The sequence below is a fragment of the Micromonospora sp. NPDC020750 genome, assembly GCF_044334565.1.
In the GTDB taxonomy this organism is placed as follows: domain Bacteria; phylum Actinomycetota; class Actinomycetes; order Mycobacteriales; family Micromonosporaceae; genus Micromonospora.
On record NZ_JBIRTH010000002.1, the window covers coordinates 789822 to 1016341 of the forward strand.

Here is a 226520-nt window from a genome sequence, read left to right on the forward strand (position 1 = left end):
TACGTCTCCACCTGCGACAACCTCCAGTACGACCGGCTCGGCGAGTCGCTGCCGGAGCTGGCCCACCTGGCCCACGTCGACCGCCTCGTCGGGTCGGACGACTTCGACCTCGTGCACGACCACACCACCATCGGGCCGCTGGTCGCCGGCCGCCGGGCGGTGCCCACGGTGGCCACGGTGCACGGCAACCCGGTCGGCGAGTACGGCACGGTGCTCGGCAACACCGACCACGGGGTCGGGCTGGTGGCCATCTCACACACCCAGCGCCGGCTGAACCCGGGGCTGCCGTGGGTCGGCACCGTGCACAACGCGCTCGACACCGGGGACGTGCCGCACAAGGCCGTCCCGGGCCGCGGCCCGGTGCTCTGGCTGGCCCGGTTCAGCCCGGACAAGGGCCCCGACGTGGCGATCCGCGCCTGCCGGTCGGCGGGCCTGCCGCTGGTGCTCGCCGGCAAGTGCAACGAGCCCGCCGAGCGCCGGTACTTCGAGCAGGTGGTCGAGCCGATGCTCGACGAGGACGTGACCGTGGTGCTCAACGCGGACCGGGACGCCACCCTGCGGATGCTCGTGGACGCCCTCTGCCTGATCATGCCGATCCAGTGGGAGGAACCGTTCGGCATGGTGATCCTGGAGGCGATGGCGACCGGCACGCCGGTGGTGGCGCTGCGCCGGGGGGCGGTGCCGGAGCTGGTCCGCCCCGGCGTGACCGGTCTGGTCTGCGACCGCCCCGAGGACCTGCCGGGCGCGCTGCGGCAGGCCGGACGGCTGGACCCGGTGGCGTGCGTGGCACACGTGGCGGAGAGCTTCTCCACCTCCCGGATGGCTCTGGGCTACGAGGCGGTGTACCGGGACTTCCTCGGCACCTCCGGGCACGCCGCGACCCGCCGGCCGGTCCCCGTCACCGCCCGCTGACCGGCGTCGCCCCGAGCCCACGCCGCCCGGTCGGGTTGCCCTCGGTCCGACCCCGACGGGTCAGACCCGGGTCACGCCGAGCTGCTCGAAGGCCGTGTCGAGCTGGCGGGCGTACGCCGGGGTGATGCTGCCCTCGCGCCGCCGGTCGGCGACCTTGTCGCGGGCCCGCCGCACCGCGCCGGCCAGGTCGTCCCGGCCGCCCGCGGCGGTGGCGTGGCCGAGCAGGTTGCGCAGGTCCGTGCCGACGTCGGTGCGGATCCCACCGTCGGCCACCCCCGCCTCGATGAGCTGGTCGATCCGGCTGGCCGCCTCGGCCAGGCTTCCGCCGGACGGTGTCGGCGGCGTGGTCGCCGCCGACGGGGTGGGCGGCGTCCGGCCGGGCGGCCGGGTCGGGGCGGTCGCGCTCGGGGCGCTCGGGGACGGATCCGGCGCGGGTGTCGATGCCGCCACCGTCGGGGCGCCCGTCGGGGCGGCCCCGGGCGGCGGCGGGTCCGCGTCCCGGGTCACCGTCGGCAGGAGCAGCGCCAGCCCGGTGACCACCACGACCCCCACCGCGATCACCGGCACCGGCACCGGCCAGCGGCGACGATCCGACCGGGCGCGCCGCCGCCCGCCCTCGCCCGGCGGTGCCACGTCCGGAGTGGACGCGGCCGGCCCGGCGGCGGCCGGCGGCCCGGCGGGCCCGGCGACCGGGGCCGGCGGCGGCTCGGGCGGACCGACGATCGACGGCAGGGTCATGGTCGGGGCGAGCATGGTGGCGGCCTGCGGGTCGGCCGGCAGGAGCTGATCGCGTAGCGCGAGGGCGACCCGGTGGGCGGAGGGCCGGTCCCGCGGCTCCCGGGACAGGCACCGCAGGCAGATACGGGCCACCTCGGTCGGCAGCGCCGGCACCTCCAGCGGGGGCGGGGCGTCGCCGGTTCCCAGCGCCGCGCCGAGCTGCTCCCAGGTGTCCGCCGGGTACGGCACCCGCCCGGTCAGCATCTCGTACAGCAGCACCCCGAGGGAGTAGATGTCGGTGGCGGGCTGCGCCGGCGCCCCGTCCAGCCGCTCCGGGGCGACGTACGCGGGGGTGCCGAAGGTGCCGCCGTCCTCGTCCTCGTCGGGTGCGCCGATGTGGGTGGCGATGCCGAAGTCCAGCACCTTGGCGCCGACCGGCGTCATCATCACGTTGGCCGGGGTGATGTCCCGGTGCACGATGCCGAGTCGGTGCGCCGCGGCCAGCGCCTCCGCCACCTGGGCACCGATCTCGACCGCATCCGGCCAGGGCAGCGGGCCCTCGGTCAGCCGGTACTCCAGCTCCTCCCCGGCGAGCAGCTCCATCACCACGAACGAGGTGATGCTGCCGTCCGGGGCGAGCGCCTCACCGTAGTCGTGCACCGCCGTCACGTGCGGGTGGACGAGCTGGGCGGCGCTGCGCGCCTCCTCGCGGACCATGTCGCGGAACCGGGCGTCCGCCGCCAGCGAGGGGGCGAGCACCTTCAGCGCCACCGTGCGATCCAGCACCTCGTCCCGGGCACGCCAGATGACCGACATGCCGCCGGCGCCGATCTGGTCGATGAGCCGGTACCTGCGGGCCAGCAGCCTTCCGGCGTGCAGTGTTGCCATCACGGAACGCACCTGCCTGGTGTCGGGGCGGTATCAGGTTGCGCGAATGTGTCCAGCGTGTCAACGGCCGTCCGGTTCCACCCGTCCGGCCCGTGGCCGGTGGCAGCTCGGGCGGTGGATGGCCGACAGGACGGGCCGTGCCAGGATGGACGGCATGATCAGCGGTCCGGTGGCGTTCGTGCTCGGCGGCGGGGGAGTCCTCGGTGCGGTCGAGGTGGGCATGCTGCGTGCCCTGTTCCGCGCCGACGTCCAGCCCGACCTGGTGCTCGGCACCTCGATCGGCGCGGTGAACGGCGCGCTGGTCGCCGCCGACCCGACCGAGGCGGTCACCGACCGGCTGGTCCGGCTCTGGGCCTCCCCCGAGGCCAGCGAGGTGTACGGCGACTCGGTGGCCCGGCAGCTTCGCCGCTTCGCCGCCCGCACCCACCTGCACTCGCCCCGGCCGCTGCGCCGGCTGCTGGAGGCGGAACTCGGTGAGGAGACCACATTCGCCGACCTGCGGGTGCCGTTCCGGTGCTGCGCGGCCAACATCGAGCGGGCCGCCGAGCACTGGTTCGACAGCGGGCCGCTGGTGCCCGCCGTGCTCGCCTCCGCCTCGGTGCCGGGGCTGCTGCCGCCCACCGAGATCGGCGGGCAGCACTACATCGACGGCGGGATCGTCAACTCCATCCCGATCGGCGAGGCGGTGGCCGTCGGGGCGCGGCAGATCTTCGTCCTCCAGGTGGGCCGGATCGAGCGGGAGCTGACCCCGCCCAGGCGGCCCTGGGAGATCGCCCAGGTGGCGTTCGAGATCGCCCGCCGGCACCGGTTCGCCCGGGAGATGGCGGCGCTGCCCGAGGGGGTGCAGGTGCACGTGCTGCCGACCGGAGGGCCGGGACCGCGCGAGGACAGCCCGTGGGCGTACCGGGACATGGCGGCGGTGGGGCGGCGGATCAGCCGCGCGTACACCGCCTCCCGCCGCTACCTGGCCACCCACCTGGAACGCTGATGCCGCTGCCACCCCGGTGGGTACGCCGACTGCTGCTGGCACCCGGTGTGGTGCTGCTCGCGGTACTGGTCGTGACCACCCTGCCGGTCTGGGCGTTCGCCGCGCTGGCGCTGTCCCCGCTGGTGCCGGGTCGGCTCCGGCCGCTGCGGCTGCTCTGGATCGGTTGCGTCTACCTGGTCTGGGACGCGGCGGCGCTGCTCGCCCTGTTCGCGCTCTGGCTGGCCTCGGGCTTCGGGGTGTGGAAGGGCACGCCGCCGTTCCAGCGGGCGCACTACGTGCTCGCCGGGTGGTTCCTCCGGGTGCTCTTCTGGCAGGCCCGGTGGACGCTGCGGCTGAGCATCGACGTGGTCGGCACCGACCCGGACACGGCGCTGCCCGGCCGACCCGAGCTGGTGCTCTGCCGGCACGCGGGGCCCGGCGACTCGTTCATCCTGATCCACGCGCTGGTCAACTGGTTCCACCGGGAGCCCCGGATCGTGCTCAAGGACAGCCTCCAGTGGGACCCGGCCATCGACGTGCTGCTCAACCGGCTGCCGAACCGGTTCCTGGCCCCGGCCCGGAACCGGGACGGGTCGGTGGCCGAGCAGATCGGCCATCTCGCCACCGGACTGGACGACAACGACGCGTTCGTGATCTTCCCGGAGGGCGGCAACTTCACCCCGCGCCGCCGGCTGCGGGCCATCGCCCGGCTGCGGTCCCTGGGGCTGGAGCGGATGGCGCTGCGCGCCGAGCGGATGCAGCACGTGCTCGCGCCGCAACCCGGCGGGCTGCTCGCCGCCCTGGACGCCGCCCCGGACGCCGGGGTGATCTTCGTCGCGCACACCGGGCTGGACCGGATGCTCACCGTCGCCGACGTCTGGCGGGAGCTGCCGATGGACAAGCGGATCGTGATGCGGTTCTGGTCCGTGCCGCCGGAGGAGGTTCCCGTCGGCAAGCAGGAGCGCATCGACTGGCTCTTCGACTGGTGGGCGCGGATCGACGAATGGATCGCGGCGCACCACGACGGGGTCGATGCCGCGTAGGGTGCGGTCGTGGAGCAGATCAGCGTGGTGACGACGGTGGTGGACAGCCGCTCCGTCGCGGACGTTCTGGCGGCAGCCGCGGTGGCCGGCCGGCTCGCCGCCTGTGCGCAGGTGGGCGGCCAGGTGGACAGCACCTACTGGTGGCGGTCCGCGGTGGAAACCAGTTCGGAGTGGTCGGTGCTGTTCAAGACCGCGCCGGACCGGGTGAACGCGCTGGTCGACCAGATCCGCGCCACCCACCCGTACGAGGTGCCGGAGATCCTGGTCACCCGGACAGAGAGCGGCAACCCCGACTACGCGGCCTGGGTGCACGAGCAGACCCGTCCCTGAGTACCCGCACTCTGGGCGGGGCGGATCACGGTCGGCATGATGGCCGCGTGGACACCATTGGCTACCCCTGCCCGGGGTGCGGGACCCCCGCCGACCTGCGCGTCGGCTGCCGGCGCTGCGGCCGGCCGCCCGACCCGGCCGCCGCCGAGGTGATCCGGCTCGACCGGGAGATCGTCAGGCTCGCCGGGCGGGCGGAGCAGGCCCGCCGGACGTACCTCGAACTGGCCGGGGCGGTGCGGTCGGCGCAAACCCGCCGGGCGGAGCTGGCGGCCCGGGTGCGGGCGGCGACCCCGGTCGGCGCCCCGCGCCAGGCCGCGCCGCCGCCGGCCGGGCCCGCGGTCGGCCCCGGGCGGCCCGTTCCCGCGCCTGCGGTCGGCCCCGCGCGGCCCGTTCCCGTGCCTGCGGTCGGTCCCGCGCGGCCCGTTCCCGTGCCTGCGGTCGGTCCCGCCGGACCCCTGGCGGTCCCGGCGGTGTGGGGTGCCGGACCGGTGCCGGCCGGGTCGCCCGGACCGGTGCCGCCGCAGCGGCCGGCGCCGGCCGCGCCGGTCGGCGGAGCGGAGGCCTCCACCCGGACGGTGCAGGGGCTGCTCTTCGTCCTCGGCGGCCTGCTGCTCGGCACTGCGGCGGTGGTCTTCACGGCGGTCGCGTGGGCCGCCGTGGGCGTCGTCGGTCGGGCGCTGATCCTGCTCGCCTTCACCGTGCTCGCCCTGGCCGTCCCGCCGCTGCTGGCGCGGCGTGGGCTGCGCGGCACCGCGGAGACCTTCGCCGCGGTGGGCCTGCTGCTGGTGGTGCTCGACGGGTACGCCGCCTGGTCGGTGGACCTGTTCGGGGTGACCGGCTGGTCGGCGGCCCGCTACGCCGCACTGGTCGGGGGGGCCGGCGCGGCGCTGGCGGCCGGCTACGGCCGGCTGACCCGCCTCGCGGTGCCATGGTTCGCGGCGCTGCTCACCGTGCAGCCGGTGTTGCCCCTGCTCGCCGCCCCGGCCCGCCCCTCGGCGGCCGGGTGGACGTTGGTGTTCGTCGGCGTCGCGGGGCTGAACCTGGCCGTGGTCGCCGCCCTGCGCGGCCCGCGTGCGGCGGTCGGCCCCGGGCCGGCGGTGGTGCCGGGTGCATGGGCCGGTCCGGTTCCGGTGGGGGTGCCGGCTGCGGCGACCGGTCCGGTGCTGGCGGGGGGTGCGGGACCGGCGGTCGGGGGGCCGGCGGTGGTGGCGACGGCCGCCGGGGGGGCGGCCGTCGCCGCCGGGCGGGTGCTGGCCTGGCTGGGTCACGGGGTCGCGCTGGCCGTCGCGGCGGGGTGCGCGCTGGTGCCGCTCGCCCTGGGCCGGGTCGCCGGCACGCCGCTGCTGGCCGGAGGGCCGCTGCTGCTGGTGGCCCTGACGCTGCTCGGCGCGGCGCTGGTCGCCGGCGGGCGGTTGTTCCGGGCGATCACGGCCGGGGCGGTGGTGCCGGTGCTCGCCCTGGCGCTGCTCCGGCCGGTGGCGGAGCTGCGGCCGAACCTGCTGACCGTGGCGACGGCGCTGATCGCCCTCGCGCTGGTCGGCGCGGTCCGGCCGCTGCCCCGCCTGGTCGGGCCCGGCCCCCGGGTCGGGGCCCTGGTGGTGGCCACCGGGGCCGCCCACGTCGCCGCGCTGCTCGCGGTCGTGCTCGGCGCGGTCGCGGTGGGCAGGGCGCTGCCGCCGTGGCGGGGCGTCGGCGCCGGTCCGGACCTGTCGTGGGGGTGGCAGGTCCCGGTCGCCGTGGTGCTGGCGGCGGTGGCGCTGGCAGCACTGCTGCCCCGGGTGACGAGGCCGGTCACCGGGGTGGTCGCGGTCGCGTTCGGCACCCTCGCACTCACGGGCGTCGGGCCGGTGCCGTGGCCGGCGGTGCCCGCCGCCGACCTGGTCGTCGGAGCGGCCCTGCTGCTGTACGCGGTCACCAGGGCCCGGCCCTGGTGGGAGGCGCTGGTGGCGGCGGTCGCCGGCGGGGCCCTGATCGGGCACGCACTCCTGGTCGGGCTGGCCACGCCGGCCGGGGAGGCGGTGCTGCTCGGCGCGGTCGTGCTGCTCGGGACGGCGGTCGCCGCCCGGGGCCGCCGGGCAACCGGCGTCGGCCGGGGCGTCGCCGGGGCCGCCCTGGCCGCCGCGCTGCCGGCCTTCCAGGGCATGGTGGCCGTCGCGTGCTTCGCGGCCGGGGCGGCACCCTGGTGGCAGGCGCGGGCGGCCCTGGCCGCCGTCGGGCTGGCGCTGGTCGGCCTGCTCGCCGTTCGCCGCTGGTGGCCCGAGCTGACCGGCTACGCCTCGACCGCCTTCGCCGTCGGGTCCGCGCTGGCCGGGCTGGCGCCGCTGGTCGTACGGGCCGACGAGCCGGTGGCGCTCTACGCCGCGCTGGCGGTGCTGCTGACGGTGCTCGCCGGGCCGGGCGCGCCCCGGGTCGCCGGCCTGGGGCTGCTCGTGGTCGCGCTCCTCGCCGCCGCCCCGGCGGTCGTGGCGACGCTGGTAGCCCCGCACGGCGGGCCGGCCCTGCCCTGGTCCGGCGCGCCAGCCGGCGGAACGATCCCGGGGTCCACCCCGGCCGGCGTGGCCCTGCTCCTGCTCACCTTGGCGGCGGCGTTGGCGGCCCGGTCCCCGCACTTTCCCGGAAAGCGTGGCCATTCGGCGTTCCGTGCGCCCTCTTTCCGTGAAAGTGCGGGGGTTGGCCGGGAGCCGGCCGGGGCGGCGGACGGCGGGGTGGGCGGGGTCGGTGCGTGGCTGTCGGCGGTGCCGTTCGCCGCGGCGGCGCTGCCGGTGCTGCTGGCCGCCGCCGGCACGCCGTGGCCGGTGGTCCCGGCCGTCCTCCTGCTCACCGGGCTGGCCGCCCTGTTGGTCGCCGCGCTCGCCGGGCCCCGGCCGCTGCTCGTCCCCGTCACCGTGCCGGTGGGGCTGGTGGCCACCGCGTTCGGGCTGGCCGGGCTGCTCGCCACCCGCGCCGGCACCCTCGCCGGCCTCGGCGCGCTGGTCGTGGTCGCCACGATGGTCGCCGTCGGGGGCCGGGCGGGTCCGGTCCGGCTGGGCGGGGCCCTGGTGGCGGTCGGCGCGGCGACCGGGTTCGCGGTCACCGCCGCGCTGGCGGCCAGCCTGCCGCTGCGCTCGGCCTCGTTCGCGGTGCTGGCGGTCGCGGTGCTGGTCCTGGCCGCCGCCGCGCTGCCGGCCGGGCGTGACCCCGCCCGGGGCCCGGCGCTGGACGTCGCCGCCCAGGCCGTCGCCCTGCTCGCGGTGCTGCTGGCCGGCGGGTCGCCCCGGCACGCCGCCGCGGTCTGCGTGCTCTGGGGGGTCGCCGTGGGGCTGCGGCTGCTGCGCCGCGGCGAGCCGACCGGGCGGCGGTGGGCGTTCGCGGGCGTCGCCGGGGGCAGCGAGCTGCTCGGCACCTGGCTGCTGCTGGGCGCGGGCGGGGTGGTGCTGCTGGAGGCGTACACCCTGCCGACGGCCGGGGTGGCGCTGGCCGCCGGGGTGGTGGCGCTGCGGACCCGCCCGGGCCTGAACAGCTGGCTCGCGCTCGGGCCGGGGCTGGCCGCCGCGCTGCTGCCCGGCCTGGTGTCGGTGTTGTTCGCGCCGGAGCCGCAGCCCTGGCGGCGGCTGCTGCTCGGGACCGGCGCCCTGGCCGTGGTACTGGCCGGGTCGGCCCGCCGCTGGCAGGCGCCGGTGCTGCTCGGCGGGATCACCCTGGCCCTGCTCGCGCTGCATGAGCTGGTGCGTAGCTGGGACCTGCTGCCCCGCTGGATATTCCTGGCCGTCGGCGGGCTGGCCCTGATCGGCCTGGCCGCCACCTACGAGCGACGCCGACGCGACCTGGCCAGGCTCCGGGCGGTGGTCGGCCGGATGGGGTGAACCCGTCGGCGTTCCGCGCGTGCGGGCACGCGCGTTGAACAGGACGAAGCCGGAGGGAGCGGGGCAGGGCGCAGGGGGCCCGGGCAGGCCGGGGTAGGGCACGCCCTACCCCGGAGACGGGGGTGGCCCGGGTTACCCTGCGCAACCGGTTGCCCGCAGACTTGACGGTAGGGCACGCCGTCCGGCGTGACTCGGTGCGGAGACGCAGGAGCCCAGATGGTGCGTGCAGCGACAGTGGACCGGCCCGCCAGGCGGGGCAGCGACTACGCGGAGTTGTCCCGGCGGATCAGCCAGGCGGGCCTGTTGGACCGCGGGCCAGGCGGGTACGCGGCCCGGATCGTGCTGACCGTGGCGGCCTTCGTCGCCGGCTGGGTGGCGGTGCCGCTGGTCGGCGACTCGTGGTGGCAGCTCGCGGTGGCGGTCGGCCTGGCGGTGGCGACCACCCAGGTGGCGTTCCTCGGGCACGACGCCGGGCACCGGCAGATGTTCCGCCGCCGGGGCCCCAGCGAGGTGGCCGGGCTGCTCGCCGGCAACCTGGCGGTCGGGCTCAGCTACGGCTGGTGGGTCGACAAGCACAACCGCCACCACGCCAACCCGAACCATGAGGACGAGGACCCGGACGTCGGGGCCGGGGCGCTGGTCTGGACGTACGAGCAGGCCGCCGCGACCCGGGGGTTCGGCCGCCGGCTGGCCCGCCGGCAGGCCTGGCTGTTCTTCCCGATGCTGCTGCTGGAAGGGCTCGCCCTGCACGTGGCGAGCGTGCGGGCGCTGGTCGCCCGGGGGCCGGACGGCCGGTACGCGACGCCGATGCGGCACCGGGCCGTCGAGGGGGTGTTGCTCGCGGCGCACGCCGTCGGCTACCTCGGCCTGCTGTTCGCGGTGCTGTCGCCGGGGAAGGCGCTGGCGTTCGTCGCCGTCCACCAGGGCCTGTGGGGGCTCTACATGGGGTGCGCGTTCGCCCCGAACCACAAGGGCATGCCGATGCCGACGGCCGACGACGACCTCGACTTCCTGCGGAAGCAGGTGCTCACCGCGCGCAACGTGCGGGGCGGCCGGTTCATCGACCTCGCGCTCGGCGGGCTGAACTACCAGATCGAGCACCACCTGTTCCCGAACATGCCCCGGGGGAACCTGCGCCGGGCCCGGCCCCTGGTGCGGGCGTACTGCGCCGAGCTCGACCTGCCGTACGCGGAGACGGGGCTGGTCGAGTCGTACCGGCAGGCGCTCGCCCACCTGCACGAGGTGGGGCGCCCGCTGCGCGGCTGAGCCCGGACGCGCGACGGGGCGGCGCCGACCGGTGCCGCCCCGTCCCGGTGCTCCGCCCAGGTCAGCCGCCGAACGCCTTCTTCAGCGACTCCGGCGCCTCTTCGGTCTCGCCGGCCGCGGGCTTCTCGGGCGACACGGTGGCCCCGAAGTCCGAGTACGTGGTGGTCATCTTGCCCAGCGAGGCAAGCAGCACGCTGGTGTCCACGTCCAGCTCGACGAGCCGCCCCTCGGCGTCGGTCCTCGCGGTGAAGGGGACGGCCTTGGCCTTCGCCCCGAGCGCCTTGATGTCCTTGTCGTCGGGGTTGGCCTTGGTGTAGTCCAGCGTGCCGGAGAAGGCGCCCTCGCCGGTCTTCTTCACCTCGACCACGCCACCGATCATCTTCTTGGCGCCGCCCGGGTCGCCGTCGGGCATCAGGTTCAGCTGCCCGTTGGCGCCGAGCTTGGTGGCGTCCATGTGCAGCCACTTCTTGGAGATGCTGTTCGCCTTGAGCCACATGTCGTCGCCGATGGTGACCATGCGGATCTTGCCGCCCTGGGCGCCCAGGTCCAGCGTCATGTCGGCGGACTTGCTCCGCGGGTCCATCAGGCCGCCGCCGTTCATGACCGAGGACTTGATGTCCACCCGGACGCTCTGCTCGTTCAGCTTCAGCGCGGCGGCGGTGAGCTCGGCGAGCGCGTCGGCCGGGGCGCTGGTGGCGGGCGCCGAGCTCGCGCCGGTGTTGCCGTTGCCGGCCGGCGCGTCTCCTCCGTCCTGGTCGCCGCAGCCGGTGAGGCCGAGACCGAGACCGAACGCGGCGACGAGCGCAACCCCCGTGGTTGCCAGCCGTCGAGTGTTCATTGTGGATCACTCCTCGTGAAGGGTGGGCCGGGCGGCGTTGTGTGGCTGCCCGGCCGGGCCGCGGGCCAGCGTAGCGGCCCGGGGCGACAGCCGCTGGTCCGTCAGCGGCCCGTCCGCCCGCCGCCCGGCCTGTCCGCGCAGGTCGGTGAGGGGGTGGGACGAGGTGGTGGGAGAGTCGGTCACCCGGCCCTGCCGGTAGGGTCGGGGCCATGGCAGACGTGCTCACCGCAGAGGCGGTGCGAGACGGGCTGGGCGGCCTGGCGGACTGGACGGGGGACCCGACCGGGATCAGTCGTACCACCGAGCTGGGCAGCTTCCCGGCGGCGATCGCGGTGGTCGACCGGGTCGCCGAGGTGGCCGAGGAGCTGGACCATCACCCCGACATCGACATCCGGTGGCGGACCCTCACTTTCCGCTGCGTCACCCACTCGGCGGGTGGGGTCACCGAACGTGACCTGGAGTTGGCGCGGCGGGTCGACGACATCGTCCGGAGTGCCCGATGAGATTCGAGATCAGCAAGGTGCTCGACGCCATCGAGGGGCGGGTCTGCACCGACCCGTCGCTGGCCCGGGCCGTCCTCGACCTGGCCGAGGTGATCCGGTACCAGAACCTCGACGGCGGCCGGCCGGCGAGCCTGCTGCGGCTCGGCATGGTGATCGACGCGCTCGCCCGCGACCTGGAGGAGGACAGCGTCCCGGTCTACGCGATCGTGCACCGGGCGCTGCTCTCCGACGCCGACCTGACGTCCAACGAGCGGATGGTGGTCCGCCGCTGGGCCGACGACGGCCTGGTGGAGGTGCTCGACAACCCGGGCGACCGGATGCTGGAGGTCGCCGACCTGCTCGGGCTGCCGGTGCTCAGCCGGGCCCGGTTCGACGGCCTGCGCGGCCGGTTCCCGTGGGTGGCCGAGCAGCCCGGCCGGGTGCTTGCCCCGGTGCCCGGCGCGGGCGGGCCGGTGTTCATCGGCCACGTCGGCGGCGGGAACGTGCCCGTCGCCGGCACCCGCTCGGCGACCGGCGCGAAGCTGCTCGCCCGGCAGTGGCGCTGTCCCGAGCCGGGCTGCGCCCTGTTCGGCGGCGGCGGGGGCGGGGGCGCGTTCGCCGACCTGGCCCGGGTGGACCGGGCCCCGTCCGGGCAGCCGCCGCCCACCCTGCGCGGCGGGGTGCCGACCTGCCCACGGCACGGCGCCCGGCTCGGCGACGCCGGGCCGCGCCCGCGTACCGAGGTGCTGGCCGTGCGCGTCGGCGGGCTGATCCGCCGTCGGTTCGTGCTCACCGAGGGGCAGTCGGTGCTGGTCGGGCGTGCGCCGGAGCAGCAGGGCGGGATCGTGCTCGGCCAGTGGCTCAACGACGAGGCGCGGCGCTGGATCAGCCGTGGCCACGTCCGGTTCGAGCTGCGGGTCGGCGAGGTGATCGTCACCGACGTCAGCACCAACGGCTCGGGCATCCGCCCGTCCGGCTCGATGGCCGAGACGGACCGGATTCCGCTGAAGCCGCAGCAGTCCCGGGTGCTCTCCGCCAACGACATGGTCGAGCTGTACCCGGGGGTGCAGATCGGCCGCGCCGACGAGCTTCCGACGGGTGCCCCGTTCACCCCCACCTCGGTGATGGCCGAGGCCCCCACCATGGCGATGCGCCTGCCCCGGCCCTGACCCCGGGCCGCCGGGGCGGGCGGACGACGGCGGGCGCCGGGACCGTGGTCCCGACGCCCGCCGCTGTCGTACGAGAGGATCAGCCGGCCAGCACGGCGGCGAGCTGGGCCACGGCGTGGTCGATCTCCTCGGCGGTGATCACCAGCGGCGGGGCCAGCCGGAGCGTCGAGCCGTGGGTGTCCTTGGCCAGCACGCCCCGTTCCATCAGCCGCTCGCAGGCCTGCCGGCCGGTCATCAGCGTCGGGTCGATGTCCAGGCCGGCCCACAGGCCCCGGCCCCGGACGGCGACCAGCCCCTTGCCGACCAGCGACTGGAGGCCGGCGTGCAGCCGCTCGCCCAGCTCCGCCGAGCGGCGTTGGAACTCGCCGGTGGCCAGCAGCCGGACCACCTCGGTGGCGACGGCGCAGGCCAGCGGGTTGCCGCCGAAGGTGGAGCCGTGCTGGCCCGGCTTCAGCACCCCCAGCACGTCGGCGTTCGCGGCGACCGCGGAGACCGGCACGATGCCGCCGCCGAGCGCCTTGCCCAGCAGGTACATGTCGGGCACCACGCCCTCGTGCTCGCAGGCGAAGGTGGTGCCCGTCCGGCCCAGGCCGGACTGGATCTCGTCGGCGACGAAGAGCACGTTGCGCTCGGTGCAGACCCGGCGCACGCCCGGCAGGTAGCCCTCCGGCGGCACCACCACGCCCTGCTCGCCCTGGATCGGCTCCAGCAGCACGGCGACGGTGTTCTCGTCGACGGCGGCGGCCAGCGCGTCCAGGTCGCCGTACGGGACGACCGTGAAGCCCGGGGTGTACGGCCCGAAGTCCGCGCGCGCGTCGGAGTCGGTGGAGAAGCTGACGATGGTGGTGGTGCGGCCGTGGAAGTTCCCCTCGGCCACCACGATGTTCGCCTGCCCGGCCGGCACGCCCTTGACCTGGTAGCCCCACTTTCGGGCCACCTTGATCCCGGTCTCCACCGCCTCGGCGCCGGTGTTCATCGGCAGCACCAGGTCCTTGCCGCACAGCTCGGCCAGCTCGCGGCAGAAGTCGGCGAACTGGTCGTGGACGAACGCCCTGCTGGTCAGGGTCAGCTTGTCGAGCTGCGCGTGCGCGGCGGCGATGAGCCGGGGGTGCCGGTGGCCGAAGTTGAGGGCCGAGTAGCCGGCGAGGCAGTCCAGGTAGCGCCGGTCGTCCACGTCGGTGAGCCAAACCCCCTCGGCGGAGGTGATCACCACCGGCAGGGGGTGGTAGTTGTGCGCGGTGAAGCGCTCCGCGTCCCGGACCGCGCCCGGCGTCCGCAGCCTGTCATCCACGATCAATTGCTCGCCTTTCCCTGACGGAGCCGCAACGTGCAGCACTTCGGTCCACCGCCGGCCTTGCGCAGCTCGGACAGGTCGACACCGATGGTCTCGTAGCCCCGGTCGCGCAGCTTCGCGGCCAGGTCGGTGGCCTGCGCGGGCAGCACCACGTGCCGCCCGTCGCCGACCGCGTTCAGGCCCAGCACCTCGGCGTCGGCCATGGTGGCGTGGACCGCGTCCGGGAAGAGCCGGCGCAGCGCGGCCTGGCTGCCGGGCGAGAACGCCTCCGGCAGGTACGCCACGGTGCGCTCGTCCAGCACCGTGAGCGCGGTGTCCAGGTGGTAGAAGCGCGGGTCGACGAGCTGCATGGTGACCACGGGGTAGCCGAACACCTCCTGCAGCTGGGCGTGCGAGGCGTGCGCGGTGCGGAACCCGGTGCCGGCCAGTAGCACGTCGCCGGCCAGCAGGACGTCGCCCTCGCCCTCGTTGACGTGCTTCGGGTCGTACATCTCGAAGCCGGCGGCCTCGAACCAGGCCCGGTAGGCGGGGGCCTCGTCGGCGCGCTGTGGGTCGCGGAACTGCACGGCCATCGCCCGGCCGTCGATCACGGTGCCGCCGTTGGCGGCGAAGACCATGTCGGGCAGGCCGGGCAGCGGGGTGATCTCCTCGACCGTGTGGCCCAGCTCGCGGTAGATCCCGCGCAGCTCCTCCCACTGCCGGATCGCCAGGTCGGCGTCGACCGGCGCGGTGGGGTCCATCCACGGGTTGATCGCGTAGTCGACGGCGAAGTACGTCGGCCGGCACATCAGCAAGCGCTGGCTGGTGGCGTCCATCGTCATTGTCCTGCTCCCAGGGGTCGGGCGCGCCCCGGCCACCTTCGGCCCACGGGGCTGGCGCCGTGGCCCAACGGTATGCGGCCGGCGGCAACGACATCCACCGGTGGAGCTTGCGTCGACCGACTGATCATTGCGTATAGCAGGACCCGCCCGACGATTCGTTGCGCAGACTCACTCCTCGGTCAGCACTCGCCCCGGCCGTGGGCGGGTCGAGGCCGGACGTGCTTCGGGGGGCGGCGAACCGCCGCCCCCCGAAAGAGGATGTGCCCGGCTGGTGAACCACCAGACTGGTCGGGCTGGGCCGGCGAACCGCCGGCGGAGTTCAAACTGCCCGTCAGAACCGGTCGACAAACTGTGAGTCGAGCCACTCACGGAGCCGTTGCACCCAGTCGCCGTCCGTGGTCGGCCAGTCGAACTGGCCGGTCATCGCCAGCACGCCGAGGACCACGGCGGCGATGCCGAAGGCCATGCCGAGCAGGGCGTCGGTCTTGCCGGCGATGTGCCGGCGCCGGGTGGCGAGCAGGCCGAACACGGACAGCACCCCGCCGAGCACGCCGACCGCGATGCCGTACCCGGCGAGGGTCCCGGTTAGCACGGCGAGCGCCCCGGCGACGCCGACGATCAGGCCGAGGGTGGCGAGCAGGCTCGCGCGCGGCTTCGGCCCGACCGCGACCGGCTCCGGCCGGGTCTCGCCGTCGGTGCGGTCCACCGGTGCCGGCCGCGCGGCGGTGTGGTCCCGGCCCGCGGGCTGCCCGACCGTGGGGTCGGCCGGCAGCGGTCGTTCGGCGGTGCGGTCCCGGTCGAGGTCGAGGTCCGGCTCCTTCGTGGGGGAGCCGGTCGTGGTGGGGGCGGCCGTCGCGGTGGACGGGCCGGTGGTCGGCCGCTTGGCCTCGCCGTCCGGGGTGCGGGCGGTGGCCGCGCGGGCGGTCGCGGCGCGGGCGCGGGCTCCCCGCTCCGCGGCCTGTCGCTCCGCGTCCGAGGCCCGCTCGCCGTCGCTGGCGGTCGTGCCGCTGCGGTACGTCGCCTGCTCGTCGCCGCGGTCGGTGAGCACCGGCGGCCCGGCGAGGCGGCTGCCGGTGTCCGTCGCGACGGCCCGCTCGAACCCGTCGACGTGGCCGTCGCCGTTGCTGTCGGAAGTCGTCGTCGCCGGCTCGCTCCGGCGCGACAACAGCGAAGGAATCTTCACCTCATCACCTCCTGGTCAGTGCGTGGAGGCCTGGGAAGCGCCAGCGGCAGCCACGCGGTACGCCCCCGAGGTACCCAACCGCCGAGCCGCCGACACCCCGTCGCCGGTGGGGACCGGCCCGCCCTCGACGCCCACGCCGCCCAGTCGGCGGGTGCCGCCGTGCGTCCTGTGGAGCTGATGTCGACAACGGATCGGCCGCCCGGCGGTCGGAGGCGGCGGATGGTTCGGTGGGTGGAGGCGGTGGTCGTCAGCGCGCCCGGCGGGTGGGGAGCTACCGTTGCGGGCGTGCCAGAGGGACACACCATTCACCGCCTCGCCGCCCGGCACGCCGAGTTGTTCGCCGGCGACAAGGTGCAGGCCGCCAGCCCGCAGGGCCGCTTCGCCGAGGGCGCGGCCCGGCTGTCCGGCACCGTCCTGGACGACACCGAGGCGTACGGCAAGCACCTGCTGCACCACTACGCGCACGAGTTGACCCTGCACGTGCACCTCGGCCTGTACGGCAGGTTCGCCGACGGGCCGGGCGAGCCGCCGCCGCCCGTCGGTCAGGTGCGGCTGCGACTGACCAGCGACGCGTACTGGCTGGACCTGCGCGGCCCCACCGCCTGCGAGCTGCTCACCCCGCCCGAGGTGGCGGCGCTGCGCCACCGGCTCGGCCCCGACCCGCTGCGCGCCGACGCCGACCCGTCCCGCGCGTACGCCCGGATCTCCCGCAGCCCGACCCCGCTCGCGGCGCTGCTGCTCGACCAGTCGGTGGTGGCCGGCACGGGGTTGATCTTCGTCACCGAGGCGCTGTTCCGGGCCGGCCTGCCGCCGCTGCTGCCCGGCCGGGCGCTGACCCCGACGCTCTGGCGGGAGCTGTGGGCGGACCTGGTGGACCTGATGACCCGGGCCGTCGAGGTGGGCCGGATCGACACCGTCCGGGACGTCCACCTGCCGGAGGCCACCGGCCGGGCGCCCCGGGTGGACCGGCACGGCGGCGAGGTGTACGTCTACCGGCGCCCCGGCCAGCCCTGCCACGTCTGCGGCGACGAGGTGCGCCGGGGCACCCTGGCCGGCCGCAACCTCTACTGGTGCCCCACCTGCCAGCGCTGACCGGCCCAGGTCCGCGAGTCAGCCCGGTCCCGCGAGCCAGCGGGCCGTCTCGATCTGGTGGCCGAACACCGCGTCCCCGGCGACGCTCCAGGCCAGGGTGTGCCCGATCGCCCAGCCCCGGACCCGCTCGGCGTCCAGGCCCAGCTCGGCGGCGAGCCGGCCCAGCCGGTGCCGCACCGCCGCCGGGGAGTGGCCGAGCTCCGGCCCTCGGACGATCGCCACCGCCCCGAACTCGCGCTCGCCGGCCAGCGGCTTCGGGTCGATCACCAGCCACGGTTCCCGGGTGGACCGCAGCACGTTGCCGGCGTGCAGGTCCTGGTTCACCAACACCTGCTCGCCCTGCGTGCCGACCAGCTCGGCGAGCCGGCCGAGCGCGGCGTCCAGCAGCCGCCGCTCGTACGGCCGGCCGGCCCGTTCCCAGTCCGCCGGCATCTGCTCGATCCAGCCCGCCGCCTCCTCGGCCAGCGGGGTGAACGGCGCGCCGGCCGGCCGCCAGAGCCGGGGCAGCAGCCCGGCGACCACGTCCAGCGCCTCGTCCGGCGCCACGGCGTGCAGCGGCGTGCCCGGGTCGCAGCGCTCCACCAGCAGCGCCCGCCGGCCCGGGTCGTGCCCGAGCAGCCGGACCGCCCCGTCGCCCGCCCAGCGCGACAGCGCGGTGGCCTCGTGCTCGCTGTCGGCGTCCGGGTACTGGATCTTGAGCACCGCCCGGGTGCCGTCGGGCAGCTCGGCCGGCAACGCCAGCGAGGCGAACGCGGACGGGAACGGCGGGCCGGACAGCCGCAGCCCCCACCCGTCGACGCACTCCGCCACCCGGTCCGGCAGCGCCGCGAGCCAGGCCCGGCCGGCCGGTTCGCGTTCGGCCCAGCGCAGCCCTTCGGGGATTTCCAGCCGCACGCCCATCGGCCCATCCTCGGCCAGGCCGGTCGGTCGGCACCACCGGTTATTGCCGGCCGCCGCCTGGAGCGGGAAGACCCCGCTCAGCGCAGCCGGCGGATGTCGCCGTACGCCCGGTAGAAGCCGCCCCGGCCCGCCGGGCGGACCTCGGTGATCAGGTAGCGCGCCCCCGCCTCGCGGATGCCCTTGGGGAACTGCACCGACCAGTCGCGGTGGTAGCCGTCGGAGAGGACGTGGACGCGCAGCCGGCCGCCCTCGTCGACGCACTGCACCACCACGCCGCCCCGCTCCTCGGTGGCGACCTCCACCGTGGTCCAGGCCGCCGGCTCGGGCAGCCGGGCCGGGGCCTTGACGTCCACCACCTCCGGCACGCTGCCCGCCTCGGCGGCCCGGATCGCCGGCTCGCTCGCGTCGACGCAGGCCAGATAGCCCGAAGTGGTGACCACGTAGAGCCGCTGGTCGTGGTACTGCATGGAGTACGCCGAGCCGCAGCCGGTGCCGAGCTTCCACAGCCGGTTGCCGGCCGCGTCGAAGCAGTAGATCGAGGACTGGTTGTCGCCGGCGAAGACGTACCGGCCGTCCTCGGCGGTGGCGCAGGAGAAGACCGCGGCGTCGCAGCGGTACGTCTGCTCGGCGCGCCCGTCCTTGCGCAGCCGCACCACCTCGCGGGTGCCGGTGCCGGCGAAGACGGCGTCGCGCTCCTGCCAGCCGAAGAGCACCGACCCGGTGCGGGTGTGCCACAGCTCCCGCCCGGTGCGCCAGTCGTAGCCGGTCACCCCCTGGGAGTGGCCCTGGTAGAGCGCGTCGGCGTCGCAGCGGACCATCCACCCGCCCCGGCCGCGCCCCGGCCGCCGCCAGAGGAACTCGTCCTCGTGGTCGATCGCGGCGATCCCGCCGCCGGCGTCGGAGACGCCCAGCAACCCGTCGTGGATGTCCAGCCAGTAGATGTCGATGTCCGGGGCGATCGCGTACGCCGCCCGGGGCACCTTGCCGGAGAGGTCGTAGACGTTGCCGTCGTCGCAGCCCGCGTAGATCCAGGCGTCGTCGGCGACGATGCACTTCACCCCGTCGGGGAGCCGGACCTGGTTGAGCAGCCGGGCGTCGTGGTCGAGGGTGGTGATCACCCCGTGCTCGTTGCCGACCATGCAGTGCCGCCCGTCGACGAAGATGCCGAACGCGGGCGCGCCCGAGGCGTACCGCCACAGCACCGGGGCGGTACGGGCGGTCGAGCGGGTGCTGACGATCGCACGGCGGGAGACCGACCGCTTCTGGCGGGCGCCGGGCACCGCCGGGGCGTACCCCTTGCGGACCTTTTCGCCGATCTTCTTCGCGGCGGCGGCGCGGGCGCGGCCGTTGTCCGGGTAGGCCGTGGTCTTCACCTGGCCCTGGTCGCCGATCCGGCCGTAGCGCACGGTCAGCGCGGTGTCGTCCACCACCACCTCGTAGAACTTGTGCGCCGCACCGTCCGATTCGGACAGTTCGAGGTAGGTCGTCTCCTGCGACATGGGATCGCCTTTCGGGGGGAAGAGCGCCGGACCCGGCACCGCGACAGCGCGCCCACGCTAACCGCTCCCCCCGACAGATTCGGGCTATCCCCGGCTGCGGTCGAGGGCGTCGACGGCCTTGCGGGCCGCGATCAGCACCGGGTCCCAGACCGGAGCGTACGGCGGGGCGTAGCCGAGGTCGAGGGCGGTCATCTCGTCCACCGTCATGCCGTTCCACAGTGCCACGGCCAGGGTGTCGATCCGCTTGGCGGCCTCCGACCAGCCGACGATCTGCGCGCCGAGCAGCCGCCCGCTGGGGCGCTCGGCGATCAGCTTCACCGTCATCGGCCGCGCCCCCGGGTAGTACCCGGCCCGGTTCGTCGACTCGGCCACCACCGAGACGAACTCGAAGCCGCTGGCCGTGGCGTCCCGCTCGCGAAGGCCGGTGCGCCCCACCTCCAGCTCGCAGACCTTCGTCACGGCCGTGCCGATCACCCCGGGGAAGGTCGCGTATCCGCCACCGAGGTTGATTCCGGCGACCCGGCCCTGCTTGTTGGCGTGGGTGCCGAGCGGGACGTGCACCGGCAGGCCGCTGACCAGGTGCAGGCTCTCCACGCAGTCGCCGGCCGCCCACACCCCCGGCGCCCCGACCACCCGCATCCGCCGGTCCACCCGGATCCCACCGGAGGGGCCGACCGGCAGGCCGGCGGCCTCGGCGAGGGCGGTGTTGGGGCGTACCCCCAGGCCCAGGACCACGACATCGGCCGGCAGCGGCCCGTCGTCGGTGACCACCGCGGACACCCGGCCGTCGCGCTGGTCGAGCCCGGTGACCCCCACGCCGGTACGGATGTCGATGCCGATGCCGCGCATGGCCGTCGCGACGAGAGCGGCCATGTCCGGGTCGACGGTCGCCATCGGCTGGTCGGCCTTCTCGACCAGGGTGACCGACAGCCCGCGCTGGACCAGCGCCTCGGCCATCTCCACCCCGATGTAGCCGCCGCCGACCACCACCGCCCGCCGGGGCGTCGGGTCGCCGTCCAGCCAGTCGCGCAGGGCCCCGGCGTCGTCGAGGGTCTGCACGCCGAAGACGCCGCCCATGTCCGTGTCGGCCCAGCCGGGTGTCGTCGGCTCCGCTCCGGCGGCGTACATCAGGTCGTCGAACCGCTCGCGGACCTCGCCGCCGCGGTCGAGATCACGGGCGACCACCTCCCGGCGGTCCAGGTCGATCGCGGTGACCTCGTGTCGCAGCCGGACGTCGATGTCGAACTCGTCGCGGAAGGTGGCCGGGGCGCGGGCGACGAGCTGGTCCCGCTCCGTGACCAGCCCGCTGATCCAGTACGGGATGCCGCACGCCGAGTACGAGGTGTGGTGCCCCCGCTCGAAGGCCACGATCTCCAGGTCCGACCGGTCGCGGCGACGCCGTGCCTGGGAGGCCGCCGCCATGCCGGCGGCGTCCCCGCCGATGACGATCAACCGTTGCGCCACGTCGACCATCCTGTCACGCCACGCCCCCCGCGGAGCCCGTCCCGCCGCGCCGCCCACCCGACCCCGCCGCGCCCGACCGCCCGTGCGGTCGGGCGCTCAGCCACGGGTCTGGCGGGCCACGTCCCGCACCACGTCGACCAGGTTTCCGGTGCGGGAGAAGACCGCCCGCTGCCGGGCCGCCCCGGTGCCGTGCCGGCGCAGCCCACCGAGCAGGTCGGTCACCTCGGCCAGGTCGCCGTGCCGCTCCAACTCGGGGCGGAGCCGCTCGACGAGCCGGTCCAGCAGCTCCCACGCCGGGCGCAGCTCGCCGTCGGTCAGGTCCACCCCGTCGCCCTCCAGCCCGTCGTGGGCGGCCCGCCAGTGCGCGGCGACCAGCAGGTGGTGGTCGGTGCGCACCGGCGGCCGGCCCTCGGCGACGTCGGTCATCGCGCTGGCCACCAGGGCCCGGACCAGGGCGGCGATCAGCACGGCATCGTCCACCGACGGGCAGACGTCGCCGATGCGGAGCTCCACCGTCGGGTACTTGGCCGACAGCCGGGCGTACCAGTAGAGCATCCCCTCGTCGAGCATCACGCCGCTGGCGATGAGCTGCCGGATCAGCCGCTCGTAGTGCTCGTGCGACTCCAGGTACGGCGTCGGCGCCACCGACGGCCACCGCTCCCACTCCACAGATCGCCAGCTCGCGTAGCCGGTGTCCACGCCGGCCGAGAACGGGGAATTGACCGTCGCGGCGTGCAGGATCGGCAGCCAGGGCCGGACGTGGTTGAGCACCTGCACGCCGGTCTCGGGGTCCGGCACCCCGACGTGCACGTGCATGCCGTTGTTGCCGGGGCCGGGCACCAGCAGCCGGAACCGCTCGATCATCCGGTCGAAGCGGGGCTTGTCGACCACCGGCGGGACCGGCCCGTCGACCGGGCCGGTGCCGATGGCCAGCACCCGTACGCCGGCCCGCTCGGCCGCCTCGGACAGCGCCCGGCGCAGCACCCCCAGGGAGTGCCGGATCGACGACAGCTCCAGTCCCGGCGGGCTGCCGATCTCGATCTGGCTCGTCTGGAACTCGCGCTCGACCTGGCCGCGCAGCTCGGCCGGCACCTGCTCCATCACCAGGTCGACGGCCGGCACGGCGGCGCCGGTGTGCGGGTCGACGAGCAGGAACTCCTCCTCGACACCGACGGTGAGCAGGTCGGTGCCGCCCGGGGCCACGTTCGGTTCCCGCTGCACCACTGAACCGCTCATCGTCCTCACCGTCCGTTTCCGTGCCGGCCGCGGCGCTGTGCCGCGACGTGACCGGCCAATACCCGCAGTGTCGGTGCGGGGAAACTCCGCCGCCCGCGTGTCGCCCGCCGGCACGCCGCTCGCGTTCCGCATCCCCGTTGCCGAGGCCCCGCGTTGCGGGGAGGAACGTTCCGCCCTTCGGGGTGGACGGTGGGGCCTAGGGTGGTCGCGTGGGCGGGTTGCTGCTGACGGTGACGGGGATGTGGGCGTACGCGCTCACCCACCTGATCGTGCTCGCGGACCGCCCGGCCGAGCTGCTGGCCGGGGCGGCCGTGGCCGCCGCCGTGCTGCTCGCCGTGGTGCTCGCCGGGCGGCTCCCGATGGCGGCCGGCCCGCCGGCCAGGGCCGCCGGGCACGGCGTCGGCCTGCGGGAACGCGCCCGGCGTCGGGGCGTTCCCCGGCAGGTCGACCCGGACGCCGCCGGCCGTCCCCGACCCCGCGCGCCCGGACTGGCCCCCGCGGCCGGGTAGCTTCCCGGGCCGCGCCGGCTTCCGTCGGCGTCGGCCCCGGGGTGACGGACGGGCATACCCCGTCGGCGTCGCCCCCGCCATCAGGTCGCCTCCGCCGTCGTCCGTCCCGCCGCGCGCCCGTTTCCGGGCCGGTCGGGACATCCGGAACCGGACCGAGGGGTCACCCATGCTCGCCTTCGCACCGCTGCACGGCGCGGTCGGCACCGCCGCCACCGCCGTCACCTGGCTCGCCGACACGCTGCACCCGCTGACCGGCGGGGCCGCCACGGCCGTCGCCATAGTTCTGTTCACCGTCGCCGTCCGCCTGCTGGTCTCGCCGCTCACCCTGGCCCAGGTTCGCGGGGAGCGGCGCCGCGCGGTCCTCGCCCCGCAGGTCCGCGACCTGCAACGTCGGTACGCCGACGACCCGGCCCGGTTGCAGAGCGAGCTGTTGGGGCTCTACCGGTCGGCCGGGGCGAGCCCGGTCGCCGGCTGCCTGCCGGCCCTGCTCCAGGCCCCGTTCTTCCTGATCATGTACCGGTTGTTCAGCACGGACGAGGGCGGCACCGGCCTGCTCGACGAGCGGCTGGCCGGGGTGCCGCTGGGCTGGCACCTCTCCGACGGCCTGACCGGCGCGGCCGGCCTGCTGTTCGGGGCGTTGTTGGCGGCGCTGGTGGCGCTGGCCTGGTGGTCGTCGCGCCGGGCGCGACGCGCGGCGGCTGCCGGGGTCACCGTGGCCGGTACGCCGACCGAGGGGCCGGGGGCGGCCACCCTGGGCCGGCTGGTCCCGCTGCTGCCGTACCTGACCGTGCTGGTTGCGTTGGTGGTGCCGTTGGCGGCGGTGCTCTACCTGGTCACCACGACGGCGTGGACGGCGGCGGAGCAGGCGGTGTTACGCCGCCCCCGGGCGGCACCCGTCGAGGTTCGTTGACCGTCGATCGGACCTCGGCGGTCGACGGGGTCCGGTCGACGCCGCATCTCCCTCTGGACAGAAACAGTTAATAGTCCTAATAATAAGCGCCAACGTCGATCAGTATGAATGCCCGTCCGGGCGTGGAGGGTTGCATGAAGCGTTCCCGATCCCTTGTCATGGCCCTGGTGACGGCGCTGGCCGCGACCGTCGGGGCGGCCTGGGTGGCACTGCCGGCGTTCGCCGCCGGGGCCACCGCGAACTTCGTGAAGACCTCCGACTGGGGGTCCGGCTGGGAGGGCAAGTACACGATCACCAACGGCGGTGCCACCGCCATCTCCGCGTGGACCGTCACCTTCGACCTACCGGCCGGCACCACCGTCGGCAGCTACTGGGACGCCCTGCTGACCACCTCCGGCCAGCGGTACACCTTCACCAACCGCTCCTGGAACGGCGGCATCGCCCCCGGCGCGTCGACGTCGTTCGGCTTCCTCGCCACCGGCTCCGGCAGCCCGACCAACTGCCAGCTCAACGGCGCCCCCTGCGGCGGCGGCCCCACCCCGACCACCCCGCCGCCGACCACCCCGCCGCCGACCACCCCGCCCCCGACCACGCCGCCCCCGACGACCCCGCCCCCGACCACCGCCCCGCCCACCGGCAACCTGCCGAAGCACATTCTCACCGGCTACTGGCACAACTTCGACAACCCGGCGGTCGAGCTGCGGTTGCGCGACGTCCCGGCCGAGTACGACCTGGTCGCGGTCGCCTTCGCCGAGGCCACCAACACGCCCGGGGCGGTCACCTTCGCCGTCGATCCCGGCCTGTCCGCCTCCCTCGGCGGCTACACCGACGCCGACTTCACCGCCGACGTGCGGACGCTGCACTCGCGCGGCAAGAAGGTCATCCTCTCCGTCGGCGGCGAGACCGGACGGGTCGCGGTCAACAGCGCGGCCTCGGCCACCGCCTTCGCCGACACCACGTACGCCCTCATCCAGCGGTACGGCTTCGACGGCGTCGACATCGACCTGGAGAACGGGCTCAACCCGACGTACATGGCCCAGGCGCTACGCGCCCTGCGGGCCAAGGTCGGGACCGGCCTGATCATCGCGATGGCACCGCAGACCATCGACATGCAGAACCCGGCCGGCGGCTACTTCAAGCTCGCCCTGGACATCCGGGACATCCTCACCGTGGTCAACACCCAGTTCTACAACTCCGGGGCGATGCTCGGCTGCGACCAGAACGCCGCGTACGGCCAGGGCACGGTGAACTTCATCGTCGCGCTCGCCTGCATCCAGTTGGAGGCCGGGCTGCGCCCCGACCAGGTCGGGCTCGGCCTGCCCGCCGGCCCCGGCGCGGCCGGTGGCGGCGTCGTCGCCCCGAGCGTGGTCAACGCCGCCCTCGACTGCCTGGCCAAGGGCACCAACTGCGGCAGCTTCCGCCCGCCGCGCACCTACCCGGGCATCCGGGGCGCGATGACCTGGTCGGTCAACTGGGACGTCAGCAACGGCAACGGCTTCGCCCGCACCGTCAAGCCGCACCTGTCCACCCTGCCCTGACCCGCCCGCACCACCCCGCACCACAGCTCCCGCACCACCGCCGGCCCGCCCCGCGCGGGCCGGCGGTCCCGCCCACCCCCCTCGGGCGGAAACCCCCACCACCGGTCCCTGGAGGCCACGTGAAACTCCGGTCCCCCCGCGCGGCGACGTTCGCCGCCGCGCTCGCCGCCGCCGTCGTCGCGGCCACCCTCGTGGCCCCGCCGGCGGCGTCGGCGGCCACCGCCGCCTTCGTCCGCACCTCGAGCTGGAGCAGCGGGTACGAGGCGAAGTTCACCGTCACCAACAACACCTCGGCCAGCATCGGCTCCTGGGACGTCCAGTTCGACCTGCCCGCAGGCAGCTCGCTCGGCACCTTCTGGGACGCCACGATGACCACCGCCGGCCAGCACGTGACCGCCGTCAACAAGTCCTGGAACGGCGCCCTCGCCCCGGGCGCCAGCACGTCGTTCGGGTTCGTCGTCGCCGGCACCGGCGACCCGACCAACTGCACCGTCAACGGCGGCTCCTGCACCGGCGGCGGCAACCCCGGCGGCCCGGCCACCCCGGGCGGGCTGCGGGTCACCGGCACCACGGCCGCCTCGGTCTCGCTGGCCTGGAACGCCGTCTCCGGCACGGTCACCGGATACCGGGTGTACGAGGGCGGCACCGTGAAGGCCACCGTCACCGGCACCTCGACGACGGTGTCCGGGCTCGCCACCTGCTCCGCGCACAGCTACACCGTGGCGGCGTACAACTCCTCGGGCGAGTCGGCGAAGTCGCCGGCCGTCTCCGCCACCACCACCGGCTGCAGCGGCGGGAACGCCCCGATGGCCGCCGCGCCGTACCTCTACCCGGGCTGGGGCGACCCGCCCGCGCCCTCGACGGTGATGGGTGCGACCGGGATCAAGTGGTTCACCATCGCGTTCGTCCTCTCCGGTGGCGGCTGCACCCCGGCCTGGGACGGCAGCGGCCCGCTCACCGGCGGCGCGCACGCCAACACCATCGCCGCGATCCGGGCCGCCGGGGGCGACGTCATCCCGTCCTTCGGCGGGTGGAGTGGCAACAAGCTCGGCCCGAACTGTTCGTCGGCCAGCGCGCTGGCGGCGGCGTACCAGCAGGTGATCAACGCGTACGGGCTCAAGGCGATCGACATCGACATCGAGAACAGCGACGAGTTCGAGAACGAGGTGGTGCAGGACCGGATCCTCGGCGCGCTGAAGATCGTCAAGCAGAACAACCCCGGGATCAAGACGATCATCACCTTCGGCACCACGACCACCGGGCCGTCGTACTACGGCATTCGGCTGATCAACCAGGCCGCGGCGCTCGGGGCGAACATCGACACGTTCACGATCATGCCGTTCGACTTCGCCGGCGGCGCGAACATGTACCAGAGCACCGTCAACGCGGCCGAAGGACTGAAGAACGCGCTGAAGACCGCCTTCGGCTGGTCCGACGCCGCCGCGTACACGCACATGGGCATCTCCGGCATGAACGGCCTGTCCGACCAGCAGGAGCTGACCTCCCCGGCGACCTGGACGCAGATCCGCGACTGGGCGAAGGCCCGCAGCCTGTCCCGGTTCACCTTCTGGGCCGTCAACCGCGACCGGCCGTGCGCCGGCGGGGGAGTGGTGGCCCACTGCTCCGGCATCGCCCAGAACACCTGGGAGTTCACCAGCATCACCGCCCAGTACAACTGAGCAGCACCGCCGACGCAGCAGTACCGCCCCGGCACGGCCGGGCGGGCGTGCGGTCAGCGACCGGTGGTCATGGACTGCCGGTCGCGCCGCGCGCGGCGGCGGCGCACCTTCTTCACCACCCAGCTCAGGATCATCACGCCGAAGACGGCGAAGATCGCGTAGTTGAACCAGCTGCTGTACTGGTCCACTTCCTCCCAGCGCGACCCGAGCGCGAAGCCGGCGCCGACGATCAGCGCGTTCCACAGCCCGCTGCCCAGCGTGGTCAGCAGGACGAACTCGACCAGCGGCATCCGGTTCGCCCCGGCGGGGATGGAGACCAGGCTGCGCACCACCGGCACCACCCGGCCGATCAGCACGGCCCACCGGCCGTGCCGCTCGAACCACCGGTCGGCCTTCTCCAGGTCGTCCCGGTCGACCAGTGGGATGTGGTCCAGCCACCGCTTGAGCCGGTCCTCGCCGACGGCCGCGCCGAGCCAGTAGAGCACCAGCGCGCCGACCACCGAGCCGACCGTCGCGGCGACCACGATGAGGACGAGGTTGAACCGGCCCTCGGCCGCGAGGTAGCCCGCCATGGCCAGCACGATCTCGCTCGGGATCGGCGGGATGATGCTCTCCAGGGCGACCAGCGCGGCCACCCCGACCGCGCCGAGCGAGTCGATCACGCTGGCCACCCACCCGGTCAGCCCGGTGAACTGCGACGGATCGACGTTCTGGGCGAGGGCCATGGTTGTCCTTCCGCGGGCCGCCGGGGGGATCGGAAGGTGATACCCAGTTCGGAGGCGATCACACCTGCCGGTGACCGGGCCCGCCGACCCGCCGACCCGCCGACCGGGCCACCGACGCGGACCAGCCTCGCCGTGGGCGGCGTCCGCGTTCGTCGGGAGCCGGAATCCGTTCGCGTTTGCCGGGAGCCGGAATCGGAGAAGGTACGTCGGCATGGGTGACAGGTGGTATTCCGAGGCGGTCGTCTACTGCCTCGACATCGACACGTACGCGGACTCCGACGGTGACGGGGTCGGCGACATCCGTGGCCTCATCGGCCGGCTCGACTACCTGGCCCGGCTGGGGGTGACCTGCCTGTGGCTGCACCCGATCCACCCGTCGCCGAACAAGGACGACGGCTACGACGTCACCGACTTCTACAACGTGGACCCCCGCTTCGGCACCCTCGGCGACTTTGCCGAGCTGCTGCACCAGGCGCAGAACCGGGGCATCCGGGTGATCATCGACCTGGTGGTCAACCACACCTCGGACGAGCACCCGTGGTTCCAGTCCGCCCGGTCCTCGCCCGACTCGCCGTACCGGGACTGGTTCGTCTGGTCCGACCACGAGCCGGACGACCGGCACCAGGGCATGGTCTTCCCGGGCGAGCAGAAGGAGACGTGGAGCTACGACCGGACCGCCAAGGCCTGGTACTATCACCGGTTCTACAAGTACCAACCCGACCTGAACTTCAACAACCCCGAGGTCCGCGCCGAGGTCAAGAAGATCGTCTCGTTCTGGCTCCAGCTCGGCGTCTCCGGGTTCCGGATGGACGCGGTGCCGTTCATCATCGAGCTGACCGAGCCGGGGAACCCGAACTCGCCGAAGGACTTCGAGTACCTCACCGAGCTGCGCCAGCACGTCCAGTGGCGGCGCGGCGACGCCGTCCTGCTCGCCGAGGCCAACGTGGAGCCCGACCAGCTCCCCACCTTCTTCGGCGACGGCAGCGGCTCCGGCAACCGCATCCACATGCTCTTCGACTTCATGCTCAACGGCCGGCTCGTGCTCGCCCTGGCCCGCCAGGACCCGGAGCCGGTGATCGAGGCGCTGCGGGACACCCCGATCCTGCCCACCGGCGGGCAGTGGGCCACCTTCCTGCGCAACCACGACGAGATCGACCTGTCCCGGCTCACCACCGAGCAGCGCAACCAGGTGTACGCCGAGTTCGGGCCCGACGAGGACATGCGGATCTACGACCGGGGCATCCGCCGCAGGCTCGCCCCGATGCTCGGCAACGACCGGCGGCGCGTCGAGCTGGCGTACGCGCTCCAGTTCTCGCTGCGTGGCACGCCGGTGCTGCGCTACGGCGAGGAGATCGGGATGGGCGAGGACCTCTCGCTGCCCGGCCGGGAGGCGATCCGTACCCCGATGCAGTGGTCGTACAAGCCGAACGCCGGCTTCTCCACGGCCGAGCCGGAGAAGCTGGTCCGCCCGGTGATCGACAAGGGTGACTTCTCGTACGAGAAGGTCAACGTCACCGCCCAGCGCGGCGACCACAAGTCGCTGCTGTCCTGGTTCGAGCGGATGATCCGGACGCTGCGCGAGGCGCCGGAGATCGGCTCCGGCTCGACCACCCACATCGACGTGCCGACGCCGCACGGGGTGCTCGCCCACCGCGCCGACGGCCCGACCGGGACGATGGTCTTCCTGCACAACCTCGGCACCGACGACGTCGAGGTCGACCTCGGCACGCTCGCCGCCGAGGCGGACCTGCCGACAGATGTCCTCGCCGACCGCAACTACGGCGAGGTGGGCAAGCTCGACTCGCTCAAGCTCGCCGGGTACGGCTACCGCTGGATCCGCCTCTGTCGTGGGGCCGCCTACTGACCCCGGGGTTGGGCTAGGCTCCGATGGTCGCCGTAAGTTACCGGGAGGTAGGCATGTCCGAGGAGCAACGGGTCGCGATCGTCACCGGGGCCGCGCGGGGGATCGGGGCGGCCACCGCCCGCCGGCTGGCCGCCGACGGCCTGGCCGTCGCCGTGGTCGACATCGAGGAGTCGGCCACCAAGGACACCGTGGACACGATCGTCGCGGCCGGCGGACGGGCCCTCGGCGTCGGCGCGGACGTCTCCGTCCGGGACCAGGTCGAGGCGGCCGTCGAGCGGGTCGCCACCGAGTTGGGCGCGCCGACCGTGCTGGTCAACAACGCCGGGGTGCTCCGGGACAACCTGCTGTTCAAGATGACCGACGCCGACTGGGACACCGTCCTGGGCGTGCACCTGCGCGGCGCGTTCCTGTTCAGCCAGGCCGCCCAGAAGCACATGGTCGAGCGGAGGTGGGGCCGGATCGTCAACCTGTCCAGCACCTCGGCGCTGGGCAACCGGGGCCAGGCCAACTACGCGGCCGCGAAGGCGGGCATGCAGGGCTTCACCAAGACCCTCGCCATCGAGCTGGGCCCGTTCGGGATCACCGTCAACGCGGTCGCCCCCGGGTTCATCGTCACCGACATGACCGCCGCGACCGCCGCCCGGATGAAGGTGGACTTCGAGGCGCTCCAGAAGCACACCGAGTCGGAGATCCCGGTACGCCGGGTGGGCCGCCCGGAGGACGTGGCCCACACCATCTCGTTCCTGGCCAGCGAGGGCGCATCCTTCGTCTCCGGCCAGGTCATCTACGTCGCGGGCGGCCCGAAGTCCTGACCCCACCACCACCCCACGAAATGGCCGCTCTTTCACGGAAAGAGTGGCCATTTCGCGTCCCATGCCCACTCTTTCCGTGAAAGTGCGCGGGGGTGGGTGGGGTGGGTGGGGGGTCAGTGGGGGCGGGTGCGCCAGAGCCAGAGCAGGCCGAGCACCGGGAGTACCAGCGGGATGTAGCCGTAGCCGCTGCCGAACCCCGACCAGACCGTCTCGTCGGGGAACAGCGCGGGGTCGGCCAGGCTGAGCACGCCGACGCCGAGCACCCCGACCAGCTCCACCGAGCAGCAGGCCAGCGCCACCCGCCGGCCGGCGTGGCCGGCGCGGGCCAGCCCCACCGCGGCCACGATGTAGATCAGCGCGGCCAGCGCCGAGAGCAGGTACGCCACCGGCGCCTCGTCGAGCTTCGTGGCGATCTGCAGCCCCGCCCGGGAGGTCGCGGCGATGGCGAACAGCAGGTACACGGCGATCAGCAACCGGCCCGGCCCGGAGTTGGTGGCCAGCCGGGGTGTCTCCGTCTCAACCACCGAGCGCCTCCCAGGTCTGTTGGAGCCGGACCGCCACGACCGGGGTCACCAGGCAGATCGCGCAGATGATCGCCGACCCCCACCGGGTCGGCTCCATCCGGGCCAGCACCCAGGCCAGCGGCGGCAGGAAGATCAGCGTCACCAGGTAGCCGAAGAACGCGCCGGGCTCGCCCGGCCGCTCGCCTCCGCCGAGCGCGACCAGCGCCGCCACCGTCAGCGCGAGCAGGCCCAGTTCCAGCACAGCCAGGCCGGCGAACTGCACCCGGTCCGGCGACCGGTTGCGCATCGCCGCCACCAGCGCCCACACCGCGAGTACGAGGGACAGCACGATCGTCGCCGTCGCGAGGATCCCGTCCACCGGCGAGCCGGCCGCGGCCATGCTGGTCATCGACGGCACCGGAGTCGGAGTCTCGGTCACCGGGACAGCCTACTAACCGGCGTAGTACTCACCCCGGTCCGGTCCGTCGCCACGCCCGCCGTCGGTCTGGCCGGGTCCGGTCCGGTGGTCTGGCCGGGTCCGGTCCGGTGGTCTGGCCGGGTCCGGTCCGGTGGGTCCGACCGTCCCGGTCCGTGGGCCTGACCTGGTCCGGCCCGGCCCCGCCGGCTGCGTCGGATCGGCCGGGCGACTAGCGTGGATCACGGCCACGGGACCGCCGTGGCCGGCGACGACACCGGGAGTACACGTGCTGCGGTTCGGCTTGTTCGGCACCGGCCACTGGGCCGCGGAGACGCATGCGGCGGCGATCGGCGCGCACCCCCGCGCCGAGTTGGCCGGGGTCTGGGGCCGCAACCCCGACAAGGCGGCGGAGCTGGCGCGGCGGCACGGGGTGCCCGTCTTCACCGAGGTCGACGCGCTGATCGACGCCTGCGACGCGGTCGCCGTGGCGCTGCCCCCGGACGTGCAGGCCGACATCGCCGTCCGAGCCGCCACGGCCGGCCGGCACCTGCTGCTGGACAAGCCACTGGCGCTCACCCTCGCCGACGCCGACCGGGTGGTCGCCGCGGCCGGGCAGGCCGGCGTCGCCTCCGTGGTGTTCTTCACCCAGCGGTTCCACCCGAACGTGACCGGCTTCCTCGCCTCGACCGCGGCGGCCGGCGGCTGGCAGCACGCCCGGGCGACGATGTTCACGTCCATCTTCCAGCCCGGCAACCCGTACGGCGTGTCGCAGTGGCGGCGGGACCGGGGCGCGCTGTGGGACATCGGCCCGCACGCCCTGTCGATCATCCTGCCGGTGCTCGGCCGGGTGACCCGGGTCACGGCCATCGACGGCCCGAGCGGCCTGGTCCACCTGCTGCTCACCCACGACGGCGGGGCGACCAGCACGGTGTCGCTCACCCTCGACGCGCCGCCCGAGGCCGCCACCCGCGACTTCGTCTTCTTCGGGGAGAACGGCGTGCTGGAGGTCCCGCCCGGGGACGGCAACGCCCTGACCGCGCTCTCCACCGCGATCGACCAGCTCGCCGAGGAGATCGACTCCGGTGCCCGGGACCACCGTTGCGACGTCCGGTTCGGCCGGGAGGTGGTGGCCGTCCTCGACGCCGCCGAGACCGCCCGTGCCGAGGGCCGCACCGTCGCCCTCCCGGGCTGAGACGCGGGCTCCCGCCCCCGCCCGTGGACGTCGCGCCGGCGTCAGTACGCCGGCCCGTTGCGGGTGGCCCGACCGCGAGTCCGAGTAGCGCAGCCGGTGTCACGGCACCCTGTCAGGCGAGGGTGCCCAGCGCCTCGCTCAGCTCGGTGGGAGAGGCGAACCCCTCAGCCGGCAGTGCGTGGAGCATCTGCAACACCTCCGTGCTGGCGCCGTTCTCCTGCCCCCAGCGGACCAGGTCCTCCCGGGAGACCGGGTAGTCGAGCCCGGCCAGGTACTCCTGCAACTCCGTCCCGCTGACCGTCATACCAGCTCACTACCCGCCGCACCGCCGGACATGCCCGGGTGGTCCGCGTCGTTCGCGGGGGGCGGGAGCCCGGCGGCGGTCGGTTTGCCCCGAACGGGGTCGGGTAGCCGCGGACATGCTGGTACAGCGGCTCGGCGCGCCGAGCGACTTCGATCCGTTGCTGGAGCGGATCCGGGACGCCCGGATCGTGATGATCGGCGAGGCGACGCACGGCACCCACGACTACTACCGGCTACGCGAGCAGCTCACCCGGCGGCTCATCGCCGAGCGGGGCTTCTCCTTCGTCGCCGTGGAGGGGGACTGGCCCGACTGCGAGCGGGTGCACCGGTCGGTCACGGCCGCCCCGAACGGCCTCGCCGACCCGCAGGTCGCCCTGGAACGTTTCGAGCGCTGGCCGACGTGGATGTGGGCCAACGCCGAGGTGGCCCGGTTCTGCCGCTGGCTGCGGGCGTGGAACCTGGAGCAGCCGGTGCAACGGCGGGCCGGCTTCCACGGCCTGGACGTCTACAGCCTCTGGGAGTCCATGCAGGCGATCTTCGACTACCTGGGCGAGGAGGACCCGACCTCGTTGGAGGCCGCGCAGGAGGCGTACCGGTGCTTCGAGCCGTACGGGCGGCGGGTCGAGGAGTACGGCGCGGCGAGCCGGTTCGTCTCGGCCCGCTGCGAGGAGGAGGTGATCAAGCTGCTGGCGCGTACCCGGGAACGGGCCGCCTCGGACGGCCCGGACCGCTTCTCGGCCTGGCAGAACGCGGAGGTGGTGGCCGGCGCGGAACGCTACTACCGGGCGATGGTGGCGGGCGGCCCGGAGTCGTGGAACGTGCGGGACATCCACATGGCGGACACCCTGGACCGGCTGCTGGACTTCCACGGCCCGGACGCCCGGGGTGTCGTCTGGGCGCACAACACCCACGTCGGCGACGCCCGGGCCACCGGCATGGCCGCCGACGGGCTGGTCAACATCGGCCAGTTGGCCCGGGAGCGGCACGGGGCGGACGACGTGGTGCTGGTCGGCTTCGGCAGCTACCGGGGGACGGCGGTGGCGGCTCCCCGGTGGGGGTCGCCCGCCGAGGCGATGGTGGTGCCGCCGGCCCGGCCCGGTTCGGTCGAGCGGCGGCTGCACGAGCTGATGCCGGAGCGCGCGGTGCTGGTCTTCGGCGGCCCGGACCAGCCCGGTTGGGTCACCGAGGAGCACGACCACCGGGCGATCGGCGTCGTCTACGACCCGACCTTCGAGTCTTGGGGCAACTACGTGCCGACCCGGCTGGGCGAGCGCTACGACGCCTTCGTCTGGTGCGACGACACCACCGCGCTGCACCCGCTGCCCGCGCTCACCGCGTTCGGGGAGATGGAGACGTACCCTGCCGGGGTCTGAGCCGGACGGGCCCCGCCCCGCCGGGTCAGCGGCGGTGCGGGGCCCCGGGGCCGGACCGGTCAGGCGTCGGCCGGCTTCTTCTCGGCGAGGTGGGCGCGCAGCCCTTCGCCCTCGATGTCCACGTTGGGCAGCAGCCGGTCGAGCCAGCGGGGGATCCACCAGGCCGCCTTGCCGAGCAGCGACATCACCGCCGGGACGATGGTCATCCGGACCACGAAGGCGTCGATGGCCACGCCGATGGCCAGCGCGAAGCCCATCGACTTGATGATCGGGTCGTCGAGGAAGACGAAGCCGCCGAACACCGCCATCATGATCAGCGCGGCGGCCGTGACGACCCGGGCGCCGTGCCCCATGCCGTTGACGGTGGCCTGCTGCGCGGTGTCGCCGTGCACGAAGTCCTCCCGCATCCGGGAGACCAGGAAGACCTCGTAGTCCATGGCCAGCCCGAACAGGATGCCGATGAGCAGGATCGGCAGGAAGCTGACCAGCGGGCTCGGGGTGTCCAGGCCGACCAGGTCGGCCAGGTGCCCCTGCTGGAAGATCGCGACGGTGATGCCGAACGTCGCGGCGACCGTGAGCAGGAAGCCCAGGGCGGCCTTGACCGGCACCAGGATCGACCGGAACACCAGCATCAGCAGCAGGATCGACAGGCCGACGACGAGCACCAGGTAGACCGGCAGCGCGTCGGAGAGCTTCTCCGACACGTCGATGCCGATCGCGGTCACGCCGGTCAGCAGCACATCCGCGCCGCTGACGCCGGAGACCTGCCGGCGGATGTCGTGCACCAGGTTCTCGGTGGCCTTGTCGGTCGGGCCGCTCTTGGGGATGACCCCGAGCAGCGCGGTCCGCCCGGTCGGGTCGGTCTGCGGCGGGGCCACCGCGAGCACCCCGTCCGTCTGCTGGACGAGCTGGGCGACCTGCGGTGCGGCGGCGGCCGTCGCCTCCCGCGAGTCGGAGGTGACGACGAGCGCGAGGCGGCCGGTGAAGCCGGGCCCGAAGCCCTCCCGGATCAGGTCGCTGTTCACCCGGGCCGGCGAGCCGGTCGCAGCCGTGCTGGCGTCCGGCAGGGCCAGCCGCATGTCGGGGGCGGGCAGCGCGAGCAGGCCCAGGCCGAGCAGGGCGACCAGGATCACCGGTACGCGCAGCCGGGTGACGAGGCGTGCCCAGCGGAAGCCGAAGCCGGACCGGTCCTCGGCCGCGGCAGCCGCCTCGGGGGTGCTGGCCGGCCCGGCCCCGGCGGCCGCCTCGGCCTTGCGCAGCTTGCGGGGGAGCACCCGGGTGCCGGCGAAGCCGAGCAGGGCCGGGGCGAGGGTGATCGCGACCAGCACGGCGATGGTCACCGTGCCGGCGGCGGCCAGGCCCATCACGGTCAGGAACGGGATCTGCACCACCGCGAGGCCGGCCAGCGCGATGACCACCGTGGCACCGGCGAAGACCACCGCCGAGCCCGCGGTGCCGACCGCCCGGCCGACGGCCTCCTCGGCGGACAGCCCTTCCAGCAGGTTCTGCCGATATCGGGAGGTGATGAACAGCGAGTAGTCGATGCCGACCGCCAGGCCGAGCATCAGGGCCAGGATCGGTGCGGTGCTGGTCAGCTCGATGGCGCCGCTGAGCGCGAACAGGCCGGCCATGCCGACGCCGACGCCGATCAGCGCGTTGAGCATGGTCATCCCGGCCGCGACCAGCGAGCCGAACGTGATGACCAGGACGACCGCCGCCACCAGGACGCCCAGCGCCTCGGTCGAGCCGATCTCCGGCTCGGCGTTCAGCACCTCGCCGCCCGGGGCGACCTGCCAGCCCTGCGCCTCGGCCTGCGCGCCCACCTTCTCGTACGCGTCGCGCTGGTCGTCGGTGACGTCGTCCGCGCGGCCGGCGAACTGCACCTGGATCAGCGCGTACCGGCCGTCCGGGGAGATCGCCTGGGCCTGGTACGGGTCGACCGCGCCGACCACTCCGGGCAGGGTGGCCGCCTCCTGGGTCACCTGCTTGACCAGGGCCTGCCCCTCGGGCGTGGCGAGCTGGCCGTCCGCCGGAGCCTTCAGGGCGATGGTGCCGGTGGCCCCGCTGGCCTCCGGGAACCGCTCGCTGAGCAGGTCGATCGCCTGCTGCGACTCGGTGCCGGGCATGGTGAAGTTGCTCGCCGTCGGGCCGCGCAGCGTCGCCGCGGCGAGGCCGAGGCCGACGAGCACGACGAGCCAGACGACGGCGACGAGCCGTCGGCGGCGCAGCGAGGCCCGGCCGAGCCGGTACAACAGGGTCGCCATCAGATTCTTGTCCTCGATCGTTGGTGAACTGGACGGTGGTGGAGTCAGTCGGGAGGGGCCAGTGCCCGCCGGACCAGGCCGAGCAGGGCGTCGCGCAGCTCGTCGTCGGCGACGTCGCCGAACTCGCCGCACGTCTCGGCGATCCCGGCGAGGACGACCAGCGCCGCGATCCGGGCCGCCGGGCGCGTCGAGTGGCCGGCGAGCGCCGCGATCAGCCGCTCGGAGAATTGGTGCACGTACGCGAACTCCGGCTGCTGGAGCAGCTCGGGGAACTCCCCGCGGAGCAGCGCGATCTGCCGCCGGAAGCGCACCGCGAGGTTCACGAAGCCCTCGCCGGCGACCCGCTGGGCATCCGGGCCGGTCAGCCCGGCGAACCGGTCGTCCAGCTCGTGCAGCGCCGTGATCGCCGGGGCCATCAGCTCGCTGAGCAGGGCCTCCTTGTTGGCGAAGTGGTAGAGCACGGTGGCCTTGGAGACGCCCACCTCGCGGGCGATGTCCTGCAACGAGGTGCCCTTGTATCCGGTCACGGCGAACCTCCGCGCCGCTGCGGCGAGAATCTCGGCGTGCGTCTCCGGTACCACCCGAGCCATGTCGGCCACCTCCCGCCCACCAGCATGCCTGACCGATCGGTCAGGGGCCTGACCGATCGGTCAGAGAAGTCGGGTGGCGTTCGCCACAGCCCGCCGTTCCGGGGTTCCCTGTACCCGTTCGTCACCAGCCGACACCGATGCCGGATCGGATCCGGGTCGGCGCGGGCGACGAGACACGGCTCTTTCGGAGAACAGCCGTCGCCCCGATAGCTGCCATGATGCGGTGATGACCGAAAACTCATCGACTCTCGCCGAGCGGGCGGACGCGTTGCGTGCCCTGCACAAGCCCGGCGACCCGCTGGTCCTGCCCAACGCCTGGGACGCCGGGTCCGCCCGGGCCGTCGCCGCGGCCGGCTTCCCCGTCGTCGCCACCAGCAGCGCCGCGGTCGCCGAGTCCCTCGGGTACGCCGACGGCGAGGCCACCCCGGTCGACGAGATGTTCGCCGCCGTCGCCCGGATCGCCCGCGCCGTGCCGGTCCCGGTCACCGCCGACCTGGAGCGGGGGTACGGTCTGAGCCCGGCCGAGCTGGTCGAGCGGATGCTCGCCGCAGGCGTGGTCGGCTGCAACCTGGAGGACTCCGACCCGCGCACCGGGGCGCTGTACGACGCCGAGGAGCAGGCCGACCTGCTCGCCGCCGTCCGGGCCGCAGCCGACGCGGCCGGGGTGCCGCTGGTGCTCAACGCCCGGATCGACCTGTACCTGCGTGAGGCCGGCGATCCGGCCGGGCGTACCGCCGAGGCGGTCCACCGGGCCCGGCGCTACCGGGCCGCCGGGGCGGACTGCGTCTACCCGATCTTCCTGACCGACCCGGAGCAGATCGCGGAGTTCGTGGCCGGCGCGGACGCCCCGGTGAACCTGGTCTTCAGGCCCGACGCCCCGAGCCTGGCGGAGTTGGCCCGGCTCGGGGCGGCCCGGGTCAGCTACGGCGCCGGCCCGTACGCGGCGGTCAAGGCGCGGACCGCCGCGCTGCTCGACGCGGTCCGGGCCGGCAAGAACCCGTACGCCCCGCCTTCGGCGTAGGGGCGCCTTGTCGACGCCCGCGTCCCGGTTTTGCCGCCCGCCCCGCCGGCCCCCGTTGACCGGCGGGGCGGACCGGCGTGGCGCGGCCGGGTGCCGAGCACGGGTGGGTCGCGGCCGGCCGTGTGGCGCGCCGGCCGCCTGACGCTCGTGTCGGACGGGGCGGCGCGCCACCGGGTGGTCAGCCCACGGCGATGCCGTGCAGCAGGCCGTCCTGGTCGCCGACGAGGAGCATGTCACCGATGACGACCGGCGGGCTGTAGCAGTACGCGGTGGTGGTGAGCTGGAGCCGGGTCCGGACCGCCCCGGTGGTGAGGTCGAGGCCGACCAGCAGGCCGGTGGTGGTCGGGGTCCACGCGACGTTGCCGTGGATCGCCGCGCCGGTGTTGACCGGCCGGGCGCCGAGGCCGGTGGTCCACCGGGCCTGGCCGGTGACCGGGTCCACCCGGGAGGCGGTGCGACCGCCGTCGTCGAACATGAGCACGTCGCCGTTGTCGAGCAGCAGTTTGGGTGCGTAGATGTAGGAGCCGGCCATCGACCAGCGGGGCTCGCCGGTGGCGGGGTCGAGCGCGAACGCGTTGGTCACGGTGGACACCAGGAGCAGGCCGTTGGAAAGTACCTCCAGGGTGTCCGCCCACGGGCCGTAGATGAGGCGGCTGTAGGCGGTGGCGCGGGTGGTGGTGGAGAACGACCACAGGGCGGCGCCGGTTCGGGCGTCGTGGGCGTAGACGTTTCCGTCCCCGGCACCGGCGTACACCCGGGCACCGTCGCTGGCCGCGCGCCCGGCGAACATGCCCTGTCCCGCCACGTTCCACACCGTCTCGCCCGAACGCGCGTCGAGGGCCTGCCGGGTCTGGCCGGCGGAGAGGACGACCAGGGTGCGGCCGTCGACCGTGGTCACCAGCGGGCTGCCGAGCACCGGGGCACCGGCGTCGTGGGCGAACCGGCGGCGGCCGGTGGCCGGGTCGAGGGCGTAGAGGCGGTGGTCGTCGGAGGGGACGTAGACGGTCCTGCCGTCGGGGGCGAACGCCGGCCGGCCGTGCACCGGGCCGATCCGGGTCTGCCAGCGTCGCTGCAGCCCGCGGCGGGTGGGTCGGGCGCCGATGACGGTCCCGCCGGTGGTCGCGGCGACCAGCAGTTCGTCCCGGGCGGCCAGGCCGGCCTGCACCGGTGCGCCGAGCTGCTCGCTCCAACGCAGTCGCCGGCCGGCGTCGGGGAGAGCGAAGGCGCGGGTCTGCTCGTGCCAGGCGCCGTCGGGGTCGGTGACCCGTACGGTCATCCGGTGCTCGCCGGGCGGCAGCGCGGTGATGTCCAGGCCGCCGGTGTAGCGGCGGCCGGCGGAGTCGGGGGAGAGATTCCGCCAGGGTCCGGCGTCCTTGAGCCCGTAGGTGTGCTGCGGGTAGAGTTTGGCCTGGACGTTGGCGGCCCGAACGTGCGGGGAGAGCCGTACCGACACGGCCAGCGCGGCGCCGGCCGGGTCGAGCGAGACAGCCTGGGGCCGCTGCTCCGCGGCGATCCGCGGGCCGGCGAGCGGAATGTCCAGCACCGGCCGGGACTCGGCACTGCCGTCGGCGGCCCGCCGCACGGCCGCCACCTTCAGCACCGGGCCGTCGGCCCCGACCGCGCGCTGCACCCAGTAGTAGATGGGCGCGCCACGGGTGTCGTCGACCGCCAGCTGGGTCACCCCGTTGAACCGCTGTACCTGCTCCTCGTGCACGTGCCCGGCGAACATGGCCCGCACGTTGTAGCGGTCGAGCAGCTTCAGCAGCCGCTCCTGGTCGGAGACGTAGTAGTTGTCGCCGCCGAACGGGAAGTGGCACAGCAGCACGATCGGCACCCCGGGCGCGACCTTGTCCAGGTCGCGGGTCAGCCACTCGATGCCGGACCCGCCGAACCCGCCCGGCTCCTGGAGCAGGTGGCTCGGGTCCAGCGCCACGAAGTGCAGGCCGTCGAAGTCGAACGAGTACCGCTTCGGCCCGAACAGCGATCCGTACCGCTCGCCGGCAGTGCTGTCCCACCGCCAGTCGTGGTTGCCCGGGACGTGCCGGATCCGGGGCCGCAGCGCCGCCGGGATGGTGCCCAGATAGGTGTCGTACTCGGCCACCGAGCCATGTTCGACGAGGTCTCCGACGTGGCAGACGATCGGCGCGTTCGCCGCGGCGATCTGCTGGTACACCCAGCGCACCCCCTCGGTCCGCTCAGGAAGATCCACGTCGATCTGCGTGTCGCCCAGCAGGGCGAACCCCGACGACCACTGCCCGCCCGGCCCGCCGTGCACGGGCGAGCCGGCCGCCGCGGGCGACCCGCCGACCACCGCGCCGGTGGCCGCCGCGGTGACCGCGCCGACGCCCAGGCCGAGCAACCGGCGTCGGTCCATCGAGAGACGGGCATGGTCCTGAGCTGGCAACGATGGCATGGTCTGTTCCTTCCGGCGGGCTCGCTTGGAATGCCGCGGAGTTTGGCACGGCCCCAACCGCCTGACCAACGGTTCTCCAGCAGATTCCCGGCGATTTCGCAGGAAATCGTCAACCTGGCTGGACGGGTGGTTGATTCCTTGCAATCGCTACCAGGGCGTCGTCGCCACTGGTGAGGACAGCGTCGCCGGCCGCGCGCGGCTGCCTCGCGTTGTGATGGCGGAGGAGTGGGCCGGGAGGGTCACGCAAGAGCAGGTCAACGCTCGTGTCCTCGATCGGGTGCCGACCGCTCGGCGCGAAGCAGCCGCGCCACGTGCTGTGCGGGTTCCCTGGGGACGTCGAGCCTGGCGGAACAGGCCGATCACGTGGAGGCCTCTTCGAAGACTGGATTCTGTCGTAAGGACCTGTCTAACGATGGCTCCACGCCTACACCCCAGCCCTGGCCGTTATGAGCGTTATCTGAGTGTCATCCCGATCGGCGCTGCAATCCTTGTTGAGATCACCTCACTGCCGCACCAGTGGATCGAGCCCGGCGTCTGCGTCCTCGTTTGAGTGATGATCGTTTCGTGCCGGCGTACTGAACGCGCACGCAAGCGTTTGATCGTGCCCGATTGCGCAGGATTGAGGACGACAACATCCGACCAGCTATTGCAACCCCTCGCTCCCGCTTGGATACTTGCGGAAGACATTTACCTCTACGAATGGATGAATGCATGATTCACTCCCACCGCGGCAGCCGCGTCTTCGCAGCAGGGTTTGGGGCGGTTATTCTCGCCGTGAGCCTGCTGGTGTGGCCAACCGCCGGAGCGACGGCGCAACCGGACATTGCCGATCCGAACGGCAGGACAACTATCCAGGCTAGCTACCATCAGCTGCAGAACCCAGACACCAATATGTGCCTGACGCTCTATAACGGTAACGCGTACGATGGCGCCCCGTTGGTCGTCATGCCATGCGACCCTGCAGTCGAAAATAACTTGTGGACAATTGCCGGTGAAAGTAGCACTCTTGTGAGCCAAGCCGACAACACCAGATGCGTCGACGTCTACGGCGGTACAGCCGCCGACGGAGTTTCCGTCGTCAACTGGGGGTGCCATGGCTTGCAGAATCAACAATGGACCCTTAACAACGACGGAAGGCTCTTGAGCAACTTGGCAGGTGGCCCCTGGTGTCTCACTATCTACGGGGAAAACCCGTCGGCCGGAGCGATCGTCATCCTGAAAACGTGCCCGGGAGCAGCTTCGTCGCCTTCGCCAGCGCCTTCGCCTTCGCCGTCTGCGTCTCCGGCGATAGATCTTGCTTTGTGGAAATACGTCTAGTAGATGGTGTGAGTGCTGCCGCTAAAGTGGCCATCCGGCGATAACCCCGCCATCGAGTTTCGTAATCGGCTCGGTGTGGTCGCTGGAGAGGATCGAGGGATAGATCCCGACCCCCTTGTTGTTTGAAGGATTCTGTGGACCACGCCAGCCTCGACGACAGTGCCTCCGGCCGATGAACCGGGGGCACTGTCGATGTGGGGCGGCCCTCGGCGCGTCGTCTTGTTGGCCCGTACAAAGGTGGACCAAGGCGGTGGTGGCGAAGGTGAGGTGGGGCCGGTCCTGTCCTTGCTTCGTGGCGAACCTGCTGGTGTGGCCGGTGCCGGAGCGGGTTTTGCGAGCCGGCGGCGGCGACTGTCCGGTTGCCGGCGACCGCGACGCACTCGCCGCTGTTGCCCCCGCTGCGGGTGCTTGTGCGCCAGTGGGCGCCGGTCCCGCCGATCCAGGCAGCCGAACGGGTCGGGTAGTCGCGACTGACCCGCGCCGGAACTTCGGCACCACTTCGGCACAGACACCCGCCAGGGGCCGTTGACGGCCGGACACACGATGAAGGCCGCTGACCAGGGTTGCCCTGGTCGGCGGCCTTTTGTGCTGGTCGGATATTTTCTGGCAAGTGTGCCCCCGGCAGGATTCGAACCTGCGCCACCGCCTCCGGAGGGCGGTGCTCTATCCCCTGAGCTACGGGGGCTCAGCGACTGGAGAAGACTAGCAAATGGCCCCGCCGATCGCCGAATCGGTACCCGGTGAGCGACTTCGTGTCGACGGAGGCGGCGCCGGTCCTGACGGGGGCTGCGTTGGCACCGCACCGCCGGGGCCGCCTGCGGCTTCAGGCCGCGACCGCGCGTCCGCAGCTCGGCAGCGGGCGCAGCGCGATCCGCCGGGGCAGCCGGCGCGGCCACTCGTTCCTCGGCCAGGAGCCGTCGACGATGAGGTGCACGGGCCGCTCCTCGGCCCCGCTGAGCCGCAGCACGAAGTCCCGGGGCAGCGGCGGGTCGACCGACGGGGTGGTCACCATGAACCGGACCCGGCCCCGGGACGAGACGGCGGAGACCACGTCGGCCGCCGGCATCGTCCCGCGCAGCCGTACCCGGCCGAGCCAGTAGACCTCGGCCAGGTGCTCCTGGGCGGCCCGGGTGATCGCCGGGTACTCCAGGCGCACCCAGCGCTCGACCGCGCTGACGCAGAGGCCGCAGGCGCGCTCGCGCGGCTCGCGCGGCCCCAACCCCCAGGCCCGCAGGTACGCCCCGACGGCGCCGACGTCCATCGCCGGGTCGAAGCGGCGCTGGATGAGCGTGGTGAGGCTCTGCCGCGTCCACAGCTCCTCGTCCAGGCCGAACTCGTCGGGGTGGACGCCCCGCAGGACGTCGATCAGTTCCAGCTCCTGTTCGCGGCTGAGCGTTCCCGGCTCGCCCTGCCGCTGTCCGCGACGGACGGCTGCCACCGTTCCGTCACCGCCGATGGTGTGGCGCCGGCACCAGCTGGTGACCGAGCGCCCTGCGTCTCTGAGTGCAACCCCCACGTCCTGCGCAACGAGCCCGAATCGCAACTGGTCACGATATGTGGGTAGAAAAGTCCATCAAGCGCAGCAATAGGGCTTCACGCCCCAAAGTGGCCAATCGGACATGCGGTCGTCGGGGTGCGGGTGCCGGTGGCAGACGGAAGGCCCGCGCCGACCGCCGGATGGACGGGGCGCGGGCCTTCCGGGGTCGTCAGGACCCCTCAGCCCTTGAGCCGGGCGAGGGCGGCCCTGAGGTTGGTGAGGTCCGTCTGCTGGGTGTTCTTCATGGTCCGGGCGGTACGCACCACGTCGGACTCGTCGCTCACGTCGAGGATGCCGTCGATCATGTGGACGCCGCCGGTGTGATGGTCGATCATCAGTTCCAGGAACAGGACATCCAGCTCCCGGCCCTGGGCGGCGCGCAGCCTCGCCAGTTCCTCCGGGGTGGCCATCCCCGGCATCAGCCCGTCGCGAACCGCCGCCTCGCCGTCCGGCATCCACGCCATCCGGGGCTGCGACCCGGTCGGGTCGAGGCCCCAGGAGCGCAGCCACGTCTGCATGGTGCCGATCTCGCCCTGCTGGCCGGTGGCGATGTCGCCGCCGATGCTGACCACCTCGGGGTCGGTGCCCTGCCGGAACGCGATCAGCCCCATCTCCACCGCCTGGGCGTGGTGGCTGGTCATGTCCCGGGCGAAGCCCGCCTCCGCCGAGGCGTCACCCGGGCGGGTGAGCTTCGGCGTGAGCAGGCCGCCCGCGTACCCGAGGAGGAGGCCGACCACGACGGCGGCGGCGACCACCAGGACGCCGAACCGGCCCCCGGCCGGCCGGCCGGCGTCGTCCACCGGGCCGCCCGCCAGGTCGCGGTTCGTCGTCGCGGGTGCGGTCATCGGGTTTCCGTCCTCGCTGTCCGGATCACTGGGTGGGCATCTGGTTGCCGTCACGCGGCGTGGTGCCGGTGGCGGTGATGCCCTGGGCGCAGTTGGCGGTCGGACCCTCGATCGAGGCGTTCACCCGCAGCGTCTTGATGAAATCGTCGAGCCGGCTGTCGTCGGCCTTGTCGACCTTGAGCTGGTATCCCCAGGTCTGGAGGGAGATCGGCTTGTCCTGGCCCTCGTACGGGCTGAGCATCATCTTTTCCTTGCCCGCGACCTTGTCCTTGAGCTTCGCCACCTGGTCGGCGGGCAGGTCGGGGCGGTAGGTGATCCACACCGCGCCGTGCTCAAGGCTGTGCACCGCGTGCTCGTTGGCGATCGGCGCGTCGTAGACGTCGCCCATGCAGTTCTGCCAGGACGCGTTGTGCGGGCCGGCCACCGGCGGGGACTGCGCGTACTTGAGTGAGCCCTGCTGGTGGTTGCTGCCCTTCACCAGCTCCGGGTCCTTGTCGCGGAAGTTGACGATGCCGCTGATGTCGTCGGCCCGCTTCTCCCACGACTTCGAGCCCTCGAACGAGGCCCATGCGCCGTAGCCGATGATCGACACGGCGAGCACGCCGACCGCGACGAACAGCGCGATCGGCCCCCAGGACCGGCCCTGGCTGACCTTCACCGGGGCGATCGGCTTGCGGGGGCCCTTGCCTTTGCCTCCCGCCATGGGGCGTGGGCTGTCGCCCGTCGACTTGCCGGCCCCGGGCTTGGCGCCGGACGCGGGCCGGCCCGCCGCCGGCTTCTTGCCGGTGGTGACCACGGTCGGACGGCGCTCTGGGCCGCCCGGGGTGCTGATGCTCATCGTGCCTCGTCAGGTCGGTCGGTCAGGGTGGGTGGCGGGCCGGATATCACGCGCAGGGTCGCCGCCGAGTGCCCGAGTCTACCCCCGATAACATGGTTCGGTGACTCCCGCAGAACTCGCCGCCGCCGTCCTCTCCGCAGCCCACGCCGTCCTCGCCGACCGAGGCCTGGACCGCGCGGCGCTTCCGGAGCGCACCGTCGTCGAGCGACCGCGCAATCCCGAGCACGGCGACTACGCCTCGACGCTCGCCCTCCAACTGAGCAAGAAGGTGGGCGTGCCCCCGCGGGAACTGGCCGCCGAGCTGGCCGAGCAGCTCGGCCGGACCCCCGGGGTCAAGTCGGTGGAGATCGCCGGACCGGGCTTCCTCAACATCCGGCTCGACGCGGCCGCCGCCGGTCAGCTCGCCCGGTCGATCGTCGAGGCCGGCCCGGCGTACGGGCGCAGCGACGCCCTGACGGGGCAGCGGCTCAACCTGGAGTTCGTCTCGGCCAACCCGACCGGCCCGGTGCACATCGGCGGGGTCCGCTGGGCCGCCGTCGGTGATGCGCTCAGCCGGCTGCTGCGCGCCACCGGCGCCGACGTCGGCACGGAGTACTACTTCAACGACGCCGGCTCCCAGATCGACCGGTTCGCCCGGTCCCTGCTCGCCGTCGCGAAGGGCGAGCCCGCCCCGGAGGACGGCTACGGCGGCTCGTACATCGCGGAGATCGTCACCGAGGTGCGCACCCGCCGGCCCGACGTGCTGACCCTGGACGACGCCGCCGCCCAGGAGGTGTTCCGGGTCGAGGGCGTGCAGCTCATGTTCACCGAGATCAAGTCCTCCCTGCGGGACTTCGGGGTGGAGTTCGACACCTACTTCAACGAGAAGGACCTGCACGACCGGGGCGAGCTGGACCAGGCCCTGGTCCGGCTGCGCGAGCAGGGTCACGTCTTCGAGACCGACGGGGCCGTCTGGCTGCGCACCACGGACTTCGGCGACGACAAGGACCGGGTGCTGCGCAAGTCCAACGGCGAGTGGACGTACTTCGCCGCCGACTGCGCGTACTACCTGGACAAGCGCGAGCGCGGCTTCGACCGCATCGTGATCATGCTGGGCGCCGACCACCACGGCTACATCGGCCGGATGAAGGCGATGGCCGCCTGCTTCGGCGACGACCCGGACACCAACCTGGAGATCCTGATCGGCCAGCTCGTCAACCTGGTCCGCGACGGCGCGCCGGTGCGGATGAGCAAGCGTGCCGGCACCGTGGTCAACCTGGAGGACCTGGTCGACGCGATCGGCATCGACGCCTCCCGGTACGCGCTGGCCCGCTACTCCAGCGACTCGCCGATCGACATCGACGTGGAGCTGTGGACCCGGGCCACCCGGGACAACCCGGTCTACTACGTGCAGTACGTGGCGGCCCGCACGGCCAGCGTGGGCCGCAACGCCGCCGAGGTGGGGCTGACCCGGGGCGACGCCGACGCGTTCCGCCCCGAGCTGCTCGGCCACGACAAGGAGAACGAGCTGCTCAAGGCGCTCGCCGAGTTCCCCGCCGTGGTCGCCTCGGCCGCCGAGCTGCGCGAGCCGCACCGGGTGGCCCGGTACCTGGAAGGGCTCGCCGGGGCGTACCACCGGTTCTACGACAACTGCCGGATCCTGCCGCGCGGCGACGAGGAGATCACCGACCTGCACCGGGCCCGGCTCTGGCTCAACGACGCCACCCGCACGGTCATCGCCAACGGCCTGTACCTGCTCGGCGTCTCCGCCCCGGAGAGGATGTGACATGCGAGCGCGAGGAGTGAGCTTGCGAGCCCCACAGTCGCGAAGCGGAGAGCGCTGATGCGGGCTCACGAGGCCGGTGCGCTGCACGGCGACATCGGCAACCGGGGGCCGGCCTGGCTGCGTACCCCGGTCGACGTCAACGCCCTGGTGCCGCAGCTCTGGCCGCGCACCGCGACCCGGGCCGCCGACGGCGCGCTCGCCGTCGGTGGGCTCGGCGTCCGCGAGATCGCGGCCGAGTTCGGCACCCCGGTGTACGTCCTCGACGAGGACGATCTGCGCTCGCGCTGCCGGGACTTCCGGGCCGCCTTCGCCGACGCCGACGTCTACTACGCGGGCAAGGCGTTCCTCTGCCGGGCCGTGGTGCGGATGATCGCCGAGGAGGGCCTGCACCTCGACGTCTGCACCGGCGGCGAGCTGGCCACCGCGCTGTCCGCCGGGATGCCCCCGCAGCGGATCGGCTTCCACGGCAACAACAAGTCCGTGGCCGAGCTGACCCGGGCCCTGGACGCGGGCGTGGGGCGGATCGTCCTCGACTCGTTCACCGAGATCGACCGGCTCACCGCGCTGGCCCGGGAGCGCGGGGTACGCCCCGGCGTGCTGATCCGGGTCACCGTCGGCGTGGAGGCGCACACCCACGAGTTCATCGCCACCGCCCACGAGGACCAGAAGTTCGGCTTCTCCCTCGCGGGCGGGGCCGCCGCCGCGGCCGCGTTCAAGGTCCTCGACGAGGACGTGCTCGACCTGCGTGGCCTGCACTCGCACATCGGCTCGCAGATCTTCGACGCCAACGGCTTCGAGGTCTCCGCCCGGCGGGTGCTCGCCCTCCAGGCGCAGATCCGTGACGCCCGGGGGGTCGAGCTGCCCGAGCTGGACCTGGGCGGCGGCTTCGGCATCGCGTACACCACCCAGGACGACCCGTCCGCCCCGCAGGAGTTGGCCAAGCGGCTTCGGAAGATCGTCGACGGCGAGTGCGCGGCCGAGCGGCTGGCCGTGCCGCACCTGTCCATCGAGCCGGGCCGGGCGATCGTCGGCCCCGCCGTGTTCACGCTCTACGAGGTCGGCACGGTCAAGGACGTCGACGGGATCCGGACGTACGTGAGCGTGGACGGGGGGATGAGCGACAACATCCGCACGGCCCTCTACGACGCGTCGTACTCGGCCACGCTGGCCTCCCGGGCCTCGACCGCGCAGCCGCTGCTCGCCCGCGTGGTGGGAAAGCATTGTGAGTCCGGGGACATCGTGGTGAAGGATGAATTCCTGCCCGCCGACGTGCAGCCGGGAGATCTTGTCGCGGTGCCCGGCACGGGCGCCTACTGCCGGAGCATGGCCAGCAACTACAACCACGTGCCCCGGCCCCCGGTGGTCGCGGTGCGCGACGGCCGGGCCCGCCTGATCGTCCGGCGGGAGACGGAAGAGGACCTGCTCGCATTGGATGTCGGATGACCTCACCTGTTCGCTTGGCGCTGCTCGGCTGCGGAACGGTCGGCAGCGAGGTGGTACGGCTGCTGCACGAGCAGTCGGCCGACCTCGCCGCCCGGATCGGGGCGCCCCTGGAGATCGTCGGGATCGCCGTCCGCCGGATCGGCCGGGACCGCGGCGGCCTGCCGGTCGACGAGGCGCTGTTCACCACCGACGCGCTCGGCCTGATCAAGCGGGACGACGTCGACGTGGTGGTCGAGGTGGTCGGCGGGATCGAGCCGGCGCGGGGCTGGCTGGTAGAGGCGCTGCGGGCCGGCAAGAGCGTGGTCACCGCCAACAAGGCGCTGCTCGCCGAGGACGGCGCGGCGCTGCACGACGCGGCGGCCGAGGGCAGGGCGGACCTCTACTACGAGGCGTCGGTGGCCGGGGCGATCCCGCTGCTGCGCCCGCTGCGCGACTCGCTGCACGGCGACCGGGTCAACCGGGTCACCGGCATCGTCAACGGCACCACCAACTTCATCCTCTCCGCGATGGACGCCACCGGGGCCGGCTTCGCCGAGGCGCTGGAGGAGGCCACCGAGCTGGGCTACGCGGAGGCCGACCCGACGGCCGACGTGGAGGGCTTCGACGCGGCGGCCAAGGCGGCCATCCTCGCCTCGCTGGCGTTCCACACCCGGATCACCGCCGCGGACGTGCACCGCGAGGGGATCACCGAGGTCACCGCCGCCGACGTGGCCAGCGCCAAGGCGATGGGCTGCACGATCAAGCTGTTGTGCATCGCCGCCCGGGGCCGGGACGCCACCGGGGCCGAGGCGGTCAGCGTCCGGGTGCACCCCGCGATGATCCCGCTGACCCACCCGCTGGCCAGCGTCGGCGACGCGTTCAACGCCGTCTTCGTCGAGGCCGAGGCGGCCGGGCAGCTCATGTTCTACGGCCGGGGCGCGGGCGGCGCGCCGACGGCCAGCGCCGTGCTCGGCGACGTGGTGGCGGTGGCCCGCAACCGGCTGGCCGGGGTGCGCGCGGCCAGCGAGTCCGCGTACGCCGACCTTGCGGTGCGGCCGATGGGGGAGGCGCTGACCCGCTACCACATCAGCCTCGACGTGGCCGACCGTCCCGGCGTGCTGGCCTCCGTGGCCGGGGTGTTCGCCCGGCACGACGTGTCCATCGCCACCGTCCGGCAGGGCTCGACGGGCGGCGGACGTCCCGGCTCCGGCGACGACGCCGAGCTGGTCATCGTCACCCACGTGGCGCCGGACGCCGCGCTCGCCGCCACCGTGGGGGAACTGCGCGGGCTGGACATCGTCCGGTCGGTGACGAGCGTGCTACGGGTCGAGGGCGAGGACTGAGGAGCCCGAGCCGGGTTCGCGTCTCGCCTGGTGGTTATGCGCGGGTGCGGCAGGAACGGGTCGGGGAAACTGGGCCACGCTGGGGGTTGCCCCCGGCGTGGCGGGGCGGTCAGAGGCGAGGAGAGCGACATGTGGCGGGGTCTGATCGAGACGTACCGGGACCGGCTGCCGGTCACCGACGCCACCCCCGTCGTCACCCTGCACGAGGGGAACACCCCGCTGTTGCCCGCGCCGGTGCTCTCCGCCCGGCTCGGCTGTGACGTCCACCTCAAGGTCGAGGGGGCCAACCCGACCGGCTCGTTCAAGGACCGGGGGATGACGCTCGCGGTCTCCAAGGCCGTGGAGCACGGCGACAAGGCGATCATCTGCGCCTCGACCGGCAACACCAGCGCGTCCGCCGCCGCGTACGCGGCCCGTGCCGGGATCACCTGCGCCGTGCTGGTGCCGCAGGGCAAGATCGCCCTCGGCAAGCTGGCGCAGGCGCTGGTGCACGGCGCGAAGCTGCTCCAGGTCCACGGCAACTTCGACGACTGTCTCGCGCTGGCCGCCAAGCTCGCCCAGGACTACCCGGTCGCGCTGGTCAACTCGGTCAACCCCGACCGGCTGCAGGGGCAGAAGACCGCCGCGTTCGAGATCGTCGAGGCGCTCGGCGACGCCCCCGACATCCACTGCCTGCCGGTCGGCAACGCCGGCAACATCTCCGCGTACTGGATGGGGTACTCGGAGGACCTGCGGGACGGCAACGCCACGAAGGCCCCGAAGATGTACGGCTTCCAGGCCGCCGGGGCGGCGCCGATCGTCAGCGGCCAGGTGGTGCACGAGCCGTCCACGATCGCCACCGCCATCCGGATCGGCAACCCGGCGAGCTGGACCAAGGCCATCGACGCCCGGGACGCCTCCGGAGGGCTGATCGCCGCCGTCTCCGACCGGGAGATCCTGGCCGCGTACCGGCTGCTCGCCCGCGAGGTCGGGGTCTTCGTCGAGCTGGGCAGCGCGGCCAGCGTCGCCGGGCTGCTCCAGCAGGCCGCCGCCGGCATGGTCCCGGCCGGCGCCACGGTCGTCTGCACGGTCACCGGCCACGGCCTCAAGGACCCGGAGTGGGCGATCTCCACCGCTCCCGCCCCGGTCACCATCGCCAACGACCCGCTCGCCGCAGCGCGGTCCCTCGATCTGGCCTGACGCCCGGCGAAGCTCCCCAGGCCACCCGGGGCGGGCTCGCCGGGCGACGCCCCCGCGCCGGAAGAGGGATCCGGTGCGGCAGACTCTCCCTCACCGAGCTGTTCCACCCTCTTCCTCAGGAGTGAGCCACGCCGATGTCGTTGCTTGCCAGATTCAGCCTCGCCAACCGGGGGCTGGTCGCCCTCATCGCGGTGGTCACGACGATGTTCGGCCTGTTCGCCGTGCCGTCGTTGAAACAGCAACTCCTGCCTTCGCTGGAGTTCCCCGGTGCCTTCGTCGTGGCGGTCTACCCCGGCGCCGGGCCCGAGATCGTCGAGTCCCAGGTCACCGAGCCGATCGAGAACAGCCTCCAGGGCATCCCCGGGCTGGAGGGGGTCACCTCGACGTCCCGCGAGGGCTCCGCCACCGTCCAGGTGCAGTTCGCGTTCGGCACCGACCTGGACGGCGTGGTCAACAAGATGCAGACCGCGCTGAGCCGGATCGACGCCCAGCTCCCCGAGGGCGTCGACCCGCAGGTCCTCACGGGCAGCACCGACGACCTCCCGGCCGTGGTGATCGCCGCGGCCGGCGGCGGTGACGAGCGGGCGCTCGCCGACAAGCTGCGCGACACCGTGGTGCCGGAGTTGGAGTCGATCGAGGGGGTCCGCACGGTCACCGTGACCGGCACCCGCGACCAGGTCGTGACCGTCACCCCGGACCCGGTCAAGCTGGCCGCCGCGAAGCTCTCGCCGGCCGCGATCGGCACGGCCCTGAAGACCAACGGCGTCGCGGTGCCGGCCGGCGCGGTCTCCGACGGCTCGCGGTCGCTCACCGTCCAGGTGGGTACGCCGGTCCGCTCCGTCGACGACCTCAAGGGCATCGTGCTGGCCCCGACCGCGCCGAAGGCGGCCCCGGTCCGGCTCGGCGACGTGGCGGCCGTGGAGCAGCAGCTCGCACCGGCCACCTCGCTCACCCGCACCAACGGTCGGGACAGCCTCGGCATCGCGGTCACCGCGTCGCCGGACGGCAACGCCGTCGAGATCTCCCACGAGATCCGGGACCGGCTCGCCGACCTGCGTTCGGCCTCCGGCACGGACCTGACCGTCATGTTCGACCAGGCGCCGTTCGTGGAGAAGTCCATCGAGAGCCTCACCACCGAGGGCCTGCTCGGCCTGGTCATGGCGGTCGTGGTCATCCTGGTCTTCCTGCTGTCGGTGCGTTCCACCGTCGTCACGGCGGTCTCCATCCCGCTGTCGGTGCTGGTGGCGCTGATCGCGCTCTGGATCGGCGACTACTCGCTCAACCTGCTCACCCTCGGCGCGTTGACCATCGCCGTCGGGCGGGTGGTGGACGACTCGATCGTGGTGTTGGAGAACATCAAACGACATCTGGAGTACGGCGAGCCGAAGCGGGAGGCGATCCTCACGGCGGTCCGCGAGGTGGCCGGCGCGGTTACCGCGTCGACGCTGACCACGGTGGCCGTCTTCGCCCCGATCGCGCTGGTCGGCGGCTTCGTGGGGCAGCTCTTCGCGCCCTTCGCGATCACCGTGACGGTGGCCCTGCTCGCCTCGCTGCTGGTCTCGCTGACGGTGATCCCGGTGCTGGCGTACTGGTTCCTGAAGCCGAAGCGGGGCGGAACGGACGACGCCGCACGCCGCGCGGCCGAGGAGAAGGAGCTGCGCAGCCCGTTGCAGCGGACGTACCTGCCCGTGATCGGGTTCGCCACCCGGAGCCGGGGCACCCGCTGGATCACCCTGGGCCTGGGCCTGCTGGTGCTGCTCGGCACCTTCGGCCTGTCCAGCGCGCTCAAGACCAACTTCCTGGACGACTCCGGCCAGGACACCCTGACCATCAGCCAGCAGTTGCCGGCCGGCGCCGGCCTGGCGGCCACCGACGCGGCGGCCCGCCGGGTCGAGGCGGTGCTGGAGCGCACCGACGGCGTCGAGACGTACCAGGTCAGCGCCGGCGGCAGCGACCAGCCCTGGGCGGGCGGCGGGGGCAACAACGCCGCCACCTTCTCGGTGGCGCTGGACGGCGACACCGACGCGGCCGAGGTGAAGCGGACGCTGCGCCGGGAGTTCGATGCCCTCGGCGCCGAAGCGGGCGAGCTGAGCTTCGGCGGGGCCCAGGGGGCGACCAACCAGCTGGCGGTCGTCGTCCAGGCGGCCGACCCGGAGGTGCTGGCCCGGGCGGCCGAGCAGGCGCGGGCGGCGATGGCCGACACGGCCGACGTCGAGGACGTCTCCACCACCCTGGCCGAGCGGGTGCCGCGGGTGGACGTGACCGTCGACCGGCTGGCCGCGGCCCGGGTCGGGCTCAGCGAGGCGGCCGTCGGCCAGCTCGTGGCTCAGGTGTACCGAGGCGTCCCGCTGGGACAGGTGACCCTCGACGGCGGGCAGCAGGACGTGGTGCTGCGCGGCGGCGGTAAGCCGCCGACGACCGTGGAGGAGCTGCGCGCCCTCCTGGTCGGCCCGGTGAAGCTGGACGACATCGCCGACGTCACCCAGGCCGAGGGGCCGCAGCAGGTGACCCGGATCGACGGCGAGCGCAGCGTCACGGTCACCGGCACGGCGACCGGCGCGAACCTCGGCGCGACCAGCAAGGAGTTGCAGAAGAAGCTGGACGCGATCGACGTGCCCGGGGCGAGCGTCAGCATCGGCGGCGTCAGCGCCGACCAGGAGGAGGCGTTCGCCGACCTGGGGCTGGCCGTGCTGGCCGCCATCGCGATCGTCTTCCTGATCATGGTGGCGACGTTCCGCAGCCTCACCCAGGCGCTGATCCTGCTGATCTCGATTCCGTTCGCGGCGACCGGGGCGATCGGCCTGCTGCTGGCCACGGGCACCCCGCTGGGCGTGCCGGCGCTGATCGGCGTGCTGATGCTCGTCGGCATCGTGGTGACGAACGCGATCGTGCTGCTGGACCTGATCAACCAGTACCGGTCGCAGGGCATGGGGGTCCGGGAGGCGGTGGTCGAGGGCGGCCGGCGCCGGCTGCGTCCGATCCTGATGACCGCGGTCGCGACGATCTTCGCCCTGCTGCCGATGGCGTTCGGGCTGACCGGGGAGGGCGGCTTCATCTCCAAGCCGCTGGCGGTCGTGGTGATCGGCGGCCTGCTCAGTTCCACCCTGCTCACCCTGATCCTGGTCCCGACGCTGTACACGATGGTGGAGAACACCAAGGAGTCGCTGCGGGCCCGCCGTCGGCGGCGTACCGGCGGGTCGGCGCCGGAGTCCGGCGCGCCCGGGGCGGGTGACACCCCGGTGACCGAGCCGGTGCCGGCGGGTGCGCCGTCCGATGCGCCCCGGGCCCGGCCCGCGCCGTCGGCGGCGCTGGTGGACGGCACCGACCAGTTCGAGGTGCTGCGGCTGCCGCGGAGCCGGCAGTCGCCGTTGCCCCCGACCGAGTAGCCGGTCGCAGCCACAATGCGCCCCCGCCGGGTTCGCCCGGCGGGGGCGCGTCGCGTACGGTCGCCACAGGGTTCGTCGTGCATCCGACCGGATGCCGTGAATTCATTTGTCACATACTGACGGTGTCGAGGTCGCCCCCGGGTGGGCGGCCGTTGGCGAGCGGAGCGGTCCATGGCGGACGGCGGTGGCCGGTGGGAGCGGCGGACCGTGCTGCGCCGCGCCGGCCTGCTCGCCGGGGGCGCGGCGCTGGGCGCCGGGGCCACGGCCCAGAGCACCTGGATCGCCGACCGGCGCCTGCCCCTGGCCGGCGGCCCGGCCAGCACCACCCTCGGCAGCGACCACCAGCAGGTCGGCGACGGCGAGGTGTCGGTCGTCTGGGCGGCCCGGACCGAGCAGCCGCTGGTGGCGCTCACGTTCGACGACGGCCCTCGGCCGCACTGGACGCCGATGGTGCTGGACACCCTCGACCGGTACGCCGTGCCGGCCACGTTCTTCCTGGTCGGGCAGCGGGCCCGGCGGCACGCCGATATCCTGCGAGATCGACTCGACCGGCACGAGGTGGGCAACCACAGCTGGGCGCACCACGACCTGGCCCGGCACGACGCCGCCGAGGTCCACGAGGACCTGCGCCGGTCGCACGACGCGATCACCGCGGCGGCCGGGGTCGCCCCCCGACTGCTCCGCCCGCCGTACGGGCACCTCGGCGGCGCGGTGCTGCATGCCGCCGCCCGACTGGACTACCGGGTCGTGCTGTGGTCGTTGCAGATGGTCGAGCGGCAGTACCCGGACGATCCGGCCGGCCACGCCCGGCGGATCGTGGCGGGGGTGCGGCCCGGCACCATCCTGCTCGCCCACGACGTCGGGGACCCCCGCCGGCTGGTCGCGCTGCGCGGCCTGCCTGATCTGATCACCGGCCTGCGGGACCGCGGTTTCACCTTCGTCACCGTCTCCGAGCTGCTGCGCCGGGCGAGCCCGCCGCGCGTAGCCGGGTAGGGTTCCGGTCCGTGTCGCCCACCGCCTCGGTCCTGGTCCGCAACCGGAACTTCCGCAATCTCTTCCTGGCCGAGCTGGTCGTCTTCGGCGCCGACTGGTTCGTCATGGTGCCGCTGCTCGTGCTGCTGCCGACGCTGACCGGCAGCGGTGTCTGGGGCGCGCTCGTGCTGGCCGTGGACACCGGCGTGGTGGCGCTGCTGCTGCCGTACACCGGGACGATCGCCGACCGGTTCGACCGCAAGAAGATCATGATGGCGGCCAACGTGGCGTCGCTGTTCGGCGTGCTGCTGCTGCTCGGCGTCCGCAGCGCGGACACGGCGTGGCTGGCGATGGCGGGGATCGCCGTGGTGGCGGTGGCGAAGGCGTTCTACTCCCCGGCCGCCCAGGCCGCCCTGCCCAACGTCCTCGACCCGGAGGAGCTGGCCGCCGGCAACGCGGTCGCCGGCTCCGCCTGGGGCACCATGACCGTCGTCGGCGCCTCGCTGGGCGGCGTGCTCAGTGCCGCCGCAGGCCCGTACGTCTGCTTCTGGGTGGCCGCGGTCGGCCTGACGCTGGCGGCGGGGCTGGCGGCGCTGATCCGCCGTCCGTTGCAGGTCCCCCGGGACGCCGCCGTGCCCGCCCAGCGCACCTGGGCGGCGATCCGGGAGGCGCTGGCCTACATCGGTCACCGCCCCCGGGTCCTCGGGCTGGTCACCGTGAAGTCCGCGGTGGGCCTGGGCAACGGCGTGCTCACCGTCTTCCCGCTGCTCGCCGGCGTGTACGGGGTGGGTGCGATCGGCACCGGCCTGCTCTTCGCGGTGCGCGGCGCCGGCGCGCTGGTCGGTCCGATCCTGATGCGCCGGGTGCTGACCAACCGGGCCTGGCTGCTGCCCGGCCTGGCCCTGTCGATGTCCCTCTACGGCCTGGCCTACGTGGGCACCTCGGTGGTCGACTGGTTCCCGCTGGTGCTGGGGCTGGTCTTCGTGGCGCACTTCGCCGGTGGGAGCAACTGGGTGATGTCGAACTTCGCCCTTCAGGGCGAGGTGCCGGACCGGCTGCGCGGCCGGGTCTTCGCCACCGACATGATGCTGGCGACGCTCGCCGTCTCGGTCAGCCAGCTAGTGGTGGCCGGAGTTATCGACATCGTGGACGAGCGGGTGGTGCTGGCCGGCTGCGGCCTGGTCACGCTGGTCTACGCGGTCGGCTGGCGGATCGCCACCCGGCGGCTCTCGCTGACCGACCCGGTGGCCGAGCCCGTACCGGCCCGCTGACCGCCCGGCGGGGCAGTGGGGTCACGCGCCGCCGGTCGGCCGCCGGCCCGTCAGGGCCGCGGCGATCACCAGGCCCAGCCCGGCGGGGTGGAGCAGGGCGAGCACCAGGCTGACGCCGGTGTTGAGCCGGGCCACCGTGACGCCGGACAGCGAGGCGCCCCCGGACGTGTAGAGCCGGGGCAGGACGAGCAGCCAGGCGAGGCTGACCAGCGTCCCGACCAGCAGCACCACCACGCCCGACACCAGCATCAGCCGGGATGGCCGGCCGAGCCGGTCGCGGGAGACCACTGCCAGCGTCAGGCCGGCCGCCAGCACCAGCAGGGTCGGGAGCTGCGTGGCCACCTGGGTGGCCGAGTAGGTCAGGAACTCCATGCCAAACTCACTCCCGCCCGGTGATCGTCCCGGCCAGGCTAGCGGAGGCGGACGAATCCCACGGGCCGGGCGGACCGCCGCCGGACCGCCCCGGCGGCCTAGCATGAGCGCGTGCCGACGACATTCGTGTCCGGGCCGGTCAAGGTCCGGGTCCCCGCCACCAGCGCCAACCTCGGTCCGGGGTTCGACGCGCTGGGGCTGGCGCTCGGCCTGCACGACGACGTGGCCGCCGAGGTGGTGCCCGACGGCGTCCGGGTGACGGTGACCGGGCAGGGCGCGGGTGAGCTGCCCGACGGCGACGCGCACCTCGTCGCCCGGGCGATGCGGGCCACCTTCGACGCGCTGGGCGGACAGCCGTCGGGTTTCGCCGTGGAATGCGTCAACCGGATCCCGCAGGCCCGCGGCCTGGGATCCTCGTCGGCCGCCATCGTGGCCGGCGTGCAGCTCGCCCGGGCGCTGGTCGTCGACGGCGACACCCGGCTGGACGACGCGGGCGCGCTGCGGTTGGCGGCGGAGATCGAGGGACATCCGGACAATGTCGCTCCCTGTCTGCTCGGCGGCTTCACGATCGCCTGGACGGAGCCGTCCGGCGCCCGCGCGGTCTCGCTGGCCGTCGACGACCGGGTCCGGCCGACGGTCTTCGTGCCCGAGGAACGCGGCCTGACCGCCGTGGCCCGGGCCGCGCTGCCCGGCACCGTCCCGCATGCCGACGCCGCGCTCACCGCAGGTCGGGCCGCGCTGCTGGTGCACGCCCTGACCGCCGAGCCGGCCCTGCTGTTGCCCGCCACGGTCGACCGGCTGCACCAGGACTACCGCGCCGAGGGGATGCCCGGCACGTCTGCCCTGGTCGGCGCGCTGCGTGCGGCCGGTGTGGCTGCCGTGGTCAGTGGGGCCGGGCCGACGGTGCTGGCGCTGAGCGAGCCTGGCCCGGGCTTTTCCGTGGGAACAGGTTGGCGGACTCTGCGGTTGGCTATAGATGTGCACGGAGCACGGGTCGCACGGGGTAGACTTGGACACGCCGAGCGGGACCCTGTTGCCGCAGGTCGGAAGAGTTGATTACGCTCTAGACTTAGCACAGCCGCGAAGCATGCGATCTTCCTGCGGGTCGGCGCACCCCCGAAGCTCTCGGCGGTCAGCCCGTCACTTCTGCTTAAGGCCCACGCCGCACCGCAGTTTCCGCAGGTCGCCGCAGACGGCGAGACCTGCTCACCGATGTTGGTGAGCCGGGAAACCCGACCCGGCTGCTGTGTCACAGTCTCCCGCGACGCGTCATGCGAGGCGGGTGCACCGAGGCCGCCCGGCCACCTGCTTGTCGACTCCGGGCAGTCCCGGCCTATCGAGGGAAGGAATCCATTGAGCGACACCACCGACGTGACGTCGGATGTTTCCAACGTCGCTGGCGATGCCGCCGCTGCCGCCCCCGTCCGCCGTCGGCGTAGCGGAACCGGCCTGTCGGCGATGCTGCTGCCGGAGCTGCAGAGCCTGGCCGCGTCGCTCGGCATCTCCGGCACGGCTCGCATGCGCAAGGGCGAGCTGATCAGCGCGATCACCGAGCGGCAGGGCGGCGCCGCTGCCGGGACCCCTCGACCGCGGGCCGAGGTCGCAGCCGCTGCCCCCGCCCGTGAGGAGGTGCACGTGGAGGTCTCCCAGACCCCGTCCGGCGCCGACCAGAACCGGGCCCAGGAGCCGGCCGTTGCCGCGCCGGCCGAGGGCCGGACCAGGGCCCGGCGCAGCCGGGCCGCCACTGCCGAGTCCCGGGCCCCCAAGGCCGAGACCCGGCCGGTGGAGGCCCAGCCGGCTGAGGCCCGGCAGGTAGAGCCGCGCGCCGAGGAGCCGCCGGCCGTGACCGTGACCGAACCCGCCGAGCGCGGCGAGGGCCGCCGGGAGCGCGGCGAGGGCCGGGGCGGCCGGGACCAGGCCGACCGGACTGAGCGCGCTGACCGGACCGAGCGTGCTGACCGGACTGACCGGACTGACCGGACCGAGCGTGCCGACCGGACCGAGCGTGCCGATCGGACCGAGCGGACCGAGCGGACCGAGCGCGGTGAGCGTGCCGACCGGACCGACCGGACCGACCGGACCGAGCGTGCCGACCGGACCGACCGGACCGACCGGACCGAGCGCGGTGAGCGCAACGACCGGAGCGACCGGAACGACCGGAACGACCGGAACGACCGGGGTCCGCGTGCCGACAACGACGACGACGACGAGGCGGGTGGCCGGCGGGGCCGGCGCAGTCGCTTCCGGGACCGTCGTCGGGGCCGCGGCGAGCGTGGTGAGGACGGTGGCGGTCCTGGCGGTGGCGGTCCTGGCGGTGGCGGCGGTGGCCGCGAGCCGCAGGTGAACGAGGACGACGTCCTCGTTCCGGTCGCCGGCATCATCGACGTGCTCGACAACTACGCCTTCGTCCGGACCACCGGCTACCTGGCCGGCCCGAACGACGTGTACGTCTCGATGTCCCAGATCAAGAAGTACGGCCTGCGGCGCGGTGACGCGATCACCGGTGCGGTACGTGCGGCGCGGGACGGTGACCAGCGGCGGGACAAGTACAACCCGCTGATGCGGCTGGACACCATCAACGGGATGGAGCCGGACGAGGCGAAGCGTCGGCCGGAGTTCTACAAGCTCACTCCGCTGTATCCGCAGGAGCGCCTGCGGTTGGAGACCGAGCCGCACATCCTGACGACCCGGGTCATCGACCTGGTCATGCCGATCGGCAAGGGCCAGCGGGCACTCATCCAGTCGCCGCCCAAGGCGGGTAAGACGATGGTGCTCCAGGCGATCGCGAACGCGATCACGCACAACAACCCGGAATGCCACCTGATGGTGGTGCTGGTGGACGAGCGGCCCGAAGAGGTCACCGACATGCAGCGGTCGATCAAGGGCGAGGTCGTCGCGGCCACGTTCGACCGTCCGCCGCAGGACCACACGACGGTGGCGGAGCTGGCGATCGAGCGGGCGAAGCGCCTGGTCGAGCTCGGGCACGACGTCGTCGTGCTGCTCGACTCGGTGACCCGGCTCGGTCGGTCGTACAACCTGGCGGCGCCGGCCAGCGGCCGGATCATGTCGGGTGGTATCGACTCCACCGCGCTCTACCCGCCGAAGCGCTTCCTCGGTGCGGCCCGCAACATCGAGAACGGCGGCTCGCTGACCATCATCGCCACGGCGCTGGTGGAGACCGGGTCCATGGCGGACACGGTCATCTTCGAGGAGTTCAAGGGCACCGGCAACGCGGAGCTGAAGCTGGACCGGAAGATCGCCGACAAGCGCACCTTCCCGGCCATCGACATCAACCCGTCCGGTACCCGTAAGGAGGAGGTCCTGCTCGCACCCGAGGAGCTGGCCATCCTCCACAAGCTCCGCAAGGTCCTGCACTCGCTGGACTCGCAGGCGGCGATGGACCTGCTGCTCGACAAGCTCAAGCAGACCCGCACCAACATCGAGTTCCTGATGCAGATCGCGAAGTCCACACCGGGGGATTGACCCGGAGGGACTGACGGAAGGGCACGGCCGCCCGCGGCCGTGCCCTTCCGCGTCCTGGGGCAGGCCGGACGGGTCGGCCGACGTGAAGTTTTCCTTCGGTTAAGCCGTTAGGTATTGAAACTTCTGTTCACCGTCGGGTTGACTGGCGGTCATGCGCACCCGCAGTCGATCCGTTCATCTCGCCGGCGTCCTGCTGCTGACGCCGCTGCTCACCCTGACGGGCCCCGTGCCGGCCGCGGCCGGCCCACCCCCTGCCCCGGCCGGCGGGACGGCCGCCGAGGACGCCCCCCGCGCCTCGTCCGCCCCCGCCGACGCGGTCGCCCTCGCCGGTGACCCGGCTGCGGCCAGCGCCGCCACCCGCGCAGCCTCCGGCGTCGAACCGGCCGGTGGCCTGGAGACCGCGAAGACCGTCCGGCCGGTCGCCCCCGGCCTCGACCTGACCTCCTTCGACCGCTACGACGCCAACGGCTGGCTACGCGCCGACGCGTTGACCGCCGACCTCACCGGCGGGGTCACCGTGGACTACGTCAACTCCGGCGAGGTGGCGAAGGCCGAGCCGCTGCGCGGCGCGGTGGACCGGTCCCGGGCCGTCGCCGCCGTCAACGGCGACTTCTTCGACATCAACAACTCCGGGGCGGCCCAGGGGATCGGGGTACGGGCCGGGGAACTGGTCCAGTCGCCCGTCGCCGGGCACAACAACGCCGTCGCGATCAGCGCCGACGGCCTCGGCCGGGTGATCCAGGTGAACTTCGACGGCACCGCCACCCTGCCCGCCGGCCCGGTGTCGCTGACCCAGTTCAACAACATGGTGCAGGCGAACGGGGTCGGCCTGTTCACCCCGCTCTGGGGCGCGTACCCCCGGGAACGTGCGGTGGAGGGCGCGCAGCGCGTCGCCGAGGTGACCGTGGTCGACGGTCGCGTCGCAACGGTGACCACGGCGGCCGGCGCCGGCCCGATCCCCGCCGGCACCACCGTGCTGCTCGGGCGGGACGCCGGCGCGGACGCCCTCGCCGGCCTGCGGCCGGGCGACCCGGTGGGCGTGGCGTACCAGCCGAAGGCATCCGACGGCGGCACCCTGCGCGCGGCGGTCGGCGGCAGCAACGTGCTGGTCCGCGACGGAGCGGTGCAGAGCATCGCCGACGCCTCACTGGCGCCGCGCACCGCGGTCGGCTTCACCGCCGACGGCAAGCGCATGATCATGCTCACCGTGGACGGCCGGCAGGTGGACAGCCGGGGCGTCACCCAGACCGAGATGGGCCGGATGATGGCCGAGCTGGGCGCGTGGACCGCGCTCAACCTCGACGGCGGCGGCTCCTCGACCCTGCTGGCCCGCCGCCCCGGCGAGGCGGCCGTCGAGGTGGCGAACAGCCCGTCCGACGGCGCCGAGCGCGCCGTGCCCAACGGCCTGGCCATCTACGCGCCGAAGGGCAGTGGCCGGCTCACCGGCTACTGGCTGCGCACCACCAGCGACCCCGCCGCCGCGCCGGGCGTCGCCCCGGTCCGGGGCGGCCGGCCCGACCGGGTCTTCCCCGGCCTGACCCGTAAGCTCACCGCCGCCGGCCACGACGAGACGTACGGCCCGGCGGCCGGCGCCCCGGCCTGGCGGGCGAATCCCGCGGTCCACGGGATGGTCGACCGCGGCGGCGTCTTCCGGGCCCTCCTGCCCGGCCGCAGCACCGTCACCGCGTGGCGGGGCGGGGCCAGCGGGACGCTCGACCTCACCGTGCTCGGCCCGTTGGCCCGGATCGACGCCACGACCGACCGGGTCGGGCTGAACCGGGCCGGCGACGCCGCCCTGTTCGGCGTCGTCGGCTACGACGCCGAGGGCAACACCGCCCCGATCGAGCCCGCCGACCTGCGGCTCGACTACGACCGGAGCCTGCTCGACGTCACCCCCACCGAGGACGGCAACCTCTCGGTGAAGTCGCTCACCGACAGCGGCTCCGCCCTGGTCACCGTGCGTGTCGGGGCTCGGACCACCGTGCTGCCGGTCACCGTCGGCCTTACCGACGTCCCGGTGGCCACCTTCGACGACGCGGCGTCCTGGAAGTTCAGCCAGGCCCGGGCCAGCGGCTCCGTCGCCCCGGCGCCGGGCCACACCGGCACCGGCCTGAAGATGTCGTACGACTTCAGCCAGTCCACCGGCACCCGCGCCGCGTACGCCGACCCGCCGGCCTGGATCGAGGTGCCCGGCCAGCCGCAGGCGTTCGGTATGTGGATCAACGGCAGCGGCAAGGGGGAGTGGCCCAGCCTGCACCTGCACGACGCCCAGGACACCCAGCACGTGCTGCGTGGCCCGCTGATCACCTGGACCGGCTGGCGGTACGTCGAGCTCGCCGTCCCGGCCGGGGTGCAGTACCCGGTGCGGGTGCGCCGGTTCTACGTCGCGGAGACCAACGCCGCAGCCCAGTACACCAGCGAGATCGTCATCGACGACCTGGTGGCGAAGGTTCCCCCGACGGTCGACGCGCCGGCCGAGGAGCCGCGCACCGACCGGGTGGTGCTGCGCGACGGCACCGTCGACGGGGCGCCCTGGCGCTTCGCGGTCATGTCCGACGCCCAGTTCGTCGCCGCCGCCCCGGACAGCGACCTGGTCGCCCAGGCCCGCCGCACGCTGCGCGAGATCCGGGCCGCCAAGCCGGACTTCCTGGTGATCAACGGGGACTTCGTGGACACCGCGTACCCGGCGGACTTCGCCCTGGCGAGGCGGATCCTCGACGAGGAGTTGGGCGGCGAGCTGCCCTACTACTACGTCCCCGGCAACCACGAGATCATGGGCGCCCCGATCGGCAACTTCACCGCCGCGTTCGGGGCCACCTCGCGGGTCTTCGACCACGCCGGCACCCGGTTCGTCACGCTGAACACGTCCGCCGGGTCGCTGCGTGGCAGCGGCTTCGACCAGGTCGAGCTGCTGCGCGACACCCTCGACCGGGCCGCCGCCGACCGGAGCATCGGCTCGGTGGCCGTGCTGTTCCACCACCCGCCGCGCGACCCGAGCCCGGCCAAGGCCAGCCAGCTCGGCGACCGCAAGGAGGCGGCGCTGGTCGAGCAGTGGCTCGCCGACTTCCAGCACCGCACCGGCAAGGGCGCGCTCGTCGTCAACGGCCACGTCGGCGCGTTCCACGCCGACCGGGTCGACGGGGTGCCGTACGTGATCAACGGCAACTCGGGCAAGAATCCGTCCACCCCGGCGCAGCTCGGCGGCTTCACCGGCTGGACGGAGTTCGGCGTCGACCCGGTCACCCCGGCCGAGGCCGAGCGGGCCCGCCGCAACCCGCTCGCCGAGGGCCCCCGCTGGGTGGACGCCGAGTTGCACGCCCACGTCGACCAACTCGCCCTGACCGCGCCGGAGACGGTGGCGGTCGGCACCCCGGCCCGGGTGACCGCGACGCTGACCCAGCCGGGCGGGCGGGTCGTGCCGGTGGCCGCCCCGGTCAGCGCGGACTGGTCCGCCTCGCCGAGCGTCCTCGTCGGACCCGTCATCGGGCTGCGGCCCTGGCACGTGGCCCGGTTCGACCCGGCGACCGGTGTGCTGACGGCGCTGCGTCCGGGCGCGACGGTCCAGCTCGCGGTGACGGTCAACGGCGTCCGTGCCGAGGCCACCGTCACCCTCACCCGGGCGGCCGCCGCAGCCGCCCGGACCCCCGCCGCCTGAGAGGTGGGGAAGGGCCCCGGTCGGCGCGGAACGCGGCGACCGGGGCCCTTCCCGTGCCACCCGGCTTCGAGCTGCTCCTGGGGGCGAATCGGACATAAGCCCGCGATGCGCCCGCCGTCCCCGGCCGCCGCACGCTCCCCGGCTGCCGGGAGGCGTTCCCCTCCACCGAGGGGGCCGGCTCGCACCGGAATGCGGGGCGGTGGGGCGGGAATGCGGGAGGGGACCGGCACGTTGACGAAGCCGGACCTGCTGTGCGGCCCGCCTGACGGGTCGGCCCACGCCCATGGCACACTGGTCAATCGGCCACCGGTTCCGGTTCACGCCCGAGCCCGGCGCGCACCACGCGTCGGCGCCGCACGGGCGACCCGGCGACCACCCACGAAAGGACCGAGGCGACATGAAGTCAAACATCCACCCGGAGTACACGACCACCGAGGTCAGCTGCTCCTGCGGTAGCACCTTCACGACCCGCAGCACCGCCAAGGGCGGTTCCATCCACGTCGAGACCTGCAGCGCCTGCCACCCGTTCTACACCGGTAAGCAGCGCGTTCTCGACACGGCCGGCCGGGTCGCCAAGTTCCAGCAGAAGTACGCCAAGGTTCAGGCCAAGAAGGCCAAGTAGCTCCACATTCGGCGCCCGCGTCCGGCTTCCTGCCGGGCGCGGGCGCTGTCCGTATTGCCCCCCGTCCGGTCCACCATCCCCGGCCGGTCCTCGTCGTCGAAGGAGCACCCCGAGCATGAGCAGCGAGCGGCTGGCCGCCCTCCTCGACGAGTACGCCGAGCTGGAGAAGCGCCTCGCGGACCCGGCCATCCACGCCGACCAGGGCACCGCCCGCCGGGTCGGCCGCCGGTACGCCGAACTGGTGCCGCTGAACAAGGCGGCCGGCGAACTGGAGCAGGCCCGCGCCGACCTGGTCGCGGCGAGGGAACTGGCCGCCGAGGAGCCGTCCTTCGCGGCCGAGGCGGAGTCGATCGCCGCCGGACTGCCGGCGCTGGAGCAACGCCTCGCCGAGTTGCTGATCCCGCGCGACCCGCACGACGCCAAGGATGTGATCGTCGAGATCAAGGCCGGCGAGGGCGGCGAGGAGTCCGCCCTGTTCGCCGGCGACCTGCTGCGGATGTACACCCGGTACGCCGAGCGGCACGGGTGGCTCACCGAGGTGATCGACGCGCAGGACTCCGACCTGGGCGGGGTGAAGGACGTCTCGCTGGCGATCAAGACCAAGGGTGTCCCGGAGGGCGGCAACGGGGTCTGGTCCCGGCTCAAGTGGGAGGGCGGGGTGCACCGGGTGCAGCGCGTCCCGGTCACCGAGTCGCAGGGACGCATCCACACCAGTGCCGCCGGGGTTCTGGTGCTGCCCGAGGCGGAGGACGTGGACGTCACCATCGACCCGAACGACCTCCGGATCGACGTGTTCCGCTCGTCCGGGCCCGGCGGGCAGTCGGTGAACACCACCGACTCGGCGGTGCGGATCACCCACCTGCCGACCGGGATCGTGGTCTCCTGCCAGAACGAGAAGTCCCAGCTCCAGAACCGGGAGCAGGCGATGCGCATCATGCGGGCCCGGCTGCTGGCCGCCGCCCAGGAGCAGGCCGACGCCGCCGCCTCGGACGCCCGCAAGGCGCAGGTGCGCACGGTGGACCGCTCGGAGCGGATCCGCACGTACAACTACCCGCAGAACCGGATCACCGACCACCGGATCGGCTACACGGCGTACAACCTCGACCTGGCCCTCGCCGGTGAGCTGGACGGCGTGCTGGACGCCCTCGCCGAGGCCGACCGCGCCGCCCGACTGGCCGGCGACACCGAGCTGACCCGCCGCTGACCGGCCCCTGAGCCGCCCCCGGGGTCAGGAGGCGCGAGAGCGGACCTTGGCGGCGAGCATCTCCCGGTCGGCGGTCTCGAACGCCGTGCCGAGCGCGTCGCGCAGGCCCGCGCCGGAGCCGCTCACCTCGGCGAAGCCGATGCTGACCCCGACCGGGGTGCCGGGCACCAGCGACTCCCAGTCCTCCGTGCCCACCGCCGCCTTGATCCGGCGGGCCACCTCGGCCGCCTCGGACATCCCGGCGCCCGACAGCACCACCACGAACTCGTCGCCGCCGTAGCGGGCCACGAAGTCACCCCGGCGCATCACCCGGTTGATCACCCCGGCGACGCGCTGGAGGACCAGGTCGCCGGAGTGGTGGCCGTGCCGGGTGTTGACCGCCTTGAAGTTGTCCAGGTCGCAGACGCCGATCACCACCCGCTCGCCGCGGGCCACCACCGTCGCGATGTAGCGCTCCAGCCGGCGGCGGTTGGGCAGCCCGGTCAGCGGGTCGGTGAGCGCCTCGCCCTCGTACCGGGCCGCCTCGCGGCGCATCTCCTCGTGGTCGATCCGGGCGGCGATGCCGTCGATGTAGACGTCCCGCAGCCGGTCGCTGCGCTGGGCGGCGAGCCGGAACGCGTGCCGGTCGGCCCGGTGCGCCGCCGGGTGGTCGCCGGCCCGCCCGTACGCGATGCTGCGCAGCCGTGCCGCCTCGGCGGCGCCGAGGGTCTCGTGGGAGACCCGGGCCGTGTCCAGCCGGGTGACCGCCTCGATCGGGTTGCCGGTGGCGATGGCCAGGCACACCTGGCCGAGCTGGCGCATGTCCCGGGCCCGCGCGCTGTCCCCGCCGTGCGCGAGCAGCCGCGCCGGGTCCGCGTCGGTGCCGGTCTCCACCCGGTCGCCCAGCGCCGCCCGCCGGGCGGCGGCGTAGCCGTACGCGGCGAGGCTGCTCGGCCGCAGCTGGCCGGCCCGCTCGCCGCGCAGGAACCGGCTCAGGTCGGAGGCGACGTCCCGGAGCACCCGTAGGCAGCCGTCACTGTCGCCGTTGTGGTCGAGGGCCACCGCGTTGCGCAGCCGGATCCCGGGGGCGGCGAAGGTCTCCTCGGGGATGCCGGCGGCGACCCCGAGCTGGCGGGCGCGCTCGATCGCGCCGAGGGCGTACCCGTGGAAGCTGAGGTACGAGTAGGCCATCGCCAGGTCGTGCCAGCCCCACGCGGTCTCCTGGTCCGGGTCGTCCACCGCGCCGAGCGCCCGCGCGGCCTTGACCAGGTGGGTGACGCACCGGTCGAGCGCCCCCTGGTGGTGGGCGGCGAGCGCGGCCAGTGCGTTGAGGTGCCCGTGCAGGTACGGCTCGGCGAGGTCCCGCACGGCGGCGGACGCCTCCTCGATGGCCCGGGTGAACTCGGCGGTGCGACCGAGATTGATCAACGCGGAGAGGCGCTGGACCAGCGCGTCCGCCCGGACGTATGGGTCGGCGGTGCTGTGGATCACCCCGTCGAGCAGGAGGCACGCCTCGGCGGAGCGGTCCACCTCCTGCAGGGTGCGGGCCCGCGTGAGGGCGTCAACCTGGTCGTTGACCCGGTCGAGCCAGCCCACCCGCGACCTCCCTGTCGGTGTGCGCCGACGCACCAGCTCGTGGCGCGCTCCGGCGACGCTTCATGATTATGTCGTGACCTCCCTTCCGCAACACCCGTCCGAAGGGTCAGAACGGCTTCGGCCCTCGGTGGCGGTTGCCCGCGCCGCGCGGACCCTCGCCGCGGCCGGCGTCGAGGCGTCCCGCGCCGAGGCCGAGCTGCTCGCCGCGCACGTGCTGGGCGTACCCCGGGGGCGGCTGGCGCTGGCCGACGGCCTCACCGCCGGCCAGCTCGACCGGTACGACGCCCTGGTCGCCCGCCGGGCGACCAGGGAGCCGTTGCAGCACCTCACCGGCAGCGCCGGCTTCCGGCACCTGGAGCTGGCGGTCGGGCCGGGCGTCTTCGTGCCCCGGCCGGAGACGGAGCTGCTCGCCGGCTGGGGCGTCGACCGGGCCCGGCCGCGGCCCGGGGCGGGCGAGACGGCCGGGGCGGGCGACGGGCCGCTGGTGGTCGACCTGTGCAGCGGGTCGGGCGCGATCGCCCTCGCGGTCGCTCAGGAGGCGCCCGCCGCCCGGGTGGTGGCGGTGGAACGGTCGCCGGCCGCGCTGGCCTGGCTGCGCCGCAACGCCGCCGACCGGGCCGCCGCCGGGGACCGGCCGATCGAGGTGGTGGCCGCCGACGTCACCGACCCGGAGCTGCTGGCCGGGCTGACCGGGCGGGTGGACGTGCTGCTGTGCAACCCGCCGTACGTGCCGCGCGCGGTGCTCGTTCCGCCCGAGGTGGCGGCGCACGACCCGGACGAGGCGGTCTTCGGCGGGGCGGACGGGCTGGACGTGATCCGGCCGGTGCTCGCCCGGGCCGCCGAGCTGCTGCGCCCCGGCGGGGTGCTCGGAGTAGAGCACGACGACACGCACGGCGCGGTGCTGCCGGCGCTGCTCGCCGCCGACGGCCGGTACGAGGCGGTCGAGGAGCACCGGGACCTGGCCGGACGGCCCCGGTTCGCCACCGCCCGCCGCCGCCGGGAGTCCGTGCCCGTGGCACCTGGTCACGCCGAGGACACCGACGGGCCCCGGGCGTGGCAGACTGGCTCCTCGTGATGCTCTACGACTGCCGGTCGCCCGCCGACCGGGACCGCGGCATCGCCGCTGCCATCGAGGCTGTCAAGAACGGCGAGCTGGTCGTCCTGCCGACGGACACGGTCTACGGGATCGGCGCCGACGCCTTCACGCCGTATGCCGTCAAGGCCCTCTCGGACGCGAAGGGCGGCACCCGGCAGACGTCGTCGGTGCTGATCGGCTCCCGGCACACCCTCGACGGGCTGGTCTTCACGCTGCCCCGGGCGGCCCGCGACCTGGTCGAGGCGTTCTGGCCGGGCGCGCTGACCATCGTGGTGGAGCACTCGCCGAGCCTGTCGTGGGACCTGGGCGACGGCGGCACGGTCGCCGTGCGGATGCCGCTGCACCCGGTGGCCCTGGAGGTGCTGCGGGAGACCGGCCCGATGGCGGTGGCGTCGGCCAACAAGCTCGGTCAGCCGACGACGGTCACCGCCGAGGAGGCCCGTGAGCAGCTCGGCTACGCCGTCCGGGCATATCTGGAGGCCGGGCCCTGCCCGGACCCGGTGCCGAGCACCATCGTCGACCTCACCGGCGAGGTGCCCCGGGTGCTGCGCGCCGGGGCGATCCCGTTCGAGAAGCTGCGGGACGTCGTGCCCGACATCGTTGAGAGCCGGGTGGGCTGAGTGCCGCCGTTCACCGTCCTGCACGTCTGCATGGGCAACATCTGCCGCTCGCCGATGGCGGAGCGGCTGCTGGCGCTGGCCGTCCGCGAGCGGCTGACCCGGCGCGGCGTCGACCCGACCGGCGCGGACGGGCTGCTGCACAGCCACAGCGCCGGCACCGGCGGCTGGCACGCGGGGGAGGAGATGAACCCGCCGGCCGCCCGGCAGGTGCTCTCCCGGGGCGGCGACGTGGACGGCTTCGCCGCCCGCAAGCTGCGCTCCGACCAGATCGACGCCGCCGACCTGGTCCTCACCGCCACCGCCGACCAGCAGGAGTACGTGGTGGCGCTGCGCCCCGACGCCGCCGCCCGCACCTTCGTGCTCGGCGAGTTCGGCCGGCTGCTGGCGGCGGTGGACGCCGCCGCGCTGCCGGCCGCCGAGTCCGTCCCCGACGCGGTGTACGCGCGCGGGGTGGCCCTGGTCGCCGCCGCGCACACAGCCCGGCAGGGCACGTCCCCGCTGCGCACCGACGACCTCGACGACCCGTGGGGGCGGGGCGACCAGTGCTTCAGCCGGGTGGCCGACGAGATCGAGGAGACCGTCCACCCGCTGGCCGTCGCCCTGCTGCCCTGACGCCCGCCCCGCCTACCGCCGCCCGCCCGCCGTCCGACCTGGCCGGGCCGGTCGTCCCGCGCGTCAAGTCGGTCGTCCCGCGCGTCCCGCGGCGCGTCGCGTGCTTTTCTCGCGAAACTTGTCCCCCTTTGGGGAAAACCGGGGGTGCCTGATGGCTTCCGGGTCATTCTGAACGGGTTCGCACGCTGGCTCCTGCGGGGAGAGCTGATGATCCGGGTCCGCCGTCTCGACAAGCTGATGACCATCGTGATCGCCGGGGTGCTCGCCGGGCTGGCACTGGCCGTGGCGGCCCTGCCGGCCGCCCTGGTCTTCGGGTTCGGCGTACGGGGGCTCACCGAGCCCTGGTCCGAGCTGCCCGAGTCGCTGCGCACGCCGCCGACGGCCCAGCGTTCCAACCTCTACGCCAACGACGGCACCACCCTGATCACCTCGTTCTACACCGAGGACCGGGCGGACGTGCCGCTGAGCGAGGTGGCGCCGGTGATGCGCCAGGCCATCGTCGCCGCCGAGGACGTCCGCTTCCACCAGCACCGGGGCGTCGACGCGCGGGGCGTGGTCCGGGCGTTCACCGCCAACCAGCGCGACGGCACCCGGCAGGGCGCTTCCACGCTGACCATGCAGTACGTGCGCAACGTGCTGGCCAGCGACCCGGCGCTCACCGAGGAGGAGCGGGCCAAGGCCACCGAGATCACCGTCGCCCGCAAGCTCAAGGAGATGCGGTACGCCCTGGCGCTGGAACAAGAGCTGAGCAAGGAGCAGATCCTCGCCGGCTACCTCAACATCGCCTACTTCGGCGCCGGGGCGTACGGGGTGGGCGCCGCCAGCAAGCGGTACTTCTCGAAGCCGCCGGCGAAGCTCACCCTGGCCGAGGCGGCCCTGCTCGCCGGGCTGGTCCGCTCGCCGAACACCGACGACCCGATCAACGGTGACGCCGACGCGGCGCTGCTGCGCCGGGCGTACGTGCTGGACCGGCTGGTCGAGACCGGCCAGGTCGCGCCCGACGTGGCCGCGGCGGCGCAGGCCGAGCCGCTGACGCTGAAGACCAGCACGACGCCGAACGACTGCGCGGCCGTCCCGAAGGGGCACGAGGACTGGGGATTCTTCTGCGACTGGTTCACCCGTTGGTGGAGCGAGCAGCCGGCCTTCGGCGCCACGGTCGACGAGCGGCAGCGCACCCTGCGCCGGGGCGGCTTCCGGATCGTCGCCTCGTTCGACCCGGCCGTGCAGCGGACCGCCACCGAGCAGGTGCGGAAGGTGTACGACGTCGCCGACCGCCGAGCCGCGCCGACCGCGGTGGTGCAGCCGGGCACCGGGCAGGTCCTCGCCCTGGCGGTGAACCGGAACTACGGCGTGGCCGAGAACCCGCCGGGCTGGAAGAACCGCCCGAACACGGTCAACCAGCTCGTCGCCGGGGGCGGGGCGATCACCGGCTACCAGGCCGGCTCGACGTTCAAGATCTTCACCGTGCTCGCCGCGCTGGAGGCCGGCCTGCCGCTGGACACCGGGTTCGACTCCCCGTCCCGCATCGTAACCCGGTTCCCGGTCTCCGGCGGCTCCGCCGAATGCGACGGCCGGTGGTGCCCGGTCAACGCCGACCCCGTCGGAATGAACGGCCACCGCACCATGTGGGACGCCTTCGGCCGCTCGGTGAACACCTACTTCGCCTGGCTGACCGAGCGGGTGGGCGCGGACCGGGTGGTGGAGATGGCCGAGCGGCTCGGCATCCGGTTCCGCGCCGAGTCCGACGCCCGGATGGCCCGGTACGGCGCGCGGGAGTGGGGGCCGTTCACCCTGGGGGTCACCGCCACCACCCCGCTCGACCTGGCCGGTGCGTACGCCGCGCTGGCCGCGGAGGGCAGGTGGTGCGCGCCCACGCCGGTGCTGTCGATCACCGACGGCGGTGGCCGGGCAGCCGCCGCCGGTCGCCCGGACTGCCGGCAGGTGCTCGACGTCGACGTGGCCCGGGGCGCGGCGGACGCCGCCCGCTGCCCGGTCGGAGACCAGTCGATGTACGGCCGCTGCGCCGGCGGCACCGCCGCCGACCTGCGCTCCCGGCTCGGCCGGCCGGTGGCGGGCAAGACCGGCAGCTCGGACGGGAACGGGACGGAGACCGTCGTGGCCTTCACCCCGCAGCTCGCCGTCGCCTCGATCGCGGCGAACCCCGACGACCCGCGCGACGCGGTCGGCAAGGCGGTCCAGGCCCGCCTGGTCGATGTCGTCGGCAGGGTCCTGTACGACACCCTCCGGGACGAGCCGGTCCGCGACTTCGTGCCGCCCGGCGAGTCGGTCGCCTTCCGCGTCACGGGCGCCCGCACCGGCGACTGACCTCAGGGTCGACGTGGGTTGACGTGGGTCAGTCAGGGGCGGGGCGTTCGGCGTTGCGGGCGATGTTGCGGGCCATGCCGCCGAAGACGATCGCGTGGAACGGGAAGACCGAGCCCCAGTAGGCGTGACCGGCCAGGCCGTGCGGGAGGAAGACCGCGCGCTGGACGTAGCGGCTCGCGCCGGCCTCGCCGGGCTCGACGCGCATCTCCAGCCAGGCCCGGCCGGGCAGCCGCATCTCGGCGCGCAGCCGCAGCAACTGGCCCGGGACGATCTCCTCGACCCGCCAGAAGTCCAGCGCCTCACCGACCTGGAGGCGGTGCGGGTCGCGCCTGCCCCGGCGCAGTCCCACCCCACCGATCAGCCGGTCCAGCCACCCGCGCACCGACCAGGCCAGCGGGAACGAGTACCAGCCGTGCTCCCCACCGACCCCCTCGATCACCCGCCACAGCGCGTCCGCCGGGGCGGCCACGGCCCGCTCCCGCTCGTCGGTGTAGACGGTGCCGCCGGACCACGCCGGGTCGCTGGGCAGCGGCTCGGCCGGGGCGTCCGGCCCGCTCGCGGTGGACCAGCGGGTCTCCACCTCGGCGTCGCGGACCTTCGCCAGCGCCAGCGCGACGGCCTCGTCGAAGCGGGTCAGCCCGCCCGGCGGGTCGGGGACGTACCGGGCGATGTCGTGCTCGTGGGCGACCGCCTCCTGCACCAGGCTCTCCACCAGCGGCCGGGCGATGGCGTTCGGCACCGGGGTGATCAGCCCGACCCAGTGCGAGGAGAGCGCCGGGGTCAGCGGTCTCACCGGGACGATGATCCGCCGGGGCAGCCCGGCCACCCGGGCGTAGCGCCGCATCATGTCCTGGAAGGTGAGCACGTCCGGGCCGCCGATGTCGAAGGACCGGTTCACCTCCGGCGGCAGCGCGACGCAGCCCGTCAGGTAGCGCAGCACGTCCCGGACGGCGATCGGCTGGATCCGGTTGCGCACCCAGCGCGGGGTGACCATCACGGGCAGCCGCTCGGTGAGGTGGCGCAGCATCTCGAACGAGGCCGAGCCGGACCCGATGATCACCGCTGCCCGGAGCACGGCCGTCGGCACACCGCTGGCCAGCAGGATCCGCGCCACCTCCGCCCGGGACCGCAGGTGCGGCGACGAGACCTCGCCGGCGGCGTCCGGCTCCGGCCCACCGAGGTAGACGATCCGGCGTACGCCCGCGGCGCGGGCCGCGGCGGCGAAGTTGGCCGCGGCCTCCCGGTCGGCCGCCTCGAAGCCGGCCTGACCGAGTGAGTGCACCAGGTAGTACGCGACGTCCACGCCCGCGAACGCGGCCGGCAGGGTCTCCGGTACGCGCAGGTCGCCCTCGGCGATCTCGGCCCGCGACGCCCACGGCACGTCGCGCAGCCGGGCGGCCTTGCGGGCCAGGCAGCGCACCTGGTGCCCGTCCGCCAGCAGCCTGGGCGCGAGCCGCCCACCGATGTACCCGGTCGCACCCGTGACGAGGCATCTCACAGCCACCAGTGTGCGGCCCATAGACTTCCTCGTTGTGAAGAACGCGACGAGCACCTTCTGGGGGCCGGACTTCGAGCAGCTCGGCGCCACCGATCCGGAGATCGCCCGCGCGGTGCGTACCGACCCCGGCGCCCCCGGCGGTGCGGACACCCTCGCCGGGATCGCCGGCGGGGCCGCCGAGCTGGTCGCCGCCTTCCCGGCGTACCACGGTGGCTGAGCGCGGGGTGGACGCGGCGCACGCGGCCGACGACCGCGGTTGGCGGCTGCGCCACCTGCCGCTGCTGCTGGTCGCCTCCGCCGTGGTGGCGGCCCTCGGCGCGGTGGCCGGCGGCGTCCTCGGCGGCGCCGACGCGGCGCTCGGCGTGGCCGCCGGGGTGGCCGTCACGGTGGTCAGCTACACCCTCACCACGGTGGTGCTGGCCTGGGCGGACGCGCGGAACCCGCAGCTCGTGCTGCCGCTCGGCCTCGGCCTCTACGCCGCCAAGTTCACCCTCCTGGGTGGCGTGATGGTGGCGGTCGCGTCGACCGGGTGGGCCGGGCTGCTCCCGCTCTGCCTCGGTATCGCCGTCGGCGTGGTGGTCTGGACCGGCGCGCACATCTGGTGGATCAGCACGGTCCACACGCGCCGGAGCAGGGCCTGACGCCGCCGGCGTCCCACTGCTCGACACGACGCGCGAATGTGTCCGATGCCGGTCATTCTCTGGGTGGCGGAAGGGGAGTAGCGTGCCCCCAGACGAACTGCCCGCCCGAGGCCCACACAACGACAGTTGTGCGGGGGGTGAGGCACAGCCTCGTTTTCCCGACTGATATCGTTCGCCCCGTCATGGCTGGTGACCAAACCCCCCAACCCACCGGCGGCCCGGACGACATTCCGACCGGCGCCGGCCAGGGTTGGACCGCGCTCTCGTACCTCATCGGGGGCATGCTCGTCTGGGGCTTCATCGGCTGGCTGGTCGACCAGTGGCTCGACACCGGCGGCATCGCCACCGGGATCGGCGTCGTGCTCGGCATGGCCGGGGGGATCATCCTGGTCATCCGCCGGCTCGGCACGCCTACTTAGGAAGGGACGCGGTGTTCGGACAGGCGAACGTCCTGGCACAGGGCGAGGCAGCATTCCCACCCAGCGTGGACGATTTCTACCTGCCCAGCATCCTCCCCTGGGGTGCGCACGACTCGTACTGGTTCACCAAGATCACGGCCATGGTCTGGGTCGCCGTCGGCATCCTGATCATCTTCTTCCTGGTCACGTACCGGAAGCCGCAGCTCGTGCCGACGAAGAAGCAGTGGTTCGCCGAGTCGATCTACGGCTTCGTGCGGAACAACATCGCCGTCGACATGATCGGGCACGCGGGGGTGCGGTTCGCACCGTACTTCACGTCGCTCTTCTGCTTCGTCCTGCTGACGAACTTCTTCGCGATCCTGCCGTTCTTCCAGATCTCGCCGAACTCGCACATCGCGTTCCCGGCCGTCCTGGCCCTGATCAGCTACGTGATGTTCAACTACATCGGCATCCGCAAGCACGGCTTCGCGAAGTACTTCAAGAACTCCCTGATCCCGCCGGCGCCCTGGTACATCCTGCCGCTGCTGATCCCGATCGAGCTCTTCTCGACCTTCCTGGTCCGGCCGTTCTCGCTGGCCGTCCGTCTCTTCGCGAACATGTTCGCCGGCCACATGCTCCTGCTGGTCTTCACGCTCGGCGGCTTCGCGATGCTGAGCGCCAACGCCTGGCTGGCCCCGGTCTCGGTGCTGTCCTGGGTGATGACCATCGCGCTCACCTTCCTCGAGTTCCTGGTGATCTGCCTCCAGGCCTACGTCTTCACGGTGCTCAGCGCCAGCTACGTACAGGGCGCGCTCGCCGACGAGCACTGATCCACCTCGCACCAACCAGTTGTCGTCCCGCGTGACCGTCACGCGTGATAACCAGGAGGAACCCACTAATGGACATCTACGCCGCGGTAGAGGGCAGCACCGCCGCCATCGGCTACGGTCTCGCGGCCATCGGCCCGGGTATCGGTGTCGGCCTGGTCTTCGCCGCCTACATCCAGTCGACGGCCCGTCAGCCGGAGTCGTCCAAGATGACCCTGCCGTACGTCTGGATCGGCTTCGCCGTCATCGAGGCGCTCGCGCTGCTGGGCATCGCGTTCGGCTTCATCTGGCAGGGCACGCTCTCCTAATCCCGCCCCCCTTCGACCGGGAGGTCTTTCATGTTCTTCCTCGCTGCTGAGGGTGGTGAGCCGCACAACCCGATCATCCCGATCTGGCAGGAGATCGTGGTTGGGTCCGTCGCCTTCGCCGTGCTCTGCTTCGTGCTGATGAAGTTCGTCTTCCCCCGCATGGAGCAGACGTTCCAGGCCCGGGTGGACGCGATCGAGGGCGGCATCAAGCGCGCCGAGGCCGCCCAGGCCGAGGCCAACCAGCTCCTCGAGCAGTACCGCGCGCAGCTCGCCGAGGCGCGCAACGACGCCGCCCGGATCCGGGACGACGCCCGGGCCGACGCCGAGGGCATCCGTCAGGACGTCCTCGCCAAGGCGCGGGAGGAGTCCGACCGGATCATCGCGGCCGGCAAGGAGCAGCTCGCCGCCGAGCGGGCCACCATCGTGCGTGAGCTGCGCACGGAGGTCGGCACGATCGCGGTCGACCTGGCCAGCAAGATCGTCGGCGAGTCGTTGGCCGACGAGGCCCGCCGCAAGGGCACCGTCGACCGGTTCCTCAGCGGGCTCGAGAGCACGGGGGCCCGCTGATGCAGGCCGCCAGCCGGGAGTCGTACCGGGCCGCGACCGAGCGCCTGGCGGCGTACGCGCGGGGTGCGGAGCCGTCGGCGGTGGCCGCCACCGCCGACGACCTGCTCTCCGTCGCCGGCCTGCTGCGGCGCGAGCCGCGGCTGCGCCGGGCGCTGTCCGACCCGGCCCGGCCGGGCGCGGACCGCGCCGGGCTGCTCGGCGACATGCTCCGGGGGAAGGTCGGCGCGGGCGCGCTCGACCTGCTCACCGGGCTGGCGTCCGGCCGGTGGTCGGCGCCGTCGGAGCTGCTCGACGGCACCGAGCGACTGGGTGTGGAGGCGCTGCTGGCCAGCGCCGACGCGTCCGGCGAGCTGGGCGAGGTCGAGGACGAGCTGTTCCGCTTCGGTCAGGTGGTCGCCGGCCAGCCCGCGCTCTCCGGCGCGCTGTCCGACCCGGTCGCCCCGGTCGAGCGGCGGGCCGCGCTGGCCCGCGAGCTGCTGGCCGGCAAGGCCAGCCCGATCACCGTCCGCCTCGTCGAGGTGGCGCTGGGCGGGTTCGGCGGGCGGTCCTTCACCGGTTCGGTCACCCGGCTGGTCGAGCTCACCGCCGACCGGCGGGACCGGCAGGTTGCGTACGTGACCGTGGCGGCCCCGTTGAGTGACGAGGACGAGCGCCGGCTCGGTGCCCGCCTCTCCGCGATGTACGGTCGAGAGGTTTCCGTCAAGCAGACGGTGGACCCCACGATCCTCGGTGGCGTCAGCGTCCGGGTCGGCTCCGACCTGTACGACGGCACCGTCCTGCGCCGCCTCAACGAGACCCGCAACGCGCTCGCCAAGCGCTGACCGGCGCCCGCTGCCACACCCCCGCGAAGCGCCCGGATTGACAGACGCCATTCGGACCGGTCGGTACTAGGTATCCCGGGCCCCTGAAATTTAAGGAAGCAGAGGATGGCCGAGCTGACCATCTCGACGGAGGAGATCCGCGGCGCCCTGGAGCGCTACGTCTCCTCCTATTCGCCCGACGTCTCCCGCGAGGAGGTCGGCACCGTCGCCGACACCGGCGACGGCATCGCCCACGTCGAGGGCCTGCCCTCGACCATGACCAACGAGCTCCTGGAGTTCGAGGACGGCACGCTCGGCGTGGCCCTGAACCTCGACGTCCGGGAGATCGGTGTCGTCGTTCTCGGTGACTCCGCGAAGCTCGAAGAGGGCCAGCGCGTCAAGCGCACCGGTCGGGTGCTCTCCGTGCCGGTCGGCGACGCCTTCCTCGGCCGTGTGGTCAACGCGCTCGGCCAGCCGATCGACGGCCTCGGCGACATCGCCAACGAGGGCTTCCGCGAGCTGGAGCTCCAGGCCCCGAACGTGATGGCCCGGCAGTCCGTGGACGAGCCGATGCAGACCGGTATCAAGGCGATCGACGCCATGACCCCGATCGGCCGGGGCCAGCGGCAGCTGATCATCGGTGACCGGAAGACCGGCAAGACCACGGTCGCGCTGGACACCATCCTCAACCAGCGGGACAACTGGCGCTCCGGCGACCCGAAGAAGCAGGTCCGCTGCATCTACGTCGCCATCGGCCAGAAGGCCTCCACGGTCGCCTCGATCAAGGGCATCCTGGAGGAGGCGGGCGCGCTGGAGTACACCACCATCGTCGCCTCCCCGGCGTCCGACCCGGCCGGCTTCAAGTACCTGGCCCCGTACACCGGCTCGTCCATCGGGCAGCACTGGATGTACGGCGGCAAGCACGTCCTGATCGTCTTCGACGACCTGAGCAAGCAGGCCGAGGCGTACCGGGCCGTGTCGCTGCTGCTGCGCCGCCCGCCGGGCCGCGAGGCGTACCCGGGTGACGTCTTCTACCTGCACTCCCGGCTGCTGGAGCGCTGCGCGAAGCTCTCCGACGCGCTGGGCGGCGGCTCGATGACCGGCCTGCCGATCATCGAGACGAAGGCCAACGACATCTCGGCCTTCATCCCGACCAACGTCATCTCCATCACCGACGGCCAGATCTTCCTGGAGACGGACCTGTTCAACCAGGGCGTCCGGCCGGCCATCAACGTCGGCACCTCGGTCTCCCGGGTCGGTGGCGCCGCGCAGGTGAAGCCGATGAGGAAGGTCGCCGGCTCGCTCCGGCTCAACCTGGCCCAGTACCGCGAGCTGGAGGCGTTCGCCGCCTTCGCCTCCGACCTGGACAAGACCTCCCGGGCCCAGTTGGACCGCGGTTCCCGCCTGGTCGAGCTGCTCAAGCAGCCGAACTACTCGCCGTATCCGGTGCAGGAGCAGGTTGTCACCGTCTGGGCCGGCGTCGAGGGCAAGCTCGACGACATCCCGGTCGGCGAGGTCCGCCGCTTCGAGTCGGAGTTCCTCCAGTACCTGCGGCACAAGCACGAGGGCACCCTCGCGGCGATCGCCGACAACACGTGGGACGACGAGGTGATCTCCACCCTCGACCAGGCCATCGCGAGCTTCAAGCAGACGTTCCTGGGCAAGGAGGACGAGCCCCGGATCAACGAGGCCCCGGCCGCCCCGCTGGAGGGCGAGCAGAGCCGCGAGACGGTGACCCGCTACCACGGCAACGCCGAGAAGCAGTAGGGCTGACTCATGGCGGCCCAGGTACGCGTTCTTCGTCAACGGATTCGCTCGGCGAAGGGGATGAAGAAGATCACCAAGGCGATGGAGCTCGTGGCGACGAGCCGGATCGCCAAGGCCCAGGCCCGGGTGCAGGCGTCCCTGCCGTACGCCCAGGCCATCACCGGCGTGCTCACCGCGCTGGCGTCCAACGCCCGGATCGACCACCCGCTGCTCACCCCGCGCGAGCGGGTGCGGCGGGCGGGCGTCCTGCTGGTAACCAGCGACCGGGGCCTGGCCGGCGGTTACAGCTCCAGCGCGATCAAGACGGCACAGTCGCTGATCGCCCGCCTGCGCGCCGAGGGCAAGGAGCCCGTGCTCTACGTCATCGGCCGCAAGGGCGTCGCGTTCTACCGGTTCCGGGACTGGCCGATCGCGGCGAACTGGACGGGCTTCTCGGAGCAGCCGACGTTCGCCGACGCCCGCGAGGTGGGTGAGACGCTGATCAAGGCGTTCACCGCCGGCGCGGACGACGTGGACGGCGACGCCGGGGCTGACGGGGTGCTGGGGGTCGACGAGCTGCACATCGTCTACACCGAGTTCCACTCCCTGATGACCCAGACGCCGGTGGCGAAGATCATCGGCCCGATGCAGGTCGAGGACCGGCCACGGTCGGAGGGCCTGCTCCCGGCGTACGAGTTCGAGCCGGAGGCGGAGTCGCTGCTCGACGCGCTGCTGCCGAAGTACATCAACACGCGGATCTACGCGGCGTTGCTGGAGTCGGCGGCGAGCGAGTCGGCGGCCCGGCGGCGGGCGATGAAGAGCGCCACCGACAACGCCGAAGACATGATCGAGAAGTACACGCGTGAGATGAACTCGGCCCGCCAGGCCGGGATCACCCAGGAGATCAGCGAGATCGTCGGCGGCGCGAACGCGCTCGCCGCGTCGGGAAGTGAAGTGTGATGACTGTATCCGCAGTTGCTGGTGGACCAGCTGAGACCAAGACGGCCACGGGTCGCGTGGTCCGGGTCATCGGCCCGGTCGTCGACGCCGAGTTCCCGCGCGACGGCATGCCGGCCCTGTTCAACGCCCTGCACGTCAACGTGACGCTGTCCGGCGGCGAGAAGACGCTGACCCTGGAGGTCGCCCAGCACCTGGGTGACAACCTGATCCGCGCGATCTCGATGCAGCCGACCGACGGCCTGGTCCGCGGCACCGAGGTGCGCGACACCGGCTCGCCGATCACCGTTCCGGTGGGCGACGCGGTCAAGGGCCACGTGTTCAACGCGATCGGCGAGTGCCTCAACCTCACCGAGGGCGAGACGCTCCAGCCGGACGACCACTGGGGCATCCACCGCAAGGCCCCGGCCTTCGCGGACCTGGAGCCGAAGACCGAGATGCTGGAGACCGGCATCAAGGTCATCGACCTGCTCGCCCCGTACGTCAAGGGCGGCAAGATCGGCCTGTTCGGCGGCGCGGGCGTGGGCAAGACGGTGCTGATCCAGGAGATGATCACCCGGGTGGCCCGGAACTTCGGTGGTACGTCGGTGTTCGCCGGCGTGGGTGAGCGCACCCGTGAGGGCAACGACCTCATCGCCGAGATGACCGAGTCCGGCGTCATCGACAAGACCGCCCTGGTCTACGGCCAGATGGACGAGCCGCCGGGCACCCGGCTCCGGGTCGCCCTCTCCGCGCTGACCATGGCGGAGTACTTCCGCGACGTGAAGAAGCAGGAGGTGCTGCTCTTCATCGACAACATCTTCCGCTTCACCCAGGCTGGTTCCGAGGTGTCCACCCTGCTCGGCCGCATGCCGAGCGCCGTGGGTTACCAGCCGACCCTGGCCGACGAGATGGGCGAGCTCCAGGAGCGGATCACCTCCGTCCGGGGCCAGGCCATCACCTCGTTGCAGGCGATCTACGTGCCGGCGGACGACTACACCGACCCCGCCCCGGCCACCACGTTCGCCCACCTCGACGCGACCACCAACCTGGAGCGGTCGATCTCCGACAAGGGCATCTACCCGGCCGTGGACCCGCTGGCGTCCTCGTCCCGGATCCTCGCCCCGGAGTTCGTCGGCGCCGAGCACTTCGCGGTGGCCACCGAGGTGAAGCGGATCCTGCAGAAGTACAAGGACCTGCAGGACATCATCGCCATCCTCGGCATCGAGGAGCTCTCCGAGGAAGACAAGATCACCGTGCAGCGCGCCCGGCGGATCGAGCGCTTCCTGTCGCAGAACACCTACGCCGCCGAGCAGTTCACCGGCGTCGCGGGCTCGACGGTCCCGATCGCCGAGACCATCGAGGCGTTCAAGAAGATCAGCGAGGGGGCGTACGACCACTTCCCCGAGCAGGCATTCTTCATGTGCGGCGGTCTGCAGGATCTGGAGCAGAAGGCCGCGGAGCTGATGAAGTAGACGATCGTCACACCATCGAGGACCGCCCCGGTAGCCAACGGGGCGGTCCTCGCTCATCTACAGGCCCTATGATCTCCGCTGTCCGGTTGCCGAGCCGGTGGTTTCGACGTGGGCGGGGTACCGTCGATCCGCGCCGTCCCCCGGCGAGTGACAAATACTGCAACCTTTCGGCTGCGTGCGCCCGTCTCCTCTTCGTGGGCGTGACGAACGGAGATGCTCGTGGGTAAGGCCGGCAAGAGCGGCGGGAAGAAGCCGTCGGTGTGGTCTGGCGTGCCGAAGTGGGCGCGGATGTGCACGGTGTTCGGCGCCGTGCTCATGCTGCTCAGCGGCGCGGTGCTGGTGGGCTACGAGGCGCTGGTGTCCCGGTACGAGGGCGCGGTCGGCAAGGGCGACCTGTTCGGCGACCAGGCCGCGGGCGCCCAGGAGCGCAAGAGCGACATCAAGGGCCCGCTCAACATCCTGCTGGTGGGCATCGACCCGCGCGATCCGGAGACCCCGCCGCTGGCGGACTCGGTCATGGTGCTGCACGTGTCGACCGAGCTGGACCGGGCGTACCTCTTCTCGCTGCCCCGCGACCTGCGGGTCGAGATCCCGAAGTTCAGCAAGGCGGAGTTCCACGGCGGCACCGACAAGCTCAACGCCGCGATGTCGTACGGCAGCCGGGTGCCGGGGCAGAACCCCGACGCCGCCCGCGGCTTCGAGTTGCTGGCCAAGACCGTGCAGCAGGTGACCGGGATCGAGCGCTTCGACGGCGGCGCGATCATCAACTTCACCGGCTTCCAGAAGATCGTCGACGCGATGGGCGGCGTCGACATGTACATCGAGCGCGAGGTGCGCTCCGAGCACCGCGAGCCGAGCGGGGTGCACCGCAAGGGCAATCCCTACGGCGAGGGCTACGTCGGCCCCCAGGCGGTCTACAAGAAGGGCAACCAGCACCTCAACGGCTGGCAGGCGCTGGACTACGTCCGGCAGCGGTACCCGAAGAACGGCGTTCCGGACGCCGACTACGGCCGGCAGCGGCACCAGCAGCAGTTCATCAAGGCGATGGTCAACCAGGCGTTCAGCGCCGACGTGGTGACCAACCCGATCAAGCTGGACAAGGTGATCCGGGCGGCCGGGCAGTCGCTGATCTTCAACGGCCGGGGCAGCAGCGTGATCGACTTCGCGATTGCCCTCAAGTCCACGCGCGCCGACAACGTCGAGCTGATCAAGCTGCCGGGGGAGAACATCGGCACCGGGTCGGCGTACCGGGGGGAGCGGCTGCTGCCCGAGGCCGAGGACTTCTTCACCGCCCTGAAGAAGGAACAACTGGACGCGTTCCTGCTGGAGCATCCGGACTTCCGCAACAAGACGAAGTAGCGCCCGGTGGCGCGGTCCGGGTGCGGGTGGCGCAGCTTACGCCACCCGCGTTCGGCGTCCGCGGGGGGCGCGACTAGACTTTCGACAATCCGCCGCCGCAGCAAGGAGACAGCGTGGCAAAGCAGCTTCACGTCGAGCTCGTAGCCGTCGAGGAGAAGGTCTGGTCCGGCGAGGCCGAGATGGTAGTCGCCCGGACGACCGAGGGTGAGCTGGGTGTGCTGCCGGGGCACGCGCCCCTGCTGGGCCAGCTCGCCGAGCCCGGCCAGGTCCGGATCAAGCTGGCCAGCGGCGAGCAGGTCTCGTACGAGGTGGCCGGTGGCTTCCTCTCCGTGAGCAGCGAGGGTGTCACCGTTCTCGCCGAGAGCGCCACCCCGGTCTCCGCCTCGCAGAGCCGCTGAGCCGACCCCTCGATGGAGATCGTGGAGGGGATCGGGATCGGCTTCGCCGCCGTGATCGCCGCTCTGCTGATCCTCTTCGTCCGACGGGCGCTGGTCACCCGCACCGGCGGGATCATCCGGCTCAGCGTCCGGGTCTCCACGATGCTCGACGGCCGGGGCTGGTCGCCCGGTTTCGGCCGGTTCGCGGGTGATGAACTCCGGTGGTACCGGATGTTCTCCTTCGCCCTGCGCCCCAAGCTGGCGCTGTCCCGCAAGACCCTGGTGGTGGAGCGCCGGCGGCTGCCCGAGGGGCAGGAGCGCCTCTCCATGCCCGCCGACTGGGTGATCCTGCGGTGCACCAGTCAGCACGCCCCGGTGGAGATCGCCATGGCCCGGTCCACCGTCACCGGCTTCCTCTCCTGGATCGAGGCCGCCGCACCAGGGGCGGCCTCGCCCCGCCTGGCGTCCCAGGACTGGCCCGCCGCCTGACCCCCGCCCCACCCCTGCCCCCGACCCCCGCGATCTTGCACTTAGGGCCCGGACGCAACGGACAAAGGGCGCGCTATCGGGGCCCTAACTGCAAGATCGCCTGGAACCCTGGAACCCGGGGACCCTGGGGCGCTGTGCGGCGTGGAAGGCCAGGTGGTTCAGGCCCGGGGCGAGCCGGTCGTGGTTTCGCCCGGACAGCGCGGGGGACTCCTCCAGCACGAGGTACGTCGGCCGGGCCGCCAGGACCGGGCCGCCGGCCACTCCCGGAACGGCGTCCGACCCAGCTCGCCCAGCAAGTCAGCCCCAGCCGTGCACCGCGCCGGCCAGGTCGGGCACCCGGACCTCGACGTGGTGCAGGGCCCCGACCGGGGCACGGCCGGTGTCGACGCTCAGCGCTTACCGCCCGGGACCCACAGCACGTCTCCTGCCGGATTTGCCGCTCTTGACAGGATAAAGAGCAGATCGGAGAGCCGGTTGAGATACTTTGCCGGGAGGATGCTGGTCCGGTCGGGGTCCTGTGCGACCAGCGCCCATGCCGCACGCTCGGCCCGCCGGGCGATCGTCCGTGCCACGTGCAGCAGCGCCGCTCCTGCGGTGCCGCCGGGGAGGATGAAGGAGTCGAGCTTGCTCAGGCGTGCGTTGTACTCGTCGCACCATCCCTCGAGACGGTCCACGTACTCCTCGGTGACCCGCAGCGGCGGGTACTCCGGGTCCGGCTCCACGGGGGTGGACAGGTCGGCGCCGACGTCGAACATGTCGTTCTGGATCGACCCCAGCACCGCCCGCAGCGCGTCGTCGAGTTGCCCCAGCGCGATCGCGACGCCGATCGCGGCGTTGCACTCGTCGACGTCCGCGTACGCGGCGATCCGCGGATCGGTCTTCGGCACCTGCTCGTTGTTGCTCAGCCTGGTCATGCCGGCATCGCCGGCCCTGGTGTAGATGCGCGTGAGGTGGACGGCCATGACGCACAGCCTACGGATACCCGACCTGACCATCCCCGCTCGGCCGACCCCGACCCGGCCGGCCGGGGTCGGCCCCGGTGACGCCGGTGACCCGGCGGTCAACGACGTCGACGTCATCCGGGTCTCCGGAAACGCCCGGCTCGCCGGGACGGTGCACGTCGTCGGGGCGAAGAACTCGGCCCTCAAGCTGATGGCCGCCGCGCTGCTGGCCCCCGGGCGCAGCGTCATCACGAACGTCCCCCGGATCACCGACATCGCCATCATGGGCGAGGTGCTGCGCCGGCTGGGGTGCGGCGTACGGTTCGACGCGGACGACCCCGTCGACCCGATGGTCGCCCGGGGCGGGGTGGCCCGGTCCCGGTCGGTCACCATCGACGTGCCGGACCGGCCCGGCGCGGAGGCCGACTACGACCTGGTCCGCCGGCTGCGCGCGTCGATCTGCGTGCTCGGTCCGCTGCTGGCCCGCCGGGGGTACGTCCGGGTGGCCCACCCCGGCGGGGACGCCATCGGCTCCCGGGGGCTGGACATGCACATCGCCGGGCTGACCCGGATGGGCGCGGACATCTCCGGCGAGCACGGCTTCGTCATCGCCGCCGCCCCGGACGGCCTGCACGGCGCGGACATCGTGCTCGACTTCCCCAGCGTCGGGGCCACCGAGAATCTGGTGATGGCCGCCGTGCTGGCCCGGGGCACGACGGTGATCGACAACGCGGCCCGGGAACCGGAGATCGTGGACATCTGCTCGATGCTGATCCGGATGGGTGCCCGGATCGAGGGGGAGGGCACCTCCACCCTGCACATCGATGGGGTGCCGGAGCTGCGGCCGGTTCGGCACGCCACCGTGGGCGACCGGATCGTCGCCGGGACCTGGGCGTTCGCCGCCGCGATGACCCGGGGGGACGTCACCGTGACGGGGATCGACCCGGGCTTCCTGGAGGTCGCGCTGGACAAGCTGATCTGCGCCGGCGGCCTGGTGGAGACCCGCGGCGACGCCTTCCGGATACGGGTCGACGAGCGCCCCCGGGCGGTGGACGTGGTCACCCTGCCCTACCCGGGCTTCGCCACCGACCTGCTGCCGATGGCGATCGGGCTCGCCGCGGTCAGCGACGGCGCGTCCCTGATCACCGAGAACATCTTCGACGGCCGGTTCATGTTCGCCAACGAGATGATGCGGCTCGGCGCGGACATCAAGACCGACGGCCACCACGCCGTGGTCCGCGGCCGGGACCGGCTCTCCGGGGCCCCCGTCCGGGCCACCGACATCCGGGCCGGCGCTGGGCTGATCATCGCCGGGCTCTGCGCCGACGGGGTCACCGAGGTCTCCCACGTGCACCACGTCGACCGCGGCTACCCGGACTTCGTCGCCGACCTGCGGGCGTTGGGCGTGGAGATCGAGCGCGGCAGCGTGCCGGAAGAGCCGGCGCTGGAGATCTGACCGCGGCAGATCTGACGGCGGCGCGGTCCCGGCCGCCGCTGCTCGCCTGCCGTTCGGCGGTCGGGTGCCGTTCGCGGTCGGGCGCCGTTCGCGGTCGGGTGCCGTTCGGCGGTCGGGTGCCGTTCGGCGGTCGGGTGCCGGCTGGCTTAGCCATCGTTCAGGGTCGCCGATAGGGTGCAGGCAGACACTCAATCAGGCGAGGGAGAAGCAGATGGCGGGTCGACTCGCGGTCGTCGGGGCCGGGCTGATGGGCTCGGGCATCGCCCAGGTGGCGGCGCAGGCGGGCTGGCAGGTGACGCTGCGGGACCTGGACGACGCGGCCACCGGGCGCGGGCTGGCCGGCATCCGGAAGTCGCTGGAGAAGTTCGCCGAGAAGGGCAAGATCGAGGCTGTCGAGGTCGAGGCGACGCTGGGCCGGATCACCCCGACCACCGACCTGGAGGCGGTCGCCGACGCGGACATCGTCGTGGAGGCGGTGTTCGAGCGGCTGGAGATCAAGCACGAGGTCTTCCGGGCGCTCGACAAGATCTGCAAGGCCGACGCGGTGCTCGCCACCAACACCTCGGCCATCCCGGTCACCCAGATCGCCGCCGTGACCGAGCGCCCGGAGGCGGTCGTCGGCACGCACTTCTTCTCCCCGGTGCCGATGATGAAGCTCTGCGAGCTGGTGCGCGGGTACAAGACCAGCGACGAGACCCTGGCCACCGTGAAGGCGTTCGCCGAGGAGATCGGCAAGACCGTCGTCGTGGTGAACCGGGACATCGCCGGTTTCGTCACCACCCGGCTGATCGCCGCCCTGGTCGTCGAGGCGGTCAAGCTGGTCGAGTCCGGCGTGGTGTCGGCCGAGGACCTGGACACGGCCTGCAAGCTCGGCTTCGGCCACGCGATGGGCCCGCTGGCCACCACCGACCTGACCGGCGTGGACGTGCTGCTGCACGCCTCGAAGAACATCTACACCGACACCGCCGACGAGAAGTTCTTCCCGCCGGAGCTGCTCCAGCGCATGGTCACCGCCGGCGACCTGGGCCGCAAGACCGGCAAGGGCTTCTACACGTACTGACGCCGCACCGACCCCTGATCCGTTCCCGCTCGGGGCCGGGTCAGGGGCGTGGCGGCGTGAGGCCGGCGGCCAGGAACGAGAAGGCCGCCGGGACGACCGTGCCCCAGTAGACGAAGTTGTGCCGGCCGTCGGCGTACTCGGCCAGGGCCGGCGGCTCGGGCAGGGCGCGGGCCAGGGCCCGCACGTCGCGCAGCAGGCCGTCCTGCCGGCCGCACCAGAGCCCGACCGGCGTGCCGCGCAGCCGCGCCACGTCGGTGAACACCGCGTCCCCGGGGCGTACGGCGGGGGAGAACGCGGCCACCGCGCGCAGCCAGCCGGGGAAGGTCTCGGCGAGCAGCAGCGATCCGAAGCCGCCCATCGACCAGCCCCAGGCGGCGACGCGGCTGGTGTCGAAGCCGCGCTCGGCGCACCAGGCCGGCAACTCCTCGCGCACCATCCGCTGCGGGTCGTCGGCTCCGGAGCGCCGCCAGGAGAGCCGGCCGCCGGTCGCCCCGGCGAGCACGAACGGCGGAGCGCCCCGGCGCACCGCATCCGTGAGGAACCGGGCGAGCCCGAAGCGCGCGTAGTCGCGCGGGGTGGACGATGCGCCGTGCAGCACCAGGCAGACCGGCAGCCCTCGCCCGTCGCCGTGCCCGGCCGGCACGGCCGTCCAGAAGTCGACGGCACGACCCCGGGCCGCCGACTGCCGTCGGATCAGCCGCTCGTCGCCGGCGGGGGCGTCGGGCAGCGCCGGTGCCGGCCCCGGTCGCGGGCGGGTCAGCTGCCGCGCCGTCGCGCCGCCGGCCACGGCCAGCGCCGCTGTGGCGGCCCCGGCCAGGAGCAGCCGTCGCCGCGTCAGTCCCGCCACCACCGGCACAGTCTGCCAGCCCCGTCCTCGGCCCGCCGCCCCACCGAACGCAGAATCACCCCGCGTACGTGGGAGCAGTCTGCGAGGCTCCGACGGGTGCGGGGAACCCTCAGCCGTCGCGCTTGGTGGTCCAGCGGAAGGTGGTGAGGCAGAGCACGAGGCCGATCACGCACCACAGGGCGAGGACGATGGCGACCCGGCCCAGCTCGAAGGACCCGGCCGGCTCCTGGGCGCCGAAGCTCTCCGGCAGGAAGACCGCCCGCAGCCCCTGGCACATCCACTTCAGCGGGAAGAGGGCCGCCACCTGCTGCATCCAGCTCGGCAGGTTGGTGAAGACGAAGAAGACCCCGGAGGTGAACTGGAGCACCAGGGCGATGGGGGTGACCACGGCCGAGCCGCTGCGCGCCGTGCGGGCCAGCGAGGAGATCGCGATGCCGCACAGGGTGCACGCGGTGACCCCGAGGAGGGAGACCCAGCCGAAGGTGAACCACTTGCCGGCCGTGCCGGGCAGATCCAGGTCGAACACGGCGACCGAGACGGCGAGCAGCAGGGCGGTCTCGGCGACGCTGATCGCCACCACCATGAGCACCTTGCCGGCGAACCACACCCACTTCGGCATCGGGGTGCCCCGGTAGCGCTTGAGCACCCCCCGGTCCCGCTCGATCGGGATCCAGATGCCGAGGTTCTGGAAGCTCCCCGTCATCAGGCCGGTGGCGATCATGCCGGTGATGAAGTACTGCGTGTAGCTGACACCGGGGGCGATCTCGTCGCTGAAGATGGCCGCGAAGATCAGGATCATGATGATCGGGAAGCCCATCGTGAACACGACGGACTCCCGGCTGCGCATGAACTGGGTGATCTCCAGCCGGCCCTGGCGCAGGGCGAGCGCGCCCGCCCCGAGCCGGCGGGCCGGTGCGGCGGGGTCGACCGGGGCCGCCGGCCTGGTGGTGGTGGTCATCAGTGTCCGATCATCTTCAGGTAGACGTCTTCCAGGGTCGGCCGGGTCACCGTCAGCCCGGGGACCTCGCCGCCGAAGCGCGTGGCCAGCTCCGCCACCAGGTGCGTCGGCGTCGCGCTCTCCGCGGTCTCCACGACCCCCTCGGGGGTACGCCAGGAGACCGTCGCCAGGGACTCCTGCCGGTTGCCGAGGCGGTTCGGCGGGGCCACCTCGACCAGCCGGCCGGCGGCGATCACCCCGACCCGGTCGGCCAGCGCCTCGGCCTCGTCCAGATAGTGGGTGGTGAGCACGATGGTGGTGCCGGCGGCGGTCAGGTCCCGGATCAGCTCCCAGAACTCGCGCCGGGCCTCCGGGTCGAAGCCGGTGGTCGGCTCGTCCAGGAACAGCAGCTCGGGGCGGCCGATGATGCCGAGCGCGACGTCGAGGCGGCGCTTCTGCCCGCCGGAGAGGGTGTGCGTGCGGGCCTTCGCCTTGGCCCCCAGGCCGACCCGCTCGATGACCTTCGCCGGGTCGTCGGCGTCGGGGTAGAAGCCGGAGAAGTGCGAGACCAACTCGCCGACGGTCAGTTCGTCGAACTCGCCGGTTCCCTGGAGCACGATGCCCACCCGGGACCGCCAGTCGCGGGCGGGGTGTCGTGGGGTGCGCGAGGAGCGAGCTTGCGAGCCCCGCAGTCGCGACCCGAAGGCGAGCCCGGGGTCGCTGCCCAGCACGGAGACCTCGCCGGCGTCGCGCTGCCGGTAGCCCTCCAGGATCTCCACCGTGGTGGTCTTGCCCGCGCCGTTCGGCCCGAGCAGGGCGAACACCTCGCCGCGGTGGACCGCGAGATCCACGCCCGCCACCGCGACGTTGTCGCCGTACGCCTTGCGCAGCCCCCGGACGGAGATTGCGAGCTCGTCATCCATGCCGTCAAGTGTGCGTCGTGCGGGCCGGTCGGCGGTGCCCGGGGTGCCGGCCGTCCCGCACGTTCCGGTGCTGTTCGGTCCGCCGCGTCCCATAGACCTGTGCGGTTTTTCACCAACCCGAGTGACTTAACGGTAACTTAGACTCCCGCCATGGACGAGAAGGCTCCCCCCGGCCGGCTTCCCGAGCGCGAGCGTCCGTGGGTGATGCGCACCTACGCCGGGCACTCCTCGGCCACCGCGAGCAACGCGCTCTTCCGCCGCAACCTGGCGAAGGGGCAGACCGGCCTGTCGATCGCCTTCGACCTGCCCACCCAGACCGGGTACGACCCGGACCACGAGCTGGCCGCCGGCGAGGTCGGCCGGGTCGGCGTGCCGGTGGCCCACCTCGGCGACATGCGGGCCCTCTTCGACGGCATCCCGCTCGCCGAGATGAACACGTCCATGACCATCAACGCGCCGGCGATGTGGCTGCTCGCCCTCTACGGTGCCGTCGGCGCGGAGCAGGGCGCCGAACTGGCCCGCTGCGCGGGGACCACGCAGAACGACATCATCAAGGAGTACCTGTCCCGGGGGACGTACATCTTCCCGCCGGCCGCGTCGCTGCGGCTGACCGCCGACGTCATCGCGTACACGCTGCGGGAGATGCCCCGGTGGAACCCGGTGAACATCTGCTCGTACCACCTCCAGGAGGCCGGCGCGACGCCGGTGCAGGAGGTCGGCTTCGCCCTGGCCACCGCCGTCGCCGTGCTCGACGCGGTGCGCGACGCCGGCCAGGTGCCGGCCGAGCGGATGGGGGACGTGGTCGCCCGGATCTCGTTCTTCGTCAACTCCGGAGTGCGCTTCGTCGAGGAGATCGCCAAGATGCGCGCGTTCGGCGCGCTCTGGGACGAGATCACCCGCGAGCGGTACGGCGTCACCGACCCGAAGCAGCGCCGGTTCCGGTACGGCGTGCAGGTCAACTCGCTCGGCCTGACCGAGGCCCAGCCGGAGAACAACATCCAGCGGATCGTGCTGGAGATGCTCGGCGTCACCCTGTCCCGGGACGCCCGCGCCCGCGCGGTGCAGCTCCCGGCCTGGAACGAGGCGCTCGGCCTGCCCCGGCCGTGGGACCAGCAGTGGTCGCTGCGCATGCAGCAGGTCCTCGCGTACGAGTCGGACCTGCTTGAATACCCGGACCTGTTCGCCGGCTCGCACGTGATGACCGCGCTGGTCGACGGGATCGTCACCGGGGCCCGGGCCGAGCTGGACAAGGTGCTGGGGATGGGCGGCGTGGTGGCGGCCGTCGAGACCGGGTACCTCAAGAGCGCGCTGGTCGGCTCGCTGGCCGAACGCCGCCGCAGACTGGAGGTCGGCACCGACGTGGTGGTCGGCGTCAACCGGTTCACCGAGACCGAGTCGTCGCCGCTGACCGCGTCCGGTGCCGAGGCGATCGAGCAGGTCGACCCGGCGGTCGAGGCGGCGGCCGTGGCCTCCGTACGCGAGTGGCGGTCCGGCCGGGACGGCGCGGCGGTCGACGCGGCGCTCGACCGGCTGCGCGCGGACGCCGTGACCACCGCGAACCTGATGCCGGCGACCCTGGCGTGCGTGCGGGCCGGGGTGACCACCGGCGAGTGGGCCGGCGCGCTGCGCCAGGTCTTCGGCGAGTACCGGGCACCGACGGGGCTGGCCGGCGCGCCGACCGGAGTGAGCGGCGACAGCGGCCTGGCCGCCGTCCGGGAGCGGGTCGCCACCACCGCCCGCGAGCTGGGCGCTGGCCGGCTGCGGCTGCTGGTCGGCAAGCCCGGCCTGGACGGGCACTCCAACGGCGCCGAGCAGATCGCGGTACGTGCCCGCGATGCCGGCTTCGAGGTGATCTACCAGGGCATTCGGCTGACCGCCGGGCAGATCGTCGCCGCCGCCGTGGAGGAGGACGTCGACCTGGTCGGCCTGTCCGTGCTCTCCGGCTCGCACCTGGACGCCGTGCCGGCGGTGCTGAACGGCCTACGGGCCGCCGGCCGGGGCGACCTGCCGGTCGTGGTCGGCGGCATCATCCCGACCGGCGACGCCGAGGCGCTGCGCGCCGCCGGGGTGGCCCGGGTGTTCACGCCGAAGGACTTCGCGCTCACCGGCATCATCGACGACCTCGTCACCGTCGTCCGCGCCGCCAACGGCCTGTGAGAAGGGTCCCCGGTACGGGTGTCAGCGGCCGTCGTACGTCATGCAGTCGGCCATGTCGTTGTCGGGGCCGACCCTGATCGCCGGAGCGTGGCACTCCAGCTGGGAGTTGTGCCGGCAGTCCGACCGCTGACACGCGCCCACCTGGGCGATCAGCGTCTCGATGCCACCGCGGACCGGCATCTCGACGAAGGTGTGGCAGTGGGCGTGGTCCGCGCTGCCGATCGTGATGGCGAACGCGTGGCAGTCGCCGGTGCTGTTGTAGGCGCAGGCCGCGACCACGCACTCCTGGACGCGGGGCATCTCCATCGCCGTAGTCATGACGACCTCCTCTGGTTCTTGTCGACTCCTCTCCGACATTAGGCTTTTGTCGTATTTGATGTTGATGATTGGTCAGCCCGGACCCGGCCGTGGTCAACCGGCGGGGCCAGGTGGCGTCGCCGCCAGCACCTCGGAGAGCGGAGCCGGGGTGAGACCCCGGTCGGCCAGCCCGGCCAGGATGCGCGGCAGCGCCTCGTCCGTCATCGGGGCGTTCGCCTCGGTGACGTGCAGCACCACGACGGAGCCGGGGCGTACCCGGGACAGCACCGCGTCGACGATCGGCCGCCAGGACCGCGCGAACGGGTCGCCGCTGACCACGTCACCGTCCACCACCGTGACGCCCAACGGTGCCAGCTCGGTCAGGGCCGTGCGATCGTGGCAGAGCCCGGGGAAGCGGAAGTACCGGGTCTGCCGCCCGCCGTACGGGGCGATCACGTCGAAGGTCCGGGCCACGTCGGCCGCCATCCGCTGCCGGGGGATCGTCGGCAGTTGATAGCAGTCCGCGGTGAAGGCGAGATGGCCGTACGTGTGATTGGCCAGCTCGAACCGCGGGTTGGCGGCCAGGCGACGGGTGACATCGGGGTACTCCTCGACCCACTTGCCGGTCAGGAAGAAGGTGGCCGGCACCCCTTCCCGCTCCAGCAGGTCGATGATCGCCAGGTTCGCGTACGACCGGACCGCGCCGCTGCGGAGTTGGTACCGCATCGCGTCGGTCATGTCCGCGTCGAAGGTGAGCGCCACCTTGTCGCCGGTGCGCGGTCCGTGGTCCACCACCGGCGGCCGTCGTCCGACCCGGCTCGCACCCGGCACCGTCGCCGTCCCCGGGTCCGGCCGGCCGCTCGGCGGCACGGGTGGCGGTGCCGACGGTCCGGTCGGCTTCGTCGACCCCCCTGCCGGGGCGGTACGTGGACTGCCGGAGGCGGTTGCCGCCCCCGAGGGCGCTGGCGCCCCGAAGATGGCGGCGTGACCCGTTTCGCGTAACGGGGTAGGTGCGGCCAGCAGGGCGGCAACGCCGGTCAGGGCAGCGAGCGTCGCCACCAGGGGAACGCGGGATTTCTTCACGGACACCGCCAGATGATCCCAACGAACACCCCCACCTGCTGACCCGCGGTGATCGGGAGGTTTGTGTCAGGGGCTCCCCGAACCGGACACAACCCCCGGGAGGTCGCCGCTAGGCCGCCCCGTACACCTGGCGGTCGGGCGGCGGCCTGAACGAATCCCCCCGGTCGGGGACGACCTGCCCTTCGGTCCCTATGGAGCTGCCCCGTCCACGCTCCCACTCCCATCGACAGCACAAACGGGGCAGCTCCATAGGGGCCAACGCAGCGCAGTGCCGACCCGGCAAAGGCCGAGGCCGACCCGGCAGGGGCCGATGGTGTCGGGGGCGCGCACATCCCGTGGGGCCTGCAAGCCGGAGACCCTCACGACGTTGCCGGGGACCTGTGGGCTGGGCCCGGGTGGGGTGGGGTGTTTGGGGTGTTTGGGGGGTTTGGGGGTGTGACCGGGGGCATCCGGTCGGCGGAACATGGGCCGGCCCGGGGTCGTTACACATGGCAGACGGTCGTTACACATGGCAGACGATCGAGTAGCGCACCCCGCTGCTGAGCCACCCGAACCCCCGTGACCCCGTCGGGGAATGCGGGTGGGCCGCCGGTCGTTACACATGGTCCCGCCGCCATCAGCACCCCCCGGGTGCGGTGAGCTGTCGGACGACTTCCCCCCCTCTTGATCTGTTGGGCGCCTCGACGTGGTGCCCACACCCCCGCCCCTCCCCGGGGCGGCGTGTGTCGACCCCCGATTGGAGACACCCCCATGAACACGATCATGCGTAAGAGCGTTCTCGGTATCGCCGGTCTCGCCTTCGCCGGCGGCGTGTTCGCCGGCCCCGCCACCGCCCACGCCACCCCCACCACCGAAACCACCCCGACCACCGCCGTCGCCGTGCAGGCCGACAAGCCGGTTGTCGACAAGGGCAAGCTGATCCCGCACGGCGTGCAGGGCGACCAGTCCCGCATCGACCTCGACGACGAACAGACCGCCAACGTGAAGGCGATCATCGCCGCCACGAAGAAGGCCGACATGGACGAGCGGGCCGCCGTGATCTCCATCGGCACGTCCCTGCAGGAGTCGAAGCTGGAGAACCTGGGTCACCTCGGCGACCGCAACGACCACGACTCGCAGGGCCTGTTCCAACAGCGCCCCACCTCCGGCTGGGGCACCCCCGAGCAGATCACCGACCCCGAATACTCCACCCTCGCGTTCCTCAAGGGCCTCAAGCAGGTCGACGGATGGCAGGACATGCCCCTGACCGAGGCCGCCCAGACCGTCCAGGTGTCCGCGTACCCCGACGCGTACGCGCAGTGGGAGCAGCAGGCCGCCGACCTCGTCGCCGAGCACTGGAACAGCTGACCCCGGCACCACCGCACAGCCAACCGGCCGGGCCCCGACAAGGGGGCCCGGCCAGTGGCGTCTGCGGGAACGAAGTCCAGGGCTCGTGAGGTGGGTGGGTGATCAGACGCGGAAGCCGGCGGCGCGGGCGGCCTGGCGCTCGCGGCGGCGGCCCTTGCGACGGCGAAGGAACCAGAAGAGGAAGAGGACGAAGCCGACCAGGAAGGCCAGCACCAGCACCGGCAGGATGATCGCGACCAGGGACATCACGATGCTGGTGGCGTCCTCGGCGGTGCTCGCGACCGGGGCGCCCACACCGGCGGTGGTCGCGTTGATCACCGGGCGGGCGGCGGACTTGAGCAGGTGTACGCCGAGGGCGATGAGCACGCCGGTCACCACCGGCACCCACTGGCTGGACGAGAAGAAATTGCCGGGGTCGCTGACCGTGACCGTCTCGGAGCTGGAACCGGCACCGAAGGCCAGCCCGCCCGCGGTCGGCCGCACCACTGTCTGGACGACGTCGTTGACGTGGTCGACGACCGGCACCTTGTCGGCGACGACCTCGACGGTGAGCAGCACCGCGAGGATCACCATGACCCAGCCGTTGCCGAGCCACTGCCAGCCGCTGGGAAGGTCGATCAGGTCGGTGTAGCGGGCCAGCAATCCCATGGTGAGCAGGGGTATGTAGGCGTTCAGGCCTGCCGATGCGGCGAGCCCGGTACCAGTGAGCACTTCGAACACCGTCTCAGCATGGCACCGCCACGCCAGTGCCGCTCGACGGCAGAGGTCGGGGCCTCCGCTACCCTCGTCGGGTGCGGCTGGTGATTGCGAAGTGCTCGGTGGACTATGTCGGACGGCTCTCGGCTCACCTGCCGCTGGCCACTCGCTTGTTGATGGTGAAGGCGGACGGGTCGGTGTCGATCCACGCCGACGACCGTGCGTACAAGCCGTTGAACTGGATGAGCCCGCCCTGTCGGCTGGAGGAGGCCCCCGGCGTGTGGCGGGTGGTGAACAAGGCCGGCGAGGAGCTGCGGATCACCCTGGAGGAGATCTTCCAGGACACCTCGTACGAGCTGGGCGTCGACCCGGGCCTGCGCAAGGACGGCGTCGAGGCGCACCTGCAGGAACTGCTGGCGGCCAACCCGACCGCCCTGGGCGAGGGGTTCACCCTGGTCCGCCGGGAGTACATGACGGCGATCGGGCCGGTGGACCTGCTCTGCCGGGACGCGGCGCAGGGCGCGGTCGCCGTCGAGGTGAAGCGGCGCGGCGAGATCGACGGGGTGGAGCAGCTCACCCGCTATCTCGAACTGATGAACCGCGATCCGCTGCTCGCCCCGGTCAGCGGCGTCTTCGTCGCCCAGGAGATCAAGCCGCAGGCCCGGGTGCTGGCGACGGACCGGGGCATCCGCTGCGTGGTGGTCAACTACGACAAGCTGCGCGGTATCGAGCGCGACGAGCTGACCCTGTTCTGATCGCCCCCGACCGGCCGCCGGCCCGCCCCGGTCAGCCACCGAGCGCGCGGCTGGCGCGGCGGGCCAGCGGCGCGAGCCGGTCAGCGGCCGGGCGGGTCAGCGGCGGCGACCGTACATCAGCTTGGTGACCTTGATCAGGCGGGCGACGTCGGCCGGGGTGCGCTCGAAGGTCATCGCCGGCAGCAGCGACCGGGCCCGGCGGCGGGTGACCGCCTTGGCCCGGCCGAACTCGCGCAGCCCGTCCTCGCCGTGGATCCGGCCGAAGCCGGAGTCGCCGACCCCGCCGAACGGCAGGGTGGACATCCCGGCGAAGGTCAGGGTGGAGTTCACCGCGGCCATCCCGGAGCGTAGCCGCCGGGCGATGGCCACCGCCCGCCGCCGGCCGAAGACCGAACCCCCCAGGCCGTACGGGAGGGCGTTGGCGCGGGCTACCGCCTCGTCGGCGTCGCGGACCCGGTTGATGGTCAGCGTCGGGCCGAAGGTCTCCTCGCGGACGGCGGCGGAGTCCTCCGGCACCTGCACCAGCACGGTCGGGTGCACGTACGGCGGCCGTACCGCGTCCGCGCCGCCGAGCACGGCCTGACCGCCCCGGGCCAGCGCGTCGTCGATGTGCCGGCGGATCACGTCGAGCTGGGCGGGCATGGTGATCGGGCCGATGTCGGCCCCCTCGGCGCCGACGGTCAGCCGGCCGGCCCTCTCCACCACCTTGCCGACGAAGGCGTCGAAGACGGGCTCCACCGCGTACACCCGCTCGATGCCGATGCAGGTCTGGCCGGCGTTGGTGAGTGCGCCCCAGACGCACGCCTCGGCTGCGGCGTCCAGGTCGGCGTCGCTGTCGACGATCATGGCGTCCTTGCCGCCGGCCTCCAGCAGCACCGGGGTCAGCGACTCGGCGCAGGCCGCCATCACCTTCCTGGCGGTGGCCGTCGAGCCGGTGAAGGCCAGCTTGTCGACCCCGGAACGGCACAGCGCCGCCCCGACGTCGCCGAGGCCGTGCACCACGGTGAACACCGGATGCTCCGGCACCACTTCGGCGAAGGCGTCGGCCAGCCACTGGCCGACCGCCGGGGTGTACTCGCTGGGCTTGAGGACGACGGCGTTGCCGGCGGCGAGCGCGTACGCCGTGGAGCCGATCGGCGTGAAGACCGGGTAGTTCCACGGGCCGATCACCCCGACCACCCCGTACGGCACGTATTCCAGGTGGGCGGAGAACTCGGCGAGGATGAGCCGGGAGCGCTTCCGGCGCGGCCCGAGCACCCGGCCGGCGTTGCGGGCGGCCCAGTCGATGTGCTCGATCGCGGTGAGCACCTCGACGATGGCGTCGGGGACGGGCTTGCCGCCCTCGGCGTGCACCAGCTCGGACAGCTCCTCGATCCGCCGGGCCAGCACGCCGCGCCAGCGCAGCAGCCGCTCCCGGCGGCCGGTGAAGCCGAGCCCGGCCCACCAGGCCGCCGCCTCCCGGGCCCGGTCCACCGCCGCCGCGACGTCGGCCGCTGCCGCGACCGTCAGCCGACCCACCTCCGCGCCGGTGGCGGGGCTGGTCGACACCAGCCGACCGTCCTCGATGACCGGGGCACCCGGGACACGCACAGCCGTCATGGCGGAAGTCTAGACCCGGAAGCTACCCGCTGGTAGGTCCCCGGTGGCCCGGAGAACCAGGTGCTGAAGCGCCGGGTGCCGGAGCGCCGGGTGCTGAAGAGGCGGGTGCCGGAGCGCCGGGTGCCGCCGGCCCGGGAGGCCGGCGTCGCGCCACCCGGGAGCCACCCCCGGACGGCCCGGGGGCCGGTGGCGTCGACGGCGCCGAAACCCGACTGGCGGGACGGTCCGGATGGCTCTGGCGGGAGCCGAACCGGCTAACCGGAGATGACCGCGTGGGGTCGTGGAGGTGACCGGCCGGTGGTGGGGACGGCTACCACGTGATGGCACGCTGACGCCGGGACACCGGTGGCTGGAGGCTGACCGTCCATGGAGGATCTTCCGGAACTGATGCCGCTGCTGACCGTGGCGGGCGGGCCGATGCGTGGGGCGAGCTTCCGGCTCCGCACGGAGCCGCAGGTGATCGGCCGCGCGTCGACGGTGGACATCGCCGTCGACGATCCGCACCTGAGCCGTCGGCACGCCAGTGTGCGGTTGACCGTCGGCGGGGTCACGCTGGTGGACCTGGGATCCACCAACGGAACCTGGCTCAACGACCGGCGGATCGACGGGCCGGAGCAGCTCTCCGACGGGGACGTGATCCGGCTGGGCCGCACCGAGCTGCGCTTCTTCGACCCGGGCCTGGCCCGGACCGACCCCGTCGGGCTGCGGCTGAGCCCGGTTCTCCGCAGCCGCGACCGCCGCCCCACCCTCCCGCTGCCGCTCGCCGCCCCGCCCGCCGTCCGCACCTGAGGCCGCCGACCTCGACGGCGCCGGCCCGCGCCCACCTCGTGAAATACCCCACCGTGACTCGACAACTGAACGTCACGTGGCAGACTCGCGCGCATAACCCTAGTGACCGTTCAGCGGTCTCGTGGAGCACTGGGAGGCCGGTCGTGGCGCGCGAGTTCACCAGCGTGGGTGTCGTGGGGCTGGGCACCATGGGCGCGGGGATCGTCGAGGTCTTCGCGCGCAACGGCATCGACGTGGTCGCGGTCGAGATCTCCGACGGTGCCCTGGAGCGCGGCCGGGCCAACCTCACCGGATCGACCGACCGGGCGGTCGCCCGGGGCAAGCTCGCCGAGGGCGACCGGGACGCCCTGCTCTCCCGGGTGGACTTCCGGGTCGGCCTGGACGCGCTGCACTCGGTGGACCTGGTGATCGAGGCGGTCCCCGAGCACCTCGACCTCAAGCAGCGGCTCTTCGCCGAGCTGGACCGGATCTGCCGGCCCGAGACGATCCTGGCCACCAACACCTCCTCGCTGTCGGTCACCGAGATCTCGGTCGCCACCGGGCGGCCCAACCAGGTCATCGGCATCCACTTCTTCAACCCCGCCCCGGTCATGAAGCTGGTCGAGGTGGTCCGCACGGTGGTCACCTCCGCCGAGGTGGTCGCCGACGTGGAGGCCCTCTGCGCCCGGCTCGGCAAGGTCGACGTCACCATCAACGACCGGGCCGGCTTCATCGCCAACGCGCTGCTGTTCGGCTACCTCAACCACGCCGTGGCGATGTACGAGTCGCACTACGCCACCCGCGAGGACATCGACGCCGCCATGAAGCTCGGCTGCGGCCTGCCGATGGGCCCCCTCGCCCTGATGGACCTGATCGGCCTCGACACCGCCTACGAGATCCTGGACACCATGTACCGGCGGGGCGGGCGGGACCGCCGGCACGCGCCGGTGCCGCTGCTCAAGCAGATGGTCACCGCCGGGCTGCTCGGCCGGAAGTCCGGCCGGGGCTTCTACACCTACGAGCGGCCGGGCTCGCCGAAGGTCGTACCGGACGAGCGGACCCCGGCGGCGACGGGGCCGGCGCTGGCCGACGGCGCGCGGGCCATCGCGAAGGTCGGGGTGGTCGGCTCCGGGACGATGGCCACCGGGATCATCGAGGTCTTCGCGAAGGCCGGCTACGAGGTCGTCTCGGTGACCCGGGGCGCGGAGAAGTCCGCGAAGGTCTGCGAGGCGGTCAAGACCTCGCTGAACAAGGGCGTCGTGCGGGGCAAACTCAGCGAGCCCGACCGGGACGCCGCCCTCGGCCGGGTCACCTGGTCGGCGACCCTGGACCACCTCGCCGACGTCGACCTCGTCGTCGAGGCCGTGATCGAGGAGTTGAGCGTCAAGAAGGCCCTGTTCGCCAGCCTCGACGAGATCTGCAAGCCGGGTGTCGTGCTCGCCACGACCACCTCCTCGCTGCCGGTGATCGACGTCGCGATGGCCACCCACCGGCCGGCCGACGTGGTGGGGCTGCACTTCTTCAACCCGGCGCCGGTCATGCCCCTGGTGGAGATCGTGCGGACCATCCGCACCTCCGAGGAGACCACCGCCACGGCCCGCGCGGTCTGCGCGGCGCTGGGCAAGACCGGCGTGGTCTGCGCCGACCGGTCCGGCTTCGTCGTCAACGCGCTGCTCTTCCCGTACCTGAACGACGCCGTGCGGATGCTGGAGGCCAGCTACTCCACCGCCGACGACATCGACCACGCGATGAAGCTCGGCTGCGGCTACCCGATGGGCCCGTTCGAGCTGCTCGACGTGGTCGGCCTCGACGTCTCGCTGGCCATCCAGCGCGAGCTGTACCTGGAACTGCGCGAGCCCGGATTCGCCCCGGCCCCGCTGCTGGAGCACCTGGTCACCGCCGGCTACCTGGGCCGCAAGAGCGGGCGCGGATTCCGCGACCACACCCGCCGCTGAGCGGGTAAACGCCGGGAGCCGCCGGCCGCGTCTTGAGGGATGTGACCTTCGAGGAGTACGTCGCCAGCCGCGGCCCGGCGCTGCTTCGGCTGGCCCGGTTGCTTACCGGGGACGAGCACCGGGCCGAGGACCTGACCCAGGACGTGCTGGCGCGCGCGTACGTACACTGGCGGCGGATCACCCGCGCCGACCGGCCCGACGTGTACGTGCGCCGGATGCTCGTCAACGCCAACCATTCGTGGTGGCGGCGCCGGTCCAGCCGGGAACTCGCCACGTCGACCTTCGCCGAGCAGCCCCAGCGGGGTGACCTGGGTGGGGAGGCGGCCGACCGGGACGCGATGTGGCGGCTGATCGCCGCGCTTCCGAACCGGCAACGGGCCGTGCTGGTGCTGCGCTACTACGAGGATCTCGACGACGCCACGATCGCGCAGATCCTGGGTTGCTCGCCGGTCACCGTCCGCACCCACGCGATGCGGGCGCTCATCCATCTTCGGGAGCGCTGCGGCGTCCCGACGACGAACGGGAGCCGGCCGTGACCGACCTCGACCAACGGATCATCAGCGCCCTGCGGGAGCGCGCCGAGAGCAGTGTGGACACCGATCGGCTGGCGGCCGGCGCGGTGACCCGGGGACGCGGCCGGGTCCGTCGTCGCCGGGCCGTCGCCGGCACGGCGCTCGGTGTAACGGCACTGCTCGGCGTCGGCGTCGTCACCGGCCCGATCGGCCTGCCCCTGCCGGGCCAGCCGGCCACCTCGACGGCCTCCGCCGGGGCGGCCGCGGGGGCGGTGGCACCGCCCCCGGCTGACGGTGTGCCGGGCGCGGCGGCCCGGCCCGACCAGATCGGCACCGACCCGGCCGTGCTGCACTTCGGCGTCGCCCCGGATGGCCCCCGGTACCTGTCCTGGGCGATCGAAGACGGGGTGGAGAAAATCCGGCTCGGCGTCGGCGGAGACCGGACGGTGACTGTGGTAATCGCTCGGTCCGCCGGAACGGTGCTGATGACGCCCGTCGACGGGCTGCCGGGGCCGGTGGCGGTGAGGGTGAGGCCTGGGGCCTTCGCCGGGGCGGTCACCCACGACAAGACCGTCTCCGGCAAGTCGGTCTGGCGCCGGCACTGGCAGCCGGCCCCCGGGGTGTACGCCCGGGCCACCGCCCAGAACCACCAGGACCTCCTCGACGTGGCCGCCGCGCTGCGGCTGGACCGGGCCTACCGATGCGCCGCTCCGGTGCGGCTGGCCGCCCTGCCCGAGGGTGCCCGGGTCGTCGGCTGCGAGGTGAACTTGGCGAACTTCCCGGCCACGTTCACGGCGTCCCTGGTGCTCGCCGGGGGGCAGGGGGGCCGGATGCGTGTCGAACTGGGCTACGACAACGACAGCGCCGGCACCCGCACAAAGGGCAACCGGACGATCGGGGACCGACCCGCCTACCTGTCTCCCCAGGGGGATCAGCTGGAGCTGCTCGGGTTGCCGAAGGGGCACCTCGTCGCCTCGTTCGGCGGGTCGTACCGGGGGTTCACGGAGGCCGACGCGGCGAAGGTGCTCGGCGGGGCGCGGGTCGCCGAGGATCTCACCCGGCCCGAGACCTGGTGACCACCGCCGGGCCGCCCCGGGACGGGGCGGCCCGGCGTTCGGCTCGTACGCTTGGTGACTGTGAGCCCCCGTCGCAACCGCCCCCGCCGGGACGAGCACGTCCAGCTGAACGCCGACCAGGCCCGCCACGGCGTGCCCACCGTGCAGCAGTGGCGCGACGGCGACTGGCAGGTGCGCGGAATCAGCGGCGGGGCGTCCGCCAAGACGTACCGCTGCCCGGGTTGCGACCAGGAGATCCGCCCGGGGGTGGCGCACCTGGTGGCCTGGCCGGCGGACGACCGGGGCGACTTGACCGACCGCAGGCACTGGCACAGCGGCTGCTGGCGGGCGCGGGACCGGCGCGGCCCGGGGGTCCAGCGCGGCCGGGGCGCCCCCCGGTACGGCTGAGCGATCTGGATCACCCCGTTTCCGCCCCGCCGGGCGCCGACGGCGGCGACGCGGGAGACTGGGACGGTGAGCACACCGATCCGCGCGTCGTCGATCCTGCCCGGGCACCGCGAGGACATCGAGCTGCACACCGCAGACGGTCTGCGGCTCGTCGGCGAGCTGGCCCGGCCGGTGGACCGGGAGCCGGTCGGCACGCTGGTCTGCCTGCACCCGCTACCCACCCACGGCGGGATGATGGACAGCCACGTGTTCCGTAAGGCGGCCTGGCGGCTGCCGGCGCTGGCCGACCTGGCCGTGCTCCGGTTCAACACCCGGGGAACCAGCAGCCTGCGCGGCACCAGCGAGGGCGCGTTCGACAACGCGGCCGGCGAGCGCTTCGACGTGGCCGCCGCCATCGAGTACGCCGAGTTCGCCGAGCTGCCGAACATCTGGCTGGTCGGCTGGTCGTTCGGCACCGACCTGGCGCTGAAGTACGGCTGCGACCCTGCGGTGGCCGGGGCGATCCTGCTCTCCCCGCCGCTGCGCTTCTCCGCCCCCGGCGACCTCACCCACTGGGCCGAGAGCGGCAAGCCGCTGACCGCCCTGGTGCCCGAGTTCGACGACTACCTGCGCCCCGACGAGGCCCGCGAGCGCTTCGCGGCGGTGCCGCAGGCCGAGCTGGTCGGGGTGCCCGGCGCGAAGCACCTGTGGGTCGGCGACGCCGAGACCGTGCTCGACGAGATCGTCCGCCGGGTCAACCCGGCCGCCCCGCTGCCCCTGCCGCGCACCTGGGACGGCCCGATCCAGACCGGCGACGTCAGCGCGTACGCCGACCGGACGGTCGCGTCCTTCGCCGACACCCCGGTCCCCGGCCCGCGCGCGGACTGACCCGGCCGCGCCGGAGCCGGGCGGCCTGCCGGCGCCCCGGGATGCCCGGTGTTCAGGGCGTCCGTCAGCGGGCGTCCTGGCGGGGGAGGACCACCTCGCGCAGGATCAACTGGAGGGCGGCCACCAGCGGGATCGCGACCAGCGCGCCGACCACGCCCAGCAGGGACACCCCGAGCAGCGCCCCGAGCAGGGCGGCGACCTCGTTGACCTCCACCGATCGGCGCATGATCTTAGGGTAGATCAGGTAGTTCTCCACCTGCTGGTACAGCACGAAGAACACGACGCAGGCGATCCCGACGGGCAGGCTGGTGGCGAAGCCGACCAGGCTCACCACCACCGCACCCAGCGTCGCGCCGATCTGCGGGATCAGGTCGGTCACCGCGATCACCACCGCCAGCGCGAACGGGTACGGGAGCCCGACGATCAGCGCGAACACGAAGGTGGTCACGCCGGCCAGCACGGCGATGCTCAGCGCGCCGACCATGTACGCGCCAACCTTGGCGAGGATCTCGTCGCCGATCAGCTGTACCCGACGGCGACGCGAGCGGGGCACCAGCGAGTACCCGACGCGGCGCAGCCGGTCGAACCAGGCGAGGAAGTAGATCGTCAGCACCAGCACGGTGAGCGCCCGGAAGAGGGTGCCGGCGATCAGCTGCGCGCCGCCGAGCACCCCGCCCAGCGCGCGGCCGATGGTGTTGGCGTTCGCCGCCGCCTGGACCTTCTCCATCACGTCGAACCGCACGACGAAGTCGTTCACGGCCTCGTTGCGGCGCAGCTCCTCCACGTAGCTGGGGAGCTGCTCGATGAACTGACCGGACTGGGTGACCACGGGCGGCACCAGCGCCACCAGGCCGCCGACGATCAGCAGCAGCACGGTCAGCCCCACCGTCGCCACCGCCAGGCCGTTCGGCAGCCCCCACGAGCGCAGCCGGACGACCGCCGGGTTGAGCCCCACGGCCAGGAACAGGGCGATGACCACCAGCACGAGGATGCCGGCCGAGTTGCGCACGCCGAGGAACACGGCGTACGCCAGTAGCACGCCGAGCGCACCGGTGAAGCCGACCAGGAAGCTGTTGCGACGCAACGGGCGCCCCGGCGGCCCGAACCGGCCGGAGCCGGTGGCGACCCCGCCGGGCAGCTCGAAGTCACTCGCGTCGGCGTCACTCGCGTCAACGTCGTCGGTCGGGGCGTCGCCCGCCGGCTCCCGGCCGTCCCGCCTGTCGGCCGGGGTGGCGCGTGGCGGGTGGTCGTCGGCCGGGGCCGCTGCGGTCGTCTCGTCGTCCGGTGGGTTACCGCCTACCGGCGCGTCCTGCGTCACCGGGCCTCCTCCGCGCGCTCCGGTGCCCCGACCGGAGACCCTCTCCCGGGCCCGCGGACGTCGCCGGGCATGCGGGCTCCTGCCCGGAGGGTAGTGCCCGGTGATCCCAGGGCCAACCCCCACTCACCAGGCCCCGCAGGCCCGGTCGCCGGGAGTCACCGGTGGGCCCGCTCACTCGGCCTCGATGGTCACCTTGCTCGGCTTGGCGCTGCGTTCGTCGGTGGTCGGCTTGGTCGGCCGCTTGCCGTTTTCGCCGGTGCTGGTGATCTTCGTGGGGGTGGGCTTCCGGCCTCCCTCGCCGGGTACCGCGGCCACCGTCGGCTCGCCGTCGACCCCAGCGCTCGCCGCCCCGCCGTCCACGGTGGTGACCGGCTCGGCCACCGGCCGGGCCCTGACCGGCCCGGCGTCGTCGGCCGGCGTGGCCTTCGCCGCCCCCGCGTCGGCGGTCGCCTTGACGGCCCCACCGCCGGCGGGGCCGGGGCCGGGCGTGGCCTTGGCGGCCGGACCGGGGCCGCCGGCAGCCATCGCCGGGGCGGTGCCGTTGTGGGCCGCCGCCGGCTTTTTGCCGTCGCCGGTCCTGGCCGGCCCCGCGCCGTCCAGGCTCGGCGTGACCAGGGTTGGGCCGGTGGCGTCGCCCGGCAGCCGCGCGCCGGCCAGCTGGTGGCGCAGGTCGAGCATCTGCTGCTGGAGCTCGTCGGACTCCTGCCGGGACTGCCAGGTCTCCTGCCGCAGGTCGGCGAGCTGCTGCTGGGCCTGGGCGATCTCGAGCATCACCTGGGCCAGCTGCTGGCGGCCCGAGGCCACCTCCTGCTGGGTGGCCGCGAGGTGCTGCTGAGTGGTGGCCAGGTGCTGCTGGGTGGTGGCCGCGTACTCCTCGAACTGGCGGCGGGAGGCGGCCACGTGCTCGTCGGCCTTGCGGCGCTTCTCGGTCGAGTCGGTTTCGGCCCGGCCCAGCAGGGTGGCGGCTTCCTCCTCGGCCTGCCGGCGCATCGTCAGGGCGTCCTGCTCGGCGGCGCGCCGGATCTCGGCGGCGCCACCCTCGATCTCCGCGCGCCGGGCGGTGTACTGCTGCTCCAGCTCGGTCTGCCGGGTGGCGTGCTGCTCGTCCAGTTCGCCCTGCCGGGTGGCGTGCTGCTTGTCGAGCTCTTCCCGGCGCTTGGCGTACTCCTGTTCGATGCTCGCCTTACGCCCGGCCAGCTCGCGGTCGGCCACCTCCCGCCGGTCGTTGACCTCCTTCTCCACCCCGGCCCGCCAGGCGCCCAGCTCCTGCTGGGTCTGGGCGCGCGACTGCTGCACGTACGCCTCGGTCTCGGTGCGCATCCGCTGCACGTACGCCTCGGTCTCCGCGCGCTGGTGCCGGGTGGCCTCGGCTGCCTGGGTGGTGAGCCGCTCGGCCTCCTGCCGGGCCTGGTCGCGGTTGCCCTTCGCCGCCGCCTCGGCGTCGTCGGTGATCCGCTTGGCCTCCTGCAACGCCTTCGCGTGGGTGGCCCGGCCGGCCTCGGTGGCGGAATCGGTGAGTCGCCTGGCCTCCTGCTGGGCCTTGGCGTGCACCTCCTTGGCCGCCTCGCGGAGCTGGGTGGCCTCCTGCTGGGCCTTGGCCAGGACCTCCTTGGCCGCCTCGCGGAGCTTGGTCGCCTCCTGCTGGGCCCGGGTGTGGATCTCCTTGGCTGCGTCGCGGAGCTGGGTGGCCTCCTGCTGGGCCTTCGCGAGGGCCTCCTGGGCGACCCTTCCGAGCCGGGTGGACTCCTCCTTGGCGGCCCTGAGCGTGGCGTCCGCCTCGGCGCGGCGGCCGGCGCTGTGCCGCTCCTCCTCGGCCCGCCGGGCGGCGAGGGCGATCTCGAAGTCCTTGAGCGCCTGGGCGGCCTGCTCCTTGGCCTCGGCGACGATGTGCTCGGCGGAGGCCCGCCGGGCCTCGATCTCCTCGTTCGCGGCGGCCAGGATGTCGTCGGCCTGCTCCTCGGCGAGGCCGAGGATCTGTTCGACCCGGGGGCCGAGGTGCCGGAACGAGGCCCGGTCCACCACCCCCACCTGCTTGCGCACCTGGGCGAGGTCGCGTTGCAACACCTCGACCTGCCCGGCCAGCTTGTGGATCTGTGTGTACGCCTGTTCCCGCTCGGCCGCCAGGGTCGCGATCTCGTGCTCAGCACGAGCGACGTACCGGTCCACCTGTCGTTTTTCGTACCCCCGCAGGGCGGACTCGAAGCTGGGCTCCGTGGTCACATCCCCGCCGAGGGCGAACAGTTCCTCGCCGCGCGACATGCCCCCATCCTCACACGCATCAGGCTCTGCTGGGGCGATACGGGCGGCCCGGATGGGAGGTACTTCACAAACGCCACCGACACCGGTGTCAAGGGTTGGGAAACGCATACGGCGCGGGGTTGAACCGGTCACCCGGTGTCACCCTGCGCCGTGTCGTGCCCCGGCCGTACGGTCGGTCAGCCGGCGGGCTCCGCAGTCACCCGCTCGTCCTTGGCGTCCACCTTGGCCGCCGCCGGCTTGGCCTGCGCCGGCGCCGACGGAATGCCCGGCACGATGCCGGCGAGGCCGGAGAGCATCTGCCCGAGCTGCGAGGTGACGGCGTCCTTCTGGCGGGTGAGGTCATCGACCTCGCGGCGGGCGGCCTGGGTGGTCAGGTCGGCCTCGGTGCGGGCCTCGGTGAGCAGCCGCTTCGCCTCGGACTTCGCCTCGTTGAGGGTCTTCTCCGAGAGCGACTTGGCCTTCTCGACCGTCTCGTTGGCGGTGCGCTCGGACTCGACCCGGCGGGCCTCGGCGCGCTGCTCGATCTCCTTGGCCCGCTCCTGGGCGGCCCGGGCCCGCTGCTCGGCCTCGCCGACCAGCTTCTGGGTCTGCGTGACCTGGGCGGCGTGCCGCTCGGACTCCTCGCGCTCGGACTTCTCGCGCCGCTCGGCGAGCTGGAGCTCCAGGGCCTGCAGGTCCTTGTCGCGCTTGTCGCGGGCGTCGGTGAGCAGCTTGGTCGCCTCGGCGCGCTTCTCCTCGGCCTCCCGCGCCGCCTTCGCCCGCTGCTGGGTGATCTCCCGCTCGGCGGTGGCGCGCAGGGTGGCGACCTCCCGCTCGACGGTCGACTTCAGCTCGGCGACCTCGTGCGCGGTGACGGTGCGCAGCTGCTTGGTCTCCCGCTCGGCGTCGGCGCGCAGGGTGTCCGCCTCCCGGCGGGCCTGCACGCGGACCTCGGCGGCCTCCCGCTCGGCGGCGGTGCGGGCGCTGCCGGCCTCGCGCTCGGCGGTGGCCTTCATCGCGGCAGCCTCGGCGCGAGCCTTGTCGGTGATCTCGCGGGCCTCCAGGCGGGCCGCGGAGAGAATCCCCTCGGACTCGCGCTTGGCCTCGTTGCGGTGGTCGTTGGCCTGTTCCTCGGCCAGCCGCAGGATCTGCTCGACGCGGGTGCCCAGGCCGGAGAGGGTCGGCCGGCTGTTCTCCTCGAGCTGCTTGTTGGTCTCGGTGAGCTTCTGCTCCAGCGCGCTCTGACGCTGCTCGGCCTGGCGGAGCCGACGCTGGGCGTCGTTCATCCGCTGCTCGGCCTCGGCGCGGGCCTGCTCGGACTGGGTCAGCGCGGCGGTGAGTCGACCGATGAAGTCATCGACCTGCCCAACGTTGTATCCGCGCAGGCCAACGGTGAAATCTGGCTGCGAGTTCGCGTTATCGAAGAACGCAAGAGGGGAGGACTGCTGCTGGGGCATTGGGACATACTCGCAGACGCCCCGGGGTGTTTCGCAAGAGCGGTGCGGGGCTTTCGTGTCCTCTTTACATGGTCAACTCGCCGCTGTCACCCGGCCCGTGTCGACGGCGATCTTGGCAGCTCCCGGCCGGGTCGGCCGGCCGGCCGGCCGGGCGGGCAAAGGGTCGCGCGAACACTCCGCGACCCTTTGTCGACTCGTGGCGTTATCACGCGAAAGGAGGGCCGATGACCCTTGTCGAAAGGCAATGCGCGGCCACCGCAATGGCCGGCCGGGCATCCCCCGGACGGCCCGGGTGCCGTGCGGCGTCCGGACGGCTCAGCGACCGCGGAACCGGTTGATCGCGTCCTCGTGCCGGGAGCGCAGCTCCGGGTCCCGCACGCCGAGACCGTCGGTCGGGGCGAGGCAGCGCACCCCCACCTTGCCCTGGTGCTGGTTGCGGTGCACCTCGTACGCGGCCCGGCCGGCCTGCTCCAGCGGGTACGTCCTCGACACCGTCGGATGGATCTGGCCGAGCGCCACGAGCCGGTTGGCCTGCCAGGCCTCGTGGTAGTTGGCGAAGTGGCTGCCGACGATCCGCTTCAGGTGCATCCAGAGGTAGCGGTTGTCGAACTGGTGCTGGTAGCCGCTGGTCGAGGCGCAGGTGACGACGGTGCCGCCGCGCTTGGCGACGTAGACGCTCGCGCCGAAGGTCTCCCGGCCCGGGTGCTCGAAGACGATGTCCGGGTCCTCGCCGCCGGTCAGCCCCCGGATCCGTTCGCCGAGGCGCCGCCACTCGTCCGGGTTCTGGGTGTGCTCGTCGGACCAGAACCGGAACCCCTCCGCCGCCCGGTCGATCACCAACTCGGCGCCCATCCGCCGGCACAGCTCGGCCTTGTCCGGGGAGGACACCACGCAGATCGGGATCGCGCCGCCGTTGAGCGCCATCTGGGTGGCGTACCCGCCGAGGCCGCCGGAGGCGCCCCAGATCAGCACGACGTCGCCCTGCTTCATGTTCGCCCCGTGGTGCGAGACGAGCTGCCGGTACGCGGTGGAGTTGACCAGCCCCGGGCTGGCCGCCTCCTCCCAGGTCAGGTGGCGGGGCTTGGGCATGAGCTGGTTGGCCTTGACCACGGCCAGCTCGGCCAGGCCGCCGAAGTTGGTCTCGAAGCCCCAGATCCGCTGCTGCGGGTCGAGCATGGTGTCGTCGTGTCCGGCGGCGTCCTCCAGCTCCACCGACAGGCAGTGCGCCACCACCTCGTCGCCGGCGGCCCACTTCGTCACGCCGGGCCCGGTGCGCAGCACCACGCCCGCCGCGTCCGACCCCACCACGTGGTACGGCAGGTCGTGCCGGGCGGTCAGCGCGGAGATCCGGCCGTACCGCTCGAGGAACTTGAAGGTGGGCAGCGGCTCGAAGATGCTGGTCCAGACGGTGTTGTAGTTGATCGCGCTGGCCATCACCGCGACCAGTGCCTCGCCGGGTGCCAGCTCGGGGGTCGGCACCTCCTGGACGTGCAGGGACTTGCGCGGGTCCTTGTCCTGGGTGGCCAGCCCCTCGAACATCCGGGCCTGGTCGGCGCGCACCACCACGCCCCGGTAGCTCTTCGGCACGGGAAGGCCGGCGAGGCCGGCGAGCTGTCGCCCGGATTCGTCGGAGCCCTCCACCGCCATGATCGCTTCGAGGATGTCCTGCACGGTGACCTCCCGTTCGTCCGCACCCGCGTCGGGGCCCGGCGGATCCGCTTGGTGGCCGTCGCTTCGGCCCGGGTGCTGCCATCGGCACCGGTGCGTGCCGACCGCGATGTCGGCATCCGACTCCGGCAACGGCCGCTCCTGTCGGAGCAGGACGTTACTGAACGGTAGTTAGGGCGGGAAGGGTCTGTGAAAAACTGCATCGGCCGATGTGTGGAGCTGTCCGCTGGGCTGCTCAACCGCGCATCGTCGCGCTCACCGGGCGAGGGTGCGCCCGGTGCCGGAGGGGTCGGCGGGGGTGGGCAGGGCCCCTGCCGCGCCCCCGGCCGGCGATCAGATCAGTGCTCGGCGGGCTCGACCAGCTCGACGAGGACGCCCCCGGCGTCCTTGGGGTGCACGAAGTTGATCCGGGAGCCGGCGGTGCCCCGGCGGGGGGTCTCGAAGAGCAGTCGCATCCCACGTTCCCGCAGCGCCGCGCAGGCCACGTCGATGTCGACCACGGTGTACGCCACCTGCTGCACCCCCGGGCCGTTGCGGCCGAGGAACTTCGCGATGGTCGACTCCGGGGTCAGTGGGGCGAGCAGCTGCACGCAGCCGCCCTCGGCGCTCGGGCCGACGGCCAGCATCGCCTCGCGGACGCCCTGCTCGGTGTTGGTCTCGGTGTGTACGCAGCGCATCCCGAAGGTCCGCTGGTAGAAGTCGATCGCGGCGTCCAGGTCGGCGACGGCGATCCCGACGTGGTCGATGCGGCGCAGGCCGATGTCTGTGACAAAGTCGGCAGTGGGCTCGGCGGGGGAGTTCTCAACCATGGCGCTAGTCTGACCGAACACCCGGGTAACCAAACAATCGTTAAGGTGTACGGCTCGGCATCCCCCTCGGAGGCAGGCAAGTGGCTTCGGTGATCGTCAGCGGCGCGCGGACCCCGATGGGTCGCCTGCTCGGCAACCTCAAGGACCTCCCGGCGACGAAGCTCGGCGGTGTCGCGATCAAGGCCGCGCTGGAGCGCGCCGGGGTCGCCCCCGAGCAGGTGCAGTACGTGATCATGGGCCAGGTGCTCCAGGCCGGCGCGGGCCAGATCCCGGCCCGGCAGGCCGCCGTCGAGGCGGGCATCCCGATGTCGGTGCCGGCACTGAACATCAACAAGGTCTGCCTCTCCGGCCTGGACGCGATCGCCCTGGCCGACCAGCTCATCCGGGCCGGCGAGTTCGACATCGTGGTGGCCGGCGGCATGGAGTCGATGACCAACGCCCCGCACCTGATGCTCGGCCAGCGCGCCGGCTACAAGTACGGCGACGTGACGATCAAGGACCACATGGCGCTCGACGGGCTCACCGACGCCTGGGACTGCTGCTCGATGGGTGAGTCCACCGAACGGCACGGCGCGAAGCACGGCATCACCCGCGAGGAGCAGGACGCGTTCGCCGCGGCCAGCCACCAGCGGGCCGCCGCCGCGCAGAAGAACGGCCACTTCGCCGAGGAGATCACCCCCGTGATCATCCCGCAGCGCAAGGGCGACCCGCTGGTGATCGGCGAGGACGAGGGCATCCGGCCGAACACCACCGTCGAGTCGCTGGCCAAGCTGCGTCCCGCGTTCGCCAAGGACGGCACGATCACCGCCGGCAGCTCCTCGCCGATCTCCGACGGGGCCGCAGCCGTGGTGGTGATGAGCAAGGCCAAGGCCAAGGAGCTCGGGCTGACCTGGCTGGCCGAGATCGGCGCGCACGGCAACGTCGCCGGCCCGGACAACTCGCTGCACTCGCAGCCGTCCAACGCGATCAGCCACGCCCTGAAGAAGGGCGGCCTGGGCATCTCCGACCTCGACCTCGTCGAGATCAACGAGGCGTTCGCCGCCGTCGGCGTCCAGTCCGCCCGCGACCTGGGGATCAGCCCGGACAAGGTGAACGTCAACGGCGGCGCCATCGCGCTCGGCCACCCGATCGGCATGTCCGGCGCCCGGCTGGTGCTCAGCCTCGCCCTGGAGCTGAAGCGGCGTGGCGGCGGCACCGGCGCGGCGGCGCTGTGCGGCGGCGGCGGCCAGGGCGACGCGTTGATCATCCACGTCCCCAGCCCCAGCGAGGCAGGGTGAGCGCGAGGAGTGAGCGGGGTGGGCGAGCCCCGCAGTCGCGAACGAAGGCGGCACGGGTGAGCGCGAGGAGTGGGCGGGGTGGGCGAGCCCCGCAGTCGCGAACGAAGGCGGCACGGGTGAGCGCGAGGAGTGAGCGGGGTGGGCGAGCCCCGCAGTCGCGAACGAAGGCGGCACGGTGAGCGGAGCGGCCGGGCAGGCGCCGGCCGCCGGTGTGCCGTCGGTGCGCCGCAGCCGGGACGTGCCGATGCTGGTGGAACGGGCCCGCGCCGGTGACCCCCGGGCGGTGGCCCGGCTGATCACCCTGGTCGAGTCCGGCGACGAGGCGCTGCCCCAGGTGGCGGCGGCTCTCGCCCCGTACGCCGGTCAGGCCCAGGTGGTCGGGCTGACGGGGTCCCCCGGGGTGGGCAAGTCGACCACCACCAACGAGCTGGTCCGCGCGCTGCGGGCGCGCGGGCACCGGGTCGGGGTGCTCGCCATCGATCCGTCCAGCCCGTTCACCGGCGGGGCGATCCTCGGCGACCGGGTGCGGATGCAGGACCACGCCACCGACCCGGGCGTCTACATCCGGTCGATGTCCAGCCGGGGTCACCTCGGGGGGCTGTCGGCGGCCACCCCGCAGGCGGTCCGGGTGCTCGAGGGCGCCGGCTGCGACGTGGTGCTGGTGGAGACCGTCGGCGTCGGGCAGGCCGAGGTGGAGGTCGCCTCGCTGGCCGACACCACGCTGGTGCTGCTCGCCCCCGGCATGGGCGACGCCATCCAGGCGGTCAAGGCCGGCATCCTGGAGATCGCCGACGTCTTCGTGGTCAACAAGGCCGACCGGGACGGGGTCGACGCCACCGTCCGCGACATCCAGGGCATGATCGCCCTGGGCGAGCGGGGGCCCGGCGAGTGGCGGCCGCAGGTGGTCCGGGCGATCGCCTCGCGCGGCGAGGGGATCGACGACATCGCCGCCGCGATCGACAAGCACCGCGACTGGCTGGACAAGCACGACGAGCTGCGCCGCCGCCGGGAGACGCGGGCCGCCGCCGAGATCGAGGCGATCGCGCTGGGCGTGCTGCGCGCCCGGATCGGCTCGCTGCGCGACGGTACGGAGCTGCCGACGCTCGCCGCGAAGGTGGCCGAGGGGTCCCTCGACCCGTACGCCGCGGCCGACGAACTGCTGGCCCAGCTCCGCACCTGAGATGTCCACTGCGGACCCCCACGAACTAGTACGCTCGCACCGCTCCACGGCACCGTGGAGCGGTGCGAGCGTACTGGGGGAGAGCATGGGCGACGAGGCGACGCAGGAGCTGTCGGTGACGCCGGACGCGGTGGCGGGCGGCACCACCCAGGTCTCCGACGAGGTGGTGGAGAAGATCGCGGTCGCCGCCGCGCGGTCGGTTCCCGGGGTGTCGGAGCTGGGCGGCGACGTGGCCCGGTTCTTCAATGCGGTGCTCGACAAGGTCGGGCTGGACCAGGTGGGCGACGCCCGGCGCGGCTGCTCGGCACACGTCACGAACGGCGCGGCGGTGGTCAACCTGGTCATCGTGATCGACGCCGGCCGGCCGGTTCCGCAGGTGACCGACGGGGTGCGGGCGGCGGTCACCCAGGCCGTCGAGGCGTACGGGCTGCGGGTCGACGAGATCAACATCCGGGTCGACGACGTGGCGATGGGCGAGCTGGCCGGCCCCCCGGCCTGATCCGGGTTACCGGCCGGTACCAACTTCCTTAGCGATCGTTCAGGCACGGGTTCTACACTCGGTCTTCTGACGAGGACCCGAGGAGGAGCCCCGCGCATGGACGCCGACGAGATCGCTGCCGGACGGGCACGCTGGCAGGCCCGCTACGACGCCGCACGCAAGCGGGACGCCGACTTCACCACGCTCTCCGGGATGACCGTCGACCCGGTCTACGGCCCGCCGGAGGGTGTCACGTACCCGGGCTTCGAGCGGATCGGCTGGCCGGGCGAGTTCCCGTACACCCGGGGGTTGTACCCGACCGGTTACCGGGGGCGCACCTGGACGATCCGGCAGTTCGCCGGCTTCGGCAACGCCCGGCAGACCAACGAGCGCTACAAGATGATCCTCGGCGCGGGCGGCGGCGGCCTGTCCGTCGCGTTCGACATGCCGACGCTGATGGGCCGCGACTCCGACGACCCGCAGGCGCTCGGCGAGGTCGGGCACTGCGGGGTGGCCATCGACACCGCCGCCGACATGGAGACGCTCTTCGACGGCATCGACCTGGCCGGGGTCACCACGTCGATGACCATCTCGGGCCCGGCGGTGCCGGTGTTCTGCATGTACCTGGTGGCCGCCGAGCGGCAGGGCGCCGACGTGTCCGCCCTGGACGGCACGCTGCAGACGGACATCTTCAAGGAGTACATCGCGCAGAAGGAGTGGCTGTTCGACCCGGAGCCGCACCTGCGCCTGATCGGCGACCTGATGGAGTACTGCGCCCGCGAGATCCCCCGGTACAAGCCGCTGTCGGTCTCCGGGTACCACATCCGCGAGGCCGGCTCGACCGCAGCGCAGGAGTTGGCGTACACCCTCGCCGACGGGTTCGGCTACGTCGAGCTGGGGCTGTCGCGCGGGCTGGACGTCAACGTCTTCGCCCCCGGGCTGAGCTTCTTCTTCGACTCGCACGTCGACTTCTTCGAGGAGATCGCCAAGTTCCGCGCCGCCCGCCGGATCTGGGCCCGCTGGCTGCGCGACGTGTACGGCGCGACCAGTGAGAAGGCGCTGTGGCTGCGGTTCCACACCCAGACCGCCGGGGTGTCGCTGACCGCCCAGCAGCCGGTCAACAACGTCGTCCGCACCGCCGTGGAGGCGCTCGCCGCGGTGCTCGGCGGGACGAACTCGCTGCACACCAACGCCCTCGACGAGACCCTGGCCCTGCCGACCGACGAGTCCGCCGAGATCGCCCTGCGTACCCAGCAGGTGCTGATGGAGGAGATCGGGGTGACCAACGTGGCCGACCCGCTCGGCGGCTCCTGGTACGTCGAGGCGCTCACCGACCGGATCGAGGCCGAGGCGGAGGAGATCTTCGCCCGGATCCGTCAGCTCGGCGGCGAGGGGCCGCACCAGATCGGCCCGATGACCTCCGGCATCCTGCGGGGCATCGAGGACGGCTGGTTCACCGGCCACATCGCCGAGTCGGCCTTCGTCTACCAGCAGGCGTTGGAGAAGGGCGACAAGCGGATCGTGGGGGTCAACTGCCACACCGGCACGGTCGCCAAGGACCTGGAGATCCTGCGCATCTCGCACGAGGTGGAGGTGGAGCAGCGCCGGATGCTGGCCGAGCGCAAGACCGCCCGGGACGACGCGGCGGTCTCCGCTGCGGTGACCCGGATGGTCGAGGTGAGCCGCACCGGGGAGAACATGATCCCGGCGATGCTCGACGCCGTCCGCGCCGAGGCCACCCTCGGCGAGATCTGCGACGCGCTGCGCGCCGAATGGGGCGTCTACCGCGAACCGGCACGCTTCTGACCGGCTGTCGCCGCACCCTCCGACGGGGTGCGGCGACACGGCCGGTGACCAGCCGCGAGAGTCACATTTGTCGCCGTCGCGGTTGATCGGAGTTGGGCGGCGGTCGTGCGAGACTAGGTAACCATGAGCGACCCACGGATCACCTCGTCGATCTTCACCCGCGGCGCGGTCGACCTCAGCGCACTGCGCGGCACCGCACCGGCCCCCACCCGTTCCAGCACACCGGCCCAGGCCGGCCCGCCCTCCGGTCTGCCGGGTGGCGTCGCCACCGGCGGCGGGGCCGCCGTGATCGACGTGACAGAGGCCACCCTCCAGTCCGAGGTGCTCGAACGTTCCGTGGAACTGCCCGTCGTGGTCTTCTTCGGCGCGGCCGGTTACCCGGAGAGCGACCAGTTCGCGCCATTGCTGGAGCGGCTGGCGGCCGAGGGCGGCGGCGCGTGGGTGCTGGCCCGGGTCGACGTCCAGGACAATCCCCGCATCGCCCAGATGTTCCAGGTCCAGGGGATCCCCACCGTCTACGCGGTCGTCGGCGGGCGGCCGGTCGACGCGTTCTCCGGGGTGGTCCCCGAGGCACAGCTGCGCCAGTGGATCGGCGCGGTGCTCAAGGCCGGCGGGGCCACCGTCGCCGAGCCGGAGGACCCGCGCCTCGACGAGGCCGACGACGCCCTGATGGGCGGCGACCTGGACGCCGCCGAGCAGGCGTACCGGAAGATCCTCGCCGAGTCGCCGGGGGACGCCGCGGCCGAGGCCGGCCTGGCCCAGGTCGGGCTGGCCCGCCGGGTCGCCGGGGCGGACCCGGGCGCGGCGCTCGCCGCCGCCCAGGCAGACCCCGACGACGTCGAGGCCCAGCTCCTCGCCGCCGACGTCGAGGTGCTCAGCGGCATGGCGGACCAGGCGTACCAGCGCCTGGTCGGCCTGGTCCGTCGCAGCGCCGGCGAGGACCGGGAGAAGGTACGCCAGCACCTGGTCGGCCTGTTCACCGTAGCCGGCCCGGACGATCCCGCCGTCGCCTCCGCCCGCCGGTCCCTGGCCAGCGCCCTGTTCTGAGTTCGCCGTACGCCAGCGCGGGCCGGCGTTCGCCGGCCCGCCCGACCCACGAGGACGGGAGCCCATATGCGCCGAATCGCCGTCCTCGATGCGCCGTCCAACCTCGGGCTGCGCCCACCCACCCCCACCGCCGTCCCCGGCTGCGGCAAGGCCCCCGGCGCGCTGCGCGACCAGGGCCTGCTGGCCCGGCTGCGGGCCCGCGACGCCGGCTGCCTCACCCCGCCCCGGTACGACCCGGGCGACTGGCGTCCCGGCGACGGCGTCTGCCACGCCCCGGAGATCGCCGCGTACTCGGCCGCGCTGGCCGACCGGATCGGCTCGATCATCGACCGGGGGGAGTTCCCGCTCGTGCTCGGCGGGGACTGCTCGATCCTGCTCGGCTCGGCGCTGGCCATGCACCGGCTCGGCGAGGCGGTCGGCGGCCGGATCGGGCTCGTCTTCGTCGACGGCCACTCCGACTTCCGGCACCCCGGCAACGCCTCCTACGTCGGGGCCGCGGCGGGGGAGGACCTGGCCCTGGTCACCGGGCGCGGGCAGGCCGACCTGGCGGCCATCGAGGGGCGCCGGCCGTACTTCCGGGACATCGACGTGGTGGTGCTCGGCATCCGGGCGCAGGACGAGTACCGCCTCGACCTCCAGGCCGCCGGGATCACCACCCGGCCGGTGCCGGCGCTGCGCGCCGAGGGTGCGGCCCGCACCGCTCAGTGGGCGCACGAGGAACTGGCCGACTGCGCCGGGTACTGGGTGCACGTCGACGTGGACGTGCTCGACCCGGCGGTGATGCCGGCGGTGGACGCCCCGGACGCGGGCGGGATCGCCTTCGCCGAGCTGGAGATCCTGCTCGCCGGCCTGGTGGACACCCCGCACTGCCTCGGCGTCGAGCTGACCGTCTTCGACCCCGACTACGACCAGGACGGGTCGTACGCCGCCGAGATCGTCAACACGGTGGTGGCCGGGCTGGCCCCGGTCACCGCCCCGAGCGCGGTGTCACCCCGGCTGCTCCCGGCGGCCCCCGGCCGGCGCCCTCCCTCGGCCGGTCGCCCAGCCTTCTCCGCGGCCTTCCCGGCTGATGCGCCGCACCGGGGCGCGGCGGGGGATCCGGTCGACGCCGCGTCCCCCGCCGATGCCGCCCTTCCCACCGCCCCCGCCGTCTCCGTCCTCCCCGCTGCCCCCGTCCTGCCCGCCGCCCCCGCCCTCCCGACCGCCCCCGCCCTCCCCGGCGACGTCGACGGCGCCGCGAGCGGGCCGGAGGAGCCGGAGGAGCCGGACAGGCCGGCGGATCTGGGCGGCCCAACCGAGGGTGGCCCGGGCCCGGTCCTGGAACCCGTCGGGCCCCCCGCCTCGGCCGGCCCGGGCCTGTTGCGCCGTGTTCCCGCACCGTCTCCGGGCGCTGACCGCCCCGGCACGGGCGACGACACGTCGCATTCCGCAGCTGGGATCGCCTGACACGTCGGTCCGCCGCAGCCCGTCCGCCGCGTTCGTTCCGCCGCAGCCCGTCCGCCGCGTTCGGTCTGCTGCGGTCGGTCTGCCGCGTCGGCTTGCCGCGTCTGCTGCGGTCCGTCCGTTGCCGCCTGCTGATCTGTTCGGTGCTGACCCACCGGTCCGTCGAGGCGTTACCTCGGGGCGTGGCCGGGTCGCCGGTTGCCGGGTCGCCGGCCGCCGGGTCGTGAGGCGGCTGGCGGCATCCGCATAGTGCCCTTTGGAGCTGCCCCGTCTGTGCGCCCACCTGGACGCCGGAGTCGCCTGCCCGCAGAGCTGGGGGTGGTGTCGTCCGGGGGCCGCAAGGGCGGGTGATGAGCGAGCGCCCGTAGAGGTGTTCAGGGCGACAGGTGCCCCGTCTGTGCGGGCAGCTCCAAAGGCGCTCCGCCACAGGCCCGTGCCGGCAACGCCGAGACCCCGCAGCATGTCGAGGGCGACCTTGCAGCTCAAAGGCGCCCCGGCGCAGGCCCGTGCCGGGAACGGCCCGGCGTAAGCCCGGTCGGCGAGCACCGTCCCCACGGGCCGGTGGCCGGGTGGCCGGGTGCCCGGTGGCCCGGTGCCCGGTGGGGGCGGTGGAGCTGGTGGGGCGTGGTCAGGCGGACAGGCGGTAAGGCGGTAAGGCGGGTCGGCGGTCAGGAGGCGGCGAGGGCGCGCAGGAAGCGTTCGCTGATCGGCACCGCGCTGGCCGTGCTGGACCCGCCCCGCTCCACGAAGACCGCGAACGCCACGTCGCCCTGCCAGCCGACGAACCAGGCGTGGGTGTGCGCGGGGTTGTCGTCGTACTCGGCGGTGCCGGTCTTGCCGTGCACCGGGCCGCCGGGGACGTCCTTGAGCGCGCCGGCGGTGCCGGCGGTGACGACCTCGCGCATCATGGTCCGCAGCGGCTGCACCGACTCCGGCTTCAGCTCCGGCCCGGCGGGCACGGCCTTGGCCGGGGCCGGGTCGAGGACCAGTTTTGGCTGCTCCCAGCGGCCCCGGGCGACGGCGGCGGTGGCGGCGGCCATGGCCAGCGGGCTGACCACGGTGGTGCCCTGCCCGAACGAGGCGGCGGCCTGTTCGGCCGGGGAGCCGTTCGCGGAGACCTTGCCGGTGAACGCGTCGACGCCCAGGTCCCACCCGGCCTCCAGGCCGAGCGCCCGCCCGGTCTGGGCGAGGCCGTCCGCGCCCAGCTTCGGGGCGAGCGCGGCGAAAGCGGTGTTGCAGGACTTCGCGAAGTCGGTGCGGAACGGCACCGAGCCGAGGGCGAAGTTGTCGGAGTTCTTGAACGACCGGCCGTCCACGGTGAACGCCTTCGGGCAGGCGACCGGGCCGTCCAAAGTGACCGCACCCCGGTCCAGCAGGCCGAGGGCGCTGACCATCTTGAACGTCGAGCCGGGCGGCACCTGGGCGGTGAAGGCCAGGTTCTCCCCGGCGGCCCCCGGCCCGTTCGCGGCGGCCAGCACCGCGCCGTCGCTGATCCGTACCGCCACCAGGGCGGCGCGGCGCTTCTCCCCGCGCAGCGCGGTGTCGGCGGCGTTCTGGGTGGCCACGTCGAGGGTGGTCTTCACCGCCTGCCCGGCCTTCGGCTCCTCGCGGAACAGCGTCGTGCCGGTCGGCACGACGGTGCCGTCCGGCTCCGTCCGCTCGCTGACCACGGTGAGCCCGGGCACGCCGCGCAGCCGTTCGTCGTACCGGCCCTGGAGGCCGCCGTGGCCGACCAGGTCGCCCCGCCGGTACCGGTCGGGGTGGGCGGCGAGGTCGTCGGCCTGGGCCTGGTCGACGGAGCCGAGCAACGCCCGGGCGAACTCGCGGGTGGGGGCGAGGTCGAGCTTCTCGGCCCGGAACTTGGTGCCGGGCAGGTCGTAGACCCGCGAGCGGATCTGCCGGTACGCCTCGTCGCGTAGCGTCACGACCTCGACGAACGCGCCCGGGTCGGCCTCGGCGAGGCGTTTGGGCAGGTCGGCGAGGTCGACCGGCGGGTTGAGCGCCGGCCGGATCGCCCGGAACGCGGCGTCGAGCTTCCGGGACACCGCCTTCACGTCGGTGACCTCGCTCGGTTGCAGCCCGACCCGGACCACCGGGCGGGGTGCCACGACCGGCGTGCCCGCACTGTCGAGCACCCCGGACCGGGGCGCGACGTCCCGGCGCACCGCGAGCCGGTCGCCCGTGGTGAGCTGCTCGTGCACCACCTGCGGCTCCCAGATCACCTGCCACTGGTCGTCGCCGCCCCGGGTGAGCCGTACCTGCCGGTCGTACCCCCAGCGGGTGCCGGCCGGGGGCAGGGTCCAGTTCACCCGGATGCCGGCGGTCGCGATGTTCGCGTCGATCTTCGGGTCCCCGGTGCGGCGCAGCGCCGGTGGGGTGGCCGCCAGCTCTCCGGACAGCTCCCGGATCTCCCGCGTCACGTCGGCGGCGGGCACCTTCCTCCCGGTCGGGTCGACGAAGCCGACCGCCTGGAGGTCGCCCTTGCCCCAACCGGACAGGAAGGCGTCCACGGCGCGTTCCGGACCGTCCTCGGCTGAGCAGCCGGTCAGCACGGCGGCGGCCAGCGTGGTGGCCGCGAGCGCCGCGACCAGCCGGCGGGAGCGCGATCGGCGGGGCCCGCCAAGGGGGTACGACAGACGCATGGAGCCGTCCTTCCGAATCTCGGGCTTCCGCCACGGTAGTACGGCCCTGCCTGGCACACTGCCCCGCCCGGCCCGCCACGTGCGCAAAGAGGGCCCGCGAAGGTGTGATGAACATCCCGACCGGGGTACTCCCCAGCCGGCTGACCGCATATCTGCAACGGGTGAAAGGACAGAGTCCCGAACCGGACGTCCGGCCGGTGGTCCGCCGACGAAGGCACGGAGCGGCAGGGCCTAGGCTGGGCGGCAGAGTGACCCACAATGCGGTGGGTCGAGGGGAGTGGCACCGATGGACCGGCGTCCGGCGATCAAACCGGGACCCGACCTCCGGCAGGATGACAGCGGCCGGGACGACTTCGATTCGGCGACCGACGGGGACGGCTTCGGCCGGCTCGACACGGGAGTGACCGGGATGACCGGTTCGAGCATCGACACCATTTATGACCTCGGGCTGCCGGTGGATGCGCTGGCCGACGACGTGGAGGACGCCGAGCTCGACGAGCCGGTGCCGAACGTGGAGCGCCTGGTCGCCCAGGCGGTCGCGCTCGCCGGCGACGACCACGACGCGGCGACACTGGTCGGGCGCTTCTGGCGGTTCGCCCCGGACGAGGAACTGATCGGGTTCACGGCCGAGGAGATGCTCGACGCCGCCCGGGCGCACTGGGACCTGGCGCAGCAGCGGGTGCCGGGCGAGCTGAAGCTGCGCATCCACGAACCGGACGCCGACCAGCACCACACGGTGATCGAGATCGTCACCGACGACATGCCGTTCCTGGTCGACTCGGTGACCGCCCTGCTCAACGCCCACCACCTCGACGTGCATCTGCTGGTGCACCCGCTGGTGGTGGTGCGCCGGGAGCCGCTGGGCCGGTTGACCGAGGTCTCCGCGGACGTGGAGCCCGACGACGCGATCGACGGGGACCTGGTCGAGAGCTGGATGCGGATCGAGATCGACCCGGTCCGCGACGCCGGCGAGCGGGAGAAGCTGCGCCGCGAGCTGCAACGGGTGCTGACCGACGTGCGGGAGGCGGTCGAGGACTGGCCGAAGATGCGCCAGCGCGCCCTGGCCCTGGCCGACGAGCTGGCCGCCGCCCGTACCGCCGACAACCGCCCGCCGGTGCCGGAGAAGGACATCACCGACTCGGTGGAGCTGCTGCGCTGGCTGGCCCACGACCACTTCACCTTCCTCGGCTACCGGGAGTACCGGCTGGTGGACGCCCCCGGTGGTGAGGGCTCGGCGGTGGAGGCGGTGCTCGGCACCGGCCTGGGCATCCTGCGCTCGGACTCCCCGGAGGTGCGGGCGCTGTCCTCGATGACGTCCGAGGCGCACGAGAGGGCGCTGGAGAAGCGCCTGCTGATCATCACCAAGGCGAACTCCCGGGCCACCGTGCACCGCTCGGCGTACCTGGACTACATCGGCTTCAAGATCTTCGACGAGGCCGGTCAGGTGATCGGCGAGCGGCGCTTCCTCGGGCTGTTCTCCACGGCGGCGTACCGGACCAGCGTCCGGGAGCTGCCGGTGGTCCGCCGCAAGGTGGCCGAGGTGCTGGACCGCTCCGGCCTGAGCCGACGCAGCCACTCGGGCAAGGACCTGCTCCAGATCCTGGAGACGTACCCGCGTGACGAGTTGTTCCAGATCAAGACCGAGGATCTGTACCACGCGGTGATCGGCGTGCTGCGGATGGCCGGCCGCCGGCAGCTGCGGGTCTTCCTGCGGCGGGACGCGTACGGGCGGTTCATCTCCTGCCTGATCTACCTGCCCCGGGACCGGTTCACCACGCAGAACCGGCTGCGCATGCAGGACATCCTGCTGCGCGAGCTGAACGGCGTCGGGGTGGACTACACCACCCGGGTCACCGAGTCGATGCTGGCCCGGGTGCACTTCATCGTCCGCACCGATCCGACCCGGCCACCGGGGGACATCGACGCGGACCTGCTCGCCGAGGAGTTGGCCGACGCCACCCGGCTGTGGGACGACGACTACCGCCTCGTGCTGGAGCGCAAGCTCGGCGACGAGCAGGCCAAGCACCTGTTCAGCCGGTACGCCGACGCCTTCCCGGAGGGCTACAAGGACGGGCACACGCCGTACGAGGCGATGAAGGACCTGGCGAAGCTGGAGCTGCTGGAGGAGCCCGGCCAGCTTGAGATGCACCTGTTCCGCAAGCAGCTCTCGCCGCGCGTGAACGGCGCCGGCCGCCCGGCGGACGCCGACGAGAAGATGGACGTCCGGTTCAAGGTCTACCGGTACGGCGAGCCGATGATGCTCTCCGCGGTGCTGCCGGTGCTGCACTCCCTCGGCGTCCGGGTGGTCGACGAGCATCCGTACGAGGTGGACCGGATCGACGGCCGGGTCTACCTGTACGACTTCGGGCTGCAACTGCCCGAGGGCCACCAGGAACTGGCCGAGGTGCGCCCGCACGTGGAGAACGCCTTCGCGGCGGCGTGGCGGGGCGAGGCCGAGGTCGACGGCTTCAACGAGCTGGTGCTGCGCGGCGGGCTCACCTGGCGGCAGGTGGTGGTGCTGCGGGCGTACGCGAAGTACCTACGACAGACCGGGACGGTCTTCTCCCAGGAGTACATGGAGCAGACCTTCATCGCGTACCCGCGGATCACCGCGCTGCTCGTGGATCTCTTCGAGACCCGCTTCGCGCCCGGGGAGCCGACCGCCGAGCAGCGCCGCGAGCGCAGCGGCGAGCTGGTGACGGAGATCGGCGCCGCGCTGGACGACGTGGTCAGCCTCGACCAGGACCGGATCCTGCGGTCGTACCTGACGCTGATCCAGGCCACCCTGCGCACCAGCTTCTACCAGAAGCCGGTCGGCGGGCGGCCGAAGGCGTACGTGGCCTTCAAGCTGGACCCGCAGGCCATCCCGGACCTGCCGGCCCCGCGGCCGAAGTTCGAGATCTTCGTCTACTCGCCCCGGTTCGAGGGCGTACACCTGCGGTACGGGCCGGTGGCCCGGGGCGGGCTGCGCTGGTCCGACCGGCGGGAGGACTTCCGGACCGAGGTGCTCGGCCTGGTCAAGGCGCAGATGGTGAAGAACGCCGTGATCGTGCCGGTGGGCGCCAAGGGCGGCTTCGTGCTCAAGCAGAAGCCGGGGGACCGGGACGAGGCGGTCGCCTGCTACCAGGAGTTCGTCGGCGCGATGCTCGACATCACCGACAACATCGCCGCCGGTGAGATCGTGCCGCCCGACGACGTGGTCCGCCACGACGGCGACGACCCGTACCTGGTGGTGGCGGCGGACAAGGGCACCGCCACGTTCTCCGACATCGCCAACGAGATCTCGGCGGCGCACAACTTCTGGCTCGGCGACGCGTTCGCCTCCGGCGGCTCGGCCGGGTACGACCACAAGAAGATGGGCATCACCGCCCGGGGTGCCTGGGAGTCGGTGAAGCGGCACTTCCGGGAGCTGGGGCATGACACCCAGACCCAGGACTTCACCGTGGTCGGCGTCGGCGACATGTCCGGCGACGTGTTCGGCAACGGGATGCTGCTGTCCGAGCACATCCGGCTGGTGGCCGCGTTCGACCACCGGCACCTCTTCCTCGACCCGGACCCGGACGCCGCCGCCTCGTACGCCGAGCGCAAGCGGCTGTTCGACCTGTCCCGGTCGTCCTGGGAGGACTACGACCGGTCGCTGATCTCCGAAGGGGGCGGGGTGTACCCGCGCGCGTCGAAGTCGGTGCCGATCTCGCCGCAGGTCCGGGCGGTCCTCGGGCTGGACGACGACGTCAGCCAGCTCTCCCCGCAGGAGCTGATGAAGGCGATCCTCACCGCGCCGGTGGACCTGTTCTGGAACGGCGGCATCGGCACGTACATCAAGGCGTCCAGCCAGACCAACGCGGAGGTGGGCGACAAGTCCAACGATGCGATCCGGGTGGACGGCAAGGCGCTGCGTTGCCGGGTGGTCGGCGAGGGCGGCAACCTCGGTTGCACCCAGCTCGGGCGGATCGAGTACGCCCGCGCGGGCGGGCGGATCTACACCGACTTCATCGACAACGCGGCCGGGGTGGACTGCTCCGACCACGAGGTGAACATCAAGATCCTGCTCAACACGGCGGTCGCGGACGAGGCGCTGACCCGGCCCGAGCGCGACGAGCTGCTGGCCGGGATGACCGAAGAGGTCGGCGAGCTGGTGCTGCGGGACAACTACGACCAGGCCCGGGCGATCAACAACTCGCAGGCCCAGGCCGCCTCGCTGCTGCCGGTGCACCGCCGGATGATCGGCGAGCTGGAGCGCTCGGGGGCGCTGGACCGGGCGCTGGAGGGGCTGCCGTCGGACGACGAGCTGGCGGTGCGCACCGAGTCCGGGCTGACCGCGCCGGAGTTCGCGGTGCTGCTGGCGTACGTGAAGATCGTGCTGGAACGGGAGATCCTCGCCGAGGGCCTCGCCGACGAGGAGTGGACGACCGAGGTGCTGGTCAACTACTTCCCGACCCCGATGCGGGAGCGGTTCGCCGACCGGATGGGCCAGCACCGGCTGCGCCGGGACATCGTGACCACCGTGCTGGTGAACGAGGCGATCAACCGGGGCGGCATCTCGTTCGTGTTCCGGGTGGTCGAGGAGACCGCGGCGTCCGCGGCGGACGTCATCCGGGCGTACGTGGTGGTCCGCGAGGTGTTCGGGCTGCGCGAGCTGTGGGACGCGGTCGAGGCGCTCGACAACAAGGTCGACCCCGAGTTGCAGACCGCCGTCTACCTGGACACCCGGCGGCTGCTCGATCGGGCGGTGCGTTGGCTGGTCACCAACCGGCGCTCGCCGATCGACGTGCCGGCCGAGACCGCCCGGCTGCGCGACGGGGTGGCCCGGCTGCTGCCCGGCCTGGAGAACCTCTTCTACGGCAGCGAGCGGGAGGCCATCGCCGCGCACATCGACGAGATGACCTCCCGAGGGCTGCCGCGCGGCCTGGCCGAGCAGGCGACCCGGCTGATGTACAGCTTCGGGCTGCTCGACGTGGTGGAGACCTCGGCGAGCACCGGTCCGGACGTCGGCGAGGTGGCCTCGGTCTACTTCGTCCTGTCCGACCGGTTCCGGGTCGACTCCCTGCTGTCGAAGATCTCTCTGCTGCCACGGGAGGACCGCTGGCAGACGCTGGCCCGGATGGCGCTGCGCTACGACCTGTACGCCGCGCTGGCCGCGCTCACCGCGGAGGTCCTCGGCTCCACCCCGAACGACCTGCCGCCGCTGGAGCGGGTGTTGCAGTGGGAGCAGTCGAACGCCACCTCGATCCACCGTGCCCAGCGGGCGATGGGGGAGTTCGACGAGTCCCGGGCGGACCTCGCCGCCCTGTCGGTGCTGCTGCGTCAGATCCGTACCCTGGTGCGGACCTCGGCGGCCTGAGTCGCCCGGAGCGCGCCGCGGCCGGTCGGTGTCCCCGACCGGCCGTGGCGCGTCCCGAGGGCCGCCCGTCCCCACTTCTCAGCCGGTCATCGTCGCGAAGACGATGACGTTGTCCAGGTAGCTGCCCGCGTTCTTGTCGAACTGCCCGCCGCAGGTGACGACCCGCAGGCCGGCCCGGTCGTTCGGGCCGTACACCAGCTCGGTGGGAAAGGCATTCTTCGGGTACGACTTCACCTCGTCGACGGTGAAGGCGGCCTGGCTGCCGTCGTCCCGCGACACCGTGATGGCGTCGCCCGGCTGGAGCGCGCCGAGTGAGAAGAAGACGGCGGGACCGCCGACCTTCGCCGAGTCGACGTGCCCGACGACCACCGCGTTGCCGATCTCGCCGGGGCTCGGCCCCGGGGAGTACCAGCCCGCGCTCAGGGCCTGCTCCAGCGACGGGACCTGGACGGTGCCGTCGGGGTTGGTGCCCAGCGCCATGATCGGGGCGTCGACCCCGATCCGGGGGATGGCGATGGTGGTCGGCGTGGCCCGGCCCAGCCCGGCCGCCGGCTGTCCCTCGCCGGCCGACCCGGTGTCGGGATCGGTGGGCTGGTCGACGCCGTTCCCGCCGGGGCCGGCGGTGGCGCGGCCGTCCGCGCCGGCCTGGGACAGCGGCTGAGGTGGGCGGGGCGCGGGCTCGGGCGTGCTGCGCAGCGAGGCGCCCACCAGGCCGGCGCCGACCATCGCGAGCGTGACGACGACGGCCGCGCCGGCGGCACGCCACGGTCTCCCGTGGCCGCCGCCGGCCGGTGTCGCCGTCACGTCAGATGAGGGACCCATTGACCCGACGCCGCCGCATCAGGACGATGCCGCCGAGCGCCGCGGCGCCCAGCATGCCCGCCCCGGTGGTGGCCATCCCGCGGTCGGTGCCGGTGGTCGCGCCGCCGTCACCGCCGTCGACGTGGCCACGCGGGAGCACGACCAGCTCCCCCTCGCCGCAGGAGCCGTGCAGCTTGTAGCGGCCCGGCTCGGCGTCCTCGGAAACCTCGGCCTCGCCGAAGTAGACGAAGTCCTTCTTGTGCTCCCAGGACCGCTCGTCCTCGCCGCGCCCGGAGTCCTTGCCGTGCTCCGAGTCCTCGCCGCGGCCGTAGTCCTTGCCGTGCTCGGAGTCGTTGTCGCGGCCCGAGTCCTTGCCGTGCTCGGAGTCGTTGCCGCGGCCGTAGTCCTTGCCGTGCTCGGAGTCGTTGTCGCGGCCCGAGTCCTTGCCGTGCTCGGAGTCGTTGCCGCGGCCCGAGTCCTTGCCGTAGCTGGAGTCCTTGCCATGGCCCGACTCCTCATCCCGGCCCCAGCCGGAGCCCTCGTCGGACCGGTTCTTCCCGGACTCCTTGCCGTGGTCCTTCTCGGCCTTCTGGCCCTGCTCGTAGCCGCCCCAGTCCTGCTCGCCGTACGGGTCGGCGGTGCCGCCGCCCTTGCCACCCGACTCCCCGCCGGGCTTGCCGTCGTCCTTGCCCTGCTCCCCGCCGGGCTTGCCGTGCTCCCCGCCCTGCTCGTCGCCGGGCTTGCCCTGCTCCCCGCCCGGCTTGCCGTTGTCCTTGCCGTGGTCCCCGTTGTCCTTGCCGTCGTCCTTGCCCTGCTCGTCGCCGGGCTTGCCGTGTTCCCCGTTGTCCTTGCCGTCGTCCTTGCCGTGGTCCTCGCCCGGCTTGCCCCCGTCCTCGCCGTGCTGGCCGCGGTCGTCCTCGGCCGCGTGCAGCTTGACCTTGCCGGTGACCTTGGACCAGACGAAGGCGTTCCTCTGCGGCTCCGAGCAGATCTCCAGGAGCTCGACCTTGTCGCCCGCCTTGACGACGTGCGGCTTGGCGTAGACCTTGCCGTCGCGGGACTCGCCGTCGTGGCCATCCGCGAACGCGATCCCTGGCGTGAACACCAGCAGGGAGGCCCCCCCGAGGGCGGCACCCGCAACGACCTTCCCGAGCATCTTGTTTGCCATGACCTGCGTCACTCCATCCCTGTTCGTCCTGAGCCCGACGTCAGCCGAGCTACTCAAGACGTTAGACCGGTTCGCGAGCTATAAGAGGAAAGATTCATCTTTTGCAGTTTCCTGGCATTCGGGTGGAAGGTCCGACAAGCGCACTTCGTCGGCTCGCGTCGGGCGTTGCCGACCCGGGGAAGAGTTACGGCCCCGCTGGGCGGGACGCACTCTTTCGGGGGACGGGGGTGCCTCGCCCCGGGCTGTCTCCAGCGGTGTCATCACGCCGCGCTGCTCCGGGCGTCCTGTTGGGCCCGTCGAACAAGCATCGAACCATTGCCATGGAAGCGCTCCCATGTAAGAATTTCCCTCACGCGGTACGGGGAGCCACACCGCACAAGGCAGACGTCGAGGGCACCGGTCCCACCGGACGCCGTCCGCCGCCCGACCGGCCGTTTCTCGTGCCGGTCGCGCACCACCACCAAAAACCGCCCGTCCGGGTCGGGCACCCCCGAAAATTCCCCCCGTGGCGCCGCCGATCGTCCGTGCAGGACGTCGGGCGCCGTTCCGCCGGGCCGCGAGTCCGGTCACGCCCAAGGAGATCTGTGCCATGAGTATGAGGAAGAGACTGTCCGGCCACCGCCGGGCGCTCGCACTGTCCGGTGCGGGTGTCCTGGTCGCCGCCGGCCTGGTGACCCTCCCGGTCACCGCGGCCCAGGCCGCGACCCAGTGCAGCGTCGACTACACCACCAACGACTGGGCCGGCGGATTCACCGCCAGCGTCACCATCAAGAACCTGGGTGACGCGGTCAGCTCCTGGAACCTCGGGTTCACCTTCCCGAACAGCAGCCAGCGGGTGCAGCAGGGCTGGTCGGCCAAGTGGAGCCAGGCCGGGCAGAACGTGACCGCCGCGAACGAGTCGTACAACGGTTCGATCGCCAGTGGCGGCAGCGTGAGCATCGGTTTCAACGGCGCGTGGAGCGGCAGCAACCCGAAGCCCACCTCGTTCACCCTGAACGGCGTGGTCTGCAACGGCAGCACTCCCCCCACCACGCCGCCCCCGACCACGCCGCCCCCGACCACGCCCCCGCCGACGACGCCTCCGCCGGGGGAGAAGGTGGACAACCCCTACCTGAACGCCAAGGGGTACGTGAACCCGGAGTGGAAGGCCAAGGCCGAGTCGGTGGCCGGCGGTAACCGGGTGTCGAACAACCCGACCGCCGTCTGGATCGACCGGATCGCCGCGATCAACGGCACGCCGGACAGCACCTCCAACGGTGCGATGGGCGTTCGTGCCCACCTGGACGAGGCGCTGAGGCAGGGTGCCAAGTACATCCAGTTCGTGGTCTACAACCTGCCCGGCCGGGACTGCGCCGCGCTCGCCTCCAACGGTGAGCTGGGCCCGAACGACCTGCCCCGGTACAAGGCCGAGTACATCGACCCGATCGCCGCGATCCAGGGCGACGCGAAGTACGCCAGCCTGCGGATCATCAACATCATCGAGATCGACTCGCTGCCGAACCTGGTGACCAACACCTCCGGCAACCCGGGCGGCACCGCGATGTGCGACACCGTCAAGGCCAACGGCGCCTACGTCAACGGCGTCGGGTACGCCCTGGCGAAGCTGGGCGCGCTCGGCAACGTCTACAACTACATCGACGCCGCGCACCACGGCTGGATCGGCTGGGACAGCAACTTCGGCCCGACCGCCGACCAGCTCAAGGCCGCCGCCGTCGCCTCGGGCAGCACCGTGAACAACGTGCACGGCTTCATCGTCAACACGGCCAACTACTCGGCGCTGCGTGAGCCGTACGTCAAGATCACCGACAACGTGAACGGCACGTCTGTCCGACAGTCGAAGTGGATCGACTGGAACTTCTACACCGACGAGCTCTCGTTCGCCCAGGCGTTCCGCACCAAGCTGGTCTCGGTCGGCTTCAACAGCAACATCGGCATGCTGATCGACACCTCCCGCAACGGCTGGGGCGGCACCGCCCGGCCGACCGGCCCGGGTGCCCTGACCAGCGTCGACACCTACGTCAACGGTGGCCGGGTCGACCGGCGGATCCACGCCGGCAACTGGTGCAACCAGTCCGGCGCGGGCCTCGGCGAGCGTCCCAAGGCCGCTCCGGAGTCCGGCATCGACGCCTACGTCTGGGTGAAGCCCCCGGGTGAGTCGGACGGCTCCAGCAAGGCGATCCCGAACAACGAGGGCAAGGGCTTCGACCGGATGTGCGACCCGACCTACACCGGTAACGCCCGCAACGGCAACAGCATGAGCGGCGCCCTGCCGGACGCCCCGATCTCGGGCGCTTGGTTCTCGGCGCAGTTCGCCCAGCTCATGCAGAACGCCTACCCGGCGCTCTGACGCTCCACCAGGCACGCCTGCCCGCCGCTGGCGAGGAGTGAGGCACTCTCAGCGGCAGGTTCCCCGGCCCCTGGTCCGACCGTTCACCGGTCGGGCCAGGGGCCCCCGCCCGTACCGGCTCCCGTGATCGTCTGCGCCTGACCGGCACGACACGCCGGTGCGGGTGCCGGTACACAGCAGACGATCACGGCAACCCTGTGCCAGCCGGCGGTCGTCCGGTCACGCAGGCTCAGGGAACGGTCTTCTCCACCGCAGCCTGGCCCTGCTCGGCCAGGTCGCGGCGGGCCCGCTCGACGTTCTTCGGCGTCAGGTCCTGGCCCCGGGCCCGCACCAGGTCCTCCGGTTCCCACTGCTGCTCCGCGCCGGTGCGGATGTTGTCCCCGCCGGCCCCCGTGCCCGCGCCGTGCGGGTCGCCGAGCAGGTCCTCGGTCGAGCCGGCGCCCTCCGGGACGTCCCCCGGCCCGCCGAAGGACGGAGTGTCCCGGTCGGCCCCGCCGCCGGTCGCCAACTGCCGCACTGTGCTCTCGTCGTCCACCGCCGCGGCCACCTCGGGGCTCTCCTCCAGCGGTCGCCCGGCGTTCCGGTCGCGCTTCGTCATCCTGCCGCCCTCCTGTCCCCAGGTGTTGCCTGATCCCCCCGGCGTACCCCGCAGCGCCCCGGACATGCCGACGGCGCGGACCGGGGGCCCGACGCGTGGGGGAGGGGCCCGTCATCCCCGGCCATGGTCCCGGGTCGGCTCGGTCGGCTCGGTCGGCACGGCGGGCGAGTGGATCGGATCGGGTGTCGTCCGAGATCATCCGGCCTGCGGAGGGTCCTCCGGGGCGGGTGGGGCCGGCGGGGTTGCCGTGTCTCGCCGCCGCTGTATGTCTTCGGCTGCGCCCAGGACGTTGCGGGCGGCGGTCGCCACCGGACAGCCCGGGGTCCGGCAGAGCGGGCAGCGGCCGTCGGGGTCGGGCCGGTGGGCGCGGAGGATCGCTCGGGCGGTGAGGGTCAACCGTTGGCGGATCTGCGCCAGGGACAGGAACGGCGCGGTCATCCTCTCAGGTCACCCGGAGGGCGACGGCGAGCGCAATGATCGTGGCCGGGGCGTGCGGGTCGCGCGCCACCCGGGCGACCACGTCCCGCGCGGCCGGTCGGTGCCGTAGCTCGGCCGGCGCGGTGCGTTCGGCGGCGATCAGGACGCGGCCGGCGTTGGCCGGGTCGTCGGCCCGGAGGTAGGCGCGGGCGGCGTCGACCAGGTGCGCGGCACGGTGTTCGGCGGGCAGCCACCGCCAGGCGTCCCGCTTGGTGGTCTTCTCGTGCCAGGCGACCGCCTCGCTCGCGTCGCCGAGTTCGAGGGCCGCGACGACCCGGGCCAGGTCGACCGCTGTCGGCCCGAACCCGGTCCGGTGATGGTCGTGGCCGTCCCCGACCCGCACCGCCATGCCTGCGGCCTCGCCGATCAGCTCGGCGGTGGCGCGGTCGTCGCCGTGGCGGGCAGCCGCCAGGGCGGCCTGGACGAGCAACGTCCCGCACAACGACAGCTCCGCCGGCCGGGCGTCGTCCGGGTCGGGCGGGGCGATCCGGTACGCGGCGGCCAGCGCCGTCGACATGGCCGCCCGCGCCCGCCCCGAGGCGCGCAGCACCTGGCCGAGTTGCACGGCGGCAGCGGCCACCAGCACCGGCTCGCCGGTCGCAGTGGCCATCGCCCGGTCGGCGGCCAACCACGCCAGGTCGGCCTCGCCGAGCTTCACCAGCAGCGACGCGGTCACCCGGTACACCTCGACCAGCAGAGCGCGGCCCGACCCCGGGTCGTCGGCGTGGCAGCGCTGCGCCTCGGCCAACAAGGCCGGCACCAGCGCGATCACCTGTGGATACCGGGCGTGCTGGAAGGCGGTCCACGCATGCGCGACGTCCCCCGCCAGCCGATCGGCCGGCATTCCGGGCCCGCGTGCCGCCGGCCGGCCCAGGGCGATGTCGTACGTCGACAGTGCCGCCCGGACCCGGTCCACGCCCTCGGCGCACCGGGTCACGTCGGCGGGCCGGACGTCCCGGCCGAGCAGCACGGCCGTGTCGATCCGTAGGACGGCGGCGATGGCCTGGAGGGTCGACACCTTGTCGAGGGCGCGGACGCCGCGTTCGACCTTGTCCACCCAGCTCTTCGATTTGCCGAGCCGGTCGGCGAACACCTGCTGCGACAGCTTCCGCCGAGCCCGCCAGTACGCCACCCGACGACCGACCGGCAGCCGGTCACCGTTGTCCACGACGCCACCGCCGGTCCGGCACCGCCCGGGTCGTCTCCTCGACCGGTATCCGATCCGCCTCGGCCTGCGCGAGGATCCGCTGCCTGGCCGCCTCCCGCTCCGCCTGCTCGACCTGCTCGCCACGGCTCTGTGCCGGCTCGTGCTGCATACCGTCCACCTGCCTTCTCCTGGAAGACACGGCGGCGGCGCTCTCGAAAGGACCGACCGCCGCCGCGCCGTTTGAGGGGCGCGGTTCGTGGCAGAACCGGTACTGCCAGCAAAATGTCGATCGCGCCCGTAACTGCACGTTACGAGCGCTGATCAGGCATGACGGTGATGGTTTGTACCTCTGCGACTACTACCAGTTAATGCCCATTGCGAGCGCCAGCTCTCGGGCGTCCTCGCCGGTCGTACCGCGGCGGCCCGCCAGTTCCAGCGTGGCTGCTCGCGCGAAGGGGTTGTACCGGACGGTGTCCGCGCTCTCGCGGAGGCCCCGCCCGAGCAGGTGCACGGCGGCGATCTCCTCGCGACGCGCCAGATGCGCCCGGGCCGCATCGATCAGGGCCGCAGCGCGACGAGTCCGCGATGGCAGCGCCAGGTAGTCGATGATGGCCGCCCGGCGGATAGCCTCGCCCGGCCGGCACAGGTCCGACTCCATCGTTGCTGCGGAAACCGCACAGACGGTCTCTCCGAACATCAACCATGGATGCACGTAGCCACTGCCGAGTCGTCTGGTGGCCTCCTCGGCAAGGTCCCAGGCCCGCCATGCCTGTCCAGCCCGGCCGGCCTTGCTGCGCCCGAGCGCCACCCCCAGGTGCAGTTGTCCCCAGCGGGCAAGCGGGTCAACGCCAGCGTCGGGGTCGAGGACGGCCAGCGCCTCCATCAGCACCTGCTCCGCCTCTTCGATCAGGTTCGACGAGCGGTACACGTGGGCGTAGTACCAAGCAGCGGCGGCGATGGCGCTCGGGTCGTCAGCTTCCTGCGCGGCGGCCATGGCACGGTCGGCTGCCAGCCACACCAACTCGGGGTGTGGCTGGTGGGCAAGGTACAACTGGGCGAGGTGGTAGACGCGGGCCAACTCGACCAGGGCGTGTCGCCGTTCGACACCTTCCAGTCGCCAAGCGCTACGGCGCGCATCGCTGAGCAGGCCGGGCAGCACCCCGGCAATGGCGGTCCGCTCCGTGGAGGATTCATGCCAGATACGCCACGCCTGGTCAACCAGACTGGTCAACGTCTCTACCGAGGTCGGGTCGCCGGCCGGGACGGCGGGGCGCTGCATGACAGCGGCGATCCGGCTGATGTCGGGGTGCCCGGCCTTCGTGACCGAAGCGACCGGAAGAGACTGTTCGCCGGTCAGGTCGGCCAAGTCGGAGATACCGAGCACTTCGGCGAGACGAAGCAGCATCGGCAGTCGAGGGACGAGCAGGCGACCCGCTTCCAGGGCCTTCACCCACTCGCCGCTGCGTCCGACCAGTCCGCCGAGGACAGCTCTCGTCTTGCCGGCTCGCTCGCGATGGGCACGTAGGCGGGAACCAAACGTCTCGACATCGCTCATGGCGTCGCTCCCCAGGTGGCGGGCTCGGCGGCGGCACCGCCGCCGCTACCGGGACGGGCCACCACTTCGGACGGTACACCGGCCGAGTATGTCGCGGTAACGCAGAGCGTTCAAGTGATCACCTTTTGACGCGACTGCTGTCGGCGTCGCCACCGAACGCATGGGCACCGGTCACTGTGCCGGTCTTTCGGATCCGCTGAACGGCCAAGCTCGGCCTTCGCCGTCCACGATGGCCGGGTTCGACGAACACCGCACCTCCCGTTCTCAGCGCACCCGCGGGGACGTGATGGCACGTCTGGGCGGCACGCTCCCACCGCTGCCGCTTCAACTTCCTGCGCGACGCCGCGTATCGTCCCGATGTATCGGTTCGATACATCGGGACGGTCGGGTCCGACTGACGAGGGAGCGGCGATGAGGCTGGTCGATTACGACAGGGAGCAGTACCAGAACTACCCGCGCGGCCGTGCGCTCACCGAGCAGCAGTTGGGGGCATGGATGAGCGCCTTCGCCGCCGCGCTGCCCGAGCGGCGTCCGCTGGTGGGGCTGGACGTCGGGTCAGGGACCGGCAGGTTCACCCCCGCGCTGGCGCGAGCGTTCGGGACGGTGACCGGGATCGAGCCGTCGGCCCGCATGCGCGAGGTGGCGCAGGCGCAGTCCCAGCATCCCGGCGTGCAATACCTGGCAGGCTCCGCCGAGGACATGCCGGTGCCGTCCGGCAGCGCCGACTACGCGCTCATGTTCTTGTCCTGGCACCATGTCCAGGACAAGCCCCGAGCGGCCCGGGAGCTGGCCAGGGTGCTCAGGCCGGCCGGACGGCTGCTACTGCGCGGGAACTTCAGCGACCATCATCCCGAGCCGTGGTGGCTGGACCACTTCCCTCGCGGTCTTGAGGTGGACACCGCGCTGTTCCAGCCGCTGCACGAGGTCATCGCGATGTTCACGGCGGCCGGTTGGCGCGTTGCCGGATTCGGCATGGTCACCCCTCCGTCCGACGGCACTCGCGCCGACGTGCTCGAACGGCTGCGCCTGCGCACTCTCTCGTTCTTCGCCCGGCTCGGCCCCGACGAGGCGGAGGCCGGCCTCCGCAGCATCGAGGAGGCCGTATCCGCCGATCCCGGCGCGCCATCGCCCGCGCTGTCCGAGCCGCTGCTCACTCTCGAACGGCGCTGACGCCCGTGCGCGCCGGGGCGTGACCGGCCGAAGGCCGAACGCGCGCCCCGGCGCTGAGGATGCCGACCGCTGCAGCCGGGCGCTGATCTTGCAGACGACACTCCCCATGATGGCTCGGCGCATGAGGAAGACTGGCGGGCATGGCTGACCTGGACGATGCGAAGGCTGCGCTGCACCACTACCTCCGAGCGACTCGCGAAAACCTGATCTGGAAGCTCGACGGGCTGAGCGAACGCGAAGCCAGACTGCCCCGCACCGCGACCGGCAACAACCTGCTGGGAGTCCTCAAGCATTGCCTCAATGTCGAAGCCGGCTACTTCGGGCCTACCTTCGGGCGCGAATTCCCGACGCCTGGGGAACTGGTTCCCCTGCAGGCATTCGAGGAGGATCCGCAGGCGGACTGGTATGCGCGGGAGGACGAGACGAAGGATGGGCTGATCGACCTGTATCGCCGCGTCGGGGTGTTCGCGGATCAGACGATCGAACAGCTACCGCTCGACGCGCCGGGGCGGGTGTCATGGTGGCGGCCAGGTGGACAGGCCGTGACGCTGCAAAAGATCATCGTCCACGTGATCTGCGACCTCGCCCGTCACGCCGGTCACGCCGACATCATGCGCGAGCAGCACGACACGACGATCGGCCTGCGGCGGGAGAACACCAACATTCCCGACGACTACGACTGGCCGGCGTACGTCACCAAGCTGACGAAGCTGGCTGACCGCTTCGGATAGCCGCCCGGCCCGCCATTCTGGTGGAGCTGAGGGGGATTGAACCCCTGACCCTGTCGACGCGGACAGGTGGTCGAGAACTGGACGGGTGGTTCCCCAGACGCGCAGCACGCCCCGGCCGTCGTGGCCGGGGCGTGCGGAGAGGTGACGTCGAAGGGCGGTCAGCGGCCGAGCACCCGGTCCAGGAAGTCGCGGTACCGGCGTACCGCGATCCGCAGCTGTTCGGTGTCGTCGCCGGTCTGCTGCCAGTCGCCCAGCTTGTTCTTCTGCTCGGCGAGCGCGGCGGCGAGCGCCTGGATGGCCTCGTCCACCAGTGACTGGGCCTGCCCGGCGGCGGCCTTCGGGTCGTCGACGAAGCGGAGCTGGACGTCGCGCCAGCGGTCCCGGAATGCCTGGGCGGCGTCCGGCTCGAAGAGGTCGGTGGCGTCCTCGTGCATCGCGCCGCCCGTCGGTCGGGCCGTGGCCGCGCCGAGGGATGCGTGCGGGGCGGCGGCGTCCGGGTCGGTCATGCCCGGCTCGGGCCGGCCGTACCCGGCGGCGCCGGCGACCACCGCGTCCTCGCGGCTGCGGTCCGCCCCGTGGTGCTCGTCGGCCCGGTCGGCCTCGGCGTCTCCCGGGTGCCGGTCGCCCGGGTGCCGCGCGGCGTCGGGCCCGTCGGCCGTCTCGGCCGCCGCCCAACGGTCCCGGTCGTGCAGCCGGTCCCCGGCGGTGGGGTCGGCGCGCTCGGCGTCGAACGCGTCGGTGCGTCCCGGTGCGCCGTCGCCGGGCTGGGCGGTGTCCTCGCCGCGTGGGTCCCGCTCGTCTTCCGGACGGCCGCTGGCCATGGCCGAGGCGGCCACCGCGTCGCCCACCGTGGTCGCCCCGAACGCGGTGGGCAGGGGTGCCGGCTCGTGGAACTCGGGCGCCCGGTCAGGGTCGGCGTCCCGCACGTCGTACGGGCGGGTGTCGTCCAGGTCGTCGGCGTCCCGGCGGCGCTCGCCCTGCCGGTCCGCCCCGTGCTCGCCGCCCCGTTCCCCGGTCACGGCCGGGTCGTCGAAGGTGCCCCGGTCGTCGAGTACGTCCTCGGGCAGGTCGACCCGGCCGTCGGCGTCGCGGTCGCGGTGGTGGCCGGCCTCGGCGGGCCGGTCGCCCGAGGGCGGGACCGGCACCGGCGCGGACCGGACGGCCTCCGGGTGGTCGCTGCTGGTCTGCTGCTCCTGGCGCATCGTGGCTCTCCTCAACGGCTCGTGGCGTCGTGCGGACGGTCGGTGGGCACGGCATCGGCCCGCTGCTCGGGCGTGGCGACCGGCTGGTGCCCGGGCACGTGTTCCGGCTGGCCCTGCGCCGGCGCCCGGCTGCCCACCGGGTCCTCGCCGAGCAGGTCGGCGAAGAGTGCCCGGTAGTGGACGACGGCCTGCCGCAGTTCCTCGGTGCCCGCCTCGCCGCGCTCGTTGCGCAGCCGGATCTCGTGCGCGTCCCGGTAGTGCGACAGCGTCCGGGCGTGCTCGACCGACAGGTGGGCCACCTGGTCGTCGAACTCGCCGGTCGGGTAGCCGCGTTCGGCGACGAGCCGGCCGACCAGTTCGTCGGCGTCGCTCACCGTCTCGGCGGGGGAGTCGACGAAGCGGACCTGGAGTTCCTCCCACGCGGCGGCGTAGCGGGCCCGGGACTCGGGGGTGAGCGGGGTGAGGGTCAGCTCGGCGTGCCGACGTTCCCGGTTCCGCAGCTCCTGCTCGGCGGCCGACCGGCTGTCCTGCTCCGCGACCACCCGGTCGTACTCGGGGCCGAACCGGGATCGCAGCGCGCGGCGGCGGGCTACCTGCCGGAGCACGACGGCCAGCGCCGCGACGACCACCAGCACGACGAGAACTATGACGATTACCTGCGTGGGCGACATGGCTCCTCCTTCGTCCCTCCGGTATTCCCTCTGGCCACTGATCGCCAATCCCGATCCGGGGGAATTTCCTGGGTGATCACGGGTATCGGGTCGCGGCACGGGCGGTTGCGGGCGCGCTGCGCCCCGGCGTCCGGTTCCCGGGCAGCGGGATGACCCGGCCCACAGGACTACTCCCGGCGAAAACTTGACTGGTTCCAGAAAAGGAGCCAGGGTGGGGTGATGCCGGTCGAGTCAGACGTCGAACGCCTCCGGGCGGTCGGGCTGCGCGTCACGCAGCCCCGCCTCGCGGTGCTCGCGACGGTGCGCGGTCGGCCCCACCTGGACGCCGACACGATCACCCGCCTCGCCCGCAGCCGCCTCGGGCGGCTCTCCGGTCAGGCGGTCTACGACGTCCTGCACGCCCTGACCGGGGTGGGCCTGCTGCGCCGGTTCGCCCCGGCCGGTGGTCCCGCGCGGTACGAGATGCGCGGGGCGGACCACGACCACCTGATCTGCCGGGAGTGCGGCGTGATCAGCGACACCGGCCGGAGCCCCGCACCGGGGCCCTGCCTCGACCCCTCGACGGCAGCCACCTTCGCGGTGGAGTTCGCCGAGGTCACGTACTGGGGGCGCTGCCCCGACTGCCAGCAGCGACACCTATCCGGAGGAGAGCTATGAGCGACCCGCAGGCCAGCAAGCCGATCCTGACGACCCGCCAGGGCCACCCCGTGCACAACAACCAGCAGCAGCGGACGGTCGGCTCGCGCGGCCCGGCGACGCTGGAGAACTACCACTTCCTGGAGAAGATCAGCCACTTCGACCGGGAGCGCATCCCGGAGCGGGTGGTGCACGCCCGCGGGTTCGTCGCGCACGGCGAGTTCGAGGCGTACGGGACGATCGGCGACGAGCCGGCGTCGAAGTACACCCGGGCCAAGCTGTTCCAGACCAAGGGCAAGAAGACCCCGCTCACCATCCGGTTCTCCACGGTCATCGGCGGCCGGGACTCCTCCGAGGCGGCCCGCGACCCGCGCGGCTTCGCGGTGAAGTTCCGCACCGAGGACGGCAACTGGGACATGGTGGGCAACAACCTCCAGATCTTCTTCATCCGGGACGCGATCAAGTTCCCCGACGTGATCCACTCGCTGAAGCCGGACCCGGTGACCTTCCGCCAGGAGCCGAACCGGATCTTCGACTTCATGTCGAACACGCCCGAGTCGATGCACATGCTGACCTGGCTCTTCTCGCCGTACGGCATCCCGAAGAACTACCGGACCATGCGGGGATCCGGGGTCAACACCTACCGCTTCGTCAACGCCGAGGGCGAGGGCGTGCTGGTCAAGTTCCACTGGATGACCCAGCAGGGCGAGCACAACCTGACCGAGGCGCAGGCTGCCGAGATCCAGGCCGGCGAGCTGGGCCACGCCTCGAAGGACCTCTACGAGGCCATCGAGCGCGGCGAGTACCCGCAGTGGGAGCTCAACGTCCAGGTCATGAGCGACGACGAGCACCCCGAGCTGGACTTCGACCCGCTGGACGACACCAAGATCTGGCCGGAGGAGGACTTCCCGTACCTCCCGGTCGGGATGATGACGCTCAACCGCAACATCACCGACCACCACAACGAGAACGAGCAGATCGCCTTCGGCACCGGCGTACTGGTCGACGGGATCGACTTCTCCGACGACAAGATGCTGATCGGCCGGACGTTCTCCTACTCGGACACCCAGCGCTACCGGGTCGGCCCGAACTACCTCCAGCTGCCGGTCAACCGGCCGCGCGAGGACGTTCAGGTCAGCACCAACCAGGGTGGTGGCCAGATGTCGTACGGGGTGGACGACCGGGGCGGCAACCCGCACATCAACTTCGAGCCGTCCTCGGTGGCGGGCCTCAACGAGGCCGACGAGTCCTACCGGGAGTACCGCCCGTTCGTCTCGGGCCAGATCATGCGGGCCCCGCTCGAGCGGCAGAACAACTACTCCCAGGCCGGCCGCCGCTACCGCGAGATGGCCGACTGGGAGCGCGACGACCTGGTCCTCAACCTCACCAACCTGCTGGCCCAGTGCGACAAGCACATCCAGGAGAAGATGGTGTGGCACTTCAGCCAGTGCGACGAGAACTACGGCCGGCGGATCGCCGAGGGTCTCGGCATCTCCGTCAACGCCTGACCCGCGCCGGCCGAACCCGGCAGGCGCGGCTGGTCGAACCGGCCGGGTGGACACCGACAACCGCACGACCCCACCGGCTGCGCAGGCACCGGACCGAGCGCCCCGCCCGGGTAACGGGCGGGGCGCTCGCGCATTCGCCGTCCACAGCGGAGCGTGCCGGGGTGAGCGCGCGGGGCAAGAGCCGGTACCGCAACGGCCGGCGATTACGTATCCTGCCCAAGGCGCCGTGCCGGTGCCTCGGCGTTGCGGCGGGCGAAGCCCGTTTCGGCGTCGGCGCCACCCGCTGCCACACCTTCCGGGCGAGGTCTGATGAACACCCGCGACTGGCCGATTCGCTCGAAGCTGACGGCGCTGGTCGTCGCGCCGGTGAGCGCGCTGCTGGTGCTCTGGATCTTCGCGACCACCCTCACCTTCGGTCCGGCCCGGGACCTGCTCTCCGTCAGCACCCTCCTGTCCGACCTCGGCCGGCCGGGCGAGACGGTCGTCGCCGAGCTGCAACGGGAGCGCCGGCTCAGCGTGGTGCAGCTCGCCGGCGACGCCGCGCTGCCGGCGCTGGCCGAACAGCGGCGGCGCACCGACACCGCGGTCGCCGAGCTGCGCGGCCGGGTCTCCGGCGAACGCCTGCGCGACGCCGCCGACGACCTGCTCGACGCCCGCGTCGACCGGCTACTCGGCGCGCTGGACGGGCTGCCCAGCGGGCGGGGCTTCATCGATCGCCGCGAGGTCGACCGGACCGGCGCGATCGGGCTCTACAGCGGCATGGTCGGCGCGGCGTTCCAGGCGTTCTCGGCGCTGGCCACGCTGCCCGACGACGACCTTAACCGGCAGGCCCTGGCACTGACCGCACTCGGCCGTTCCAGGGAGCTGCTCGGGCAGGCCGATGCGCTGCTCGCCGGGGTGCTGGTCAGCGGGCGCTTCGCCGAGGGCGAGCACGCCCAACTCGTGCAGACCATCGGCAACCAGCGCTTCCTGATCGAGTCCGCGGTGGCCGACCTGCCGGCCGACGGCCGGGCCGCGTACCAGCGGCTGGCCGAGAGCGACGCCTTCGCCCGGCTGCGGGCCCTCCAGGACGCCCTGGTCCGGGCCGACCCCGTCCGGGCGCCCGCCGTGGACCTCCGGGCCTGGCAGACCAGCCAGGACACCGTCCAGCAGAGCCTGCGCGACTTCGAGCTGACCCAGGCCGACGGATTGGCCGAGCGGACGATTCCGGTGGCGGTCGGCATCCTCGCCCGCCTCGGGGCGGCCGGCCTGCTCGGGCTCGTCGCCGTGGTGGTGTCGGTGCTGGTGTCCCTGCGGGTGGGCCGGTCGCTGGCGCAGCGGCTCACCGGGGTGCGCACCGCCGCGCTGGAGATGGCCGAACACCGGCTGCCGGACGTGGTGGCCCGGCTGCGCCGCGGCGAGGACGTGGACGTGGCCCGGGAAACGCCCGCGCTGGAGTACGGCCGCGACGAAATCGGCCAGGTCGGCCACGCCTTCAACGAGGTGGGCCGCACAGCCGTACGCGCCGCCGTCGACGAGGTCAGCCTGCGCCGGGGGCTCAACGACGTCTTCCTCAACATCGCCCGGCGCAGCCAGGGTCTGGTGCACCGGCAGCTCGCCCTGCTGGACCGGATGGAGCGCCGCGTCGAGGACCCGGACGAGCTGGCCGAGCTGTTCCGGGTGGACCACCTGGCCACCCGGCTCCGCCGGCACGCCGAGGACCTGGTCATCCTGGCCGGTGCCGCGCCCGGCCGGGGCTGGCGCAACCCGGTCGCGATGGTCGACCTGGTCCGGGGGGCCATCTCTGAGGTCGAGTCGTACGACCGGGTCGACATCATCGACGTGCAGCCCGCCGCCACGGTGGGCCGCGCGGTCGGCGACGTCACCCACCTGCTCGCCGAGTTGGTGGAGAACGCCACCGCGTACTCCCCGCCGGGCACCCACGTGTCGGTGCGCGGGCAGAGCCTGCCCAACGGGTACGCGCTGGAGATCACCGACCAGGGGCTGGGCATGTCCGTCCCGGCGATGGAGGAGGCCAACCGGCGGCTGGCGACGTCACCGGAGTTCGATCCGGCCGACAGCGCCCGGCTCGGGCTGTTCGTGGTGGCCCGGCTCGCCACCCGGCACGGGATCCGGGTGCGGCTCCGCCGGGCCGCCCAGGGCGGAGTCACCGCCGTGGTGCTGATCCCGCCGGACCTGGTGACCGCAGAGCCGCCGCCCGATCCGCCGCCCGCCGCGCCGGACGGCTCGGCCGACGACCGGCGGATGGCCAAGGTGACCCGGCTCAAGACCCTGCCCCGGACGCGTCCGGCCCGGATCACCCGGGAGCGGGCGGACTCGCCGACCGCCGTGGTGCCGCTGGTCCCCAGCCGCGCCGTGCCGGTCGACCCGTCCGGTGAGGGCGACGGCCTGCCCCGCCGGGTGCGCCGGCGTGGCCCCGCCGCCCGCCCCCGGCCGGCCGCCCTGGACGCGCCGGCCCCACGCGCCCCGGAGGAGGCCCGTCGGCTGATGTCCGCCCTCCAGGCCGGCACCGCCCGGGGCCGCCGGGACGGCGCCGCCGACGGCGGTCCCGTGCCGCCCGTCTCCACCACCTCCGCCGCCGACGCGTCACCGGATCCGGACACCCCGGCGGTGTCTGCGCAACCCCCGACCGCAACTGAGAGGGATGCCTAGTGGTGCACACGACGAAGCCGAACGTCGATCTCGACTGGTTGCTCGACGACCTGGTGGAACGGGTGCCGGCCAGCCGCCAGGCGGTGGTGCTGTCGGCGGACGGGCTGCTGCTCGGCGCCTCGGCCGACTCCGACCGCAGCGACGCCGAGCACCTCTGCGCCCTGGCCTCCGGCTTCTCCAGCCTGGCCAAGGGCGCCAGCCGGCACCTCGACGCCGGGGGAGTCCGGCAGACCGTGGTGGAGATGGAGTCGGCATATCTCTTCGTCACCGCCGCCGGCCAGGGCGCGTGTCTGGCGGTGGTCGCCGAGGCCGACGCGGACATCGGCCTGGTGGCGTACGAGATGGCGATGCTGGTGATCCGGGTGGGCGAGAACCTCACCGCGCCGGCCCGGGTCGGGTCGGGTGCCGCCGATGCGGGCTGAGTCTCCCGGGCCGCAGCACGAGTGGCTGGACGCCGACGCCGGTCCGGTGGTCCGCCCGTACACCCTGACCGGCGGCCGGGTCCGGCCGCCGGCCGGTCTCGACCTGGTGGCCTTCGTGCTCACCGCCCGGGCCGTCGACCCCGCCACCCACTCACGACTGCACCCGGAGCACCGGCGGCTGGTCGAGCTGGCCCGCCGGCCGGTGCCGGTCGCCGAGCTCGCCGCCGAGCTGGACCTCGCGGTCGTCGTGGTCCGGGTGCTGGTCGGCGACCTGCTCGCCCGCGGCCTGGTCTCCGTGCACGCGCCGGCCGGCACCGCTTTCCTACCCGACGACAACATCCTCAAGGCGGTGGTCAATGGACTCCGTGCGCTATGACCGTGACGGAACAAGGGTGCGGATCCCGCTGGCCCTGAAGATCCTCATCGCCGGCGGCTTCGGCGCCGGCAAGACGACGCTGGTGAGCGCGTTGAGCGAGGTCCGACCGTTGCAGACCGAGGAGGTCCTCACCGGGGCCGGGATCGGCGTCGACGACGTCTCCGGCGTGGAGGGCAAGTCGACCACCACGGTGGCGATGGACTTCGGCCGGATCACCATCAACGAGGATCTCCAGGTCTACCTGTTCGGCACGCCCGGGCAGGACCGGTTCTGGTTCCTCTGGGACGAGTTGGCCTTCGGGGCCCTCGGCGCGGTGGTGCTCGCCGACACCCGACGGCTGGCCGACTGCTTCCCCTCGATCGACTACTTCGAGCAGCGGAACATCCCGTTCGTGGTCGGGGTGAACTGCTTCGACGACGGCCGCCGGTTCAGCCTGGACTCCGTACGGCAGGCCCTGGACCTGGACCCGGGGGTGCCGCTGGTGTTCTGCGACGCCCGGGACCGGCAGTCCGGCAAGGAGGTGCTGATCTCGCTGGTCGAGCACGTCGCCCGGCAGCGCGGCGAGCCGGTCCCGGTGGCCTGACCCGGCCCGCGGCGGCTCGCGGCGCGACGGCGATCTGATCGATTCGCGGAAATCAGGGCTGATGCGGTGGGTGGCGGGGAAAGCTCTGGTGGGACCGACACGGACAGCGGCGGAAGGCGGATCGGGTGACCGGGCAGCAGACGATCGTCCACCTCGGTGGTTACACGGCGGCCAGCGGCGGCCGGGGCGACGGGATCACCGCCGCCCGGCGGGACCCGGGAACCGGCGCGCTGACCCCGCTCGGCACCGTCGCGGTCACCCCGTCGCCGTCCTTTCTCGTCCGGCATCCCGTCCTGCCGGTGCTCTACGCCGTGAACGAGCTGGCCGAGGGGGAGGTCAGCGCGTTCCGCACCGGCCCGGACGGCGACCTGACGCCGCTGGGTGTGCGGGGCACCGGCGGCGCGGAACCCTGTCACCTGGCGGTCACCCCGGACGGCGGACACCTGGTCGTCGCCAACTACGGCGGCGGCAGCGTCGCAGTCCTCCCGCTCGACCCGCAGGGCGTTCCGGGCGAGCGCAGCGACCTGGTGGTGCACTCCGGGCACGGGCCGGACCCGCAGCGCCAGGAGAAGGCGCACTGCCACATGGTTTCCCCCGCACCGGACGCCGGGCCGCTGCTCGCCGTCGACCTCGGCACCGACTCCGTCTACCGGTACGACCTCGACGCCGCCTCCGGCCGGTTGGTGCCCCGAGGGCCCCGGGTGCACATGGCGGCCGGCACGGGCCCCCGGCACCTGGCCCGGCACCCGGACGGCCGGCGCTGCTGGCTGGCGGGCGAGCTGGACGGCACGGTGACCGCGTACGAGCTGACCCCCGACGGGGCGCTGCACCAGCGCGGCCGGGTGGACGCCAGCACCCGCGCCGGCCACGTCCTGCCCTCCGAGATCACGGTCGGCGCGGACGGTCGCTTCCTCTACGTCGGCAACCGGGGCGTCGGCACGGTGTCGGTCTTCGCGCTGGCGGGTGAGCTGCCCGAGCTGGTCGCCGAGGTGGAGACCGGCGGGGAGTGGCCCCGGCACCTCGCGCTGGCCGGCGGGCACCTCTACGTCGCCGACGAGCGCGCCGACATGATCCGGGTGTTCCGGGTGGATCCGGCGACGGGGGTGCCGACGCCGGTCGGCGAGCCCGTCCCGGTGCCCAGCCCGACCTGCGTCCTGCCCTGACCGGGCGGCGACCGGCAGCGCGCTCCGTCCCAGCTCAGGGGCATTCCGGCAACACCGGGATTCGAACTGGCGACTCAGGGTAACGAAATGGCCGGAAACTGTTGCTGCTGGGTAACTTTCGTCCGAACGGCCGTGGCAGCGCCCGCAGCGGTTACGCAAGATGGTCACCGTGCCAGGCCGCCATCGCATGCGTTCAAGTCTCCGCGGAGCAGGTGCCGTCGCCTCGGCGACCGCGCTGGTCGTCGTCGTCGCGGGCGCCTGGTTCGGGTACCGCCAACTGGTGCAGCCGGCATGCTCGGGGCAGGTCCAGCTCACCGTCGCGGCTTCCCCCGAGGTCGCGCCCGCGGTGCGGGCCGAGGCCGCCGGGTGGGTGGCCGACGGCGCGGCGGTCGGTGGCACCTGCATCACGGTCGACGTCTCGGCCGTCGACTCCGTGCACGTCGCCGCGGCCGTGGCCAGCAAGCACGGCGTGCAGCTTCCCGGCGTGGGTCAGGTCAGCGGCACCGCGGTCACCCCGGACGTGTGGGTGCCGGACTCCTCGACCTGGCTGCTGCGGCTGAAGAACGCCGGGGCCACCGCGTTCGCCCCGAGCAACGGCAGGTCCATCGCCCGAAGCCCCGTCGTGGTGGCGGTGCCCGAGCCGGTGGCCTCCTCCCGGCTCGGCTGGCCGGAGAAGAAGCTGACCTGGTCCGACCTGCTGCGGCAGGTGAGCAGCAGCAAGCCGCTGCGGACCGGGATCGTGGAGCCGACCCGGGACGCGGCCGGCCTGTCCGGGCTGCTGTCGCTGACCGCGACGGCCAGCGCCTCCGGCGGCGACGCGCAGGAGGCGACCACCGGCACGCTGCGGGCGCTGGCCACCGGCCGGTCCGCGTTGCGCCAGGACCTGCTCGCCCGGTTCCCGCGCTCGTCCGACCCGGCGGCAATCGCCGGCGGCCTCGGTGCCGCAACGCTGTCGGAGGAGGCCGTGATGGCGTACAACGAGGGGAAGCCGCCGATCCCGCTGGCGGCGCTCTACCTCGAACCGTCGCCGGTGCCGCTGGACTACCCGTACGCGGTGCTGCCCGGTGTCGAGCCGGCGAAGCAGTCCGCAGCCCGGGGCCTGTTCGGGGCGCTCACCGCCCCCGGCTTCCGTGACCGGCTGGCCGAGCGGTCGCTGCGCGCGCCCGACGGCGCCTGGGGCGAGGGCTTCAAGGCGCTGCGGGGCGCGCCGAGCCCGGGCGGCGGCGCGGGCGTCACGCCCGCTCCGGCCGGCAACGGTGCCGGCGGCCTGGACCCGGCGGCGATAGAACGCGTCGTCTCCAGTTGGTCGATCGCCACCCAGTCCGGCCGGATGTTGTGCGTGATCGACGTCTCCGGTTCGATGAAGCAGCCGGTGCCGAGCGCCAACAACGCCACCCGGGAGCAGGTCACGGTGGCGGCGGCCAGCCGGGGCCTGAACCTGTTCGACGACTCCTGGTCGATCGGGCTGTGGACCTTCTCCACGAAGCTGGTGGGCGCCCGGGACTACCGCGAGCTGGTGCCGATCAACCCGCTGTCGGGCAACCGCGCCCGACTGGAGCAGGGGCTGACCACGATCCGGCCCTCGAACGGCGACACCGGCCTGTACGACACGTTGCTGGCCGCGTACCAGGAGGTCCAGGACGACTGGGAACCGGGCCGGGTCAACTCCGTGGTGTTGTTCACCGACGGCAAGAACGAGGACGACGACGGCATTTCCCAGCAGAAGCTGCTCTCCGAGCTGAAGCGGATCGCCGACCCCGAGCGGCCGGTCCAGGTCGTCATCATCGGCATCGGCGCCGACGTCAGCAAGGCCGAGCTGGAGTCGATCACCAAGGTCACCGGTGGGGGGAACTTCGTCACCGAGGACCCGACCAGGATCGGTGACATCTTCCTGAAGGCGATCGCGCTCCGCCCGAACGCTCCACGCTGAGTAACCAATCAGTGCAGATTGGACCGTCGCCCCGGTGAAACCGGGGCGACGGAAGGATTTTTCATGGAAGCTGTTCCCAAGCAAATGACGGCAATACGTCCGAGGCGATCGGTGGCCATGGTTCTGAGGCAAGATGTCGGGGTGCTCCGGCATCGATGGTCCTGTGAAGAGGACCGACCGTCGACCGGGGTCGGCCTCAGCAGAAGTGGGGAGGGCCGGTGACGTCGACGACGCTTTTGACCCCCACCAGGACGCCGTCGCGTCCTGGTGGCCACCGGGCCGGGCCGGTGGCCCGCGTCGACGAGCGAGCGTACGTCCGCATGCTGGTGGTGCTGGACACCGCCGTGCTGGCCGTCGCCGTGCTGGTCGGCTACGTCACCCGATTCGGCGACGAGGAGCCGGTGGGCTCGAAGATCCCGTACGTCGTGGTCGCGCCCGCGCTCGTGCTCACCTGGCTGGTCTCGCTCAAGGTGCTGCGCTGCTACGACGACCGGGTGCTGGGCTACGGCGCCGACGAGTACCGCCGGGTGAGCACGGCCAGCCTGCGGCTCGCCGGGGGCACCGCGATCGCCGGCTACATCGCTGACGTCGGCGTCTCCCGGGGCTTCCTGGCCATCTCGTTCGCGGTGGGCATGCTGGGCCTGGAGGCGGCCCGGTTCGCCGCCCGCAAGCGGCTGCACCGGGCCCGGTCTCAGGGCCGGGGCTGGTCGCGCAAGGTGCTGGTGGTGGGCGACACCGCGCACGTGCTGGAGCTGGTGCACCAACTGCGCCGGGAGCCGTACGCCGGCTACCAGGTGGTCGGCGCCTGCATCCCGGACGCGCTGCTGGCACCGGTGCCGCAGCGGCTCGGGGACGTCCCGGTGGTCGGCTCGTTCCGGGGCATCCCGCAGGCGGCCACCGCGATCGGGGCCGACACCGTGGCGGTCACCGCCTCCGGTGAGCTGACCGCGACCCGGCTGCGGCGGCTCGGCTGGCAGCTGGAGGGGACCGGGGTCGACCTGGTCGTCGCGCCCGCGCTGACCGACGTGGCCGGTCCCCGCATCCACACCCGGCCGGTCGCCGGCCTCCCCCTGATCCACGTGGAGGCCCCCGAGTTCCGGGGGGCCCGCAAGCTGGTCAAGGGCTTCGTCGACAGGTCCGCCGCCACCGTGGCGCTGGCGCTGCTCCTGCCGCTGGTGGCGGTGATCGCGCTGGCCATCAAGCTCGACAGCCGGGGGCCGGTGCTGTTCCGGCAGACCCGGGTCGGCCAGGGCGGCCGGGAGTTCGGGGTGTTCAAGTTCCGCACCATGGTGATCAACGCCGACGCCCTGCTCGCCGAGCTGGCCGCCCGCAACGAGACCGACGGGCTGATGTTCAAGATGCGCGACGACCCCCGGGTGACCCGGGTCGGCCGGGTGCTGCGCAAGTGGTCGCTGGACGAGCTGCCCCAGTTGGCGAACGTGCTGCTCGGCCACATGAGCCTGGTCGGCCCGCGCCCGCCGCTGCCCTCCGAGGTGGCCCGCTACGACGGCGATGTGGCCCGGCGACTGCTGGTCAAGCCCGGCATGACCGGCCTCTGGCAGGTCAGCGGCCGGTCCGACCTGAGCTGGGAGGACGGCATCCGGCTCGACCTCTACTACGTGGAGAACTGGTCACTGGCCGCCGACCTGACCATCATGTGGAAGACCTTCGGCGCGGTGATGCGCAGCCGGGGCGCCTATTGACCACCCGGTGGCGGGGCGACGCAGGCAGCGACCCCGCCCCGGCTGAGGGCCCGGTCACGCCCGGCTGAGGGCCCGGTCACGGCTGGGGGCCGGTCCAGTCCAGGCAGACCACCACCGCGTCGTCGACGAGGTCGCCGGCGACGAACGCCCGCAGGTCGCCGAGCAGCGACCGGACCGCCTCCAGCGGCTCCATCGGGCCGGTCCGGCGCAGGAACCGGTCCAGCGCCGTCCCGCCGTACCGGACGTCCTGGCCGGTCGCCTCGATGACGCCGTCGCTGAGGACGAAGAGCCGGTCCCCGCGGTGCAGCGTGAACTGCTGCTCCCGGTAGTCGGTCCCGTCGAACATGCCCAGTGGGAACTGCGCCTCCAGGGGCTGCTCGACCACCTCGCCGTCGCGTAGCAGCACCAGTCGGGGTGAGCCGGCGTCGACCACCGTCATCGTCCCGCCGGCGAGGTCCAACTCCAGCAGCAACGCCGAGACGTGCTGCTCGCCCCGGTGCAGGGCGTACACCGCCTGGTCGGCCAGCGCCGCCTGGTCGGCCAGGCAGAGCCCGCCCCGTCGGGCGTTGCGCAGGGCGTGGGTGGCCAGCGCGGTCAGCACGGACGCGGTGACCCCCTCACCCATCCCGTTGATCGTCGACAGCCACAGCCGGTGCCCGTCGTCGGACCAGTCGAAGCTGTCGCCGCGTACGGCGTACGCCGGTTCGAGCTGTCCAGCCAGGCTGAACGAGGGGCGGATCCGGCTCCGGCCGGGCAGCAGCTCCCACTGCATCTCGGCGGCCAGGGTGAGCCGGCGGCTGCGGCGGGTGGCCCGGTACACGTCGGTGCCTTCGTTCACCGCCATCAGTTCGTGGCCGAGGGCGGTGGCGATCCCGAGCAGCTCCTCCCGGGCGTCCCGGTCCTCGGGGAGCGGGGCGACCCGCAGGACCCCGCGCCGTTCCCCCCGCATGCTCACCGGGAAGTAGCCGGTCCGGTCGGCCAGGATGGGCTCCTGGTGGTCGAAGCACCGCCAGGCCGGATGTCCCGGCCCGGTCACCGGCTCACCTTCCGTGAGCGGAAGCAGCGCCGCGAGCCGGTAGTCGACCTGGAGCAGTTCGACGTGCGTGATCCCGTACGACCGTTCGAGGTCTGTGGCGAGTCGGTCGACCAGCAGGTCGGCCGGCGCCTCGGTCAGCGTCCGGCGGGCCCGGTCTTCCGCACCGCTCATCGTCGCTCCTCTGTTCGGAGGCCCGGCGACCAGGGACGCCGGGTAGTCTCGTGCCCACCATGTCCGAAGAACACGGTCCACGCGGACCAGAAGCGAGTATGGCCGCCGCCCTCGATGCGGCCGCCGGCACCCTGCTCACGGTCTTCGAGGCGGCGCGCGAGCGGACCACCAGCCGGCTCTCGGGGGCGCAACTGCGCGCGGTGATGGTGGTCGAGCAGCACGACGGGATCAACCTGCGTCGGCTGGCGACGCTGCTCGACATGCTGCTCTCCTCGGCCAGCAGGCTCTGCGACCGGCTGGTGGCCGCGGGCATGCTGGAGCGCGAGCCCGGCCGGTCCGACCGCCGGGAGATCTCCCTGCACCTCACCTCGGAGGCCGAATGGCTCCTCGCCGAGCTGCGGGCCGACCGCCGGCAGCGGCTTGCCGTGATCCTGGCCGGGATGACCCCCGAGGGGCGGCGGGCGCTCCTCGCCGGCCTTCAGGAGTTCGACGAGGTGGCCCGGCACCGGCATCCGCCGGAGCCGCCGGTCGCGGAGCCGTCCGCCGAGACCCGGCCGGGGGAGCGGGCGACGGCGACCGGGCCGGGTGACTGGTCCTCGGGGGAGCCGCAGGCCGGCTGGTCGAGCGGGAACCGGCCCGGCGGAATACCGCACGGCCGGTCGACCGGCGACGCCCCGAGCGGATGGTCCGGCGAGGCCGCCGCGGGCGGCTGGTCGCGTACGGCCTGACCCTGGTCCGCATCCCCGGTCGCAGCAGTCGCGGGTCGGCGACCCGGATCCCCTGCGGCGAGGGTGTCCGCCGTACATCGGCAAAGCAGGTCAGCCGGTACGGCTCAGCCATCCGACCGGGTCGGCGACGATCCGCCGGACGACGGAGCCGGCCGCACCGACCACGGCGGCCTCCGGGCCGAGCACCGAGGAACGCACGGTCACCGGCGACCATCCGGCGGTGAGCACCCGCCGTGACACCTCGGCCAGCACCGGTGGCCGCAGCCAGGGCGTGAGCAGGGCGTATCCGCCGCCGAGCACCACGGTGTCGAGGTCCAACAGGTTCACCACGCCGGCCACCGCGATCCCGAGCGCCTGCCCCGCCTCGGCCAGGGCCGCCCGGGTCGCGGGGTGGTCGGTGGCCGCGAGGTCGGCCAGCCGGGTCGCGGCGGTGTCGGCCGGAAGGTCCGCCCGGTCCAGCCCGGCGGCGGCGAGGATGGCCTCCTGGCCGGCGTACCGTTCGAGGCAGCCCCGGCCGCCGCACCGGCAGGGCCGGCCCTCCGGCTGGACGGGGATGTGACCGATCTCGCCGCTCCAGCCGCGTACGCCCCGGAAGAGGGCGCCGTCGAGGACGATCCCGGCGCCGATGCCGACCTCGCCGGAGACGTGCAGGAAGCTGACCGGCCCGTCCGGGTCGGCGTGCAGCTCGCCCAGCGCGGCCAGGTTGGCCTCGTTCTCCACCACCAGCGCCGGGATGCCGGGGACCGGCTCGACCAGCGGCGGATGGTCGGAGAGCAGTTCGGGGACGGGCACGTCCCGCCAGCCCAGGTTCGGGGCGAGCCGGACCAGCCCGGCCGCGTCGACCAGCCCGGGCACCGCGAGGGCGGCCCCGGCCAGGGTGAGCCCCTGCCGCTCGGCGTCGACCCGGGCGGCGGCGGCCAGCCCGACGAGCCGGGCCAGCGCGTCGGCGGGGGAGACCGGGCGCAGGTCGGCCCGGCGCACGGTGTGGTGCCGGACCTCGCCGGCCAGGTCGACCACGCAGGCGGCCAGGTAGTCGACGTTGATCTCCAGGCCCAGCCCGGCCGGGCCGTCGCCGGCCAGCACCAGGCCCCGGGCCGGGCGTCCGGCGCCGGTGCGGGGGGCCGGCTCCGACTCGCCCACCAGCCGGCCGGCGACGAGGTCGTCGACAACGGCGGAGACGGTGGCCCGGGTCAGGCCGGTCGCGGCGGCCACCGCGGCCCGCGACGGTGGGCTGGGCGCGGCGGCGATCCGGCCGAGCACCACGGCGAGGTTCAGCTCGCGCAGACTGCCCTGGCGGACCGCCGCGGCCGGAGCGGCGGGACGGGTCACCCCTTGACACTGCCACACGCCCGTCAAATAATTCAACCACTGAACAAATAGCTGCCGGAGGTCCGCCATGGCGTCCCGTCCCACCCCCGCCGACAAGTTCTCCTTCGGCCTCTGGACGGTGGGTTGGCAGGCCCGCGACCCGTTCGGCGACGCCACCCGCCCGGAGCTGGACGCCGTCGAGGCCGTACACAAGCTCGCCGAGCTGGGCGCGTACGGGATCACCTTCCACGACGACGACCTGATTCCCTTCGGCGCGGACCCGGCCACCCGCGACGGCCGCATCACCCGGTTCCGCAAGGCGCTCGACGCGACCGGGCTGGTCGTCCCGATGGTCACCACCAACCTCTTCACCCATCCGGTGTTCAAGGACGGCGGATTCACCAGCAACGACCGCGACGTGCGGCGGTACGCGCTGCGCAAGGTGCTGCGCAACGTCGACCTCGCCGCCGAGCTGGGCGCGCGCACCTTCGTCATGTGGGGCGGCCGGGAGGGCGCCGAGTACGACCTGGCCAAGGACGTCCGTTCCGCGCTGGACCGCTACCGCGAGGCCGTCGACCTGCTCTGCCAGTACGTCGTCGACCAGGGATACGACCTGCGCTTCGCCATCGAGCCGAAGCCGAACGAGCCGCGCGGTGACATCCTGCTGCCGACCATCGGGCACGCGCTGGCGTTCATCTCCACCCTGGCCCGCCCGGACCTGGTCGGCCTCAACCCCGAGGTCGGCCACGAGCAGATGGCCGGGCTGAACTACGTCCATGGCGTCGCCCAGGCGCTCTGGCAGGGCAAGCTGTTCCACCTCGACCTCAACGGCCAGCGCGGCATCAAGTACGACCAGGACCTGGTCTTCGGCCACGGCGACCTGCTCAACGCGTTCGCCCTGGTCGACCTGCTGGAACACGGCGGCCCTGACGGCGGCCCGGCCTACGACGGCCCCCGGCACTTCGACTACAAGCCCTCCCGCACCGAGGACATGACCGGGGTGTGGGCCTCGGCCGAGGCCAACATGCGCACCTACCTGCTGCTGCGGGAGCGGGCCGCGGCGTTCCGGGCCGACCCGGAGGTGGCCGAGGCGCTGGCCGCCAGCCGGGTGCCCGACCTGGCCACCCCGACGCTGGCCCCCGGCGAGGGCTACGCCGACCTGCTCGCCGACCGCACCGCGTTCGAGGAGTACGACGTCGACGCCGCCGCCGCGCGGGGCTTCGGCTTCGTCCGGCTCAACCAGCTCGCCGTCGAGCACCTGCTCGGCGCCCGCTGAGGTCGCCGCCGTGCCCCTGGTCGCCGGGTTCGACTCGTCCACCCAGTCCTGCAAGCTGGTGATCCGCGACGCGGAGACCGGCGCTCCGGTCCGCTCCGGCCGCGCCCGGCACCCCGACGGCACCGAGATCGACCCGCAGGCCTGGTGGGATGCCCTGGAGGCGGCGGTCGAGGCGGCCGGCGGGCTGGGCGACGTCGCCGCGGTCTCCGTCGCCGGGCAGCAGCACGGCATGGTGTGCCTCGACGAGGCGGGCCGGGTCGTCCGGCCGGCGCTGCTGTGGAACGACACCCGGTCGGCCGGGGCCGCCGCCGAGTTGGTCGAGGAGGCCGGCGGCGGCGAGGCCGGCCGGCGGTTCTGGGCCGACGCGGTCGGCTCGGTCCCGGTGGCCAGCTTCACCGCCACCAAGCTGCGCTGGCTGGCCCGGCACGAGCCGGCCAACGCCGCCCGGGTGGCCGCCGTCTGCCTGCCGCACGACTGGCTGACCTGGCGGCTGGCCGGCGCGCCGGGCCTGGCCGCCCTGCGCACCGACCGCAGCGACGCCAGCGGCACCGGCTACTGGTCCCTGGCCACCGGGGAGTACCGCCTCGACCTGCTGGAGCGCGCCTTCGGCCGCCGGCCGGCGGTCCCCGTCGTGCTCGGCCCGGCCGAGGCCGCCGGCACCCTGGACCCGACCGCCCTGACCGGCCCGTCGTCGTTGACCGGCCCGTCGTCGTCGGCCGGCCCGGCGACCGGCGGGGTGCCGCTCGGGCCGGGGGCCGGGGACAACGCCGCCGCGGCGCTCGGCGTCGGTGCCCGGCCCGGGGACGTGGTCGTCTCCATCGGCACCTCCGGCACGGTGTTCAGCGTCGCCGACGCCCCGGCCGCCGACCCGAGCGGTGCGGTGGCCGGCTTCGCCGACGCCACCGGCCGGTACCTGCCGCTGGTCTGCACGCTCAACGCGGCCCGGGTGCTCGACGCCGCCGCCGGCCTGCTCCGGGTGGGCCTGGACGAGCTGTCCGACCTTGCGCTGTCCGCGCCGCCCGGCGCGGACGGGCTGGTCGTGGTCCCCTACCTGGAGGGCGAGCGGACCCCGGACCGGCCGTCCGCCACCGGCGCGGTGCACGGACTGAACCTGGCCACCTCGACCCCCGCCCACCTGGCTCGGGCGGCCGTCGAGGGGATGCTCTGCGCGCTCGCCGACGGTCTCGACGCGCTGGTGGCCCAGGGGGCCCGGGTCGAGCGGGTGATTCTGGTCGGCGGCGGCGCGCGGTCGGCGGCGGTGCGCCGCATCGCGCCGCAGGTCTTCGGCCGCCCGGTCGTCGTCCCGCTACCCGGGGAGTACGTCGCCGACGGAGCGGCCCGCCAGGCCGCCTGGCTCGCCCTGGGCGGCGAGGCCCCGCCCGACTGGTCGCCGGCCGGCACCGAGGAGCACTCCGCCGACCCCGTCCCCGCCGTCCGCGAGCGGTACGCCGCCGCCCGCGACCGGGTGCTCGACCGCGTCGATCCGACGTAATGGGCTGTACGCGGGCCGTCCCGGCTGGGGATCATCGACTGATGCTGACCATCCCCGCCGGTGACGGCCCGCGTCACCTGCCCTCGGTCCTCCAGTACGACGACGCGGACACCCCGTGCGACGTGATCGACGCGCTGGTGCTGGCGGACTTCGTCACCGGCCGACACCCCTGGTCACAAACCGTGCGGCTGTCCCGGATCCGTCCCGAGGCGACCCTCACCCCGCCCGACGGGCGGCTGCTGCGCACCGCCACCGAGAACCGGCAGCGGTCCCGGCTGCTGGCCGGCGACGGCTGGACCGCCCGGGTGGTGATCTGGAAGGGACGGGGCGCCGAGGTGACCGTCACCGCCGTCAGCGACGAGGTCGGCCGGGCGGCCCTCGACCGGATCGTGGAAGGGGCGGCCGAGCCGGAGGACCTGGACACCGGACGGATCGGCTTCTGGCACCAGAACCCGCGCCGGGGTGCCCAGCGGGACCTGCGGTCCATCGCCGCCCCCGACTGGCCGCTGATCCGCGGCAACTACACGGCGACCGCGCGGGCCGACCTGGACGCGCTGATGGCGGTCACCCCGGAGACCGTCACCGGCCGGCTGGTGCTGCTGCACGGCGCGCCCGGCACCGGGAAGACCACCGCCCTGCGGGCGCTGATCCGGCGGTGGCGGCCGTGGTGCCAGGTCGACAGCGTGCTCGACCCCGAAGTGCTCTTCTCCGACACGTCGTACCTGTCCGAGGTCGCCGTCGGCGAGGAGGGGGACGGGGAGGGCGGCACCGGCCGGCGGTGGCGGCTGCTCATCCTGGAGGACTGCGACGAGCTGATCCGCAGCGAGGCGAAGCAGGCCACCGGGCAGGCGCTGTCCCGGCTGCTCAACCTCACCGACGGGCTGCTCGGGCAGGGGCGGGACGTGCTCGTCGCGATCACCACGAACGAGGACCTGTCCCGGCTGCACCCGGCGGTGGTCCGCCCCGGACGCTGCCTGGCCCGGATCGAGGTGGGCCCGCTGTCGTACCGGGAGGCCACCGACTGGCTCGGCACCGCCGCCGGGGTGCCGTCCGTCGGGGCGACGCTGGCCGAGCTGTACGCGCTGCGCGCCGGCGTCTCCACCACCCCCTCCGTCCACGCCGAGATCGGCGGCTACCTCTGACCGGACGGGGCCGCCCCCGAGGGGGACGGGCGATCCGCCGGGCCGCCGGTGGGGGGTCGGTCACCGGGCCGTAGCCCGCGCCTGGTTGGCTGCCCGACATGAGCTCGACCAGGAGCGGGCCCCGGGCGGCCCGGGGCGGCGGCCCGGTGCACCGGCTCTACAGCGTCGTGGTCTTCGTGCTGCTCGCCTCGCTGGACAACGTGGCGATCGGCCTCGTCCCGCCGCTGTACGGGCCGATCTCCGGGGCGCTCGGCGTGTCCCAGCGGCTGCTCGGCCTGGTCACCGCGGTCAGTTTCCTGGTCAGCGCCGTCGCGGCGGTCGGCTGGGCGTACGTCGGCGACCGGACCGACCGCAAGCCGCTGCTGATGGTCGGCACCCTGGTCTGGGCGGCCGGCACCGGCGGCAGCGCGCTGGCCCAGAACTACCCGACGTTCCTGGCCGCCCAGCTCGTCGCGGCGGTGGGCCTCGGCGCGGTCGGCTCGGTCGGCTTCTCGGTGGTCACCGACCTGATCTCGCCGCGCCGACGTGGGCTGGTGATGAGCTTCTGGGGGCTGTCCCAGGGCGTCGGCACCCTGGCCGGGACGCTCGCCGGCGGACTGCTCGGCGCCACCGAGTGGCGGCGGCCGTTCTGGCTGCTCACCATCGTCGGGCTGGCCGCTACCTGCGCATACCTGTTCACGTACGACATCCGGCGGGGGCAGAGCGAGCCGGAGCTGGCCGAGGCGCTCGCCACCGGCGCCGAGTACGACTACCGGATCACCCGGGCCGACCTGCCCCGGATCCTGGACCGCCGGACCAACCGGTGGCTGGTGCTCCAGGGCCTGACCGCCCAGGCCGCCTTCGGCTCGCTGGTCTGGCTGCCGGTGCTCTTCGCCGAGCGGGCCGAGGAGCAGGGCTACTCTGCGGTCACGGCCGTCGTGGTGGGCAGCGTCTTCGCCACCCTGTTCCAGCTCGGCGGGGTGTTCTCCATCGTCGGCGGCCTGGTGGGCGACGCGCTCCAGCGGCGTACCCCCCGGGGCAGGGCACTGGTCGCGGCGGTGGGCATCCTCGCGGCCCTGCCGTTCTACCTGGTCCTGTTCTTCGTGCCGATCCGCATCGACGTGCCCGACGGCGGCAGCACCGGCGCGATCGTCGGCGCGGTGCTGGCCAGCGTCGTCACCGAGCCGACGGTCGGGCTGAGCCTGCTCACCGCCGTGCTGGCGCTGGCGCTCACCTCGGCGAACTCGCCCAACTGGTTCGCCCTGATCGCCGACGTCAATCCGCCGGAGCACCGGGGCACCGTCTACAGCCTCGGCAACCTGGTCAACGGGGTCGGCCGGGCGGCCGGCAACGGCCTGGTCGGGGTGGCCTTCCACGCCCTGCGGGCGGCCTTCCCCCCGCCGCTGAACTACGCCGTCGGGCTGGCCGCGTTCCAGCTCTTCTTCATCCCCACCGGGGTCATGTACTGGCTCGCCTCCCGCACCTCGCCCCGGGACATCGACGCCGTGCACGACCTGCTGCACGCCCGCGCCGACCGCCTGTGAGGCAGGGCCCCTCCCGGGAAGGGGCCCTGCCCGCGCCCTGTCAGGCGGCCCGGTACCAGACCGTCACGTCGGTCGGGACCGCGCCGTCGTCGGTCAGCGGGGCGCTGGCGTGCAGCACCTCGGCCCCGGCCGGCAGCGGCGCCGCCGCGTCGCCGAAGTTGGTCAGCACGGCCACCTCGCCGTTGCGGAAGGCCAGCACCTCGTCGCCGGAGGAGAGCCAGAACAGGGTGCCCCGGCCCAGCCCGTGCTCGCGGCGCAGCCGCAGCGCGGTCCGGTACAGCTCGTACGTCGAGCCGGGCACCCCGCGCTGCCGGTCCAGGGCGTACTCGGCCCATACCGGCGGCTGCGGCAGCCAGCTCGCATCGGTCGGCCCGAAGCCGTACGACGGGGCGTCGGCCTCCCACGGGATCGGCACCCGACAGCCGTCCCGGCCCCGCTCGGTGTGCCCGCTGCGCTCCCAGGTCGGGTCCTGCCGGGCCTCGTCGGGCAGCGTCATGTGCTCCGGCAGACCCAACTCCTCGCCCTGGAACAGGTACGCGGAGCCGGGCAGGGCCAGCATCAGCAGGCTGGCCGCCCGGGCCCGGCGCAGGCCGAGCGCGGCGTCCGGCTGCGGGTCGCCGATGCCGATGCCGTTCGGCTTGGGGGTGCCGACGGGCAGGCCGAGCCGGGAGGCGTGCCGGACGACGTCATGGTTGGACAGCACCCAGGTGGTGGGAGCGCCCACCTTGTCGGTGGCCTCCAGCGAGCGGGTGACCACGGCGTACTGGGCGGGGGCGGTCCAGGCGGCGAGCAGGTACTCGAAGTTGAACGCCTGGTGCATCTCGTCGGGCCGGACGTACCGGGCCAGCCGCTCGGCCGGCTCCACCCACGCCTCGGCGACCAGGATCCGCTCCCCGGGGTACTCGTCGAGCAGGCGTCGCCAGTCCCGGTAGATCTCGTGCACGCCGTCCTGGTCCCACATGGGCGGGCGCGGCTTGTCGACCTCGTTGCCGGAGAGGATCTCCTGCGGCTCCTGCCAGTCCGCCAGGTCGGCCTGCTTGACCAGCCCGTGCGCCACGTCGACCCGGAAGCCGTCCACCCCGCGGTCCAGCCAGAACCGCAGCACGTCCAGGAACTCGGCGCGGACCTCCGGGTTGTCCCAGTCGAGGTCGGGCTGGCCGGGGTCGAACAGGTGCAGGTACCACTGGCCGGGGCGGCCGTCCGGCTCGGTGACCCGGGTCCACGCCGGACCGCCGAACACGCTGCGCCAGTCGTTCGGCGGGCGGTCGCCGTCGGGGCCGAGGCCGTCGCGGAAGACGTACCGGGCGCGCTCCGGGCTGCCGGGCGCGGCGCTGAGGGCCGCGGAGAACCAGCGGTGTGCCGACGAGGTGTGGTTGGGCACCAGGTCCACGATCACCCGCAGGCTGCGGGCGCGGGCCTCGGCGATCAGCCGGTCGGCGTCGGCGAGCCGGCCGAACAGCGGGTCCACGTCCCGGTAGTCGGCCACGTCGTAGCCGGCGTCCGCCTGTGGCGAGGGATAGAACGGCGAGAGCCAGATCGCGTCCGCCCCCAGCTCGACCAGGTGGTCGAGGCGGGCGGTGATGCCCGGCAGATCGCCGATCCCGTCGCCGTCCGAGTCGGCGAACGAGCGCGGGTAGATCTGGTAGATGACGGCCTCGGTCCACCAACCGGTGGCCGGGCCGGCGGACGGTTCCTGCTGGGTCGCGTTGGTGTTCAGGGCCTTCTCCCGTGTGTCGACGCCGTCGCCGGTCATGTTCCCGCCCGTCATGTTCCCGCTCGGCGGGCGGGTGAATCCGTTCAGTCTGGCCGGGGCGGCGCGGTCGAGTCCCGCACGACGAGCCGAGTGGGCAGGATCACCGGTCCGGACGCCGGGCCGGCCGGTGTGGTGTCGCCCGGGGCGGGGACGATCCGCCGGACCGGCTCGGAGAGGGCCCGGCCGCCGAGCGGGTCGAGCAGGATGCGTGCCGCGAGGCGGCCCTGTTCCGCCGCCGGCTGGGCGATCGTGCTCAGCCCGAGCACCCCGGACAGCTCGTGGTCGTCGATGCCGATGACGCTGACGTCCTGCGGCACCCGTAGGCCCGCGTCGCGCAGCGCGCGTATCGCGCCCATCGCCATCTCGTCGCAGGCGGCGAAGATCGCCGTCGGCGGTTCGCCCCGGGCGAGCAGTTCGGTGGCGGCCAGGTTGCCGCCGTCGACGGTCAACTTCGACTCGATGTCGAGGCTCGCGTCCAGGGGCACGCCGGCGGCGCGCAGCGCCTCCTGGTAGCCCTGGCGGCGGTCCAGGTGGGCGGTGAAGGCCAGCTCGTCGTCGGGGTCGCCGGAAATGTGGGCGATCCGGCGGTGACCCAGGTCGAGCAGGTGGCGGGTGGCGGTCCGCGCCGCCGCCACGTCGTCTATGCGTACGCAGGGCCAGCCGGGCACGCCGCTGCCGGAGCTGATGGTCACCCCGGGCAGGTCCAGCGTGGTCAGCTCGGCCAGTTCGGCCGGGCGCAGCGGGGTGGCGACCAGCATGACCGCGTCCACCCGCTTGTTCAGGTTCGCGGCGCGCAGCACCCGCTGCCGGGTGCGTTCCCGGCCGCCGAGGTTGTAGAGCAGGAGGTCGTAGCCGGACTCGTTCAGGGTCTCCTCGACGGCCTCGACCACGGTGCCGAAGAACCAGCGGGTGATCCGGGGCACCACCACCGCCACGGTGGCGGTCCGGCCGCTGGCCAGCCGCGACGCGCTCGGCGAGACCGCGTACTGGAGCTGCTCGGCGGCGACGAGCACCCGGCGACGGGTGGCTGCGGACACGGTCGGGAGGCCGCGGAGCGCGCGGGAGACGGTGGCCGTGGAGACCCCGGCCAGGCGGGCGACATCATCGATCTTCGTCATGGTTATCCCGCCCCGGTGACCCGACCGCCGCCGCCCGGAACCGGGCGGCGGCGGTCGTCCGGTTCATCCCTTGACGCTGCCGGCGAGCAGGCCGCGCACGAAGTACCGCTGGAGCGACAGGAACACGACCAGCGGTACGACCATCGAGACGAACGCGCCGGCGGTCAGCCGTTGCCACTCGTTGCCCCGGGTGCCGGCCATCTCGGCCAGCCGGACGGTGAGCGGCGCGGTCTCGTTGCCGCCTCCGGCGAAGATCAGCGCGACCAGCAGGTCGTTCCAGACCCAGAGGAACTGGAAGATGCCGAAGGCCGCGATGGCCGGGGTGATCAGCGGCAGGACGATGGTGCGGAAGATCTTCGGGTGGGTGGCCCCGTCGACCCGGGCCGCCTCCATCAGGTCCTTGGGCAGCTGCGAGATGAAGTTGTGCAGCAGGAAGACGGCGAACGGGAGCGCGAAGCAGGTGTGCGCGAACCACACCTGTGCGAACTTCTGCTCGTCGACCAGGTCCCAGGCGGGCATGATGGTGACCCCGCCCAGGCTGACACCGGTGGAGAAGAACTTCAGCAGCGGCACGAGGGCCATCTGCAGCGGGACGATCTGCAACGCGAAGATCGCGATGTACATCCAGTCCCGGCCCTTGAAGTTGATCCACGCCAGTGCGTACGCGGCCAGGGACGCGAACGCGAGCGGGAACAACACCGACGGGATGGTGATCGCCAGCGAGTTGATGAAGTAGCTGGCGAGCTGCCCCGACGAGGACGAGCTGCCGAACAGCACGTCCTGGTAGTTCTCCAGGGTGAACTGCGGGTCGGTGAAGAACGTCCACCAGCCGTTGGACTTGATCTGGTCCTCGGGCCGGACGGAGGAGACGAGCAGGCCGAAGGTCGGGATCGTCCAGAGCAACGCGATGACGATCGAGACCAGCGTCGCGGTGCGGCTGTTCAGCCGCTTGCGGACCCGTCCGGCGGTCGTGGCGGTCTTTCCGGTGGCCTGGGTCCCGGCGGGAAGCGTGGGCGTTGTGGTGGTCATCTCAGCCCTCCCGCTGTTGACGCAGGTTGCGGATCTGGTAGATCACGAGCGGGATCACCAGGACGAAGAGGAACACCGCCAGCGCCGAGCCCTGCCCGTTCTGGCCGTACCGGAACGCCTGGTTGTACATCTCGTTCGCGATGACGCTGGTGTCGTAGTTGCCGTTGGTCGCGGTCCGGACGATGTCGAAGACCTTGAGCGTGGCGATCGACAGCGTCACCACCACGACGATCAGCGCCGGCCGGATGCTCGGCATGGTGATCTGCCAGAACATCTGCCACGGGCTGACCCCGTCCAGCCGGGCGGCCTCGACGATGTCGCCCGGGATGGCCTTGATCGCGGCGGAGAGCACCACCATGGCGAAGCCGGCCTGGATCCAGACCATGATCACGATCAGCAGCAGGGTGTTCAGCGGAGAGTCCAGCAGCCACTGCTTCGGCTCGCCGCCGAGGCTCACCACGATCTGGTTGAGCAGACCGATCTGCTCCTGCCCGTCGCCGCGGAAGGCGTAGACGAACTTCCAGATGATCGCGGCGCCGACGAACGAGATCGCCATCGGCATGAAGATCAGTGACTTGGCCACCGACTCGAACCGGGCCTTGTCCACCATGACGGCGTAGAGCAGCCCGAACGCGGTGGCCACCAGCGGCACCAGCAGCACCCAGACGAGCGTGTTGATCAGCACCCGGACGATCGAGTCCTCGGAGAACATCCAGGTGTAGTTGCGCAGACCGACCCAGTTGTCGCTGCTGCCGTCCATGAAGGAGAGCAGCGTGGTGCGGATGGCCGGGACGACCAGGCCGATGAGGAGCAGCAGCACCGCGGGCAGTAGGAAGAAGAACGCGAACATGCCCTCGCGCTGCTTCGGCCGCCGGGGCAGCGGCGCCCCGCTCGCCGAGGCGGCGACCAGTTGCGCCTCGCGGCGTCGGGCGAACCAGGACGGCACGGCGTCGAGGAGCAGAAGCAGACTCCCGACGACCGCGACGAACGCGATCAGCCCGTACATCAGCATGAGGAGCTTCGGCTGCTCTTCGGCGAAGTCGAACTCCATCAACCCTCCTTCGGGGTTTCGACGCGGCCGGTGGGCCGGCCCTCTTCAACGGGCCGGCCCACCGCCGGGATCACTTCGGCCAGCTGCTTTCGATGCCCTTGAGCACCGTGGCAGTGTCCTTGCCGTTGATCCAGTCGACCATGCCCTTCCAGAAGGTCCCGGCGCCGACGGCGGCCGGCATCAGGTCCGAGCCGTCGAAGCGGAACACGGTCTTCTGGTCCTGGAGGATCTGGACGGAGAGCTTGTCGACCGGGTTCGGCACGTTGGCCAGGTCGAGCTTGTTGTTCGCCGACACCCAGTCACCGATCTTGGCGCGGCTGTTGGCGTACTCGCCGGAGGCCAGGTAGGTCTGCACCGCCTGGACCTCGGGGCGGTCGGCGAAGGCCGCGACGAACTCGCCGCCACCGAGGACCGGCTTGCCCTTGGCGGGGTCGATCGCCGGGAAGTAGAACGCGAAGACGTCGCCGTCCTCGGCCACCTTGGTGCCCTTCGGCCACTGGTTGGCGTAGAAGGACGCCTGGCGGTGCAGGGCGCACTTGCCGGCGGTGATCGGCGTGCCCGCCTCCTGGAAGGAGGTGGTGGCGATGCTCTTCACGCCGCCGAAGCCGCCGTTGACGTACTTCTCGTTCTTGAGGATGGTGCCGGCCTTGTCGAGGGCCTCGGCGACCTTCGGGTCGTTGAACGGGATGCCGTGGGTGGTCCACTGGTCGTAGACCTCGGGGGTCTGCGTCCGCAGCATCATGTCTTCGATCCAGTCGGTGGCCGGCCAGCCGGTGGCGTCACCGGACTCGATGCCGGCGCACCACGGCTTGGTGCCGCTCGTCGCGATCTTGTCGCTGAGGGCCGTCAGCTCGTCCCACGTGGTGGGGACGGTCCAGCCCTTCTCCTTGAACGTCTTCGGCGAGTACCACACGAAGGACTTGACGTTCGAGCCGAGCGGAGCGCCGTAGAACTGGCTGTTCACGGTGCTGTACTTCAGCCAGTCGGCCGAGTAGTTCTGCTCGGCCATCGCCTTGGTGTCGGCGCCGGCCGGCTTGAGCTTGCCGGAGTCGACGAACCGCTTGATCAGGCCGGGCTGCGGGATGAAGGCCAGGTCGGGCGCGTTGCCGCCGTCGACCCGGATACCGAGCTGCGCCTCGAACTCGCCGCTGCCCTCGTGGTCGATCTCGATGCCGGTGCAGTCCTCGAACTGCTTCCAGGACTGGTCGAGGCGGTCGGCCTCGATGTCCCGGATCGACGAGTAGATCGTGACCTTCTTGCCGTCGTGATCCTTGTACTTCTCATATGCCGCGCACTCCGCGGAGCCCGCGTTCTCGCTCTTCTTGTCGTCGCCGGTGCCGCAGGCAGTGACGCTGAGCGCCAGCCCCAGTGCGCCAGCGACCGCGAGAGCCTGGCGTGGTCTGGCAGATACCGCCATGCCGTTCTCCTTCCTTGCCGGCGCGGTCGTGCTCGACGCAGCGCCGGTCCGATGGGCGTCAACACATGCAAGCGCTTGCATTGGGGTGAGTCCAGCCCCAGCCGGACACGGACGAGTAACAATCCCGAAACCCGCTCACCCCTAGTGGGCACGCTCCCACGCATAGGGGTCGTGACCGTCCGGGGATCGCCCGAAGGGCCTTTCGGGGGCCTTTCGAGGGTCTTTCGGGGGGTGGAAGTTTCTGTCACGATGAGGGCAGTCAATTGAAGATTGTCTACATCGGAGGTGCTGGATGCGTAAGCGGTGGTTTCAGCCTCACGGCGGTCGGCCTGCTGTGTACTAAGGCACGAAGACCTGCACCAGCAACAACAACTGCTCCTCGGGCGCCGGCTCCGGCACGGTGGACACCGCGGGCACCCCGTTGACGGTCCGCTCCGGCCCGGGCACCGGACACGGCTCGGTCGGAACCGTCGCCGACAGGACAAAGGTGACGATCCAGTGCCAGACCAGCGGCACCACGGTCACCGGCACGTACGGCACCAGCTCGATCTGGGACCGGATCGGCAGCGGCCGGTACATCGCCGACGCCTACGTCTTCACCGGCTACATCCCCAACGTCCCGCGCTGCCGAGACGGCGATAGGGGTTCCCCCTGTCGACGCCCCGCGTCGACAGGGGGCACTGCTCTCAGTTCAGCTGCCAGACGGACCAGTTCAGGGCGGCGGCGAAGGTGACCCAGGCCCAGTACGGCAGCAGCAGCGCCGCTGCCGGGCGGGAGAGCTTCGCGAAGAGCGCCACCGTCACCCCGATGGCCAGCCACATCAGCACGATCTCGGCGAAGGCGAGGCCGTACCGGCCGGCGCCGAAGAACAGCGGGGTCCAGATCGCGTTCAGCACGAGCTGGGCGGTCCAGGCCCACAGCGCCGGGCCGAAGCCGACCCGCCGCCAGACCAGCCACCCCGCGATGGCGATCAGCGCGTACAAAAGGGTCCAGACCGGGCCGAACAGCCAGGACGGGGGTGCCCAGGCCGGCTGGTTCAGGCTCGCGTACTCCTCGGAGGTGCCCCGTACGCCGAGCCCGCCCACGGCGGCGGCCACCGTCACCGCCGCGCCGAAGCCGAGCAGCGCCCACCACTTCCGCGCCCCGGTCGACCGCCGGACGCTGTCCGAAACTGTCATGTCGAAGAGGTGCCCGGCGATCCGGGCACCCAAACTCCGCCCGCGCCCACCCGGCCTACGGACGGCAGGACGCCGGGGCCGTCCTGACCGTTGCTCCTGTCTGGGAGGACGGAGCTCCGGTCACGACGACCCCGGCGGGTCGGTGATGGATACGAAATCAGGCGTCAACTGAAGATGCTGACACCACCCGGGCCGACCAACAGCCCGACCACGATGAGGACGACGCCCCACAGGATCTGCCGGCGGAAGAGCGCCAGGATGCCGGCGACCACGAGAATGACTGCGAGAATCCAGAGAATCAGCTCCATGGCTGCTGAATACCCGAGTGGCCGATCCGGGAAACCTCGCCGGCATCCAGATGATCTCCCAGATGGAAGATGCTGTACGCCTGCTTGATCACCGGGTGGGCGACGTTGCGGACCCGGACCCCGCCCGGGGTGGTGCCCCGCTCGCTGCCGGCGTGCGCATGCCCGTGCAGGGCCAGCGCGGTCGGCGCCGAGTCGATGGCCTGCCCCAGCTGGTACGAGCCGAGGAACGGGTAGATCTCCAGCGGCTCGCCCGCCAGGGTGTCCGGCACGGGGGAGTAGTGGGTGAGCGCGACCAGCAGGTCGCAGTCCAGCCCTCGCAGCGCCGCGCCCAGCGCCTCCGCGCTCTCGTTCGTCGTCCGGACGAACGACTTCATCTCCGGCTCGCCGAAGTCGCTGGCGCACCGGCCGGCGAAGCCACCGCCGAAGCCCTTCACCCCGGCCACGCCGAGTCGCCCGCCGGCGAACTCCAGCACGATCCCCTCGCCCTCCAGCACCCGGATGCCCACGTCCTCGAGCACCTTGACCACCTGTGGCACCTGGTCGCACTGGTGGTCGTGGTTGCCGAGCACCGTCACCACCGGCACCCCCAGCCCGCCGAACTCCTCGGCCACGCAGCGGGCCTCGGCCTCGGTGCCGTGCCGGGTCAGGTCGCCGGCGAGCAGCAGCACGTCGGCGCAGTCGGCCAGCTCGTTGAGGGCGGGCCGGAACCGGCCCACCACGTCCTGGTCCACGTGCACATCGCCCACGGCGGCGATCCGGATCACCTTTCGACCTCCCTCACGGCAACTGCTCGACTTCCGTGGGCGCCTGCGCGCGGATCACCCCGATGTCGCTGGTGACCGGCACGTCGGGAAAACGCTCGGCCACCCGGCGCAGGATCTCCTCCCGCCGGTGCGGACTCTCCACCTCGCCGTAGAGCACCAGGCCCCGCTCCCGGCGGACCACGGTGATTCCCTGCTCGGCGACGGCCGGGTCCTCGGCGAGCAGCCGCTGGATCTCGGCCTCCACGTACTCGTCGGGCGGGCCGGCGGCGGCGGGCGTCCCGGCGGCATGGTCGCGGTACGCGCTCACACGATCTCCTTCTCCTCGGTGGCGCCGGAGTGCGGCACCACGTCCAGCCGGTCGAGCAGCACCAGGAACGCCTCGGCGTACGGCGAGTGCTGCGTCTCCTTCCGTACCCGTTCCCAGTCGATCTGCTCCCGCAGCGACCGGGCCAGCGGCAGCGCCCGGGCGAAGTCGCAGTAGTGCTGGGAGAAGCTGAGCAGCTTGTGCACCATGAGCTGGCTCGCCGAGAGCACCGGCATGTGGATCGCGTCCACCGGCCGGACGATCGTGTCGGCGAAGGTCTCCTCGGTCACCGGGGTCTCGATCGGCCGGTGGATCAGGTCCACCATCCGGCCATCGTCGTAGACCTTCACCAGCCAGTCCTCGGGCGGACGCTCGGCGGTGAAGCCCGCCTCGACCAGGGCCTCCATCGCCCGGTCGACGTCCTGCCCCCGGATCAGGAAGTCGACGTCGTGGTCGCTGGAGTGCCCGCCGTGGGCGTACACCGCGAAGCTGCCGCCGAGGGCGAACGGGATCTCGGACTGTTTGAGCACGGCGGCGACCTTCTTCAGCGTGTGCACCAGGGTCTCGTCCCCGCGCTCGGCCATCTGGCTCTCCCGTCGGTCGTGAGGTGGACAGGCGGATTCGAATTGCGTACCCGGCACAGAGGTCGCCCACACCTGAGCCTCGCCCGACGGGGCGGCAATGGGGTGCGGACGGACAAATCGCCGTGGTGGGCATACGTCCGATAGGCTGCGGAGAGTGGCCAGATCACTGCGGGAGCGGCGCGGCAAGGCCCGACTGCGCGCTGTAGCCCTGATCGGCATTGACGGCTCGGGCAAGACCACTCAGGCACACCACCTCGCCGAGGCGCTCACCGCCGCCGGGCGTCCGGCGACATACCACCGCAACGCCGGCGGGCGCCGCTGGCTCGGGCGCCTCGCCCAACGGCTCGGCCGCCCGGACGCCGAGCGGCTGGTCGGCCGGCGCGGCCTGCTCGCCGTCGAGTCCCTGCTGCGCTGGCTCGCCATCGCGGCGGCGCTGCTGAGCTGCCTGGTCACCGGCCGCACGGCCGTGATGGACCGCTACTCCGCCTGCCAGTACGCGAGCATCCGGGCGCATGGCGGGCAGCGCTGGGAGCGGCTGGCCCGCGCCGGATACCGGATGTTCCCGCCGCCGCAGGTCACCTTCCTGCTCACCGTCGAGCCGGCCGAGGCGTACCGGCGGATCGAGCGGCGTGGCACCGACCACGAGACCATCGGCTGGCTGACCGCCGCCGACACCGCCTACCGGACGCTGCCCGAGTTCCCGACCTTCGTGGTGGTCGATGCCGGTCGCCCGCAGGAGGAGGTCTCCCGGCAGATCCGGGCCCACCTGGCCGCCTGGCTGCCGACCGAGCGGCCCGCGCCGGCCGGGGAGTCCGTGCAGGTCGGGGAGCCTCCGCAGGTCGGGGAGTCTGCGCAGGTCGGGCAACCCGTGCCGGTCGGGGAGCCGGCACCGTCCGGCCCGGGTCGGGTCGACGCGGCAGACCGGGGCGCGGGCCGGCGACTGGCGGCTCAGGGCCGCCCGTAGGTCGGACCGCTCGCGCCGGGCCGATGCCTCGACCCTTCGCGCCGCCCCGGCCGGGTCGCCAGCTGTCCCGGGCCCGGCAGGCCGGGCCGCCGGAACGGCGGGGCGTCGGCCGCCGACCGGCATGGGGCAGGGCCCTGCCGGAGAAAGAGCCGGAAGCTGCGGAAATGGCAGTGTTCGGCGCAACAATGATGAACGTCCGGAGTACTTTTTCCCGATACGCGGGGAGATGGTTGACGCTCACGCTTCATGAAAGTAAGTTTCATCCGTGGTGAAGAGTTCGAAGATTTCTGCGAGTCACGAGCCGGGTGGACTGATCGTCCACATCAGCGGTTTGCTCCCCTCGCTGTCGCCCGCCGAGCAGCGGGTGGCGCGGCTGGTGGTCGCCGACCCGGCGGACGCAGCCCGGCGCACCATCACCGACCTCGCCACCACCGCCGAGACATCCGAGGCGACCGTGATCCGGTTCTGCCGCTCGGTCGGCATGAACGGCTACCCGCAGCTGCGCATCCGCCTCGCCGCCGAGGCGGCCCGCCGGATCGAGCCCCCGGATGCCCGGGTGGTCGGCGGCGACATCCCGCCCGGTGCCGACCTGGCCCAGATCATCGCCACCATCGCGTTCAACGACGCGCGGGCGGTCGAGGAGACGGCCGAGCAGCTTGACCCGGCCGTCTGCGAGCAGGTCGTCGAGGCGATCGTCGGCGCCAGCCGGATCGAGGTGTACGGCGCGGGCGCCAGCGGCTTCGTGGCCTCCGACTTCCAGCAGAAGCTGCATCGTATCGGCCGGACAGCGTTCTACTTCCCCGACGTGCACACAGCGCTCACCTCGGCGGCCCTGCTCGGCAAGGGCGACATTGCGTTGGGCATCTCACACACCGGCACCACCGCCGACGTGATCGAGGTGTTGGAGCAGGCCCGGTCCCGGGGCGCGGCCACAGCCGCGCTGACCAATTTCCCCCGCTCGCCGATCACGGACGTCGCCGACTTCGTGCTCACCACGGCGGCCCGGGAGACCACCTACCGCTCCGGCGCGATGGCCAGCCGGCTGGCCCAGCTCACCGTGGTCGACTGCCTCTTCGTCGGTGTGGCCGCCCGCAACCGGACGCGGGCCCGCAAGGCGCTGGAGGTCACCGCCGAGGCGGTGCAGACCCACCGGGTCGGCTCCAACCGGAGGCGGGGATGACCGCCCGTCGGGTCCAGCCCGACGAGGTGGCCACAGTCCCGGCCCGCCCGGTGGTCCGGGTGGGCGCGCCGACCGAGCGACGCAACCCGCTCAGCCTCGACCTCGACCTGATGTCCACCCGGGACGTGCTCACCGTGATCAATGAGGCGGACCGCCGGGTGCCGGCGGCCGTCGCGGCGGTCCTCGACGAGATCGCCGCCACCGTCGAACTCGCGGTCGCCGCGCTGCGCGGTGGGCACCGGGTGCACTACTTCGGCGCCGGCACCTCCGGCCGGCTCGGGGTACTCGACGCCGCCGAGTTGGCTCCCACCTTCAATTCGCCCCGGCACTGGTTCTGCTCCCACATCGCCGGCGGCTCCGACGCGATGTGGCGGGCCGTCGAGGACGCCGAGGACGACCACGGGGGCGGAGCGGCCGCGGCGGCGGACTGCGTCGCCACCGGCGACCTGGTCGTCGGCCTGGCCGCCAGCGGGCGCACCCCGTACGTTCTCGGGGCGCTCGCCGCGTCCAGGGCGCAGGGGGCCTCGACCGTGCTGCTCTGCGCCAACCCGGAGGCGAAGGCCGCCTCGGCGGTCGACGTCTTCATCGGCGTGGACACCGGCCCCGAGGTGGTGACCGGGTCGACCCGGATGAAGGCGGGCACCGCGCAGAAGTTGGTGCTCAACACCTTCTCCACCGCCGTGATGGTGCGGCTGGGTCGGGTCTACTCGAATCTGATGATCGACATGGTGGCCACCAACGCCAAGCTGCGGGGCCGGATGATCTCGATCCTGATGGAGGCCACCGGCTGCGCCGAGGAGGTATGCCGGCTGGCCCTGCACGAGGCCGACGGCGACCTGAAGACCGCCCTGGTGTCGTTGGTCTCCGGGGCCGAGGTGTCCGCCGCCCGGGCCGCCCTGGCCCGCTCCGCCCACCAGGTCCGCGGCGCCATCGCCCTGCTCGCCACCTGAGCCGAGGTCCCAGTCACCGGGGTGCGGCGTCCAGGTCCCGTCACCGGGGTGCTGCGTCGGGCGCGCCTCGGTGACGTTGGTCACGACCCTGCCCGGAGTGGGACTTCGCGCATGCCCCGGATTGTTCGACCGGGGCGAGGGTATTCCGTGTCCGTGAATGAACCGAGCGGTCCGTCGGCGCGTATCAGGCGGTGACCAGGATCGCAGCGCGGCGGTGACGCGGATCGCTGTGCGCCCGGGGCCGGCAGTGATGCCATTCCTGGGGGCGGCGGTGTCCGCCGATCCGCCGGCCTGTCCGTGGCGCAGACGGCGAGCTGCCCGACGGGGTGCTGACAGCAAACATGGATCGGGCTCTCAGCTACTACTCAGGCATTCGTGACACTTTCGACTCACGACATGGAATCCCGGGCCCGTCTCAGCTGTTGTGCAGGTGTCAGGTCAGCACCAGTGGGCACAGCGGAAGTCACGGGGGAGGGCTGATGTACGTGGGGATGGCAAGGAACCGGGCAACCGGCGCGAGCGAGGGGACCGTGGGCAACGTGGACAAGAACATCGGCATGCGAACCGACGAGGTAGCCGAGGAGCGCGACCTCGTCGGAGTCTACCTTCACGAGATCTCCCGGACGCCACTGCTGGACGCCGCCATGGAGGTCGACCTCTCCAAGGCGATCGAGGCCGGCCTCTACGCCGAGCACCTGCTCGACGCGGACCGCGTTCCCTCCGGTGTCGACCGGGACGAACTGGAGCACGTAGTCACCGAGGGGGAGCGGGCGAAGGACCTCTTCATCCGCGCCAACCTGCGGCTGGTCGTCTCCATCGCCCGCCGCTACGTGCGTTCGGGCATGCCCATGCTCGACCTGATCCAGGAGGGCAACACCGGCCTGGTCCGGGCGGTCGAGAAGTTCGACTACGAGCGGGGCTACAAGTTCTCCACCTACGCGACCTGGTGGATCCGCCAGGCGATCAGCCGGGCCATCGCGCAGCAGGAGCGCACCGTGCGACTGCCGGTGCACCTGGTCGAGGACGTCAACCGGATGCGGAACGTGATCCGGCAGCTCACCCGCGAGCTGGGTGGCGACCCGGAGCCGGAGCAGATCGCGGCGTCCCTCGGCGTGACCGTCGCACGGGTCAACGAGCTGGTTCGCTGGTCGCAGGACACGGTGTCGCTGGACACCCCGATCGGCGACGACGGCGACACCAAACTCGGCGACCTGGTCGCCGACAGCGACGCCCCGTCGCCGGAGGACATCGTCCTGACCGGGCTGGAGCGGCAGCGCATCGAGGGTCTGCTCAACCACCTCGACGACCGGTCGGCCGGCATCATGCGGGCCCGCTACGGCCTGGAGGACGGGCGGGAGCACTCGCTGACCGAGGTCGCCTCGCGGTTCTCCCTCTCCCGGGAGCGGATCCGGCAGTTGGAGATCCAGGCCCTGGGCCGGCTGCGCGAGCTCGCCCGGGCGGAGGGGCTGCAGGCCGCCTGACCTGGTAGCAATAACGGCGAACGGCCGGCGTCCGACAGGGGGACGCCGGCCGTTCGCCGTTCGGGTCGGTGCCGTCAGCGGACCCGGCCGTACCCGTAGGGCTTCATCAGGTCGACGTTCCGCTTCTCCACGTTGCGGCCGAAGGTCGGCGCGTGGATCACCTGGCCCCCGCCGACGTAGATGGACACGTGCCCGAGGCTGTTGTAGAAGACCAGGTCGCCCGGGCGCAACTCGCTGCGGCTGATGTGGCTGACCACGCCCCACTGCATCTTCGTGTTGTGCGGCAGCGACTTGCCGGCCGCCCGCCAGGCGGCGGAGGTGAGGCCGGAGCAGTCGTACCCGTTCGGGCCGTCGGCGGCCCAGACGTAGGGCTTGCCGAGGGCGCCGTACGCGTACCGGACCGCGGTGCCCGCCCGGCCGGAGACGGCGGGCGCCTGCTCGGCGGAACTCCCGCCCGACTTCGACTTCGTCCTCGGTGCCGGCGCCGGCGGCTCGGTGGCCCGCCCGTACGCCTGACGGCGCATCTCGTAGAGCTCGGCCAGGTCCTTCTCGATCTTCTTCTTGCCGGCGGCGAGCTGCTTGGCCTGCGCGGCCTGCTTCGCCAGCGTCGCGTCGAGCCGGGCCTTCTGGTCGAGCAGTCGGCGCTGGCTCTCGGTGAAGCCGGAGATCCGCTGCTGGCGCTGCCGGGTGAGCTGGTCGAGGGTGTCCAGCCGGTCCAGCAGGTTGCTCGGGCCGCCCGCGCTCAGCAGCGCGTTGGCGGTGTCCATCCGGCCCGTCTTGTACGCGGTGACGGCGATCTCGCCGACGTCCGCCCGGCTCTGCGCGGTCTGTGCCTCCAGTGGCCCGATCCGGGCCGTCAGCTTCGCCGCGGCGGCCTTGTTCGCCTTGATGTCCTCGGTGAGCTTGTTGTAGGACTCGACGACCCGTTCCAGCTCGGTCGAGGACTTCTCGATTCGCTGGGTCAGTTCGGCGGGCGACGGCTCGGCCTGAGCCGCCGACGCCGGGGCGATCAGCACGGCCGCGAGGCCGGCCGCCGCCAGTGCGCGCAGCGAATTCCTGAGGTACGACAAGAGCGGAGGGCTCCTCTCCCACCAGTCGCCGGGCGTCGCGGGACGCCGCGGCGACGCCGACCCGGTGCTGTCCGGGTGGACGGCCGTCGACCGGGCCGACCCGCCCAACCTAACCCGGGACGGAAGTTACCCGCAGGTGAAGCAGGGGCGAAAGTGGCGAAACGGCTAGATGTGTCGCGAGATACAGTCACGTTCGGTAGCTGTCGGGGAGGCGCTCCGGCGCGACCGGCGGGGCCGGATGTGCCGAACGGGCGTTCCATGGCTTTCGTCGTTCTGGGCGGATGCTGCCGGACGCGACGATTAATAGCCGGACAAGCCGGAATTGGTGGCCTCTTGCCGGCGCGGAGGGGACCGCAGGCCCGCCCCCGGCTCCGGAAAATCGGGGCCTGGGCTGGACCGATGGCCAGACAATGGAGCGGAGCCGGGAATCCCGCCAGGCGTCAACCGGCGCCGCGGGGACCGCTCCCGGCCCCTCAGCCGTGGGAGACAGCCGTGATTCGAGATGGCTCCGCTACCCGCCCGCACCGGTCACCGAGGGTGACCCCCGCGCCCCCTGTCCTGCTCTACGCCCAGCCCGGGATCGTCGTCACGACGGACCGGTTCACCGTCGGCCACAGCAGCTTCGCGATCGCCGACCTGACCCACCTGCACACCGCCCGGGGCCCACACGACCGGCTCGCCGTCCGGGCGGTGGCGGTGACCGCCGTCATGATCGCCGGGGTGGGGCTGCTGCTCGGCTTCACCGGCGGCCTGCAACGGCTGACCGCCGGGGCGTACCTGACTCTCGGGGTGGTGGCCCTGCTACCCGTGCTGCTCGCGGCGGTCGGCGCCCGCTGGCGCCCGCCGCCGTACGAGCTGTGGGGCTGGCACCGAGGCGTCCGGGTGCTGTTGTTCAGCAGCGACGACCAGCGGCAGTTCGGGCAGGTCAGCCGTGCCGTGCACCGGGCCCGCGAGGGCGTGCGGTACGGCGGCTGGGACGCCGCGCCGGCCACCGCGGAGGAGTTCTGGCGCCCGGACCGCTGACCCCGGCCGGGTCAGCGTCAGCCGGCGACCGGCTCCGGGGTGCGGGCGCGCTCGGGAGCCAGCCAACGGCTCACCCGCCGCTCGGCGTAGAAGGACACGAAGGGCACCGTGCCGGCGAGCATCACCAGCAGCATCCGCTTCAGCGGCCAGTCCGCCCGGCGGGACAGGTCGAACGTCGCCGCCAGGTAGAGCATGTACAGCCAGCCGTGCGCCGTCCCGACGACGGCGACCACCGTCGGCTCGTCGAACCCGTACTTCAGCGGCATGCCGATCAGGACCAGCACGGCCAACGCCACGCCCACGATCCAGGCGATCACGCGGTACCGGGTAAGGGCTCCGCCCACCTTCGTCCGTCCTTCCGAACCGGCCTCGGCCGGGTAGTCGCGAACCGGCGTCAGCCGGGATAGTCACCGGGCCGGGAGCCCGGATTGGCGTTCAACCACGCCAGGTAGCGGTTGTACGCGGCCAGGTCGGCGTCCTCGGGGCCGCCGGCCGGCACCGCGGACACCCGGGCGACCCGCACGGGTCGGCGTACCCCCGTCGGGGCGCCGGACGCCGACAGGGCCGCGCCGGCCATGATGTCGCCGCCCGCCTCCTCACCGCCTGCCGACGGCCCGTCCGCGGCGGAGCGCAGGGTGTGCCGCAGCTCACGCCACCAGACGAAGACGACGAACGCGGCGAAGACCGGCCACTCGACGGCGTAACCCCAGCTGATGGAGTTGCCGTCGGCGGCCCGGGTGATCTGCCACCAGCCCAGCCCGAGAAAGCTGACGACCAGCACGACCATGGCCACGTGGCGGGCGATCCACGCCGGTGTCCAGAGCCGTTTCATGGGTTCGAGGGTACCGGGAGTCGGGACGCTCTCCGACGTGGCGTCGTAGTTCGGGGGTTTGGTGGTGGCCGGTGTGGGCATCCGTCTAGACGCCAGCCAGAACGAGACGAGGGGGCGACGATGACCGAATCAGTGCGGCAGACCGGCGGCCCGACGGGAGCCAGCCCGGAGCAGCGGATGCCCGAGTGGGACGGCGACCACGTCCACGACATGTCCACCGACGACGACGGCGAGCTGGGGATCGACCCCACCGAGCTCGCCGACGAGGACCTGATCCGCGAGATACACAGCCTGCACCGCACCCGGCTCGACACGCTGCGGCACGCGGCGGACTCGGCGCTCGCGAACCACCTGCGGCGCACGGCAGAGCTGGAGACCGAGTACCTGGCCCGGCACCCGGGCCGCGAGGTCGACCCGGCCCGGCTGCGGGACGAGTGATGGCGGAGCACGCGGAGCGCGGGATGTCCGCGCCACCAGAGGTGGTCTTCAACACGGCGACCGACCCGGACCGGGCCGCCGCGTGGCTGCCCCAGCCGCTGCGGTCCGACGGCCGCAGCCGCCCCGATGTCAGCCCCGGGCAGATGCGGGCCCGGTGGGCCAGCGCCTCCGCCCCCGGCTGGTCGGCCGAGATCCGGGTGGAGGCCGCGGACGCCGGGGGCGCCCGGGTCCAGCTCGACCTGTCCGGGGCAGCCGGCCAGGCGGATCCGGGACTGGCCGAGGAAACCCTGGCCAACCTCGCCCGCGAGGTGGCCGACAACCTGACCGCCGGTTGAGCCGGCAGCCGGACCCGCTGCCGGCGCGCCGCGCGCCAGCACGCGCAGAGAACGAGGAGACGCGGTTGAGCGACAGCAGCCTGAAGCAGAAGGTGGCGCGGCTGCGCCAGGCGTACGCGCCGCACGAGCACCGGCCGCTCGGTGGCTACCTGGTGGCGATGGGCACCTACGCCGGGGTGACCGCCACGCTCGCCGGACTGGTCAGGGCGACCGGCCGGCCGGTGCCGGAGCGGCCCAGCCCGTCGGACGTGGTGCTGCTCTCCATCGCCACCCACAAGCTCAGCCGGCTGCTGTCCAAGGACGCGGTCACCAGCCCGCTGCGCGCCCCGTTCACCCGGTACGACCGCCCGAGCGGCTCCGGTGAGGTGATGGAGCAGGTCCGGGACTCGGGCAGTCCCACCCGGCACGCCATCGGCGAGCTGCTGAGCTGCCCGTTCTGTCTGGCGGTCTGGGTGGCCACCGGGCTCACCGGCGGCCTGGTGCTGGCCCCCCGGCTCACCCGGCTGGTGGCCACCGCGCTGACCGCGGTGGCGGCCTCCGACTTCCTCCAGATGGGCTACGCCGTCGCCCAGCGGGCCGCCGACGGCGGTCGCGACAAGGACTGACACGGGTACGGGGAGGGGCCGCCGGCGGCCCCTCCCCGTACCTGTCCGGCGTTGCCTCAGCGCTGCCTGCCGTCTTCGTCGGGTGTCAGCGCTGCATGGCGTCTCGTCGGGCGTCAGCGTTGCATGCCGGACCAGCCGTGCGGCGACTCCGTCTCGCGTTCCTCGTCGTCCTCGTCGCCGGTGATGATGTCGGGGTCGACGGCGGTGAGGTCGTGCTCGTCGGCGAAGTCCGGCTCGGGCGTGGTGTCCAGGCCCTCCGGCGGCTGGCCGAGCGCCGGGACGTGCTCCTCCCGCTGCTCCTCGCGATCGGTCATCTCGCTGTCCTCTCCGTGGTCGGGGCGGGGTCGGTGCCGCGGTCGGCCCGGGTGACGGCGTTGGCCGCCGTGGGCCTGCTCGTGCCGGCCGAACCCGAGGCGTCAGGCCGCCGACCCGCCCAGCAGATCGGCGGCCTCGTCCACCGCGTACTCGCCCTGGGGCAGCGCGGCGATCCGGGTGAGCAGCACCGCGGGAAGCTCGGCGGCTACCGCCCGGCGGTAGATGTCCGCCTGGCTGATCCGCTCCTGGCCGTGGTAGATCTCGTCGAGCAGCTCGTCGAGCGGCCGGGTGTCCGGTTCCTCGGTCGGCTCGTCGTCCCCGGTCGGGTCGGTGTCGGCGGGCAGATCGGTGTCGGCGGCCAGCTCGGCGTCGTCCACAGCGGCGTCCGTCACGGGTGCGTCGTCGGTCACGACGGTCGGCTACCCCAGGCGGAATCGGTCAAACGTCACCCCACCCCGCCCCCGGCCCCTGACCCACCCCGGCGTGCGTTGATCAAGAACTTTGCGTCAGGTTCGTTGGCGACTTCTGACGCAAAGCCCTTGATCAACGGGGCGGGGTCAGGCCGGAGGGGTGAGGGGGGCCGTCGTGGTGCGGCGGGTGTGGACGGCGGTGGCCAGGGTGTCGAGGACCTCCTGCGTGGTGTCCCAGCCGAGGCAGGCGTCGGTGACGGAACGGCCGTACTCCAGCTCGCGGGTGGGGTCGAGGTCCTGTCGGCCGGGGAGCAGGAAGCTCTCCAGCATGATGCCGACGATGCCGCGCTGGCCGGCGGCGAGCTGGTCCGCGACGTCGGCGGCGACCAGCGGCTGGCGGCGGTGGTCCTTGCCGCTGTTGGCGTGACTCGCGTCGATCACCACCCGCTCCGGCAGGCCGGCCGCCCGGAGCAGGTCCAGCGCCCCGGCCACCGAGGCGGCGTCGTAGTTCGGGCCGTCGTTGCCGCCGCGCAGCACCAGATGGCCGTCGACGTTGCCCCGGGTGTGCATGATCGCCGGGGTGCCGGAGACGTCGATCCCGGGGAAGACGTGCGGGACACCGGCCGCCCGGATGGCGTCCACGGCGGTGCCGACGCTGCCGTCGGGGCGGTTCTTCATGCCGATCGGCATGGACAGGCCGGAGGCGAGCTGCCGGTGCACCTGGCTCTCCACGGTGCGCGCGCCGATCGCACCCCAGGCCACCGTGTCGGCGATGTACTGCGGGGTGATCGGGTCGAGGAACTCGCAGCCAACCGGCAGGCCCAGCCGCAGCACGTCCAGCAGCAGCGCGCGGGCGGTACGCAGGCCGGTGTTCACGTCGCCCGAGCCGTCCAGCCCGGGGTCGTTGATCAGGCCCTTCCAGCCGACCGTCGAGCGCGGCTTCTCGAAGTACACCCGCATCACGATCAGCAGGTCGTCGGCGAGCCGGTCCGCGACGGTCCGCAGCCTGGCCGCGTAGTCCAGGGCGGCGGCCGGGTCGTGCACCGAGCACGGGCCGACCACCACCAGCAGCCGGTCGTCGGCACGGTCGAGCACCCGGCTGACCGCGCGCCGGCCGTCGAGCACGGCCTCGGTGAGCGGCGCGTCCAGGGGCAGGTGGTGGTGCAGCAGGGCCGGGGTGGTCAACGGCACGATGCGATCGATCCGTTGGTCGATGACGCGATGGTTGTCCGGGGTGGTCACGGTGGGGTTCCTTCCGCCGACCGTGCCCCGGGGCCGGCGCCCAGGGTCGAGCCGGCTGCTCGTACGCAAAAGGGCAGGAACCAATGTCCCTGCCCAGCCGGCTCGAAGAGGAGTGACGTCAAATCATGGTGAAGTCACCGGCTCCTCCAGCCGGCTGCCTAAACCATCGATAGCAACATGTCACGGCGACCAGGATACCCGATGCGGCCGGATCACCGACGAGGTGCACGGGCCCGTTCCGCCGAGCCGCGCACGGGGTACAGAGGCCGGCATGACGAATGCTCACAGCGACCAGGACCGGATCGAGTCCCGGGCCCACCTGCTGCCCGAGGAGGCCGCCGCCGGCAGCGACGACCCGCGGGCCCAGGCCGCCGCCATCCTCACCGAGTCGGACCTGCGGGAGGAGGACCAGAACGCCGCCCCCGACACGGTGCCGGAGCAGCGCACCTCGGAGGAGACGGTGCCCCCGATCGAGCCCCCGGACTGAGCGGGCGCGCGCCGGGCGCGCGGCCGGCACGCCGCGCTCCCGGCGGGACCCCGGTCGGCGGTCCGGGCGTACCCCGGATCGTCACCACGCCCGGCGCTCCCGACGGGCTGCGGGCGGCGGGCCCGCCGCCGCGCCGACCACGCGCGCGTCACCTTTCCGTCCCGCCGATCGGATAGCGTCGGGCCATGCCCGACAGCGGTTACCCCTGGCCGATCGAAACGACCCGACTGGACAACGGTCTACGCGTGGTGGTGAGCGAGGACCGCGCCGCCCCTGCGGTCGCCGTGAACCTCTGGTACGACGTGGGTTCCCGGCACGAGCCGGACGGGCAGACCGGGTTCGCCCACCTCTTCGAGCACCTGATGTTCGAGGGCTCGGTCAACGTGGCGAAGACCGAGCACATGAAGCTCGTCCAGGGCGCGGGCGGCTCCCTGAACGCCACCACCAACCCGGACCGGACGAACTACTTCGAGACCGTCCCGGCCGAGCATCTGGAGCTGGCGCTCTGGCTGGAGGCCGACCGGATGGGCGGCCTGGTGCCGGCGCTGACCCAGGAGACGCTGGACAACCAGCGGGACGTGGTCAAGAACGAGCGCCGCCAGCGCTACGAGAACGTGCCGTACGGCGACGCGTGGCTGCGGCTGCTGCCGCTGCTCTACCCGCCGGGGCACCCGTACCACCATGCGACCATCGGGTCGATGGCCGACCTGAACGCCGCCGACCTGGCCACCTTCCAGGACTTCCACCGCACCTACTACGCACCGAACAACGCGGTTCTGACCGTGGTCGGCGACGCCACCGCGGCCGAGGTGTTCGCGCTGGCCGACAAGTACTTCGGCGCACTCCCGGCCCGGGAGTCGATCCCGGCCGCGCCGGACGGCCGGCACGTGCCGGGCGGCGGCGGGCCGGTGGCGGAGACCGTCACGGCGGCGGTGCCCGCGCCCCGCGTCTACGTCGCGCACCGCACCCACGCCTTCGGCACCCCCGGGTACGACGTGCTCACCGTCCTCGCCACCGTGCTGGGCAGCGGCCGGGGCAGCCGGCTCTACCAGCGCCTCGCCGACGGCGAGCGGATCGCCCAGCCCGACCTGGTCGGCTCCTACGGGGTGGACCTCGCGCACGCCCCCGCCCCGCTGATCGCCACGGCCACCGCCCGTCCCGGGGTGAGCGGCGAGCGGCTGGCCGCCGGGGTGGCCGAGGTGGTCGACGAGTTGGCCACCGTGCCCGTCACCGCCGCGGAGCTGGACCGGGCCAAGGCGCTGCTGAGCACCGGGTGGTGGCGGCAGATGTCCACGGTCGACGGACGCGCCGACGCTCTCGGCCGGTACGCCACCCAGTTCGGCGATCCGGCCGTCGCCGCCGAGCGGCTGCCCGCCTGGCTCGCGGTGACCGCCGACCAGATCGCCGAGCTCGCCGCCGAGATGCTGCGCGCCGAGGACCGGTTGACCCTGACCTACCTGCCTGAGGAGAGCGCGTGAGGGCGACGACCGAGCGGCGCCGCCCGGTGGGCCGCCGCGATCCGCTGTCCGCCGGCCCCGCAGTCGTGAACGGAAGGAAACCCCGATGAGCCTGATCGCCGACCGTCCCGGGCCGGGGCTGGCCCGGCCGTACCGGTTCCCGCAGGTGGTGCGCCGCTCGGTGGCCGGCGGCCAGGTCGTCGCCGCGCACCTGCCCGGGCAGAACCTGGCCGTGGCGCTGCTGCTGCTCGACGCCGGTGCCGGGCGGGAGCCGGCCGGCCGGGAAGGGCTCGGGGCGGTGCTGGCCAAGGCCCTGGAGGAGGGCACCGCGCAGCGGGACGCCACCTCGTACGCGCTGGCCGTGGAGGGGCTCGGCACCGAGCTGGTGACCGGGCTGGACTGGGATTCGTTCCAGGTCAGCGTCCAGGTGCCGGTGGACCGGCTGCCCGCCGCCGTGGAGCTGCTCGCCGAGGCCGTCCGGACGCCCCGGCTGGACCCGGACGACGTGCGGCGGGTCCGCGACGACGAGGCCACCGCCCTGCGGATGGACTGGGCGAACCCGGGCCCCCGGGCCGATGCGGCGCTGCGGGCCGACCTGTTCGGCGCGGAGAACCGGTGGGGCCGCCCGATGTACGGCGACCCGGACTCGGTGGCCGGCCTGGACCCCGAGGACATCACCGTCTTCCACTCCGAGTGGTTCCTCCGTCCCGGCACCCTGATCGTCGTCGGCGACCTGGATCGCCTCGACCTGGACGCGCTCGGTGCGGCGGCGTTCGCCGGCACCGGCGGCGGCCCGGTCTCCCAGGGCGGTCCGATCGACGTGTCGCTGCGCGCCGGGCGGCGGATCATCCTGGTCGACCGCCCCGGGTCGGTGCAGTCCACGCTGCGGCTGGGCCACCCGTCGCCGCACCGGGCGCACCCCGACCACGTGCCGTCGCTGCTGGCCGGCACGGTGCTCGGCGGGGCGTTCACCTCCCGGCTCAACCACCTGATCCGCGAAGTGCGCGGTTACACGTACGGCATCCGGGGCGAGTTCGCCTCGTCCCGCAGGTTCGGCCGGTTCGCGGTCGGCTCGGGTGTGCAGACGGCGGTGACCGCGCCTGCGCTGGTGGAGGCGGTCGGCGAGATCAGCCGTACCCAGGTCGGCGGGGTCACCGAGGACGAGCTCGCGGTGGCCCGGTCCTGGCGGGCCGGGCAGCTCTCGGTCGAGCTGCAGAGCCCCCGGGCGATCGCGTCGGCGCTGACCACCCTGGTCGTGCACGACCTGCCGGACGACTACCACGCCCGGCTGCGTGAGTCGCTGCTCGCCGCCGACGTCGACGAGGTCTCGGCCGCCGCCGCGGGCCACCTGCACCCGGAGTCGCTCACCCTGGTGGTGGAGGGCGACGCCGCGCTGATCCGCGACGACCTCGTCGCCACCAACCTCGGCGAAATCGTCGACGCCCCCCCGCTGACCCGCCCGACGGCGGCCCGCTGACCGGCCCGCGCGGCGAAGGGGATGTGATCTCCGTCGCGCGGGCCGCGGCGGCTGCCAGGGCCGGCGGCGCCGGGCGTCCGGCTGCCGGGCGCGGATGTTACGGCCCGGCGGCCGGGTCGCCTGCGATCTTCCGGGCGACGCTCCGCGCCGGGGTCGTCGTTGCGGTTCCGGGGCTGGTCGGGGTGGGCCGGGTCACTGCCGGGGCGGGTCCGGGCGGTGGGAAAGCGTGCCCGGCCGGGGCGTCGACCTGGGTAGCCTCGCGGGCATGAGGATCGGCATTGTGGGGGCCACCGGCCAGGTCGGTGGCGTGATGCGGCAGGTGTTGGCGGAGCGCGAGTTCCCGGCGGAGCAGGTGCGGTTGTTCGCCTCCGCCCGCTCGGCGGGGCGTGCCCTGTCGTGGCGGGACGGCGAGGTGACCGTCGAGGACGCGGCGACGGCCGACTACTCCGGGCTGGACATCGTGCTCTTCTCCGCCGGAAAGGGCACGGCGAAGGAGTTGGCCCCCCGGGTCGCCGAGTCCGGCGCGGTCGTGATCGACAACTCGTCGGCGTTCCGGACGGACCCGGACGTGCCGCTGGTGGTCGCCGAGGTCAACCCGCACGCCGCCGCGAACCGCCCGAAGGGCATCATCGCCAACCCGAACTGCACCACGATGGCCGCGATGCCGGTGCTGCGCCCGCTGCACGCGGAGGCGGAGCTGGTCGGCCTGGTCGTCTCGACGTACCAGGCGGTCTCCGGCGCCGGCCTGGCCGGCGTGGCCGAGCTGGACGAGCAGGTCCGAAAGGTGGCCGAGCAGGCCGCGGGGCTGGCCTTCGACGGCACGGCCGTGGAGTTCCCGGCCCCCCAGGTCTTCGCCCGGCCCATCGCGTTCAACGTGCTCCCGCTCGCCGGCTCGATCGTCGACGACGGCTCCGAGGAGACCGACGAGGAGCAGAAGCTGCGCGACGAGAGCCGCAAGATCCTGGAGATCCCCGGGCTGAGGGTCTCCGGCACCTGCGTCCGGGTCCCGGTCTTCACCGGCCACTCGCTCCAGATCAACGCCCGGTTCGCCCGGCCGATCACCCCGCAGCGGGCCCGCGAGCTGCTCGACGGCGCGCCCGGGGTGGCCCTGTCCGACGTGCCGACCCCGCTGCTGGCCGCCGGCAAGGACCCGACGTTCGTGGGTCGGATCCGCGCCGACGAGACGGCGGAGCACGGCCTCGCCCTGTTCTGCTCCAACGACAACCTGCGCAAGGGCGCCGCGCTGAACGCGGTGCAGCTCGCCGAGCTGGTCGCCGCCGAGGGCCGCTGACCCCGCTCCCGCCGGCCGGGGCGTAGCGTCGGCCGGCCGGCGGGCCGCGCGTCGGGTTGGATGGACCCAGGTACGACGAATCGACCTGGAGGCTGCCGTGGCGGACGAGAAGACCCGGAGCGCCCTCACCGAGCTCATCGCGGGCCGGTGGATGGGCGTGCTGGCGACCATCAAGCGGGACGGGCGCCCGCAGCTGTCGAACGTGGTCTACTCCTTCGACCGGGCGGCCGGGCTGATCCGGGTCTCGGTCACCGACGGGCGGGCCAAGACCAGCAACCTGCGCCGGGACCCCCGGGCCAGCTTCCACGTCAGCAGCGACGACGGCTGGGCGTACGCGGTGGCCGAGGCGCGAGCCGAGCTGACCCCGGTGGCGCGGCGGCCGGACGACGCGACGGTGGAGGAACTGGTCGGGCTCTACCGGGCCGTGCAGGGCGAGCACCCCGACTGGGACGACTTCCGCGCCGCGATGGTCGCCGAGGGGCGGCTGGTGCTACGCCTGCACGTCGAGCGGGTCTACGGCATGCCACCGCGCGGCTGATCCCCTGCGACGCGGTGAACTGGCTGAACCACAAGGGGACCCTTCACCGGGCCCCGGTCACGGGCGGCCCGGTGCGCGTTACCCCTCGGGTCGGGCGGGTAGACCGCGGGTGCCGACACCGAGAGGGGAGCACCATGACAACGGTCGGAGAATTCATGACGACCCGGTTGGTGACGATGGACGGCAACGAGACGCTCACCGCCGCGGCGCGGGAGATGCGCGACAGCGCCATCGGCGACGTGGTGGTGACCAACGGCGCCGACGTGGCCGGCATCGTCACGGACCGGGACATCACGGTCCGGGGCGTCGCCGAGCAGTTGGACCCGAACTCGACCCGGCTCAACCAGATCACCAGCCGGGACGTGATCACGGTGAGCCAGTACGACGACACGGTGGCCGCCGCCGACCTGATGCGCACGTACGCCGTACGCCGGCTGCCGGTGATCGACGACGGGCGGCTGGTCGGCCTGATCTCGATGGGCGACCTCGCGGTCGAGCGCGAGCCGCAGTCGGTGCTGGCGGACATCAGCGCCGACGAGCCCAACAACTGACCGTCCGCCGCGGCGACGCCGGCCCTCGCCCGGGGGCCGGCGTCGCGTCGTGTGCCCGCGCCCACCCGCCTCACCCGATCCGGGCGAGGTTGGCCCCGCACCGGCCGGGGACCCTCCTGCGACGTCGAACGCGGATCGACGGGAGGAGAGGGCCCGATGCTGGATGCGACCACCAGGTTCTTCGAGAACCTGGACCGGCGGGGTTACGAGCCCCTGCTGACCAAGATTTCCGGAACCCTGCGTTTCGACCTGAACGAGGGGCCGCAGACCAGGCACTGGCTGCTAATGATCGACCGGGGGCGGCTCCGGGTGAGCCAGGAGGCCCGGGAGGCCGACGCGGTCGTCGGAACCACCCCGGAGCTGTTCGAGGATCTCGCCACCGGCCGGGAGAACGGCCTCGCGGCGCTGATCCGCGGTGACATGACGGTGACCGGTGACGTCCGGCTGGTGGTGCAGGTGGAGCGGCTCTTCCCCGACCCCCCGGGAAGTCGGGAGCCGCATCGGGTCTTCCACCGGGAGGTGTACTGATGGCGCAGGCCAACACGGTCCGGATCCTCGACGGCAGCACCTTCGTGGTGTCGGAGGACACCGGCGACATCGAGGCGACGCCCTCCGAGCCGACCGGGCTGTTCTCCCTCGACACCCGGTTCCTGTCCCGCTGGGTGCTGACAATCAACGGCGAGCGGCTCAACGCGCTCTCCTACGACGACCTCCAGTACTACGAGGCGCGGTTCTTCCTGGTGCCGGGGATGCCGACGCACTACGTCGACGCCAAGTTGTCGATCATCCGCGAGCGGACGGTCGGCGGCAGCTTCCACGAGCAGTTGACCATCCTCAACCACGACGAGAAGGCCGTCGACCTGGAGATCAGGATGGACGCCGGCGCCGATTTCGCCGACCTGTTCCAGGTCAAGGACGAGATCCTGAACAAGAAGGGCGAGAGCTACGCGGAGGCCGAGGAGGACCGGCTGCGGCTGGGCTACCGGCGGGGCAACTTCCGGCGGGAGACGGTGATCTCCTCGTCGCAGACCGCCCGGTACGACCGCAACGGCTTCGCGTACAGCGTCCACCTGGAGCCGAACGCGCGGTGGAGCACGGACATTGACGTGCAGACGCTCGCGCTCGGTCCGGCCGGTCAAAACCTGCGGATGGAGCTGCGGGTGCCCGGCCGCGAGCGGCTGACCCCCCAGCGCGACCTGGAGGAGTGGGTCGCCGCCGCGCCGAAGGTGAACGCCGAGTGCGAGCACCTGGCCCGTACGTACCGGCGGAGCCTGATCGATCTGGCGGCGCTGCGCTTCTCGCCGCTGTCGCTCGGCGGGCAGACGCTGCCCGCGGCCGGGCTGCCCTGGTTCATGACGATGTTCGGTCGGGACAGCATCCTGACCTGCCTACAGGCCATGCCGTTCGCCCCGGAGCTGTCCCGGACCACGCTGCGCCTCCTCGGATCGTTGCAGGGCACCCGGTTCGACGACTTCCGGGACGAGGACCCGGGGCGGATCCTGCACGAGCTGCGCTATGGCGAGACTGCCGCGTTCGAGGAGCAGCCGCACTCGCCGTACTACGGCTCGGTGGACGCGACGCCGCTGTTCGTGGTGCTGCTCGACGAGTACGAGCGGTGGAGCGGGGACGTCGCGCTGGTCAAGGAGTTGGAGCAGGAGTGCCGGGCCGCGCTGAAGTGGATCGACGGCTATGCCGACCTGGTCGGCAACGGCTACATCTGGTACGAGCGGCGCAACACCGACACCGGCCTGGAGAACCAGTGCTGGAAGGACTCCTGGGACTCCATCTCGTACCGTGACGGCACGCTGCCGCCGTTCCCCCGGGCCACCTGCGAGGTGCAGGGGTACGCGTACGACGCGAAAATTCGGGCCGCCCGGATGGCGCGCGAGTTCTGGGACGACCCGGCGTTCGCCGAGCAGTTGGAGCGGGAGGCGGCGCAGCTCAAGGAGCGCTTCAACCGCGACTGGTGGGTGGAGGACGGGGAGTACTTCGCCCTCGCCCTGGACCCGGACGGCCGGCCGGCGGACGTGCTCAGCTCGAACATCGGCCACCTGCTGTGGAGCGGCATCGTCGACCAGGACCGGGCCGAGAAGCTCGCCGAGCACCTGGTCGGGCCGCGGCTGTTCTCGGGCTGGGGCGTGCGGACGCTGGCCGAGGGGGAGGCCCGGTACAACCCGATCGGCTACCACAACGGCACGATCTGGCCGTTCGACAACTCGTTCATCGCCTGGGGGCTGCGCCGGTACGGCTTCGCGGAGGAGGCCGCGACCATCGCCGACGGCATCCTCGCCGCCGCCAGCTACTTCGACGGGCGGCTGCCCGAGGCGTTCGGCGGGTACCACCGGGAGCTGACCAAGTTCCCCGTCGAGTATCCGACGGCGTGCAGCCCGCAGGCATGGTCGACCGGCACCCCGATGCTGCTGCTGCGCACCATGCTGGGCATCGAGCCGCACGGGGGACACCTGTCGGTCGAGCCGCGCCTGCCGATCGGCATGGGGCGGATCGAGGTGCTGGACATCCCGGGCCGCTGGGGCCGGGTCGACGCCTTCGCCCGCGGCCGCCTGAACCTGCACCAACTCTCCACCTGACCCGCAGCGCCCGCCGCACGGAACCGCTTCCGCCGCGCAGAAACACGGAATTAGTGCCCTTGGACGACCCCGAGGGCACTAATTCCGTGTTTCTGCGGAGGCGGGCGGCGGCAGGACGGTGTCGAGGAAGGTGGCGGTCGTGGCGTGGATGTCCGGGCGGTCCAGGTCCAGGGAGTGGCCGCCGTGGGTCAGCCAAGCGTGCACCGGGTGCCCGGCGGCCAGCAGCGCGGCGGCCAGGCCGACCGACTGGCTCGCCGGCACGGCCGCGTCGGCCGTCCCCTGCACCAGCAGCACCGGGACCCCGTTGCCGACGTGGGTGGCGACGGTGACGTCCAGGGTGGCCGGGTCACCCTGGGCGGGCCGGTGCCCGAGCAGCCCCGCCCACGGGTCGTCGCCGCCGCGCAGCCGCCGCCAGTCCGTGGCCAGCGGGTCCACCGGCGGCCAGTACGCCAGCGCGCCGGCCACGTCGTCGGGCCGGTCCACTCCGCGCAGGGCGAGGTGCAGGGCCAGCATCGCGCCGGCCGAGTCGCCCCCGACCAGCAGCGGCAGGCCGCCCGCCCGGTCCCGGGCCGCCCGCGCCGCCGCCCGTACGTCGTCGAGCTGGGCCGGCCAGCGCGCCTCGGCGACGAACCGGTAGGTGGCCGGGAGCACCTGTAGCCCGTGCCGGGTCAGGGCCGCGCCGTCCTCGCTCGACCGGGCCCGCCAACCGCCGCCGTGGATCCAGAGGAGCACCCCGCGTTCCGTCATGCCGCCATCGTGCCGTCGCCGCGTCTCGGGGCGCCAGAGCGCTCGGCCGAGGGCAGAACGGGCCAGTCGTCCGCCGTGGGAGGCGGCGCGCGGCCCTGACATGCTCCGGCCCTCAGCAGGGTAAAGTCGCCGGATGCCGGAACTCGTGTACCCGCCCGTGATCACCGCCGCCAAGACGATGTTCCGGGTTCTCGACCTGCGCCTGACCGTCGAGGGCAAGCACCACGTGCCCCGCACCGGGGGCGCGGTCATGGCCAGCAACCACGTGAGTTACCTGGACTTCATCTTCTGCGGGTACGGGGCGCACGAGTCCCGCCGCCTGGTCCGGTTCATGGCTAAGCACGAGGTGTTCGCGCACAAGATCTCCGGCCCGCTGATGCGCGGCATGAAGCACATCCCGGTGAACCGGCGGGCCGGCGCCGGCTCGTACAGCGCGGCGGTGGACGCGCTGCGCAGCGGCGAGATCGTGGGCGTCTTCCCAGAGGCGACGATCAGCCGGTCGTTCACGGTGAAGGACCTCAAGAACGGGGCGGCCCGGATGGCGCAGGAGGCCGGCGTGCCGCTGCTGCCGGTCGCGCTCTGGGGAACTCAGCGGCTCTGGACGAAGGGTCGGCCGCGCACCCTCACCCGCCGACACACCCCGATCACCATCCTCGTCGGCGAGCCGATCGACCCGGCCGCGTACCCCGACGCGAACGCGCTGAGCGCCGAACTGAAGACCCGGCTGACCGCCCTGGTCGACCGGGCCCAGCGGGAGTACCCGGACTCGCCGGCCGGCCCCGACGACACCTGGTGGCAGCCGGCGCACCTCGGCGGCACCGCGCCGACCCTGGAGGAGGCCGCCGCGCTGGACCGGCCCGCCCGGCGTACCCCCGCCGCCTGAGGACGGCCGGCTTGCCGGCTGTTCCGGCAGGCCACCGGGCTGACCCCGCTCGGCGCGTCACGCTACGGCGACCGCCGGCAGATGCCCGCTCGAACCGAGTACGGAAGGGTCCGACTCGACCACCCGGGCGCAGTCGAGCGCGTCGGTGAACAGTTGCTCGGTGGGCTGGACGCCGAGCGCGTCCAGCAGCGGCCACAGTGGTCCCTCGACTCCGTACAGCCGGGGTGCCGGTAGGCCGGCGGCGGTGAACTCGGCGATGAGCTGCTCGGGCCGGTGGAAATAGGCGGTGGTGAACCCGGTCTCCGGGCCGCCTGGACAGGGCCGGGCCGTTTTCGGGTCCGGTCAGTCGGGGCGGTCGGCGACCTGCGCCGCGTGGTGCGCCACCGTCGCGCCGAAGATGCCGTCCAGCCGGCCGCACGCGCGGCACACCAGGTCCCGGCCCACCGGCCCACCGCAGTCGCCGCACCGGCCGGCGTCGTCCGGGTCGGTCCACCGGCCCAGCGCCTCGGCGAGCGCCCGGGTGGCCCGGTCGGTCAGCCGGAAGCTGCCGTGCAGCCGGCCCACCCGCAGGTCGACCGTCGCGGTGGGCTCGGCATCGGGATCGTCGTAGGGGGCGATCCGGGCCAGGAACTGCTCCATCGCCTCGATCGGGTCGGGTGGCGGCTGCATCGTCACCGACCCACGGTAACGCCTGACATCGTCCCCCCAGCCTTCCGTGCCGGCCGTGGGGCGTGGTCGGTAGGGTGCCGGCATGTCGCCCCTGCACCTGGAGAAGATCACGCCGGGCAACGTCGATGCCGCGTGCGACCTGAGGGTGCGGCCGGACCAGGAACATCTGGTCGAGCCGGTCGCCCGGTCGTTGGCCGAGGCGTACGCCTGGCCGGATGTCGCCTGGCCCCGGCTCGTCTACGACGGCGACGAGCTGGTCGGCTTCCTGATGGGCTTCTTCCGCATCCCGTGGCGGGAGGACACCCCAACCGACCTGCGGTCCGGGCTGTGGCGCCTGAACATCGCCGCCGAGAAGCAGGGGCGCGGGTACGGGCGCTTCGCCGTCCGGTCCGTGGCCGAGGAGGCGCGGCGGCGCGGGGAGACCCGGATCCACACGACGTGGGAGCCGGGTGACGACGGGCCGGAGGAGTTCTACCTGCGGCTCGGGTTCCGGGTGAACGGAGAGCGCAGCGGCGGACAGACCGTCGGCGAACTGGACGTGGCCGCGTTCCTCGCCGTCCCCTGATATGGGGCGGCGCTGGGCCGGCCCGGCGCGGATCTCCTGCGGGCTGCCGCCCCGGGCCGGGCTTCTCACCCCGTTGTCCCGCCGGCCGGGCGACGGTGTGGCCGGACTGTGCAGGATGATGGTGCCGTGAGAGTCGCGGTCAGAGCCCGTCTCGGCGGTCCCGAACGGGCACTGGCGGAGCCGGTCGTGCTGCGCCGGGCGCTGAAGGAGTCGTTCGGGCGGATCGTGATCGACGGCCTCGACGAGGTCGACATCTTCCTCACCCTGGGCGGATCGATCACGAGCGCCGAGGGCGACGGTGGGGTGCACAATCTCCGGTACTCGGCCGTCAGGCGGCGGCTCACCGTCAACGTCGTCGTACCGGCCTCGGAGATCGAGCGTGACTCGACGGCCGGGGCGCTCGCCCCGTACCTCGATGCGCTGGCCCGCCGCATCGCCGAGCGGTGCGCGCCCCGGGACTGCGCCGCCGTCTCCCGGGCCGTGGCCGGGGCGTGCCGAGAGGCGCTCGCGGCGATCCCCGGGCCCGGACCGTCCGGCCCGCCCTACGGGTGAGGGTCGTGGCGGCCGAGTGGACCTCGGCCGCCACGGCTGCTTCCTTATGCGGCGGGGCAGCGGGTGCCAGCCGCGGGCAGGACGAGATCGATCAGATATCTGTCGACCGCGCCGATGGTGCACGCGGTTCGCTGGTACGAACCGTGCCCCCAACCCTCGTAGGTGAGCAGCCGGCCGCGCTTCCCGAGCTGTTCTGCGACGTTCGTGGCCCACTCGTATCCGGTGCGCGGATCGTGCAGCGCGTTGAGCAGCAGCAGCCGCGCGTTGCCAGTCACACGGAGTCCGTGCGGGGGGTTGCGCACCGGCGTCGGCCAGCCGAGACATGCCTGCACGGCGATCAGCCCGGCACCGTACCGCACGTCCGGCGCGGCGGCTGCGGCCAGGCGCACGAGTGCGGCGTACTCGTCGTAGTCACGCACGCGCACGGGCCAGTCCGCGCAGAAGACGGCGGTGGCCACCGGAAGACTTCTCGGCGCCGGTGCGACACCGTCATTCAGACCCTTGATCACCTGCGCGAGGTCCGTCCAGTTCGGCACGTTGAGCATGCCGAGCGGGAGCACGGTGATGTCGAACGCGGTGCTCGGCGCGTACTCGCCCCTGTCGGCGCGGTCGAGCACGTCCGCCCAGATCACCCGCACATCGGTGCCGTGCAGTACGCAGTCGGTCGAGCGGTCGCACCACGCCACGAACTCGTCGAACGAGTCCTGCAACGTCGCCGCCTGCGACCGGACGAACGACGGCACGTCGAGGCTGTGGTCGAACACACCCTCCAGGACGACTGCCCGGACGCGGTGCGGAAACCGCTCCGCGTACTGCGCGCCGAGCAGCGTGCCGTATGAGCTGCCATGGAAGGTCAGCCGTGACTCGCCGAGTGCCCGCCTGATTGCGTCGAGGTCGTGGACGGTACTCAGCGTGTCGGCGTGATCGAAAACCGGGCTCGTCGGGCGACAGTTCGCCCACAGTGCCTGGTTGTAGGCGATCGTGGCGTCGAAGTCGGCCTGGCTGCCCAGCAGCAGCGGTGGCTTGGGCACGGTTGGGCTCGGAGAACAATGCGGTGCGGCACTTCGACCAACACCCCGCGGGTCGAAACTGACGATGTCGAACTTGTCGAGAAGTTCATCACTGAACCGGTCTCCTTTCCGGACCCGTTCCACGCCGGAATCGCCCGGCCCTCCGGGGCCGAACACCAGCGAGCCCACCCGCTTCGCCTGGTCACGGGCTGGACGGCGCGCCACCGCCAAGTCGAACGTGGCGCCGCGGGGCCTGGACCAGTCCACCGGCAGCCTCAGCGCCGCACATTGCACCACGGGATCCACCGGGACTCCCGGAATGTCGTCGGGGCATTGCCCCCACGCCAATGTCGCTCTTCGATGGTCCGCCCCTGACGCAGCCGGCGGCGCGGTGACGACGAGCGTCCCGGTCAGGATCATGACGATGCCAGCGGCAAGACTTCGGTACGTCACAGCAGCTCCCCAAATGGTCGCAGCAAATACGAAGCTTGCCCATCGTGGAGGTCCACCGCGCCAGCAAGCTATCGGGGCGTACCCGGAGATGGCCCCGATGTCCGTGATGCGCCTGCATCAGGTGACCTACCGGGAGGCGGGACGAATTCGGAGCCGTGCCTGATCGAGGCACGTGCCGGGCGGGTTGATCAGTAGTGGTTGGCGTCACTTCTGCACCAAGCCGGACGGGCTGGCCCAGGTTGCGGATCAGGAGGTCTGGCTTGGGAGCCATACTAGGCGCTCTAGCTGCTAAAACTCTCTCCCTGGCGCGCCTGGCTTTCCTTGGTGGCCTTCATTTCGCACCACGAACAGCTCCACAGCGGATCGGGTTGCCGCGCAAACTCCTCGCCAACAACGACAAATAATGACCTAAATTACGCGACACCAGGCACCACTGGGACGGACAACAATCATCGTCCTCAATCGGGCCATCGCAGGCCATACCTCTACTGAATAACCCGAGGTAGTTGGTTGTGCGCCTTGCGTGAATGTCGAGCATGACGAATACTGGATCGGCCCGATCGGCTCATCCCCACTCCGCAAGCACCTTATTGCCGCGCGCAGATCCGGCTGGGTCTGTTCGCTTCCCGTGCGCCGATTCGGACCGCCGCCACAGTAAGCACGAATTGCCATTTGTCGCGCTCTCTGAACGCGGTTGTGCCCTAAATCCCCCAATCGGAAGGAGAAAGGCCACATGGCCTTGTCTGTGCCCGACCTTGCCTCGCTCGATGACACTCCGGTGACGATCAGGTCGACGGCATTTCCCAACGTATTCCTGCGGCTGGCTGGCGGTGGCGTGACCGCCGCCACCCCCACCGGCGGTGGATACGTAAACTGCCAGTACGCCCCGGTCGGCGACTTCGAGCGGTTCAGGGTCCGGAGACAGGCCGACGGCACGTACTCGTTCGAGTCGGTGTTCTTTCCGAACGTGTACGTACGGATGGACGGCACCGGCGTCACCTCGCAGACCGCCAACGGCGGCGGAACGGTGAACTGCCAGTTCTCACCGGCCGGCAGCCCTCCCACCGCGTACGAGCGGTTCAAGGCCAAGGCGCAGGCGGACGGGTCGATGTCGTTCGAGTCGGCAGCCTTCCCGAATGTGTACCTGCGCATGGAGGCGTCCGGCTTCACTGCCAACAACGGCAACGGTGGCGGCACGGTGAACTGTCAGTACAACGCCAATGGCGGGGTGCACGAGAAGTTCTTCCTCAACATGGTCGACCAGCGGCTGCCCTTCGCTATGCAGCGCCAGGTGCAGACCATGTGGTGCTGGGCGGCGAGCGCGGTCAGCATCGCCGCGTTCTACAACGCGAACACGAACTGGACCCAGTGCTCGCTGGTCAACGCCGAGCGCGGGGTGAACAACTGCTGTGGCGACGCCGGCGCGAACTGGCCGTGCAACCAGGGCTCGTGGCCGGAGGGACCGATGCAGCGGGTTGGGCATCTTCGTGAGCGGTTGGTCGGCGTGCTGACTCCGGTCCAGGTCGGAGCCGAGTTGGCCAAGTCCCGGCCGTTCGCGATAAACACGGCCTGGGCCGGCGGCGGGGGGCACATTCTCGTGGTACGGGGACGCTTCATCGCCGACGGAGTGGAGTACGTGAGTGTGGGGGACCCGTGGTACGGGGACTCGGACGTGACGTACGAAAACTTCCGGAACCGGTACCAGGGCAGCGGTAGCTGGACCCACACCTACAAGACGCAGGCCTGAGGAGCTACAGAATGCCGGTGCACATGCCCGACCCGCAGGGCGTACCCGACAAGGTCCGCGCGAAGCTGAATGCCTTCGCTGATAGCGGTCGATTCTCCACCGGTGCCCTACGCCAGGCCCGCAAGGAGAACCTCGACCTGAACACCCCGCACCAGGTCTTCACCCTCGGGCTGGATGTCGTCACCGCCGGCGGCGGACTCGACCAAGCCCAGCCGGTCGGCTGGCGGTTCCTGGTCGTCGACGGTGGTCAGCTCATCGCCAGCGCCGAGACCGCCGAGAAGCCGGACGGTACACACGAGGTGGCCCAGTTCACCGAGGGGCCGTTCGTCGCTGCCACCGACAAGGCGCTGAAGATCGCACACCGGCTGCCCCAGGTAGCGGCGGCGAGCTTCGAGCTGCGCCTGCTCCGGGTGCCCGCACTATATGTGATGGCGCTCTGGCTGCATTCGGCTCTGGTCGACCTGCTGGTACCGCTGGCTCCGTCGCCCATCGGCAAGGACGGCAAGCCGCTGCTCCCGGCCGTGTTCCTGAACGACCTGCGCGAACTGGCCGGCAAGATGACCCCGCCCGAGGGGCCCGCCTAACCGTCAGCCGGGGGCAAGGGTATGGCCCTGGCCCCCGGCTGACGGTGCTGGAAAGGGGTGTCAGGTTCTGTCGAACGAGGAGGAGTACCTGTGCGCCCGGCAGGATTCGAACCTGCGGCCTTGGGATTAGAAGTCCCCTGCTCTATCCGCTGAGCTACGGGCGCGCGTCGTGGGTGTTGCGCCAAGAGGGTACCGCCGCATCTGCCGGGGCGGGTGCGACGGGGCGGCCGTAGGCGCCCGCCCAGCGTCGCATGATCCGCCTGCGTGGGGCACCCCAGTTTGGCCCCGGTCAGCTCGGCGCGGTCGTCTCCGCGCCCGGCCCGGCCCTGCCCGGTCGTTGCTCGGCCGTCGTGCCCGCTCCCTGCTCGGCCGGTTCACGGCTGGCGGGCACCGAGGGGGTCGGTCCGGCGCCGAGGAACGCCTCCGCCCACCGGCCCACCTCGGTGAAGACCTTCTCGCGTACGGCGGGGCCGGAGAGGGTCAGGTCGTGCATGCCGCCGTCGAAGCGGGCCAGGGTCACGTGCCGGCCGAGGCGGGGCGCCCAGCGGACCATGTGCTCCACGTCGAGGACGGCGTCGGCGAGCGCCGCCGAGTCGTGCCACTTCGTGCCCCGGAAGCTGCGGGTGGAGCAGGCCAGCAGCACCGGCACCTGGATGGCGAGGCCGGCGCGGAGCTGCCGCTGGCCGGCGCGGACGGCAGCCAGCCAGCCGGCCCGGACCGGGAACCCGGCGAGCGGCTTCCACGCCAGGTCGTACGTCCACTCGCCGCGTCGTTCGGTGTGCAGGCTCTCGCCGTACACGTTGCTGACGCCGGCGGGGACGACGCGGTGCGGCGCCCGGCGGCCCAGGCGGGAGACGGCGGCCGCGAGGGGTCTGCGCACCAACCAGGGGGCGTTGATGTCGAAGAAGGGGCTGTTGAGGACGAGCCCGTCGACGATGCCGGCGTCGCGGCGGGCGTGCGCCCAGAGCGAGATGATCAGGCCGCCGGTGGAGTGGCCCATGGTGAGCAGGGTGTCGTGGCCGTCGTCGTCACGGATGATCTTTGCGGCGGCGTCCAGCTCGGGGAAGTAGTCGCCGAGGTCGCGGCAGAAGTTCGGCGTCTGGTGCGGCAGCAGGCTGCGACCATATTTGCGCAGGTCGAGGGCGTAGAAGTCCCAGCCCCGCTCGGCGTAGAAGTCGGCCACGTGGGTCTGGAAGAAGTAGTCGACGTAGCCGTGCACGTACAGCACGGCCCGGCCGGTGGGGCGGTCGGCCCGCCGGCGGACCAGGGTCGCGACGACCGGTCCCTCGTCGTCGGTGCCCAGGTCGATCGTCTGCCGCTCGTACGGCGGCCCCAGCACGTCCGGTTCCACGACCGCGACGGTACGCCGGGAACCTACCCGGCGGTAGCCCCGAAGCGGGAAGGTGGGGCGAAGCCCACCCTCCCGCCGGTCCTGCTCAGGTCCTGATCAGGCCGTCTCGGCGTCGACCCGGAGCGCATCGATGTCGAGGTCCACCTCGTCCGGGCTCGCCCCAACCTGGCCGGTGTCGCGCAGGTGCTTGTTGTGCCGGGGCTCCTGCTTGGTCTTGGAATCGTTGAGCCGGCGACGCAGGTCGTCCCGCACGTCGTTGAGCGCGGCGTGCAGGTCCTCCTCCGACGAGGTGGTGACGATCTTCTGTCGGCCGGCGATCCAGCACTCCAGGGTGACCTTCTGCCCCCGGGCCTCCCGATCCTTCACCGACACCTCCAGCTCGGTGGCGTCGGCGTGGAAGCCGGCCAGCCGGGCGTCGAGGGTGGCGAACTGCGTGGCGATCCAGTTCCGGTCGCCCTGGGAGAACCCGGCACCGACCCGCAGACACTCACCCACGGTCGCGGGGTTCGCCACGGCGCTCATCGGCGGGCCTCGCCCTCGGTGCGGACGGAACCGGTCGTACGGAGTCGGCAGAGAGTCATCTTCCGTGGCCCTTCTGATCGGACGGCATGCCGCCTACTGTCAGCCGGCGCGCCGTCGGTGGTGCTCGCTTGATCAAAGCTGTACCCAGCCACGGACCGTCCGGAAACACCCTCCGACTGTCCTGTGGCGGGTGCCATTCCCCCGCCGTCCGCGCGGACAGTCGGCGACGGGCCGCCGGCCGAGGCGTTGACTCCACCGGGGGACATAGCACATTGGGACCTTGATCAGGTCGTCGTCCACAGGCCGCCCCGTTGTCCACAGGTGGCGACCGGCCGATGGCGACGGGGGGCCGGGACGGCCAGGCTCGGCGGCGAGTCGACTCGCCATGGCAAGTCCCGGTTCTCCCCTGGAGGGACGATGTTTGACACCCACGTAACGATTGTCGGAAACGTCCTAACCGCCCCCGAGTGGCGGCGCACCACCCAGAGCAACACGTTGGTGGCCAATTTCAAGGTCGCCTCCACCGCCCGCCGGCTCGATCGGGACAGCGGCCGGTGGGTCGACGGCAACAGCCTTCGGGTACGCGTCAACTGCTGGCGCAAGCTCGCCGAGGGGGTCGCCTCCTCGGTGATGGTCGGCGACCCGGTCGTGGTGGCTGGCCGCCTCTACACCCGGGACTGGACCGACGAGGCCGGCAACCACCGCACCCTCTACGAGATGGAGGCAGTCGCGGTCGGGCACGACCTGGCCCGGGGGCGGGGGCGGTTCCTGCGCAACCGGCCGAGCATGGCCACCAGCATCGTCGAGGACGCCGAAGCGGAGACCCGGGTGCACGGGGAGCCGACGGAGCGGGTCCCGCGGGGACAGGTGCCCGCCTCGCCGGCCGACCGTCCCTTCGACGAGGAATTCGAGCCGGGCGGCTTCGACCAGGCCCGGGGCTCGTTCGACGCCCCACACGTCGGGCGGGACCTGGCCGGCGGCCCCGGCTTCGAGGACCTGGCGGGAGATCCCTTCGACGACCGGGCCGACTCCGCCGACGACGAGCTGACGGAGTTGGGCGGGGACGGCGGGGACGACCTGTCCCCGTTGCCTGACGGCGAGGCACCCTCCGGCGACGTCGCCCGGGCCGGTGAGGTCGGCCTGTCGGCCCAGGGCGGTCACGACGACCCGGAACCGCCCGGCGGCGAGCCGGACGGGGTGACACCCGACCGCCGGGGCCGGCGGGGCCGTGGACGGGTCCCGGTCTCCGCCTGACGATCGACCGAGACGCTCGGCGGACTGGCACGGGGCAGCCGACGGGCTGGCACGGGGTGGCTGACGGGCTGGCACGGGGCGCTCGACGGGCCGGCACGGGGCAGCCTGTCGAGCGTCGTCCGCCCCGATCCGCCGCCGCGGAGAGGCCCGCCCCGGTGCCGGTTCTCCCATGGGGGAAGGAGACGGCACCGGGGCGGGCGGCGGCTACCCGCGTGCCCGTGCCCAGGACAGGAAGCGGTCCGTGAGGTTGCCCGGGGGCGAATCGGGGTTGAGTCGGGTCAGGTGTTCGGCCGCCTCCAGCTTCAGCGCGGCGAGGTAGATCAGCAGGCCGAGGCGGTTGCCCCGGTACTCGACCAGCAAAGAGAGCCGGGCGTCGCCGCAGGGCCAGGGATGGCCGCAACGGCGGCACAGCCAGACCGGGCGGACGGGCAGGTGCGGGCGGGTGGCGCGAGTCATCAGCGCACCCGCAGGGCGACGGCGCGCGCCTCGTCGTCGGAGAGGGGCATGAACCAGAGGAAGCGCCGTACGATCTGCGGCGGCGTCGGGCCGTCCGGGTGGCCGCGTAGGTCCCGGACCGCCTGGCCGAGCAGCAACGTGAAGCACGACAGCAGCGCGCCGCGCAGGTGCCGGTCCAGCGGCAACCCTCGCCAGGTCGAACACGGGAACTCCTCGCCGCACGCCTCGCACCGCCAACCGGGCCCGGCGGCGCAGTGGTCGGTCAGGTCCGGTTCGCGTAAGTCCATCACCGCCACCCGTCGTTCCCGTGCAGCCCCTCGCCCAGCGTCCGGAACTCGCCGACCCGCTCCCGGAGGACCCGGGTCGCCACGCCATTACGCGGCACCCGCAGCGGCGGGATCATCGGCCCCACAAGGGGAGGGTCGTAACGCGCCGGCTTCGGCTGCTGGTCCGGCCCCGGCTGCTGCTCGGGCCTCGCCGCGCGATGCGCCCGGCACGCCTGGCACGCGCAGTGCCGGCCCCGCCGGGTCCGATGACGTCCTCCTCGGTGCGACATGGCTCTCCCTGTCCGTCGAGTACGAAAGCGTTGCCCGTTCCTGGAAGGAGACGGGGCAGCCCTGGTCCAGGACCGCCATAGCCATCGCTCCGCCAGCGGTCCGCTGATGGAACTCTGCGTTGTGACCGCCTAACCTCGGAAGGTGATCGGCCGCCTTGGAGAGACTTCGACGGAGATCGTTTCGACTCGTGGGGGCGTGTGAGGGATGAAGCCGGAAGGTTGGGGGAGGCGTGGGGACGTGGGCATGACCGCTGCGGAGATCCTGCTGGACGAGCTGCGCCACGCCAGAACATCGCGCGGCATGAACCAGGACGAATTCGGCAGAACGGTAAGCTACTCAGGCACTCACATCAGCGCGGTGGAGACCGGCACCCGCCCGCCGACAGACGACTATGTCGCGGCAGTGGACAAGGCTCTGAAGACAGGCGGCATGTTCGCCCGGCTGTTTGAGCGGTTGTCGGAGCTTGATGCCGCACCCCTCTGGCTGCGCGAGTGGATCACTTTTGAGCAGCAGGCACGGGCCCTGCGCTGGTACGAGGTGGCATGGGTTCCGGGACTTCTCCAGACTGAGGGGTACGCCCGCGGGGTCTTCGCCAGCGACGGCAGGCTGAGCGCTCAAGAGGCGGAAAATCGAGTGGCCAAGCGACTCGCGCGGCAGAAGATCCTCGCAGGTGAAGACCCGCCGCAGCTCATAGCGATCGTGGACGATGCCGTCCTTCGCCGCCCCGTCGGCGGTGCGGCGGTCATGCGGGAGCAGCTCTTCCACTTGGCGCATCTCAACCAGGACAGTCGGCGCGTCAGAATCCACGTCGTACCGTCCGGGGTCGGCGCGTACGCTGGCTTGGACGGCCCGTTCGTCATCGCGACCCTGCCTGGCCTGGTCGATGTCTGTTACCTCGATAACCGGCTTCAGGGCCAGGTAATCGAGCGGAGTTCCGAGATCGCGGTTGTCCGCGAACAGTGGGAAGCCACGCTCGCCGAAGCGCTTACCCTTCAACAGTCCACCGAACTGATACTGGAAGTGGCGAAGTCATGGACCTGACCGGTGCACGTTGGCGCAAGAGCACTCGAAGTGGCACCAACCAGGGGGCTTGCGTAGAGGTCGCCGACAACCTCGTGGCGGCGGTCTACGTCCGCGACACGAAGGACAACGGAGGCGGGCCGGTCCTGGCGTTCTCCCGCGAATCCTGGGGAGCCTTCGTCGCTCGGGTCGCCAAGCGGGCCTGACCGGCGGAAACTTGGCCCCCCCGTACCGGCGACCGAGCGCACCGGACCTGCCGCGCTGTTAGCGTTCGGGCTGTGCGTGGGGAAATCAGGCTCGATCATTGTGTGATCGCGGTGAGCGACTGGGACAGGTCGGCGGCCTTCTACCGGGACGTGCTCGGTGCCGAGGTCGTCGGGCATCCCGGCGGCCGGGTCGCGTACCGGTTCGGCGACCAGCAGCTCAATGTCCACGGCCCCGGCCTGGACGTCGGGGCGCTGGTCGCTCGTCCTCCTGTCGCCCCCGGCGGTAGCGACCTCTGTTTCTCCTGGCCCGGAACGGTGGACGAGATTCTCGACCATCTCCGGCGGCACGGCGTCGACGTGACGGCCGGGCCGGTCGACCGGGACGGCGGGCGCGGCCACGGCAGGAGCGTCTACTTCCGCGACCCCGACGGATCGTTGCTGGAACTGATCAGTTACCCGTGACGGCCGGCCGTGGCGGTCGATCAGGCGGCCCGACCTGGACCCGGGCGTGAGGTCGACAAAGCGGACGTGGCCCCGCCCTGGGGGAGGCGCTGCGCGTGGAAAATCCGACCAGTGGCGGGTTCTCGTCAATCACCGCGGCTAGGCTGGCCGGCCGGAGGTGGTGGCAGGTGCGGCAGTCGGTCGCCGTGGCTAACGCGGCAGGTCTGGTGGCGGGGTACGCCCTGGACTCCCTCCTCGGTGATCCCCGGCGGTGGCATCCCGTGGCCGGCTTCGGCCGGGCTGCCGGGGCGCTGGAACAGCGCGTGTACCGGCCGGACCGTACCGCCGGGGTGGTGTTCACCGCCCTCGCCGTCGGGGTGCCGGTGCTGGTCGGCGCGGCGGCGACGGTGGCCACCCGGCACCGGCCGGTCGGCCGGGCCGTGCTGATGGCCGCCGCGACCTGGACCGTGCTCGGCGGGCGCACGCTGCGCCACGAGGCGAAGGTGATGGGCCGGGCACTGCGCGGCGGGGACCTGCCGACGGCCCGCCGCCGCCTGGGGCACCTGTGCGGGCGGGACCCGTCGACGCTCGACGAGCCGGAGCTGGCCCGCGCCACCGTCGAGTCGGTCGCCGAGAACACCTCCGACGCGGTGGTGGCGCCGCTGCTGTGGGGGGCGGTCGCCGGCCTGCCCGGCCTGCTCGGCTACCGCGCGGCCAACACGCTCGACGCGATGGTCGGCCACCGGTCGCCCCGGTACGCCCGGTTCGGTACCCCGGCGGCCCGCCTCGATGACGTGCTCAATCTCGTCCCGGCCCGGCTGACCGGGCTGCTCACGATCGCGGTCGCCCCGACCGCGCACGGCGACCGGGGCCGGGCGTGGCGGGTCTGGCGGCGGGACCGCAACGACCATCCCAGCCCGAACGCCGGGCAGTGCGAGGCGGCGATGGCCGGGGCGCTCGGCGTGCGGCTCGGCGGGCGCAACATCTACTTCGGGCGGTCGGAGGTGCGCCCCTACCTGGGCGACGGGCCCCGCCCGGAGGCGCGGCACCTGAAGCGGGCGGCGCGGATCTCCGGCGCGGTAGGGCTGGTCGCGCTCGGCGTGGCCGCCGCGTACCCGGTCACCGCCGGCCGGCTGGCCGGCGTGTTGGCGCGGGCGGGCCGGCGGGCCGTGGCCGCCGGGGCGCGCAGGACGGGGGCGGGACGGTGAGCGGGGGACTGCTGGTCGCGGGGACGACCTCCGACGCGGGCAAGAGCGTGCTCACCGCCGGCATCTGCCGCTGGCTGCACCGGCGCGGGGTGCGGGTCGCGCCGTTCAAGGCGCAGAACATGTCGAACAACTCGGCGGTGGTGGTCGGCCCAGACGGCCGGGGCGGCGAGATCGGTCGGGCCCAGGCGATGCAGGCGGCGGCCAGCGGGATCGCCCCCGACCTGCGGTTCAACCCGGTGCTGCTCAAGCCGGGCAGCGACCGGTCCAGCCAGGTGGTGCTCCTCGGCGAGGCCGTCGACACGGTCACCGCCGGCAACTACCACGCCCTGCGGCCCCGGCTCGCCGAGGCGGCGTTCGCCGCGCTCGCCGAGCTGCGCGAGGCGTACGAGGTGGTGGTCTGCGAGGGGGCCGGCAGCCCGGCGGAAATCAACCTGCGGGCCGGCGACTACGTGAACATGGGGCTGGCCCGGCACGCCGACCTGCCCACGATCGTGGTCGGGGACATCGACCGGGGCGGGGTGTTCGCCTCGATGTTCGGCACGGTCGCCCTGCTCGACCCGGCGGACCAGGCGCTGATCGCCGGCTTCGTGATCAACAAGTTCCGGGGCGACCTCGGCCTGCTCCAGCCAGGGCTGGACATGCTGCACCGGGTCACCGGCCGCCCCACGTACGGGGTGCTGCCCTGGCACCTCGACCTGTGGCTCGACGCCGAGGACTCCCTCGCGTACGGCCGGGTGCTCGGCCGGCCGGCGGCCCCGCGCGGCACCGACTGGCTGGACGTGGCGGTCGTCCGGCTGCCCCGGATCAGTAACGCCACCGACGTCGAGGCGCTGGCCACCGAGCCCGGCGTCCGGGTCCGGCTGACCGTGGAGCCCGCCGAGCTGGCCGCCGCCGACCTGGTCGTGCTGCCCGGCTCCAAGTCCACCGTGGCCGACCTGGCCTGGCTGCGCCAGACCGGGCTGGCCGACGCCGTGCTCGCCCACGCGGCGGCCGGCAAGCCGCTGCTGGGCATCTGCGGCGGCTTCCAGATGCTCGGCCGGGCCGTGCACGACGCGGTGGAGAGCCGCGCCGGCAGCGTCCCAGGGCTGGGCCTGCTGCCCGTCGAGGTCACCTTCGAGAAGCGCAAGACCGTCCGGTCCTCGGCCGGCACCGCCGCCGCCGACCCGGGCGTCCCGGTCCGGGGGTACGAGATCCACCACGGGTACGTCTCGTCGGCCGACCCGGCGCTGCCGCCCCTGCTGACGTACGCGGACGGTGCCGGCGAGGGGGCGGTGCTCGGCGCGGTGTGCGGCACCCACTGGCACGGGGCCTTCGAGTCCGACGCGTTCCGCCGCCGGTTCCTCACCGAGGCGGCCCGACTCGCCGGCCGTACCGGCTTCCGGGTCGCCCCGGACAACGCGTTCGCCGCCGCCCGCGAGCGGTCTTTGGACCTGCTCGGTGACCTGGTCGAGGAGCACCTGGACACCGACGCCCTGTGGCGGCTGATCGAGTCCGGCCCGCCCGCCGCACTCCCGTTCATCCCACCCGGCGCCCCCGCCTGACCCCACCCACCCACCCGCGCCGCCCACCCACCCACCCACCCACCCACCCGCCGCCCACCCGCCCCGCCCGCGCGCCGCCCACCCGCCCCGCCCACCCGCCCCGCCCGCCCTCCCGCGCAAATTCACGGAATGTGTGGTCATGGAGCGCGGAGAGGCAACACATTCTCTGAATTTGCGCGGGAGGGCGGGCGGGCGGGCGGGCGGGAGGGCGGGCGCGCGCGGGAGGGCGGGCGTGCGGGGGCGGGCGGGCGTCGCGGGTGTCGGTTAGAAGTGACGTGTCGCACATGTCCGGACAGGCCCAGGCCGGCAGCCCCGGGTGCGGCGAGGGTTCGACGGTGGGCCGTGACGGGCGGGCGCGCTCGCTAGGCTGCGCCGATGATCTTCAATCGCAGGGGGAAGCTGGCGGACCGGATCGCCGCCGTCGAGGCGGCCGTACGCGGGCGCGACGGCACCGCCATGACCAGGGCCGTGCCGAGGGTCTGGGAGGTGGCGCAGCAGGCGTCCGTCGCGGAACTGGACGCGGTCCTGCCCCGCTGCGTGGCGCTGCTGCCGCAGCTCGGCCCGGGGGCCGGGGGGCAGTTCTCCGTCCTCTGCGGTGCGCTGGTCGAGCTGGGCGCCCGTCCCGACCCGCTGGTCGCCCCGGTGGCCGACGGGCTCGCCGCCGCCCTCGCCGCCGCGCACCGGTTCCGGTCCGGCTGGCAGCGGGTACGCGGCGACGACGCGCTGCCCGACCCCGAGGACCCCGGCACCACGGACACGGCGATCGGCGTGCTGACCGAGGCGTACGGCGACGAGCAGCGCGCCTCCGACGCGGTCCAGGGCTGGTACGCGTCCGGCACCTGGGCCATGCCCGCGATCACCCTGTTGCAGCAGTCCGCCGCCGTGCGGGCCACGTTCCCGCACCGGGAGCGGCTGCTCGCGGTCGGGACGGAGCTGGCCGGCGAGCGGCCCGACCTGGAGTGCGTCCTCGGGCTGCTGCGGGTGCTCGACGGCGAACGGCTGCTCGTGCTGCACCGGGCGACGGGCCGGGGATGGCGGGTCACCATCGACGGCGTCGCCGACAACTTCCAGCTGCACACCCTGCTGGCGGGAGCGCTCGCCGGGCCGGCCGAGCGGGGGCTGATCGAGGGGCTGACCGTCGACCCGTCCTGGGTCGAGGTGGCCACCGACGCCCCCGAGGACCGGTTCGGCGGCACGGTAGTCGGCAGCTTCAACCTGGTCGACGGGCACGGCAAGTGGATCTGGAACGAGGGCGCGCCGGCGGACATCCCGCTCTTCGACGACGCCCGCGTCGTGGTCCTGGACCCGCCGCCGTACCAGCGGAGCTGGAACAACATCCGGCGGTTCCCGCTGATGTCCGCGGCGCTGACCGTGGAGGAGACGCTCGCTCCGACCGAGGCGGCCGACTGGCTGGCCCGGGTGGCCGAGCCGGCCTGACCGCCGGCGTCGGAAGACGGCCGGATCAGTAACGGACGTCGGCGGGGTGGTCGGACATCGACAGTCCCGCCTCCCGCCACGCCTGCACCCCGCCGACCATGTCGGTGGCGCGGTGCAGGCCGAGCGTCCGCAGGCTGGCCACGGCCAGGCTGGAGCTGTAGCCCTGCCGGCACACCAGCACGATCTCCCGGTCGTACCCGGTGGCCTCGGGGACGTGCCAGTCGCTGGCCGGGTCCAGCCGCCACTCCAGCACCGTCCGGTCGATGACGACCGCGCCGGGCAGCTCGCCCTGTTCCCGGCGCTGCGCCTCGGTTCGGGTGTCGACGAGCAGTGCGCCGAGGCGTACCGCCTCGACGGTCTCGTGCGGGGTCAGCCGGCGAACCCCTGAGCGGGCCTGTTCCAGCAGGGCGTCGACGCCCGGGCTCATCACGTTGTGGCGCACGGCACGAGCATGCCCGCTGCCCGGGTGGTCCGTGCGGTGAAACGGCCTCGGTTCGACCGGACGACGTACCCGCCGTGGGCGGGGCGCCCCGGACCGCTAGCGTCGGGCCCGTGGTGGTTCCGGTCGTCGAGACGTACGCCGAACTGGGCCGGCAGGTGCTGGCCGGGCCGGCGCGGTTGGGGCGTACCCGCCTGGTGGCGGTCGACGGGCCCAGCGGCGCGGGGAAGAGCGTCTTCGCCGCGCGCCTCGCGGACGCCCTCGCCGCGCTGCCCGGCGGCGGGCGACCGCTGGTGGTGCACACCGACGACCTGCTCGACGGCTGGGACGACCAGCTCACCTTCTGGCCCCGGCTGGAGGCGCGGGTGCTCGCGCCGCTGCGCGTCGGCCGGCCGGGCGGGTACCAGCGGTACAGCTGGGTACGCGGGTCCTTCCTGCCCGGCGAGGTGCCGGTGCCGCCCGCCCCCGTGGTGCTCGTCGAGGGGGTCAGCTCGGCGCGGGCCGCGGTCCGGCCCGAGCTGGCGCTGTCGGTCCTGGTCGTCGCGCCCGACGAGCTGCGGTTGACCCGGGCGGTGGCCCGGGACGGGCCGGGGATCCTGCCGGAGCTGCGCCGCTGGCACGCCGGCGAGCGGGCGCACTTCGCCGCCGACGCCACGGCCGACGCGGTGGACCTGATCGTCGACGGGGCACCGGCGGTGCCGCACGATCCCGACCGGGAGTACGTCCGCCTCCGGGCCGGGGGCGGCCGGTGTCGGTAAGGCCGGCATACCATGCCGGTCATGACCCCCTTACCGATCATGTCCGACGCCGAGGTGCGGGCCGCCGTCGAGCGGGAACTGCCCGGCGTCCGCGAAGACCTGGAACGACTCGTCCGAATCCCCGGCATCGCCTTCGAGGGCTTCGACCACTCGCACGTGGAACGCTCGGCCGAGGCCGTGGCGGAGCTGCTGCGCGGCTGCGGCCTCGACGTGCGGATCGTGCGCTCGGGCGGGCAGCCTGCGGTGATCGGGACGAGGGCCGCCCCGCCCGGTGCGCCGACCGTGCTGCTCTACGCCCATCACGACGTGCAGCCGGTCGGCGACCTGTCGCTGTGGGAGTCCGACCCGTTCGAGCCGGTCGAGCGCGACGGCCGCCTGTACGGGCGGGGCGCCGCCGACGACAAGGCGGGAATCATGGCGCACGTCGCGGCGCTGCGCGTGTTCGGCGACCGGCTCCCGGTCGGCGTGGTGCTGTTCATCGAGGGCGAGGAGGAGTACGGCTCGGACTCGCTGGAGCGGCTGCTCGCCGAGCACCGCGACGAGCTGGCTTCCGACGTCATCGTGATCGCCGACTCGATGAACTGGGACGTCGGCGTGCCGGCGCTGACCACCTCGCTGCGCGGCATCGTCAACTGCTTCGTCGAGGTCCGCACCTTGGACCACGCCGTGCACAGCGGCATGTACGGCGGCGCGGTGCCGGACGCGCTGACCGCGCTGGTCCGGCTGCTGGCCACCCTGCACGACGACGCCGGAGACGTGGCCGTGGCCGGGCTGGCCGCCCGGGAGGGCGCCTCCGTCGACTACCCGGAGGACCGGTTCCGGGTCGAGGCCGGGCTGGCCGAGGGGGTGTCTTTCATCGGCACGGGCCGGATCACCGACCGCATCTGGACCAAGCCGGCGCTCGCGGTGCTGGGCATCGACGCCCCGGCCACCGGTGAGGCCCCGAACGCGCTGGTACCGGCCGCCAAGGCCAAGCTGAGCCTGCGGCTGGCGCCGGGTGACGAACCGAAGCGGGCGTACGCGGCGCTCCAGGAGCACCTCGCCGAGCACGCGCCGTGGGGCGCCCAGGTGACGGTGACGTTCGAGCACGACGGCGATCCGTGCGTCATCGACGCGTCCGGGCCGATGTTCGACGCGGCGCGGGCCGCCTTCCGTACCGCCTGGGACGGCACCGAGCCGGTGGACGTCGGCATCGGCGGCTCGATCCCGTTCATCGCCACCTTCCAGGAGATGTTCCCGCAGGCCGCGATCCTGGTGACCGGCGTCGAGGACCCGCACGCCCGGGCGCACGGGCCGAACGAGAGCCTGCACCTCGGCGAGTTCGCCCGGGTCTGCGGGGCCGAGGCGTTGCTGCTGGCCAAGGTAGCCGCTGCCGGCACGAACCGGAGTTAGGTGACGAAACGGTAACGCCCCGGTTCGGGCGGGCGTTTTCGGCGTGTCGGGAGTCGTGCTGTTATAGCGTTTCGAACATGAGTACGAACGAGGTGATGGCCCGGCTTGAGGCCGCCGTCAGCGCTCTGGGGGACATCGACGTCTCCGCGTGGCCCGAGGACACGCTCAAGGAACGGATCGGTGATCTCTCCACCGCCCTGGTAGCGCTCGACGCGGTGCTCTCCCGGGTCGCCGACGAGGTGCGCGCCCGCGGCCTGCGCATCGAGGAGGCCGTTCCGGCCTGATCAAGGTCGTCGCCGGGCTGGTCTGGGGGGAGTGGCCCGGCGTCGGGGGGCGGCTGGGCGGTCGGAAGCGGCAACTTCCGGCCGCCGCCGCGTATCCCCAGCGGTGTCGGGGGTGGCTGGCAGGATGGGAGCGTGCGGTTCCTCGACCTGGCGGCCACCTCCGCCGCCGTGGGCGCCACCAGCGGCCGGCGGGCCAAGGTGGAGTTGCTCGCCGCCGCCCTGAAGGCGCTTGACCCGGCCGAGGTTCCGGCAGGGGCGGGCTGGCTCGCCGGCGAGCTGCGACAACGCCAGACCGGTGTCGGCTGGGCCGGCCTGCGCGACCTGCCTCCGCCGGCCGCCGAGCCGACCCTGGCCGTCGCCGCGGTCGACGCCGCGGTCGACGAGATCGCGGCGGTTCGCGGCCCCGGATCCCAGGCCCGGCGCCGGGCGTTGCTCGACGCGCTCTTCGCCGCGGCCACCGCCGACGAGCAGCGCATGCTGCGCGGGTTGTTCAGCGGCGAGCTGCGCCAGGGCGCCCAGGCCGGGCTGCTCGCCGACGCGGTCGCCCGGGCCGCCGACGTGCCGATCGGCGCCGTCCGCCGGGCCCTGCTGCTCGCTGGTGACCTGCGCGCGGTCGCGGTGGCCGCCCTGCGCGGCGGTGCCGTCGCGCTGGCCGACTTCGGGCTCCAGGTCGGCCGTCCGCTCGCCCCGATGCTGGCGCAGAGCGCCCCCTCGGTCGACGAGGCGCTGGCCGCGACCGGCGTCCCCGCCGTGGTCGATGTGAAGCTCGACGGCATCCGCATCCAGGTGCACCGCGCCGGCTCCGACATCGCCGTCTTCACCCGGAGCCTGGACGAGATCACCGCCCGGGTGCCCGAGGTGGTCGCCGCCGTCCGGGCGTTACCCGCCCGGCAGTTGGTGCTCGACGGCGAGGCGATCGGGCTGGACGCCACCGGCCGGCCGCTGCCGTTCCAACAGACGTCCAGCCGGGCCGCCCGCCGCACCACGCCGAGCAACACCGGCCCCGCCCCGGTCGCACCGGCGGTCCTCGCCGCCGCGGGGACCACCGGCGAGGCGGTGCTGACGCCGTACTTCTTCGACCTGCTGCACCTCGACGGGGAGGACCTGGTCGACCGGCCCGGCCGGGAGCGGTGGGCGGCGCTGGCCGGGGCCGTCGACCCGACGTTGCTGGTCGGGCGGGTGGAGGTCGACGGCCCGGAGCCGGCCGGGGCGGCCTTCGCCGCCGCCCTGGACGCCGGCCAGGAGGGGGTGGTGGTCAAGTCCCTCGACGCACCCTACGACGCCGGGCGGCGCGGCGCGGCCTGGGTGAAGGTGAAACCCCGGCACACCCTCGACCTGGTGGTGCTCGCGGTGGAGTGGGGCAGCGGCCGGCGCAGCGGGTGGCTGTCGAACCTGCACCTCGGCGCGCGGGACCCGGGCAGCGGCGAGTTCGTCATGCTCGGCAAGACGTTCAAAGGGCTCACCGACGAGGTGCTGCGCTGGCAGACCGAGCGGTTCCTCGCCCTCGCCGTGGAGCGGGGTGACTGGGTGGTCCGGGTCCGCCCCGAGCAGGTCGTGGAGATCGCCTTCGACGGTGTGCAGGCCAGCTCCCGCTACCCGGGCGGGATGGCGCTGCGCTTCGCCCGCGTGGTCCGCTACCGCAGCGACAAGACCGCCGCCGAGGCGGACACGATCGACTCGGTCCGGGCCATCCACGCCGGCCGCCGCCCCTGACCGGCCCCGGGGCCACTCCGGCCACAGGGCGCTGTCGGGCGACGGAGGCCCCCGGGGCGGCGGCGGGGCGGCGGGGTCGGGGCTCAGCGCATCGACAGGGACCGGGCGTAGTTGACCTGGTTGTTGACGTGCATGACCTGACCCTGGTCGGTGACGGGGATGCGGGCCACGTACTGCCGGGCCCCGCTGGTGACCGTGACCTGCACGGTGCCGTGGTGCCGGGTCTCCTTGATCAGCAGGAAGAGCAGGCTGAAGATGGTGAGGCAGAAGAACCCGAGGACGGCGCAGACGATCGCCCAGGGGGCGATCTTCTCCTCCTTCTGCCAGTAGTCGGCGACGTGCCACTGTGCCCCGGCCAGGGGCAGCACGCCTGCGGGCGTACGAATCTCCGGCGGCGTGACCATGATCTCGCCGATCTGCACCGCCACGGCGGACGGCGTCACGTACTGCGGACCGCCCGGGGCCGCGGTCGGCAGCGCCATCACGGGCGGGTGCGGCCCGGGCCGACCGGCGACCGGCGGCCCGGAGTAGGGGTCTGGCGGTGCCGAGTACGGGTCCGGCGGTGCCGAGTACTGAGCCGACGGTGTGGAGTACGGGTCCGGCGGTGTGGAGTACTGAGCCGGCGGTGTGGAGTACGGGTCCGGCGGTGCCGAGTACTGAGCCGGCGGTGCGGAGTACTGAGCCGGCGGTGCGGAGTACTGAGCCGGCGGTGCGGAGTACGGGTCCGGCGGTGCGGAGTACGGGTCCGGCGGTGCGGAGTACGGGTCCGGCGGTGCGGAGCGCTGGACGGGCGGCGGCGAGTGCGGGGCTGCCGGGACCTGGTCGCCCGACGCGGCGGGGAACGGTCGGGTGGCGGGCAGCGCGGCGGGCGGGGCAGCGGCGAACGGGTCGGCCGCGGCCGGGAACCCTGCCGGCGGGGTCGAGTACGTCGTCGACCGGGGCGTGACCGCCCAGGGATCGGTCGACGGGTGTGCCGTCATCGGCTCCGGCGGGTGTCCCGGGGCCGACGGCTCCGGGTGCGGCGGTGGCGTGGGATCAGGGGTCACCGTGACCCCCCACGGGAGTTGATCACCCGCGGACCCTACAACGTTCCGCCGGGTCGCGGGTCCGCCGACCGTCCGGTAGCTGCTCGGACATCACTCCGAATCGTCGACATCGCGTCGTCCCGCGCTCGTGAACCGGCGATGTCGACGACACCGAGTCGATCACGGCGGACCGCTCCCGCAGGTGTCAGGCCGGGGTGGTGGGCGTTGTGGGCGTCGTGGGCGTGGGCTCGGCGGCTCGGTCGAGCGGCTCGTCCAGCCCGGCCATCCGGCGGGCCTCCCGCCGGGCCACCCAGCCGTAGCCGAAGAGCGTCATGACGGCGAACAGCCACCACTGCACCACGTACCCGAGGTTCTGCCAGTTGTTGGTGTGCCCGATCGGCACCGCCCGGAACAGCGGGTCGGCGGCCGGCGTCTGCTCGTCCAGCAGGACGTACGCGCCGTGCACCGGGTACGGCAGCTTGCCGGCCAGCCGGGGGACGGCGATCCGGCGGGTCTCCAGCCGGCCCGCGCGCCGGTCGACGGCCCCGCCGCCGCTCTCGGTCGGGTGCACCCGACCCACCACGGTCACCTCGCCCTGGGGCACCGGGGGAAGCTGCGGCTGGGCCATGGCCCCGCCGGGCGCAGGCGGCACCCAGCCCTGGTCGACGAGCACGGCCGTGCCGTCGGCGAGGACCAGCGGGGTGACCACCTCGAAGCCGACCCGGTTGTCGACCGTCCGGCCGCGCACCAGCACGATGTTCGCAGTGTCGTACCGCCCGGTCGCGGTCACCCTGGTCCAGGTGGCCTCGTCGGCGGGGGCCGGGCCGGCGGTGCCGGCGCCCCCGCTCGGCTCGGGCACGGCGTCCCGCAGCGGCGCCGGGGTCATCCGCTCGCCGGCGTCGATCCGTTCGTTGATCGCCGTCCGGCCCTGGTACCGGTCCATCTGCCAGTTGCCGAGCATCACCATCACGGCCGCAGCGACCATGGTCAGTGCGAGGATGCCCAGCCAGCGTGGCGTCAGGAGGAACCGGTACACGCGTCGAGGCTACCCGTATGACGGCCACCACTGGGCCGCGGCAGCCCACCACGCCCGCGGCAGCCCACCCGGGCCTGGCCCGCCGGCCCGCTGGTCAGCCGACTATTGCGTCGGAGGGTGGGGTGAACTGGCGGGTGGGTTGGCCCTTGAGGGCGTCGCGGAGGGTCTGGGCCACCGCGTTGACCGGGATCTGGGACTGGCCGTCGCCCACCGCGTTGAACGGGTTGTCCGGGTCGGCGATGAAGCTCGCCGCCGCCAGTTCCGGGGTGTATCCGACGAACCAGGCCGCCCGGGTGCTGTCCGTGGTGCCCGTCTTGCCGGCGACCGGCCGCCCCACGGTGCCCCGCACGCTGTCCGCCGTCGACCAGCCTCCGCAGCCGCCCTTGGCCGGGGTGTCCCCGGTCGGGCAGCGGGCGGCGTCGGTGGCGGCCCGGGCGGCGTCCGCGTTGACCACCTGCCGGCAGCGCGGCTTGGCGACCTCCCGCGTGATCCCGCCGACCGTGGTGTACGTCGTCGGGTTGCCGTCCCGGTTGCTGATCGACTGCACCGGCATCGACTCGCAGTACCGGCCGTCCGCGGCGATCGCGGCGTAGGCGTTCGACATCTCCAGCGGCGTGGCGTCGGAGACGCCCAGGGTGAACGCGCCCCACTTCTTCGCCTTGCCGGGCGACGCCTGCTCCCGGTCGACGTCGGTGCGCCAACGCAGCCCGAGCTGCTCGGCGAGCCGGACCGCCGCGTCCGCCCCGACCTTCTCCTCCAGTTGGACGAAGTACGTGTTCACCGACTTGCCGAAGCCGGACCACATGGTCTGCCGGCCGGTCATCGCGCCGCTGGCGTTGGACGGCGCCCAGCCGTCGTAGATCGCCGACTGGTACCTGTACGGCGAGTCGTACGCGGTGGACAGCGGCATGCCGGCGTTGAGCGCGGCCAGCATCGGGAACATCTTGAAGGTCGACCCGGCCTGGTACCCGGGCAGGTCGCCGCCGCCGAGCAGCGGGGCCACCGTGTTCGGGTAGTTCGCCTTCACCTTCGGGCCGGCCTCCGGGTTCGAGCTGAGCCCGTTCTCGCTGACGTCCAGCGAGTAGTTCCGGTTCACCGCCATCGCCTTCACCCGCCCGGTCCCCGGCTCGGCGAGCACGATGCCGTTGGCGAACGGGCTGCCGGTGCTGTCCTTGGCCCCGACGTTGTTCTCGGCCGCCTCCTGCATCTTCGGGTCGATGCTGAGCACGATCCGGTAGCCGCCCCGGCGCAGCCTGTCCATCCGTTCCAGCCGGTTCTCGCCGAACGCCGGCTGCGCGCTCCACCAGTTCTTGAGGTAGTCGCAGGCGAAGCCCCAGGTGTTGTACTTCTCGGGCAGCGAGGCGCAGTCGTTCGGCGGGTCGGTCAGCTGTAGCCGGATCGGCTCGGCCTTCGCCGCCGTCGCGGCGTTCGACGAGAGGTAACCGAGCTGGGTCATCCGGTCGAGCACGTAGTTGCGTCGCCCGGTGGCGTCCTTCTGGTCGGAGGTGACGGGGTCGTACTCCGACGGGGACTTGACCAGTCCGGCGAGGGTGGCCGCCTCGGCCTGGGTGAGGGTGGCCGGCGTCTTGGAGAAGAAGATCTGCGCGGCGGCGTAGATGCCGTACGCCCGGTGACCGAAGTACGCGGAGTTCAGGTAGCGCTCCAGGATCTCCTCCTTGCTCAGCTCCTTCTCCACGTCCAGGGCCATCCGCATCTCCTTGACCTTGCGCAGGCTGGTCTGCTGGGTGGCCTCCTGGACCTCCTTCGGGGTCCGGGCGCTGTCACGCAGGGCCATCCGGACGAACTGCATGGTCAGGGTCGACGCGCCCTGGGACACCCCGCCGGAGCGGGAGTTGGCCACGAAGGCCCGGGCCACGCCCTTCGGGTCGACGCCGTGGTGCTGGTAGAAGCGGCTGTCCTCGGCGGCCACGATGGCCTGCTGGATGTTCGGGGACATGTCCGACAGCTTGGTGTAGCGCCGGTACTCCTCGTAGAACATCGTCAGCACGGTTCTGCCGTCGGGCGCGTACAGGTAGGAGGTCTCGGCGGGCAGCGCGGTGCGCAGGATGTCCGTCTTCTGTTCCACGGCGTGCGCGGTGGCCTTGGCGCCGAGCCCGGTGAGGGCGGCCAGCGGGTAGAGGGCCCCGGCGATCACGATGCCCGCGATCAGCCCGGCACGCAGGAGAGGGACGAGACGACCAGCGCCAGCAAGGGGTCGGTTGCTCACAGGGTCAAGCTATGACATTTCCGATTCAGAAATGAGAAGAACTCATAAACCGGAAGTCGGGTCGGCGGGTGGTGACGCGGCCCACCCCGGGATCCGCTGTCCCGCACGGCGGCTTCCCGGCAGGATCGCGGACATGCGTGCTCAGCCGGCTCCGACGACCCCCACCCGGGATGAGCCGGACCTCGGCCACCACGGGGACGCCGAGGTCGGCGACGGCCTGGTCGACCTCGCGGTCAACGTGCGGCGGGCCCCGATGCCGGGCTGGCTGGCCGAGCCGATCACCGCCGCGCTGGGCGACCTGGCCGCGTACCCGGACAACCGGGTGGCGCGCGCGGCCGTCGCCGGCCGGCACGGGCGTCCCCCGGAGGAGGTACTGCTCACCGCCGGGGCGGCCGAGGGGTTCGTGCTGCTCGCCAGGGCCCTGACCGGGGTGCGCCGGCCGGTGGTCGTGCACCCCCAGTTCACCGAGCCGGAGGCCGCGCTGCGGGCCGCCGGGCACGACGTCGAGCGGGTGCTGCTCGATCCGGCCGAGGACTTCCGGCTCGACCCCGCCCGGGTGCCGGACGACGCCGACCTCGTCATGATCGGCAACCCGACCAACCCGACCTCCGTGCTGCACCCGGCCGCCGAGCTCGCCGCGCTGGCCCGTCCCAGCCGCGTCCTCGTCGTCGACGAGGCGTTCGCCGACACCACCGCCGCCCCCGGCGTGCCGGGGGAGCCGGAGTCCCTGGCCGCCCGCCGGGACCTGCCCGGCCTGGTCGTGGTGCGCAGCCTCACCAAGACCTGGGGGCTCGCCGGGCTGCGGATCGGCTACCTGCTCGGCGACGCCGCCCTGCTGGCCCGGCTGGCCGCGGCGCAGCCGCTCTGGGCGGTCTCCACCCCGGCGCTCGCCGCCGCCACCGCCTGCGCGTCCCCGGCCGCCGTCGCGGCCGAGCGCGTGATCGCCGCCGGGCTGGCCGCCGACCGCGACCACCTGGCCGCCCGCCTGTCGGCCCTGCCCGGGGTACGCGTCGCGGGCTGCCCGGCCAGCGCGTTCGTGCTGGTCCACCTGGCCGGCGCGGCCGAGGTGCGGCAGTGCCTGCGCGAGCGCGGCTGGGCGGTACGCCGGGGCGACACCTTCCCCGGCCTCGGCCCCGACTGGCTGCGGGTGGCCGTGCGCGACCGGGCCACCATCGACGCGTTCACCGAGGTACTGGCGGAGATCCTGGAGGCATGATGCTCGAGTCCACGATCGCGGCGATCCGGCCGCTCAACGAGCCGGCGATGGTCGCCGCCGGGGAGCTGCACGGCCGGCTGACCAAGCCGGCCGGCTCGCTCGGTGCCCTGGAGGAACTCTCCGTCCGGCTCGCCGGCCTGGCCGCCGCCTGCCCCCCGCCGCTGCCCGAGCCGGCCGCCGTGGCGATCTTCGCGGGTGACCACGGTGTGCACGCCCAGGGGGTGACCCCCTGGCCGCAGGAGGTCACCGCGCAGATGATCGGCAACTTCCTGGCCGGCGGGGCGGTGGTCAACGCGTTCGCCCGGCAGGCCGGCGCCTCGGTCACCGTGATCGACGTCGGCGTCGCCACCCCGCTGCCGCCCGCCCCGTCGGACGGTGCCGCGGCCCCCCGTGGCGGGGCGAACTCCGCCGCGCCCCGGCTCGTGGCGGCGAACGTGCGCCCCGGCACCCGGGATCTCGCCGTGACCGCCGCCCTCACCCGCGACGAGGCCCGCGCCGCCGTGGAGACCGGCATCCGGATCGCCCGCGAGCTGATCGACGCCGGGGCGGGCATCCTGCTCACCGGGGACATGGGCATCGGCAACACCACCCCGGCCGCCGCGTTGGTCGCCGCGTTCACCGGCGTCGACCCGGCCGAGGTGACCGGCCGGGGCACCGGGGTGGACGACCCGACGTACGCCCGGAAGATCGACGTGGTCCGGGCGGCGCTGACCCGGCACGCCCCCGATCCGGCCGACCCGCTCGGCGTGCTCGCCGCCGTCGGAGGCCTGGAGCACGCCGCCCTGGCCGGGCTGATCCTCGGTGCCGCCGCCCGCCGGGTGCCGGTGCTGCTCGACGGGGTGATCGCGGTCAGCGCCGCGCTCGCCGCCGCCGCGTTCGCACCGGACGCGGTGGGCGCGATGGTCGCCGGGCACCGCTCGGCCGAGCCGGGCGCCACGGCCGCGCTGCGCCACCTCGGGCTCGATCCGCTGATCGACCTCGGGCTGCGCCTCGGCGAGGGCACCGGCGCGCTGCTCGCCCTGCCGGTGGTCACCGGCGCGGTCCGGGTGCTGCACGAGGTGGCCACCTTCGACTCTGCCGGGGTGGCCGAGAAGTGAGCAGCCCGTACCCGCTCGGGCTGCGGCTGGCCGGCCGGCGGGTGGTCGTGGTGGGCGGGGGAGTGGTGGCCACCCGACGGGTGCCGGCGCTGCTCGACGCGGGCGCGGACGTCCTGCTGGTCGCGCCGGAGCTGACCCCGGCCCTGCGCGCCCACGTCGACGCCGGCCGGCTGCGCTGGGAGCCGCGCCGCTTCGCCCCCGACGACCTGGACGGCGCCTGGCTGGTCCAGACCGCCATCGACGACCGGGCCGCCGCGGCGGCGGTCAGCGACGCCGCCGCCGAGCGCCGGATCTTCTGCGTCCGCGCCGACGACCGGGCCGCCGCCACCGCCTGGACTCCCGCCGTCACCCGGCACGGCCCGGTCACCGTCGCAGTCCTCGGCGGCGGTGATCCCCGCCGGGCCATGTCGGTCCGCGACGCCGTCCGCGCCCTGCTGAGCGCCGGCCAGCAGCCCGGGGTGACGCCTCCGGTGGCGCAGGGAGCCCTTCGGCGGAGCGGGGCGGTCGAGGGGGGCGGGCCGGCCGCCGGACGGGTGGCGCTGGTCGGGGCCGGGCCGGGCGACCCGGAGCTGATCACCGTGAAGGGGTGGCGGCTGTTGACCGAGGCCGACGTGGTGGTCGCCGACCGGCTGGTGCCCGGGCTGCTCCTGGACGAGCTGCGCCCCGACGTCGAGCTGGTGGACGCCTCGAAAATCCCGTACGGGCCGTCCCGGGCCCAGGAGGAGATCAACCGCATCCTCGTCGACCGGGCGCTGGCCGGCGCGTTCGTGGTCCGGCTCAAGGGCGGCGACCCGTACGTCTTCGGTCGGGGCGGCGAGGAGTTGCTGGCCTGCGCGGCGGCCGGGGTGCCGGTGACCGTGGTCCCCGGGGTGACCAGCTCGATCGCCGTCCCCGCGGCGGCCGGCATCCCGGTCACCCACCGCGCGGTGGCGCACGAGTTCACCGTGGTCTCCGGGCACCTCGCGCCCGACTCCCCGGCCTCCCTGGTGCGCTGGGACGCCCTCGCCGGGCTGCGCGGCACGCTGGTGATCCTGATGGGGCTGAAGAACCTGGCCGCGATCACCGAGACCCTGATCGCCCACGGCCGGCCCGCGCAGACCCTGGCCGCCGTCGTGCAGGAGGGAACGACCGGCGGGCAGCGGGTGCTCCGGTCGACGCTCGGCGCGGTGGCCGCCGACGTGGTCGCCGAGGGGTTCCGGCCGCCGGCCGTGGTGGTCGTCGGCGACGTGGTGGGCACGCTCGGCGGCTGAACCGGCCGATGCGGGCGGAAGCCACCGACGGCTGGAGCGGGCGGGTGCCGCTCCGGCCGTCGGCGGGGCCGGGCCTGTCAGCGGTGGTCAGGCGCGGTTGTTGACGCTCACCGGCCAGGAGCCGGTGGGCGGCGACCAGCCCTGGAGCGTGGCGGGGATGCCGACCCGGGTGTTGCAGTTGATGACCTGGAAGTGCAGGTGCGCCCCGGTGGCGTTGCCGGTGGCGCCCGACGAGCCGATGATCCGGCCCTGCGGGACCCAGTCGCCGGTGTTGTAGATCGCCTGGTTCAGGTGGATGTAGTGGGTGCACTGGCCGTTCGAGTGCCGGATCATCACCTCGATGCCGTTCCCCGGGTACACCGACCAGTCCGAGATGAGGACGGTGCCGGCCTGCGCGGCGGAGACCTCGTAGTTCGCCGGGAGCCCGAAGTCCCAGGCGTACTCGTTGTAGGGGCCGACGTGCGAGTAGGTGCCCTCCGGCCCCTGAGTGACCCGGTAGGACTCACCCGCCGGGTAGGGCAGCTCGTAGTAGTAGTTTGCGGCCGAGGCGGGAGTGGGTCCGACGACCACGACCCCGGCCACCACCAGAACCGCGCTCAGCGCCGCGCCTAACCCACGCAGGGCCTTCGTCGCTCTGTTCACTACGGCATCTCCGTCCCGGCAACCGATGAAAATCCAGATTCGTCGATGTCGACGCTGTCACCGCAGCTAAACAGGACAACAAATGGGTGTCAATGGAGCGCGGGTGCTGTAGGGGTGGGGGACGGCGATCGGGGGTACCGCCGCCGCACACGCGACGGCGGCCGGAGACGGGTGGTCTCCGGCCGCCGTCGCGGTCAGGTCACTGCTTGAGCATGTTGTCCAGCAGCAGGGCGCAGCGGATCAGGCCGAGGTGGCTGTACGCCTGCGGGTGGTTGCCCAGCCCGCGTTCGGCCAGCGGGTCGTACTGCTCGGGGAGCAGCCCCGTCGGGCCCGCCGTGTCGACCATCTGGGTGAACAGCTCCTCCGCGTCGGTGCGCCGGCCGGTGCGCAGGTACGCCTCGATCAGCCACGCCGTGCAGATGTGGAAGCCGCCCTCGCGCCCCGGCAGGCCGTCGTCCCAGTGGTACCGGTAGACGACCGGGCCGCTGCGCAGGTCCGCCTCGATCCTGAGCACGGTGGACAGGAAGCGCGGGTCGTCGCCCGGCAGCAGCCCGGACAGGCCGATCCACAGGGACGAGGCGTCCATGTCCTCGTCGCCGTACGCGACGCTGTACGCCTCCACGTCGGCGTGCCAGCCGTGCTCCAGCACGTTGGCGCCGATCCGGTCGCGCAGGTCCACCCACTCCGCCCGGTCCTCGCCGCCGTGCTGGCGCACCACGTGCAGCGCCCGGTCGACGGTCATCCAGCACATCACCTTGGAGAAGATGTGGTGCCGTGGAGGGAGGCGGGCCTCCCAGATGCCGTGGTCGGGCTCGTGCCAGCGGCGGCGGACCGCCTCGACCATGTTCTCCAGCACCCGCCACTCGTCCTCGCGGACCGAGCCCCGGGTGTCGGCGACGGCGGCGATCAGGTCGGCGATCGGGCCGAACACGTCGAGCTGGAGCTGGTGGTTGGCCAGGTTGCCGACCCGCACCGGCCGGGAGCCGGCGTACCCGGGCAGGGTGTCGATGACCGCCTCGGCGCCCAGCTCGTACCCGTCGACCGTGTAGAGCGGGTGCAGCCGCTCGGGGTGGCCGCCGGTGCGCTCGATGCAGCCGTCCACCCAGCGCAGCAGCGCCTCGGCCTCCTCGATGGAGCCGAGGTCGACCAGCGCCCGCGCGGTCATCGAGGCGTCGCGCAGCCAGCAGTACCGGTAGTCCCAGTTCCGGACGCCGCCCAGCTCCTCCGGCAGCGAGGTGGTCGCCGCGGCGAGGATCGAGCCGGTCGCCTCGTGGCAGAGCCCGCGCAGGGTCAGCGCGCTACGGGCGACCAGGTCCCGGGCGGTGGTGGGCAGCCGCAGCGAGGCCACCCAGTCCTTCCACGGCTGCTCGGCCATGGCCTGCCGCTCGTGGACCGGCAGCCGGTGGTGCTCCAGGCTGTGCGTGGCGAAGCGCAGCTCCAGCACGACCTGCCCGCCGGCGGCGGAGAGATCCACGACGGCCTTGGCCGTCTCGTACCCGCCGTCGTTGCTGACCTGCCACTGCACACCGGGGGAGTAGAGCGCGACCGGCTCGTTGGAGCCGAGCACCAGCAGGCCGTCGCCGACCGGCTGGAGCTGGGTGGCCACCTGGCCGAACTCGGGTCGGGGGGCGAACTCCACCCGGACCCGCCCGGAGCCGGTGAGCACCCGGACCAGGGTCGAGTCGCCGGTGACGACCGCCGGGCCGTCCGGGGTGGTCTCCCTGGCCGGCTTGTCCAGCCAGTCGGTGACCGTGAGGCCCGACCAGCGGGTCTCCACGGTCATCGTGCCGGAGCGGTAGCGCTGGCCGAGGGGGATGCCGCCGCGCTCGGGGGCGACGCTGAAGTGCCCGGCGGGGCCGCCGCCGACCAGGTCGGCGAAGATCGCCGCCGAGTCAGGCTTGGGGTGGCAGAGCCAGGTGACCTTGGCCTCGGGGGTGAGCAGGGCGACGGTACGCCCGTTGGCGAGCATCGAGTGCCGCTCGATCGGCACGGCCCGCTCGCCGAAGAGCCAGTGCCGCCGGGTCTCCAGCAGCAGGCCGAGCGCGCGGGCGGCCTCGATCGGCTCGGCGACCCGGTAGTCGGCCTTCGTCTCCCCGATACCGATCTTGATGCCCATGTCGGGCCCGTGCAGGTTGCCGAAGGCGTTCTCATCGGTGACGTCGTCGCCGATGAACAGCACCGCGCTGGCCGAGAGCTGGGTGCGGAGCTGGTCGACGGCGGTGCCCTTGTGGGTCGCCACCACGGACAGCTCGATGACCTCCTTGCCCTGGGTGACGGTGACGCCGTCCCAGGTGGCAGGGCCCTTGCGGACGGCCTCGACGGCGGCGGCGGCCACCTGCGGGTCGAGCCCGCGGGTGTGCACCGCGACGCTGGCCGGCTTGCGCTCCAGCCGGATCCCGGGGTGGGCGTTGGCGATCTCACGCAGCGCGTCGCGCAGCCGGGTGCGCACGGCGACCAGCTCGGGGGAGAGCCGCTCGACGAAGCCGATGTCGAACTCGGAGCCGTGGCTGCCGACGAGGTGCACCTCGCTGGGCAGCCGGGACAGCGCGGCCAGGTCGCGCAGCGCCCGGCCGGAGACCACCGCGACGGTGGTCTGCGGCAGGGCGGCGAGCGCCCGGACGGCGGCGACGGACTCGGGCAGTGGCACGGCCTTGCTCGGGTCCTCCACGATCGGCGCGAGGGTGCCGTCGTAGTCGCAGGCGACCAGGAGCTGGGGGACCCTGGCTATCCGGCCGATTGCGGCCCTAAGCTCCGGATCCAGCACTTCCGCGGCCACGGCCGCTCCGTCGTGGACGGACGTGTTCACGCAGCCTCCGAATCAGGCACACCGAGCTCGGTGAGGAACGACTTCGCCCAGTGCCCCACGTCGTGGGTACGCAGGTGCCGCTGCATGACACGCATGCGTCGGCGGGCCTCGGGCTTCTCCACGTGCACGGCCTTGAGCAACGCGTCCTTGACCGCGTCGGGGTCGTGCGGGTTACACAAAAACGCCTGGCGCAGCTCGGTGGCGGCGCCGGCGAACTCACTGAGCACGAGCGCGCCGCCCTGGTCGGCGCGCGATGCGACGTACTCCTTAGCCACCAGATTCATTCCGTCTCGAAGGGGGGTCACCATCATCACGTCGGCGGCCACATACATGGCCGCCAGTTCACTGCGACTGTACGACTGGTGCAGGTAATGCACCGCAGGCACGCCGACCCTGCCAAATTCGCCATTAATTCGGCCAACTTCACGTTCGACCTTGACTCGTAGCGCCTGGTAGTGCTCCACCCGCTCGCGGCTCGGGGTGGCGACCTGCACCATAACCGCCTCCGGAACTGTCAACTTTCCGTCAGCAAGAAGTTCGCGGAAGGCCTTGAGTCGGAGCTCGATGCCCTTGGTGTAGTCCAGACGGTCGACTCCCAGGATGATCGTCTTCGGGTTGCCCAACTCCTCGCGGATCTGCTTGGCCCGGGCCTGGATCGCCGGGTCCTCCGCCAGGCGCTCCATCTCCTTCGTCTCGATGGAGATGGGGAAGGCGCCCGCCTTCACCTGCCGGCCGTCGACCTGGATCATCTGCCCCTCGTAGCGCAGCCCGAGCAGGTGCCGGGCCAGCCGGACGAAGTTCTGCGCGGCCAGCCGCTGCTGGAAGCCGACCAGGTCCGCCCCGAGCAGCCCGCGCAGGATCTCGGCGCGGAACGGCATCTGCATGAACAGCTCGATCGGCGGGAACGGGATGTGCAGGAAGAAGCCGATCCGCAGGTCGGGACGCAGCTCGCGGAGCATCGCCGGCACCAACTGGAGCTGGTAGTCCTGCACCCAGACCGTCGCGCCCTCGGCCGCGACCTCCGCCGCGGCCTCCGCGAACCGCGCGTTGACCAGCCGGTACGCCTCGCGCCAGCGGCGCTTGTACGCCGGGGTCTCCACCGCGTCGTGGTAGAGCGGCCAGATCGTCGCGTTCGACTGGCCCTCGTAGTAGCGCTCCAACTCGTCGGCGCTCAGTGGCACCGGGTGCAGCCGGATCCCCTCCAGGTCGAACGGCTCCGGGGCGGCGCCCGTGCCGCCGGCCCAGCCCACCCACGTGCCCTGGTGCTCCGCGAGGACGGGGTGCAACGCGGTGACCAGACCGCCGGGGCTGCGGCGCCACTGCCGCCCCTCCGGGGTGTTCACCTCGTCGACCGGTAGTCGGTTCGCTACTACGACAAAGGAACTACGGACGGTCACGTTCGGCCACCTCCGGGTGCTGGCGGGTCCACCGCGATGAGCGTACTGAGCGTAGCTGCGGCGTCTGGCGCCTCGTGCCGGAGTTACCTACCCGTCCCACGACCGCCGAACCGTGAAGGTGATCACGCAGGTCAGGCCCGGTCAGAGGTCGATGATCGGCCACTCCTTGGGCAGCACCTCGCCCAGGATCTCCCGCCGGTCCGTCACGATCGGCACGAGCGGGTGGATCGCCGCGTCCATTGCCAGTTGGGCCAGATCCATCCGCTCGCCCAGCCGCCGCCGGGACCAGCCGCCGAGGAGGGCGCACATGTCCGCCTCGACCGGTGTGACGCGGACGTGTGGCAGGGCGGCGAGCACTTCCAGCATCTCCCACTGGGTGGGCGTCGCCTGCTGGTGGGCGTTGGCCAGACAGAGGGCCGGCACCAGTACGGTCACGCCGTGGTCGGCAGCCTCCGCGATCCGGTGACCGACGTCGAGGTCCGTCGACGAGTAGGCCAGCAGGGCGGCGGTGTCCAGGGCGAGGCCGAAGTCCGTCACCGGCGGGCCTTCGCGCGGGCGGCCAGGACCTCCGCCTCCAACTCGGCGGCCTGTTCCCGTAGCTCGGGCGTGATGCCCGCCTTGAGCTGCTCCATCTCGGCGTGTACCCGCGCCACGCCCGCCTCGGTGACGGTGAAGCCGGTCTTCCGCAGGACCTCCCGGGTTCGCTCTCCGGACATCCGTCGCCGCAGCGCCTCCGCCACGTAGGCAGAGGCGTTCGGTTCCTCCGTGAGCCGAGCGGCGAGTTCGTCCGGCAGGCTGATGGTGATCTTCTTGGTCATACCCAAACCGTAATTCGCCTTACCGCTCCGGGCAATGCGGCTCGCCGGCGTACTGCTGGGGCGGGGTGATGTGGGCGGGGCGGGTCGTACCTGTCAGGATTGAGGATGGCCTGCGTTGTGGCCGGCCCCGGCCGGCGGCGGCGAGCGGCATCCGGAGCCGCGCCCGCACCCCGCAAGCTTTCGGATCACAACCTACGGAGGTAGCCCGCACCGTGGCCCAGTACATCTACGTCCTGGAAAAGGCGCGCAAGGCGCACGGCGACAAGGTCGTGCTCGACAACGTGACGCTGAGCTTCCTGCCGGGGGCCAAGATCGGTGTGGTCGGCCCGAACGGCGCCGGTAAGTCCAGCCTTCTCAAGATCATGGCAGGGTTGGACCGGCCGAGCAACGGCGAGGCCCGGCTGATGCCCGGCTACACCGTCGGCATGCTCGCCCAGGAGCCCCCGCTCAACGAAGCCAAGACCGTCCTCGGCAACGTCGAGGAGGCGGTCGCGGAGACCAAGGCCAAGCTGGAGCGGTTCAACAAGATCGCCGAGCAGATGGCGACGGACTACTCCGACGAGCTGATGGAGGAGATGGGCAAGCTCCAGGAGGAGCTGGACCACCTCGACGCCTGGGACATCGACTCCAAGCTCGAACTGGCCATGGACGCGCTGCGCTGCCCGCCGCCGGACGCCGACGTCACCGAGCTCTCCGGTGGCGAGCGCCGTCGGGTCGCGCTCTGCAAGCTGCTGCTTGAGGCGCCCGACCTGCTGCTGCTCGACGAGCCCACCAACCACCTGGACGCGGAGAGCGTCTCCTGGCTGGAGCAGCACCTGGCCAAGTACGCCGGCACCGTCATGGCGATCACCCACGACCGGTACTTCCTGGACAAGGTGGCCGGCTGGATCCTGGAGCTGGACCGCGGCCGGGCCATCGGCTACGAGGGCAACTACTCCACCTACCTGGAGAAGAAGGCCGCCCGGCTGGCCGTCGAAGGGCGTCGCGACGCCAAGATGAAGAAGCGGCTCACCGAGGAGCTGGAGTGGGTCCGCTCCAACGCCAAGGCGCGGCAGACCAAGTCCAAGGCCCGCCTCGACCGGTACGACGAGATGGCCACCGAGGCGGAGAAGACCCGCAAGCTCGACTTCGAGGAGATCCAGATCCCGCCGGGCCCGCGCCTGGGCAGCACGGTGATCGAGGCGCAGAGCCTGAGCAAGGGCTTCGGCGACCGGCTGCTGATCGACAACCTGTCGTTCTCGCTGCCGCGCAACGGCATCGTCGGCATCATCGGCCCGAACGGTGTCGGCAAGACCACCCTGTTCAAGACCATCGTCGGGCTGGAGCAGCCGACCGACGGCGAGGTCAGGGTCGGCCCCACCGTCTCCCTGTCGTACGTCGACCAGAACCGGCAGGGCCTCGACGGCGACAAGAGCGTCTGGGAGGTCGTCTCCGACGGCCTGGACTACCTCATGGTGGGCAAGGTCGAGATGCCGTCGCGGGCGTACATCGCGGCGTTCGGGTTCAAGGGGCCGGACCAGCAGAAGCCGACCAAGGTCCTCTCCGGCGGCGAGCGCAACCGGCTCAACCTGGCGCTGACCCTGAAGATCGGCGGGAACGTCATCCTGCTCGACGAGCCGACCAACGACCTGGACGTGGAGACCCTGTCCAGCCTGGAGAACGCGCTGCTGGAGTTCCCCGGCTGCGCCGTGGTCATCTCCCACGACCGGATGTTCCTCGACCGGGTCTCCACGCACATCCTGGCCTGGGAGGGCGACGACCAGAACCCGGCGAAGTGGTTCTGGTTCGAGGGCAACTTCGAGGCGTACGAGAAGAACAAGATCGATCGGCTCGGCGCCGACGCCGCCCGCCCGCACCGGGTGACCTACCGCAAGCTCACCCGTGACTGACCGGTTCGTCTACCACTGCACGCTGCGCTGGTCCGACCTGGACGCGTACGGGCACGTCAACAACTCGCGCTTCCTCACCCTGTACGAGGAGGCGCGGGTGGCGTTGATGTTCGCCGGCGGCCGGGCGTGGGGGGTGGGCTCGTTCGCCGACGGGGTGGTGATCCGCCGGCACGAGGTCGACTATCTGCGCCCGGTCGACTACGCGCTGGGCCGGGCCACCGCGGAGGCCGCTCCCACCGTGCGGATCGAGCTGTGGATCGAGGAGATCCGGGCCTCCCGGTTCACCGTCGGCTACGAGCTGTACGACGGTGACGTGCTGGCCAGCACCGCCCGCTCGGTGCTGGTCCCGTTCGACCTGGTCGCCAAGCGGCCCCGGCGGATCACCGAGGAGGAGCGGGCCTTCCTGCTCGCGTACGCCCCGGGCATCGGCGTCGGCGCGGCCGGGGCCCGGGCGTGAGCGGCGCCCCGGCCCGCCGACACGGGTCCGACCTGGCCGGCGACGGGCACGGGCTGGTCGGGGTGGCCGACGCGGGAGCGTTCCTGGCCCGGCTGGTCCGGCTCGACCCGGCGGCACTGGTCCGGCTGCGTCCGGCCGGCCCGGCGGACCCGCCGGAAGCCGTCCCGTCGACCCCGCCCGGCGGGCCGGCGGCGCCGCCCTCCGTGCTGCCCTCCGCCCCGGCCGACGGGACTGCGCCGGTCGGCCGGACGGTCCTCTGGGCCCGGCTGCCGTGGGGTGTGCTGGCTGTCCGGACGGTGGCCGGGGCAGGTTGCGGCGACGCCACGGTCGCCGCCCGGGAACTGCTGGCCGCGCTGGCGGCCGGCGAGGAGGCCCTGCCGCCCCGGCGGGACGCGCAGTGGCGCTGGCCGCTGCCGCCCTCGACGAGCCGACCCGTGGAGGTGTTACCGGCCGGGGAGCTGTGGCGGATCGCCGAGGCGGCGGCGGAGACGCTGCGCGAGGCCGCAGCCCATGGCCTGAACGGCCGGGCGGTGGGGCAGCGGGTGTTGCGGGACGCCCTGCTCGACCACGTCGCCGTGGTGGTCACCCCGGACGGCCCGCCCGGCCCACCGGTCGAGATCGCCCAGCGGCTGGTCCAGGGACTGCTCCGGATGGGCTTCCTGGGCCGCCCCGGCGATGGCACCGGTACCCCGGTGGGGACCCCCCTACCTTTCGCTGGCGGGACCGCCCGTGGCGACGTTCAGGTGCGTGTGGCTGGGCGATGGGTCAGTCTGGTGGGACCATACGGAGCCGTGTGGTCGCAGAAGGTTGCTGATCTTGCCGTCACGCCGCTCGGGGATCAGCCGAAAGTATGACCCCTGTTCATTCTTCTGGATCGGTGCTGCCGTTGGGGGGATGCTTCAACCCGGCTGTCCGGGTACCGTCCATCCTCGGATCCAACGCACCGTAGGCGAGTGGATCCGCTGGGGAGTGAGGTGCGCGAGCGATGCCGTGGTGGTCATGGCGCCCCGGTCCCGCCGGTGACGGCGAACCGGAAACTCGAAGCGGGATCACAGTGGACAGCACCGTCCGGGTCGGACCACCGGCCCCACGTCAACCGGGCGACGACTGCCCGGCCGCCGACCGTGCCGTGACCACGGACATGTCGGCAACCATCGGGCCGGTCACCCTCCGCCGGGTCTGCGACGCGCTCGACCTGCTGGACGTGCGCTACCTGGCCGACGGCGACGGCAACCTGCTGGCCATGTGGGAGCGGCACGCGGTGCTGGTCACTCTGGAGGGCCCGGAGGACGAGATCCTGGTGATGCGGGCCCGTCCACACGCGACGGTCCCGCCCGACTGGGTCGACCGGGCCTACCGGGTGGTCAACGAGTGGAACCACACCCGTCGGTTCTGCAAGGCCTACATCGGCGACCCCACCGAGCGGGGTCAACTGCCGATCTACGCGGAGCTCCAGGTGCCCCTCGGTGCGGGGGCGCACGACGCGCTCCTGGTCGAGATGCTCGACTGTGGCGCGGCGGTGGCCACCACCTTCGTGGACTGGCTGCACGACGAGGGCGCGCTGCTCTGACCCGCCGGTCAGGCCGGGCCGGCCGCCGGGTCGTCCATCGCGTTCACCATGAAGTAGGCGGCCCGTTCCAGGTAGTCCCACAGCGCGGTGGCGATCTCCGGCGGCAGGTCCAGCCGGTCGACGGCCCGGCGCATGTGGTGCAGCCAGGCGTCCCGCTCGGCCGCGCCGATCCGGAACGGGGCGTGCCGCATCCGCAGCCGGGGATGCCCCCGCTGGGCGGAGTAGGTGTTGGGGCCGCCCCAGTACTGGATCAGGAACAGCGTCAGCCGGTCCGCCGCAGGGCCGAGGTCCTCCTCCGGGTACATCGGCCGCAGCAGCGGATCGGTGGCGACGCCGACGTAGAACTCGTCCACCAGCTTGCGGAAGGTGGGTTCGCCGCCGACCGCCTCGAAGAGGGTCACGGCACGCTCGGACTCACCAGCGGGATTCACCGTTCCATCCTGCCAGGTGCGTCCGCGGCCGGCGGGGGCGTACCGACCGGCGCCGCTGCCGTCCTCGTCACACCGGTGGGTCAGCCCACCGCGTGGCTGCGTCGGCTGTGCTCGCCCGGCAGGTTGTCGAACTGCCCCTCGCCCTTGCCGTCGCCCTTGCCCGCCGGCCGGGGCCGGCCGGGGCCGGCCCCGTTCCCAGCGGCCTCGACCGCCGCGTCGATCGCGGCCCGGCTGGGCCAGCGCGCGGCGGTGAGCAGCATCAGCAGGACCCCGGCGGCGCTCCACACGCCCACCACCAGCGGGATCGAGAACCGCTCGGCGAGCAGGCCGGTGATCAGCACGGCGGCGCCCTGGATCACCTGAACCCCGGTGGCCATCACCCCGAACGCGCGGGCCCGGAAGCCGTTCGGCAGCGCCCGGACGAAGAGCCCGTTGGCGACCGGGAGCAGCCCGGCGACCGCGAAGCCGCAGAGGGCGGCGAGCAGGGCCACCACCAGCGGCGGCGGGTCGAGCAGCGCCGGCACCAGGGCCAGCGGCGCGAGCACCGCCAGCGGCCGGATCAGGAGCAGCCGGCGGGCCGGGGCGACCGCCCGGCCGACCAGCAGCCCGCCGAGGATGAAGCCGATCGGGTTGGCGGCCATGATGGCGGCCTGGGACGCGCCGGTGTCCAGGCCGCCGCCGGCGCCCTCCCGGGCCCATGCGGCGGCCAGCCCTTCGGGCACGATCGAGAAGAGCATGGAGCTGAACACCAGCAGGGCGACCGCCCGCAGCACCGGGGTGCCGAAGACGATCCGGAAGCCATCGGCTGTCTCCCGCAGCAGGTGGCTCCGGTGCGCCGCGCTCATCGCCGGTGGCCGGTCCCGGACGCCGAGGCGGACCAGGACCGCCGAGAGGGCGAAGGTGCCCGCGTTGATCAGCAGGGCGGCGGTCGGGTTGACCGCGGCGATGGCCGCGCCGATCAGATAGCCGATCACCTGGGCGGCCTGGCCGGTGCTGCTGTTCAGCGAGAGCCCGACCACCAGCCGGTCGCCGGTCAGGATGAGTGGCATCAGCGCGGACCGGGCGGCCTGGCTCGGCGGGTTGGCCAGGGTGGTCGCGAAGAGCAGGCAGAGGATCAGCCACGGCGGATTCCACGGGATGGCGACCAGCACCATCAGGGCCATCCGGATCAGGTCGCAGGCCACCATCACCGACCGGTAGCGGTGCCGTTCCGCCAGCGTGGCCAGCAGCGGGCCGCCGATCAGCCAGGGCAGGAAGCTGACCGCGAACGCGGCGGCCGAGTAGGCCACGGACTCTGTCTCGCGGTAGACCAGAACGGTGACTGCGGCCT

General features: G+C 73.0%; 203 protein-coding genes, 2 tRNA genes and 2 pseudogenes (2 of these 207 cut by a window edge). 122 read left to right on the top strand and 85 right to left on the bottom strand.

Annotated elements, in window-relative coordinates; genetic code table 11:
• Positions 1-912 carry the 3' portion of a glycosyltransferase gene (locus ACH4T9_RS08915; RefSeq protein WP_396670731.1) on the top strand. Its footprint begins 147 nt before the window's first position, so the window shows 912 of its 1059 coding nt (coding positions 148-1059); its start codon lies off the left edge, out of view; the stop codon is at positions 910-912.
• Positions 913-972: 60 nt separating this feature from the next.
• On the opposite strand, the gene ACH4T9_RS08920 is transcribed toward ACH4T9_RS08915, so the two are convergent.
• Positions 973-2517, bottom strand: coding sequence for a serine/threonine-protein kinase (locus ACH4T9_RS08920; protein ID WP_396670122.1), 1545 nt, complete (start codon positions 2515-2517; stop codon positions 973-975).
• Between the two features lie 154 nt (positions 2518-2671).
• On the opposite strand from ACH4T9_RS08920, the gene ACH4T9_RS08925 reads away from it, so the two are divergent.
• The 5 genes from ACH4T9_RS08925 (at position 2672) to ACH4T9_RS08945 (ending at position 9965) form a co-directional block, all read left to right on the top strand.
• Positions 2672-3505 carry a patatin-like phospholipase family protein gene (locus ACH4T9_RS08925; protein WP_396670121.1) on the top strand — a complete coding sequence of 278 codons (834 nt, stop codon included), beginning with the start codon at positions 2672-2674 and terminating at the stop codon, positions 3503-3505.
• Positions 3505-4527, top strand: a complete 1023-nt coding sequence (locus ACH4T9_RS08930; protein ID WP_396670120.1) for a 1-acyl-sn-glycerol-3-phosphate acyltransferase — start codon at positions 3505-3507, stop codon at positions 4525-4527. The genes ACH4T9_RS08925 and ACH4T9_RS08930 overlap by 1 nt, the downstream gene beginning before the upstream one ends.
• A gap of 9 nt (positions 4528-4536) precedes the next feature.
• On the top strand, positions 4537-4857 hold the full coding sequence (gene cutA / locus ACH4T9_RS08935; protein WP_350886905.1) for a divalent-cation tolerance protein CutA: 321 nt from the start codon (positions 4537-4539) through the stop codon (positions 4855-4857).
• Positions 4858-4904: 47 nt separating this feature from the next.
• Positions 4905-8699, top strand: coding sequence for an SCO7613 C-terminal domain-containing membrane protein (locus ACH4T9_RS08940; protein WP_396670119.1), 3795 nt, complete (start codon positions 4905-4907; stop codon positions 8697-8699).
• Between the two features lie 216 nt (positions 8700-8915).
• Complete coding sequence (locus tag ACH4T9_RS08945; RefSeq protein WP_396670118.1) at positions 8916-9965, top strand: fatty acid desaturase family protein; 1050 nt, start codon at positions 8916-8918, stop codon at positions 9963-9965.
• Positions 9966-10026: 61 nt separating this feature from the next.
• Here ACH4T9_RS08945 and ACH4T9_RS08950 read toward each other — a convergent pair whose 3' ends face one another.
• Together ACH4T9_RS08950 and ACH4T9_RS08955 are read right to left on the bottom strand one after the other, a co-directional pair.
• The gene (locus tag ACH4T9_RS08950; protein WP_396670117.1) at positions 10027-10803 is read right to left on the bottom strand and encodes a hypothetical protein; all 777 of its coding nucleotides are present in this window, start codon (positions 10801-10803) and stop codon (positions 10027-10029) included.
• Positions 10804-10809: 6 nt separating this feature from the next.
• Positions 10810-10986: a hypothetical protein gene (locus ACH4T9_RS08955; protein WP_396670116.1), complete on the bottom strand. Its 177-nt coding sequence runs from the start codon at positions 10984-10986 to the stop codon at positions 10810-10812.
• A 26-nt stretch (positions 10987-11012) separates the two neighbouring features.
• Between ACH4T9_RS08955 and ACH4T9_RS08960 the strand changes: the two genes are divergently transcribed.
• Positions 11013-11306 (top strand): 4a-hydroxytetrahydrobiopterin dehydratase, encoded by a 294-nt coding sequence (locus ACH4T9_RS08960; RefSeq protein WP_396670115.1) that lies wholly within the window; start codon positions 11013-11015, stop codon positions 11304-11306.
• On the top strand, positions 11303-12454 hold the full coding sequence (locus tag ACH4T9_RS08965) for an FHA domain-containing protein (RefSeq protein ID WP_396670114.1): 1152 nt from the start codon (positions 11303-11305) through the stop codon (positions 12452-12454). The genes ACH4T9_RS08960 and ACH4T9_RS08965 overlap by 4 nt, the downstream gene beginning before the upstream one ends.
• A 79-nt stretch (positions 12455-12533) precedes the next feature.
• Here ACH4T9_RS08965 and rocD read toward each other — a convergent pair whose 3' ends face one another.
• From rocD to ACH4T9_RS08980, 3 genes are all read right to left on the bottom strand, one after another.
• Positions 12534-13748 (bottom strand): ornithine--oxo-acid transaminase, encoded by a 1215-nt coding sequence (gene rocD, locus ACH4T9_RS08970; protein WP_396670730.1) that lies wholly within the window; start codon positions 13746-13748, stop codon positions 12534-12536.
• Entirely contained in the window at positions 13748-14563 is an 816-nt protein-coding gene (gene ddaH / locus ACH4T9_RS08975) for a dimethylargininase (protein ID WP_396670729.1), read from the bottom strand. The genes rocD and ddaH overlap by 1 nt, the downstream gene beginning before the upstream one ends.
• Positions 14564-14900: 337 nt before the next feature.
• Positions 14901-15752, bottom strand: coding sequence for a thrombospondin (locus tag ACH4T9_RS08980; protein WP_396670113.1), 852 nt, complete (start codon positions 15750-15752; stop codon positions 14901-14903).
• Positions 15753-16037: 285 nt separating this feature from the next.
• On the opposite strand from ACH4T9_RS08980, the gene ACH4T9_RS08985 reads away from it, so the two are divergent.
• Positions 16038-16844: an Fpg/Nei family DNA glycosylase gene (locus ACH4T9_RS08985; protein WP_396670112.1), complete on the top strand. Its 807-nt coding sequence runs from the start codon at positions 16038-16040 to the stop codon at positions 16842-16844.
• Positions 16845-16862: 18 nt separating this feature from the next.
• On the opposite strand, the gene ACH4T9_RS08990 is transcribed toward ACH4T9_RS08985, so the two are convergent.
• The 4 genes from ACH4T9_RS08990 to ACH4T9_RS09005 form a co-directional block, all read right to left on the bottom strand.
• Entirely contained in the window at positions 16863-17744 is an 882-nt protein-coding gene (locus tag ACH4T9_RS08990) for an aminoglycoside phosphotransferase family protein (protein ID WP_396670111.1), read from the bottom strand.
• 77 nt (positions 17745-17821) lie between these two features.
• On the bottom strand, positions 17822-19243 hold the full coding sequence (locus ACH4T9_RS08995) for a WGR domain-containing protein (protein WP_396670110.1): 1422 nt from the start codon (positions 19241-19243) through the stop codon (positions 17822-17824).
• Between the two features lie 84 nt (positions 19244-19327).
• Entirely contained in the window at positions 19328-20707 is a 1380-nt protein-coding gene (locus ACH4T9_RS09000) for an FAD-dependent oxidoreductase (RefSeq protein ID WP_396670109.1), read from the bottom strand.
• Between the two features lie 96 nt (positions 20708-20803).
• On the bottom strand, positions 20804-21952 hold the full coding sequence (locus ACH4T9_RS09005) for a glutamate--cysteine ligase (protein WP_396670108.1): 1149 nt from the start codon (positions 21950-21952) through the stop codon (positions 20804-20806).
• Between the two features lie 200 nt (positions 21953-22152).
• On the opposite strand from ACH4T9_RS09005, the gene ACH4T9_RS09010 reads away from it, so the two are divergent.
• The 4 genes from ACH4T9_RS09010 (at position 22153) to ACH4T9_RS09025 (ending at position 26579) form a co-directional block, all read left to right on the top strand.
• Positions 22153-22452, top strand: a complete 300-nt coding sequence (locus ACH4T9_RS09010) for a DUF6412 domain-containing protein (RefSeq protein ID WP_396670107.1) — start codon at positions 22153-22155, stop codon at positions 22450-22452.
• 166 nt (positions 22453-22618) lie between these two features.
• Entirely contained in the window at positions 22619-23362 is a 744-nt protein-coding gene (locus tag ACH4T9_RS09015) for a YidC/Oxa1 family membrane protein insertase (protein WP_396670106.1), read from the top strand.
• Between the two features lie 134 nt (positions 23363-23496).
• Positions 23497-24900: a chitinase gene (locus ACH4T9_RS09020; RefSeq protein WP_396670105.1), complete on the top strand. Its 1404-nt coding sequence runs from the start codon at positions 23497-23499 to the stop codon at positions 24898-24900.
• A 119-nt stretch (positions 24901-25019) separates the two neighbouring features.
• A complete protein-coding gene (locus ACH4T9_RS09025) occupies positions 25020-26579 on the top strand; it encodes a cellulose binding domain-containing protein (RefSeq protein ID WP_396670104.1) in 1560 nt (519 codons plus the stop codon).
• Positions 26580-26632: 53 nt separating this feature from the next.
• On the opposite strand, the gene ACH4T9_RS09030 is transcribed toward ACH4T9_RS09025, so the two are convergent.
• Positions 26633-27304 (bottom strand): DedA family protein, encoded by a 672-nt coding sequence (locus ACH4T9_RS09030; RefSeq protein WP_396670103.1) that lies wholly within the window; start codon positions 27302-27304, stop codon positions 26633-26635.
• A 211-nt stretch (positions 27305-27515) separates the two neighbouring features.
• On the opposite strand from ACH4T9_RS09030, the gene ACH4T9_RS09035 reads away from it, so the two are divergent.
• Both ACH4T9_RS09035 and fabG read left to right on the top strand, forming a co-directional pair.
• Positions 27516-29168, top strand: a complete 1653-nt coding sequence (locus ACH4T9_RS09035) for an alpha-amylase family protein (protein ID WP_396670102.1) — start codon at positions 27516-27518, stop codon at positions 29166-29168.
• A gap of 53 nt (positions 29169-29221) precedes the next feature.
• Positions 29222-29980 carry a 3-oxoacyl-ACP reductase FabG gene (gene fabG, locus ACH4T9_RS09040; RefSeq protein ID WP_396670101.1) on the top strand — a complete coding sequence of 253 codons (759 nt, stop codon included), beginning with the start codon at positions 29222-29224 and terminating at the stop codon, positions 29978-29980.
• Between the two features lie 113 nt (positions 29981-30093).
• Here the strand turns inward: fabG and ACH4T9_RS09045 are convergent, their stop codons facing one another.
• A complete protein-coding gene (locus ACH4T9_RS09045) occupies positions 30094-30504 on the bottom strand; it encodes a hypothetical protein (RefSeq protein ID WP_396670100.1) in 411 nt (136 codons plus the stop codon).
• Positions 30497-30892, bottom strand: coding sequence for a hypothetical protein (locus tag ACH4T9_RS09050; protein WP_396670728.1), 396 nt, complete (start codon positions 30890-30892; stop codon positions 30497-30499). The genes ACH4T9_RS09045 and ACH4T9_RS09050 overlap by 8 nt, the downstream gene beginning before the upstream one ends.
• Positions 30893-31190: 298 nt before the next feature.
• On the opposite strand from ACH4T9_RS09050, the gene ACH4T9_RS09055 reads away from it, so the two are divergent.
• Positions 31191-32093 (top strand): Gfo/Idh/MocA family protein, encoded by a 903-nt coding sequence (locus tag ACH4T9_RS09055; RefSeq protein WP_396670727.1) that lies wholly within the window; start codon positions 31191-31193, stop codon positions 32091-32093.
• A 112-nt stretch (positions 32094-32205) separates the two neighbouring features.
• Here the strand turns inward: ACH4T9_RS09055 and ACH4T9_RS09060 are convergent, their stop codons facing one another.
• Complete coding sequence (locus tag ACH4T9_RS09060; protein ID WP_396670099.1) at positions 32206-32397, bottom strand: DUF2795 domain-containing protein; 192 nt, start codon at positions 32395-32397, stop codon at positions 32206-32208.
• Between the two features lie 115 nt (positions 32398-32512).
• On the opposite strand from ACH4T9_RS09060, the gene ACH4T9_RS09065 reads away from it, so the two are divergent.
• A complete protein-coding gene (locus ACH4T9_RS09065; protein ID WP_396670098.1) occupies positions 32513-33769 on the top strand; it encodes an erythromycin esterase family protein in 1257 nt (418 codons plus the stop codon).
• Positions 33770-33828: 59 nt separating this feature from the next.
• Here the strand turns inward: ACH4T9_RS09065 and ACH4T9_RS09070 are convergent, their stop codons facing one another.
• Positions 33829-36033, bottom strand: coding sequence for an MMPL family transporter (locus ACH4T9_RS09070; protein ID WP_396670097.1), 2205 nt, complete (start codon positions 36031-36033; stop codon positions 33829-33831).
• Positions 36034-36077: 44 nt separating this feature from the next.
• Positions 36078-36623: a TetR/AcrR family transcriptional regulator gene (locus ACH4T9_RS09075; protein WP_396670096.1), complete on the bottom strand. Its 546-nt coding sequence runs from the start codon at positions 36621-36623 to the stop codon at positions 36078-36080.
• A 226-nt stretch (positions 36624-36849) separates the two neighbouring features.
• On the opposite strand from ACH4T9_RS09075, the gene ACH4T9_RS09080 reads away from it, so the two are divergent.
• Entirely contained in the window at positions 36850-37644 is a 795-nt protein-coding gene (locus tag ACH4T9_RS09080) for an isocitrate lyase/phosphoenolpyruvate mutase family protein (protein WP_396670095.1), read from the top strand.
• A gap of 178 nt (positions 37645-37822) precedes the next feature.
• Here the strand turns inward: ACH4T9_RS09080 and ACH4T9_RS09085 are convergent, their stop codons facing one another.
• Positions 37823-40018, bottom strand: a complete 2196-nt coding sequence (locus tag ACH4T9_RS09085; protein WP_396686818.1) for a PQQ-binding-like beta-propeller repeat protein — start codon at positions 40016-40018, stop codon at positions 37823-37825.
• Positions 40019-40768: 750 nt separating this feature from the next.
• Between ACH4T9_RS09085 and ACH4T9_RS09090 the strand changes: the two genes are divergently transcribed.
• A complete protein-coding gene (locus tag ACH4T9_RS09090; RefSeq protein WP_396686819.1) occupies positions 40769-41374 on the top strand; it encodes an RICIN domain-containing protein in 606 nt (201 codons plus the stop codon).
• 613 nt (positions 41375-41987) lie between these two features.
• Here ACH4T9_RS09090 and ACH4T9_RS09095 read toward each other — a convergent pair.
• The 4 genes from ACH4T9_RS09095 to ACH4T9_RS09110 form a co-directional block, all read right to left on the bottom strand.
• A tRNA-Arg gene (locus ACH4T9_RS09095) sits at positions 41988-42059 on the bottom strand.
• 138 nt (positions 42060-42197) lie between these two features.
• On the bottom strand, positions 42198-42890 hold the full coding sequence (locus ACH4T9_RS09100) for a winged helix-turn-helix domain-containing protein (protein ID WP_350884639.1): 693 nt from the start codon (positions 42888-42890) through the stop codon (positions 42198-42200).
• Positions 42891-43090: 200 nt separating this feature from the next.
• The gene (locus ACH4T9_RS09105; RefSeq protein ID WP_396670092.1) at positions 43091-43756 is read right to left on the bottom strand and encodes a DUF305 domain-containing protein; all 666 of its coding nucleotides are present in this window, start codon (positions 43754-43756) and stop codon (positions 43091-43093) included.
• Positions 43757-43781: 25 nt separating this feature from the next.
• On the bottom strand, positions 43782-44594 hold the full coding sequence (locus ACH4T9_RS09110) for a DUF3105 domain-containing protein (protein WP_396670091.1): 813 nt from the start codon (positions 44592-44594) through the stop codon (positions 43782-43784).
• A 100-nt stretch (positions 44595-44694) separates the two neighbouring features.
• Between ACH4T9_RS09110 and argS the strand changes: the two genes are divergently transcribed.
• The 7 genes from argS to ACH4T9_RS09145 all read left to right on the top strand — a co-directional run bounded on the left by argS (position 44695) and on the right by ACH4T9_RS09145 (position 55932).
• Positions 44695-46359: an arginine--tRNA ligase gene (gene argS / locus ACH4T9_RS09115; protein ID WP_396670090.1), complete on the top strand. Its 1665-nt coding sequence runs from the start codon at positions 44695-44697 to the stop codon at positions 46357-46359.
• 57 nt (positions 46360-46416) lie between these two features.
• Positions 46417-47802: a diaminopimelate decarboxylase gene (gene lysA / locus ACH4T9_RS09120; protein WP_396670089.1), complete on the top strand. Its 1386-nt coding sequence runs from the start codon at positions 46417-46419 to the stop codon at positions 47800-47802.
• Complete coding sequence (locus ACH4T9_RS09125; RefSeq protein ID WP_396670088.1) at positions 47799-49124, top strand: homoserine dehydrogenase; 1326 nt, start codon at positions 47799-47801, stop codon at positions 49122-49124. The genes lysA and ACH4T9_RS09125 overlap by 4 nt, the downstream gene beginning before the upstream one ends.
• A 129-nt stretch (positions 49125-49253) precedes the next feature.
• Positions 49254-50303 carry a threonine synthase gene (gene thrC, locus ACH4T9_RS09130; RefSeq protein ID WP_396670087.1) on the top strand — a complete coding sequence of 350 codons (1050 nt, stop codon included), beginning with the start codon at positions 49254-49256 and terminating at the stop codon, positions 50301-50303.
• Between the two features lie 134 nt (positions 50304-50437).
• Positions 50438-53689 (top strand): efflux RND transporter permease subunit, encoded by a 3252-nt coding sequence (locus ACH4T9_RS09135; RefSeq protein ID WP_396670086.1) that lies wholly within the window; start codon positions 50438-50440, stop codon positions 53687-53689.
• Between the two features lie 171 nt (positions 53690-53860).
• Positions 53861-54682: a polysaccharide deacetylase family protein gene (locus ACH4T9_RS09140; RefSeq protein WP_396670085.1), complete on the top strand. Its 822-nt coding sequence runs from the start codon at positions 53861-53863 to the stop codon at positions 54680-54682.
• Positions 54683-54693: 11 nt separating this feature from the next.
• Positions 54694-55932: an MFS transporter gene (locus tag ACH4T9_RS09145; protein WP_396670084.1), complete on the top strand. Its 1239-nt coding sequence runs from the start codon at positions 54694-54696 to the stop codon at positions 55930-55932.
• A 21-nt stretch (positions 55933-55953) separates the two neighbouring features.
• Here the strand turns inward: ACH4T9_RS09145 and ACH4T9_RS09150 are convergent, their stop codons facing one another.
• On the bottom strand, positions 55954-56304 hold the full coding sequence (locus tag ACH4T9_RS09150) for a hypothetical protein (protein ID WP_396670083.1): 351 nt from the start codon (positions 56302-56304) through the stop codon (positions 55954-55956).
• A 111-nt stretch (positions 56305-56415) separates the two neighbouring features.
• Here ACH4T9_RS09150 and thrB point away from each other — a divergent pair, with 111 nt between their 5' ends.
• From thrB to prfA, 5 genes are all read left to right on the top strand, one after another.
• Entirely contained in the window at positions 56416-57360 is a 945-nt protein-coding gene (gene thrB, locus ACH4T9_RS09155) for a homoserine kinase (protein ID WP_396670082.1), read from the top strand.
• 297 nt (positions 57361-57657) lie between these two features.
• Positions 57658-59787 (top strand): transcription termination factor Rho, encoded by a 2130-nt coding sequence (gene rho, locus ACH4T9_RS09160; protein WP_396670081.1) that lies wholly within the window; start codon positions 57658-57660, stop codon positions 59785-59787.
• A gap of 151 nt (positions 59788-59938) precedes the next feature.
• Positions 59939-63442 (top strand): phosphodiester glycosidase family protein, encoded by a 3504-nt coding sequence (locus ACH4T9_RS09165; protein WP_396670080.1) that lies wholly within the window; start codon positions 59939-59941, stop codon positions 63440-63442.
• Positions 63443-63839: 397 nt separating this feature from the next.
• Positions 63840-64064 carry a 50S ribosomal protein L31 gene (gene rpmE, locus ACH4T9_RS09170; protein ID WP_117665559.1) on the top strand — a complete coding sequence of 75 codons (225 nt, stop codon included), beginning with the start codon at positions 63840-63842 and terminating at the stop codon, positions 64062-64064.
• 115 nt (positions 64065-64179) lie between these two features.
• Positions 64180-65268: a peptide chain release factor 1 gene (gene prfA, locus ACH4T9_RS09175; RefSeq protein ID WP_396670079.1), complete on the top strand. Its 1089-nt coding sequence runs from the start codon at positions 64180-64182 to the stop codon at positions 65266-65268.
• A 24-nt stretch (positions 65269-65292) separates the two neighbouring features.
• On the opposite strand, the gene ACH4T9_RS09180 is transcribed toward prfA, so the two are convergent.
• Positions 65293-66843 (bottom strand): GGDEF domain-containing protein, encoded by a 1551-nt coding sequence (locus ACH4T9_RS09180; RefSeq protein ID WP_396670078.1) that lies wholly within the window; start codon positions 66841-66843, stop codon positions 65293-65295.
• Positions 66844-66916: 73 nt separating this feature from the next.
• On the opposite strand from ACH4T9_RS09180, the gene prmC reads away from it, so the two are divergent.
• The 4 genes from prmC to ACH4T9_RS09200 all read left to right on the top strand — a co-directional run bounded on the left by prmC (position 66917) and on the right by ACH4T9_RS09200 (position 71496).
• Positions 66917-67918, top strand: a complete 1002-nt coding sequence (gene prmC / locus ACH4T9_RS09185) for a peptide chain release factor N(5)-glutamine methyltransferase (protein WP_396670077.1) — start codon at positions 66917-66919, stop codon at positions 67916-67918.
• Positions 67897-68559 carry an L-threonylcarbamoyladenylate synthase gene (locus ACH4T9_RS09190; protein ID WP_396670076.1) on the top strand — a complete coding sequence of 221 codons (663 nt, stop codon included), beginning with the start codon at positions 67897-67899 and terminating at the stop codon, positions 68557-68559. Before prmC ends, ACH4T9_RS09190 begins: the two co-directional genes overlap by 22 nt.
• Positions 68560-69171 (top strand): phosphotyrosine protein phosphatase, encoded by a 612-nt coding sequence (locus ACH4T9_RS09195; protein WP_396670075.1) that lies wholly within the window; start codon positions 68560-68562, stop codon positions 69169-69171. It abuts the gene before it with no gap.
• A 207-nt stretch (positions 69172-69378) separates the two neighbouring features.
• A complete protein-coding gene (locus tag ACH4T9_RS09200; RefSeq protein WP_396670074.1) occupies positions 69379-71496 on the top strand; it encodes a transglycosylase domain-containing protein in 2118 nt (705 codons plus the stop codon).
• Between the two features lie 28 nt (positions 71497-71524).
• Here ACH4T9_RS09200 and ACH4T9_RS09205 read toward each other — a convergent pair whose 3' ends face one another.
• Complete coding sequence (locus tag ACH4T9_RS09205) at positions 71525-72994, bottom strand: SDR family oxidoreductase (RefSeq protein WP_396670073.1); 1470 nt, start codon at positions 72992-72994, stop codon at positions 71525-71527.
• A gap of 34 nt (positions 72995-73028) precedes the next feature.
• On the opposite strand from ACH4T9_RS09205, the gene ACH4T9_RS09210 reads away from it, so the two are divergent.
• The 13 genes from ACH4T9_RS09210 to ACH4T9_RS09270 all read left to right on the top strand — a co-directional run bounded on the left by ACH4T9_RS09210 (position 73029) and on the right by ACH4T9_RS09270 (position 82917).
• Positions 73029-73211 (top strand): hypothetical protein, encoded by a 183-nt coding sequence (locus ACH4T9_RS09210; protein ID WP_396670072.1) that lies wholly within the window; start codon positions 73029-73031, stop codon positions 73209-73211.
• Entirely contained in the window at positions 73204-73635 is a 432-nt protein-coding gene (locus ACH4T9_RS09215) for a hypothetical protein (RefSeq protein ID WP_396670071.1), read from the top strand. Before ACH4T9_RS09210 ends, ACH4T9_RS09215 begins: the two co-directional genes overlap by 8 nt.
• A 182-nt stretch (positions 73636-73817) precedes the next feature.
• Complete coding sequence (locus ACH4T9_RS09220; protein ID WP_161685176.1) at positions 73818-74054, top strand: AtpZ/AtpI family protein; 237 nt, start codon at positions 73818-73820, stop codon at positions 74052-74054.
• 11 nt (positions 74055-74065) lie between these two features.
• A complete protein-coding gene (atpB, locus tag ACH4T9_RS09225; RefSeq protein WP_396670070.1) occupies positions 74066-74863 on the top strand; it encodes a F0F1 ATP synthase subunit A in 798 nt (265 codons plus the stop codon).
• Positions 74864-74931: 68 nt separating this feature from the next.
• Entirely contained in the window at positions 74932-75168 is a 237-nt protein-coding gene (locus ACH4T9_RS09230; protein ID WP_117665579.1) for an ATP synthase F0 subunit C, read from the top strand.
• Between the two features lie 30 nt (positions 75169-75198).
• Complete coding sequence (locus ACH4T9_RS09235) at positions 75199-75735, top strand: F0F1 ATP synthase subunit B (protein WP_396670069.1); 537 nt, start codon at positions 75199-75201, stop codon at positions 75733-75735.
• Entirely contained in the window at positions 75735-76556 is an 822-nt protein-coding gene (locus tag ACH4T9_RS09240) for a F0F1 ATP synthase subunit delta (RefSeq protein ID WP_396670068.1), read from the top strand. The genes ACH4T9_RS09235 and ACH4T9_RS09240 overlap by 1 nt, the downstream gene beginning before the upstream one ends.
• Before the next feature lie 105 nt (positions 76557-76661).
• Positions 76662-78302 (top strand): F0F1 ATP synthase subunit alpha, encoded by a 1641-nt coding sequence (gene atpA / locus ACH4T9_RS09245; RefSeq protein WP_396670067.1) that lies wholly within the window; start codon positions 76662-76664, stop codon positions 78300-78302.
• Between the two features lie 9 nt (positions 78303-78311).
• Positions 78312-79241, top strand: coding sequence for a F0F1 ATP synthase subunit gamma (locus tag ACH4T9_RS09250; protein ID WP_396670066.1), 930 nt, complete (start codon positions 78312-78314; stop codon positions 79239-79241).
• On the top strand, positions 79241-80692 hold the full coding sequence (gene atpD, locus ACH4T9_RS09255) for a F0F1 ATP synthase subunit beta (protein WP_396670065.1): 1452 nt from the start codon (positions 79241-79243) through the stop codon (positions 80690-80692). The genes ACH4T9_RS09250 and atpD overlap by 1 nt, the downstream gene beginning before the upstream one ends.
• A gap of 213 nt (positions 80693-80905) precedes the next feature.
• Positions 80906-82051 carry an LCP family protein gene (locus ACH4T9_RS09260; protein ID WP_396670064.1) on the top strand — a complete coding sequence of 382 codons (1146 nt, stop codon included), beginning with the start codon at positions 80906-80908 and terminating at the stop codon, positions 82049-82051.
• Positions 82052-82164: 113 nt separating this feature from the next.
• On the top strand, positions 82165-82449 hold the full coding sequence (locus tag ACH4T9_RS09265) for a F0F1 ATP synthase subunit epsilon (RefSeq protein WP_396670063.1): 285 nt from the start codon (positions 82165-82167) through the stop codon (positions 82447-82449).
• 12 nt (positions 82450-82461) lie between these two features.
• On the top strand, positions 82462-82917 hold the full coding sequence (locus ACH4T9_RS09270; protein WP_396670062.1) for a DUF2550 domain-containing protein: 456 nt from the start codon (positions 82462-82464) through the stop codon (positions 82915-82917).
• 389 nt (positions 82918-83306) lie between these two features.
• On the opposite strand, the gene ACH4T9_RS09275 is transcribed toward ACH4T9_RS09270, so the two are convergent.
• Positions 83307-83879: a cob(I)yrinic acid a,c-diamide adenosyltransferase gene (locus ACH4T9_RS09275; protein ID WP_396670061.1), complete on the bottom strand. Its 573-nt coding sequence runs from the start codon at positions 83877-83879 to the stop codon at positions 83307-83309.
• Here ACH4T9_RS09275 and murA point away from each other — a divergent pair.
• Together murA and ACH4T9_RS09285 are read left to right on the top strand one after the other, a co-directional pair.
• Positions 83878-85314: a UDP-N-acetylglucosamine 1-carboxyvinyltransferase gene (gene murA, locus ACH4T9_RS09280; RefSeq protein ID WP_396670060.1), complete on the top strand. Its 1437-nt coding sequence runs from the start codon at positions 83878-83880 to the stop codon at positions 85312-85314. The genes ACH4T9_RS09275 and murA overlap by 2 nt on opposite strands.
• A gap of 211 nt (positions 85315-85525) precedes the next feature.
• On the top strand, positions 85526-86374 hold the full coding sequence (locus ACH4T9_RS09285; protein ID WP_396670059.1) for a 3-hydroxyacyl-CoA dehydrogenase family protein: 849 nt from the start codon (positions 85526-85528) through the stop codon (positions 86372-86374).
• A gap of 40 nt (positions 86375-86414) precedes the next feature.
• Here the strand turns inward: ACH4T9_RS09285 and ACH4T9_RS09290 are convergent, their stop codons facing one another.
• From ACH4T9_RS09290 to ACH4T9_RS09300, 3 genes are all read right to left on the bottom strand, one after another.
• Positions 86415-87224 (bottom strand): alpha/beta hydrolase, encoded by an 810-nt coding sequence (locus ACH4T9_RS09290; protein ID WP_396670058.1) that lies wholly within the window; start codon positions 87222-87224, stop codon positions 86415-86417.
• A 106-nt stretch (positions 87225-87330) separates the two neighbouring features.
• Entirely contained in the window at positions 87331-88179 is an 849-nt protein-coding gene (locus ACH4T9_RS09295; protein ID WP_396670057.1) for an ABC transporter permease, read from the bottom strand.
• Complete coding sequence (locus tag ACH4T9_RS09300) at positions 88179-89081, bottom strand: ABC transporter ATP-binding protein (RefSeq protein ID WP_396670056.1); 903 nt, start codon at positions 89079-89081, stop codon at positions 88179-88181. Before ACH4T9_RS09300 ends, ACH4T9_RS09295 begins: the two co-directional genes overlap by 1 nt.
• A gap of 150 nt (positions 89082-89231) precedes the next feature.
• Between ACH4T9_RS09300 and ACH4T9_RS09305 the strand changes: the two genes are divergently transcribed.
• Complete coding sequence (locus ACH4T9_RS09305; protein ID WP_396670055.1) at positions 89232-91238, top strand: protein meaA; 2007 nt, start codon at positions 89232-89234, stop codon at positions 91236-91238.
• A gap of 21 nt (positions 91239-91259) precedes the next feature.
• On the opposite strand, the gene ACH4T9_RS09310 is transcribed toward ACH4T9_RS09305, so the two are convergent.
• Positions 91260-91556: a DUF1540 domain-containing protein gene (locus ACH4T9_RS09310; RefSeq protein ID WP_350884464.1), complete on the bottom strand. Its 297-nt coding sequence runs from the start codon at positions 91554-91556 to the stop codon at positions 91260-91262.
• 93 nt (positions 91557-91649) lie between these two features.
• Positions 91650-92330, bottom strand: a complete 681-nt coding sequence (locus tag ACH4T9_RS09315) for a polysaccharide deacetylase family protein (RefSeq protein WP_396670054.1) — start codon at positions 92328-92330, stop codon at positions 91650-91652.
• 1038 nt (positions 92331-93368) lie between these two features.
• Here ACH4T9_RS09315 and ACH4T9_RS09320 point away from each other — a divergent pair.
• A complete protein-coding gene (locus ACH4T9_RS09320; RefSeq protein ID WP_396670053.1) occupies positions 93369-93965 on the top strand; it encodes a hypothetical protein in 597 nt (198 codons plus the stop codon).
• Between the two features lie 102 nt (positions 93966-94067).
• Here ACH4T9_RS09320 and ACH4T9_RS09325 read toward each other — a convergent pair whose 3' ends face one another.
• Positions 94068-94685, bottom strand: coding sequence for a DUF4126 domain-containing protein (locus ACH4T9_RS09325; RefSeq protein ID WP_396670052.1), 618 nt, complete (start codon positions 94683-94685; stop codon positions 94068-94070).
• A gap of 71 nt (positions 94686-94756) precedes the next feature.
• On the opposite strand from ACH4T9_RS09325, the gene nucS reads away from it, so the two are divergent.
• Positions 94757-95416, top strand: a complete 660-nt coding sequence (nucS, locus tag ACH4T9_RS09330; protein WP_350884471.1) for an endonuclease NucS — start codon at positions 94757-94759, stop codon at positions 95414-95416.
• A gap of 96 nt (positions 95417-95512) precedes the next feature.
• On the opposite strand, the gene ACH4T9_RS09335 is transcribed toward nucS, so the two are convergent.
• Positions 95513-97015, bottom strand: a complete 1503-nt coding sequence (locus ACH4T9_RS09335; protein ID WP_396670051.1) for an aldehyde dehydrogenase family protein — start codon at positions 97013-97015, stop codon at positions 95513-95515.
• A 366-nt stretch (positions 97016-97381) separates the two neighbouring features.
• Here ACH4T9_RS09335 and ACH4T9_RS09340 point away from each other — a divergent pair, with 366 nt between their 5' ends.
• The 6 genes from ACH4T9_RS09340 (at position 97382) to ACH4T9_RS09365 (ending at position 102580) form a co-directional block, all read left to right on the top strand.
• Positions 97382-97804, top strand: coding sequence for an FHA domain-containing protein (locus tag ACH4T9_RS09340; protein WP_396670050.1), 423 nt, complete (start codon positions 97382-97384; stop codon positions 97802-97804).
• A gap of 143 nt (positions 97805-97947) precedes the next feature.
• Positions 97948-99738, top strand: a complete 1791-nt coding sequence (locus ACH4T9_RS09345; protein ID WP_396670049.1) for a 3-hydroxyacyl-CoA dehydrogenase family protein — start codon at positions 97948-97950, stop codon at positions 99736-99738.
• A 41-nt stretch (positions 99739-99779) separates the two neighbouring features.
• A complete protein-coding gene (locus tag ACH4T9_RS09350) occupies positions 99780-100274 on the top strand; it encodes a SigE family RNA polymerase sigma factor (protein WP_396670726.1) in 495 nt (164 codons plus the stop codon).
• Positions 100271-101326, top strand: coding sequence for a hypothetical protein (locus ACH4T9_RS09355; RefSeq protein ID WP_396670048.1), 1056 nt, complete (start codon positions 100271-100273; stop codon positions 101324-101326). The genes ACH4T9_RS09350 and ACH4T9_RS09355 overlap by 4 nt, the downstream gene beginning before the upstream one ends.
• 105 nt (positions 101327-101431) lie before the next feature.
• Entirely contained in the window at positions 101432-101713 is a 282-nt protein-coding gene (locus ACH4T9_RS09360) for a hypothetical protein (RefSeq protein WP_396670725.1), read from the top strand.
• Between the two features lie 66 nt (positions 101714-101779).
• Positions 101780-102580: an alpha/beta hydrolase gene (locus ACH4T9_RS09365; RefSeq protein ID WP_396670047.1), complete on the top strand. Its 801-nt coding sequence runs from the start codon at positions 101780-101782 to the stop codon at positions 102578-102580.
• A 64-nt stretch (positions 102581-102644) separates the two neighbouring features.
• Here ACH4T9_RS09365 and ACH4T9_RS09370 read toward each other — a convergent pair whose 3' ends face one another.
• The 5 genes from ACH4T9_RS09370 to mce all read right to left on the bottom strand — a co-directional run bounded on the left by ACH4T9_RS09370 (position 102645) and on the right by mce (position 110070).
• On the bottom strand, positions 102645-103718 hold the full coding sequence (locus ACH4T9_RS09370; RefSeq protein WP_396670724.1) for an AI-2E family transporter: 1074 nt from the start codon (positions 103716-103718) through the stop codon (positions 102645-102647).
• 351 nt (positions 103719-104069) lie between these two features.
• Positions 104070-106157, bottom strand: a complete 2088-nt coding sequence (locus ACH4T9_RS09375) for a hypothetical protein (protein WP_396670046.1) — start codon at positions 106155-106157, stop codon at positions 104070-104072.
• 176 nt (positions 106158-106333) lie between these two features.
• Positions 106334-107593, bottom strand: coding sequence for a cell division protein DivIVA (locus tag ACH4T9_RS09380; RefSeq protein ID WP_396670045.1), 1260 nt, complete (start codon positions 107591-107593; stop codon positions 106334-106336).
• 315 nt (positions 107594-107908) lie between these two features.
• Entirely contained in the window at positions 107909-109264 is a 1356-nt protein-coding gene (gene ccrA, locus ACH4T9_RS09385) for a crotonyl-CoA carboxylase/reductase (RefSeq protein ID WP_396670044.1), read from the bottom strand.
• A 335-nt stretch (positions 109265-109599) separates the two neighbouring features.
• Positions 109600-110070 (bottom strand): methylmalonyl-CoA epimerase, encoded by a 471-nt coding sequence (gene mce, locus ACH4T9_RS09390; RefSeq protein WP_396670043.1) that lies wholly within the window; start codon positions 110068-110070, stop codon positions 109600-109602.
• Positions 110071-110150: 80 nt separating this feature from the next.
• On the opposite strand from mce, the gene ACH4T9_RS09395 reads away from it, so the two are divergent.
• The 6 genes and pseudogenes from ACH4T9_RS09395 to ACH4T9_RS09420 all read left to right on the top strand — a co-directional run.
• Complete coding sequence (locus ACH4T9_RS09395) at positions 110151-111347, top strand: acetyl-CoA C-acetyltransferase (RefSeq protein ID WP_396670042.1); 1197 nt, start codon at positions 110151-110153, stop codon at positions 111345-111347.
• Between the two features lie 244 nt (positions 111348-111591).
• Positions 111592-112527 carry a methylmalonyl Co-A mutase-associated GTPase MeaB gene (gene meaB / locus ACH4T9_RS09400; RefSeq protein ID WP_396670723.1) on the top strand — a complete coding sequence of 312 codons (936 nt, stop codon included), beginning with the start codon at positions 111592-111594 and terminating at the stop codon, positions 112525-112527.
• 85 nt (positions 112528-112612) lie between these two features.
• Positions 112613-113026 (top strand): Asp23/Gls24 family envelope stress response protein, encoded by a 414-nt coding sequence (locus ACH4T9_RS09405; RefSeq protein WP_396670041.1) that lies wholly within the window; start codon positions 112613-112615, stop codon positions 113024-113026.
• Positions 113027-113122: 96 nt separating this feature from the next.
• Positions 113123-114811, top strand: coding sequence for a methylmalonyl-CoA mutase (locus tag ACH4T9_RS09410; protein ID WP_396670040.1), 1689 nt, complete (start codon positions 113123-113125; stop codon positions 114809-114811).
• 123 nt (positions 114812-114934) lie between these two features.
• Positions 114935-115858 (top strand): tetratricopeptide repeat protein, encoded by a 924-nt coding sequence (locus tag ACH4T9_RS09415; RefSeq protein WP_396670039.1) that lies wholly within the window; start codon positions 114935-114937, stop codon positions 115856-115858.
• Between the two features lie 66 nt (positions 115859-115924).
• Positions 115925-116855 (top strand): annotated as a pseudogene (locus tag ACH4T9_RS09420) (arginase family protein); the annotation flags it as partial.
• A 1114-nt stretch (positions 116856-117969) separates the two neighbouring features.
• Here the strand turns inward: ACH4T9_RS09420 and ACH4T9_RS09425 are convergent.
• Positions 117970-119943 carry a penicillin-binding transpeptidase domain-containing protein gene (locus tag ACH4T9_RS09425; protein ID WP_396670038.1) on the bottom strand — a complete coding sequence of 658 codons (1974 nt, stop codon included), beginning with the start codon at positions 119941-119943 and terminating at the stop codon, positions 117970-117972.
• 286 nt (positions 119944-120229) lie between these two features.
• On the opposite strand from ACH4T9_RS09425, the gene ACH4T9_RS09430 reads away from it, so the two are divergent.
• On the top strand, positions 120230-125284 hold the full coding sequence (locus ACH4T9_RS09430; RefSeq protein ID WP_396670037.1) for an NAD-glutamate dehydrogenase: 5055 nt from the start codon (positions 120230-120232) through the stop codon (positions 125282-125284).
• Positions 125285-125362: 78 nt separating this feature from the next.
• Here the strand turns inward: ACH4T9_RS09430 and ACH4T9_RS09435 are convergent, their stop codons facing one another.
• Positions 125363-126088, bottom strand: a complete 726-nt coding sequence (locus tag ACH4T9_RS09435; RefSeq protein WP_396670036.1) for a class F sortase — start codon at positions 126086-126088, stop codon at positions 125363-125365.
• 1 nt (position 126089) lies between these two features.
• On the bottom strand, positions 126090-127253 hold the full coding sequence (locus tag ACH4T9_RS09440; RefSeq protein WP_396670035.1) for a hypothetical protein: 1164 nt from the start codon (positions 127251-127253) through the stop codon (positions 126090-126092).
• A gap of 589 nt (positions 127254-127842) precedes the next feature.
• On the opposite strand from ACH4T9_RS09440, the gene ACH4T9_RS09445 reads away from it, so the two are divergent.
• The gene (locus tag ACH4T9_RS09445) at positions 127843-129600 is read left to right on the top strand and encodes a glycoside hydrolase family 6 protein (protein WP_396670034.1); all 1758 of its coding nucleotides are present in this window, start codon (positions 127843-127845) and stop codon (positions 129598-129600) included.
• 229 nt (positions 129601-129829) lie between these two features.
• Here the strand turns inward: ACH4T9_RS09445 and ACH4T9_RS09450 are convergent, their stop codons facing one another.
• From ACH4T9_RS09450 to ACH4T9_RS09470, 5 genes are all read right to left on the bottom strand, one after another.
• The gene (locus tag ACH4T9_RS09450) at positions 129830-130198 is read right to left on the bottom strand and encodes a hypothetical protein (RefSeq protein ID WP_350884507.1); all 369 of its coding nucleotides are present in this window, start codon (positions 130196-130198) and stop codon (positions 129830-129832) included.
• 195 nt (positions 130199-130393) lie between these two features.
• Positions 130394-130636 carry a hypothetical protein gene (locus ACH4T9_RS09455; protein ID WP_396670033.1) on the bottom strand — a complete coding sequence of 81 codons (243 nt, stop codon included), beginning with the start codon at positions 130634-130636 and terminating at the stop codon, positions 130394-130396.
• A gap of 4 nt (positions 130637-130640) precedes the next feature.
• Complete coding sequence (locus ACH4T9_RS09460; protein WP_396670032.1) at positions 130641-131843, bottom strand: helix-turn-helix domain-containing protein; 1203 nt, start codon at positions 131841-131843, stop codon at positions 130641-130643.
• On the bottom strand, positions 131830-132000 hold the full coding sequence (locus ACH4T9_RS09465) for a hypothetical protein (RefSeq protein ID WP_396670775.1): 171 nt from the start codon (positions 131998-132000) through the stop codon (positions 131830-131832). Before ACH4T9_RS09465 ends, ACH4T9_RS09460 begins: the two co-directional genes overlap by 14 nt.
• A 180-nt stretch (positions 132001-132180) precedes the next feature.
• Complete coding sequence (locus ACH4T9_RS09470) at positions 132181-133377, bottom strand: helix-turn-helix domain-containing protein (RefSeq protein WP_396670031.1); 1197 nt, start codon at positions 133375-133377, stop codon at positions 132181-132183.
• A 411-nt stretch (positions 133378-133788) separates the two neighbouring features.
• Here ACH4T9_RS09470 and ACH4T9_RS09475 point away from each other — a divergent pair, with 411 nt between their 5' ends.
• Both ACH4T9_RS09475 and ACH4T9_RS09480 read left to right on the top strand, forming a co-directional pair.
• Positions 133789-134547 carry a methyltransferase domain-containing protein gene (locus ACH4T9_RS09475; protein ID WP_396670030.1) on the top strand — a complete coding sequence of 253 codons (759 nt, stop codon included), beginning with the start codon at positions 133789-133791 and terminating at the stop codon, positions 134545-134547.
• Between the two features lie 140 nt (positions 134548-134687).
• Entirely contained in the window at positions 134688-135278 is a 591-nt protein-coding gene (locus ACH4T9_RS09480; protein ID WP_396670029.1) for a DinB family protein, read from the top strand.
• Between the two features lie 158 nt (positions 135279-135436).
• On the opposite strand, the gene ACH4T9_RS09485 is transcribed toward ACH4T9_RS09480, so the two are convergent.
• Both ACH4T9_RS09485 and ACH4T9_RS09490 read right to left on the bottom strand, forming a co-directional pair.
• A complete protein-coding gene (locus ACH4T9_RS09485; RefSeq protein WP_396670028.1) occupies positions 135437-136480 on the bottom strand; it encodes a hypothetical protein in 1044 nt (347 codons plus the stop codon).
• 11 nt (positions 136481-136491) lie between these two features.
• Positions 136492-137151, bottom strand: coding sequence for a hypothetical protein (locus ACH4T9_RS09490; protein ID WP_396670027.1), 660 nt, complete (start codon positions 137149-137151; stop codon positions 136492-136494).
• Positions 137152-137370: 219 nt separating this feature from the next.
• Between ACH4T9_RS09490 and ACH4T9_RS09495 the strand changes: the two genes are divergently transcribed.
• From ACH4T9_RS09495 to ACH4T9_RS09535, 9 genes are all read left to right on the top strand, one after another.
• Complete coding sequence (locus tag ACH4T9_RS09495; RefSeq protein ID WP_396670026.1) at positions 137371-137808, top strand: Fur family transcriptional regulator; 438 nt, start codon at positions 137371-137373, stop codon at positions 137806-137808.
• A complete protein-coding gene (locus tag ACH4T9_RS09500; RefSeq protein WP_396670025.1) occupies positions 137805-139295 on the top strand; it encodes a catalase in 1491 nt (496 codons plus the stop codon). Before ACH4T9_RS09495 ends, ACH4T9_RS09500 begins: the two co-directional genes overlap by 4 nt.
• Positions 139296-139604: 309 nt before the next feature.
• The gene (locus tag ACH4T9_RS09505; RefSeq protein WP_396670024.1) at positions 139605-141947 is read left to right on the top strand and encodes a nitrate- and nitrite sensing domain-containing protein; all 2343 of its coding nucleotides are present in this window, start codon (positions 139605-139607) and stop codon (positions 141945-141947) included.
• On the top strand, positions 141947-142369 hold the full coding sequence (locus ACH4T9_RS09510) for a roadblock/LC7 domain-containing protein (protein WP_396670023.1): 423 nt from the start codon (positions 141947-141949) through the stop codon (positions 142367-142369). Before ACH4T9_RS09505 ends, ACH4T9_RS09510 begins: the two co-directional genes overlap by 1 nt.
• The gene (locus tag ACH4T9_RS09515; protein WP_396670022.1) at positions 142359-142745 is read left to right on the top strand and encodes a DUF742 domain-containing protein; all 387 of its coding nucleotides are present in this window, start codon (positions 142359-142361) and stop codon (positions 142743-142745) included. The genes ACH4T9_RS09510 and ACH4T9_RS09515 overlap by 11 nt, the downstream gene beginning before the upstream one ends.
• Positions 142726-143328: a GTP-binding protein gene (locus tag ACH4T9_RS09520; protein WP_396670021.1), complete on the top strand. Its 603-nt coding sequence runs from the start codon at positions 142726-142728 to the stop codon at positions 143326-143328. Before ACH4T9_RS09515 ends, ACH4T9_RS09520 begins: the two co-directional genes overlap by 20 nt.
• Before the next feature lie 125 nt (positions 143329-143453).
• Positions 143454-144491 carry a lactonase family protein gene (locus ACH4T9_RS09525; protein WP_396670020.1) on the top strand — a complete coding sequence of 346 codons (1038 nt, stop codon included), beginning with the start codon at positions 143454-143456 and terminating at the stop codon, positions 144489-144491.
• 187 nt (positions 144492-144678) lie between these two features.
• The gene (locus tag ACH4T9_RS09530; protein ID WP_396670019.1) at positions 144679-146421 is read left to right on the top strand and encodes a substrate-binding domain-containing protein; all 1743 of its coding nucleotides are present in this window, start codon (positions 144679-144681) and stop codon (positions 146419-146421) included.
• A 218-nt stretch (positions 146422-146639) separates the two neighbouring features.
• Positions 146640-148124 (top strand): sugar transferase, encoded by a 1485-nt coding sequence (locus tag ACH4T9_RS09535; protein WP_396670018.1) that lies wholly within the window; start codon positions 146640-146642, stop codon positions 148122-148124.
• A 76-nt stretch (positions 148125-148200) separates the two neighbouring features.
• Here the strand turns inward: ACH4T9_RS09535 and ACH4T9_RS09540 are convergent, their stop codons facing one another.
• Positions 148201-149331 carry a PP2C family protein-serine/threonine phosphatase gene (locus ACH4T9_RS09540; protein WP_396670017.1) on the bottom strand — a complete coding sequence of 377 codons (1131 nt, stop codon included), beginning with the start codon at positions 149329-149331 and terminating at the stop codon, positions 148201-148203.
• A 98-nt stretch (positions 149332-149429) separates the two neighbouring features.
• On the opposite strand from ACH4T9_RS09540, the gene ACH4T9_RS09545 reads away from it, so the two are divergent.
• Complete coding sequence (locus ACH4T9_RS09545) at positions 149430-150059, top strand: MarR family winged helix-turn-helix transcriptional regulator (RefSeq protein ID WP_396670016.1); 630 nt, start codon at positions 149430-149432, stop codon at positions 150057-150059.
• A gap of 90 nt (positions 150060-150149) precedes the next feature.
• On the opposite strand, the gene ACH4T9_RS09550 is transcribed toward ACH4T9_RS09545, so the two are convergent.
• Positions 150150-151415: an ROK family protein gene (locus ACH4T9_RS09550; RefSeq protein WP_396670015.1), complete on the bottom strand. Its 1266-nt coding sequence runs from the start codon at positions 151413-151415 to the stop codon at positions 150150-150152.
• 40 nt (positions 151416-151455) lie between these two features.
• On the opposite strand from ACH4T9_RS09550, the gene xylA reads away from it, so the two are divergent.
• The 4 genes from xylA to ACH4T9_RS09570 all read left to right on the top strand — a co-directional run bounded on the left by xylA (position 151456) and on the right by ACH4T9_RS09570 (position 156800).
• The gene (gene xylA / locus ACH4T9_RS09555; protein WP_396670014.1) at positions 151456-152643 is read left to right on the top strand and encodes a xylose isomerase; all 1188 of its coding nucleotides are present in this window, start codon (positions 151456-151458) and stop codon (positions 152641-152643) included.
• A 10-nt stretch (positions 152644-152653) separates the two neighbouring features.
• Entirely contained in the window at positions 152654-154135 is a 1482-nt protein-coding gene (gene xylB / locus ACH4T9_RS09560) for a xylulokinase (protein ID WP_396670013.1), read from the top strand.
• 41 nt (positions 154136-154176) lie between these two features.
• Positions 154177-155277 carry a DUF5925 domain-containing protein gene (locus ACH4T9_RS09565; protein WP_396670012.1) on the top strand — a complete coding sequence of 367 codons (1101 nt, stop codon included), beginning with the start codon at positions 154177-154179 and terminating at the stop codon, positions 155275-155277.
• Positions 155278-155375: 98 nt separating this feature from the next.
• Positions 155376-156800: an MFS transporter gene (locus tag ACH4T9_RS09570; protein WP_396670011.1), complete on the top strand. Its 1425-nt coding sequence runs from the start codon at positions 155376-155378 to the stop codon at positions 156798-156800.
• Positions 156801-156840: 40 nt separating this feature from the next.
• Here ACH4T9_RS09570 and ACH4T9_RS09575 read toward each other — a convergent pair whose 3' ends face one another.
• The 11 genes from ACH4T9_RS09575 to ACH4T9_RS09625 all read right to left on the bottom strand — a co-directional run bounded on the left by ACH4T9_RS09575 (position 156841) and on the right by ACH4T9_RS09625 (position 166525).
• Positions 156841-158517: a glycoside hydrolase family 13 protein gene (locus ACH4T9_RS09575; protein WP_396670722.1), complete on the bottom strand. Its 1677-nt coding sequence runs from the start codon at positions 158515-158517 to the stop codon at positions 156841-156843.
• 80 nt (positions 158518-158597) lie between these two features.
• Positions 158598-159671, bottom strand: a complete 1074-nt coding sequence (locus ACH4T9_RS09580; protein WP_396670010.1) for a LacI family DNA-binding transcriptional regulator — start codon at positions 159669-159671, stop codon at positions 158598-158600.
• Between the two features lie 63 nt (positions 159672-159734).
• Positions 159735-160700, bottom strand: a complete 966-nt coding sequence (locus tag ACH4T9_RS09585; protein ID WP_396670009.1) for a carbohydrate ABC transporter permease — start codon at positions 160698-160700, stop codon at positions 159735-159737.
• A 1-nt stretch (position 160701) separates the two neighbouring features.
• On the bottom strand, positions 160702-161751 hold the full coding sequence (locus tag ACH4T9_RS09590; RefSeq protein ID WP_387015882.1) for a carbohydrate ABC transporter permease: 1050 nt from the start codon (positions 161749-161751) through the stop codon (positions 160702-160704).
• A gap of 70 nt (positions 161752-161821) precedes the next feature.
• On the bottom strand, positions 161822-163168 hold the full coding sequence (locus ACH4T9_RS09595; protein WP_396670008.1) for an ABC transporter substrate-binding protein: 1347 nt from the start codon (positions 163166-163168) through the stop codon (positions 161822-161824).
• Positions 163169-163507: 339 nt separating this feature from the next.
• Positions 163508-163747 (bottom strand): hypothetical protein, encoded by a 240-nt coding sequence (locus ACH4T9_RS09600; RefSeq protein ID WP_396670007.1) that lies wholly within the window; start codon positions 163745-163747, stop codon positions 163508-163510.
• 107 nt (positions 163748-163854) lie between these two features.
• Positions 163855-164346 carry a TspO/MBR family protein gene (locus tag ACH4T9_RS09605; RefSeq protein WP_396670006.1) on the bottom strand — a complete coding sequence of 164 codons (492 nt, stop codon included), beginning with the start codon at positions 164344-164346 and terminating at the stop codon, positions 163855-163857.
• 164 nt (positions 164347-164510) lie between these two features.
• Complete coding sequence (locus tag ACH4T9_RS09610) at positions 164511-164654, bottom strand: GPGG-motif small membrane protein (protein ID WP_350884567.1); 144 nt, start codon at positions 164652-164654, stop codon at positions 164511-164513.
• Positions 164645-165418 (bottom strand): metallophosphoesterase, encoded by a 774-nt coding sequence (locus ACH4T9_RS09615; RefSeq protein WP_396670005.1) that lies wholly within the window; start codon positions 165416-165418, stop codon positions 164645-164647. Before ACH4T9_RS09615 ends, ACH4T9_RS09610 begins: the two co-directional genes overlap by 10 nt.
• A gap of 13 nt (positions 165419-165431) precedes the next feature.
• Positions 165432-165725, bottom strand: a complete 294-nt coding sequence (locus tag ACH4T9_RS09620) for a hypothetical protein (RefSeq protein ID WP_396670004.1) — start codon at positions 165723-165725, stop codon at positions 165432-165434.
• Positions 165722-166525, bottom strand: a complete 804-nt coding sequence (locus tag ACH4T9_RS09625; RefSeq protein WP_396670003.1) for a nucleotidyltransferase family protein — start codon at positions 166523-166525, stop codon at positions 165722-165724. The genes ACH4T9_RS09620 and ACH4T9_RS09625 overlap by 4 nt, the downstream gene beginning before the upstream one ends.
• Between ACH4T9_RS09625 and ACH4T9_RS09630 the strand changes: the two genes are divergently transcribed.
• The 4 genes from ACH4T9_RS09630 (at position 166461) to ACH4T9_RS09645 (ending at position 170881) form a co-directional block, all read left to right on the top strand.
• Positions 166461-167270, top strand: coding sequence for a dTMP kinase (locus tag ACH4T9_RS09630; protein ID WP_396670002.1), 810 nt, complete (start codon positions 166461-166463; stop codon positions 167268-167270). The genes ACH4T9_RS09625 and ACH4T9_RS09630 overlap by 65 nt on opposite strands.
• A 265-nt stretch (positions 167271-167535) precedes the next feature.
• The gene (locus ACH4T9_RS09635) at positions 167536-168450 is read left to right on the top strand and encodes a MurR/RpiR family transcriptional regulator (protein ID WP_396670001.1); all 915 of its coding nucleotides are present in this window, start codon (positions 167536-167538) and stop codon (positions 168448-168450) included.
• A complete protein-coding gene (locus ACH4T9_RS09640; RefSeq protein WP_396670000.1) occupies positions 168447-169400 on the top strand; it encodes an N-acetylmuramic acid 6-phosphate etherase in 954 nt (317 codons plus the stop codon). Before ACH4T9_RS09635 ends, ACH4T9_RS09640 begins: the two co-directional genes overlap by 4 nt.
• A gap of 491 nt (positions 169401-169891) precedes the next feature.
• Positions 169892-170881 carry an RNA polymerase sigma factor RpoD/SigA gene (locus ACH4T9_RS09645; protein ID WP_396669999.1) on the top strand — a complete coding sequence of 330 codons (990 nt, stop codon included), beginning with the start codon at positions 169892-169894 and terminating at the stop codon, positions 170879-170881.
• A gap of 74 nt (positions 170882-170955) precedes the next feature.
• Here the strand turns inward: ACH4T9_RS09645 and ACH4T9_RS09650 are convergent, their stop codons facing one another.
• Positions 170956-171951, bottom strand: a complete 996-nt coding sequence (locus ACH4T9_RS09650; RefSeq protein ID WP_396669998.1) for an NlpC/P60 family protein — start codon at positions 171949-171951, stop codon at positions 170956-170958.
• 537 nt (positions 171952-172488) lie between these two features.
• Between ACH4T9_RS09650 and ACH4T9_RS09655 the strand changes: the two genes are divergently transcribed.
• Positions 172489-172974: a DUF6232 family protein gene (locus ACH4T9_RS09655; protein ID WP_396669997.1), complete on the top strand. Its 486-nt coding sequence runs from the start codon at positions 172489-172491 to the stop codon at positions 172972-172974.
• Between the two features lie 17 nt (positions 172975-172991).
• On the opposite strand, the gene ACH4T9_RS09660 is transcribed toward ACH4T9_RS09655, so the two are convergent.
• Both ACH4T9_RS09660 and ACH4T9_RS09665 read right to left on the bottom strand, forming a co-directional pair.
• Complete coding sequence (locus tag ACH4T9_RS09660) at positions 172992-173318, bottom strand: DUF3817 domain-containing protein (protein WP_396669996.1); 327 nt, start codon at positions 173316-173318, stop codon at positions 172992-172994.
• A 50-nt stretch (positions 173319-173368) separates the two neighbouring features.
• A complete protein-coding gene (locus tag ACH4T9_RS09665; protein ID WP_396669995.1) occupies positions 173369-173806 on the bottom strand; it encodes a hypothetical protein in 438 nt (145 codons plus the stop codon).
• A 120-nt stretch (positions 173807-173926) separates the two neighbouring features.
• Between ACH4T9_RS09665 and ACH4T9_RS09670 the strand changes: the two genes are divergently transcribed.
• The 3 genes from ACH4T9_RS09670 (at position 173927) to ACH4T9_RS09680 (ending at position 175184) form a co-directional block, all read left to right on the top strand.
• Positions 173927-174244, top strand: coding sequence for a DUF6158 family protein (locus ACH4T9_RS09670; RefSeq protein WP_396669994.1), 318 nt, complete (start codon positions 173927-173929; stop codon positions 174242-174244).
• Complete coding sequence (locus ACH4T9_RS09675) at positions 174244-174579, top strand: hypothetical protein (RefSeq protein WP_396669993.1); 336 nt, start codon at positions 174244-174246, stop codon at positions 174577-174579. Before ACH4T9_RS09670 ends, ACH4T9_RS09675 begins: the two co-directional genes overlap by 1 nt.
• 65 nt (positions 174580-174644) lie before the next feature.
• Positions 174645-175184 (top strand): DUF1360 domain-containing protein, encoded by a 540-nt coding sequence (locus ACH4T9_RS09680; RefSeq protein WP_396669992.1) that lies wholly within the window; start codon positions 174645-174647, stop codon positions 175182-175184.
• Positions 175185-175297: 113 nt separating this feature from the next.
• Here ACH4T9_RS09680 and ACH4T9_RS09685 read toward each other — a convergent pair whose 3' ends face one another.
• The 3 genes from ACH4T9_RS09685 to ACH4T9_RS09695 all read right to left on the bottom strand — a co-directional run bounded on the left by ACH4T9_RS09685 (position 175298) and on the right by ACH4T9_RS09695 (position 177151).
• Positions 175298-175498 carry a hypothetical protein gene (locus ACH4T9_RS09685; RefSeq protein ID WP_396669991.1) on the bottom strand — a complete coding sequence of 67 codons (201 nt, stop codon included), beginning with the start codon at positions 175496-175498 and terminating at the stop codon, positions 175298-175300.
• Positions 175499-175600: 102 nt separating this feature from the next.
• Complete coding sequence (locus tag ACH4T9_RS09690; RefSeq protein WP_396670721.1) at positions 175601-175861, bottom strand: hypothetical protein; 261 nt, start codon at positions 175859-175861, stop codon at positions 175601-175603.
• A gap of 195 nt (positions 175862-176056) precedes the next feature.
• Positions 176057-177151: a 3-deoxy-7-phosphoheptulonate synthase gene (locus ACH4T9_RS09695; protein WP_396669990.1), complete on the bottom strand. Its 1095-nt coding sequence runs from the start codon at positions 177149-177151 to the stop codon at positions 176057-176059.
• Between the two features lie 271 nt (positions 177152-177422).
• Here ACH4T9_RS09695 and ACH4T9_RS09700 point away from each other — a divergent pair, with 271 nt between their 5' ends.
• The 8 genes from ACH4T9_RS09700 (at position 177423) to ACH4T9_RS09735 (ending at position 185540) form a co-directional block, all read left to right on the top strand.
• A complete protein-coding gene (locus ACH4T9_RS09700; protein ID WP_387015920.1) occupies positions 177423-177638 on the top strand; it encodes a hypothetical protein in 216 nt (71 codons plus the stop codon).
• A 185-nt stretch (positions 177639-177823) separates the two neighbouring features.
• On the top strand, positions 177824-179116 hold the full coding sequence (locus ACH4T9_RS09705) for a M16 family metallopeptidase (RefSeq protein ID WP_396669989.1): 1293 nt from the start codon (positions 177824-177826) through the stop codon (positions 179114-179116).
• Between the two features lie 85 nt (positions 179117-179201).
• Positions 179202-180572 (top strand): M16 family metallopeptidase, encoded by a 1371-nt coding sequence (locus ACH4T9_RS09710; protein ID WP_396669988.1) that lies wholly within the window; start codon positions 179202-179204, stop codon positions 180570-180572.
• A 265-nt stretch (positions 180573-180837) separates the two neighbouring features.
• On the top strand, positions 180838-181863 hold the full coding sequence (locus ACH4T9_RS09715; protein WP_396669987.1) for an aspartate-semialdehyde dehydrogenase: 1026 nt from the start codon (positions 180838-180840) through the stop codon (positions 181861-181863).
• A 97-nt stretch (positions 181864-181960) separates the two neighbouring features.
• The gene (locus ACH4T9_RS09720; RefSeq protein ID WP_396669986.1) at positions 181961-182401 is read left to right on the top strand and encodes a PPOX class F420-dependent oxidoreductase; all 441 of its coding nucleotides are present in this window, start codon (positions 181961-181963) and stop codon (positions 182399-182401) included.
• Between the two features lie 134 nt (positions 182402-182535).
• Complete coding sequence (locus ACH4T9_RS09725; RefSeq protein ID WP_396669985.1) at positions 182536-182952, top strand: CBS domain-containing protein; 417 nt, start codon at positions 182536-182538, stop codon at positions 182950-182952.
• Between the two features lie 156 nt (positions 182953-183108).
• Complete coding sequence (locus ACH4T9_RS09730; RefSeq protein ID WP_396669984.1) at positions 183109-183480, top strand: SCP2 sterol-binding domain-containing protein; 372 nt, start codon at positions 183109-183111, stop codon at positions 183478-183480.
• Positions 183480-185540: a glycogen debranching N-terminal domain-containing protein gene (locus tag ACH4T9_RS09735; protein ID WP_396669983.1), complete on the top strand. Its 2061-nt coding sequence runs from the start codon at positions 183480-183482 to the stop codon at positions 185538-185540. Before ACH4T9_RS09730 ends, ACH4T9_RS09735 begins: the two co-directional genes overlap by 1 nt.
• 78 nt (positions 185541-185618) lie before the next feature.
• On the opposite strand, the gene ACH4T9_RS09740 is transcribed toward ACH4T9_RS09735, so the two are convergent.
• On the bottom strand, positions 185619-186287 hold the full coding sequence (locus tag ACH4T9_RS09740) for an alpha/beta hydrolase fold domain-containing protein (protein ID WP_396669982.1): 669 nt from the start codon (positions 186285-186287) through the stop codon (positions 185619-185621).
• A gap of 133 nt (positions 186288-186420) precedes the next feature.
• On the opposite strand from ACH4T9_RS09740, the gene ACH4T9_RS09745 reads away from it, so the two are divergent.
• Positions 186421-187170 (top strand): lysophospholipid acyltransferase family protein, encoded by a 750-nt coding sequence (locus tag ACH4T9_RS09745; protein WP_396669981.1) that lies wholly within the window; start codon positions 186421-186423, stop codon positions 187168-187170.
• A gap of 342 nt (positions 187171-187512) precedes the next feature.
• On the opposite strand, the gene ACH4T9_RS09750 is transcribed toward ACH4T9_RS09745, so the two are convergent.
• Positions 187513-187845, bottom strand: a complete 333-nt coding sequence (locus ACH4T9_RS09750) for a hypothetical protein (RefSeq protein ID WP_396669980.1) — start codon at positions 187843-187845, stop codon at positions 187513-187515.
• 76 nt (positions 187846-187921) lie between these two features.
• Between ACH4T9_RS09750 and ACH4T9_RS09755 the strand changes: the two genes are divergently transcribed.
• Together ACH4T9_RS09755 and ACH4T9_RS09760 are read left to right on the top strand one after the other, a co-directional pair.
• The gene (locus ACH4T9_RS09755; RefSeq protein WP_396669979.1) at positions 187922-188404 is read left to right on the top strand and encodes a GNAT family N-acetyltransferase; all 483 of its coding nucleotides are present in this window, start codon (positions 187922-187924) and stop codon (positions 188402-188404) included.
• A 126-nt stretch (positions 188405-188530) separates the two neighbouring features.
• Entirely contained in the window at positions 188531-188956 is a 426-nt protein-coding gene (locus tag ACH4T9_RS09760; protein WP_396669978.1) for a hypothetical protein, read from the top strand.
• A 44-nt stretch (positions 188957-189000) separates the two neighbouring features.
• On the opposite strand, the gene ACH4T9_RS09765 is transcribed toward ACH4T9_RS09760, so the two are convergent.
• The gene (locus ACH4T9_RS09765; RefSeq protein ID WP_396669977.1) at positions 189001-190419 is read right to left on the bottom strand and encodes an alpha/beta fold hydrolase; all 1419 of its coding nucleotides are present in this window, start codon (positions 190417-190419) and stop codon (positions 189001-189003) included.
• Between the two features lie 733 nt (positions 190420-191152).
• Here ACH4T9_RS09765 and ACH4T9_RS09770 point away from each other — a divergent pair.
• Together ACH4T9_RS09770 and ACH4T9_RS09775 are read left to right on the top strand one after the other, a co-directional pair.
• Positions 191153-192166: a papain-like cysteine protease family protein gene (locus ACH4T9_RS09770; RefSeq protein ID WP_396669976.1), complete on the top strand. Its 1014-nt coding sequence runs from the start codon at positions 191153-191155 to the stop codon at positions 192164-192166.
• Between the two features lie 11 nt (positions 192167-192177).
• Entirely contained in the window at positions 192178-192750 is a 573-nt protein-coding gene (locus ACH4T9_RS09775) for a hypothetical protein (RefSeq protein ID WP_396669975.1), read from the top strand.
• Positions 192751-192841: 91 nt separating this feature from the next.
• On the opposite strand, the gene ACH4T9_RS09780 is transcribed toward ACH4T9_RS09775, so the two are convergent.
• The 3 genes from ACH4T9_RS09780 to ACH4T9_RS09790 form a co-directional block, all read right to left on the bottom strand.
• A tRNA-Arg gene (locus ACH4T9_RS09780) sits at positions 192842-192914 on the bottom strand.
• A gap of 125 nt (positions 192915-193039) precedes the next feature.
• On the bottom strand, positions 193040-194101 hold the full coding sequence (locus ACH4T9_RS09785; RefSeq protein ID WP_396669974.1) for an alpha/beta hydrolase: 1062 nt from the start codon (positions 194099-194101) through the stop codon (positions 193040-193042).
• A 96-nt stretch (positions 194102-194197) separates the two neighbouring features.
• Complete coding sequence (locus ACH4T9_RS09790) at positions 194198-194623, bottom strand: HPF/RaiA family ribosome-associated protein (RefSeq protein ID WP_396669973.1); 426 nt, start codon at positions 194621-194623, stop codon at positions 194198-194200.
• A 417-nt stretch (positions 194624-195040) separates the two neighbouring features.
• Here ACH4T9_RS09790 and ssb point away from each other — a divergent pair, with 417 nt between their 5' ends.
• Complete coding sequence (gene ssb, locus ACH4T9_RS09795) at positions 195041-195877, top strand: single-stranded DNA-binding protein (RefSeq protein ID WP_396669972.1); 837 nt, start codon at positions 195041-195043, stop codon at positions 195875-195877.
• A 204-nt stretch (positions 195878-196081) separates the two neighbouring features.
• Here ssb and ACH4T9_RS09800 read toward each other — a convergent pair whose 3' ends face one another.
• Positions 196082-196333, bottom strand: coding sequence for a flavin reductase (locus ACH4T9_RS09800; RefSeq protein ID WP_396669971.1), 252 nt, complete (start codon positions 196331-196333; stop codon positions 196082-196084).
• Entirely contained in the window at positions 196333-196620 is a 288-nt protein-coding gene (locus ACH4T9_RS09805; RefSeq protein ID WP_396669970.1) for a hypothetical protein, read from the bottom strand. Before ACH4T9_RS09805 ends, ACH4T9_RS09800 begins: the two co-directional genes overlap by 1 nt.
• A 513-nt stretch (positions 196621-197133) precedes the next feature.
• Here ACH4T9_RS09805 and ACH4T9_RS09810 point away from each other — a divergent pair.
• The 6 genes from ACH4T9_RS09810 (at position 197134) to ACH4T9_RS09835 (ending at position 202743) form a co-directional block, all read left to right on the top strand.
• Entirely contained in the window at positions 197134-197931 is a 798-nt protein-coding gene (locus ACH4T9_RS09810) for a Scr1 family TA system antitoxin-like transcriptional regulator (RefSeq protein ID WP_396669969.1), read from the top strand.
• Complete coding sequence (locus ACH4T9_RS09815) at positions 197922-198116, top strand: DUF397 domain-containing protein (RefSeq protein ID WP_396669968.1); 195 nt, start codon at positions 197922-197924, stop codon at positions 198114-198116. The genes ACH4T9_RS09810 and ACH4T9_RS09815 overlap by 10 nt, the downstream gene beginning before the upstream one ends.
• 72 nt (positions 198117-198188) lie before the next feature.
• Positions 198189-198578 (top strand): VOC family protein, encoded by a 390-nt coding sequence (locus tag ACH4T9_RS09820; protein WP_396669967.1) that lies wholly within the window; start codon positions 198189-198191, stop codon positions 198576-198578.
• A 167-nt stretch (positions 198579-198745) separates the two neighbouring features.
• Entirely contained in the window at positions 198746-199765 is a 1020-nt protein-coding gene (locus ACH4T9_RS09825; RefSeq protein WP_396669966.1) for a cobalamin biosynthesis protein, read from the top strand.
• Positions 199762-201306 carry a cobyric acid synthase gene (locus ACH4T9_RS09830; protein ID WP_396669965.1) on the top strand — a complete coding sequence of 515 codons (1545 nt, stop codon included), beginning with the start codon at positions 199762-199764 and terminating at the stop codon, positions 201304-201306. The genes ACH4T9_RS09825 and ACH4T9_RS09830 overlap by 4 nt, the downstream gene beginning before the upstream one ends.
• A 375-nt stretch (positions 201307-201681) precedes the next feature.
• Positions 201682-202743, top strand: coding sequence for a hypothetical protein (locus tag ACH4T9_RS09835; RefSeq protein ID WP_396669964.1), 1062 nt, complete (start codon positions 201682-201684; stop codon positions 202741-202743).
• A gap of 25 nt (positions 202744-202768) precedes the next feature.
• On the opposite strand, the gene ACH4T9_RS09840 is transcribed toward ACH4T9_RS09835, so the two are convergent.
• Entirely contained in the window at positions 202769-203170 is a 402-nt protein-coding gene (locus tag ACH4T9_RS09840) for a rhodanese-like domain-containing protein (RefSeq protein ID WP_396670720.1), read from the bottom strand.
• On the opposite strand from ACH4T9_RS09840, the pseudogene ACH4T9_RS09845 reads away from it, so the two are divergent.
• From ACH4T9_RS09845 to ACH4T9_RS09860, 4 genes and pseudogenes are all read left to right on the top strand, one after another.
• Positions 203138-203987: pseudogene (locus tag ACH4T9_RS09845) on the top strand (uridine kinase); the annotation flags it as partial. The gene ACH4T9_RS09840 and the pseudogene ACH4T9_RS09845 overlap by 33 nt on opposite strands.
• A complete protein-coding gene (locus ACH4T9_RS09850; protein WP_396670719.1) occupies positions 203980-205332 on the top strand; it encodes a dipeptidase in 1353 nt (450 codons plus the stop codon). The pseudogene ACH4T9_RS09845 and the gene ACH4T9_RS09850, both read left to right, overlap by 8 nt.
• A 77-nt stretch (positions 205333-205409) precedes the next feature.
• Positions 205410-205616 carry a hypothetical protein gene (locus ACH4T9_RS09855; RefSeq protein WP_396669963.1) on the top strand — a complete coding sequence of 69 codons (207 nt, stop codon included), beginning with the start codon at positions 205410-205412 and terminating at the stop codon, positions 205614-205616.
• 132 nt (positions 205617-205748) lie between these two features.
• Positions 205749-207329, top strand: coding sequence for an ATP-dependent DNA ligase (locus ACH4T9_RS09860; protein ID WP_396669962.1), 1581 nt, complete (start codon positions 205749-205751; stop codon positions 207327-207329).
• Between the two features lie 83 nt (positions 207330-207412).
• Here the strand turns inward: ACH4T9_RS09860 and ACH4T9_RS09865 are convergent, their stop codons facing one another.
• The 3 genes from ACH4T9_RS09865 to ACH4T9_RS09875 form a co-directional block, all read right to left on the bottom strand.
• Positions 207413-207811 (bottom strand): hypothetical protein, encoded by a 399-nt coding sequence (locus ACH4T9_RS09865; protein ID WP_396669961.1) that lies wholly within the window; start codon positions 207809-207811, stop codon positions 207413-207415.
• A gap of 748 nt (positions 207812-208559) precedes the next feature.
• Entirely contained in the window at positions 208560-209339 is a 780-nt protein-coding gene (locus ACH4T9_RS09870; protein WP_396670718.1) for an SURF1 family protein, read from the bottom strand.
• Between the two features lie 145 nt (positions 209340-209484).
• Entirely contained in the window at positions 209485-211617 is a 2133-nt protein-coding gene (locus ACH4T9_RS09875) for a transglycosylase domain-containing protein (RefSeq protein ID WP_396669960.1), read from the bottom strand.
• A 133-nt stretch (positions 211618-211750) separates the two neighbouring features.
• On the opposite strand from ACH4T9_RS09875, the gene cobC reads away from it, so the two are divergent.
• Genes cobC through cobA form a run of 3 tightly spaced genes read left to right on the top strand, consistent with a single transcriptional unit; the run spans position 211751 to position 215180 of the window.
• The gene (gene cobC / locus ACH4T9_RS09880; protein WP_396669959.1) at positions 211751-212833 is read left to right on the top strand and encodes an Rv2231c family pyridoxal phosphate-dependent protein CobC; all 1083 of its coding nucleotides are present in this window, start codon (positions 211751-211753) and stop codon (positions 212831-212833) included.
• The gene (cobT, locus tag ACH4T9_RS09885; RefSeq protein WP_396670717.1) at positions 212833-213930 is read left to right on the top strand and encodes a nicotinate-nucleotide--dimethylbenzimidazole phosphoribosyltransferase; all 1098 of its coding nucleotides are present in this window, start codon (positions 212833-212835) and stop codon (positions 213928-213930) included. Before cobC ends, cobT begins: the two co-directional genes overlap by 1 nt.
• On the top strand, positions 213927-215180 hold the full coding sequence (cobA, locus tag ACH4T9_RS09890) for a uroporphyrinogen-III C-methyltransferase (RefSeq protein WP_396669958.1): 1254 nt from the start codon (positions 213927-213929) through the stop codon (positions 215178-215180). Before cobT ends, cobA begins: the two co-directional genes overlap by 4 nt.
• Before the next feature lie 87 nt (positions 215181-215267).
• Here the strand turns inward: cobA and ACH4T9_RS09895 are convergent, their stop codons facing one another.
• The 5 genes from ACH4T9_RS09895 to ACH4T9_RS09915 form a co-directional block, all read right to left on the bottom strand.
• Entirely contained in the window at positions 215268-215822 is a 555-nt protein-coding gene (locus ACH4T9_RS09895; protein WP_396669957.1) for a M23 family metallopeptidase, read from the bottom strand.
• A gap of 199 nt (positions 215823-216021) precedes the next feature.
• Entirely contained in the window at positions 216022-218598 is a 2577-nt protein-coding gene (otsB, locus tag ACH4T9_RS09900) for a trehalose-phosphatase (RefSeq protein ID WP_396669956.1), read from the bottom strand.
• 26 nt (positions 218599-218624) lie between these two features.
• A complete protein-coding gene (locus ACH4T9_RS09905) occupies positions 218625-220025 on the bottom strand; it encodes a trehalose-6-phosphate synthase (protein ID WP_350886175.1) in 1401 nt (466 codons plus the stop codon).
• A gap of 141 nt (positions 220026-220166) precedes the next feature.
• Positions 220167-220562, bottom strand: coding sequence for a hypothetical protein (locus tag ACH4T9_RS09910; protein WP_396669955.1), 396 nt, complete (start codon positions 220560-220562; stop codon positions 220167-220169).
• Positions 220559-220843, bottom strand: coding sequence for a hypothetical protein (locus ACH4T9_RS09915; RefSeq protein WP_396669954.1), 285 nt, complete (start codon positions 220841-220843; stop codon positions 220559-220561). The genes ACH4T9_RS09910 and ACH4T9_RS09915 overlap by 4 nt, the downstream gene beginning before the upstream one ends.
• Positions 220844-221055: 212 nt before the next feature.
• Between ACH4T9_RS09915 and ettA the strand changes: the two genes are divergently transcribed.
• The 4 genes from ettA (at position 221056) to ACH4T9_RS09935 (ending at position 224759) form a co-directional block, all read left to right on the top strand.
• A complete protein-coding gene (gene ettA / locus ACH4T9_RS09920; RefSeq protein ID WP_396669953.1) occupies positions 221056-222732 on the top strand; it encodes an energy-dependent translational throttle protein EttA in 1677 nt (558 codons plus the stop codon).
• Positions 222725-223189, top strand: a complete 465-nt coding sequence (locus ACH4T9_RS09925; RefSeq protein WP_396669952.1) for an acyl-CoA thioesterase — start codon at positions 222725-222727, stop codon at positions 223187-223189. The genes ettA and ACH4T9_RS09925 overlap by 8 nt, the downstream gene beginning before the upstream one ends.
• Positions 223186-224043 carry a hypothetical protein gene (locus ACH4T9_RS09930; RefSeq protein WP_396669951.1) on the top strand — a complete coding sequence of 286 codons (858 nt, stop codon included), beginning with the start codon at positions 223186-223188 and terminating at the stop codon, positions 224041-224043. Before ACH4T9_RS09925 ends, ACH4T9_RS09930 begins: the two co-directional genes overlap by 4 nt.
• Before the next feature lie 131 nt (positions 224044-224174).
• Positions 224175-224759: a YbjN domain-containing protein gene (locus ACH4T9_RS09935; protein ID WP_396669950.1), complete on the top strand. Its 585-nt coding sequence runs from the start codon at positions 224175-224177 to the stop codon at positions 224757-224759.
• A gap of 8 nt (positions 224760-224767) precedes the next feature.
• Here ACH4T9_RS09935 and ACH4T9_RS09940 read toward each other — a convergent pair whose 3' ends face one another.
• Both ACH4T9_RS09940 and ACH4T9_RS09945 read right to left on the bottom strand, forming a co-directional pair.
• Positions 224768-225190: a globin gene (locus tag ACH4T9_RS09940; RefSeq protein WP_387026462.1), complete on the bottom strand. Its 423-nt coding sequence runs from the start codon at positions 225188-225190 to the stop codon at positions 224768-224770.
• 80 nt (positions 225191-225270) lie between these two features.
• On the bottom strand, positions 225271-226520 hold the 3' portion of the coding sequence (locus tag ACH4T9_RS09945) for an MFS transporter (protein ID WP_396669949.1). 133 nt of this gene lie beyond the right edge of the window; only the last 1250 of its 1383 coding nucleotides appear in the window; its start codon lies off the right edge, out of view — the gene reads right to left on this strand; the stop codon is at positions 225271-225273.

Excerpts from the sequence above, each read along its gene's own strand:
- ACH4T9_RS08920 (WP_396670122.1), bottom strand. The coding sequence starts at position 2,517 with ATGGCAACACTGCACGCCGGAAGGCTGCTGGCCCGCAGGTACCGGCTC.
- ACH4T9_RS09470 (WP_396670031.1), bottom strand. The coding sequence starts at position 133,377 with ATGAGCGATGTCGAGACGTTTGGTTCCCGCCTACGTGCCCATCGCGAG.
- rpmE (WP_117665559.1), top strand. The coding sequence starts at position 63,840 with ATGAAGTCAAACATCCACCCGGAGTACACGACCACCGAGGTCAGCTGC.
- ACH4T9_RS09685 (WP_396669991.1), bottom strand. The coding sequence starts at position 175,498 with ATGACCGATCGCGAGGAGCAGCGGGAGGAGCACGTCCCGGCGCTCGGC.
- ACH4T9_RS08990 (WP_396670111.1), bottom strand. The coding sequence starts at position 17,744 with ATGGGCGTGCGGCTGGAAATCCCCGAAGGGCTGCGCTGGGCCGAACGC.
- ACH4T9_RS09440 (WP_396670035.1), bottom strand. The coding sequence starts at position 127,253 with ATGGCAAACAAGATGCTCGGGAAGGTCGTTGCGGGTGCCGCCCTCGGG.
- ACH4T9_RS09740 (WP_396669982.1), bottom strand. The coding sequence starts at position 186,287 with ATGACGGAACGCGGGGTGCTCCTCTGGATCCACGGCGGCGGTTGGCGG.
- ACH4T9_RS09200 (WP_396670074.1), top strand. The coding sequence starts at position 69,379 with ATGATCCGGGTCCGCCGTCTCGACAAGCTGATGACCATCGTGATCGCC.
- ACH4T9_RS09410 (WP_396670040.1), top strand. The coding sequence starts at position 113,123 with ATGGACGCCGACGAGATCGCTGCCGGACGGGCACGCTGGCAGGCCCGC.
- ACH4T9_RS09865 (WP_396669961.1), bottom strand. The coding sequence starts at position 207,811 with ATGGCGCTGCCGACCGCGGCCCCGGGCGGTCCGCAGTACGTGACGCCG.
- ACH4T9_RS09485 (WP_396670028.1), bottom strand. The coding sequence starts at position 136,480 with ATGCGCCAGGAGCAGCAGACCAGCAGCGACCACCCGGAGGCCGTCCGG.
- ACH4T9_RS09310 (WP_350884464.1), bottom strand. The coding sequence starts at position 91,556 with ATGACTACGGCGATGGAGATGCCCCGCGTCCAGGAGTGCGTGGTCGCG.
- ACH4T9_RS09220 (WP_161685176.1), top strand. The coding sequence starts at position 73,818 with ATGGCTGGTGACCAAACCCCCCAACCCACCGGCGGCCCGGACGACATT.
- ACH4T9_RS09700 (WP_387015920.1), top strand. The coding sequence starts at position 177,423 with ATGACGAATGCTCACAGCGACCAGGACCGGATCGAGTCCCGGGCCCAC.
- ACH4T9_RS09020 (WP_396670105.1), top strand. The coding sequence starts at position 23,497 with ATGAAGCGTTCCCGATCCCTTGTCATGGCCCTGGTGACGGCGCTGGCC.
- ACH4T9_RS09230 (WP_117665579.1), top strand. The coding sequence starts at position 74,932 with ATGGACATCTACGCCGCGGTAGAGGGCAGCACCGCCGCCATCGGCTAC.
- ACH4T9_RS09855 (WP_396669963.1), top strand. The coding sequence starts at position 205,410 with ATGAGTACGAACGAGGTGATGGCCCGGCTTGAGGCCGCCGTCAGCGCT.
- ACH4T9_RS09790 (WP_396669973.1), bottom strand. The coding sequence starts at position 194,623 with ATGAGCGCCGTGGCGAACCCCGCGACCGTGGGTGAGTGTCTGCGGGTC.
- ACH4T9_RS09085 (WP_396686818.1), bottom strand. The coding sequence starts at position 40,018 with ATGGACCGACGCCGGTTGCTCGGCCTGGGCGTCGGCGCGGTCACCGCG.
- ACH4T9_RS09520 (WP_396670021.1), top strand. The coding sequence starts at position 142,726 with ATGGACTCCGTGCGCTATGACCGTGACGGAACAAGGGTGCGGATCCCG.
- ACH4T9_RS09810 (WP_396669969.1), top strand. The coding sequence starts at position 197,134 with ATGACCGCTGCGGAGATCCTGCTGGACGAGCTGCGCCACGCCAGAACA.
- ACH4T9_RS09140 (WP_396670085.1), top strand. The coding sequence starts at position 53,861 with ATGGCGGACGGCGGTGGCCGGTGGGAGCGGCGGACCGTGCTGCGCCGC.
- ACH4T9_RS09625 (WP_396670003.1), bottom strand. The coding sequence starts at position 166,525 with ATGCCGATCAGGGCTACAGCGCGCAGTCGGGCCTTGCCGCGCCGCTCC.
- atpD (WP_396670065.1), top strand. The coding sequence starts at position 79,241 with ATGACTGTATCCGCAGTTGCTGGTGGACCAGCTGAGACCAAGACGGCC.
- ACH4T9_RS09800 (WP_396669971.1), bottom strand. The coding sequence starts at position 196,333 with ATGACTCGCGCCACCCGCCCGCACCTGCCCGTCCGCCCGGTCTGGCTG.
- ACH4T9_RS09705 (WP_396669989.1), top strand. The coding sequence starts at position 177,824 with ATGCCCGACAGCGGTTACCCCTGGCCGATCGAAACGACCCGACTGGAC.
- ACH4T9_RS09015 (WP_396670106.1), top strand. The coding sequence starts at position 22,619 with ATGCTCGCCTTCGCACCGCTGCACGGCGCGGTCGGCACCGCCGCCACC.
- ACH4T9_RS09495 (WP_396670026.1), top strand. The coding sequence starts at position 137,371 with ATGCCGGTCGAGTCAGACGTCGAACGCCTCCGGGCGGTCGGGCTGCGC.
- ACH4T9_RS09735 (WP_396669983.1), top strand. The coding sequence starts at position 183,480 with ATGGCGCAGGCCAACACGGTCCGGATCCTCGACGGCAGCACCTTCGTG.
- ACH4T9_RS09775 (WP_396669975.1), top strand. The coding sequence starts at position 192,178 with ATGCCGGTGCACATGCCCGACCCGCAGGGCGTACCCGACAAGGTCCGC.
- ACH4T9_RS09500 (WP_396670025.1), top strand. The coding sequence starts at position 137,805 with ATGAGCGACCCGCAGGCCAGCAAGCCGATCCTGACGACCCGCCAGGGC.
- ACH4T9_RS09805 (WP_396669970.1), bottom strand. The coding sequence starts at position 196,620 with ATGGACTTACGCGAACCGGACCTGACCGACCACTGCGCCGCCGGGCCC.
- ACH4T9_RS09815 (WP_396669968.1), top strand. The coding sequence starts at position 197,922 with ATGGACCTGACCGGTGCACGTTGGCGCAAGAGCACTCGAAGTGGCACC.
- ACH4T9_RS09580 (WP_396670010.1), bottom strand. The coding sequence starts at position 159,671 with ATGACGAAGATCGATGATGTCGCCCGCCTGGCCGGGGTCTCCACGGCC.
- ACH4T9_RS09125 (WP_396670088.1), top strand. The coding sequence starts at position 47,799 with ATGACCTCACCTGTTCGCTTGGCGCTGCTCGGCTGCGGAACGGTCGGC.
- cobC (WP_396669959.1), top strand. The coding sequence starts at position 211,751 with ATGCGTGCTCAGCCGGCTCCGACGACCCCCACCCGGGATGAGCCGGAC.
- ACH4T9_RS09665 (WP_396669995.1), bottom strand. The coding sequence starts at position 173,806 with ATGAAACGGCTCTGGACACCGGCGTGGATCGCCCGCCACGTGGCCATG.
- ACH4T9_RS09165 (WP_396670080.1), top strand. The coding sequence starts at position 59,939 with ATGCGCACCCGCAGTCGATCCGTTCATCTCGCCGGCGTCCTGCTGCTG.
- ssb (WP_396669972.1), top strand. The coding sequence starts at position 195,041 with ATGTTTGACACCCACGTAACGATTGTCGGAAACGTCCTAACCGCCCCC.
- ACH4T9_RS09475 (WP_396670030.1), top strand. The coding sequence starts at position 133,789 with ATGAGGCTGGTCGATTACGACAGGGAGCAGTACCAGAACTACCCGCGC.
- ACH4T9_RS09150 (WP_396670083.1), bottom strand. The coding sequence starts at position 56,304 with ATGGAGTTCCTGACCTACTCGGCCACCCAGGTGGCCACGCAGCTCCCG.
- ACH4T9_RS08950 (WP_396670117.1), bottom strand. The coding sequence starts at position 10,803 with ATGAACACTCGACGGCTGGCAACCACGGGGGTTGCGCTCGTCGCCGCG.
- ACH4T9_RS09080 (WP_396670095.1), top strand. The coding sequence starts at position 36,850 with ATGACCGAAAACTCATCGACTCTCGCCGAGCGGGCGGACGCGTTGCGT.
- ACH4T9_RS09505 (WP_396670024.1), top strand. The coding sequence starts at position 139,605 with ATGAACACCCGCGACTGGCCGATTCGCTCGAAGCTGACGGCGCTGGTC.
- ACH4T9_RS09670 (WP_396669994.1), top strand. The coding sequence starts at position 173,927 with ATGACCGAATCAGTGCGGCAGACCGGCGGCCCGACGGGAGCCAGCCCG.
- ACH4T9_RS09235 (WP_396670069.1), top strand. The coding sequence starts at position 75,199 with ATGTTCTTCCTCGCTGCTGAGGGTGGTGAGCCGCACAACCCGATCATC.
- ACH4T9_RS09480 (WP_396670029.1), top strand. The coding sequence starts at position 134,688 with ATGGCTGACCTGGACGATGCGAAGGCTGCGCTGCACCACTACCTCCGA.
- ACH4T9_RS09445 (WP_396670034.1), top strand. The coding sequence starts at position 127,843 with ATGAGTATGAGGAAGAGACTGTCCGGCCACCGCCGGGCGCTCGCACTG.
- ACH4T9_RS09595 (WP_396670008.1), bottom strand. The coding sequence starts at position 163,168 with ATGGCGGTATCTGCCAGACCACGCCAGGCTCTCGCGGTCGCTGGCGCA.
- ACH4T9_RS09275 (WP_396670061.1), bottom strand. The coding sequence starts at position 83,879 with ATGGCCGTCCACCTCACGCGCATCTACACCAGGGCCGGCGATGCCGGC.
- ACH4T9_RS09675 (WP_396669993.1), top strand. The coding sequence starts at position 174,244 with ATGGCGGAGCACGCGGAGCGCGGGATGTCCGCGCCACCAGAGGTGGTC.
- mce (WP_396670043.1), bottom strand. The coding sequence starts at position 110,070 with ATGGTTGAGAACTCCCCCGCCGAGCCCACTGCCGACTTTGTCACAGAC.
- ACH4T9_RS09915 (WP_396669954.1), bottom strand. The coding sequence starts at position 220,843 with ATGACCAAGAAGATCACCATCAGCCTGCCGGACGAACTCGCCGCTCGG.
- ACH4T9_RS09075 (WP_396670096.1), bottom strand. The coding sequence starts at position 36,623 with ATGGCTCGGGTGGTACCGGAGACGCACGCCGAGATTCTCGCCGCAGCG.
- ACH4T9_RS08925 (WP_396670121.1), top strand. The coding sequence starts at position 2,672 with ATGATCAGCGGTCCGGTGGCGTTCGTGCTCGGCGGCGGGGGAGTCCTC.
- cobT (WP_396670717.1), top strand. The coding sequence starts at position 212,833 with ATGCTCGAGTCCACGATCGCGGCGATCCGGCCGCTCAACGAGCCGGCG.
- ACH4T9_RS09305 (WP_396670055.1), top strand. The coding sequence starts at position 89,232 with ATGGACGAGAAGGCTCCCCCCGGCCGGCTTCCCGAGCGCGAGCGTCCG.
- ACH4T9_RS09540 (WP_396670017.1), bottom strand. The coding sequence starts at position 149,331 with ATGAGCGGTGCGGAAGACCGGGCCCGCCGGACGCTGACCGAGGCGCCG.
- atpA (WP_396670067.1), top strand. The coding sequence starts at position 76,662 with ATGGCCGAGCTGACCATCTCGACGGAGGAGATCCGCGGCGCCCTGGAG.
- ACH4T9_RS09070 (WP_396670097.1), bottom strand. The coding sequence starts at position 36,033 with ATGGCGACCCTGTTGTACCGGCTCGGCCGGGCCTCGCTGCGCCGCCGA.
- meaB (WP_396670723.1), top strand. The coding sequence starts at position 111,592 with ATGCTGGTGGAACGGGCCCGCGCCGGTGACCCCCGGGCGGTGGCCCGG.
- ACH4T9_RS09065 (WP_396670098.1), top strand. The coding sequence starts at position 32,513 with ATGCTGGTACAGCGGCTCGGCGCGCCGAGCGACTTCGATCCGTTGCTG.
- ACH4T9_RS09295 (WP_396670057.1), bottom strand. The coding sequence starts at position 88,179 with ATGACCACCACCACCAGGCCGGCGGCCCCGGTCGACCCCGCCGCACCG.
- murA (WP_396670060.1), top strand. The coding sequence starts at position 83,878 with ATGACGCACAGCCTACGGATACCCGACCTGACCATCCCCGCTCGGCCG.
- ACH4T9_RS09835 (WP_396669964.1), top strand. The coding sequence starts at position 201,682 with ATGATCTTCAATCGCAGGGGGAAGCTGGCGGACCGGATCGCCGCCGTC.
- ACH4T9_RS09030 (WP_396670103.1), bottom strand. The coding sequence starts at position 27,304 with ATGGCCCTCGCCCAGAACGTCGATCCGTCGCAGTTCACCGGGCTGACC.
- ACH4T9_RS09050 (WP_396670728.1), bottom strand. The coding sequence starts at position 30,892 with ATGACCAGCATGGCCGCGGCCGGCTCGCCGGTGGACGGGATCCTCGCG.
- ACH4T9_RS09430 (WP_396670037.1), top strand. The coding sequence starts at position 120,230 with ATGGACCGGCGTCCGGCGATCAAACCGGGACCCGACCTCCGGCAGGAT.
- ACH4T9_RS08930 (WP_396670120.1), top strand. The coding sequence starts at position 3,505 with ATGCCGCTGCCACCCCGGTGGGTACGCCGACTGCTGCTGGCACCCGGT.
- ACH4T9_RS09450 (WP_350884507.1), bottom strand. The coding sequence starts at position 130,198 with ATGACGAAGCGCGACCGGAACGCCGGGCGACCGCTGGAGGAGAGCCCC.
- ACH4T9_RS09455 (WP_396670033.1), bottom strand. The coding sequence starts at position 130,636 with ATGACCGCGCCGTTCCTGTCCCTGGCGCAGATCCGCCAACGGTTGACC.
- ACH4T9_RS09105 (WP_396670092.1), bottom strand. The coding sequence starts at position 43,756 with ATGACCGCACCCGCGACGACGAACCGCGACCTGGCGGGCGGCCCGGTG.
- ACH4T9_RS09260 (WP_396670064.1), top strand. The coding sequence starts at position 80,906 with ATGCTCGTGGGTAAGGCCGGCAAGAGCGGCGGGAAGAAGCCGTCGGTG.
- ACH4T9_RS09745 (WP_396669981.1), top strand. The coding sequence starts at position 186,421 with ATGCCGGAACTCGTGTACCCGCCCGTGATCACCGCCGCCAAGACGATG.
- ACH4T9_RS09590 (WP_387015882.1), bottom strand. The coding sequence starts at position 161,751 with ATGGAGTTCGACTTCGCCGAAGAGCAGCCGAAGCTCCTCATGCTGATG.
- ACH4T9_RS09565 (WP_396670012.1), top strand. The coding sequence starts at position 154,177 with ATGCTGACCATCCCCGCCGGTGACGGCCCGCGTCACCTGCCCTCGGTC.
- ACH4T9_RS09340 (WP_396670050.1), top strand. The coding sequence starts at position 97,382 with ATGGAGGATCTTCCGGAACTGATGCCGCTGCTGACCGTGGCGGGCGGG.
- ACH4T9_RS09840 (WP_396670720.1), bottom strand. The coding sequence starts at position 203,170 with ATGAGCCCGGGCGTCGACGCCCTGCTGGAACAGGCCCGCTCAGGGGTT.
- ACH4T9_RS09645 (WP_396669999.1), top strand. The coding sequence starts at position 169,892 with ATGGCAAGGAACCGGGCAACCGGCGCGAGCGAGGGGACCGTGGGCAAC.
- ACH4T9_RS08945 (WP_396670118.1), top strand. The coding sequence starts at position 8,916 with ATGGTGCGTGCAGCGACAGTGGACCGGCCCGCCAGGCGGGGCAGCGAC.
- ACH4T9_RS09715 (WP_396669987.1), top strand. The coding sequence starts at position 180,838 with ATGAGGATCGGCATTGTGGGGGCCACCGGCCAGGTCGGTGGCGTGATG.
- ACH4T9_RS09415 (WP_396670039.1), top strand. The coding sequence starts at position 114,935 with ATGAGCGACCCACGGATCACCTCGTCGATCTTCACCCGCGGCGCGGTC.
- ACH4T9_RS09530 (WP_396670019.1), top strand. The coding sequence starts at position 144,679 with ATGCGTTCAAGTCTCCGCGGAGCAGGTGCCGTCGCCTCGGCGACCGCG.
- ACH4T9_RS09270 (WP_396670062.1), top strand. The coding sequence starts at position 82,462 with ATGGAGATCGTGGAGGGGATCGGGATCGGCTTCGCCGCCGTGATCGCC.
- ACH4T9_RS08960 (WP_396670115.1), top strand. The coding sequence starts at position 11,013 with ATGGCAGACGTGCTCACCGCAGAGGCGGTGCGAGACGGGCTGGGCGGC.
- ACH4T9_RS09300 (WP_396670056.1), bottom strand. The coding sequence starts at position 89,081 with ATGGATGACGAGCTCGCAATCTCCGTCCGGGGGCTGCGCAAGGCGTAC.
- ACH4T9_RS09250 (WP_396670066.1), top strand. The coding sequence starts at position 78,312 with ATGGCGGCCCAGGTACGCGTTCTTCGTCAACGGATTCGCTCGGCGAAG.
- ACH4T9_RS09135 (WP_396670086.1), top strand. The coding sequence starts at position 50,438 with ATGTCGTTGCTTGCCAGATTCAGCCTCGCCAACCGGGGGCTGGTCGCC.
- ACH4T9_RS08995 (WP_396670110.1), bottom strand. The coding sequence starts at position 19,243 with ATGTCGCAGGAGACGACCTACCTCGAACTGTCCGAATCGGACGGTGCG.
- ACH4T9_RS09850 (WP_396670719.1), top strand. The coding sequence starts at position 203,980 with ATGTCCGACGCCGAGGTGCGGGCCGCCGTCGAGCGGGAACTGCCCGGC.
- xylA (WP_396670014.1), top strand. The coding sequence starts at position 151,456 with ATGGCGTCCCGTCCCACCCCCGCCGACAAGTTCTCCTTCGGCCTCTGG.
- ACH4T9_RS09710 (WP_396669988.1), top strand. The coding sequence starts at position 179,202 with ATGAGCCTGATCGCCGACCGTCCCGGGCCGGGGCTGGCCCGGCCGTAC.
- ACH4T9_RS09870 (WP_396670718.1), bottom strand. The coding sequence starts at position 209,339 with ATGGTCGCTGCGGCCGTGATGGTGATGCTCGGCAACTGGCAGATGGAC.
- thrC (WP_396670087.1), top strand. The coding sequence starts at position 49,254 with ATGTGGCGGGGTCTGATCGAGACGTACCGGGACCGGCTGCCGGTCACC.
- fabG (WP_396670101.1), top strand. The coding sequence starts at position 29,222 with ATGTCCGAGGAGCAACGGGTCGCGATCGTCACCGGGGCCGCGCGGGGG.
- ACH4T9_RS09545 (WP_396670016.1), top strand. The coding sequence starts at position 149,430 with ATGGCCGCCGCCCTCGATGCGGCCGCCGGCACCCTGCTCACGGTCTTC.
- ACH4T9_RS09110 (WP_396670091.1), bottom strand. The coding sequence starts at position 44,594 with ATGAGCATCAGCACCCCGGGCGGCCCAGAGCGCCGTCCGACCGTGGTC.
- lysA (WP_396670089.1), top strand. The coding sequence starts at position 46,417 with ATGCGGGCTCACGAGGCCGGTGCGCTGCACGGCGACATCGGCAACCGG.
- ACH4T9_RS09375 (WP_396670046.1), bottom strand. The coding sequence starts at position 106,157 with ATGTCGCGCGGCGAGGAACTGTTCGCCCTCGGCGGGGATGTGACCACG.
- ACH4T9_RS09515 (WP_396670022.1), top strand. The coding sequence starts at position 142,359 with ATGCGGGCTGAGTCTCCCGGGCCGCAGCACGAGTGGCTGGACGCCGAC.
- ACH4T9_RS09585 (WP_396670009.1), bottom strand. The coding sequence starts at position 160,700 with ATGACCACCACAACGCCCACGCTTCCCGCCGGGACCCAGGCCACCGGA.
- ACH4T9_RS09335 (WP_396670051.1), bottom strand. The coding sequence starts at position 97,015 with ATGACGGCTGTGCGTGTCCCGGGTGCCCCGGTCATCGAGGACGGTCGG.
- ACH4T9_RS09380 (WP_396670045.1), bottom strand. The coding sequence starts at position 107,593 with ATGCCCCAGCAGCAGTCCTCCCCTCTTGCGTTCTTCGATAACGCGAAC.
- ACH4T9_RS09405 (WP_396670041.1), top strand. The coding sequence starts at position 112,613 with ATGGGCGACGAGGCGACGCAGGAGCTGTCGGTGACGCCGGACGCGGTG.
- ddaH (WP_396670729.1), bottom strand. The coding sequence starts at position 14,563 with ATGGACGCCACCAGCCAGCGCTTGCTGATGTGCCGGCCGACGTACTTC.
- ACH4T9_RS09490 (WP_396670027.1), bottom strand. The coding sequence starts at position 137,151 with ATGTCGCCCACGCAGGTAATCGTCATAGTTCTCGTCGTGCTGGTGGTC.
- ACH4T9_RS09725 (WP_396669985.1), top strand. The coding sequence starts at position 182,536 with ATGACAACGGTCGGAGAATTCATGACGACCCGGTTGGTGACGATGGAC.
- ACH4T9_RS09425 (WP_396670038.1), bottom strand. The coding sequence starts at position 119,943 with ATGCGTCTGTCGTACCCCCTTGGCGGGCCCCGCCGATCGCGCTCCCGC.
- ACH4T9_RS09240 (WP_396670068.1), top strand. The coding sequence starts at position 75,735 with ATGCAGGCCGCCAGCCGGGAGTCGTACCGGGCCGCGACCGAGCGCCTG.
- ACH4T9_RS09640 (WP_396670000.1), top strand. The coding sequence starts at position 168,447 with ATGACCGCCCGTCGGGTCCAGCCCGACGAGGTGGCCACAGTCCCGGCC.
- ACH4T9_RS08965 (WP_396670114.1), top strand. The coding sequence starts at position 11,303 with ATGAGATTCGAGATCAGCAAGGTGCTCGACGCCATCGAGGGGCGGGTC.
- ACH4T9_RS09035 (WP_396670102.1), top strand. The coding sequence starts at position 27,516 with ATGGGTGACAGGTGGTATTCCGAGGCGGTCGTCTACTGCCTCGACATC.
- ACH4T9_RS09730 (WP_396669984.1), top strand. The coding sequence starts at position 183,109 with ATGCTGGATGCGACCACCAGGTTCTTCGAGAACCTGGACCGGCGGGGT.
- ACH4T9_RS09320 (WP_396670053.1), top strand. The coding sequence starts at position 93,369 with ATGAACACGATCATGCGTAAGAGCGTTCTCGGTATCGCCGGTCTCGCC.
- ACH4T9_RS09600 (WP_396670007.1), bottom strand. The coding sequence starts at position 163,747 with ATGTACCGGCCGCTGCCGATCCGGTCCCAGATCGAGCTGGTGCCGTAC.
- ACH4T9_RS09285 (WP_396670059.1), top strand. The coding sequence starts at position 85,526 with ATGGCGGGTCGACTCGCGGTCGTCGGGGCCGGGCTGATGGGCTCGGGC.
- prfA (WP_396670079.1), top strand. The coding sequence starts at position 64,180 with ATGAGCAGCGAGCGGCTGGCCGCCCTCCTCGACGAGTACGCCGAGCTG.
- ACH4T9_RS09060 (WP_396670099.1), bottom strand. The coding sequence starts at position 32,397 with ATGACGGTCAGCGGGACGGAGTTGCAGGAGTACCTGGCCGGGCTCGAC.
- ACH4T9_RS09570 (WP_396670011.1), top strand. The coding sequence starts at position 155,376 with ATGAGCTCGACCAGGAGCGGGCCCCGGGCGGCCCGGGGCGGCGGCCCG.
- ACH4T9_RS09605 (WP_396670006.1), bottom strand. The coding sequence starts at position 164,346 with ATGACAGTTTCGGACAGCGTCCGGCGGTCGACCGGGGCGCGGAAGTGG.
- ACH4T9_RS09755 (WP_396669979.1), top strand. The coding sequence starts at position 187,922 with ATGTCGCCCCTGCACCTGGAGAAGATCACGCCGGGCAACGTCGATGCC.
- ACH4T9_RS09935 (WP_396669950.1), top strand. The coding sequence starts at position 224,175 with ATGCCGTGGTGGTCATGGCGCCCCGGTCCCGCCGGTGACGGCGAACCG.
- ACH4T9_RS09770 (WP_396669976.1), top strand. The coding sequence starts at position 191,153 with ATGGCCTTGTCTGTGCCCGACCTTGCCTCGCTCGATGACACTCCGGTG.
- ACH4T9_RS09090 (WP_396686819.1), top strand. The coding sequence starts at position 40,769 with ATGATTCACTCCCACCGCGGCAGCCGCGTCTTCGCAGCAGGGTTTGGG.
- ACH4T9_RS09610 (WP_350884567.1), bottom strand. The coding sequence starts at position 164,654 with ATGGAGCTGATTCTCTGGATTCTCGCAGTCATTCTCGTGGTCGCCGGC.